This is a genomic window from Streptomyces omiyaensis, assembly GCF_014650895.1.
Classification (GTDB): domain Bacteria; phylum Actinomycetota; class Actinomycetes; order Streptomycetales; family Streptomycetaceae; genus Streptomyces; species Streptomyces omiyaensis.
This window is the reverse complement of the sequence record NZ_BMVV01000005.1, coordinates 173015-387730: the sequence shown is the minus strand read 5'-3', so window position 1 is coordinate 387730 and position 214716 is coordinate 173015. Positions and strand designations below refer to the sequence as shown.

Below are 214716 nucleotides of genomic sequence, written 5' to 3'. Positions count from 1 at the left end.
TGCGTTCTGCACAGCGATCGCGGGTCGCAATTCCGGTCCCGAAAGTTCGTCCGGACGCTCGGACGGCATCAGATGTCCGGCTCGATAGGGAGAGTCGGAGCGGCTGGCGACAACGCCGCCATGGAGTCGTTCTTCAGCCTGCTGCAGAAGAACGTTCTCAACCGTCGCACCTGGGCCACCCGTGAGGAACTGCGGATCGCGATCGTGACCTGGATCGAACGGACCTATCACCGGCGCCGCAGACAGACCGCACTCGGCCGACTGACCCCCGTCGAATACGAAACCGTCATGACCACACCGGCCACCCTGGCCGCGTGACCGAACCTGTCACCCAACTTTGCAGCAGACCCCCCGACAGCTCGCCCGCGGCATGGGGTCCTTCTTCAAGGACTGCGGCTGCGCGAAGCCGACCCGATGCCTTCATCCGTACTCGATCCGTTTCCGGGACGCGCTGGGCAAGCAGCGTGAGGAGTCCGGTTACGGCACGCAGGACGACGCGATCGAGCGCCTCACGCAGCTGTATGCGGAGAAGAAGACCACGGCGCCGTCGGTGGCGGCGGCCCGGCGTGAGCTGGGTCAGCTGACGGTCGAGGAGTGCGCGAAGCAGTGGCGGCCCCGGCAGTGCCGGATGACGGACTACTCCACGGGGAGCACGTCGACAGCTCGATCAACGTGCATATCGTCCCCCGTCTGGGGGAGCGGAAGCTGAACTCGGTCACGCCGATGGTGGTCGAGCGCTTCCTGGACAAGATGGAGAGCGACGGGGTGGGCCGGGGGAACCAGGTGAACATATTCCGGGTTCTGAAGACGATCCTTCGGACGCGTACGCCAAGGGAGCCATGGTCGACGATCCGGTGAAGGGGGTGCAGGAGCCGGAGTACGTGCGTGAGCAGGTGGTCATCCCGTCGCTCGCCTACGTGAAGAAGGCGCTGACGGTCGCCGACGAGGACCTGGCGCTGGAGATCGTCATGATGGCGGGATGTGGTCTGCGCAACGGTGAGGCGCGGGCGGTGAACGTCAACAACGTCGTGGCCCAGGACGTCTACCGGGTGCGCGAGCAGATCCACTCCAACACGCTGAAGCCGGCGAAGCTGAAGCACCGCAAGACGGGGGAGTTCCGTGAGGTGCCGCTTCCGCGGTCGGTGCGGGAGGCGATCGAGCGGTACGAGGCCAGGCACGGCACCACGAAGGGCGGCTACCTGCTGCGCGGACCGGGCGGCTACTACACCGAGGGCATGGAGCGACGCCGCGTGAGGAAGCTCTTCGCGGACCTTCCGCCGGAGGCCGGTGTGGGGATGTATGGCTTCCGCCACTACTTCGCCTCCAACGCCCTCGGCAACGGCATCCCCATCACCGACGTGGCGGAGTGGATGGGCCACAAGTCCATCGAGGAGACGTACCGGACCTACCGGCACCTGATGCCGGGCAGCATCACCAAGGCCGCCCGGATCCTCGACGCCGGCCTCTGGGAAGCAGCCTGATGTCTGCCCCCAGAGGGAACAGTAGGTATCGCCGCAGGGCGGGCAGGGCCGGGAGATCGCCCCGTCCCGCCCGCCCGTCGGTGGCTATGGCGCGGCGTATCGGTTCAGCACGTGCCGGCCGGGCGTGCGCGGGTGACGAGGTGCGTCGCGCCGGTCGTGCCGTCGAGCCAGAGCACTCGCTTGCCGGTGTCGGCGGCCGGGAAGATCTGGTCGCCGCGGCCGCAGGAGACCCGCTTCGGGCCGCCCTTGCCGTCGGGGGCCACCTGGAAGAGCTTCGGGAGCGTGGCGTTGCTCCAGGAGGTGGCCGGTGGCATCGACACGACGGTGACCGCGTCGTCCGAGGCCGTGAGGGAGTAGCCGTAGAGGGAGCCTTCGCCCGCCTCGGGCAGGACGGTGACGGGGTTCGAGCCGTCGGTGTTCACACGCTCCAGGGAGGCCTTTCCGCCGTCCTGGATGTCGACGTCCCGCAGCCAGAGGACGCCGTCGTCCGTGACGGCGGTCTGACCCACACCCATCGTCTCGGCGGGGTCGCCCGGAAGCAGGGTCTTGGTACCGGTCGCCGTGTCGAAGACCTCCGCGCCCAGGCGGTAGCCGTCGCGCTCCGGCCACATCTTGGCGTACGCGATCTTTCCGTTCCGGACGGAGGGCAGGGCGGTGGACAGGGCGTGGTCGGCGTTGTCGACGAAGCCGGTGGAGCCCGACCGCAGGTCGATATAGGCCACGTGCTCACCGCCGGTGTACGGGTCGATCAGGGAGTAGACGACGTGGTCGCCGTCGACGGCCAGCGAGGTGAGGGCCGTGCCGGAGGCCCCTACGGTCCGCTCCAGACCGCCGGCGAGGGGGCGGACCTTGATGGCGATCGACTGGGGGCCGTACTCCGCCCAGGCGACGGTGGTGCCGTCGGTGTCCGCGTACACGGCGTAGTTGCCCGTGTTGCCGCTGACGAGCTGCGGCGCCCCCTTGCCGTCGGTGCGGCCGGCCCACACCGAGTAGGGCTCGCTGCCGTCCGCGCCGGAGCGGGAGACGGCGTACCAGCCCTTGCCCGCGCCGACCCCGGTGCCGGTGATGTTGACGTCCGGGATCAGGGTGTCGGCGTCGATGCCGAGTCCCTTCTCCCAACCGTCGATGATGCCGTGCTCCGTGAAAGCGTCCTCGACGACGGCCATTTGGGCTTTGGTGGCGCCCAGCTCGCGGGCGGCGGCCGTGACGGCGGCGCGTCCGTCGGTGAAGCCGTCGAGCGGGGTCATGTAGGCGGTCAGGGCCCGGTAGACGATCCGGTCGGCGAGGTCCGCCCCCAGGTTCTGCCGGATGTCCCACAACGCCCCGGAGAAGATCGTGGAGTTGAGGTGGACGCCGCCGTTGTCGCCGCGCAGCGTGACGCCGACGAAGTCGTCCTGGGTGGTCGCGCCGTCGTCGAGGTCGCGCAGGGCGCACTCGCGCGGGGCCATCGCGGTGCACAGGTCCTCGCCGAGCAGGGCGGCGTCGGGGTCGTCCATGGAGACGCCGTTGGCCTCCAGGTCGATGGCGTTGCCGAAGTAGTCGGCCACCGCTTCGTTGATCGCCCCGGACTGGCCGACGTACACGAGGTTCGCGCTGTGCTCGACGACACCGTGCGTCATCTCGTGGCCGACGACGTCGGTGTCGGCGGAGAAGGTGTGGTAGCCGTCGCCGCCCTGGCCGTACACCATCTTCTGGCCGTCCCAGAAGGCGTTGTTGAACGGCCGGCCGTTGTTGACCACGCCGACCAGGGAGTTGACGAAGCCGCCCTTGCCGTCCAGGCTGTCCCGGCCGAACTTCGAGAAGTAGTAGTCGTATACCTTCCCGGCCGCCCAATGGGCGTCGATCGCACCGGAGTCGGTGAACTCGGCGCCGAGGTCCGTGGTGGTGGAGCGGAAGGTCTTGATGCCGCTGGGCCACGTGCCGGACGCTGAGGACGCCTCGCGGCCACGGGCGTCGTAGGTGGCCAGCAGGGTGCCGCTGAACGGGGAGGTGGCGGGCCGCTTGCTGTAGTCGATCATCTGGTAGGCGCCGTCGGTCCCCTGGTACAGGTTCACCTCCGTCTTCTCGCCGTTGTAGCGGGTGCCGGCCCCCTTGACGACGAGCTGCTGGGCGGTCGTACCGGAGGCGTCGGCCGCGTCCGTCGTGGCGCCGGCCGCCGTGCCCGTCGCGCCGAAGCTCTTGATCCCGCTGTACTGGAGGACGGGGAAGCCGGAGCGCGCGTCGACGTAGACCTCCTGCTTCACCGGCCGCCCGTCGGCCGGGCCGACCCCGGTCACGGTGATGTGCCGGGTGAGCACGCCCTTCCCCTGAGGCAGAACGACGAGCCCCTGTGCCTCGCCGGTGAGCGTGGCGGAGCCCTTCGGGGCGTCCTGGGCCGGGCGGGTCAGCGGCCCCGCGCCGAGCTGGGAGACGACGGCGCCCACGGCGCGGTCGATCGCCACCGCCTCGGACACCTCGGGCTGCACGGTGTCCAGGTCGAGTCGTGTGAAGTACCGGCCGGAGGTGCCGGTCACGGTGCGCTTGCCGGCCTTCCTCTCCATGCGGACGACGTATTCGCCGCCGAGCACGGGAACGCCCCGGTAGTTCTGACGGAGCCGTACCGTCTCGCGTCCACCCTCGCTGTCGGTCCTGCCGGCCGTCAAGTCCTTCCCGGGATCGGGAATGTGGTAGCGGTCCCGCTTGGCGGCGAGGTGGCCGCGGGCGGCGTCGGCCGCGCTGCCGTCGGCGGCCACGGGTTCGTCGAGCCCGGTGACGAGCGCCGGGGTGGCGGTGGCGGGTATCTCGTTCGTGGGCGCCGGAGCCGTGTCGGCGTGGGCCGGGGCGCCGGGCAGCAGCAGGGCGGCCGCAGCGAGCACGGCGGTGATGCCGGAGCCGGCGGCGGTGCCCGCGCGGCGGCGGCCGTACCCAGGCCGGGTGCGTGAAATGGGCAAGACGTCCCTCTTCCAATGGGCGGAGTCCGATGGGGGTGGCCACATGGAAGTACGCCGACGGCGCCCGGACAACGGAGCGGGCATGCCGAATAGTGGACATGCTCACTTGTGTGTCCACGGCGTCCGGGTCCATGATCCATCCCCATGAACTGGCCTGACAGGAGCCCCGACTGGGCGGAACTGGGTCTGGGGCCCGACGAACTGAAGCTCTACGAAGCCCTTCTCGCCGCGCCTCGGCCCTCCTCACCCGCCGCCCTCGCCCGAGCCGCCGGAGTGCCGGCCGACCGGCTTCCGGCCGCTCTCGACGTCCTCGCGCGGCACGGACTCGTCCTGCCTCCGGCGGCGGGGCGCCCGCTGCCGGAGGCGGTCCCGCCGGGCACCGCGCTGCGCCGGCTTGTCCACGTCCGCCGGTCGGAGCTCCTCGACAGGTCCTCCCGGCTGGAGCTGCTCAGCGCTTCCGTGGACAGGCTGGCCGCGCGGTTCCCGGGCGGAGCGCCCGACGAAGCACGCACCGGCATCGAGGTGTTGAGCGGCCGCGAGGCGATCGTCGCCCGCACCGAGGCGCTTCTCGCCTCGGCGGGAGGGGAGCTGGCCCTCCTCGACCGGCCGCCCTATGCCTCAAGCCCCGACGGCGGTATGCCCGTTCCGCTCGCGGTCACCGATCTGGTGGGACGGGGCGTCCGGGTCCGGGTGGTGGTGGACCGCGAGGGTCTCGATCTCCCGGGGAGGGCACGCGGGCTCAACCTGCTCACCCAGGAGGGCGTCGAGATCCGGGTGGCACCGGCCCTTCCGACCAAGTTGATCCTGATCGACGGGCGTGTCAGCCTGCTGCCGCCCACTGACGCGGCCGACCCCACGGCCGCCGCGCTCGTCGTCAAGGACTCCGTGCTCCACCATGTGCTCGTGCCGTTGTTCGAGTCCGTGTGGGAGCGGGCGGTGCCCATCGGTCCCGGCGCGCAGGACGACGTGACGGCCGAGGATCGTGAACTCCTGACCCTGCTCGCCTCGGGCATGAAGGACGAGGCGATGGCACGCCGGCTGCAGGTGCACGTGCACACGGTCCGGCGGCGCATCAAGCGCCTTCTGCTGCTCCTGGGCGCGGAGACCCGATTCCAGGCCGGTGTACAGGCGCTGCGCAAGGGCTGGTTGACGCTCTGATCGCCTCGGTCCGCCTGGCGCCGACGCGGTGGGCGGGGCCGTATGCAACGGTCGCGGGAGGTCGCGGACATCCCGTACCGGCTCGGCGGAACCAGTAACGGCCGCGTAACGCCGCGGTCGTAGGATCCGGGGGCCGTCGGTGCGGAGCGACGGCGGTCTCCCCGGCACCTTCCCCTTCCGTAGGAGCAGGCCCATGTACCTCCAGTCGGGGCGACGTTGTGGTGAGAAGGGCGGCCGCGGACGCGAGTTCGTTCGCCGCGTCGGCACCTGCGATGTCGTGGTCGGCGGCGCATCCCACGCTGACCGACCCTTGAGCGGAGGAGACGGTCGGTGCGGCGCGGCAGGGACGGCCCTCCCGCTGCCCAGGTCAGCTGCTCGACGCACGGATCTCCTTGATCCTGCGCAGGGCCGCCGGATACGGGAGCAGCTCGGCCAATCGCGACGCCTTCGCGAAAGCTTCGGCGGCCTCCTCGGCGCTGCCCCGTGCGGCGAGCGCCGCGGCGTGGACGGCGCGAGCCGCGGTCTCCGCGATCCGCTCGCCCGTCCGGGCCGCACGCTCGGCCTCGGACCGGGCGAGCGCAACCGCCCGGTCCGGCCGCCCGGCCGCCAGATGCGCCCACGCGGTGACGTGGGTGTGGCCCGTCACCTGGCCGAGCAGCACCAGCGCCTCGTCGGCCCGGCCCGAGTGGATGAACCATTCGGCCTGCGCGGTGCGGGCCTCGTTCTGTGCCTGCCGGTCGGCGCTGTCCCGTGCGGCGGAGACGGCGGACCGGAACAGCTCCCCGGGGTCGTCCTCCCCGCTGCGCATGAGGACCCGGGCCAGGGCGAGCCGGGCGTACGGGGTCGACCAGCCGAACGGAGCTCGCTCGGCCGCCCGGGCCAGCTCGGCGGCCTCGGACGTCTCCTCCAGCATGAGGTGCAGTTCGGCGAGGTTGGCCTGCTCGAAGGCGACGCCCGACCGGTCGCCGGTCCGCTCGGAGAGGGCCAGCGCGCGCCGGCCGGTGGCGATGGCCTCGCGCAGCCGGCCGGACCGGCGGGCCTGCTCGCGCAGCACGGACAGCACCGAACCCAGCAGCCAGGGTTCGCCGAACGCCTCGGCGTGCGGGAGCGCCTCCTCGGCGACCGGGCCCGTCTCGGCGAACCGTCCGGCCAGCGCGAGCGAGGTCGCCCGCAGGGACAGGCCGCGGGCCAGCAGGGCGCGTCGTTCGGCGCCCACTACCTCCTCTGCGCGCTCGATCGCATCGCCGGCCGCGTCGATCGCCTCCTCGTAGCGGCCGAGGACCATACAGGCCAGGGCCCGGCTCCCGTGGTGGGCGGCGGCGGACTGGGGCCTGACGTCGGCGGTGGGCGTCCGCGCGTCGAGCAGGGCCAGGCCCTCCCGGGCGTTCCGCATGCCGACGAGCACTTCCGCGAGGCGACCGGTGGCGAGGACCAGACCGTCCTCGTCGCCACGGCGCCGCAGTTCCTCCACGGCCTCGCGCAGTACGGTCGCCGCGTCCTCGTAGCGGCCCATTCGCCGCAGCACGGCACCCCGGTCGATGCGCGCCCAGGCGGCCTCGGCGGCCAGGGAGTCGAGGCGCTCGGTCAGTTCCGTGTAGTAGCGGTCCGCGGTGTCGTTGGCGCAGAGGGCCGCGGCGCGTTCTGCGGCCTGCCGCAGGTACGCGGTGGCACGCGGGTCGTCGGCCCGGGTGAGGTGTGCTGCGAGGGTGTCGACGGCGTCGGGACGGCGGCTGCGCACGGCGTCCGCGTAGGAGGCGTGCAGTACGCGGCGGCGGGCGGCGGAGAGCCGCTCGTAGCAGGTCAGCCGGATGAGGGGGTGGCGGAAGGCGAGACCGTCGACCGTGCGTCCGTCGACAACGATGTCACGCTCGGTGAGTATCGCCGCGGACACGGCGGCCTCCGCTCCGGCGGCGGCCTCGGCGGCGACGGGCCCGTCCCCGGGGGGGACGGCGAGGGAGGAAGTGACGTCCAGGACCTCGGACAGCGCCGCGTGCCCCCCGGCGACGGCGACGACCTCGACGACGCCTCGCGCGACGGGCGCGAGCCGGGACAGTCGTGCCGCGACGAGCTCCCGTACGCCTTCGGGTGCTGTGCTCCCGCCGCCCTCCATCAGTTCGCGAGCCAGCTCCAGTGTGAAGAGCGGGTTGCCCAGCGACAGGTCCCACACCCGTTCCGGCACGGGCGACCCCGGCGGCAGACCGAGCACGCCGGCCGCGAGGGCCAGGCAGTCGTCCCGCCCGAGCCGCTCAAGACCGACGTGCCGTGCCAGTCCCGACCGGCGCAGGCCATCGAGCACGGTCCGGCGTGGATCGTCGTCGGGAAGCTCCTCCGGGCGGTAGGTCACGGCGAAGCGCCAGGCGCCGGCCGAGCGGCGGGCCAGATGGCCGAGCAGGTGGAAGGAGCCCGTGTCGGCGGCGTGCAGGTCGTCGAGGACGACGAGTACCGGCGCCGAGGCGGCGAGGTCACCCAGCAGGGCGGCGGTGGCGGTGAAGAGCCGGTCGCGCTCATCCTCGGGGCTGCGGGCGGTGTCCGAACCGGTGCGGCCGAGGGACGGCAGGAGTACGGCGAGTTCCGGGTAGTCGGCACCGACACGGGCGCGTTCGGTGGCCGGTCGCTCGGCGAGCCAGCCGTCGAGCGCCTCCACGAACGCCCCGTACGGGGTGTGCCCCTCGGCGTCGTGACCGGCGCCCCACAGCACCACGGCGCCGTCTTCGGCGGCGCACCGCGCGGCTTCCGTGACCAGGCGGGTCTTGCCGAGACCCGCCTCCCCGCCGAGGAGCTGCACGGGGCAGGCGTCGGGAGAGAGGAGTTCCGCGAGCGCGCGGCCGCGGCCGTGCAGCGGACCGGGCGGAGGCGTGCGGAGAGCGGGGGGCAGGGTGACGCCGGACGGCCGGGTGGACAGCGCCCCGCCTCCCGGACCGTCGAGAGCGAGGAGGTGGAGTCGCTCGGTCTCCGGACCTGGACGGATGCCCAGCTCGACGTCCAGGGCCTGGCGACACGCGTGGAACTGGGATATGGCCTGGCGCCGCAGCCCTTGCCTCAGGTAGGCGCTGATCAGCAGCTGATGGGCGCGCTCCTCGGAGGGACTGGTGTCGAGGACCTTCCGGGCCGCGTCGGCCGCTTCCTCGGCGGCACCCTGTTCCAGCAGCGCGGTCCCGTGCGCCAGCCGCAGCCGGTCACGGAGTTCTCCGATCCGTTTCCGGGGCTCCTCGGCCCAGTCGGCGTACCGGTCCTCGGGCAGCAGCTCGCCGGTGAACGCGGTGAGAGCCTCGGCGAGTGCGGGGCCACGCCCCTGCTCCAGGGCTTCGGCGGCGAGCCGCTCGGCGTGGTCGGCGTCGACCCAGACGGTGTGCGGATCCAGCCTGAGCATGACGCCGTCGCTGGTGAGGTACGAGGAGGCGGCGCGCGGAGCCAGCTCCGGTTCCAGCGCGCGGCGGGCGGTGTGCAGGGCCACGCGCAGGCTGCTGACCGCCGCCTTCCGGTCCGCTCCGGGCCAGCACGCCTCCATGGCCTGATCGCGGTGGAGCTGGTGGTCGGGTGTGACGGCGAGCAGTTTGACCAGGGCCTGTGCGCTGGGACGGGGCCAGCGGTCGGCGAGGGGCGGGCCGCCATCACGTGTCACCCGGAAGCCGCCGAGGAGGTGCAGGCGGAGCAGAGGGGGCGCGGTGGCCGTGCTGGGGGAGTGTGCCGTGTGCATGAGGCGAAACAGACTAAACCCCGACTCCTGCGCGTGCGTACGCGGGCCTGGCCGGCCGCCGGCGGACCGACGTACCGGGCACGCCGTCCAGACGGCTGCGCCGGGTGGGATCGCACCCGGCTGGAAGACCGTGTGCGTAGCGGGGCACGGGCGAGGCCGGCGTCCTTCGGCGATGGTTCACCGGTCCGAGGCCTTTGCCGGTCTCCCGGGCTCTGCCATGATCACCGCTGAACGCGGCCCGGCAGGTCCGAGGACGAGGCCGAGGCGGGCAGGCGGGTGGAGCCATTGAGCGGGCCTACCGGCGGCGCGCCGGCGTTCGTCGGGCGGGACGCCGAGACGGCCGCTCTGATCGGCGCGGTACGTGAGGGCGCCGCGCTCGTCGTCGTGCAGGGGAGCCGGAGATCGGCAAGACACGCCTGGTGCGGCACAGCCTCGGCGCCCTTGACGCCCTCGACGGGCGGACGGTGCTGTGGGCGACCGCCCCGCCCCTGGCGGAGCCGTTCCCGCTCGGGCCGATCGTCGACGGCGTACGGTGCCGCGTCGACCGGGCGCCGGTCGGCCTCAGTCCCCTGGCCGGTGCCCTGCGGCCCCTGTTTCCCGAGTGGGCCCGGCTGCTGCCGCCCCCTCTCGAACCGCTGGAGACCGCAGGGGCGACCCGGCACCGGCTGTTCCGTGCCCTCGCCGAACTCCTCGACAGGATGGCCGTGGACGTCCTGGTCCTGGAGGACGCCCACTGGGCGGACACCGCCACCCTGGAGTTCCTCCTCGGCTTGACGGCGGACGGTCTCGGCCACCGGTCCCTGGTCGTCACGTACCGGCCCACCGAGGTCGACGTGGTCCGCGACGGCCGGGTGGTGGCGACGGTGCCGAACACCGGCCGTCACGCGGACCGCGACCGGATCGAAGGCCGACCGGTGTACCCGTACCGGCTGGACGACACCGGTACGGAGCGCTGCTCCGCCACCACGGCGGTCGACTTCACCGGCTCGCCGGACGATCTGAACACCGACTGACGTTCCTCCGCCCCGCCGGTCCCCTACGGCGGGGCGGAGGCGTAGGCGGGAGCCGTGGCGACTCTGCGTCGCGTCGCCATCCCGCCACCCCACGGCCACGGTCGAAGCCCGTCCGCGCTGCCAGCATCGGCGGGTCCCTCCCCTGCGATCACCTGGAGTCCCCTCCGTGCACCTGAGATCCGTCGTGGCCGTCGTCGCCACCGCAGCAGCCCTGATTCCCGCCACCGTCGCCCGGTCCGCGCCGCCACCGGAGCCCGGCCCCTCCGAGGCCGCGGCGCCCCTCACCACCGTCACCGTCCCCCTGCCGTCCGGCGACACCGTGACCGTCGAGCGCTCCGACGGGGCGATCCGCTCCGCCACCGTCTCCCCGGCACCCGGCCGGGAGGGGATCACCTTCACCACCAGCAGCGTGGGGGAGGACGACGTGACCGTCGTGCCCTCCGACGCCGAACCCCTGCTCGCCACCGGCCGGCTCGACCCCCGCCTGTTCGACGTCGGCGACCTCCTCGACGCCGGGTACGGGACACAGGGCGGCACCCCTGCCACCGACGCCGTCGGCCTGATCGTCCAGCACGCCAAGGGCGACACCGCCTCGCGGAAGGCCAGGGACGCGGCGGGAACCGCGGCGCGCCCCGGGCGCTCCCTGCCGCGCCTCGGCATGACCCCCCTCGCGCCGCGCGACCGCTCCGACGCGGCGGCCACCTGGAAGCGGCTGACCGGCGGGGGAGCCGGCCGGTCCCTCGCGGGCGGCGCCGGCAAGATCTGGCTCGACGCGCGGATGCGCGTCGCCCTGGACCGCAGCGTTCCGCAGATCGGCGCGCCCCGCGCCTGGCAGGACGGCTACACCGGCGAGGGCGTCACCGTCGCCGTCCTCGACAGCGGCTGGGACTCCGACCACCCCGACCTCGCCGGCCGCGTGACGAGCTCCGCCGACTTCACCGGCACCGGAAGCGCGGAGGACGACAACGGGCACGGCACCCACGTCGCCTCCACGATCGCCGGCGTCGACGCCACGTACCGCGGTGTCGCGCCCGACGCCGGCCTCGCCGTCGGCAAGGTCTGCGACCGCACCGGCTCCTGCCCCACGTCCGCCGTGCTCGCCGGCATCGACTGGGCGGTGAACACCGCCCACGCCAAGGTCGTCAACATGAGCCTCGGCGGCCCCGCCGACGCGGACGACCCGGCGGTCCTGGCGATCGAGGACCTGTCGGCGCGGACCGGCACGCTCTTCGTCGTCGCGGCCGGCAACGAGGGCGAGTACGGCACCGGCACGGTCGGCTCGCCGGCCACCGCCGACGCCGCCCTCGCCGTCGGCGCCGTCGACGCGCAGGACCGCCTCGCCCCCTTCTCCAGCCGAGGCCCGCGCCCCCACGACAACGCCGTGAAGCCCGACGTCACCGCACCCGGCGTGAACATCGTCGCCGCGAAGCTCGGCGGCGGACACACCGCGAAGAGCGGTACGTCGATGGCGACCCCGCACGTCACCGGCGCCGCCGCGCTCCTCGCGCAGGCCCACCCCGACTGGACGGGCGAACGGCTCAAGGCCGCGCTGATGGGGACCGCCGTACCCACCCCGGGCCGGTCTCCCTACCAGCAGGGCGCCGGCCGCGTCGACGTCGGCCGCGCCGTCGAGGGGACGATCCTCGCCACGCCCGCGAATCTGACGACGACCACCGGCTGGTCGCTGGGCTCGGGCAAGGACACCGGCCACACCGTCACGTTCACCAACTCCGGCGACACCGACACGACCCTCGACCTCGCCGTCGAGTCGCCCCTCTCCCCGACGGCCCAGCCGGGCAACGCCGCTCAGTTCTCGGTGGACCGCGACCGCGTCACCGTCCCCGCTCACGGGACGGCCGGCGTCACGGTCACCACGCGCGCCTCGCTGCTGCCGCACGGGCCGTGGTCCGCCGTGCTCACCGCCTCCCACGACGGCCGGAGCGTGACCCGCACCCTCCTCGGCGTCGACAGCCCCGTCCCCGCGCGCACGGTGACCGTGCGCGCCGTGAACCGCGACGGCACGCCCGCCACCGGCACCGCACTGCTGGTCAGCCGCTGGACGGGTGACCGCTACCCGGTCCGGCTCAGCGGCGGCACCGGCTCCGTGACCGTGCCCGAGGCCGAGTACTGGGTCGGTATGACGATCATCGGCGGCACCGGCGCGGAGCGCACCACCACGCTCGCCGCGACCTCCGTCACGCCCGCGGCCGACACCGCGGTGGAGCTCGACGCGCGCACCGCCGCCCCCGTCCGCGTCGACGTGAACGACGCCGGGGCGCGGGCCACGGCCACGCAGGCCGCCCTCGCGATGCCGGCCGGCACCGGCACGTACACGATGAGCGTGGTGACCACGGGAGCGGCCGCCGGCTCGTCCCTGTACGCGACCGCGTTCCCGCACGCGGACGTCACGTACCGTACGTTCGCCGTGCTCGCGGCCGACGGCGCCTCGTCGGTGGCACCGAGCCCGTTCTTCTACCACGTGACGCGCACCTGGGACGGCGGCGTGCCCGCCACGCCGTCCTTCTCCACCCGAAGAAGCGAACTGACCGACGTACGAATGGAGTTCGACGCCCAGGGTGCGCCGTCCGCAGGCACGACCGCGGCGGCGCCCGACCACGGCGCGATGCTCCCCGTCCACATCGACCAGCCGGTGGCCTTCCCCTCGACGGTGCACGACTACCGCACGGAGGGCGACTGGCTCGACCGCGCCACGGTCGCCGGCCGTCAGTCCTTCGTCACCCCGTCGACGGCCTTCGGTCCGCGCGAAGGGCGCGAACTGCGCTTCGGGACCGCCGTGGTCGGCCCGGCGCTGCCCGCGGCACCCCTCCGACGGGTCCGGGACACCATGCTGTGGAGCCCCACTCCGTGGTTCGTCGACGGCGATGGCAGCCGGGGCGGCACCGACTGGGGCTCCACCGGCACGATGACCCTGTCCCGGGACGGAGTGCGGGTGGGCTCGTGGAACGCCCTGGGCGCCGGCACGAGCACGGGCGTCCCGGCGTCCGAGGGCCGCTACACGCTCACCGCGGACGTCGCCCGAGCACAGTCCTACGCGGAACTCTCCACCCGCGTGCGGACGGAGTGGGGCTTCGACTCGGCGACCGACGACGGGACCGGCACCGTACTGCCGCTCATGGCCGTCCGGTTCGCCCCGCGCGGCCTGGACGACCACGGCCGCGTCGCCCCGGGTGCCACCACCCGCGTGGACCTCGCCGTCCAGCGTGCGCCGGGCGCGACCGGGGCCGCGGTCCGGCGTACGACCCTCGACGTCAGCTGGGACGACGGCGCCACGTGGCACCCCGTCGGCGTCCGGCCCGCCCAGGGCGCCTCTCCCGAGCACGCCGACGTCACCGCCCCGGACGGAGCCGCGTCCGCTTCGCTCCGCGTGACGGTCGAGGCGAGCGACGGCAGCACCCTGACCCAGACGGTCATCCGCGCCTTCGGAGTCCGCGCGGGGAAGTGAGGGTGAAGCGACACCGTCGCCGACCCGGTCCCGGCACCTTGAACCGCAGGTGCCGGGGGCGGGTCGGCCCCGCATCCGGCCCTCACGCTGACGACATCTCGACATGGCGGAGATTCGCCACCGCTCGAACTGGTGCCCGACGTTCCGAATGGCGATGATCGTGCGTCATCCGACCGTCCAACCCCCGTGCTGACGGAGACCCCGCCCCACGGACCAGAGCGGAGCCAGGAACATGACGAACCCACCCGGCCGCAGACGCCTCGCCACGGCGGTCGCGGCCGTCCTGCTCGCCTCCCTGGCAACCACCGGGCCCGCGACGGCCGCTGATGCCGCCGACTCCGGCGGCGAGCCTCCTGCGGCAGCCCCGGCGACGAGCGCCCGCTCCCTCCTCGCCTCGCTCGGCCGTCAGGAGACCGAGGCGCTGCACCGCATGGCCGCCCTGGACCTGAACGGCCCGCACATCACCGACGAGGCCGTGCTGCGCTCGGACGAGCCCGTCGACGTCATCGTGCGGCTGAGCACGCCCCCGGCCCGTACCGCGCGACTGCTCGCCGCGGGCCAGGGCCGGGAACTGAGCGAAGCCGACGCCCACGGGGCCGTGACGAAGGCGCACGCCGACTTCCGCACCACGCTCGACAGGCTGTTCCCGGCGACCGGCGCCAAGGCCGGCGCCAGGACCGAAGCCCGCGTGCGCCGCACCTACACCCGGAGCTTCACCGGCGTCAGCCTGAGCGTGCCGGGCGACCGGATAGCCGACCTCCTGGAGCAGGACGGCGTGACGGCCGTCTGGCAGGACACCGCCGTCCGGGCACTGTCCGACCCCGAGACCGGCCCGGCCGGAGCCGCCGACATCGGCGGGCAGGACCACGACGACGGCCTGGCCCGCCTGCACGCCGAGGGCGTCACCGGCAAGGGCGTCAAGGTCGGCGTCATCGACACCGGCATCGACCACCGTCACCCCGACCTGAAGGACGCCTACGCCGGCGGATACGACTTCGTCGACGACGACACCGACCCCATGGAGACGACGTACGCCGACTGGAAGGCGTCCGGTCAGGCCGAGACCGACCGCGGCTCCACCTACTACACCGCGCACGGAACCCACGTCGCGGGCATCGTCGCGGGCCGCGGCGACACCTCCACCGAGCGCGCCGCGCACGGCGTCGCACCCGGCGCCTCCGTCCACGCCTACCGCGTCCTCGGCCCGTACGGCACGGGCCGCACCAGCGACATCATCGCCGCGATGGACCGCGCGGCCGAGGACGGCATGGACGTCGTCAACATGTCGCTCGGCGCCGCGATCAACGATCCCCTCAGCCCGCAGGCCGTCGCGGCCGACAACCTCGTCCTCGCCGGTGTCACGACCGTGATCGCCGCCGGCAACAGCGGTCCGTCCGAGGGCACCCTGGGCACCCCGGGTGCCGCCGCCCTGCCGATCACCGTCGGCGCCCACGCCGCGCCGCTCACCCTGCCCGCGTACACCCTCGCCGCCGGTCCCGTCCGGGTCGGGGGCCGTCTTCTCGCGCAGTCCTTCGGAGACGCCCTCGACGCGCTCACCCGGGGCGACGGCCTCGGCGTCACCGACGTCGGCACCGGCACCGCCGCCGGTTACACCGGCAAGGACGTCACCGGCCGCGCCGTCCTCGTCACGCGCGGCGGCACCAGCCTCGACGACAAGGTGCGCCGCGCGCGGAGCATGGGCGCCGCCGCCGTCCTCCTCGTCAACGACAAGGCGGACGAGGGGCACATCCCGGCCTACCTCGGCGAGAAGCCCTCCTACGTCCCTGCCTTCTCCCTGACCGCCGCCGACGGAGCCGCCCTCGCCGCTGCCGCCGTCCAGGGCGAGGTCTCGTTCACCGCCGCGGGAACCTTCCGGCTCGGTGACGGCTCCCTCGCCGAATTCAGCTCGCGCGGCCCGGTCTACGGCACCTCGGCCATCAAGCCCGAGGTCACCGCGCCCGGCGTCAGCGTCCTGTCCTCCGTCCCGGCCGACGCCGTCGACCCTGCCGGAGGCGACCACACCACCGCGTACGCCCGCATGAGCGGCACCTCCATGGCCGCCCCGTACGTCGCGGGCGCCGCGGCCCTGCTGCTCCAGCACGACCCCGGCATGGGCCCCGACGACGTGAAGACCGCCCTGATGAACACGGCCGTGCCGCTCCCCGGGAACCCGAGCGTCTTCGAGGCGGGCGCCGGAGCCGTCGACCCGTACGCCGCTGTCCACGCACGCACCACCCTTCAGGTCCCGGCCCGCACGGCCTCCACCGGCCTCGACGGCACACCGACCGAGATCGAGCACCGCACCGGCGCCCTGGACCTCGGCGTGCTGCCGCCGGGCCGCGCCACCACCCGCGCCGCTCGCATGGAGCTCGTCAACACCGCCGGGGCGCCCGGCACCTACCGCGTGTCCGCCGCCTTCACCCGAGGCTCCGGCGCCTCCCAGGACGCGCGGGCCGCCGGCGTCACCCTCACCACCGACGACCGCGTGACCGTCGGAGCCCGCGGCAAGGTACCGGTCCGCACCACCCTGCACGTCCCGGCCGGAGCTCCCGTCGGCCATTACGAGGGCTTCCTCGTCCTCACGCCGCTCACCGCCGGCGCCTCGGGCACACTGCGCGTCCCCTTCGGGCTGCGCGTCGCGCCGTCGGGCTTCGAGGAGGTCGTCATGACCAAGCCGGTGATGTCCACGGGACGCGCCACCGCGGAGGGCGCGGTCGGCGGCGGCGCCGCCACCTTCGACCTGCGGATGGCCGGAGAGCTGCGCAGCATCGACGTGTTCCTCACCGACGAGCGTGGCGTGGACATCGGCTACGTCGGCGGCGTCAACACCACGGGCCTCACCGAGGGAGTCCTGTACGGCCCCGCCACCGTCGGCGCCTGGTACTACCCGCTGACCGGCGACGAGGGTACCCCGGTCGACCCGCGCGGCCGGTGGATGGAGGACGGCGCCCACCAGCTCCGCATCGTCGGCACCGATGCCTTCGGCGGCACCGACAGCGAACTGCGCCGCGTCTACGTCGACAACGCGGCTCCCCGCTACGAGGACTCCTACGGAGCCTGGGACCCGGCACACCCCCAGGTCGTCGAACGCGCCCCGACGGCATCGTCGTTCGAGCTGAACGGCACCCTGCGGGACGGCGAGGCCGACGCGATCCGGTCGTCGGGCCTCGACATCGGCCAGGACGACAACGTCCTCTACTACTCCCTCTACAGCCCCAACGCCCCCACCGGCCACGTCGCCGCGACCGAAGACGGCACGGTGCGCGGCTCGGTGGCCATCCAGCCCGTCGTCCCCGTCGCGCTCGTCAAGCTGTGGCCGGCCGACGCGGCCGGCAACATCGGCGCCACCCGCGTGCTCAACGTCGTCAAGGAGGGCACCCCGTACGTCGTCGGTGACGCGAGCGCCGCCACCGCCCGTGCGGGCGACCGGGTGACCTACACCCTCACCGCGCACGAGCTGAGGAGACTGCGGACCTTCACCTCCCAGATCCGCTACGACGACCGCAACATCCGGCTCGTGGGCGTCGAGCCGACGCCGGAACTGGCGGCCCACGCGCCGTCGGCCGTCCGTCGTTCCGACGTGTCCGCCGGCGCGTCCTCGTACAGCACCGTCACCGTCGACGTCGGTGATGCCGAGGGCATCACGGACGACGCCATGCCGCTCCTGAAGGTCACCTACGAGGTGACCGGCGGCTGGCAGACGGCGTCGGCGGGCCTCGCCACGGGCACCACCACGGTCGTCGACACGGAGGGCGTCCGGACCATGCTGAACATCCAGTTCTACGGGGCGGTCCGGATGCTCGCCCCGACCTCTTCCTTCGGGGCCCGGCCCGCCGTCCAGGGCCTGCTCACCGAGGCCGGCGCCTACGACGCCGCCCGCGACCACAGCGCCGACGACATCGCAGCCGCCCTCACCGCGCCCGACGGCACCGTTACGGCACTGACCGCGGACCGCACCGGCCGGATGTCGGTCTCGGGGCTCGCCCCCTCCGACGGGACCCACCGCTTCGACGTGCGGGTGCCCGGCCACTTCGGATGGTCGGAGGAGATCGACCTCGCGCTGCGCGGACCCTGGGGCCTGGCCGGTACCGGCGCCTCCTCCCGGGCGGCGCTCCTCGCCGGCGACGTCAACGGCGACGACGTCATCGACGTCCGCGACGCCGCCGCCGTCCACGCGGCACGCGGCACCGGCCTGCGGGCCGCCGACATCGACCACGACGGCGTCGTCGACGCCGCCGACATGGCCTGGGTGGTCACCAACTACCTGCGGCAGAACAGCATGTCCGAGCGGTACACCGACCCGGTGAAGCGGCTGCGGGGCCGGACCCTGGAGGACTACGTGGCGCTCATGTGACCGGTCGGCCACGCGCGGCCCGACGGGGTGAACCCCGAGCGGTCCGCGCGGGGCCGGCGCACGACGTGAGGGGTGGCGGGGCCGTGGGGGGCCCGCCACCCCTCACACCCAGTTGTTCCGCATCGCGTACCAGCCCAGCTGGACACGGGAGGAGACGCCCGCCACGTCCATCAGGGCCCGCAACCGCCGCTGGACCGTCCGCGGCGAGCTGCCGAGCTGATGGGCCGTGGCCGCGTCCGTCAGACCGGAGAGCATCAGCTGGAGCAGCTTGCGGTCCGTCGGGTCCAGGTCGCCGTCCTCCCGCAGATACGGGCGGGACCGCCGCCACACCGACTCGAACAGCTCGGTCACGAGCGCGACGAGAGGCGGCCGCAGCACCACCGAACGCCCCGGCTCCACCTGGACCATCGCGGTCTCCTCGTCCGCGACCACGAGCTTGGTCAGCGGATGGTCGACCACCCGCACCCGGTGACCGAGCAGCAGCCGCTCGTCGAGCGCCCGCAGTGCCGCCGGCTCGGTGAGGAACGCCCGGTCCACCACGACCCGGTAGGCGGCGACGGTGTTCCCGTCCCGGCGCAGCGGCAGCTCCTCGTCGTCCGCCGGCTCCTCTCCGCGCAGATCGGCCCCGGAGTCGCCTTCGGGCATGGAGCGTTCCTCCTCGCCCGCGTCCTCCGAGAGGGTGGTCGGCACCGGAGCGACGGCGTTCGCACCGGACTGGAAGACGCAGAGGGAACGACGGGCCGCGTACTCCAGGGCGTTGAGGCGGAGGGCCTGCGCCGTCCTGCCCTCCACGAACTCGACCAGGAGCTCCTCGGCCCGGACGGACTCCGGGCGCCACTGGGTGAGGACCCGGGTGAGCGAGTCGTCGGCCCGGCGCAACTCCGCCTGGAGGTCGGCGAACCGGTTGCGCAGAGCGAGATCGGTCACGGCGTCGGAGGGGTGGGACGGCGTGGCGGCAGCGGCGCCGGCGGTCTGCCGGGGCTGGGTTCCATGTGCGGACGACATGGTTCCAGTGTCGTCATGTGCACGGCCGTAGTCACCCCTGACCTCGTCACATCCGTCTCCGCGCGATCGGCCCCGGGGAGGCGGGTGCGGTGGCGAGTCGGCGTCATGACGGCCTCTCGCCAGCCCGAAGTTCCCCGGCGGCACGACGGATTGGCCACGCTGCTGCTGCCCCTCGATCCCCCAACCTGGAAGGACATTTGTGAGAACCCGCAGATCCTGGCAGCGGATCGCGGCCGCCCCGGCGCTCGCCGCGCTGCTCGCCGCCGTCCCGCCCGCCGCCCACGCGGCCGACCCGTCCACCCCCCTGGGCCCGGAGACCGTCGGTCGTACCGTCACCGTCACCCTCGTCACCGGCGACGTGGTCGACGCCCGGGTCGCCGCCGACGGCACCGTGCTGTCCGCCGCCCCGCGCCCCGCCGACGCCACCGACCACCCCGCCGCCACCTGGCAGGACGGCACCCGCACCTACGTCTTCCCGCAGGGCGTCGAGCCGCTCGTCGACGCCGGACTCGTCGACCCGGCGCTCTTCGACATCGGCGGGCTCGTCGCCGACGGTTACGACGATGCGCACAGCGACACCCTTCCCGTCGTCGTCTCCTACGGCTCCGGCGGCGCCGCCCGCCGTGCCACGACACCCGGCACCACCGTCACCCACACACTGGATTCCATCGGCGGCGCCGCCCTCGCCGTCGACAAGGAGTCCGCCGCCGACGCCTGGGCCGCCCTGGCGCCGCGCGGCGACCGCGCCCGCGCCGCCGGTGCCGTCCGCCGGATCTGGCTCGACGCCAAGGTCCACGGCACCGCCGCCGACAGCCTCGGCACCCCGACCGTGCCGCTCACCGGCGCCGAGGCGGCGCACCGCGCCGGGCTCGACGGCAGCGGCGTCCGGGTCGCGGTCCTGGACACCGGCGTCGACGCCGCCCACCCCGACCTCGCGGGCCGGATCGCCGCCACCGAGGTCTTCGTGTTGCGCGCCGACGCCGAGGACCGCACGGGCCACGGAACCCACACCGCCTCCACGATCGCCGGCACCGGCGCCGCCTCCCGGGGCCGCTACGCGGGCATGGCGCCCCGGGCGGACCTCCTCGTCGGCAAGGTCCTCGGCGACGACGGCTCGGGCACCCTCAGCGGCATCGTCGCCGGCATGGAGTGGGCCGTCGACCAGGGCGCCCGGATCGTCTCCATGTCGCTCGGCGCCGACGGCGCCACCCGCTGCGCGGGCCCCGACGTCGAAGCGGTCCAGCGCCTCTCCGACAGGGCCCTGTTCGTCATAGCGGCGGGCAACGCCTCGCTGCGGGGCACGGTCTCCACCCCCGGCTGCGCGCCCGCCGCGCTGACCGTCGGCGCCGTCGACCGCAAGGGCGTGACGGCCTCCTTCTCCAGCCGGGGCCCGTCCGCCGACGGGGTCTCCGCCAAGCCCGACATCGCCTCCCAGGGTGTCGGCGTCGTCGCCGCCCGAGCCGGTGGCCGCGGTGACCTCGCGTACCAGGAGATGTCCGGTACGTCGATGGCCGCCCCGCACGTGGCGGGCGGCGCGGCTCTCCTCCTCCAGCGGCGGCCCGACCTGACGCCCGCCGGTCTCAAGGCCCTCCTGACCTCGTCGTCGGCGACCACCGACGCCCCCGTCCCGGAGCAGGGCGCCGGCCCGATGGACGTGGCGCGCGCCGTCGTACAGCCGGTGACCGCCGCACCGGCGCCGCTGCTCGGCGACTTCTCCTACCCCCAGTCCGGCCTCGACCCGGTCGACGCACCCGTGACGCTGACCAATGGCACCGACGAGGACGTCACCCTCCAGCTCGCCGTCCGCGACGTGCGCGGCGACGACGGCTCCCGGGTGCGGGGCTTCGCCCGGCCCGCCCGGCACGCGGTCACCGTCCCCGCCCACGGCACGGCCGAGGTTCCGATCCGCATCGACCCCTCGGTCCCCCTGGACGCCGCCGCCCTCGGCACGCTCACCGGACGCCTCGTCGGCACCGGACCCGACGGCGTGCGGCTCGTCGTCCCGTTCGGCGTGCACCTGGAGGTGCCGTCCGCGGACCTCACCGTCGAGGGGATCGACCGGCACGGCGAGCCGGCGGTCTCCCCCTCGGCCTTCCAGCTCTTCGACGACCATCGCGACACGGCGCGCCGGTACACCCTCGGCCACCCCGAAGCGGGCAGCACCACCCTCCGGGTACCGCTCGGCACGTACTCGCTCAGCGGTCTGATCATGACGCGGGACGAGCCCGGCGGCGCGGGCAGCGTCGCCTCCGTCGCCCAGCTGTACGAGCCCCGGCTCACCGTCACCGGTGACACCACGGTCACCTTCGACGCCCGCGAAACGGAGCGGCTCTCCTGGGACACCGAGCGGGCCGGCCAGGCCGCCGGTTTCGCCCTCGGTCTGACCGTGGCCCTCGACGACGCGCGGCGGCTCAAGGCCGGCTACCTCGCCGCCGTGCCCTCCTACGTCAAGGACGTCTACGCCCGGCCCGTGCGCGCCGACGACCGGCTGACGTTCCTCGCCTCGGCGCGGCTGACCGCGCCCCGGGCCCGGCTCATCAGCTCCGGCGGCCGGACCCTCGACGCCCTCCCCGTCCAGAGGTCCACGGAGTTCGACGGGCGCGGCACGGCCGAGGTCGTCGCCATCGGCAAGGGCACCGCCGACCGGTTCGCCGCCCATGACCTCCGGGGGAAGATCGCCCTGGTGGACGCCGGCCCCGGCGGCGGCAACGCCCACACCTGGGACCAGGCCGCGGCGGCGGCCGGCGCCGTCGGTGTCCTCGCCGCCGTCCCCGACAGTCCGGGCCGCCACCAGCTGACCGGCCCCGAGGGCGTCCCGCAGTCCACGGTCACCTGGGCCGACTCCCTCGCGCTCAAGGCGGAGGCCGAGCGTGGCCCGGTCACCGTGGCCTGGTCGGGCACCGCCACCGCGCGCAGCCCGTACGTCTACAACCTGGCGCACGTCGACCGGGGCGCGATCAGCGCCGGGACGGAGCGGGTCCGCGACCGCGACCTCGCCGTGTCCGACGCCCGCTACCACGTGCAGACCGCGACGGACACGACGTACTGGTCGGACGTCCAGGTCGGCGTCCCCGGCTTCGCCGCGGTGTGGGCGGGCGGTACGACGCTGCCGTTGCGCGCCCCGCAGGAGCGCACGGAGTTCTTCACCCCGAGCGGCGAGGACGGCCTGACGTGGACGACGCTCATGCGCCGTGACCTCGGCCCGTACGGCGGCACCGCCTATGACGGCCCGCGCCGGGCCGAGCGCGGCCGCGTCACCGGCGACTGGTACAAGACGCCGTACGGCCCGGTGCGCAACACCTACGACCGGCCGCTGATGTCCCGCGACGGCGACCGTCTCGGCTTCGTCGTCGCGCCGGTGGGCGATGCGGGCGGCCACGACTCGACGCTCGCCCGCACCGACTACGGCACCCGGCAGCTCCTCGTCGACGGCGAGCCGCAGGCGGCCACCGGCGGCGTCTTCACCCTGCCGCAGGAGTCCGCCGAGGTGACGTTCCGCCAGAGCTGGCGCCGGACCGTCTCGCCCGTCGACCGGACGGGCCTCGCGTACGCCACCTCCTGGACCTTCCGTACGGAGGCCGCCGACCAGGGGGCCCAACGCCTCCTCGTGCCGGTCGTCGACCTGCCGTCGGACCTGCGCAACTCCCGCCCCGCGGGGGAGCCCACGACGATCGGGCTGAGCGCCGTCGTCGACGGGCGCGCGGAGCCCGTCACGCCGGACTCGGCCGGCGTGGAGTACGCGTACGGCACCCAGAGCACCGTCGACACGGTCACCGACTGGCGTCCGGCGGAGGTGCGCCGGACCGGTGCCACCTGGACGGCGAGCCTGCCGGGCGACGCCCCCGCAGGAGCCTTCGTCCACCTGCGCGTCACCCTCGCCGACGGCGCGGGCGCCCGGGTCGACCAGACCATGGTCCGCGCCTACGAGCTGCGCTGACCGGACGGTGAGAAGGGGCCACCACCCGCTCTCGCGGGTGGTGGCCCCTTCCGATCCCGTCCCGGCGGTCGCTACCGCAGGTCGGGACGGTGGGTGACGCGGACCGTGTTCACCAGCGGCGTGCCGGTGACGGCCGACAGCGTCAGATCGAGCCGTCCGTCCGTGACCGTGACCGTGAAGGACTTGGTCAACGCCCGGTAGCCGCCCCCGGACTCCAGGGCGACGTCGACGTTGGACAGCTTCTCGACGCCCTCCGCGAGCACGTCGAACACCCGCCGCCCGGGTGCCTTGCCACTGAGTTCGGCGAAGCCCAGCTCGACCTGGTACACCCCGTTCGGCAGTCCGTCGAAGCGGTAGCCCGTGGCCGCCTGGCGGCCGGTCCGGAGCAGTTCCTGCTCCTGCGTGTTCCCGATGGACTTGTTGGTGCGGACGGCGACCGCGTCTTCGCCCAGGTAGCCGTACGAGCCCTCGGCCCAGGCACGGTCGGCCGTCCATGCGTCGCCCTGGCCGTCGACGAGCCCGCTCGTCGCGCCCGCGTCGACCGCAGACCGGTAGGCCGGGACGACGACGGTCAACGGCAGTTCGGTGACCGGCGCGCGGCCGCTCGCCGAGGCGACCACCAGCGTGCCCTTCAGGACCGTGCCCGGGGTCGCCCGGCTGGTGTCGAAGGTCAGCGTCACCCGCTGCGTCCCCGACGCGTCGATCCGTCCGGCCGACGGCGTTGCCGTCAGCCAGGGGGCGCCCGCCTTCTCCCGTACCGTGTAGTCGGCCGCGGAACCGGAGTTGGCGAGGACGAGACTCCGCTCGCGGGTCTCCCCGGCCGGGATCGTCAGCGCCCAGCCCTCCGTACGGTCGGCCACGACCACGCCCGTACGCAGCCTCGTCCCGGTCCGCAGGACGGAGAGGCCCTGGAGCGTCGCGGTCTCGGTGACCGGCTCGTAGTTCGGCGCGGTGACACGCACCTCGTACGGCGCCGGGTCGGTGGCCGGCACCTGTGCCAGGTACGAGCCGTCGGCCCGCAGCGCGGGCGTGGCCACCGCGGTCCCGTCACGGGTGACCGTGACCTTCGCGCCCGGCACCGGCTTGCCGTCGTTGGCGTCGAGGACCGTGCCGGAGACGACGGCACTCCGCTCGGGGCGGAACCGCACCGCCATGCCCTCGCGCAGGGACACCTCCTTGAAGGAGTACAGGAAGGCGTCGGTGCCCTCGTGGTTCTCCGCCCCGACGGTGGCACCGGCACCCAGCTCGTCGTTCACCCCGCCGGGATCGACGCCCCGGTAGTGGAAGGAGTAGGTGCCGTCCTCACCGATCGCCGCGGCGAAGCCGACGCGCCGGTCCGGGGTCTTGCTCAGCTGCATGTCGCGCCATTCGACGACGAACTCCCGGTGGGGCGCGGTGCCGCGTACGGCCGTGTAGATGCCGGAGGCCTCGTCCATCCGCAGGTCGTCCCAGAAGGGGTACAGGGCGCCGTTGGCGCCGGTCTTGTCCGGCAGCCGGGTGTTGGCCCCGCCGAAGTCCGGGTAGCCGAGGATCAGCACGCCGTCCAGTGAGACCCATGCCTTGTCGTAGGTGCGCCCGTAGAGCGCGACCGGGAACGGCAGGTCGACGACGTCGTAGCCGCTGTACGGGCCGGTGATGTCCACGCGGCTGTCGCCGCTCGGGAACGGCGCCGCGCTCTGCCGGCAGGTGGTGCCGAAGCCGTCGACGCGGCCGGACAGGCTGACGTTCCGGCCGAGTCCGCCCGTGCCCACCGTGACGCCGATCGCCTCGGTCTCCGCGCACTTGTTCCGGGGCGTGATCGTCACCTCGTACGTGCCCGTGGGCAGGGTGAGCGCGTAGCGCCCGTCGGCACCCGTCGTGGTCCGCACCGGCGTGCCCTGGACGACCAGCTCCACGTCGGCCTCGGGACCGGAGACGCTGCCGACCGTGCCGGTCACCGTGCCCGTGGGCGCCGGAGCAAGGACCGTGTCGGTGGTCGTCGTGCGGTCCGCGACGACCGTGACGTCGCTCTTCCCGGTCAGGTAGCCGAACTTCACGACGGTGACCGGGTAGGTGCCCGCCACGACCCGGGGCAGCGTGAACGTGCCGTCGGACCTGGTGCGGGCGGTGGCCCGCACAGGGCCGGTGAGGCTCACCGTCGCGTCGCCCACCGGTGTGCCGGCCGCCGTGGTCACCGTGCCGGTGAGGGCGCCGAGCGCGCCGCGGGGCGCGGCCGTCACCGCGGCGTACGCGTCGAGCCGGCCCTCGCCGAAGACGTTGTTCTTCTGCGCGGTCCCGCCGCAGGCCGTCGCGTCCACGTCGATCGCGCTGCCGCCGAGCACGGCCTCCGTCGCCGCCACGTCGCCGCGCAGCGCCGGGGCCGCCGACCACAACAGGGCCACGGTGGCCGCGGTGTGTGGCGACGCCATCGACGTACCGGAGTTCGGCACGTATCCGCCACCGGGCGCGGCGGAGCGGACGTTGACGCCCGGAGCGGCGATGTCCGGCTTGACCGTGCCGTTCTCACCCGGTCCCCGGGACGAGAACGGCGCGATGCGGCCCGCGACGTCGAAGGCGCCCGTGGCGTACGAGGGCGCGTACGCGCCCGGCGCGCCGGCGACGTCGCAGGCCGGTCCGAGGTTGCCGCCCGAGAAGGCGGGGAAGATCCCCGCGTCCCGCCACGCCTGGACCATGTCGCGGTACCAGGTGTCCAGGGTGTTGCCGCCCCACGAGTTGTTCACCACGTCCGGCGCCAGGTCCGGGCGCGGATTGCGGCCCTTGGCATCGGTCGGGGCCAGCATCCACTGGCCCGCCGCCAGCAGCGCGGAGCGGGTGCACTCCTGCGGGTTGCACGCCTTGGCGGCGATCCACGTGGCACCGGGGGCGACACCGATGCGGTTGCCGGCGCCGTCGTCGCCGACCATCGTGCCCATGGTGTGCGTGCCGTGGCCGCCCTCGTCGCACGGCTCGGGACCGCGCTCGGCGCAGACGCCGGTCGGGTCGAACCAGTTGTACGCGTGGTCCACGGTGCCGTCGGCGGCCAGGCCCCGGTAGGAGCCCAGCAAGGCCGGATGGTCGTGGTCGACGCCCGTGTCGATGCCGGCGACCACCGTTCCCTCGCCGCGCACGCCCAGTTCGTCCCAGACCCTGGGCGCGCCGACGCGCTCGACGTTCCACTCGACGCCGTCGACGGCGGCCTCCTGCACGGCCGGCAGCGGGTCGGGCACGGCGATCGGGTCGTCGGCGAGGATCGCCGTCACCTCGTCACGGGCGGCGATCCTCGCGGCGAGCGCCTCGCCGCCGGTGACCAGCATCGTGTTGCTGATCCAGAAGGACCGGTAGGCCGCGCCCTCCTGGTCGAGGAGGGCGCGGAGCCCGGCCTGGGCACGGTCGGCGTGGCCCTGCCTGGCCGCGATGACGGCGCGGCCGCGGGCGGTCTTGGCCGCGCGCCGTTCGGTGGCGGACGTACCGCTTCCGGAGACTTGGCCGCGGGGCGCGGACGTGTCCGCCTCGGAGGCCAGCTGGACCCAGAACCTCGTGCCGGCGCCGTCCGCGAACTCGGCGAGCGCCCCGCCCCGCGCCTTGCGCTCCAGCGCGCTCGCCGCCGGGACGGAGTCGTGGCCGGACGGAGGCGCGGCACCCATCAGGGGCACGCCCAGGAGGGCGGCCAGCACGGCGGGGACCAGGCCCCGTCGCAGTGATCTTCCTCTGCTCAACTTCTTCTCCTAGGTGTGGCGTTCCGCCGCGCGGACGCGTCGGATCCGTAGCGGGGAGGCATCAGGCGCCCAGGTCCGGCCGCTCGGTGACGCGGACGGCGTTCACCAGCGTCTTGCCCGCGTGGGCGACGAACCGCAGGTTCAGCTGGCCGTCCGCGACCTCGACGGTGAACGTCTTGGACAGCGCGGTACGCACGGAGCCCGTCTCGGCGACGATGTCGAGCGCCGCGACGCGTTCGACGCCCTCGGCCATGACGTCGAAGACCCGTTCTCCGGCCGCTCTGTTGGCGAGTTCGGCAAAGCCGAGGTCGATCTGGTAGACCCCGTCCGGCAGACCGTCGAACCGGTACTCCACGGCTCCCTGGCGAGCGGTCCGCAGCGCCTCCTGGTCCTCCGTGCCGTACACCGCCTTGCCGGTCGACACGGTGCCCGTCCTGCCCACGTGTCCGTAGGCACCGGACTCCCAGGCCCGGTCGGGGCTCCAGCCGTCGGCGGCTTCGGCGTCGGCACCGGTGTCCAGTGCCAGGTGGTAGGCGGGGACGAGGACCCGCACCGGGACCCGGATGACGGGTGCGCGTCCGCTGTCGGACGCCACCAGGACCGCGCCGTCGAGCACCGTGCCCGGGGTGACGCCGGCGGTGTCGAACACGAGCGTGACAGCGGCCTCGCCACCCTTGTCCAGGTGTCCCGAGGCCGGGGTGGCGCGCACCCAGGACACACCGGCCTCGGCCGTGACCGAATAGCCGGTGCCGGAGCCGGAGTTGCGGACGGCGATGCTCCGCTCCCCGGTCCCGCCGGGCAGCACGGTGAGGACCGGCACGGCGGCGGGAGTCACCGTGACCAGGCCGGTTTCCAGGGAGGTGGCCCCCCGGGACACGGTCCCGGACGCCAGCGCGACGGTCCGGACGCCGGTCGTGTAGTGGGATGCGGACACGGTGACCTCGTAGGGCTCCGCCCCGGCCGTCACGGGCACCTGTACCAGGTACGCGCCGTCACTCGCGGTCGTGCCCGTGGCGACGGGCTCGCCCGCGCGAGTCACGGTCACAGCGGCTCCGCCGACCGGCTTGCCGTCGTTGGCGTCCGTCACGGTGCCGGAGACGGACGCGCTGCGCTCGGGCCGGAAGGCGATGCTCATGCCCTCGGAGAGGGATGCCTCGTTGTACGAGAACTGGAGGGCGTCGGTGCCGTCGCCGTTCTCGGCGGCGATGGTGGCGCCGAGGCCGAGCGCGTGGGCCCCGCCGGTCAGTTCCTTGTAGTGGTAGGAGTACGTGCCGTCCTCGCCGATCACCACGGCGAAGTCGAGCTTCTGCGTGCGGGCCGCGCTCGGCACCAGGTCCCGCCACTCCACGACGACCTCGCGGTGCGGGGCCGTACCGCGCGTCGACCAGTGGATGCCGCCGGTGGTGGTGGCGAGCTGGAGGTCGTCCCAGAAGGGGTAGAGCGAGCTGTTCGGGACGCCGGTGTGGGGGAGCGACCGGTTGGCCGCGAGGTTGGTCGTCGGCCCGAAGGCGAGGAAGCCCTCGATGTTCGGCCGCATCTCACGGTAGGTCCGGCCGTACAGCGCCACCGGAAAGGGAAGCTTGATGGTGGCGGAACCGGAGTACGGACTGGTCAGGTTCAGCCGGGTCTCGCCGGTGGGGAAGGCGGCCCCACGCACGACCCGGCAGGTCGTGCCGAACTTGTCGCTCCGGCCGGGCAGCGCGAGATCACGGCTGTGCGTGCCCTCCGCGACCTCGACGGTGAGCGCTCCGACCGTGGTGCACCGCGATGTCGGAGTGATCGTCAGCTGATGCTCTCCGGCGGGGAGTTCGAGCGAGTACGAGCCGTCTGCCCCGCTCGTGGTGACGACGGGGGAGCCGGCCACGGCGATCTTCGCGCCGGGCTCGGGGCCGCCCGCCGTGCGGACGGTGCCGGTGAGGGTGCCGAGCGGGGCAAGGGTGAGCGCGACGTCGCGGACGGCCGCCCCGCCCTCGGTGACCGTGGCGGTCGTCCGCTCCGTGACGTAGCCGAACCGCGAGACGGTGACCGTGTAGTCGCCGACCATCACCTTCGGCAGCGCGTAGGCGCCGTCCGCCTGCGTGGTCGCCGTCGCGTACATCGGACCGGTCAGCTCCACGGTGGCGCCCGCCAGCGGCGCTCCGCCGGTGGTGACGGTGCCCCGCAGTGCGCCGAGAGGGCCGCGCGGGGCCCCGTCGACCGCGCCGTACGCGTCGAGCCTGCCCTGGCCCCAGACGTTGTTGTCCGCCGCCGTGCCTCCGCACGAGGTGTCGTCCGTGTCGGCCGCCGTGCGGTCGAGGAGCAGCTCCGTCGCCGCCACGTCGCCGCGGAGCGCCGGGGACGCCGACCACAGGAGCGCGACCGTGGCCGCGGTGTGGGGAGACGCCATCGACGTACCGGAGTTGAGCGCGTAGCCCCCGCCGGGGACGGAGGAGCGCACGTCCACGCCGGGAGCGGCGATGTCCGGCTTCACCGCGCCGCCCTCACCGGCCCCCCGCGACGAGAAGACGGCGATCCGCCCCTCGCTGTCGAAGGCGCCGGAGGCGTAGGCGTTGGTGTACGCGCCGGGCGATCCGGCGGTCGCGCAGTCGGGACCGTCGTTGCCGCCCGAGAAGGCGGGGAAGATGCCCGCGTCCCGCCACGCCTGGACCATCGACTTGTACCAGGTGTCGATGATGCCGTTGCCCCAGGAGTTGTTGATCACATCGGGGGCGAGTTCCGGCCGCGGGTTCTGGCCCCGCGAGTCGGTGGGGGCGAGCATCCACTGCCCCGCCGCCAGGAGGGCGTCCTGCGGGCAGCCGAGGGTCGTGCAGGCCTTCGCGGCGATCCACCGCGCGCCCGGCGCCACGCCGATGCGGTTGCCGGCACCGTCGTCGCCGACCATCGTGCCCATGGTGTGCGTGCCGTGCCCGTGGTCGTCGCAGGGTGCGTCGCCCTGGCAACTCGCCGTGGGATCTGTCCAGTTGTAGGAATGACTGACGGTGCCGTCCGGCGCGCTGCCCCGGTAGGCGCGCAGCAGTGCCGGGTGCTGGTACTCGACGCCCGTGTCGATGTTGCCGACGACGACGCCCTCACCCCGTACGCCCAGCTCGTCCCAGACGCGAGGGGCGCCGATCGCGTCGACACCCCACTCGACGCCGTTCACGGCGGCCTGCCCGGTGCCGGGCAGCGGGTCGGGCAGGTCCACCGGTACGTCGGCCTCGATGGCGGCCACCTCGTCGCGCGCGGCGATCAGCTCGGCGAGCGCCCTGTCGCCGGTGACCTTCACCGTGTTGCTGATCCAGTACGGGGTGAAGCGCGCGCCCTCCTTCCGCAGCAGGGCCTTCAGGCCGGCCTGAGTGCGTTCGGCGTGCCGGGTCTTGGCCTCGATCACCGCGCGGCCCTTGTCGGCCTTGGCGCGTCGTCCCCCGGCTGCGGAGGCTTCGGCCTCCGAGTCCAGACGGACCCAGAACGAGACGCGGTCCTGCCTGGCGAGGCCGTCGAGCACCGCCCCGTCCGCCTTGGCGGCGAGCGTGTTCGCCTGTCGCGGGGCGGGAGGGGGAGCTGCCAGGACGGGGCCCGCCCCCAGCAGGGGCGCTCCCGTCGCGATCACGAGAGAGGCGGCGAGCAGTCCGCGCCACCTCGGGGTTCTTCGACTCACTGCATGACTCGCTTTCCTCGGAGGGCGGGGATCTCCCGCCCGGACAAGCGGCCGGTGGCGTGCCGGGTGCCGCCGGCCGCGGGTGCGACGGCCTGCCGACCGGTCGGGTCGGGGCGGTGCGTCACGGCCGTCCTGCGCTGAACTCCCCTGCCCGTAGCGGGAGATCACCGCAGGAGTATGCGATCGCGGTCATGCGGTGCGGTGGGTGCGGGGGTGGCGAGATGGCGACACGGCGGAGGCTCGCCATCGGCACCCGTCTAAGGCGGCGGTCAGGCTCGGCATCCCCTCACGACGTCCTTGGCGGCATTGCGACGTGACGGTGACTCGCCACCCGTGAGCGCTGCGCCCGCATGGCCGCGTCCCGTAGACCCCTCTGCAAAGGACCTGCTCCGGGGGCACCGGACCGCACCGGCCGCGACCGTCACCGCTTTCCCGCACCCCGAGCGGCTCACCGCGTTCCTGGAAGGAAGACACGTGCGACACCATCCACCCCGCGCCGTACGGGGGCTGACAGCCGCCGCGCTCGTCGCCGGGCTGACGGGCTCTCTCCTGGGCCTGACCGCGCCCGCGCGGGCGGCCGACGACTGGCGCCCGCTCCGCGCGCTCACCCCCGACGTTCCGAAGGACACCGGGCGCGACAAGCTCGGCACCCACGACCGCACCCTTCTCCAGGAGGCGGAGAGCAGGAAGACCGGGACGGTCACCGTCCTGCTCGCCACCGCCGAGGGCCGCACCGAGGAGCTGCGCGCCGCGGTCGAGAAGGCCGGCGGCCACCTCGGCAAGGCCGACGACCGCCTCGGTTACGTCCGCTCCACCGTGCCGACCGCCAAGGTCGAGGAGCTGGCCGGACTCGACACGGTCAGGGCCGTCGACCTCAACGAGACCTTCGCGCTGCCCGATCCGTCACCCGTCACCGCCGCCGACAGGAAGGCGGGGGAGACGGGCACGGCCCCGGCCCCCGGCAAGAACACCCCGGCGGGCAACCCGTACCTGCCGACCGCGGAGACGGGCGCGGTGGACTTCACCGACCGGCACCCGACCTGGGACGGCCGCGGCATCACCGTCGGCATCCTCGACACCGGGGTCGACCTCGCGCACCCCGCGCTGCGGACCACCACCACCGGCGAACGCAAGCTGGCCGACTGGGTCACCGCCACCGACCCCGTTCTCGACGGCGACCCGACCTGGCTGGAGATGCGGTTCAAGGTCACCGGCCCGTCCTTCACCAACGGCGGCGTCAAGTGGACCGCCCCCGAAGGCGCTTACCAGTTCCAGCTGTTCAGGGAGAGCACCACCTACGGCAGCGAACTCGCCGGAGACGTCAACCGCGACGGCGACTACGACGACGACTTCGGGGTCCTGTACCGCAAGAGCGACCACACCATCTGGGTGGACACCGACCTCGACCACTCCTTCGAGGAGGACGAGACCGTCGCCCCGTACGCCGAGAACGGCGCGACGGCGACCTTCGGCACCGACGACCCGACCACCGCGGTCGCCGAGTCGATGCCCTTCACCGTCGAGCACCGCGACGACGTCGACCTCTCCCCGCGTGGCGGCACGAGCACCGGGAAGACCGCCGACTTCGTGAGCGTCGGCATCGTGTCCGGCGCCCACGGCACCCACGTCGCGGGCATCACCGCCGGACACGGACTGTTCGGCGGGCGGATGGACGGCGCCGCCCCCGGCGCCCGTATCGTCTCCGAACGCGTCTGCCTCTTCCGCGGCGGCTGCACCTCCTACGCTCTCGCCGAAGGCATGATCGACGTCGTCGTGAACAAGGGCGCCGATGTCGTCAACCTGTCCGTCGGCGGTCTCCCCGCGCTCAACGACGGCCAGAACGTCCGCTCCGTCCTCTACAACCGCCTCATCGACCGGTACGGCGTCCAGATCTTCGTCTCCGCCGGCAACGACGGCCCCGGCATGAACACCGTCGGCGACCCGTCTGTGGCCGGACAGGTCGTCAGCGTCGGCGCCTCCGTCAGCCGGGCCACCTGGTGGGCGGACTACGGCTCGCGCGTCGAGACCCCCGAGGCCCTCTTCCCCTTCTCCGCGCGCGGCCCGCGCGAGGACGGCGGCATGAAGCCGACCCTGGTCGCCCCCGGCGCCGCCGTCTCCGCCATCCCCACCTGGTTGCCCGGCTCACCCGTCCCGCAGGCCGGGTACGAACTGCCGCCGGGCTATGCCATGTTCAACGGCACCTCGATGGCCTCCCCGCAGGCCGTGGGCGCCGCGGCACTGCTGCTCTCCGCCGCCGCCGCGACCGGCCGGGACATCACCCCGGCAGCCCTGCGCACCGCGCTGACCAGCAGCGCGGACTACCTCGACGGCGAGCCCGCCTACGCCCAGGGCGCCGGCCGGATCTCCGTCCCGCAGGCGTGGCGGCTCCTCGAACGCGGCCCCGAACCCGCCGCGTACGGAGTGAAGGCACCGGTCTGCGCCGCGCTCTCGGGCCTGCTCACCACGCCCGGCACCGGCGAGGGCGTCTACGACCGCTGCGCCGAGCAGGACGGCGGCCAGGAGGCCGGCCGGCCGAAGACGTACGACATCGAACTCACCCGCACCGAGGGCGGCAGCGGCGTCACCCGGCTGTCCTGGCTGGGCGACGACGGCGTCTTCACCGCCCCGGCCCTGGTACGGCTCAAGCAGGGCGAGCCCACCACCGTCACCGTCCGTGCCGCACCGCGCCACACCGGTGCCCACTCCGCCGTGCTGCGCGTGGACGACCTCGGCACACCCGGAGTCGACCGGATGGTGCTCGTCACCGTCGTCGCAGCGGACCGGCCCAAGGCGCCAGGACACACCGCGGTCATGGCGGGCGACGTCATCCGCAACCGCACCCGGTCCCTGTTCGTCGCCGTGCCCCAGGGCGCCGCGGCGATACGCGTCGACCTCACCCGGATCGCCGAAGGCAGCCAGACCCGCTTCCTCGCCGTCGACCCGCAAGGCAAGCCGGCCGAGGACACCGCGGCCAGCCGCTGCTACACCCACCATTCGGATGTCGAGGAGTGCGACCCGGCCTCCCGCGTGTTCGAGACGCCGATGGCCGGCGTGTGGGAGTTCCAGGTCGAGAGCCGACGCACCTCGCCGCTGCTCGACAACCCGTTCCGGCTCACGGCGACCGTGCAGGGCGCCACGCTCGACCCCAGGTCCGCGACGATCGACGAGGCGGCGCTGCACACTCCGGTGGAGCGCACCTTCACCGCCGTGAACGCCTTCGCCCCGGTGAAGGCCCGCCCGGTCGGCGGCCCGCTCGGCGCGGTGTCCCACGCCCGGCCGACCGTCGCGGACCAGCAGCTCACCGGCAAGCAGATCACCGTCCCCCGGGACGCCACCCGGTTCGAGGTCGCCCTGGGCAACCCCTCCGACCCGAAGGCCGACCTGGACCTGTTCCTCGTCCACCAGTCGGGCACGCTCGCCGGCTCCTCCACCAACGGCGGGTCCGAGGAACGCATCACCGTGAAGGACCCGGCCCCCGGCTACTACCTGCTGTACATCGCCGGCACGGCCGTGCCGTCCGGCAGCACCGCCTTCGACGTCCAGGACACCATGTTCTCGGAATCCCTCGGAGCGGTCACGGTGGACGACACGGAGCCCGTAGACCTGGCGTCCGGAGCCGCGCTGACGGTGCGGGGCCGACTCACCGCGGACGTCCGTCCGCCCGCCGGCCGGCAGCTCGTCGGCCGCTTCTCCCTGGCGACCGACCGAGGCACCACGCTCGGCAGCACCGACGTCCTCATCGGCTCCGTCACCCAGCCGACGGCCGAGGTGACCGCCGCCTTCGGACCGGCCGTCGGCTTCGGCGTCGACGACAACGGCCGGGTCGTCGGCTCGCAGCAGTCAGGGGGGCGCACCCGCCCGATCTCCTGGACCGCGAAGGACGGCGTCACCGCGCTCGACCCGGCCGCCTCGACCAGTGGCTACGCGCTGGGCACCAGCCCGGCCTCCGGCCTGACCGTGGGGCAGCTGACCCTGCCCGGCGGCACCCGTGGAGCACTCTGGGACGCGAACGGCACGCTCAGCGTGCTGCCGCTGCCGGACTGGGAGCAGTACACCTACGACCGGGCCTTCGCGGTCAACGACTCCGGGACCGTGATCGGCAACGCCTCCGGACTGGTCACCGACCCCGCCACGGGCACCAGGCTCTCGGTCAACGACCCGTTCCGCTGGACCCGGGACGGCGGCTTCACCCGCCTGGCACACCTGACGGCCGACCGCCGGCTCACCGAGCCGCTGGCCATCGACGAGGCGGGCACGGTCGTCGGCCACTCGTCCAAGGAGGGCAGGCGCCACGCCGTGCGCTGGGACGCGGACGGCACCGTCCACGACCTCGGCACGCTGCCGGGGATGGCCGACAGCACCGCCCGCGACATCAGCGCCACCGGCACCGTCGTCGGCAGCAGCGGACACGACGCGTTCGTCCAGAGGCCCGGCGGCGCCATGACCCGGCTGCCCGACTTCGGCTTCGACGCGGACGCGTTCTCCGTGAACGCGGCGGGCTGGATCGCCGGCACGGCGGAACTCGAACCGGACGCGACGACCGCGGTCGTCTGGGACCCGCAGGGCCGCCTGTACGACCTGCGCGCCATGGTCGACCGCACCCACTGGGTGCCGACCGAGGGCATAGGCGTCAACGACCGCGGCGAGGTCGCCTTCTACGCGTACGACCTGACGGCGGATGGCTCGGTGAGGATCGTCACGGCGAAGCTTCCCGACTGACTGCGAACGCACGGAGGCCGTCCCCGGCGCGTTCGCGCGCCGGGGACGGCCTCCGTCAAGGGGTTCCGCGGGGTCAGGCCTTGTCGATGGTCAGGGTGATCATCGAGCGGATCGCGGTGTAGGTGCCGACGGACACCGAGTTGCCGACGAGCTCGGCGCTGCGGTCCGCGCCGTAGACGTCGAAGTTCAGCAGGACGGCTTCCTCGCGGCCGTCGCCTTCGAGGTCGGCGGTGAGGAACTCCCGCGCGCCCAGGGCGTCGTAGTAGGTCATGGCCGGCGGGTACGCCGCGCCCGAGGCGAGGAGCGACGCGTCGTAGACCGAGGCGAAGGTCTCGCCGGCGGCGACGACGAGGCGCCGGCCGTCGGGGCCCGTGACGAGGGCGCTGCTGCGGATCTCGCCGAGGGTGAGGACCTGCTGGTAGGCGGCCGGGTCGCCCGAGTAGGTCCGCAGGGCGACGAGGCTGGTGCCGATCAGGCCCTCGGGGGCCGTGTACCAGTTGGCGAGGGTGGCGTAGCCGCCCGCCTTGGACTCGTGCAGCACCGCGCCGGTGCGGCTGTCGCGGATCTGGACCATGTTGGCCAGCTGGTTCGGCGGGAGCTGGGTGGAGTCCCCGCGGATCACGTAGGTGAAGACCACCGCGTGGCCGTCGGCGTAGGGGATGCCGGGGGCGGCGAAGGTGCCGGCGCGCAGTGGGATGCCGAGGACGGCGCCGGTGGTGCCGGTGGCGGGTGCCTTCTGGGTGAACGACCAGGTGACCGAGCCGTCCGTGCCGTCGAGCGCGACCCCGCCGACGGGGACGCCGGCCGTGTTGCCGGGGTTGAGCCCCCGGGTCTGGTACTGGGCGTAGACCTTGCCCTCGGAGGCCGACAGGTCGGCGAAGGCCGGGGTGCCGATCTCCGCGGGGGCGGCCCACTCCCACTTCAGGGCGCCGGTGCCCTCGTAGGCGCGGACCTTGTCGGTGGCCACGGCCACCTCGGCGGCGCCGTCGCCGTCGAGGTCGGAGGCGACGACGTTGCGCACGTACGCGCCTCCGCCGTCGATGACGGTGAGCACCTTGCCCGTGGCGGCGTCCACGACCGCCGCGGCCGTGTCGGCGGCGACGATCAGCTCGTCGCGGCCGTCGCCGGTGGTGTCGGCCTTGACGATCTGGTTGACCTGCCCGGGCAGGACGGCCGTCCAGAGCCGCTTCGGCGTGCCCGCGACCATGGACGGGCCGTCGTAGGCGAACAGACCGCGGGAGACGCCGCCGACGACGACGTCCTGCTTCCTGTCGCCGGTGAGGTCGAGGGCGACGCCCGAGGAGACCGGCCCCTGCATCGGGGTGACGCTCTCCTCCTTGCCGTTGGCCAGGTTGTAGACGTGCACGTTCTGGTGGGTGTCGACGGTCCGCAGCCGCCAGCCGTCGCCCTTCGCGTACGCCTGCGCGCCGATCTGGGAGCCGACGATCCCGCGCTTCTCCCACTTCACCGCGCCGTTCTTGCCCGCGAGGACCGCGAGGCGGGCGTAGTGGGCCCCGCCGCGGTTGGCGGCGAGGGTCGAGTCCTGGTCGTCCAGGTACGAGGCGACGATCCTGCCGTCGACGGCCTTGAGCTGCCACGGGGTGCTCACGTCGGCGCCGCTGTTCTCGGACGGCTTGACCGTGCGTGCCCAGAGCGGGGACGCGTCGTCGCCGTTCAGGGCCCGGATGCTGCTGGAGTCGATGAACGGGCCCGCCGTGCCGACGGTCGCCTCGGCGACCGTGTACTCCGGCCTGGCGTCGCCCTGGATGTCGCCGATCTCCAGCGCCGTGGCCAGGGCGTTGACGCGGGTGGTCAGGGTGGTGCGGGTGCCGTCGGCGGGGCCGTACGAGGCGATCTCGTACGACATGCCCTCGTTGTAGTCCGACTGCTCCAGGGCGACGATCCGGTCCCGGACGGGGTCGTGGCGCAGCTGGCGGACGTAGTTCCGGCCCGACGTCTCCCAGCGGAGGCTGCCGTCGGCGGTGTCGATGACGAGGGTGTGGCCGCTGGGCGTGCGGTCGGGGGCGTACCGCAGGGCCTGGTTCCAGGACGCGGCGACGAGGCCGTCGCCGATCGGTTCCAGGGACCCCCAGGAGACGCCGGTGTACGTGCCCGCGTCGTACGTCCAGGTGTCGGCGGGCGTGAGCCGGCCGTCGGCGTAGGAGAAGCGGATGCCGTTGAGCGTCGTCTTCGATCCGGCCGGGGAGTTGAGGTTGTAGTACGCCGAGTCGGCGACCACGAGGGTCTTGCCGACCAGCTTGATGTTGTACGCGCCGGCGTACAGCTTCGACCAGAGGGTCTTGCCGGTGGAGCCGTCGAGCACGGTGACGAAGGTGCCGTTGGGCAGGGTCGAGCCGGGCGAGGTGAACGGCCGGTAGGGCTGCACGCCGACCTTGGCGGTGAAGACGAGGTCGTCGACGCCGTCGCCGGTCAGGTCGCCGGTCGCGTAGCCGTCGTCGGAGGACGCGGAGAAGGGGCTGACCGCGTTGAACCCCATGACGATCGCCGCCGGGTACGGCTCCTTCGCGCCCCGGGGGGTCGGGGTGACCTGCCAGTCGGTGTGCAGCGAGCCCGAGTCCCGCTTCCACAGCTGCCTGCCGTCGGCGCTCATGCGCTGGACGACGCCCAGCGCGTGGACGGTGAAGTAGTCGCCGGCCGAGCCGCCGACCGCGAGCGTCCGGGCGGCGCCCTGGACGCCCTCGACGGCCGAGCGGTTCGTCATCCTGAGGGCGCCGGAGGCGGCGGTGCCGCTCTCCGTGCCGGTGGCCGCGGCGCCGGCCGTGTCGGCGCTCTCGGCGGTCTCCCGCGCGGTCCTGGCGGTGTCGAGCGCGTCGAGGCCGGCGGCCGCGGTGGTGCCGTCGCCGTCGAGGTCCGGCTGGAAGCGGCCCGCCAGTGTCGCGGCCTGGGTGTCGGTGAGGGTCAGGAGCCCGGAGTCGTCGGCCTGGGCGACGGCCGGGACGGCGCCGAGGGCCAGTCCGGCGGCGACCAGGGCGGAGGCGAGGCGCAGGCCCCGTCGGTCGATGCTGCTCATCACGCGCCCTTCGGGGTGAAGCGGATTGCGGTGGCGTCGCTCAGGACGGGGGAGTCGAAGGAGTGGCCGAGGCCGTCGGTGCCGGCCTGGTTCTCGATGCCGGTGGTGGCGGAGGCACCCTGCTGGAGCGGGTTCGAGCCGATGCCCTTGTACTGGAGGGTGACGGCGCCGGTCGCCTCGTCGAAGACGGCCTCGAAGGAGATCCGGACCGAGGGGGCGGCGACGAAGGCCGCGTTGTTCCAGACGACGGCGAAGCGGCGGGCGCCGGGGGTGCCGGTGGTGGCGGTCTGGACGCTGGACTTCTTGTCCAGGACCAGGTCGTCCCAGAAGGCGGCGACGACGCCGTGCGGCTGGGTGGTGCTGGGCAGGGCGGTGTTGGCGTAGTCGCCCAGGCGCGGTGCGAGGAAGTTGACCAGGCCGTTGGTGGTGACGGACGCGCGGGTGTAGGCGGTGCCGTAGTGGCGCACCGGGAAGGGCAGGGACACGGTGGTGGCGTCCTCGTCGCCGGTGAGGGCGACCTTGGTGCTGCCCGGGATCCAGGCGGAGGCGACCGGGGCGCAGCTGTACGTGCCGCCCGCGTCGGTGCGGTTCGGCAGGCGCACGGTGGCGGTCTCGTCCCCGTCGACGGTGAGCGGCTGGGCGGCGGGGCCGTTGCAGCGGACCGGGGCGGCGGGGTCGGCGGTGAGGGTGAAGGCGCCTTCGGCGACGTCCGGGACGGTGAAGCGTCCGGAGGCGTCGGTGGTGACGGCGGCGACCGGGGTGCCCGCGACCTTCACGGTGGTGCCGGGGAGCGGCTTGCCGGTGACGTCCAGGACGGTGCCGGTGAGGGCGTGGTGCGGGACGGCGTCGAGCGTGAAGTCCTTCGTCGTGTCGCCGCCCGCGACGACCGCGTAGTCCGATTCGCCGGCGGCGGCGTAGCCGTAGCCGCTCAGCGTCAGGGCGTAGGCGCCGGCGGGCAGCGTCAGCCGGTACGAACCGTCGGCGACGGTCGTGACGGTGCGGGTGACGGCGTCGCCGGCGGCCTTCACGGTGATGCCGCCGATTCCCGCCCCGGTCGCCTTGTCGACGACGCGGCCGCTGACGACGGCTGCGGTGTGCGGGGCGGCGTCGACGGCGCCGAGGATGTCGAGCTTGCCCTCGCCCCAGACGTTGTTCATGTCGGCGGTGCCGCCGCAGTGGGTGTCGTCCACGTCGTGGGCGGCGTCGTTCAGCAGCGTGCGGGTGGCGTCGATGTTCCCGATCAGCGACGGGGCCTCGGACCACAGCAGGGCGACGGCGCCCGCGACGTGCGGCGTGGCCATCGACGTGCCGTTGATGGTGTTGTACGACGAGCCGGGCCAGGTGGAGCGGATGTTCACGCCCGGTGCGGAGATGTTCGGCTTCGCCGAGCCGTCGACCAGTGAGGGGCCGAAGCCGGAGAAGGAGGCGATCTTCCCGTTGGAGTCGTAGGCGCCGACGCCGTAGGAGGGGGCCTGGGCGCCGGGGGCGTTGGCGGTGGAGCAGGTCGTGCCGTCGCCGTCGTTGCCGGCGGCGAAGGCCTCGAAGATGCCGGCGGAGTTCCACGCCTCGACGATGTCCTGGTAGAAGGTGGTGTCACCGCCGCCCCAGGAGTTGTTGACGATGTCGGGCGCGAGGTCCGGGCGAGGGTTCTGCCCGTTGCGGTCGGTCGGCGCGAGGATCCACTGGCCGGCGGCGAGCAGCGAGGCGTCCGAGCAGCTCTTGCTCTCGCAGCCCTTGGCCGCTATCCAGGTGGCCCCGGGCGCCACACCGACGCCGCCGGACGCGACCATGGTGCCCATCGTGTGGGTGCCGTGGCCGTTGTTGTCGCACGGGGTGCCGGAGGAGCCGCACTGGCCGGTCGGGTCGTACCAGTTGTAGTCGTGGCCGAAGGCACCGCCGCCCAGGTTGCCGCGGTAGTTGCCGACCAGCGCCGGGTGGTCGTACTGGACGCCCGAGTCGATGTTGGCGATGACGACGCCCTCGCCGCGGTCGCCGTACTGGTCCCAGACCTGGTCGGCCTTGATGTCCGCGACGCCCCACTCCGGGGTGACGGTCCCGGCCGCGTCGGCGGCGGTCGCGGAGCCGGCGGCGGCGGCCTGGGAGGCGGCCTCGACGCCGTCGAGGCGGTACGTCCGCTCCTTGACGATGCTCGCCACGTCCGCGCGGCCCGCGAGCTCCTCGACGACGCTCTTGTCCGCGGTGGTCACCAGCAGCGTGTTGGCGATCCAGTACGACTCGTACCCGACCTTCTTGCGGTCCAGGAACGCGCGCAGCGGCTTCTGGCTGTCCGCCGCCTCCGCCTTCAGCGCGTCGAAGGCGGTCTTCGCCCGGGCGCCGTGGCCCTTCGCGCGCTTCGCGGTGGAGAGGTCGGCCCGGTCCTTGAGGACGACGAAGAACCGGGACTCCTGGCCGGCGGAGACGGCGTCGAGCACGGCGGCGTCGACGCGGGCCTGGCCGGGGGAGGCGGAGGAGGCGGGGGAAGCGGCGGCGGACTGGGGGAGCACGGCGGCCGAACCGCCGAGCACGGCGGCAAGGGTGACCGCCGCCCATGCGGTGCCCCGGAGCCGGGGCGTGCGGGGGACATTCATCAGGGGGACTCGCTCCTTCGGGGGAGGGGACGCCCGGCAGTCCAGGGGGTTCTCACGGACGCGGACCGGACGGTGCCACACGCTAGAAGGAGGGGCGTTACTCAGGCATTACTGCGATCCTGACCACGCCTGCGCGGCTGGTGATCCCGCACTCCCGCCGACGCCACCAGTGTCCCGAGCGGCTTGCCACCGCCCTCCAGGGCCGCCGCCGATGAACGCTCAGGCGCCGACGCCGACCCGCGGGAGTCACAGGGCCCGGCTCCGACCGCTGCCGCGGTCCTCCGCTCGCCCGTTCCTTTGCCCCCGGCCGCCGACCCGCGCTGCGAGACCTTCAGCCCAGGCCCGCGGTCTCCCGCATGTGTGACGGAACATCAGGAAAGTCAGCATGCGGTCAGCATGAGTCGTCGGCGTCCCCGGAGAATTCCCTTAACAGCCGTCGGTGACGACGCGAAAACCCAGGTGAGGGTACGTATCACCCGGCCAGGGCGATGTTCCTCACCAACATCGTTCGCCGCGTGCCGGTGTACAGTCGAGACCGCCCTTGACCTGCAGAAAGCAGGCAGGGAGCCGTCTTAGAGGAGTTCACAGTGCTGCGTACTCTGTTCAAGTCCAAGATCCACCGCGCCACCGTCACCCAGGCGGACCTGCACTACGTCGGGTCCGTGACCGTCGACGCCGATCTGCTGGACGCCGCCGATCTGCTGCCCGGCGAGCTCGTCCACATCGTCGACGTCACCAACGGCGCCCGGCTGGAGACCTACGTCATCGAGGGCGAGCGGGGGTCCGGGGTCATCGGCATCAACGGGGCCGCCGCCCATCTGGTGCACCCCGGTGACCTGGTGATCCTCATCAGCTACGCGCAGATGGAGGACGCCGAGGCGCGGGCGTACGTGCCGCGCGTCGTGCACGTCGACGCGGGGAACCGCATCGTGGAGCTGGGTGCCGACGCCTCGGCGCCCGTGCCCGGCAGCGACACCGTGCGTCCGCCGCACGCGGTGCCGGCACCCGTCTGACCGAGGGAGCGCGGCGCATGGCAGAGCAGCGGGCGGCCGAGCCGATCATCCGTGACGTGCGGGAGGAGGGGCGGCTGGAGGCGTACGTCGACGACGTCTTCGCCGGCGTGATCGTCCACTTCGCCCTCGACGAGGAGCCGCACGCGCTCGTCGCCGTGCACACGGTCGTCGACCCCGACCACCAGGGCAGGGGGATCGCGGGCGCGCTCGTCCGCGAGTTCCACGCGATCGCCGCCCGCGCGGGCGTGCCCGTGGTGCCGCTCTGCCCCTACGCGGCCAAGTGGGCCGAGCGGCATCCCGAGGAGGCCCCGCCGCCCTCCGCCGAGGTGGTCCGCGCGGCCGAGCGACAGCTGGCCGCGACCCCGGGCCTGTGGTGACGGCCGCGTGCCCCGCCGGGGCGCACCCCGGCCCCGCCCGCGCGTGACCCGGCGGGGCCGGGGTTCCCGAGGGCTCGCCCTCCGGTCCGGCCCCACCGGCTCCGCGCCCGGTCCGGCGGGGCCGACGCCCCCGCCCCGGCCCCGCGTGATCCCGCGCGACCCCGGGTCCGACCCGGACGGCGTCGCGCGGAGGCGGGACGGAGGTGTCGACGGCGTCCTTGGGGGAAGCTGGAGGGAGACCGAGGGGGGCCGTCGACCAGGAGGTTCCGTCATGACCCATCCGTATCCCGACCCGCTGCCGCCTTCGCCCATCCCGCCGCCGCAGCCCTCGCCCCCGCCGGTTCCGCCGCCCAATCCGGTGCCCGCCCCGCCGGACCCGGTCCCGCCCGCGCCGCCGCAGCCCGGCGGGCCGGTGCCCGCGCCGGAGCCGCAGCCCCAGCCCGGCCCCGCCGGGGGAGGGTGCGCCGCGGAACGGGCGTGACGTCAACGGGCCGGTGACGCAAGGGAGTCCACCGACTTGGCGGACTTCCGCGTCCGGCTTGTCACGCAGCGTGCGACCCCCGTAACTTGGACCGCTGTCGCCGTGTTCTAGGGGGGCCCATGGCCGCAAGCGGACGTCACCGCCGCCACCAGCCGAGCCGGATCAACCGTGCCTCGCTCACCGTCACCGCAGGAGGGGCCGGCCTCGCGCTGCCGCTCATCGGCGCGGGCACCGCCGAGGCGGCCTCGCTCGACGTCTGGGAGAAGGTCGCGTCCTGCGAGTCCTCCTCCAACTGGCGCATCAACACCGGGAACGGCTACTTCGGCGGCCTCCAGTTCAGCCAGTCCACCTGGGAGGCGTACGGAGGGCGCGAGTTCGCGCCCCGCGCCGACCTGGCCTCCAAGGACCAGCAGATCGCCGTGGCCGAGCGGGTCCTCAAGGGGCAGGGGCCCGGCGCCTGGCCCGCCTGCGGCAACCGCGCCGGCCTCGCCCGCGGCGGCCCCGCCCCGGAGGCCTCCGGCGGCGGGAAGGACGTGCGGACCGCCTCGCTGCCCGCCCAGCGCGCCCTGACGGGCGGCGAGCCGGCCAAGCCCGGCCCGACGACCGTCCCCACCGTCCGCGAGATGTACACCGTCACGCCCGGCGACTCGCTCTCCGGGATCGCCCGCGACGAGCGGGTCCGCGGCGGCTGGCAGCGCCTGTACGAGATCAACCGCAAGGTCGTCGGGGACGACCCCGACCTGATCCACCCCGGCCAGCGCCTCACCCTGAAGATCGCCGCCCCGTCCCGCCCGGCCACCCCGTCGGGCACCGGTCCGACGACCGTGCGGCCGCCGTCGACGAAGCCGCAGGCGGCCCCGAAGCCCCCGGCCACCGCCACGCCCGCCCCGAAGCCCCCGGCCGTCGAGGCCGTCACCGGCCGGCCCGCCGCGAAGCCCCCGGTCGAGACGGCCGCGAAGCCGCCGGTCAAGGCCGTGCAGGCGCCGCCGGCCAGGCCCGTCGAGAAGCCCCGGGGCACCCCGCGGCCGGCGCCGGTGGAGAAGCCGCGGGCGACGCCCCAGGCGAAGCCGCGGCCCGCTCCGCAGGCCACCTCGAAGCCGAAGCCGCAGGACAAGCCCCGGGCCCGGCCCGTCGAAGCGCGCGAGGACCGCTACTCCGCCCCGGTCGCCGCCGGGATCGGGACCCGCTACGGCAAGCCCGGCTCCTCCTGGTCCAGCGGCTACCACACGGGCGTGGACTTCCCCGTGCCCACCGGGACGACCGTCAAGGCCGTGGCCGACGGCCGGATCGTCTCCGCCGGCTGGGGCGGCGCCTACGGCTACCAGATCGTCGTCCGCCACGACGACGGCCGCTACAGCCAGTACGCCCACCTCTCCGCCCTCTCGGTCCGCGAGGGGCAGCGGGTCACCGGCGGTCAGCGCATCGGGCGGTCAGGGTCGACCGGCAACAGCTCGGGACCGCACCTCCACTTCGAGGTGCGGACGGGTCCCGGATACGGCTCCGACATCGACCCCCTGGCCTACCTCAGGGCCCGCGGCGTCTCCATCTGACGCCGAGGGCCCGTCCCCGCCCGGGTCCCCGCCCGGGCGGGCCAGCCGGTCGAGCGTCAGCTCCACGAGGCCGCCCGCCGCGACCGCCCCGCAGACCAGCGCCGCCACGGTGCCCGCCGCCCCGTACCGGAAGCCCTCGCCGAAGAGGGTCAGCCCGACGGTGGCGGCCACCACCGGGTTCACCACCGTCACCGTGGCCAGCGGGGCGGCGAGCCCGGCACCCCGGTAGGACGCCTGGGACAGCAGCAGGCCGGTGACGGCGAGCGCCGACAGGACCAGTGCCGGGCCCCACTCGGCGAGCGGCGCGTCCGCCGACCACTCCTCGGCGACCGCCTTGGTGAAGACCGACGCCACCCCGAAGGCCACACCGGCCGCCGCCGCGAGCGCGACCCCGCGCAGCACGGACCGGCCGGCCAGCCGCGCCAGCGCGAACAGCGCCGCCACCACCGCGAAGGTCGCCCCCGCGAGCAGCCAGCGCTCCCCGCCGCCGGGGGTGCGCCCCTCCCCGCCGTCCGTCACGCTGAGCAGGCCCGCGAGCCCGGCCGTGGCCATCAGCGCCCCGTGCCAGGCCCGCCGCCCCGCCCGCCGCCGCACGAACAGCGCGGTCATCGGCAGCGCGAACACGATCGTGAGGGCGCCCAGCGGCTGCACCACGCTCAGCGGCCCGTAGGCCAGGGCGACGACGTGCAGTGCCGCGCCCACCCCGTTCAGGAGCACGGCGCCCCACCAGACCGGATTGCGCAGCGGCGCGTACGCAGGCCCGGAGGCGGCCGCCGCCACCCGCTCCTGCACGATCGCCGCACCCGCGTAGGCGACCGCGGAGACCAGCGACAGGACGACGGACAGCAGCAGCGGACTCATACCCTCCACGATCGCTCGCCGGGCCGCTCCCGTCGTCAGACCAGGGAACCCCTCACCGGTACCGCCGACGCAGTACGCCGAGATCACGTACACCCGGAGTCGTACGCCACCGCAGGTCATAGCGGGTCGAAACGGGACGATTCGGCTATGGGAAGCGGTACCGGGCGTGCGGGCGGTGCGGCAGGGGAGCCAGATCCCGAGCCAGTCGCCGCCCGGAGCGGTCCACTTTGGCCCGCGAAGCCGCTCCGCGCCCCCGGATACGGTGGGCCCGCCCCGCCGGAGCCGTACCGGCGGGGGAGCCGAGGGGGAGACCGTGGATCCCGACGAGAACGCACCCGCCGGAGCCGTGGCCTCCGCTTCCATCTCCGTCGAAACCGGAACAGGTGCCGCGGCGGAGGCCGCCTCCGGCGGACCCGCCGAGGTCCCCTCCGTCGACTTCGTCGGGGGGTTCTTCGCCCTGCGGACCGCGCCGCCGCCCACCGGCGGCGACCACCGTCCCCTCGCCCGGCTCTACGCGGGGAAGGACCCGGCCGGCGACGCGCCCCTCCACGCGCGCGTGGACCGGGTCGCCGCCCGGCTCGGCGCGCCCGAGCGGCGCGTCGGCGCCTCCGTCGCCCATCTCGGGCTCGCCGCCCGCCTCTGGTCGACGGCGCTCGGGCCGGCCGCGCTCCACGGCCGCTTCCCCGCCCTCGACCCGGCCGGCCTGCACTGGGACCCGGCCCTCACCTCCCCGGACGACCTGTGGTGGGCCGGCGGCGGCACCCGCCCGGCCACCGTCGCCGCGCTCCGCGAGGCCGTCCACGAGGCGCACCTCGTCCCGCTCCACGCGGCCTTCGCCCGCGACGGGCGGATCTCGCCCCGGCTGCTGTGGGGGAACGCCGGCTCCGCCCTCGCCGGGGCCCTGCGCGAACTCACCCGCTGGGCCCGCGCCCACGGCAGGCCCGCGGCGGCCGAGCGGGCCGCCGCCCTCGTCCAGGGCCTCTTCGACCACCCCGACCTGGCCGGTACCGTCCGGGGCCCCGGGCTGCGCCGCGCCAGCTGCTGTCTCTACTACCGCTGCCCCTCCGGCGGCCTCTGCGGCGACTGTGTGTTCGACCACGCTCCCGGAACGGGTTTGGAACGGCGGGCCCCGGCTCCGTAAAGTTGACACTTCAAAACCCCCGGCGGCACCCCGCCCGCGAGCGATCGAGGAACGACGAAGGCCATGACGGTGACCGAAGAACTCCAGGAGTACGGGCCGGGAATCGACCCCGAGCGCCTGGCCGTCTGTCTGAGCGTGCTCGACGAGCTGGAGAAGATCGACGTCGACCACCCCGACGCGATCGCCGTCCGCCGCGCCACCGCCGGCATCTACCGCTCGGTGAAGCAGCGCCGCCGCCAGGAGCGCCGCGCCGCGAAGACCGCCCACGACCGGGCCGTCACCGAGGCCACCGCGACCGGCTCCGCGCAGCGCATCGACGACGAGACCGAGGGCATCCTGCCCTCCTCGGTCACCGAGGCGGGGCGGATCGCGGGCATACTCCAGCGCCCCCGGTCCTGCTACACCTGCAAGACCCGGTACGTCGAGGTCGACTACTTCTACCACCAGCTCTGCCAGGACTGCGCGGCCCTCAACCGCGGCAAGCGGGACGCCCGCGCGGACCTCACCGGCAAGCGCGCCCTGCTGACCGGCGGCCGCGCGAAGATCGGCATGTACATCGCGCTGCGCCTGCTCCGCGACGGCGCGCACACCACGATCACCACCCGCTTCCCCAAGGACGCCATCCGCCGCTTCAAGGCGATGGAGGACTCGGCGGAGTGGATCCACCGCCTGGAGGTCGTCGGCATCGACCTGCGCGACCCGGGCCAGGCCGTGGCCCTCGCCGAGCGGGTCTCCGCCGCGGGCCCGCTGGACATCCTGATCAACAACGCCACGCAGACCGTGCGCCGGCTCCCCTCCGCGTACGCCGCCCTGGTCGACGGCGAGTCCGCGCCGCTGCCGGCCGGCGAGCTGCCCGCCCACCACGTCATCGGCGCCTTCAACTCCGGCGCCGTCGACGGCCTCGCCGCGCTGCCCGTCGGCACCAGCGGCCTGGACGCCCAGAAGGTCGCGGACCTCGCCCTCGTCGCGGGCAACGCGAGCCTGGAGCGCCACCACGCCGGCACCGCGATCGACGCCGGCGGCCTCCTCCCGGACGTCGTGGACTCCAACACCTGGGTGCAGACGATCGACCAGATCTCCCCGGTGGAGCTCCTGGAGACCCAGCTCTGCAACTACACCTCGCCGTTCATCCTGATCAGCGCGCTGCGCCCGTCGATGGCCGAGGCCGCCGCCAAGGCCGCGAGCGGCCGGGCGTACGTCGTGAACGTCTCCGCCATGGAGGGCGTCTTCTCCCGCGGCTACAAGGGCGCCGGACACCCGAACACCAACGCCGCGAAGGCCGCCATGAACATGGTGACCCGGACCAGCGCCCAGGAGATGTTCGAGGCCGACAGGATCCTCATGACCTCGGTCGACACCGGATGGATCACCGACGAGCGCCCGCACTTCGAGAAGCTGCGGCTCGCCGAGGCCGGCTTCCACGCCCCGCTGGACCTGGTCGACGGCGCCGCCCGCGTCTACGACCCCGTCGTGCGCGGCGAGGCGGGCGAGGACCTGTACGGCGTCTTCATGAAGGACTACGCCCCCGGCAAGTGGTAGGCCGCGGCGGGTCCCCCGCCGCCCCGTCCGCGTGATCACCGAGAAGCGCCCTTCCCTTCGGGAAAGGGCGCTTTTCCGGTCTCCGTCACCCGAACGCGTCACACTTTTGAGCCCGGTAGAGCGCGGGCGCGCTCATTTGGTTACTCTGATGCCCACGGTCGGCCACCGGAGCGACACCCGCTCCACGGCCGGCCAGGGGACTGGCCACCCACCTCGGCCGCGGTCCCGCCCGAAGAACGGCGCCACCGCGACCGACCGGCCCCACGTCCCCCTCTGAACGCGACACAAAGGAGTGCGCGGTGACACCCGAACTGACGAAGCAGGAACCGAAGCCCTCGGAACCCTCCGGGCGGAAGCGGCGCGACGGCGAGCTGGGAAGCCTCGAAGTCTGGGCCCGGTCGGCCCCGATCCGGCTCGCGGGCTACGAGGACGACCTCGCCGAGCCCCACATCCTGCCGGGCATCGACTGATCCGACGGGACGCCGCCCCGACGTGCGGGGTCGTCCCCGGCCGCCCCGGCGCGGCCCGTACCCCCCCCGGTGCCCCCGGTCCCCGCGCGGACCGGGGGCACCGTCGCGTCCGCGCCGCGGCTTCGCCGCCCCGGCCGGAGCGCCCGAGGGCGCTCCGCACCGGGTCCCCGCCTTCGCTCAGAAGCTGAACCGTCCCGTGATCGGGTAGTGGTCCGACCGGCCCGCGTCGGTCCCCACCGCGCACGACACGACCGTGCCCGACGGCGGGCCGAACAGGTAGTCGATCTTGATGCTGCGGGTCGCCAGCGGCTTCGTCGACCGGCCGTCCCGCGGGCGGGCGCTCGACAGGCCCTCGTCGCACTCCCGGTCCGCCGCGTAGGCGGACGTCATGACGGTCCTGGGAGTGTCCGGCGAGGCGGAGTCCGGCGGGATCGCGTTGAAGTCGCCGCCGTAGACGGTCCGGTAGCCGGCCACGGTGTACGAGCGGACCATCCTCTGCATCTCCTCGGCCTGCTCGGCGCGCTTCGTGCCGTCCGCGTCGTCCTCCGGCAGGCCGGCGCTGAAGTGGGCGGTGCAGAACTGGAGGGCCTGCGCCGGGAGGACGGCGCACAGGCCGGCCCGCTGCTCCATGCGCACCCAGGCGTCGCCGATGGTCCTGTTCTGCGGGGACGGAAGGTCGTAGGAGTGGTACCACTCGTTGGCGTCCGGCAGGGCGAGTCCGATGCCGTAGGACCCGCGGTCCTTCCAGGCGCCCGGCGAACCGGCGTCGTCACAGGTCCTCGCGGCCTCCAGCGAGGAGCCGTCGACGGTGAACCCGATGGGGGCGAAGCGCACGTCCCACCCGGTGCCCGTCTTCGCCTCCAGCGCCGTCTCGATGGACTTGGCGTGCGCCTCGCACATCTCCTGGAGGAAGACGGCGCGGTACGTCCGCGCCTCCGCGTCGGTGCCCATCCGGCCGGTGATCTGCGCGCCCAGGGACGGGCCCTCCACGCGGTGGTTGCCGCAGGCGGAGTGGTGGTTCGCGCAGACGTTCCACGACATGACGCGGAAGTCGGCGGCCGGAGCGGGGGAGGCGGGAGCGGGGCGGCCGCCCAGATCGCTCGCGTTCTCCTCGCCGAGGTGGACGAGGTGGAACTTCTGCCAGGAGCCGACGGAGGTGCCGCGGGCGCGCAGCAGCCCCGCGTCCGCGCCGGGGTCCTGGACCTCGGCGGTCACGTACCGGTAGCCGTCGTCCGTGGCGGCCTTCAGCGCGTACGTGCCGTCGGTCTGCTTCTCCAGCCGGAGCTTCTCCCCCTCGCCGGAGAGGGTGCCCCGGGCGCGCAGCAGGTTCCGGTGGCTGCCCGTGTAGCCGCGCTCGGTCGTGACGTAGTTCCCGTTCGCCTCCGAACGCAGGGTGGTGGTCACTCCCTTGTCGTCGGTGTGCAGCGTGAACTTCTCCCACGCTCCGAGGCCGGCCGGGGAGGCGGCGGAGGTGCGCGCACGCAGCATCGCCTCCCCGCTGCCGGTCCGGGAGATCTCCACCGACACGTACAGGTCGCCCGCGCCCACGGACCTGAGCGCGTACTTGTCGCTCGCCGTGACGGGCACGGGCCGGCTCTCCACCGCCTGGGCCTGCGCGGGCGTCACGGCCGTCATGGCGAACAGAGCGGAACACAGCACCGCCAGGCGGCGCACTGCCTGTCTCATCCTCGTACCCCGTCCGCGTCGGAAGGCCCGGAAGGCCAAACGGCACAAGCTAGGGATCCGCCGCTCCGCGGACAAGGGCCGCCGGGGGAGTCCGTCAGTTCCGCCGGTCCCGCGGGCTCAGTGGGCTCCGGGGCCGCCGGGGTTCAGGGGGCGGACGGTCCGGGCGGGGTCCGGAGCCGCGTCGGCGGGACCATGTCCCGGAGGTACGTCCGGTGCCAGCAGTCGCGGGTCTCCCGGAGCTCCCGCCACGTCGTGAAGCGGTACCGGTACAGGCGGCAGCGGACGTGGACCGGAGGGGCGTCCGGGAACGGGTTGTGCCGGATCAGCTTCAGCAGGTCCCCGTCGTTCAGCAGCAGCCGCCGCACGAAGCCGTCGAACCACGCCGCCCCGTAGGACGGCGAGAGGGCCACGAACCAGAGCAGCCAGTCGAGCCGCAGGTGCCACGGCGCGTACTGCCGCGGCCACCGGTGCGGATCGCCCGGTTTCCCCTTGAAGCCGTACTCCTTCCACTCCGTCCCCGGTCCCGGCGCCGGGTCGCTCGTGCCCTCCACGACGATCTCGTCCCGGACGCGGCCGACGGTGCCGAAGGCGCCGTAGGCGTTGACGAGGTGGAAGGGGTCGAAGGAACGGTTCATGGCCTGGCGGCGGGAGAGCAGGTTCCGGACGGGGTGGCGGCTGAGGACGAGGACCAGGACGGTGAGGGCGACCACCAGGACGGCGTACCAGACCGGCGTGGCGGGGGCGGCGCGGTCGCCGGAGAGGGCCGAGAGGTCCAGGGCGGAGGCGGCGAGGAGGATCGTCAGCCAGTTGAGCCAGGCGAAGTTGCCGGAGAGCACCAGCCACAGCTGGGTGACGATCATCAGGCCGGCCGCGACCGAGGCCACCGGCTGCGGGGCGAAGAGGAGGAACGGCACGCCGAGCTGGACGACGTGGTTGGCGGCCGCCTCCACGCGGTGCAGCGGGCGGGGGAGCCGGTGGAAGAACCAGCTCAGCGGCCCGGGCATCGGCTGGGTCTCGTGGTGGTGGTCCAGGCACGTGAGCTTCCGCCAGCAGGCGTCGCCGCGGATCTTGATGAGGCCCGCGCCGAACTCGACGCGGAAGAGCAGCCAGCGGAGCAGCAGCAGGACCGGGAGGGGCGGGGCGACGTCGTCGTTGCCGAGGAAGACCGCGAGGAAGCCGGTCTCCAGGAGCAGCGACTCCCAGCCGAAGGCGTACCAGGTCTGGCCGACGTTCACGATCGACAGGTAGAGGACCCAGAGCGCCAGCCACAGCGCCATCGCGGCCCCGAGCGGCACCGCGTCCCCCGCCCCGGCGGCGAGCGCCGCCGCGAGGGCGGCGCCCGACCAGGCGACCCCCGCGAAGAGGCGGTCCGAGTAGCGCCAGTGGAAGAGGGAGGGGGAGCGGAGCGGGGTGGTGCGGCGGAGGTACTCCGGCACGGGGAGCATGCCGCGCTCGCCGATGAGCGCCCGGAACTGGAGCGCGGCCGACAGGAACGCCACGCAGTACAGGACCGCCAGGCCGCGCTGGAAGACGGTCCGGCCCAGCCACAGCTCGGGCGCGGTGAACCACTCCATCGCCTCCAGTATCAGCCCGCGGCGGCGATCCGGGTGAGGACGCGGCCCAGCCGGCGGGCGTAGGCGAGCTGGAGGCGGGGGACCAGCGGGCCGGCGAGCCGGGTGTACCAGGCGGCCGGCCGGCTGAAGGCGGTGACGGTGAACCGGACCGTGCCGCCGGGTTCCAGCTCCACGAGGAAGGCCTCCTCGCCGCACTCCGGATGGCCGGTGAGGGTGCCGTACGCGAAGCCGGCCCGGTGCTCCTCCTCGGGGACCCAGATCACCCGGCACGGGACGCCGAGGGCGAGCGGGCCGATCCCGAGCGCGACCTCCAGGGTGACGCCCGGGGCGGCGCGGCCGGCGGAGGCGCGGACCCGGGCGCCGCCGGCGCGGTGCATCCGCCAGGTGGTGACGGCCTCGGCGGCGGCCCGGAAGGCGGCGGGGCCGTGGCCGACGGCCGCGCTGTGGCGCAGGTGGTGGAAGCCGGCGGGGAGGGCGTCGGGGGTGCGGGTGGCGCCGACCTCGCGGTAGGTGAGGGTGCGGCGCCGGGTCAGGTCGCCGAGGATGCGGCTCATGCCGGGAGCTCCGTTCGCGGGAGAGGGGCGGGGCGGTCGCCGGCGCCGGCGCCGGGAGGGGCGGCGGGCACGGGGCCGGAGGGGGTGGCGGGGGTGATGCGGGCAGGACCGGTCCCGGTGTCGGTGGGCGGGGCGGGCCGGAGCCGGCGGTGGGCGAGCAGGGCGCAGACGGCGAAGCCGAGGGCGTTGCCGAGTCCGTGGGTCGCGGCCATCCAGGTCAGGGTGGGGTGCGGGAGTCCGGTCGCCTCGCCGAGCGCCCACCAGAGCGCGAGCGCCATGGTGACGACGAGGACGAGAGCGGAGACGCCGAGCAGCGTCCGGGTCGCGCGACCGGCGGCGAGGGCGCGCCGCTCGCGCAGGGTGAGCACCGCGACCGCGGCCATGCCGGCGGTGAGGACGACCGCCCCGGCCAGCTCCGCCCAGTCGTCGACGAAGTAGCCGGCGAGCACCAGCAGGGTGCCGGCGGGCACGCTGAGCGCGGCGGCCCTGGCCAGGGGCCCCTCGCCGGAGGCGGCGCAGAGCAGCCCGGCGACGAGCGCTGCGGCGAAGCCCGCGAAGTGGAAGTGCGGCACGGTCAGGGCCAGCAGGTCGAGCTCGAAGCCGAAGAGCGGGTACGCGGCCCGTTCGGCGACGAGCGCGAGCCCGGCGACGGAGGGCGAGACGAGCGCGGTGAGGACCGCGACCTCGCCCGGCCGGAGCGACCGGGTGAGGAGGAGCCGGGCCGGGGCCTGGAGCGCGAGCGCCAGGGTGGCGAGCGCGTAGCAGGCGGCGAGGGCGGTCGCGGTGCCGGAGCGGGGGAGCCAGAGGGAGACCGCGCCCGGGAGGGCGAGCAGGGGCCAGGCCCGCCGCAGCCGGTCCCAGCCGGGTGGCCGGGGCCCCTCGACGAGTCCGAGCCCGGCCGGCACCACCCAGAGCATCCCGAGCGTCACGACCGGTACCACGAAGGCCGACAGTGCGGTCATGGCGCCACCCCCAGACTTGAACGCGTTCAACGAGTACGGTACCGAGCGTAGAGGCTCTCTTGAACGCGTTCAAGTCCGCCCCGGGGATCCTCCGCCGCCCGTACGGACCCTCCCCGCCGCCCGTACGGACGCTCTCCGCTTGCCTCCCGTCACCGACTGCGACAGAACGGGAGGAACCCATCCGTGCCGACCGGGAGGAGCCACGTGCGCCCCACGCAGCGCCGGACGCGCAGCCGACCCGCCGCCGTCCGCCCCGCCCCCGGAGCCGCCCCCCGCCAGGGCCGCACCGCCGCCGTCACCGCGACGCTGGGCGCCGCCGCCCTGTTCCTCGCCGGCTGTTCCGCCGCCGAGCCCGGCGGCGCCGCCGGGCGGGCCGCCCTCGGCACCGCCCACGAGGTGCACCTCCAGCCGGTCGCCGCCCAGGGCCCCGACCCCTTCACCGCCTCCACCGCGCGCGGCGCCGGACTGCGCGCCCTCCAGGAACCCGGGGCCGACGCCCAGCCCGTCAGCGCCCCCGGCATCCGCGAGGTCACCGGCTCCACCCCCGGCCTCTACGGCGGCACCCGCGCCGAGGGCAGCTGCGACGTCGAGCAGCAGGTCGCCTACCTCGCCGCCGAACCCGCCAAGCTCACCGCCTTCGCCGAGGCCGCGGGCATCCCCGAGGGCGGCGTCGCCGACTGGCTGCGCGACCTCACCCCGGTCCTGCTGCGCGCCGACACCCGCGTCACCAACCACGGCTTCCGCGACGGCCGGGCCTCCGCCTTCCAGTCCGTCCTCCAGGCCGGCACCGCCGTCCTCGTCGACCCCTACGGCGCCCCCCGGGTCCGCTGCGCCTGCGGCAACCCGCTCCGCACGCCCGTCAGCGTCTCCGGAGCCGTCCACCACGGCGACCCCTGGGCCGGTTTCGACCCCGACCGCGTGATCATCGTCAAACCGACCTCCACCGTCGTGAACAGCCTCGTCATCGTGAACGTCTCCGACGACAGCTGGATCGAGCGGAAGGCCGGCAGCGACGGCGACCAGGACCGCAAGCCCGACACCGTCCCCGACTGCGATCCCGACACCTGCGCCCTCAGCGACCCCGTCACCCCGGACACCGGCACCGAGGACCCCGACGCGTCCGCCGACGCCACCCCCGGGACCCCGACGGAGCGCCCCGCCGCGCCGACCGCGCCCGACGCCCCGGCGGCGCCCGACACCCCCGCCGTACCGCAGACCCCGGCCGCGCCCGACACCCCGGCGCCCCCGACCGCCCCGGACGCGCCCCCGCCGTCGCCCACCGAGCCGGACGCCCCGGCCGACCCGTACGCCGAGCCGCCCTCCGACCCGTACACCGACCCGTACGCCGATCCCCACGCCGAGCCGCCCTCCGACCCGTACGCCGATCCCGACGGCGGCTTCCCGCTGCCCGAGGACCTCCTCCCCGTCGATCCCGGGCCCACCCAGCCCGACACGTTCGCCGGCTGAAAGATCTTCCTGGTGCGCGAGGAACCCGCTGGGCCTAGCGTGGCCCCCATGAGCGTGGGCAGCGGGGGAGCGGACGCGGCGGGCCGGCCGGACACGGCGGCGGCCGGGGACGGTACGGCGGTGCCGATCCTCAGCGCGTTCGGGTCCGCCTTCCGCATGGGCGGCTTCGACTGGGACCTCGCCACCGGCACGATGAAGATGGACGCGGCCTCCCTCGACGTCTTCGACTTCGAGCCCGACGAGTACGACGGCCGCCCCGAGACGCTCGGCAGCCGCGTCCTGCCCGACGAGGGGCGCCGGCTCGACACCCTCGTCGCCCAGGCCCTCAAGGAGGGCAGCGACCAGTACGGGGCGTACTTCCGCATCCGCCGGCGCGACGGCTCCCAGCAGTGGACCCACACCCAGGGCCTCGTCCACCGGGACCCCTCCGGCCGCCCCGTGCGGATCGTCGGCGTCGTGCGCGACGCCACCCACGAGCTCACCGAGTCCGCCGCCCGCCTCGGCCTCGACGAGGGCCGCCGGCAGCGCGCGGGGGTCGTCGAGGGCACCACCGCGGCCCTCGCCTACGCCCGGACCGTGCAGGACGTCATCGACCTCCTCAACGACTCCCACGCCCTGGAGCACTTCGGCGCCGCCAGCCTCGTCATGGGCCTCCTGGAGGCGGGCCGCATCCACCTGGTCGCCGAGGGACCGGAGGGCGCCTTCGTCCCGGGCACCCGGTTCACCCGGGTGGACGAGCCCTACCCGATGAGCGAGGTCATCCGCACCCTGCGGCCCCGCTTCATCGACAGCTCCGAGGACTTCGCCGCCTCCTTCCCCGTCCTGTGGCCGCACATCAAGGGCCTCGGCATCACCGCCGCCGCCTACCTCCCGCTCATCGCCCAGGCCCGTCCCATCGGCGCCCTCGGCCTGCTCTACAGCGACCGCACCGGCTTCAGCGAGGACGAGAGGACCCTGCTCGTCGCGCTGAGCAGCAGCATCGCCCAGAGCCTCCAGCGGGCCATGCTGTACGAGCAGGAGCACGACCTCGCCGAAGGGCTCCAGCAGGCGATGCTGCCGCGCCGGATCCCCGACGTGCCCGGCGCCCACATAGCCGTCCGCTACCGCTCCGCCCGCCTCGGCCGCGACGTCGGCGGCGACTGGTACGACGTCATCCCGCTCCCCGGCGGCCGGGTCGGCGCCGTCATCGGCGACGTCCAGGGCCACGACACCCACGCCGCCGCCGTCATGGGCCAGCTCCGGATCGTGCTCCGCGCCTACGCCGCCGAGGGCCACACCCCCGCCACCGTGATGGCCCGGGCCTCCGTCTTCCTCCACGAACTCGACACCGACCGCTTCGCCACCTGCACCTACGCCGAGGCCGACCCCGCCACCGGCGTCGTCCAGATGGTCCGTGCCGGCCACGTCGACCCCCTCGTCCGCGAAGCCGACGGCACCTGCCGCCGCGTCCCCGTCGAGGGCGGCCTGCCGCTCGGCCTCTCCGCCGAGTTCGGCCGGCTCGACTACCCCGTCACCACCCTCGAACTCGATCCCGGCCAGACCCTCATGCTCTACACCGACGGCCTCGTCGAGAAGCCCGGCGCCGACCTCGACGAGGGCCTCGAATGGCTCTCCTCCCTGGTCCGGCGCGGCCCCGCCGACCTCCAGCAGCTCGCCGACCTGCTCTGCGACGTCGTCGCCGACCGGGGCGGCGAGGACGACGTCGCCATCCTCCTGCTCCGCCGCCACGCCGCCTACGCGGCCGGCGGCGGCCGCTTCCGCCAGCACGTCGCCCAGAGCGACCCCGAGGCCCTCAGCTCCGCCCGCCACATGATCCGGGCCGCCGTCCGCGCGTGGGGGGCGGGCTCCCGCGCCGACGAGATCGAACTCGTCGCCGACGAGCTCATGACCAACGCCCTCATGCACACCGACGGCGGCGCCATCATCACCCTCAGGATCCTGCCGGGCCCCGAACGCCGCCTCCGGGTCGAGGTCGAGGACCGCTCCAGCGCCCTGCCCCGGCGCCGCGAGGCCGGCGAGGCGGGCGTCTCCGGCCGGGGCCTCCTCCTCGTCGACCAGCTCTCCGACAGCTGGGGCGTGGAGTCCAGGGGCGGCGGCAAGTGCGTCTGGTGCGAGTTCGCGGTCGCCGACTGACCCGGCCCCGTGCGCCCGCCGCGCCCGCCGGCCGCTGAAGTAGGCTCCCGCGCATGCTGCGCGTACTGGCCGTCGACGACGAGGAACCCGCCCTGGGGGAACTGCTCTACCTGCTGCGCGCCGACCCCCGGGTGCGGACCGCCGAGGGGGCGGGGGACGCCACCGCCGCGCTGCGGCGGATCGGGCGGGCCCTGGAGTCCGGGCCGGACGGCGAGGAGCGCGTCGACGTCGTGTTCCTCGACATCCACATGCCGGGGCTGACCGGGCTCGACGTGGCGCGGCTGCTGGCCGGGTTCGCCCGGCCGCCGCTCGTCGTCTTCGTCACCGCCCACGAGGGCTTCGCGCTCACCGCCTTCGACCTCAAGGCCGTCGACTACGTGCTCAAGCCGGTCCGCCGGGAGCGGCTCGCCGAGGCCGTGCGGCGCGTCCACGAACTCGTCCACGCCGCCACCGCGCCCCCGGTGGCCGCCGCGCCCGAGCAGGTCCCCGTCGAACTCGGCGGCGTCACCCGCTTCGTCCCGGTCGACGACATCGCCTACGTCGAGGCCCACGGCGACTACGCCCGCCTCCACACCGACCACGGCAGCCACCTCGTCCGCATCCCGCTCTCCACCCTGGAGGAGCGCTGGGCGGACCGGGGCTTCGTCCGCATCCACCGCAGCCACCTCGTCGCCCTCGACCGGGTGGAGGAGCTCCGGCTCGACGGCGGCACCACCTCCGTCCGGGTCGGCGCCACCGACCTCGCCGTCAGCCGCCGGCACGCCCGCCACCTCCGTGACCTGCTGATGCGCCGGGCCGGCGGCTGACCGCCACCCCTACCGGCGCCCCACCGCTTCCGCTTACACTCCACGGGCCCCTCCGCCCCCAGAGAGCAGCGACGCCGATGCCGGAGCATCCCGAGCCGCGCCGGCCCCGGCGCGAGACCGTCACCCACGCCAGCGCCCTCGGCGACCGGCCCGCGCCCCGGCCGCTCCATCCGCCGGCCCGCTCCGAGATCGACGAGCAGACCACCCTCGGCCACACCTACGTCCGCTCCCTCATGCGCAGCCAGCTGCGCGCCGCGCTCACCGCGCTCGGCGCCCTCGCGCTGCTCGTCGGCACGCTGCCGCTGCTCCTCGCGCTGCCCGCCCCCGAGGCCCTGGTGTGGGCGGCGCTCGGCGCCGGCGTCTACCCCGTCGTCTGGGCCGTCGCCCACTGGTACGTCCGCAGGGCCGAGCGCAACGAGCGCGACTTCACCGGCCTCGTCGAGCGCTGAGGACCGGTGGACCGTCCCGCATGAACCAGACCTACGCGGTCGCCGCCGTCACCGCCGTCGTCCTCGCCACCGTCCTGATCGGCGCCCTCGGCCTGCGCGTCTCCCGCACCACCTCCGACTTCTACGTCGCCTCCCGGACCGCCGGGCCCCGGCTCAACGCGGCCGCCATCAGCGGCGAGTACCTCTCCGCCGCCTCCTTCCTCGGCATCGCGGGCCTCGTCCTCGTCCAGGGCCCCGCCATGCTCTGGTACCCGGTCGGCTACACCGCCGGCTACCTGGTCCTGCTGGTCCTCGTCGCCGCCCCGCTGCGCCGCTCCGGCGCGTACACGCTCTCCGACTTCGCCGAGGCCCGCCTGGAGTCGCCGCAGGTCCGCCGGCTGGCCAGCCTCTTCGTCGTCGGCATCGGCTGGCTCTACCTGCTGCCGCAGCTCCAGGGCGCCGGCCTCACCCTGGAGATCCTCACCGGCGCCCCCGACTGGGTCGGCGGCCTGCTCGTCGCCGTCGTCGTCACCGGCACGGTCGCCGCCGGCGGGATGCGCAGCATCACCTTCGTGCAGGCCTTCCAGTACTGGCTGAAGCTCACCGCCCTGCTGGTCCCGGCCTTCTTCCTGGTGGCCGCCTGGCACGGCGACGGGGCGCCCCGGGCCCGCTTCGACGCGCCCGCCACCCTGCGCGAGCACACCGTCGTCCGGGTCGCCGACACCGTGCGCCTCGGGCTCGACGCGCCGCTGACCCTGACCGTCACCGGGACCGTCGACTCCGTCCGGTACGAGGAGCGGCCGGTGACCCTCGGGCCGGGCACCCACCACGTCTCCGGCGGCACCGTCCTCGCCCTCCCGCCCGGCGCCCCGGTCCCCGAGCGGCGGGCCGACGGATCCGACCCCCTCGGCTGGTCCCAGCCGCTGGCCGGGGGTCGCGACGGGCACCAGCTCTACGCCACCTACGGGCTGATCCTCGCGACCTTCCTGGGCACCATGGGGCTGCCCCACGTCGCCGTCCGCTTCTACACCAGCCCGAACGGCCGGGCCGCCCGCCGCACCACCCTCGTCGTCCTCGGACTGGTCGGCGCCTTCTACCTGCTGCCGGGGGTCTACGGGGCGCTCGGGCGGATCTACGCCCCCGAGCTCGCCCTCACCGGCTCCGCCGACGCGGCCGTGCTCGTGCTGCCCGACCGGATCGTCGGCGGGGCGCTCGGCGACCTCCTCGGCGCCTTCCTCGCCGGCGGCGCCTTCGCCGCCTTCCTCTCGACCGCCTCGGGGCTGACCATGTCCGTCGCCGGCGTCCTCGCGCAGGACGTGCTGCCCTCCCGCGCCGTCCGGCACTTCCGGCTCGCGACCCCGCTCGCCACCGCCGTGCCGCTCGCCGTCGGCGTCGCGGCCTCCAAGGTGCCGGTCGCCGACGCCGTCGGGCTCGCCTTCGCGGTCTCCGCCTCCTCCTTCTGCCCGCTGCTGGTCCTCGGCATCTGGTGGCGGCGGCTCACCCCGCCCGGCGCGGCCGCCGGGCTCCTCCTCGGCGGCGGCTCCGCGCTGGCCGCGGTGATGGCCACCCGGGCCGGGCTGGCCCCGGGGGGCTGGCCGCACACCCTGATGGCCTGGCCCGCCGTCTGGTCCGTCCCGCTCGGCTTCCTCACCATGGTCCTCGTCTCGCTCGCCACCCCGCGCAGCGTGCCGCCCGGCACCGCGGCCACCCTCGCCCGGCTGCACCTGCCGGAGGAGTTCACCGCGCCCGTCCCCGCCCAGGAGGCCCGCCGGTGAGCGGCATCGTCCTGGCCGCGGCCGCCTCGGCCGGGGCCGTCCTGCTCGCCGCCGGGGTCGTCCTCGGCCGGCTGACCGCCCGGCGCGGCGACCGCGCCGCCGACCTCGACCTCGGCACCCCCGTCGAGCGGGCCACCTTCCACACGCTGCACACCGCCTCGCTCGCCGCCCCGCCGCTGCGGGCCGGACTGACCGGGGAGACCGCCCGCAAGGCGGTCCGTCCGCTCCGCTCGCTGCTCGGCACCGAGGCCCTCTGCCTGACCGACGGATCGGCCGTCCTCGCCTGGGACGGGCCCGGTGCGGCGCACCACCACGCGGGCGTGTCCGAGCTGGCCGCCGCGACGCTGGAGACCGGCCGCAGCAGCTCCGCGCCCACCGGCTGCGCCGACCCGGGGTGCGAGCTGCGGTGGGCGGTGACCGCGCCGCTCACCGGCGAGGAGGGCGTCCTCGGCGCGCTGGTCGCCTACGGCCCCCGGGAGTCGGCCGTGCTGGTCCGGGCCGCGACCGAGGTGGCCCGCTGGGTCTCCGTCCAGCTGGAGCTGGCGGAGCTGGACCGCTCCAGGACCCGGATGGTGGAGGCGGAGATCCGCGCCCTGCGCGCCCAGATCTCCCCGCACTTCATCTTCAACTCCCTCGCCGCGATCGCCTCGTTCGTCCGCACCGACCCGGAGCGGGCCCGCGACCTCCTCCTCGAGTTCGCGGACTTCACCCGCTACTCCTTCCGCCGGCAGGGCGAATTCGCCCAGCTCGCCGACGAACTGCGGGCGATCGAGCAGTACTTGGCGCTGGCCGGGGCCCGCTTCGGCGACCGGCTCAAGGTGACGCTCCAGATCGCCCCGGAGGTGCTGCCGGTCGCCCTGCCCTTCCTCTGCCTCCAGCCGCTGGTGGAGAACGCGGTCAAGCACGGCCTCCAGGACCGCGAGCGGGGCTGCCGGGTCGTCATCGCCGCCCGTGACGCCGGCGCGGAGGCGGTCGTGACGGTCGAGGACGACGGCGTCGGCATGGACCCCGAACGGCTGCGGGCGGTGCTGCGCGGCGAACACCCCTCCGGCTCCGGCATCGGCCTGTCCAACGTGGACGAGCGGCTGCGCCAGGTGTACGGGGCGGGGTACGGCCTGGTCATCGAGACGGGCGTCGGCGCCGGCATGAAGGTGACGGCGCGCTTCCCCAAGTACCGCCCCGGGGTGCACCCTTCGCCGCCGCTCTGACGGATCAGGAGAGCCACACCGCGAGATGGGCGAGCGGAAGCCCCAACTGCCAGGCGGGCAGCCAGACCCGGGCCGTCTCGTCGACCAGGAGGCCCGGTCCGTGACCCGGCGCGCCGCCCAGGTCGGCGGCGTGCACCCAGGTCTCCCGCAGGGCCCGCCAGGTGTCCCGGGCGAGGGCCAGATCGGCCCCGCCGGGATCCTCGGCCTCCTCGGCGGCGAGCCGTTCCTCCACCCACTCGGGCCAGCCCGCCTCGTGGGCGGTGCGGTACAGCCACTCGTCGGCCGCGGGCTCGCCGGACAGGTGGACCGTGAGCGCCAGCGCGCGCAGCGCGGCGCGGTGCTCCAGCGAGCCGGGCTCGGCCAGGCCGGCCGCGGTCAGGTACTGGTCGGCCAGGTACTCGGCGCACAGCCAGGCCATCGGTACGGCCAGACCTCCGCCGCTCCTGCGGCCGGCGCCGTTCGTGCTCTCGGGCGGCAACGCTCCCACCTTCTCCCGGACGTCGGGGACCCGCGGTTCTCGGGACCCGGAGCAGAGCCTCCTCCGCTCGGGGCGTCCGCGTGGACCGCTTTGCTCAACTCGCCGGTGTGGTTTCGGATACGTTCCCCGGCCGGATCGGTGCCGACGGGGCTGCCGGTGCGGAGGGGATGCGAGGGGCGGGAGAGGGCGCGCCGGCCGGGGCCGGGGCGGGGCGGCGGCGGAGGAGGGAGGCGAGCGCGGTGACGCCGACGACCAGCGCGAGCGACCGCAGGGGCAGGACCGCGCCGAAGGAGTCGTCCAGGGCGTCGATCCCGTTCCAGACGGTGACGATCCAGACCGTGGTCCCCACCAGGACCATCGCCCCCGTCCTCCGCTCCCCGCCCAGTCGCATCCCGGCCCAGAGCACGAGCGGCATGACCAGCGCGGTGTTGAGCAGCGCGGTGGTGAACACCTGGGCGGTGCCGTAGCCGGTCGGCGAGCCGAGGGCCGCGGAGGCCTGCCCGACGAGGGCGAACCGGAGGGTGTCGGAGAGCACGAGGTGCGCCGCGCCGACCGCCAGCGCGGTGACGGCGGCGGCCTTGAGCAGGCGGGGGAGGGGCGGGGTGTGGGGTCGTGAGGCCATGGACGCGACTATACGCGGAGTGTATACACGGAGTGCATACACCCCCGCCCGTCCGCCCCGACCGTGCGCCCGACGGTCCCTCCCGGCGGTCCGGCCGGTGGCCCGCCCCCGGGCCCCGCCCGGCGCTCCGCCGCGGCACGGGGCCGCGCGGAGCTCCTTCCGAGGGGGCCGGGCGGGATCGGGAAGAGGCGGCCTAGCCGAGCAGGGCGTAGACCGCGGTCGCGTGGGCCGCCGGCTCGGCCGTGCCCTCGGCGGTCATCGTGATGTCGGCGAAGGCCATCCGCCTGCCGAGCTTGGTCAGGCGGGCGCGGACCAGGACGTCGGCGCCGAGGACCGCCCGCTGGAAGCTGGTGGACTGCTGGACGGTCGTCATGGGCACGAAGCCGCCGCGGGCCGCCGAGACGGCGATGACGGTGGCGGTGTCGGCGGCGGCCATCAGGGCCTGGCCGGAGAGCCCGCCGCCCTCGCGCGCCAGCCGGTCGGACCAGGGGAGGCGGAGGACGGCCTCGCGGCCGTCGACGGAGTCGACCGTGAGCCCCAGGTCCAGGACCCAGGGGGCGAAGTTGTCGGCGAGGATCTTCTCGGCGGCGGCGGGAGTCAGCGCCACGGTGTCAGGGAGCGTCACGGCGTCATTGTGCGGCCGCCGCCCGGGGGCGGGCAATGACGCCGCGGCGCGGCCGGTAGTCGGGGAGCGAGCGGCCGAGCTGCCGAAGGGCGTAGTGGGAGCGGGACTTGACGGTTCCGGCCGGGATCCCGAGGTCGTCGGCGGCCTCGCTGACGGTGAGCCCGTGGAAGTAGAGCCGGACCAGCACCGCCCGGTGCTCCGGGCTCAGCCCCCGTACCGCCGCCCGGACGTCGAGGGCCGCCTCGGCGGACTCGGTGGCGTCCCAGGGGTCGGGGGTCACCGCGAGCACCCCGTCGCCGATCTCGGCGGGCCGGGCGAGCCGGGAGCGGCGGGCGTCGATGGCCAGCCGGCGGGCCACGGTGAACAGCCAGGGCCGCATCGAGGCGTAGGCGCCGCTGAACGCCTCGGGGTGGAGCCAGGCCCGCACCAGGGTCTCCTGGACGAGGTCCTCGGCGCGCTGGCGGTCCCCGTAGGTCAGGCCGAGCAGGAAGGAGAGCAGGGCGGGGCCGTGCTCCCGCTGGAGTTCCTCCAGCGTCCGCTCGTCGGTCGTCGTCGTCGCCTTCGTCGCCGTCGCCGTCGTCATGAGTGCCACCCTTCCCCGCCCGCTCCGCGGTTCGTCGTCCGCGGCGTATCCGAACGCATCCGGGCGGACGGGGACAGGGAACGGACAACGGTCTGCGACGAACGGTCGTAACGAGCGGCGAATGGCGCGCCGAACGGTCGGGCGGCGGTCGAGTGGCGGAGGTACGTCCGATTCGGTGGGGTTCGCCGCCCGGACCGGCAGGCCGCCTTGACGGACGGTCCCCCGGAGGATGAATTCGGCAGAACAGATGTTCTTCCTATGATCGGGGTGGCAGTCGTCATGACCGCAGGCAGCAGACCGGCACGCGCCCGACTCGTCCGCGCCGGCACCACCGTCCTCGCCGGCTCCCTGCTCGCCGTCGTCGCCGCGTGCGGCCAGGGCGGAACCGGCGGCGACGCTCCCTCGGCCGGCGGCCCGCCCGGCGGCTCCACCGCCCCGCGCCCCGCCGCCCCCGCCCCGAAGCCGGGCGGCTTCACCCTGGTGACCTCGGGCGACGTCCTCCCGCACGACTCGATCATCCGCCGCGCGGCGGCCGACGCCGACGGCGGCGGCTACGACTTCCGCCCCATGTTCGCCGGGGCGAAGCCCGTCGTCTCCCGCGCCGACCTCGCCCTCTGCCACATGGAGACGGTGTACGGGGAGGAGGGCGGGCCCTACACCGGATATCCCGCCTTCAAGTCGCCGCCCGAGGTCGCGGCGGCGCTGAAGGCCACCGGCTACGACTCCTGCTCCACCGCCTCCAACCACACCCTGGACGACGGGGCGGAAGGGCTCGGCCGCACCCTCGACGCCCTCGACGCGGCGGGCGTCCGGCACGCGGGCTCGGCCCGCACCGCCGCCGAGGCCGCCCGGCCCACGCTGCTCAAGGCCGGCGGCGCCACCGTCGCCCAGCTCGCCTACACCTACGACACCAACGGCTACCCCCTCCCCGAGGGCAAGCCCTGGGCGGTCAACCTCCTCGACCGGGACAAGGTGATCGCCGACGCCCGCGCGGCCCGCGCGGCCGGCGCGGACGTCGTCGTGGTCAGCGTCCACTGGGGCTCCGAGTGGCAGACCGAGCCCGACGAGCGGCAGCTCTCGCTGGCCCGCGAGCTGACCGCCTCCCGCACCGGCGGCCGCCCCGACATCGATCTGATCGCCGGCACGCACGCCCACGTGCCCCAGGCGTACGAGAAGGTCAACGGCACCTGGGTGATCTACGGCATGGGCGACCAGATCGCCGGCGACATGATCAACCACGAGGGCGTCTCCGACCCGCGCGGCAACCAGAGCAGCATCGGCCGCTTCACCTTCGCCCCGCCGAAGCGGCCCGGCGGCCGCTGGGAGGTGACCAGGGCCGAGTTCCTGCCCCAGTGGTTCGACACCGAGCGCGGGCGCGTGGTCGACCTCACCGCCTCCGACGGCTCCGACCCCCGCCACGCCGGCATCCGCGAGACGATCCGCCAGGTCGTCCTCGGCCGGGGTGCCGACGAGGACGGGCTGACGCTCGGCCGGTGAGGCGGGGCCGGTCCGCGGTCGCCGTCCGGGGATCGGCCCATCGGGTGCAATCGGGCGGCGGTCCGGTGTCGGTGAGGGCCCCGGGACCCTCCCCGGACGAACCATTGGTCATGAAAAACGATCAGATGCCCACGGGGCGCCGGTCGGTGCTGCGGCTGGCCGCCGCCCTCGGCGTCACCGTCACGGCCGGCGCCCTCGCCGTCGACCGGCTCGGGAGCGGCGGGGACGCGGCCGGCGCCGCGGCCGGCCCGCCGCAGGGCCCGCCCGGCGCCGGGGGACCGGCCGCGGGACCGCCCGCCGCCGCGCCCCGGCTGCGCCCCTCCGCGTACCGGCTCCAGCCCATGACCGCGTACGCCCCCGCCGTCCGGCCGCGGGGCCTCCCGCCGGTCCGGCGTCGGCCCTTCCTCTCGCTCACCGGCGTCGGGCGCTCCATGGTCCTCACCTTCGACGACGGTCCCGACCCCCGCTACACCCCCGCCATCCTGGCCACCCTGCGCCGCCACGACTGCCGGGCGATGTTCTTCGTCTGCGGCGAGATGGCGGCGGCCCACCCGGACCTGCTGCGGGAGATGGCCGCCGACGGACACGTGGTCGGCAACCACTCCTGGTCCCACCCGCTCGTGCCGAGGCTGCGGCCCTCCCGCATCCGGGACGAACTGGGCTCCACCAGCGAGGTGGTGGAGCGGACCCTGGGCGCCGCGCCGCTCTGGTACCGCGCCCCGTACGGCGCCTGGAACCGCCACTCCTTCGAGATCGGCGCCGAGCTGGGCATGGAGCCGCTCGCCTGGACCGTGGACACCCTTGACTGGAAGGAGCCCGGCACCGGCACCATCGTGCGCCGGGTCCTCGACGGCGCGGGGCCCGGCGTCATCGTCCTCTCGCACGACGCCGGAGGGGACCGCTCGCAGAGCGTCGCCGCCCTCCGCGGCTACCTGCCGGCCCTCCTCGACGCCGGCTACACCGTGACCGTGCCGCACCGCTGACGGAGGCGCCTTCCCGGGTGTCCGCGCCCACCGGGACCCGGGACGGGGCGTGCGGCGCGGGCCCGGGAGCCCGCGTGCGGTGTTCCGGTCCGCGAACGACCGGACCGTCCGGACCCGCCCCCGCCCCTCCCGGTCCGGACCGGGAGGGGCGCGGTCCGGACCATTGCCTGGTCGAAGGCACCAGGTCCGGGCGGTGGGGTTGGAGCAAGGGCCACAACCTGCCCGCGCGGGGCGCCATACGCCCCGCGCCAGGGCAGAATTCCGGACGCACTGTCCAAAAGCAAAGAGGAACATCCGTGCGACCAAGACTCTTCGGCGCGACCGCCTGCGCGGCCGCGGCCGGCCTGCTGGGCTCTCTCCTCACCGCCTGCGGCTCCTCCGCGGGAAGCGACGGGACGACCCTGCGCCTGGTGGCCGCCGAGTACGGCACCGGTCCGGCGACCGGCTCACAGGCCTACTGGGACAAGCTGACCGCCGCCTTCGCCGCGGCCCACCCCGGCAAGAAGGTCGAGGTCACGCTCTACCCGTGGGACGACGTCGACCGCGAGGTCACCCGCCTGGTCGAGGAGGGCAACGCCCCGGACGTGGCCCTGATGGGCGCCTACTCCGACTTCGCGGCGCAGGGCCGCCTCTACTCCGCCGACGAGCTGCTGTCGGTGAGGGCGGAGGCCAACTTCCTGCCGCCGCTCGCCGAGGCGGGCTCGTTCGACAACGCCCTCTACGGCCTGCCGTTCGTGGCCAGCAGCCGGCTGCTGTTCTACAACGAGGAGCTGTTCGAGAAGGCGGGCGCGGAGCCGCCCCGGACGTGGGCCGACCTCAAGGAAGCGGCCGGCAAGCTGAAGAAGGAGGGCGTCCCCTACCCGTACGCCCTGCCGCTGGGCCCCGAGGAGGCGCACGCGGAGGCCCTGATCTGGCTGCTGAGCAACGGGGGCGGGTACGCGGGGAGCTACGGCGGCTACAGCATCGCCTCCGAGCAGAACACCCGGACCTTCCGCTGGATCAGGGACAACCTGACCACTCCCGGCCTCACCGGTCCGGTCCCGCCGGGCGAACTCAACCGGCGGGACGCCTTCGCCGCCTTCCTGCGCGGCCAGGTGGGCATGCTCAACGGCTATCCGTCGCTCCTGCACGAGGCCCGGGCCAAGGGGATCAAGGTCGGCACGCTCAGCATGCCGGTCTCCGGAACGCTGGAGGACGGGCAGGTGCCGCCCGCGGCGGGCGTCGCCGACTGGATGATGGCCTTCAAGCGGGACGGCAACCGCGAACTGGTCGGTTCCTTCCTGGAGTTCGTCTACGAGGACGAGAACCTCAACGAGTTCGCCGACCGCTACCACCTGCTGCCCTCGACGGTCTCGGCGAACCGGGCGTCCAAGGGCGCGGCGGCGGACCCCGCCGACACCCAGTTCCTCGACGCCCTGCGCGGCGCCGAGCTCTACCCGGTCAACGAACCGTCGTGGCTGAAGGTCAGCGACACCATCAAGCGGAACATCGGCAAGGCCGTGGCCCCCTCCGCCGACCCCCAGGCCGTCCTGGGGGAGATCGCCCACGACGTCCAGGAGATGGCGAAGCAGTCGTAGGGGACCGCCCGTCCGGCGCGCCCCGCCCGCGCGGCCGGGCGGGGCGGGCCGGTGCGGGTCCTCCCGGCGGGGCGGGCCGCCTCAGCGGGAGCCGACCATCCGCGCGTACACCACGACGTTCCCGTCGTACCCCTTCGCCCGGGTGTAGCCGCCGCCGCAGGTGATCACCCGGAGCTCCGGGTGGCCGGTGTCCCCGTAGACCTGCGGGCCGGGGAAGTCCTGCTTGGAGTAGACCTCGATGCCGTAGATCTCGAAGACGGCCACCCGTCCGTCGTACCGCTCGACCTCGACGTGCTGGCCCTTCTCCAGCGAGCCCAGGCCGTAGAAGACCGCCGGACCGCTGGCGTTGTCGACGTGTCCGACGATCACCGAGGTGCCGCGCTGGCCGGGCGCGATGCCGTTCTGGTACCAGCCGGCCATGTTGGCGTCCTGCGGGGGCGGGGCCGCTACCCACCCGTCCGCGTCGAGTCCCACGTCCATCACCGGGGCCGCGACCTCGATCGCGGGGATGCGGATCCGCGACGCGGGCGCGAAGGGCAGCGGCCGGACGCCGGCCGACGCCTCCGCGGGCGGGGCGACGACCGGACGCGCCACCGGGCGGGCCGCGGCGGCCGGCTGGGGCGGTCCCCCGGCGAGGTCCACCCCGTTGCGCATCATCGCGAGTCCGGACAGCATGGCGAGGGCCAGGACGCCCCAGGGGTGTCGTCTCCTGCGCTCGGGGACGCGGAAGTCCTTCGGGGGCATGATTCTCCCTTCGTGGCGACGTGTGAACGGTAAGGGCGACCGGCCGTCCCCGCGCTCCGGACGGCCCGAACGGGTAACCCCCCGCCGCCGTCCGGGTGGCGCCGCGCCGGCGCCATCCCGCCCGCGGCCCGACGGACCGTCAGAAGCCGTGCGGGGGCGGTCTCCGGACGGCGTGCGGAGGCCGTCGTCCGGGGCGCCGCTGCTCGTCCCGGGTGACGGCGGGCTGACCCATCCGAGTACTCGTCAGACAATCGTTTCGCGCGGCTCTGACCTGCGGTTGTTCCGTCCGGAGCAACTCGATCGGCGGCACGGGAGCTCACCGGACCGGCCCAGTGCCGAGGTGCAGGGAGGGGTCCGAGTTGTGATGGTTCGTCATGGAAGGCGTACTCGTCGAATCTCCCGGAGCACCGCTTCGGGGCGTCTTCCACTGGAGGTTCAACCATGCGTGCTGCACGCACTCTGGCGGTGACCGCCACCGCGTTCGCGGCGGTCGCCCTGGCCGCGCCCCTCTCCGCCGCCACCAGCGGTCCCAGCAACGTCTCCGTCAACCCCTACGACGTCCACGCGGGGTCGACGATCACGATCACCGCCAAGGGCTGCGGCCACGGTGGCACGGTCACGTCCAACGCCTTCCCGGAGACCAACCTCTCGGTCAACTCCAACGGCCTGTCCAGCGCGATCGCCCGCGTCTACAACAACGCCACGCCCGGCAACTACAACCTGGCCGTCAAGTGCAGCGACAACTCCCGGGTCGTCACGCACCCGTTCCGCGTGCTCGCGGGCCGCGGCGCCCAGGGCGGTCTCGGCGGTTCGCTGGCGCCCAGCTCCACCGAGATGGCCGTCGGCGGCAGCCTCGTCGCGGCCGCCGCGCTCGGCGGCGGCGTCTTCGTGCTCCGTCGCCGCCGCATGACCGGCGCAGGCGTCTGACCGGCCGAACCTCCCGGTCGGCCGACTGTGCCCGCCGCCCCCGTGTTCCGGAAGGGACCCGGGGGCGGCGGGCTGTCCGGCGACCGCTCCGGCGGGGACGGACCGCGGTCCCCCGCCGGAGCGCCGGGGGTCAGTGCCGGCGGGCGCTCGCGCGGCGCCGGAGCGCGTACGCCGAACCGGCCGCCGCGACGAGCACCAGGGCGGTGCCGGCCGCCACCTCGCCCGACTCCAGGCCGCCCTGCGAGCCGCCGAGGCCGCCCTGCACCCCGCGCGGGGTGAGCAGCACCGTCGAACCGGTCGTCGGCGTCGCCGTGGACACCCCGCTGATCGTCAGGTCCACGGTGTCCTGCACGCCGCCCGAGCAGTTGAACGCCACCGTGTACACGGCGCCGCGCTTGGCGTCCGTGTCCACGGTGGCGGTGACCGCCGAACCCGGCGCGATCTGGACGGTGTCGAAGATGCCCGCCGTCGCCGTCGCCGTGCTGGAGCAGCCGGGGGCGCTGAGCGTCACCCGGCCGCCGGGGGCGACGAGCGACGGCGAGACGACGAAATCGCCCGGGGCCTGGGCGCCCCGCACCCGCGGGTTCGGCGCGGGCGCACCGTCGGCCGCGTGGGCGACGGTGACGGGGGCGGCCAGGGCGAGGGCGGCCGCCCCCAGCAGGGCGGTGGACGCGGCACGTATCGCGCGCATGGTGATTCCTCCGGGTCCCGAGGGCCGGCCGCGGCGGAGTGGCCGCGAGGAGCCTGCAAGCACCTCGTTGCCCGACACGCTAGGAGCGCACTACCACGGCCGCGATCCCAGACGGGCGAATGGGGCACGCGTGTCCCCCGGGCGGCCCAGCGCCGCCCCGTGGGTCACTCCGTGACCTGCGGGAACAGATCGGTGAACGGCGCGGCGGTGGCGGACAGCCCGCGCCCGAACGGCGCGTCGAAGTCCCAGATGAGGAAGAGCAGGAAGGCGATCAGCGCGCTGTAGAGGCCCGCGAGGAGCAGCTCGCGGCCGGTGCGCCGGATCTGGAGGGTGAAGATCAGCCCCACCGACACCAGGGCGCCGATGATCAGACCGAACCACACCACCCCCGGCATGGTCTCCCCGGCGCTCTGGCCGCGGGCGCCGCGGGCGTCGTCGGCCACCATCACCTGGTCGACCAGCGGCTGGTAGGCCTGGCCCTCGAAGTCGTTCGCGGGCTCGTAGTCGGTGACGCTCCGGCGGACCTTCCCGAGCAGGGCGTCGCCCTCCTCGGTGACCTCGCCCTCCTCGGCCATGTGCGCGAACTCCTCGTTCACCACGTAGGAGACGTACGCGTCGACGTCGGCGCGGATCTGCGCGCGCACCGGCACGGGGTAGACCTCGACCCGTTCGGAGATCTCGTGCATCGCCTGCGCCTCCTGGCGCACCACCTCCTGGGCGGCGCCCCGGGCCTCCCAGACGCCGGCGATGGCGAGGCCGAGGACGATCGCGTAGATCACGCCGATCATCATCGTCATGTACTCGATGACGTCGGGGGTCTCGTTGGGGTCGTCGTCCTCGGGGATCCGGCGGTGGTTGATGACGACGATGGCCAGGACGACGGCGCAGGCGGCGGCCATCGCCAGGGTCAGGACGAGCCATTCGGACATGGTTGCTCGGTCTTCCTCACGGGAGTTTCGGGGGAGCTCGGGAGAGCTCGGGGGCATCGGGTGGCGCGGGGCCGGGTCACCGGGAGCGCGGCCGCAGGATCGCGGTGGCGATCACGGCGGGCGCGGTGATGAGGAGCATCGTGGTGACGGGCGACTGCGTGCTCTTCGGCTGGGGCCGGGACGCCCTCCGGTAGTGCGGGAGCGCGACGGGCGGAGCCGGGCGCGGCACCGCCCTGGTGGGGGCCGGGGCCGGGGGAGCGGGAGCCGGTGCCTCCTCGGGCGCCGGGGTCGCGGGCGCGGGGGAGGGGGGTGCCGGAGCGGGCCGCGGTGCCGGGGTGGCGGCGGGCGGCGGCGCGGGGGCCGGCGCCGGAGGCGGCGCGGGCACGGGGAGGACGGAGGGCGGCGGCAGCGGTGCGGGCCGCACGGGGGGCCTCGGCGGCACGACCGGCTTCGGGGGCTTCGGCGGCACCGGCACGGGCGTCGGCGTCGGTTTCGGCGGCTTGGTGGGTTTCGGCGGCTTGGTGGGTTTCGGGGGCTTCGGCGGCGGGGAGCACGCACCCGGGCCGGAGACCGCCACCGACGTGTGCGAGCCGTTCGGCCCGACGGTGGCGTAGGCGCAGGAGTCGGCGGCCGCCGGCGCGGGTGCGGCGAGCAGCCACACCAGCGCGGCGGCCGCCAGCGACCGCGTGAGGGGTGATCCGTACAGAGACACGCCGACGAGCTTGAACACATGGACGCCGAACCGGGGGCCGAATGCGGTCGGATTCCCCGGATGGTGGGGACCTCGCGATGCACGTGTTTGACGCCGGGCGGCCGGAAGGCCGCAATCCGGACGGTGTGAAGGCCTTCCGGGGGACGGGAAATGGCCGACGGATGTCATCTCGGCGCCCGTTCGGCAGAACTGTCCGGTTGTCGTCCTGTCGGAGATCCGCTTTCGCGGTGTACTCCTGGTGCACCGCGGGGTCCGGCCGGGCCGACCGCCGAGGTGCGGGCCGGTGCGCGGGGCGCGCGGGCCTCGCGCGATCTCCGTCCGGAGAGCCGGCGCACGATCATATGCACGTGAATGTGCACGGCCTGAAGGCGTGAACTCTTCGTTCCGCGTGGACGCGCCAAAGGCGTGTGACCAAGAACGGACCGCGAATTTCCGTTTCTACTCGCTCTCTCGACGGGCGATCAGTAGCCTCACCTCGAACACGGCCGCGAACACCGGGCCGCATCCCCCGTGGCGACTTGTTGGAGACATTGATGGAGCGTCCCGCCTGGGCTCCGCCGGGTATCGACATCTCGGTACCCAGCGTGTCCCGTATGTACGACTTCTATCTGGGCGGCTCGCACAACTTCGAAGTCGACCGGGAAGCGGCCCGCAAGGCCATGGAGTTCCTGCCGGGCCTCCCCAAGATCATGCAGGCGAACCGGGCGTTCATGCGCCGCGCCGTCCGCTTCGCCGTCGACAACGACGTCACCCAGTTCCTCGACATCGGCTCCGGCATACCCACCTTCGGCAACGTGCACGAGGTCGCCCTCGCCGCCGACCCCGCCGCCCGGATCGTCTACGTCGACCACGACCCGGTCGCCGTCGCCCACAGCCGGGCCGTCCTGGAGGGCGTCGAGGGCGCCGCCGTCGTCCCCGCCGACCTCCGCAAGCCGGCCGACATCCTGCGCAGCCCCGAGGTCACCGGCCTGCTCGACCTCGACCGGCCGGTCGCCCTGCTCCTCGTCGCCGTCCTGCACTTCCTGGAGGACGCCGACCGCCCGCGCGAGGCCGTCGCCGAACTCCTCGACGCGCTGGCCCCCGGCAGCCTCCTGGTCGTCACCCACGCCTCGTACGAGGGCATCCCGGTGGACCAGGAACGCGCCGGCGGCACCGTCGAGGTCTACCGCAGCACCCGCAACCCCCTGGTGATGCGCTCCCGGGACGAGATCGCCCGCTTCTTCGACGGCACCGGCCTCGTCGAGCCCGGCCTGGTCTCGATGCCCCACTGGCGGCCGGACGGCCCGGCCGAGGAGGAGGACCCGTACGCCTTCTCCGGGTTCGCAGGTGTGGGGCGCAAGGCGTGAAGGTGCCGTCCCAGCCGTCCGGCAACACCGCGGAAGCCGGCGGCCCGGAGGACAGACTCAGGCGGTTCGTCACCATCTGGGGCCGGGCCATCTTCCCGGTGACCGCCACCTCCCTCACCCGCGCCGAGTTCGAGGGGCACCTCCTCCCGCTCGCCCGCGTGCTGTGCGACGCGCTCCTCGCCCGGCCCTTCGACACCGGACCCGCCCAGCGCGTCGGCGCCGGCCTGGTCGACGCCCACTGCACCGACCCGGACGCGCTCGGCCGCAGCCTCGGCGTCGTGGACTCCTACCTCGTCCTCTACTGCGGTACGGACGCCGAGCTCCCCGCCGAGGAGCTGCGGGCCCGCTGCGCCCGCCTCCAGCACGCCATGGCCACCGGCTACGCCCAGGCCCTGCGCGAGCGCACCCGGGCCGAGCAGGAGGCCATCGCCCGCTCCGCGCTCTCCGCCCGCAGCGCCGCGGAGATCGCCCTGCACGCGACCGAGAGCCGCTTCCGGGCCGTCTTCGACGGAGCCGCCATCGGCATCGGCATCGCCGACCTCGAAGGCCGGCTCGTCGAGATCAACGACACCATGACCCGCATGTTCGGCGGCGTCGAGGCCCACGTCCGCAGCCGCAACGTCAGCGAGTGGGTGCACCCCGAGGACGGGCCGCACGTCTGGCGGCTCTACGAGGAGCTGGTGCGCGGCGAACGCGAGCAGTACCGGGTGGAGAAGCCGTACTACCGGGGCGACGGCACCGTCCTGTGGACCAACCTCACCGTCTCCCTGCTCCGCGACGCCGAGGGCCGGCCCCAGTACCAGCTGGCGCTCATGGAGGACATCACCGAACGGCGCCTGCTCCACCTGCGCCTGCGGTACGAGGCCACCCACGACGCCCTCACCGGACTGCCCAACCGGACGCTCTTCTTCGAGCGCCTGGAGAAGGCCCTCGCCCCAGGCTCGGCCGGCGCGGACACCCGCTTCGGCCTCTGCTACCTGGACCTCGACGGCTTCAAGGCCATCAACGACAGCCTCGGCCACTCCGTCGGCGACCGGCTGCTCGTCGAGGTCGCCGACCGGCTCCAGGCCTGCGCCACCGGCCCCGGCGAGATGGTCGCCCGGCTCGGCGGCGACGAGTTCGTGGCCCTCACCACCGGCACCGGCGGCGAGCCGGACGCCACCGCGCTCGCCGACCGCATCCTCGCCGCCCTCGCCACCCCCGTCGGCGTCGACGGACGCGACCTGGCGGTCCGCGGCAGCCTCGGCGTCGTCGAGGGCCCGGCCGGCGAACGCACCGCCGCCGAGGTGCTGCGCAGCGCCGACATCACCATGTACCGGGCCAAGTCCGCGGGCGGCAACCGCTTCGCGCTCGCCGACCCCGAGGCCGACGCCCGCGCCATCACCCGGCACGGCCTCACCACGGCCCTGCCCACCGCCCTGGAGCGCGGCGAGTTCTTCATCGAGTACCAGCCGCTCGTCCACCTCGACGACGGCAGCGTGCACGGCGCCGAGGCCCTCGTCCGCTGGAGCCACCCCCAGCACGGCGTGCTCGGTCCCGACCGCTTCATCCCGCTCGCCGAGGACACCGGGCTCATCGTGCCGCTGGGCCGGTGGGTCCTCCAGGAGGCCGTCCGGCAGGCCCGCTCCTGGCAGCTGGAGAACCCCGCCACCGGCACCCCGCTCCGCGTCAACGTCAACCTGTCGCCGACCCAGCTCCACCACCCCCGGCTGGTCGCCGACACCGTCGACGTCCTGGAGCGCGCCGGCCTCGAACCGGGCGCGCTCTGCCTGGAGGTCACCGAGTCCGCCCTGATCGGCGCCGACGAGGACCTCCTCAAGCCGCTGCGCCAACTCGCCGACATGGGCGTCGACATCGCCCTCGACGACTTCGGGACCGGCTACTCCAACCTGGCCAACCTGCGCCGCCTGCCGGTCAGCGTCCTCAAGCTCGACCGCTCCTTCACCCGGGGCATGCAGCAGCACCCGGTGGACCCCGTCGACCTGAAGATCGTCGAGGGCATCGTCTCGCTCGCCCACAGCCTCGAACTCGCCGTCACCGTCGAGGGCGTCGAGACGGCCGCCCAGGCCGAACGCCTCCGCGACCTCGGCTGCGACACCGCCCAGGGCTGGTACTACGCCCGCCCCGGAGCCCCGGACCGGATCCACTCGCTGGTGCTGGCCGACGCGGTGTGAGGACGGGGGCGGACACGCGTGCGGGCCCGGTCCTCCCGAGGACCGGGCCCACACCGGTGAAGCGCGAGGGGGCGAGGAGAGCGAAGGGACTATGTCATCAGGAGTATGAGAAGGAAGCCCCTTCATGGCCTCGCCCCGGAACGACCGTAGCACTCAGGCGGGGACCAGGTCGCGCAGATTTTCCGGCGTCACCACCCGGGAGCCCGGAGCCAGCCCCCCGGGCCGGCCGAGACCGAGGTACGTCACCGGCTCCTCCGGCACCGGGCCGCCGGACCACTCCGTGACCTCCGCCCCCGACTCCCTCATCAGACCGACCATATGACGGACCGTCACCGGTGCGTGCTCGACCGCCCCGCGCAGCAGGACCGCCATCGAGACCCGGTGGTCCTCGACCCGGTTGGCCGACGGCGTGCCCCGCAGGCACAGGTGGAGCCAGTGCGCGTGCCACCGCCCCTCCCCGTCCCGCCGGAAGGCCACCGGCAGCGCCACCCGCCCCGGCCCGCGCAGGTCCGACTTCATCCGGACCGTGCGCGGCTCGAAGGGACGGCCGCCCTGCTCGCCCTCGCGGAGCATGTACCCGAAGAAGGACTCGGCGACCTCCTCGAAGTTCTCGCCCGCGTACACGTGCACGTGCGGCACCACGAACGTGCCGCGCACCGCGCCGAGCCGCAGCTCGATGAACTCCGAAGCACCGTCCGGGGCTTCGGTCACGTCCCCGGAGTGCCGGCCCTCCACCGTGGTCAGCTCCGTGTACGACAGCCAGGAGATCGTCGCGTACCGCTCGTCCAGGAGCAGCGCCGACAGGTCCAGGTCGGTGGTGCGCCGCGCCTCCTTCCAGTACATGAAGAACCGCAGCAGCTCGCCGTCGACCGCGGAGACCGAGCCGCGCGGCAGCACCCCGAACCCTCCCGACGAGGCCCGGCCGCTCAGCGGCAGCGCCACGTCCAGGATCCCCGGGTCGACCAGCACGCGACCGGGCGGGGGAAGCCGCCGCCGGGTCTCCCCGTCGACCAGCGCGAGGAGCCGCCGCTGCACGTCCCTCGGCAGGTCGCGGCGGGTGTCCGCCGTCACCCAGGCACTGCCGCCGCGGTTCACGAACAGGCGCCGGGGGGCGCCCGACCGGTCGTGCCGGTTCTGCAGGTGCTCCCGCACCGACAGCACCACCCGGCCCGCCACCCGCGGCGCGACCCGCTCCGCCGCCGCCAGCACGGCCTCCCGCCCGGCCTCGTCCGCCGCGGAGCGCAGCAGCCGGTCGAGCGCCCGGAAGAGCCGCCCGGGGGTCACCGCCAGCAGCTCCGCCGCACCCGGCACGTCGCCCCGCGCGAGCAGCGCCTCCACCCGCGCGTCCGGCGACGGGACCAGGACCTCGCCCCGGGCGACCGCGAACACCCCGGCCGCGTGCGGCCACGCCGGGTACTCGTGCGGGTGCAGCCGCTCCCCGAGCCGCTTCCACGCCTCCCGGTGCGGCCCCACGTCGGCGAGCTTCTCCGGAGCCCCCGCCACGACGCCGTCCAGCCCCGCGAGCAGCGCCCGCCGCAGCGGCCGGGACAGCGCGCGGAAGCGGGTCCGCTCGCGCAGGGTCACATCGCCGCCCGACAGCGCGCACGCGAGCCGCAGCACGTCCGTGACCGTGTCGAGCAGCGGCGCGGCGCCCGCCCGCAGCCGGGCCGCGTTGACCACCGCCCGGTTCTCCCGCACGGGGATCTCCGCGGGCTGCGGACCGTCCGCGCAGTGCGCGGCGAGCACCGCCAGATCGGCCAGGTGCTCGTCGTTCAGCGGTGTGACGGCCCCCGCCAGCGACAGGTACAGGGCCCCGGTCTCCTCCTCGGGGGCGCCGCCGAGGTGCAGGACGGTCAGCCGGTCGCCGGCCGCGGGGGTCAGCTCCGCGTGCGCCGCGAGCAGTTCCTCGTACGTGTGCGGGCAGCGCCCGTAGGAGGGCAGCGTCAGCAGGTTCAGCACCCCCGTGCTCAGCTGCGCCTCCACCGCCTCCCGGGCCTCCGGGTCCTCCAGCGCCTTCCGGACGCACTCCAGCCAGAACTCCCGCGTGTCGGGGACGTTGTGGGGGAAGTCGAGGAAGTACGTGTGGTGCCGGACGTGGTCGCCGACGCGCTCGCGGACCGCTTCCAGCGCCCACCGGGCCACCTCGACGACGGTCTCGGAGGACCGCCCCGACAGCTCCCCCAGCAGGGGGGAGGAGAGGGCGAACCCCGCCGTCCGCAGCGCCGCGTCGAACCGCAGGGCGGCGCCGGCTCCGTCCCCGGCGGGGCCGGCGGGGACGGACAGGCGGAGGGCGTGCCGGACGAGCAGGCGTTCGAGGGTGTGGTCCATCCCGTGATGCTCGCAGTCCTCCCGGCCGCTCCGCACGCGGATTTCGGGCGGGCGGGGAGCGGGCGGGAGGCGCGGGGAGCCGGCTCGCGCGGACGGGGGCTCAGGCGCTCGGGCCCACGTCGGGCGGGGACGGTGACGCGTCCGGGGCCGGGTCCGAAGGCGGCGGCGGTGCCGGGGCCGGGCCGCCCGCCCCGCCGAGGAGCTCGGGGAGGCCGGCGCGGGTCGCCGCCACCACCACGCGGTCGCCGGGGCGGAGCACGTACCCGGGGTGGAGCTCCCACAGGAGCGCCGGCGGCTCCGCCGCGCCGGCGCCGCCTTCCGCGGACCGCCCGTCCCCCTGGCCCCCGCCGGTGTCGAGGGCCAGGACGCGCCAGGCGCCCGGCCGGAAGGCCTCCGCCACCGTCCGGCCCTCCAGACCGGGCAGCCCCGCCACCTCCACGGCGGCGAAGAGCAGGACGCGCCGCTCCACCGGTATGGCCCCCAGGATCTGGCGGCCCATCATGGCGGCGGCGAAGGCCGGGGCCGAGAGGGTGGTGACGCTGCGGCTGCGGGTGAGGGCGCCCGGGTGGGCGGCGCGCAGGGTGCGGTAGACGGTGGTGGCGAAGTCGTCGTCGTACAGGCGCAGCGCGACCAGGAGGTCCGGCGCCAGCGTGCGGGCCGCGAGCACGGCCTCCAGATTGGTGGTGTCGGAGCTGGTCAGCGCCAGCAGCGCGTGTGCCCGGTGGACCTTCGCCGCCTCCAGGACGCCCTCCTGGGTGACGTCGCCGAGGACGACGGGGACGCGGAGCCGGCGGGCGTGCGGGATGCCCCGCGCCTCGGGGTCCTCCTCCACGCAGACCACCGGCACGCCCAGCTCGCGGAGCCGGACCAGCACGCGGGTGCCGATCCGGCCCAGGCCGAGCAGCACCACGTGGTCGTCGAGGCCGCGCGGCGGGCGCCGCAGGGCGGCCGCGCTGCGGTACGCGCCCAGCGCCTCCAGGGTCCCCGCGATCAGCAGCGGCAGCAGGGCGAGGCCCAGGAGGCCGGCCAGCAGCTGGAGCACCTGACGGGCCGTCTCCTCGCCGACCGCCGGGTCGCCGATCGCGAAGAGGTCCAGGAGCGTGAGGTAGGCGGCGTGCAGGGGGTGGGCGCCGGTGGCGAGGACGGCCGCCACGGTGAGGGCGGTGACGCCCGCGACGACGCCGGCGAGCGCCCGGCGCAGCCGGGGCGACAGCAGCTCGCGCGGCGAGGCGCCGCGGCTCCCGCGCCGCCGGGGGAGCCGCGGCTCCCGGCCGATCGCCTCCAGGACGACGGCGCCCCGCCCCGCCGCCGCCCGCACCTCGGCGTCGTCCGGCAGCAGCAGTGGCGCGAGCCCGCCGCTGCGGTCCGAACCGTCCGCGCCGGCCGGGTCGCTGCTGGTCGACGAGAGCAGGGCGAGCGTCGCCAGACCGGGCTCGGCCAGCGCGTCCGGGTCCTCGGGCAGCCGCTCGGCGGCCCGCAGCAGCACCCCGTCCGCCTGCACCGCCTTCCGCGTCCCGGCGACGGCCGTGGCCGCCAGGGCGGGCGCGGCGGTGTCCGCGTCGGACAGCACGATCGTGGCGGCGTCGCGCGGCACCGCCCCGGCGAAGGCCCCGGCGGCCGCCGGCTGCTCGCCCGCCCGGTCCAGCAGATCGGCCATCCGGTGCCCCAGGTTGCGGTTGTACATGCGCAGCACCAGCCGGACGTCCGGCGCGAGCCTGCGGGCCAGGAACGCCGCCCGCATGTTGGCCTCGTCGTCCTCGTACAGCAGCGCGAGCGCCTCCGCGTCCCGTAACCCGGCCCGGAGCAGGGTCTCCTCGTCGGGCGCGGTGCCCGTCACGTGCCGGACGCGGTCCGGGCCCGCCGGGGCGGATCCGGCCCCGGGCGCGACGAGCACGACGTCCCGCCGGTACACCTCGGCCAGCTCCCGCGCGAGGCGGTGCGCCAGCGCGTCGTCCCCCAGGACGAGCATGGTCCGCTCCGGCGCGGTTCCCCCCGTCGCCTCCCCCACGGCGGTCTCCGCTCAGCTCTCGTGACGGACGGGCTCGGCGAGCGGCAGCCGCTCCTGCGCGGGGCCCCGGCCGGCGTCCGGACCGGCCCCCGGGCGGCCGCGGCGGGCGGTGACCCAGGTGGCGACGGGCTCCGTGTAGCGGGCGGTGAGCGGGCCGACGACGACCAGGATCAGGACGTACGCGGTGGCCAGCGGGCCCAGCGAGGGCTCGATCCCGGCGGAGACGGCCAGGCCCGCGATGACGATGGAGAACTCGCCGCGCGCGACCAGCGTCCCGCCGGTCCGCCACGCGCCCTTGGCGGAGACGCCGTTGCGCCGCGCCGCCCAGTACCCGGTGGCGATCTTCGTGCCGGCGGTGACGACGGCCAGCGCCAGCGCGGGCAGCAGCACCGGCGGGATGCTCGCCGGATCGGTGTGCAGGCCGAAGAAGACGAAGAAGACGGCGGCGAACAGGTCCCGCAGCGGGCTCAGCAGGTTGTGGGCCCCCTCGGCGACCTCCCCGGACAGCGCGATGCCGACGAGGAACGCGCCGACCGCCGCGGAGACCTGGAGCTGCTGCGCGAGGCCCGCGACGAGCAGCGTCAGGCCGAGGACGACCAGGAGCAGCTTCTCCGGGTCGTCGCTGGAGACGAAGCGCGAGATCAGCCGGCCGTACCGGACGGCCACGAACAGCACCAGACCGGCGACGCCGAGCGCGATGGCGAGCGTGGCGCTGCCGGCCGCCAGCCCCGCTCCGGCGAGCAGCGCGGTGACGATCGGCAGGTAGACGGCCATCGCCAGGTCCTCCAGGACCAGGATGCTCAGCACCACCGGCGTCTCCCGGTTGCCCAGCCGCCCCAGGTCGCCGAGGACCTTGGCGATGACGCCGGACGAGGAGATCCAGGTGACCCCCGCCAGCACCACCGCCGCCACCGGCCCCCACCCGAGGAGCAGCGCCATCGCCGCCCCGGGCAGCGCGTTGAGCGCCCCGTCGACCAGTCCGGCCGGGTACTGCGTCTTCAGGTTGGAGACCAGATCGGTCGCCGTGTACTCCAGACCGAGCATCAGGAGCAGCAGGATGACCCCGATCTCGGCCCCGATGGCGACGAACTCCTCGCTGGCGCCGAGCGGGAGCAGTCCGCCTTCCCCGAACGCGAGTCCGGCGAGCAGGTACAGGGGTATGGGCGAGAACTTCAGCCGTCCGGCCATCCGGCCGAGCAGCCCGAGACCGAGGATGATCGCTCCGAACTCGATGAGGAATACGGCGGAAGAATGCACCGATCACTCCCTTCCAAGGATCGCGGCGGCGGCGTCGACGCCTTCGTGGGTGCCGATGACGATGAGGGTGTCTCCGCCGGAGAGGCGGAAGGAGGGGCCGGGGGAGGGGACGGCGTCGGCCCGCCGGAGGACGGCGACGATCGACACGCCCGTCTCCGTCCGCATCCGGGTCTCGCCGAGGGTCCGGCCGTTCCAGTGCGAGGAGGACGAGAGCTCGATCCGCTCGGCGACCAGCCCCAGCTCGGTGGTGTGGAGCAGGTTCGGGCTGTGGTGGGCCGGCATCAGGGCGTCGACGAGCGCGGCGGACTCCCCGGCCGTCAGGTGCAGTGACTGCAGGCAGGCCTCGGGGTCGTCGGAGCGGTAGACGTTGATGCTGCGGGTGCCGTCGCGGTGGGCGATCACCGACAGGTGGCGGTGTTCCCGGGTGGTGAGGTCGTACTGGACGCCGACGCCGGGCAGCGGCGTCGAGCTCATCCGTGAAGTGGGCACGGCCCGGACTCCTCGTGTTCGTCTCTGCGGGGGCGCGCGGCGAGGAGGCCGGTGGCCCTCCGCGCGGGCGGGCGGTCCGGGGCCGCGGCCGCACCATGCTGCCATCCCCGGGGGCCTTCGCACATGGGTGCCGGCACGGATGGACAGGGACCCGGCGCACCCGGAGGATGGAACGGCGCATAGGCTTCTGCGCAGGTCAGGAGGGTTCCAGCGGAAGCGGGGGTGCGGGTCGGTGTCACTGTACGGACGGATCTTCCTGCTCAACGCGGCCGTGCTGGTCCTCGCCGCCGGGCTCCTCCTCGGCCCCGTCACGGTCTCCACCCCGGTGCTCCTCGGCGAGGCGGTCGTGGTCGTCTGCGGCCTCGTCCTGATGCTGGTCCTCAACGCCGCGCTGCTGAGGGTGGGGCTCGCCCCGCTGGGCCGGCTCGGCCGCGCCATGGCCACCGCCGACCTGCTCAAGCCGGGCACCCGCCCCGAGGTCACCGGCCGCGGCGAGATCGCCGACCTGACCGCCGCCTTCAACGCCATGCTCGACCGCCTGGAGGCCGAGCGGGCCACCAGCAGCGGCCGGGTCCTGACCGCCCAGGAGGCGGAGCGCCAGCGGATCGCGCGGGAGCTCCACGACGAGGTGGGGCAGACCCTCACCGCCGTCCTCCTCCAGCTCAAGCACGCCGCCGACCACGCACCGGACGGGCTCCGGGAGGACCTGAGGCAGGCGCAGGAGACCACCCGGGCGAGCCTGGAGGAGATCCGCCGGATCGCCCGCCGGCTGCGCCCCGGGGTGCTGGAGGAGCTGGGCCTGCACAGCGCGCTGCGCTCCCTCGCCGGCGAACTCTCCACCCCCGGGCTCCGGGTGACCACGCACCTCGCCCCGGGCACCGTCCCGCTCGACCCCGCGACCGAGCTCGTCGTCTACCGGGTCGCGCAGGAGGGTCTGACCAACGCGGCCCGGCACTCCGGAGCCGGGCACGTCGCCCTCCGCCTCGGCCCGGCCCCGGGCGGCGGCACCCGCCTCCTCGTCCGCGACGACGGCCGCGGCACGGGCGGCGCCGCCGAGGGCGCCGGCATCGGCGGCATGCGGGAGCGCGCCCTGCTGGTCGGTGCCGGGCTGTGGGTCGGGGCGGGCGAGCAGGGCGGCACGGAGGTCCGCCTCGACCTGCCGGAACGCCGGCCGCCGGAGCCCCCGGCCCGGGGCGGGCCCGCGGCACCCGGCCCCGCCGCGGCCTCGGATCCCGCCGTGGCCCCGGGGCCCGGCCCCGTACCGTCCCCCGCCCCTTCGGACCCGACTCCTGGACGCGCGTGATGACCTCCCCCGTACGCCCTCCCGCCCGGATCCTCCTCGTCGACGACCACGCGCTGGTGCGGCGGGGGGTGCGGCTCATCCTCGACGCCGAGCCCGATCTGGAGGTCGTCGCCGAGGCGGGGGACGGGGCCGAGGCGGTCGCGGCCGCACGGCGGGACGACGGGCTGGACCTGGCCGTCCTGGACATCGCGATGCCCCGGATGACCGGGCTCCAGGCCGCCCGTGAGCTGGCCCGGCTGCGGCCCGGGCTGCGCGTCCTGATGCTGACGATGTACGACAACGAGGAGTACTTCTTCGAGGCGCTGCGGGCCGGGGCGAACGGGTACGTGCCGAAGTCGGTGGCCGACCGGGACCTGGTGGAGGCCTGCCGGGCGGCCCTGCGTGACGAACCGTTCATCTATCCGGGCGCGGAGACCGCGCTCATCCGCAGCTACCTGGACCGGGTGCGGTCCGGCGCCGGGCTGCCGGAACGGCCGGTCACCGAGCGGGAGGAGGAGATCCTCAAGCTGGTCGCGGAGGGGCACACCTCCCGGGAGATAGGCGACCTGCTCTTCATCAGCCCGAAGACGGTGGAGCGGCACCGCGCCAACATCCTCCAGAAACTGGGGCTGCGCGACCGCCTCGAACTGACCCGGTACGCGATCCGCGCGGGGCTCATCGAGCCCTGAGGGCCGTCCCCGCGCGCCCCCTTTCCCCGCACCGTCCGACGAATCCTTGCCGGGGGTCTTCCAGAACAATGCGACATGTGAAATTTTACACGTCACATGACAGCAGCCCCGTGTGCTCTCCCGCACGGGGCCACGACGGCCGCGGAGGCCCCCGCAGATGCATCCCTTCCGGACAACGACCCACCGCGCGCGAAGACTTCCCGTCCTCGGCGCGGCCGTCTTCATGGCGCTCGGCCTGCTCGCACCGCAGGCCCAGGCCGCCCCCGACGGGGCCGCGACCCCCGTCGCCGCGCACGCGGACCCGGCCGCCGCCCCGGCGGCACGGCGGTCCCTCCCCGTCCCCAAGTCGCCCCACGCCCTCAGCGACCGGCCCCGCTTCCGGCTCTCCTCGCAGGACGGCACCGAGGAGACGGGACCCGCGCCCGCCCCCGCGGCCCCGGCCGCCAGGACCGGCAAGGGGTCCGCCTCCGCCTCCGCCGCCGAGCCGTGCCCGGACCTCTCCGGCGTCATCGACGCCACCGGCGCCACCCTCGTCCAGCGGCTCAAGGCGCTCCCGCAGATCACCTGTACGTACCCGCTCTTCGGCCTCACCGGGGAGAACGCGCGCAAGGCCTTCCGCGAGGCCCAGATGGTGACCGTCGCCGACGCGCTGCGCGCCGGCTCCGCCGCGTACCGGGGCGACAACTCCGGCTCCCTCGGACAGCTCGTGCTGTTCCTGCGCGCCGGCTACTACGTGCAGGACAACAACGCCGCCACCGTCGGCGCGTACGGCCCGGCACTGGCCGGCGCGGCACGCGGCGCCCTCGACGCCTTCTTCGCCAACCCCCGCAGCAAGGACGTCACCGACGCCAACGGGGCGATCCTCAACGAGGTCGTCACCCTCATCGACAGCACCCGGGAGGCCGGCCGGTACGCCGGCGTCGTGAAGTGGCTCCTCGGCGGCTACGACGGCACCTGGCCCGGCCAGATGAACCTCGCGATGCAGCACGTCGAATGGGTCGTCGACAACGGCTTCAAGGCGAAGGACGACAGCCGCGGCTGGCGGGCCGCCCTCAAGGCCGACCCCTCCGTCCTCGACACCTGGGCCGGCTTCGTCCGGCGCAACGAGGCGCAGCTCAACCGCCTGGACGTCGTCAGCAACGTCGGCCGCCACCTCGGCCACGCCCTCGACATACCCGAGCTCAAGGACCGTGTCCGGCCGCTGGTCAAGGACCTCGTCCACCGCTACCCGAACGTCGGCCCCACCGCGCCGCTCACCATGAACCTGGGCTGGGCCACCCGCCAGTTCGACCGGGGCAACTGCGCCGCCTACGCCCTCTGCGACCTCGGCGAGCGCGTCCTCCCGCTGGTCCTGCCGATCCGGCACACCTGCAACGCCGGCATCGAGATCCGCGCCCAGGACATGTCCCCGGGCCAGCTGGCGAGCACCTGCACCAGCCTGATCGACCAGGACGCCTACTTCCACCGGATCATCGGCGACGAGGGCGCGGTCCCCGGCGACGTGAACACCGACCTGGAGGTCGTCGCCTTCGACGACTACACCCAGTACGCGCTCTACGCCTGGGCCATCTACGACATCGACGTCGACAACGGCGGCATGTACGAGGAGGGCGACCCCTCCGCCGCCGGCAACCAGGCCCGCTTCATCGCCCACGAGGCCAGCTGGCTGCGCCCCGCCTTCGAGATCTGGAACCTCCACCACGAGTACACCCACTACCTCGACGGCCGCTACAACATGCACGGCGACTTCGAGGCGGGCATGACCACGCCGACCATCTGGTGGGTCGAGGGCATCGCCGAGAACATCTCCTTCGGCTACCGCGGCGAGCGCAACGCGGACGCCATCGCCGAGGCCGGCCGGCTGACCTACCGGCTCAGCGACCTCTTCGACACCGTCTACGGCCAGGAGGAGGACCCCGAGGTCAACTCCCACCGGGTCTACCGCTGGGGCTTCCTCGCCGTCCGCTACATGCTCCAGAAGCACCCCGCCGACGTCGAGACGGTGCTCGGCAAGTACCGCACCGGGGACTGGACCGGCGCCCGCGCCTTCCTGAAGCAGACCATCGGCACCCGCTACGACGCGGACTTCGCGACCTGGCTGACCACCGACTGCGCGACGGCCGACTGCGGTCCGCTGCCGGACGCCCGGCCCGCCGCCCCGCTCTGCACCCTCGCCGACACCCGCCAGTTCGACGGGAACTGCCGCCGCGAGAACCTGGCCGCCACCGCCGGCGACCTCAGCTACCACTTCGTCCACCTGCCGGCCGGCGTCGACAGGCTGACGATCACCAGCAGCGGAGGCACCGGCAACGCCGACCTCTACTACGGCGGCGGCAGCTGGGCCACCCCCGGCAGCCACCTGGCGAAGTCCACCGCCGCCGGGAACGGCGAGACCCTGACGATCGAGGACCCGCCGTCCGGCTGGGTCTACTTCAGCCTCGCCGCCGCACAGGACTTCAGCGGCGTGACCCTCTCCACGCGCACCGGCTGAGCCCCGCGCCCGAGGGCGCCCGGACCCGGCACACACCGGACCCGGGCGCCCTCACCCACCCGTCCGCCCCGGACCCGGCGGTGGTCAGCGGCAGGCGGTGGTCAGGGCCGTGGTGAACTCCTCGGCCAGTTCGGCGACCGCGGACGGGGCGAAGGCCAGCGCGTTGTACTGGAGCCAGCACCGCAGGCCGCCGTCCGGCCGTTCGACCACGGTCAGCTCCGGCACGCCCCGGTCGCCGCCCGGCAGCGGCCAGGGGACGGTGCTGCCCCGCGGCAGCTCCCACGGCCCGCAGGACAGGCCCGGCAGCTGCGCGGGCGCGGCCCACGCCTCGTACCGGATCCAGGCCGCGAACGGCACGGACGGACTGAACTCGGCGAACGGGTACAGCTGGTGGTCCAGCGCCTCGCCGTAGACCACCCGCAGCCGGTCCACCAGCTCGGCGAAGCCCGGGCCCCCGCTCGCGTCCACCCGCAGCAGCAGCGACTGCACGAAACAGCCCACCGTCCGCTCGGAGTCCGGACGGGGACGGCCGGGCACCGGGGTCATCACCACCAGGTCCGGCTGCCCGCCGCGGCGCGCGAGCAGACCCGCCCAGGCCGCGGCGACGGCCAGGAAGGGCGTGGCGTCCAGCTCGGCCGCCCTGGTCCGTACGGCCCCGGCGAGCGGCGACGGTATCTCGAACTCGTGCGCCTCGGTCAGGACCTCCTCCACCTCCCGGCGGCCGGCGAACCGCTCGACGGCCTCCGGGGCGGCGGCCAGCGCCGAGGCGAAGTGGGCCCGGGAGACCGGCCAGTGGGCGTTCGACCGGTCCACCAGCTCCCCGTAGCCAGGCCCCGGCCGGACCGGCGGCACCGGCCGGCCCCGGCGCAACGCGGAGTACAGGACGCCGAGTTCGGAGAGGAGCACGCCGACCGACCAGCCGTCGGACACCATGTGGTGCGTCGCCACCAGCACCACGTGGTCGGTCTCCGACCGGCTCACCACCAGGAGGCGTGCCATCGGATCACGGGCCAGGTCGGTGAGGCGGTCGCGCTCGGACAGCAGCAGGGCGTCCACCTCCGCGTCCGAGGCCCCCGGCGCCCGGGTCAGCGTGATCCGCACCCGCGGCTCCTCGTCCAGCACCGCCCGCACGACCCCGTCCGCGACCGGCACGAAGCGGGTGCGCAGCGCCGGGTGGCGCCGGACCGCCTCGGTGAGCGCCCGGCCCAGGGTCTCCGGTTCGAGCCGGTCGGTGACCCGGAAGAGGGCCGCCACCGCGCCCGCGTCCCGCCCGGGGGCTTCGGCCATCCAGCGGAAGAAGTTCTCCTGCTGCGAGGTGAGCGCGACGGCGTGCGGCTGCGCCCGGAGCGCGGCCAGGTAGGGCGTGACGGTGCCGGCGCCCGCGGAGGCTCCGGCCGGCGCTCCCGCGGCGGAGGGGGGCGGGGCGGCGGCGGGCGAGCGGCGGTCCGGATGGTCCACCCACGCCGCCTGGGCGCGCAGTGAGGGCCGCTCGAAGACCACGGCGGTGCCCGCCCGGATCCCGAACTCCTCGCCGATGCCGGTCGCGAGCTGCACCGCCCGGAACGAGTCGCCGCCGAGCGCGAAGAACTCGGCGGCCACGTCGGTGACCGGCCGGCCGAGCAGGCGCCGCCAGAGCTCCGCCAGCCGCAGCTCCGTCGGGGTCGCCGGGGCGACCGCCGGACCGGCGGGCTCCGCGGGCGCCTCGAACAGCGGCCGGAGCCGGTGCTTGACCACCTTGCCGCTCGGGTTCCGGGGCAGGTCGTCCGCGAGCAGGATCCGGACCGGCAGTTCCGCCCGGCTCAGCCGGGCGCTCAGGAACAGCCGCAGCGCGTCCACGTCCAGACCACCGGGCCCCGCCACCACGACCGCCGCCGGGACGGCGCCCATCACGGGGTGCGGCAGGCCGAGCGCGGCGGCGTCGGCCACCGCGGGGTGCGCGTGCAGCGCCTCCTCGATGCGCAGCGTGGAGACCTTCAGCGCGCCGCTCTTGATGACGTCGCTCTCCCGGTCGACGACGTACAGGTACCCGTCCTCGTCGAGGCGCCCGAGATCGCCCATCCGCACCCAGCCGTCCCGGAACACCCCGGCGCTCCGCCCGGCGGCGCCCAGATAGGCGCGGGGCGGCCCCGGCTGGCGCAGCCAGACCTCGCCGACCTGCCCGGCGGGCACCGGAGCCCCGTCCGCGTCGAGGATCCGGAGGGCACCGGGATCCGCGGGGCGCCCCAGCGAACCGGGCCTGCGCGCGTCCACCACGGTGGAGACCTGCGCGGGCGAGGCCTCCGCGGAGGTGTAGGTGTTGACCAGCGTCACGTCCGGCAGCACCGCGGCCAGCGCCGCCGCCACCGGCACCGGCAGCGCGGCCGCCGAGGAGTTGACCAGGCGCAGACCGCTCAGGTCGTACCGTCCGGCCGTGCCCGCGTTGAGCAGCTCGATCACCATCGACGGCACCAGGAAGGCGGTGCCCACCCCGCACTCCTCGACCGCGGCGCCGAACCGGTCCGCGTCGAAGCGCGGCAGGCTGAGGGTGGTGGGCGCGGCGGTCAGCGCGGTGAGCAGCATCACCTGGCCCGCGTTGGTCCCGATCGGGAAGGCGTGCAGGGAGTGCCGCGAGTGCGCGTAGGCGCGGCGGCGGGGGTGCGCCGTCAGGCCGGCGGTCAGGCTCCCGTGCGCGGCGACCACGCCCTTGGGCGCGCCGGTGGTGCCGGAGGTCCCGATCACCTGGGCCGGGTCGTCCGGCCCGACCCGGTACGGCGGTTCCGCCGGGGGCCGGGGGCGCTCCGCCAGCAGCGCGTCCAGCCGCAGAGCCACCCGTCCCGGTACGGCGGGGAACGGGCCGTCCGTCAGGACGGTGTCCGCCTCGGCCAGGGCGGCCAGGGCGGCGACGTCGGGTTCGGACAGGTCCTCACGGGCCGGCACGGGGACCCCGCCCGCGTACTGGACGGCGAGGAAGGCGACGGCGTACCGCTCCCAGCGCGCGTCGGAGAAGCGCAGCAGCACCCTGTCGCGCGGCCCGACCCCGGCGGCGGCCAGCCCGGCGGCGGCCCGCAGCGCCTCCTCGCGCCAGCCCCGGTAGGTGAGTTCCCCGCCGCCGACGACGCGCAGCGCCGTCCGGTCCGGGTGTTCGAGGGCCCGCGCGTCGAGGAGTTCCGGGACGGTGGTCGGGGCGGGCGGCACGGTGCTGGCGATGGCGTTCTCCGGTGCGATGCGGTGGGAGGGGGGTGGAGGAGGAGAAGGGAGAAGGGGGAAGGGGGAAGGGGGCGGTCGGGGGAGGGAGCGGAGGGCGGGCCGGCCCGCCCTCCGCTCCCGGACCGTCGGCGCGGGGTCACCCCAGGCGGTCGGCGGCCTCCTCCTCGCTGAGGGCGTCGATCTCGGCGATCAGCAGCGCCTCGATCCGGGCCGCCAGGGCCGCCGGGGTGGGGCTCTCGAAGACGTCGCGGATCGACACGTCGAGACCGACGTCGGCCCGGATGCGCGCGGCCACCCTGGTCACCAGGAGCGAGTCCCCGCCGAGGGCGAGGAAGTCGTCCAGCACGCCGACCTCCGGCACGCCCAGCACCTCCTGCCAGAGCCCGACCACCAGGGCCTCGGCCTCGGTGCGGGGCGCCACGCGCCGGGCCGCGCCCGCCGGGGCGGGGTCGGGCAGGGCCGCCGCGTCGAGCTTGCCGTTGGAGGTGAGCGGGAGGGTGTCCAGGAGCACCACGGCCTCCGGCACCATGAAGGCCGGCAGCCGCAGCGCCAGGTGCTCGCGCAGCTCGTCCGCCCCCGGCGCGGCCCCCGCGTCCCGCCCGGCGGCCTGCTCCGGGACGGCGTACGCGATCAGCCTGCGTCCGTCGCGGACGGTCACGACCGCGCGTCCGACGGCCGGGTGGGCGGCGAGGGCGGCCTCGATCTCGGCGGGTTCGATCCGGTAGCCGCGGATCTTCACCTGGTCGTCGGCCCGGCCGAGGAACTCCAGCTGCCCGTCGACGCACCACCGGACCCGGTCGCCGGTGCGGTACATCCGGCCGTCCGGGGCGTCGGCGAAGGGGTCGGGCAGGAAGGCCTCCGCCGTCAGCCCGGGCCGGGCCGGATAGCCGCGGGCCAGGCCGAGGCCGCCGATGTACAGCTCGCCCTCGGACCCGGCGGGCAGCAGGCCGCCGCGCTCGTCCAGGACGTAGAGCCGCACCCCCGGCAGCGGCCGGCCCAGCGGCGGACGCCGGCCGGCGCCGGACCCGCCGGCCGGCGCCCCGCCGAGTTCGCCCGCGGTGACGATGACGGTGGCCTCGGTCGGACCGTAGGTGTTGACCAGCCGCACGGCGTCGCCGTGCCGCTCCCGCCACCGGGCGACGGTGTCCGCGCGGGCCTCCGAACCGCCCAGGACCACCAGGCGCAGCGCCGGCGGCCACGGGACCGCGTCGCCGAGCGAGACCAGCTCCTGCCAGTACGCCGTGGGCAGGTCGAGCACGGTGACGGCCCGTCCCGCGCCGGTGCGCAGCAGGTCGGGCAGGGTCCGGCCGCCGCCCGGCAGCAGGACGACGCAGGCGCCCGCGGTGAGGGCGGGCCAGAGCTCCTCGGCGTGGGTGTCGAAGCCGAGGGAGGCGAACTGGACGATCCGGTCCCCGGGCCGCAGGCCGTACCCCTCCGGCCCGGCCATCCACCGGACGCGCTCGGCCAGGGCGGCGTGCTCGACGGCGACGCCCTTGGGCGTGCCGGTGGAGCCCGAGGTGTAGAGGAGGTAGGCGAGACCGCCGGGGTCCGTCCCCGGCAGCCGGGCCTCCGTGCCGGCGGCGGTGGGGGACGGCGGCGGGGTGGGCGGCTCCGGGAGGGCCGCCGCGGCCGGCGCGGGGACGCGCAGGACGGGGACGCCCCGGGCCGAGGCCTCCGGGTCCACCGCCCGGGACTCCCCGGGCCGCGATTCCCGGCCGTCCGCCTCGTCGGGCGCGTCCCCCGTGAGGAGCAGGGCCGCGTCCGCCTCGTCGAGCATCAGCCGCCGACGTTCGGCCGGGTGCGCGGGGTCGAGCGGCAGATAGCCCGCACCGGCCTTCCAGACCGCGAGCAGCGCGACGACCAGCTCGAAGGAGGGATCGATCCGGACGCCCACCGCACGGCCGGCCACCGGCCCCAGACGGAGCGCCAGTTCGGTCGAGGCGCGGTCGAGTTCCGCGTACGACAGGACGCGTCCGGCGCACGCGAGGGCGGGGGCGCCGGGGCGGGCGGCGACCTGTTCGGCGAAACCGCGCAGGATCGGACGGGCGTCCTCGGCGACGGCGGGCCCTGCACCGAGGGCGAGCAGCGCGGAGCGCTCCTCGCCGGACAGCAGCCAGTCGCCGTGCAGCGGTACGTCGACGTCCTCGACGGCCCGGGCGAGCAGGCGGCGGACCCGGCGCGCCAGGGCCTCGACCGTGGCGCGCTCGAAGAGCTCCCGGTCGAAGCAGAACGAGAGCGTCATCCCGCCGTCCGGGGTGCGCCAGCTGTCCAGCAGCAGATCGGTCTTGGCCCGGGCGAAGCCGGAGTCCATGTCCGCCGTCCGGACGCCCGCGGGCAGTGCGGCCCGCCCGTCGGCACCGGCGGGCTCGTACTGGCTCTGGTGGACGAAAACCGCCCGGTGGAGCGGGCCGGCGCCGGGCAGCACGGGCAGGCCCAGTCCGGCGGCCAGCCGCTCGACCGGGACGTCCTGGTGGGTCAGCGCGGCCATCGTGGCGGCGCGCACCCGGCGCAGCACGGTGCGGAAACCGGGCTCGCCGGTGAGGTCGGCGCGGATCACCCCGGTGCGCGAGAAGTAGCCGAGCAGGTCCTCGTGCGCGGTCTCGTTGCGGCCGGCCAGCGGGGTGCCGACGGCGAAGTCGTGGCAGCCGCTCCAGCGGGCCAGCACGCACTGGTAGGCGGCGAGCAGCACCATGAACGGGGTGCAGCGCTGCTCGCGGGCGAGGGCGTCGATCCCGGCGACCTGCCCGGCTCCGAGGGCGAGGTCGACGAAGCCCGCCGGGTGGGCGGGTTCGGCGGGCCGGGGGTGGTCCAGCGGCATCCGCAGGGTGCCGACGCCGGCCAGGCGTCCGCTCCAGTACGCGAACGCCTCCTCGGCCGCACCGCCGTCCAGCCGGTTCCGCTCGGCCGCCGCGAAGTCGCCGAACTGGAGCTTCAGGTCCGCGAGTTCGGCGGGCGCCTCGCCGGTCTCCTCGCGGTACAGGGCGATCAGCTCACGCCACAGCACGGTGAACGACCAGCCGTCGGAGACGATGTGATGGACCACCAGCACCAGGGCGTGCTCGTGCTCGCCCGCGCTGACCAGGACGGCCCGCAGCGGTGGCCGCTCGGCCAGGTCGAAGGGGGCGTTGACGAAGGGGGCGCAGGCCGCGGTGAAGGACTCCTCGGCCGCGTCCGGGACCGGCACCCGGTCGAGCGCGACGTCCCTGACGGGTTCCACGAGCTGGACGGGGTGTTCGCCCTCCATGGCGAACCGGGTGCGCAGCACGTGGTGCCGGGCGGTCAGCCGGGTGAGCGCCGCGCCCAGTGCCCGGGCGTCGAGCGGACCGCTCCACCGGCGGGTCAGGTACATGTTGAACCCGGCGTCCCCCGGGTCCAGTTGCTGGAGGAACCAGAGGCGGCGCTGCTCGTCGGTGAGCGGGTGGCGGGCGATCGGGGCCGGGGCCGGGGCCGGCGTCGGGGGTGTGGCCGTGGCCGTGGCCGGGGTTGTGCTCGTGGTCGTGGTCGGGGAGGTCATGCGTCTCTCTCGCTTCTCGCGCGGGCCTTCAGGGTCTCCAGGCCGATCAGGTCGTCGGACTCGGCGTCCGGGACTTCCCTGTCGAAACGGGCCAGGACGGGAACGCAGAAACTGATCAGGGCCAGTGCGGCCATGGCGAGGCCGAACACCAGGTAGAGCAGGCCGATGCCGCGCCCGTCGCCGGTGCCGATCACCGCGCCGACGGTCGACGCCAGCGCGCCGCCCTCGTCCATGAGGGGCTGGAGCAGTCCGGGACCCGCCGGGGCGACCAGGGCGAAGCCGATCGGCAGGGTCGACCAGGCGACCATGGTGTTCACCGCGATCACCCGGCCGTGGAAGCGCATCGGCACCTTGGTCTGGACGACGGTCGCGTAGATGCCGTTGAGCAGCGCCAGCCCGTACGTCATGCCGAACGCCCCCGCGGCGACCACGGCCACCGAGGGCCGCAGTCCGGTGACGAAGCAGGCGGCGGCGAGACCGAGGGCGGCGAGGAGGACACCGCGCATCCGCATCCGCCGGGGGCCTCCCCAGACCAGCAGGGTCAGTCCGCCGAGGACGGCACCGAGGCCGGCCGCGGTGGAGACCCAGCCCGCCGCCGCCGTCGAGGAGAAGGAGAGCACCAGCGGGGTGACGAGCAGGAAGAGCGGGGAGAGGAAGACGTTCAGCGCCGCGAACCAGAACAGCATGGCCCGGAAGTGCCGGCTCCCCAGCGCCCTGCGGAAGCCCGCCCGGATCTCGGCGCCGACGCTCTCGCGGCGGGTGGCCGCCATCGCGTCGGGGAAGCGGACCGCCAGGGTGACGCCGGTGGCGAGCAGGTAGGTGACGACGTCGAAGACCAGGATGCCGCCGAGACCGACCACGTGCAGCACGCCGACCGCGATCAGCGGGACGAGGAACTGGGCGAGGCCCAGGGCCATCTGGACGACGCCGTTCGCCCGGCCCAGGAAGCGCTTGGGCACCAGCTGCGGCACCGCCGAACCCCAGGCCACGCGCTGGAAGGCGAGCGCGGCGGAGAGCAGCGAGATCATCAGGTAGCAGTGCCAGACCTCCAGCGAGTCGCCGAGGTGGAGCGCCAGCAGGGCGGCCTGGGTGAGGCCGGCCGCGACGTCGCCCCACAGCATCACCCGGCGGCGGTCGCCGCGGTCGACGACCGCACCGGCCAGCGGGGCGACCACGACGCCGGGCACGAGGCCGAAGGCGGCGAGCAGCCCGAGCTGGGCCAGCGAACCGGTCTGGAGGTAGAGCCAGATCGGCAGGGCGAACTCGGTGAGCGCCGAGCCGATCATCGAGAGCTGCTGCCCGGTGGCGATCGCCAGGAACCGGCCCATCGTCGGCCGCACGGGCCGCCGTTCGCGCGTCTTGCCCGCCGCCCTCCCCGGCCGGTCGGCCGTCGGCCCGGCGGCCGTCGGCCCACCGGGGGAGCCCGTTCCGGACGCGGGGGAGCCCGTTCCGGACGCGGACCGCGGCCCTGCGAGGGCGTCCGCTCCTGCGACGGCGTCCGCTCCGTTGGCATCGTCCGCGCCGGTCCCGCCGGACGCCGCGGCGGTCGCGGCCTCCGCACCGGCCGTGAGCCCGGCCCCGGCACGGAGAGCGGTTCCGGTACGCAGAGCGGTCGCGGCCTCCGTACCCGCGTCCTCGTGGGACAGGCCGGCCAGCCACCACGTGGCGTCGGCGGTGCGGCCGTGGCGCGCCTCCGTCCCGGCGGCGAGGGAGCGGTGCACCTCCGTCAGGATGTCCGCCAGCTCCGCCGCCCGGTACTTGAGATAGAAGTGCCCGGCCTCGTCCAGGACCACCACGGCGGCGGTCCGGGAGATCCGGTGCCACTCGCGGAACCGCTCCTCGTAGAACTCGGTCGCCGGGTCGCGGTCGCCGCAGACGGCGATGACCGGCGCCCTGAGGGTGCCGCCCTCGCTCTCGTACAGCTCGCCGAAGTACCGCTCGGCGTCCTGCGTGCCGATCCGGCGGTTGCGCACGATCAGCCTCAGCTGCTCCTCGTCGACCTCGTCCACGTCGAGCCCCGCCGCGGCCAGCGCGTTGATCATGCCCTGGTCGCTGCGCAGGCGGGCGGCCAGTTCGGCGAAGCGCTCGGCCAGCGCGGCGCCGCGGCCCCGCGGGCGGGCGAACGGGAAGATGCCCCCGAGGTGGACGGCGTCGATCTCCCGTCCCGCGGCCTCCACCCGGCGGGCGATCTCGACCGTCAGCCGGACCCCGACCCCGCAGTGCCCGTACAGCACCAGGCGTCCGGGGACGTTCGCGAGGATCTCCTCGGCGCAGAGCCGGGCGACCTCGTCGGTGTCCATCGCCTCCTCGCCCAGTTCGTGGCCGGGGACGGCGAGGGAGTGCAGGGCCCAGTCCGCGGGCAGGGCGTCGGCGAGCGGCTTGTAGATGAGCGCGCTGCCGCCTCCGTAGGGGGCGCAGACCACGCTGGCGCTCACCCGGCGGCGCTCGGGGGTGAGCCGGTGCAGCAGCCGGCGCGGCCCGGTCCCCTCCTCGGGGGCGGTCACCCGGGCGGCGAGCCGGCGGACCGTCGGGTGGGTGAAGAGGTCCATCACGCCGACCGGCGTCGCCAGGCCGGGGAAGGCCCGGCGCATCCGGGCGACCACCTGGGTGGCGAGCAGGGAATGGCCGCCGAGCTCGAAGAAGTCGTCCAGCGCGCCGACCCGGGGGACCCCCAGCAGCTCCGCCCACAGGGCGGCGATCACCTCCTCCGTCCCGTCCTCGGGCGGGACGTGGACGCCGTCCGCCGGGCCGTCCGCGGGCTCGGGCAGCGCCTTGCGGTCGACCTTGCCGTGCGGGAGCAGGGGAAGCCGCTCCAGCGTCACGTAGCGGGCCGGGACCATGTAGTCCGGCAGGACCTCGCCCAGGGCGGCGCGCAGCTCGGCGGTGGCGGGCGGCGGGTCGCCGGCGGGGTGCTCCAGATAGGCGACGAGGTTCTGCCGGACGCCCTCGCCCCGGGCCAGGACCACCGCCTGGGTGATGCCGGGCAGGGCGGTCAGCGCGGCCTCGATCTCGCCCGGCTCGACCCGGTGGCCCCGGACCTTGATCTGGTCGTCGGCGCGGCCCAGGTACTCCAGGGTCCCGTCGGCCCGCCAGCGGGCCAGGTCGCCGGTGCGGTACATCCGCGGTCCGCCGGTACCCGTCCCGGTATCGGCACCGGTGTCCGTCCCGGTACCGGTGTCGACCGGATCGGCACCGGCACCGGCCCGACCGTCGTCGAGGCCGTGGAGGCCGTGGTCCGCACCGGCGTACGGGTCCGGCAGGAAGCGTTCGCGGGTCAGGTCCGGCCGCCCGAGGTAGCCGCGGGCCAGCCGGTCCCCGCCGACGTACAGCTCACCGGTGACCCCGGGCGGCACGGGTGCGCCGGCCGCGTCCAGCACGTAGCAGCGTCCGCCGGCCAGCGGGCTGCCGATCGGGGTGCTGCCCGGCATGGACAGGCCCTCGGCGGTGACCTCGTGGACGGTGATGCCGACCGTCGCCTCGGTCGGCCCGTAGTGGTTGAACACCGCGCACGTGCCGAGCGCGGCGATGCCCGCCGCCCAGGACCAGGAGCTGGCCTCGCCGCCCAGGACCAGGGACCGGCGCGGCAGGAGCCGTTCGAGGGGCGCGTCGGCGGTGAGCGCGGCCAGGTGGGAGGGCGTCATCTTCAGGTGGTCGATGCCCGCCCGCTCGATCTCCGCGGCCAGTTCCACCCCCGCGATGCGGCGCGGCAGCAGGTGGACCCGGCCGCCGGTGGTGAGCGCCAGGTAGAGCATGGTCATGCTGAAGTCGAAGGCGAGCGACTGCACCAGTCCGTAGGAGGCCCCGGGCTCGATCCGCAGGCGTTCGGCCGCGCCCGCGAGGTAGTTGAGGAACTGCCGGTGCTGCACCGCCACGCCCTTGGGCGCGCCGGTGGAGCCCGAGGTGTAGATCACGTACGCGAGGTGGTCGGCGCCCGAGAGCTCCTCCAGGGGCGCCCCGTCCCCCTCCTCCGCGGGCCGGCCGCCGTCGTCCCCCGCGCCGTCGCCGCCGTCCGTCAGCAGGTCCGCCGCGGGGTGGTCGCCGAACCGGGGGCGCAGCGCGCTGTCGGTGACCAGGACCTTGGCCCCCGCGTCGGCGACCAGGCGGGCGAGGCGGGCGGGGGGCTGCTCGGGGTCGAGCGGCAGGTAGCCGCCGCCCGCCTTCAGGACCGCGACCAGCGCGACCGCCAGTTCGGCGGACTGCTCCAGGCAGACGGCCACCCGGTCGTCCGGCCCCACGCCGAGCGCCCGCAGCCGCCGGGCCAGGGCGGTGGCGCGGCGGTCGAGGTCGCCGTGGGTCACGGTGCGGTCCTCGAAGACCAGCGCGGGCGCGTCGGGGGTGCGGGCCGCGGCATCGGCCAGTGCCCGGGTGAGGGTGGCGGGGCCGCCCTCCGGGAGCGCGGGACCGGCGGCCCACTCCTCCAGGACCGCGGCCCGCTCGGCGGCGCCGAGCAGCGGGAGCCGGTCGACCGGCAGCGAGGGGTCGGCGGCACCGGCCGCGGTCAGCAGCTCGAACCGCTCCACGAGGCGCTCGACCGTGCCGGCGTCGAAGAGGTCGGTGCGGTAGGTGAGCAGGCCGTAGAGGCCGCCGTCCGCCTCCTCGCGCATGTAGAGGGCGAGGTCCGCGTGGGTGGTGGTGGCCTCGTAGCCGAAGCCCTCGGCGGCCGGGCCGGCGGCCCCGGCGGAGGTGGCCGAGCGGTCCCCGTAGTTCTGGAAGGCGAAGGTGGTCTGGAAGACGGCGGCGCGGCTGACGTCGCGCTCCACCGCGAGGTCGCCGACCATCTGCTCGAACGGCACCTCCTGGTGCGCGTACGCGTCGAGCGTGGTCTCCCGGACCCGGCTGATCAGCCGGCCGAAGTCGAGGTCGGGGGAGAGCCGGGCCCGGATCGGCAGCATGTTGACGAACGCGCCGACCACGTTCTCCAGTTCACGGTGGAGGCGGCCGGCGACGGCGGAGCCGACCGCGAAGTCGCGGCTGCCGGAGTGCCGTCCCAGCAGGGCCTGGAAGGCGGCCATCAGCACCATGTACGGGGAGGCGCCGTGGGCCCGTGCCACCTCGCCGATCCGCCGGGAGAGCGCGGGACTCCAGCGGAACTCGACCGCCGCCCCGTCGAAGGTGAGGAGCGGCGGGCGGGGCCAGTCGGAGGGCAGCTCCAGGGCCGGGACGCCGTCGAGTTCGCCGCGCCAGTACGCCCGCGAGGCGTCGAGCGTCCCGCTGTCGATCCGGTCCCGCTGCCAGACCGCGTAGTCGCCGAACTGGACTTCCAAAGCCGGAAGTTCGCCGGGTTCGCCGTGGGCGTGGTGGGCGTAGCGGAGGTCGAACTCGCGGTGGAGGAGGTCGATCGACCAGCCGTCGCAGACGATGTGGTGCATCACCAGGGCCAGGACGTGGTCGTCCTCGGCGACGCGGACGACCAGGGCGCGCAGCAGCGGTCCGGTCCCGAGGCCGAAGGGCTCGGCGATGAGCGCGCCGAGTTCGGCGGCGGCGCGCGCCTCCGGGTCCGGGTCCGCGCCGGCGTCCCGGTACGCGGCGGCGAAGGGCGCCGGTTCGGCGACCCGGACCTCGGCGGTGCCGGACTCGGTGGTGCGGAAGGTCATCCGCAGGCTCTCGTGCCGGGTCACCAGGTCGGTCAGCGCGGCGTCGACCGCGGCGCGGTCGAGGGGCCCGCGGAGGCGGCGGGCGGGCGCCAGCGTGTACGCCGTGGAGCCGGGGGCGAACTGGTCCATGAACCAGAGCCGTTCCTGGCCGCTGGAGAGGGGCGGCGCGGTGTCCGCCGGACGGGGGTCCACCACCCGGGCGGGGGCCGCGGCGCCGCGCAGCCTCCGGCTGAGCAGGGCGCGCTTGGTCTCGGACCAGCCGGCGGGCAGGTCCTGGGTATCCGTCATGGGGTTCCTGTTCGGGCGTGCGGTGAGGTGAGCGGAGGGGTGCGGGCACGGCGGGGCCCGGGCGCGGCGCTGCGGCCGCGCCCGGTGCGAGGGACGTGCGGGCCGGGCCGTCCGCCCCCGGATCCCGCCGGTCGGGCCCGCGTCGCCCGGTGCCGTGCACCGCGAGGCGGAGCGGTGCCCGTGTACGGGGGACGTACCCGGGTGTCCCGGCGACGCTTCGAGGTGCGGTGGCGGGCGGTGCGGGCCGGGCGGGATCCGGAGGGGACGGTCTAGCGGAGGGCGCGGACGGCGGCGGCGATGCCGGCCGGCGTCGGGACGTCGAAGAAGACGTCGAGGTCCACTTCCACGCCGAGCGCGTCGCGGATCCGGGCGGCGATCCGCACCACCGTCAGCGAGTGCCCGCCGAGGTCGAAGAGGTCGTCCTCGGGGCCGACGTCGGGCAGGCCGAGCACCTCGGCCCAGATCCGGCGGACCGTGCCGGTCGTCCCGTCGCCGTCGTCGCCGTCCCCGGCGCCGCCGGTGACGGGGGGCGCCGGGGACTCGCGGGGAGGCACGGGCAGGGCCCGCCGGTCCAGCTTCCCGTTCGGGGTGAGCGGCAGGCGCTCCAGGGCGAGCCAGCGCTGCGGCGCCATCGCGGCGGGCAGCGTGCGCAGGAGGTGGTCGCGCAGCTCGGCGGGGGCGGGCGGCCGGGCGCCCGCGGCCGGGACCAGGTAGCCCGCGAGGAAGGGCTCGCCGTCCTCCTCGGTGCGGACGGCGACGGCGGCCTGGGCGAGGCCCGGGTGCTCCAGCAGGGCGGACTCGATCTCGCCGAGTTCGATCCGGTGGCCGCGGATCTTGACCTGGTCGTCGATCCGGCCGAGGAAGACGAGTTCGCCGTCGGGGGTCAGGACGGCCTGGTCCCCGGTGCGGTAGAGCCGGGTGCCGGGCGGCCCGAACGGGTTGCGCACGAAGCGCTCGGCGGTGAGTCCCGGCCGGCCGAGGTAGCCGTGGGCGACGCCGTCCCCGCCGATCAGCAGCTCGCCGGGGATGCCGAGCGGGGCGGGCCGCAGCCGCTCGTCGACGACGTAGACCTGGGTGTTGGCGATCGGGCGGCCGATCGTGACCCGCTCGGGTGCGGCCGGGAGCTCGGCGCAGGTGGACCAGACGGTGGTCTCGGTGGGGCCGTACACGTTGAACAACCGGGCCGTGCGCGCGCGCAGTTCGCGGGCGAGCGGCAGGGGCAGCGCCTCGCCGCCGGCCAGGCCCGTGACGGCGGAGAGCGCGTCGGGCCCGGTCCCCGCCGCGAGCATCACCCGCCATCCGGACGGGGTGGCCTGGACGTGGGTGACGCCCTCGGTGCCGATCAGCGCGAGCAGTCCGGGGCCGTCGACGGCGAGGCCGTCCGGGGCCAGGACCAGCCGGCCGCCGGTGATCAGCGGCAGGTAGAGCTCCAGCGCGGAGATGTCGAAGGAGAGCGAGGTCAGCCCGAGCCAGGCGTGCCCGGGGCCGGAGCCGAGCAGGCCGGCGAAGGAGGTGAGCAGGTTGACCAGCGCCCGGTGGCCGACCGAGACGCCCTTGGGGCGGCCCGTGGAGCCGGAGGTGTAGAGGACGTACGCGACGTCGTCGGGTCCGGGCGGGGTTCCGGCGGGGGCCCCGGGGCCGGTCCCGGCGGGGTCCTGCCGGGGTGCCGGGAGGCGCAGGACGGCGGGGGCGGCGTCGGCGACCTCGGGCGCGGGCTCGCGGTCGGCGAGCAGCAGTACGGCTCCGGAGTCGCGCAGGACGAGGGCGAGGCGCTCGGCCGGGTAGCCGGGGTCCAGCGGCAGGTAGGCGGCGCCGGCGGCGAGGGTGGCGAGCAGGGCGGCCGGCAGGTCGGCGGTGCGGTCCAGGTGGAGGGCGACCAGATCGCCGGGCCGGACCCCCGCCGTGCGCAGGTCTAACGTCAACCGGTCGACTCGCAGCAGGAGTTCGCGGTAGCTGAGGTGGGTGCCGGCCGCGCTGACCGCGAGGGCCCCGGGGGTCGCGGCGGCCTGGGCGCGGACCAGGTCGAGCACGGTCCGGTCGGCCGGGTAGGGCCGGGCGGTGGCGTTCGGCCCGGTGGTCACGGCCCGCAGTTCGGCGGCGTTCAGGAGCGGCAGGTCGGCGAGGGGGGCGCCGGGGGAGGCGACCGCGCCGCCGAGGAGGGTGCGGTAGTGGCCGGCGATCCGGCGGGCGGTCTCCCGGTCGAGCGCGGAGGGGTCGTACTGGAGGCTGAAGTCGAGCCCGCCACCGGGGGTTTCGGCGGTGCCGGGCGCCTCGACGATCTGGAGGTGGAGGGTGTTGCGGGCCGCGCGGTTGTACACGGCCCAGGCGATCCGGGCGCCGGTGCCGGCGAACTCCGGATCGGCCCCGCGCCGTCGGTAGCCGAGCGAGACGGCGGTCAGGCCGACACGGGGGCCGAGGCCGGTCACGGCGGAGCCGAAGGGCACCCGGCGGTACGGGTACCCGGCGCGCAGCTCGGCCCGGACGGCGGCGGCGAAGGCGGCGAAGGCGGCGGTGTCCGGGGCCGCGGGGGCGGGGACGCCGGTGTCGGCGGTGGGGCTCGGCGCGTCGGACGGGGGCGCGTGGACGGGCAGTTCGTTGACGAACATGCCGATCTCGTCCGCGAGTTCGGGCGTCCGCGTGGAGAGCGGGACGGACACCGGCACCGCCTCGCCGCCGTAGCGGCGCAGCAGCGCGTGCAGTGCCGTGAGCAGGAATTCGAAGACCGTGACGCCGGCGAGGGCGGCCGCGGCGGCCAGCTCGCCCGCGCCGGCCCCGTCGAGGTGCCACTCGACCGTCCCGCCGGCCCCCGTGCCGGACGGGGTGCGCGGTGCGGCGGGCAGCACCGGTTCGGTGGCGGCCGCCCAGCGCGGCCCGTACCACGCCGCGGCCCGCCGCACGGTCTCCGGATCGGCGTCCGGCGGGGAAGGCCGGTGCGGCTCGAACGGCCCAGCCGGTGCGTCCGGTGCGAAAGCCCCGGCTCGTCCAGGGCCTCCCGCCCGCGCGGAGGATCCGGCCGCCGTCGGCACCGCCGCCCCGGGCGGGGGCGCCGAGCCGTACGCGGCCGCGAGGTCCCTGGCCAGGACGTCCTTGGAGTTGCCGTCGAAGACCGCGTGGTGGGCGGTGAAGAGGAGTTCTGCGCTCCCGTCGGCGCGCCGGTGCAGGGTGAAGCGGCTGAGCGGGCCGGTCTCCAGGGAGAAGGGGCGGGCGGCCTCCTCCTCCAGCCGCCGCTCCAGCTCGGCCTCGTCGGCGGGCGCGTCGAGCACGACGAGCCCGGGGCACCGGGCCGCGGCTTCCTGCCAGACCTCGCCGTCGTGTTCCACGAGGCGGGCGGAGAGGGCCGGGTGGCGCCTGGTCACGGCGGTCACGGCGCGGTCCAGCGCGCCCGTGTCGACCCGGTCGAAGGAGATCCGCAGGGGCATGTGGAACGCCTCGCGGGCCAGTCCCAGCCGATCGGTCAGCCAGACCCCTCGCTGGGCGGGGGAGGCCGGTATGCGGTCGGACCGGGAGAGGACTTCGGACATCGGCGGCTCGCTTAGGACGTCGGAGCGGAGTGGCGGAGGTGCTGTGGGCGAACGTGCGGCAGCGGGACGGGTCGCGGGCCGCCGCGCACCGGCGCGTCGGACGCGGTCGGCGGTCCGGGGCGGCCGGGTGCGGCGGAAGGGCACCGGCCGTCGTACGAGGCCGGTCCTCCCCCCGGGGACCGGCCGACGGCCGTGGGCGGTCGGGATCGCCGGGCATGCCGGGATGCCCGGAGGTGCCGGGTATCTCCGGCCCCGCCCGATGCAGCCCAATGGTCCAGACCTGTCGAGAGATTCGCACACCGCCCCAGCACCGTCAAGAGTCGTCCACCGCCCGGAATCAGCCCCCATGTCCGCGTAGGGCCCCACCGACTTGCACCTGAACATCCTTGTGTATGAAGAGATCTGAGGATGAATCAGTACACGGGGGTTCCGGTCGGCGGGCGAGGATGTGCCGCGCGGCCCCGTCCGGGTGGGGCACACTGGCGGCGTGCGCATCGTGATGATGACGGCGGGTTCACGGGGTGACGTCGCGCCGTACACGGGTCTGGGCGCCGGTCTCGTACGGGCCGGGCACGAGGTGACGCTGGCGGCGCACGGGGTGTTCGAACCCCTGGTGGCGGGGTCGGGGGTGCGGTTTCGGCCACTGCCCGTGGATCCCCGCGCCGAGCTGCACTCCGCGCGGGGGCGGCGCCTGCACGACGCGCGCACCGGCGCGGGCAAGCTCGTGCGGCTGGCGTCGATGGCCCGGGGGGCCGTCGACGCGATGACGGCGGACCTGGTGGAGGCGGCGCGCGAGGGCGAGGTCCTGCTGGTCGGCGGGGCACTGGGGCCGCTCGGCCACGCCCTCGCCGAGGGCCTGTCCGTGCCCTCCCTCGGGCTGCACCTCCAGCCGCTCCATCCGACCGGGGAGTTTCCCGCCCCGGTCCTGGGCACGCGCTCCCTGGGAGCGGTGGGGAACCGGCTCGGCGGACGGGTCGTGACGGCCACGGTGGAGCTGCTCTTCTCCGACGCCGTACGGTCGCTGCGGCGGTACGGGATCCGGCCGGCGGGCCGGTCCCGGCGGCCGGCGCGGCCGGTGCTGCACGGCTACAGCGAGCTCGTCGTCCCCCGCCCCCGGGACTGGCCGGCGGAGCTGGAGGTGGCCGGATACTGGTGGCCGCACGAGACCGGACGGCTGCCCCGCGAGGTGGAGGACTTCCTCGCCGCCGGACCCCCACCGGTCTTCGTCGGCCTGGGCAGCGCCACCGTCCCCGATCCCGAGCGGGTCAGCCGCGAGGTCGTCACCGCGCTGCGCGCGGCGAAGGTGCGCGGGATCGTCCAGCGCGGCTGGGCGGGCCTCGCGGCCGGGGACGACGACATCCTGACCGTCGGCGAGGTGCCGCACTCCCTGCTGTTCCCCCGCACGGCCGCGGTCGTCCACCACGCGGGGGCGGGCACGACCGGCGCCGTCCTGCGGGCCGGGGTGCCCACCGTGCCGGTGCCGGTCCAGTTCGACGCGGCGTTCTGGGCGTCCCGCCTGACCGTGCTGGGCACCGCTCCCGGAGCGGTACCGCTGCGGCGCCTCACCTCCGCGAACCTGGCCGCGGCGCTGCGCCGCGCGACGCGGGACGACGTCCACCGCGAGCGCGCCCGCGCACTGGCCGACCGCCTGGCCGCGGAGGACGGCGTGGCGCCGGTGCTCGCCGCGCTGGACCGGCTCTCGCGCTGAGGCCCCGAAGCGCCCGCCCGCGGCCCGTCTCTCTCCCCTCGGTGTGCTTCCGCGTCGGACCGGCCCTCGCGCCGAGGGTCCGAAGCGCCCGCCCGCGGCACTCGCGCCGGCGGCCCGCGAACCTCCCCCCGTGAGCCTCGCCTTTGGCGGGCTCCCGCGTCGGCGACCTGCGGTTCTCCGTCCGTCGCGTCCCCGTCCCGCCCTCCCTTCCCGTCTCAGCGGTTGACAGGTTCATCTCATCGTCACCATTCTTGAGAGCGCTCTCACGAGCTTTCGTCCCTTGTCCGGAGTCCCCACCTCCGAGGAGCCCCCATGTCCCCACGGCACCGGCGCACCCCCGTCAGGCTCGTCTCCCTGGCCGCCGCCGCCCTCATCGGCACCACCGTCGCCGTCGTCGGAACGGCCGACCCCGACCCGGCCTCCGCCGCCGTCCCCGCCACGATCCCGCTCACCTTCACGAACAACTCCGGTCGCGGCGAGCAGGTCTACGTCTACAACCTCGGCACCGAGCTCTCGACGGGCCGACAGGGCTGGGCGGACGCGAACGGCACCTTCCACCCCTGGCCGGCCGGGGGCTCGACCCCGGTGCCCGCGCCCGACGCCGCCATCACCGGCCCGGCCGCCGGCCGGTCGATGACGATCCGGCTGCCGAAGTTCTCCGGCCGGATCTACTTCAGCTACGGACAGAAGCTGGTCTTCAAGCTGGCGACGGGCGGCCTCGTGCAGCCCGCGGTGCAGAACCCCACCGACCCCAACCGGAACATCCTCTTCAACTGGTCCGAGTACACCCTCAACGACGCGGGCCTGTGGCTCAACAGCACCCAGGTCGACATGGTCTCGGCGCCGTACGCCGTCGGCGTGAAGCGCCCCGACGGCTCCGTCGCCACCACCGGCCGCCTCAAGCCCGGCGGCTACCGGGGGATCTACGACGCCCTGCGCGCCCGCCCCGGCGGCTGGGCCGGCCTGGTCCAGACCCGGGCCGACGGCACGGTGCTGCGCGCGCTGGCGCCCGGCCACGGCATCGAGGCCGGCGCCCTGCCCGCGGGGGTGATGAACGACTACATCAACCGCGTCTGGACCAAGTACGCCACCTCGACCCTGACCGTGACGCCCTTCGCCAACCAGCCCTCCGTGAAGTACTACGGCAGGGTCTCGGGCAACGTCATGAACTTCACCAACGGCTCCGGGGCCGTCGTCACCTCCTTCCAGAAGCCCGACTCCGATAGCGTCTTCGGCTGCTACAAGCTCCTGGACGCCCCGAACGACCAGGTGCGGGGCCCCATCTCCCGTACCCTCTGCGCGGGTTACAACCGCTCCACCCTGCTCACCAACCCCAACCAGCCCGACACCTCGCCGGCCTCCTTCTACAAGGACGCGGTGACCAACCACTACTCCCGCGTGATCCACGAGCGGATGGCCGACGGCAAGGCCTACGGCTTCGCCTTCGACGACGTCGGCGCGCACGAGTCCCTGGTGCACGACGGCGACCCGCAACAGGCGTACGTCACGCTCGACCCGTTCGACTAGGACGGGCCGTTCGACCGGGGCGGGCTGTTCTACCAGGGCGGGCCGTTCGACCAGGGCGGGCCGTGGAGGCACGGCGGCCGCGCGGCGTTTCCGGACGCGTGCGCGGCGCCGGGTCCGCGCGGCCTCACGTCCGGGACCTCAGCACGTCGACCTCGCAGCCCGGTGCGAAGGGGTCCGAAGCCGTGCTCGACCAGCCAGCGGACCGTCAGCAGGCTTCGCAGCGACCACCACGCACGGACCACGTCGAGGTCGACGCCGGTGCCGTAGCCGGCGAGGACGTCGTCGAGGTGCTCCTCGTGCCCGAGCGTGAGGGTGGCGAGGTCGTACAGGGCATCGCCCCGGCCCGCCTCGGACCAGTCGATGACGCCCGTCACCTCGTCGCCGTCGACGAAGACGTGCGCGACCTGCAGGTCGCCGTGGGTGAACGCCGCGGTCCACGGCCGGAGCGCGGCCTCGGCGGCCCGGCGGTTGCGGGTGACCAGGCCGGCGGGCAGGAGACCGCTCGCCACGAGCAGCTCGCACTCGTCGTCGAGTTCCGCCGCCAGCGCGGCGCCGCTCCGCCCGGCCCGTCCCTCCCGGGCGGGCGGCGGCGCGTCGTGCAGCTCGTGGAGGGCGGCGCCCGCCGCGGCCCATGCCGCCGGCGATCCGGTCGACGGCCCGCCGAGGCGCCCGAGCGCCGTCCCCGGGAGGGCGGCGAGCGCGAGGACGGGCGGCCTGCGCCACAGGATCTCCGGGGTCGGGACCGGCGCGAGGGACATCGCCTCGACCTCGGCGTCGATGCGCGCCTGATCGGCGTCCACCTTCAGGAACACCTCGCCGACGCGCAGGGTGGCGCGCTCGGAGTGGGCGACGAGGACCTCGACCTCATCCATGGGCGCCCAGTATCCCGGAAGCGATCACCGGCGTCGCCGGACCCGTCGCCTGCGGCGAGGCGTCCGGCCGCGTCCCCCTTCGCCACCCGCGAGCCGCCCGCGAGCCCCGTGCGCGCCACCGAGCCCCGTGCGCGCCACCGGACCCCATGCGCGCCACCCGACCCCGACCGCGCCACCGGACCCCGGCCGCGCCACCGGACCCCGGCCGCGCCACCGGCTGCGGTGACGACCGGGGTGCCGGCCCGGCCCGTTCGGCGGAGTGGGGCGCCGGGCGCCCGCGGGCTCACAGGCCCATGGCGAGAGGCCGTGCGGGAACCCCCTCCTCGATCAGCCTGCCCATGTGGACGGCGAGATCGCGCGGGCCGAAGAGATCCGGGCCCGGGTGGTCGGCGATCTCCGGCAGGCGCCACCAGCGGAACCCCGTGATGTTCTCCGCGAGCAGCTCGGCGCGCGAGAGCGTCCCCTCCGGGTCGAAGGCCGCGGTGCGGACCAGGAAGTAGTCCTGGAGGGCCCCGTCGTACCCCTGCACGTAGTCGGACGCCACCACCCTCCGGTGCCACACGTGGGGCGGCGACCCTTCGACCGCGAGTCCGGTCTCCTCCCGCAGTTCGCGGCGGAGGGCCTCGTACGGCGTCTCGCCCGGCTCCACGCCTCCGCCCGGCGTCGCCCAGACCGACCTCCCGGGGAGGGAGAACCTGCACAGCAGGATCCGGTCCTCCTCGTCGAGGACGATCGCGCGCACCGAGTGACGCAGGTTCAGTGAGGTCATCGGCCCAGCCTAGGCGCGTGCCGCAGCCCCCGTCCCCCGTTCCGTGACGCGGCGTGCGGCACCCGGGCGCCGCACACCGGCGGGGACCGGCGGCGCCGCCCGGCGCCGTGTCAGGGCGTCAGCGGTCCGGCCAGCACCCGCGCCCCCGCCTCGCGGTCCCCGGCCCAGGCCACCGACCCGGTGTCCCGGGGCAGGCGCCCCCACAGCGTCAGCAGCAGCTCCTCGGCCGTGCCCGAGAGCTCCGCGACCGGCTCGCCGGTCCCGAAGGTCCAGCCGTCGCCGGTGTCGGTGGCGGTGATCCGCACGGCCTGGCCGGGGAGGCGGGCGGCGCCCCTGTCGATCATGCGGAGCGCCATGGTGTCGAAGACCTCGGCGACGCCGTCGGCGGCGAGCGCCGGATCCATCGGCGTCGTCGCACCGCGCGTGTGCTCGGCGTCCCACCGGTGCATCAGCGTCTCCTGGCTGCGGCGCCGGCGCCAGAAGCCGACCGTGTGGGGCGGGAAGAAGCTCCACGCCGAGGCCGAGGGGTCGGCCGACAGCGTCCGCACGAGCGCGTCCGCCGTCCCGGCGTACCAGGCCCTCAGGCCCTCCGGGTCCCGGGGCGGGGAGTCCTCGTCGTAGCGGTCGCCGCGCCCCTCCTCGACCGCGGCGACGACCCAGAGGTTTCCCGCCCCCATGTGCACGGCCAGATCCACGAGCCGCCAGTCGCCGCAGTGCTCGACGGGAGCCGACAGGTCCCCCTCCAATGCGGCGCCGAACGCGTCCAGTTCACGTCGAAGTGCCTTCAAGTGGTCCACGGCGCCAAAATACAGTCCGGGCCGGGGGCGTCCGCGGGAATCTCCGCAGGCACCGCCCGGAAGGCGACCCTCTAGGATCCTGTATCCGCGGGGCGTCCGACGGGACGCGCCCGGGAGTCGTGCCGGCGAAGCGGTGCCGGCGGGGTCGTGCCGGCGGCATCGTGCCGGCGGGGTCGTGTCTACGGGGGAGAGCTTCGGTGTTCGGAATCATCAGGCCGTGCCGTCATCGGCTGGGCGAGGGACTGCGTACCGAGTGGATGGCGCACCTGTGCGGGCTGTGCCTCGCCCTGCGCGGCGAGTACGGGCAGTTCGCGAGGGTGGCCACCAACTACGACGGGCTGATCGTCTCGGTGCTGACCGAGGCGCAGTCGGAGCGCACCGGCGACTGGCGGCGGGCCGCCGGTCCGTGCCCGCTGCGCGGGATGCGGTCGGCGGACGTGGCGCAGGGCGAGGGAGCGCGGCTGGCGGCGACGGTGTCGCTGGTGCTGGCCGCGGCGAAGATACGCGACCACGTGGCCGACGGCGACGGGCTGGTGGGGCGCCGTCCGGTGGCCCTCGCGGCACGCCGGGTCGCCCGCGGCTGGGACCGCGCGGGCGCGGCGGGCGGCGACCGGCTCGGCTTCGACACCGCCGTGCTGCTCGGGGCGGTCGAGCGCCAGCCGGAGATCGAGCGGGCCACCGGCCGCGGCGGCTCGCTGCTGACGGTCACGGAGCCGACGGAGACGGCGACGGCGGCCGCCTTCGCCCACACCGCGGTGCTCACCGGCCGCCCGGGCAACGCCGAACCCCTCGCGGAGGCCGGCCGTCTCTTCGGCCGCCTGGCGCACCTGCTGGACGCGGTGGAGGACCTGGAGGCGGACGCGGCGTCGGGCGCGTGGAACCCGATCGCCGTCACGGGCACCGGCCGCGCCGAGGTGCGACGACTGTGCGACGACGCCGTCCACGGCATCGGACTCGCCCTGTCCGAGGCCGACTTCGTCGACGGACGCCTGGTGCGGACCCTGCTCGGCGGCGAGCTGGAGCGTGCCGTCGACCGCGCCTTCGACCCCCGGCACCGCCACCACGTCCACCGTACCCGCACCCGGACGCGGAGCGGCCTGCGCGCGCTGCCCTGGCCGGGGCGCCCCGCGGAGCCGTCGCCGGGGACCGGCGCGGAGCAGGCCTGCGGGGTCGGGGCGCTCACGGCGGCGGCCCCGGAGGGCGGTGCGACGGCGGCGAACCGGCCGCCGGACGGGGAGTGCAGGCGCTGCCGCGAGTGGCGCCGTCTGTGTCCCGACTGCCGGCTGTGCTACGACTGCTGCCGCTGCGACGACGACCCCGGCGACGCCGAGGTCGAGCCCGTGCAGTTCGACGGCGGCTCGGGACGGGACGGCGGCTCGGGACGGGACGGCTCCGGGGGCGACGGCTGGTTCGGCGGACGTGGGGGCGGCGGCAACTCGGGCGGTCCGTCCGGAGGTTCGGGAGGCGGGTACGGATCGGGAGGCTCCGGCGGGTCCGGCGGCTCCGGCGGTGGATCGGGCGGCGGCTGCGGTGACGGCGGCGGTGGTTGCTGCAACCCGTGCAAGTGCTGCTGCGACTGCTGAGACCGATCGAAGGGGAAGCGGTCCGGCCCGGTACCCCGCCGGGGGGCACCGGGCCGGACCGCGCCCCGCGGGGCCGGGCGCTCAGTGCTCGCAGAGGGAGAACTCCCGCTCGTAGAGCTGCTCGTTGTGCTCGTCGACGAAGAACTTCCGCTCCTTCATGAGCTCTTCGCGGTAGCCCTTCGCCTGCTCCGGCGTCATCGTCGAGGTGGCGGCCCAGGGCTGCTGCGGCGGCACGTCGGACGTCGAGACGATCGGATGCTCCGGGTCGACCAGGAAGAAGGCGAGGATCTTGCGGTGCCCCGGGCGGGTCGGATCGGCGAGCCGGAACGACCCGACGCGGTGCTGCAGGATGTTCGGGAAGGCCAGGCAGCGGCCCTCCGGGGTCGCCGCCGATCCCAGCAGCTGGTTGAGCGCGTCCTCGTTCTCCAGGCCGTAGACCTCGCGCATGCCGTCGTCGTCGCTCTGCTCGTACTCGGGGTCGTCGAGCGCCGTCCGGAAGCTCAGCCGGCTCTCGGTGGTGTTCTCGCCGTCCCAGTAGTAGATGCCGGTCGAGACGATGCGCTCGTTCAGCATCCCCTCGACGTGCCAGGAGCCGCCGGCGTACTCGGGCTTCTCCGGCGTGAGGTGGATGGTGGCGAGCTTGACGATCACCTGGAGGCGGCGGCCGCGCAGGTCGACCCGGGCGGACGCGTCGGGCGGGACGGGCGCGGTGAACTCCGGGGCGTCCGGCACGATCGGGACGCGGTTGTCCCACCACTCGTCCTGGGCCCGGCTCCACGCGCGCAGGGCCTCCGCGTGGGCCGCCTCGTCGTCGAAGGCGGACCGGGCCGGACGCTCCGGCTCGGAGCCGTACCACCCGTAGGGATCGGCCTCGATCCGCAGGGGCCTCGGATGGCGCAGGTCGGTGAGCACGTTCTCCAGCAGCGGGCGCATGCGCCCGAACAACTCCGGCAGGACGGCGAGCAGTTCGCGATGGTTCTCGGGGTGGACGTTGTTGACGTACGAGAGGAGGGAGACCCCGCCCTCGTCATCGACCTCGACGTCCGTGGGGAGCCACTGGAAACGCTCCGAGAACTCGTGCTTCGAGTAGCGGTCCGTCGGGTTCCGCCACGCCCGCTCGGGCCCGCCGCTCACCTCCCTCACCAGGCAGAACAGCGAGGGGTGCACCAGGTCGAGCACCTGCCCGCCGGACCCCGGGTGCCAGTCCCTCTCCGTCTCCGGGACCTCTTCGAGGACCCGGACCGCCTCGCGCAGCCGGTTCCGGAGCCCCTCGTCGACCAGGGCGTCCGACTGCCACACCCCGTCGACGGCGGACACCTCGACGCCGGTCCGTCCGTCCCGCAGCGCGGCGTAGTGCGCGAGCTCGGCGAGCACGTACCGCACCTGCGCCTCGGTGAGGCCCTGCTCGACCGCCTCCCGCGTCCACCGGGCGACGACGTCGGCGTCGTTCCTCTTCTCGGCCCACCCGGGCTTCGCCCGGAGGTGGGCGCTGCACTGCATCATCTCCAGTTCCCGCAGCGTCCGGGGCGTCGCGAAGGAGAGGGAGCGGGACGCGTGAAAGGGCAGGGGGAAAGCGGTCGGGCCGGTCAATTCTCTGGTCCTCCGAGTCGGCGTACGGAAGTCGGAAGGATATGCCGTCGGTCCGACACCCGCTCCCGCGGTCCCGCACCGGCCGCCCCACGCTCAGGCCTTCGCCTCCGTCCGCGCGGTCGCCCGGGAGAAGCGCAGTTCCGGGTCGGCGACGCCGCCGGAGCGCAGCAGCCTGACGTCGTCGTGGTAGTCCAGGGAGGTCAGCCACGGCATCCGGTCCCCCTGGCGGGGCAGCGAGTCGACGGCGCGCCGGACGTAGCCGGCCCCGAAGTCCAGGAGCGGACGGGTCGCCATGCCGGGGTCCGCCGGCTCGGGCCGGCAGACGTCGTGGCCGTGGGCGTCCATGTGGGCCAGCAGCCGGCAGAAGTGCTCGCACAGCAGGCCGATCTTCAGCGTCCAGGAGGAGTTGGTGTAGCCGATGGCGAAGGCGAAGTTGGGGACGCCCGAGAGCATCATTCCCTTGTAGGCGAGGGCGTCCGGCAGCCGTACCTCCCGGCCGTCGACGGTGAGGCGGACGCCGCCGAACGCCTGCACGTTCAGACCGGTGGCGGTGACGACGACGTCGGCCTCCAGCTCCCGGCCGGACTCCAGCAGGACGCCCCGCTCGGTGAAGGTCGCGATCCGGTCGGTGACCACCGAGGCCCGGCCCTCGCGGATCGACCGGAACAGATCGCCGTCCGGGACGGCGCACAGCCGCTGGTCCCAGGGGTCGTACGGCGGATTGAAGTGTTCATCGACGGGATAACCGGCCGGCAGCAGGCGGGTGTTGACCCAGCGGATCAGGCGTCGCGCGGCCTTCGGGTGCCTCTGGCAGAAGCGCCAGACCAGACGCTGCCGGGCGATGTTCTTGCGCCGGGTCAGCGCGTACCCGCGCCGCGCGCCGAGCACCTTCCGCAGCGTGTTGGCGAGCGGGTCCGCGCGCGGCACGGGCACGACGTAGGTCGGCGTGCGCTGGAGCATGGTCACGTGCGCGGCGGTGTCCGCCATCGCCGGCACCAGGGTGACCGCCGTCGCCCCGCTGCCGATCACCACCACGCGCTTGCCCGCGTGGTCCAGCTCCTCCGGCCAGTGCTGGGGGTGCACGACGGGCCCCCCGAACCGCTCCAGGCCCTCGAAGCGGGGCGTGAAGCCCTCGTCGTAGCGGTAGTAGCCTCCCGCGCAGAAGAGCCAGCCGCAGGTCAGCGTGGTGCGCTCGCCCGTGTCGGCGCGCTCGACCTCGACGGTCCACCGCGCCCGGTCGGTCGACCAGGACGCGCCGAGCACCTTGTGGTGGTACCTGGTGTGCGGTTCGAGGCCGTTCTCGGCGGCCGTCTGCCGCAGATAGGCGAGGATCCGGGACGCGTCGGCGATGGACTGCTCGTCGCGCCAGGGCTTGAACTCGTACCCGAAGGTGTGCAGGTCCGAGTCCGAGCGGATGCCCGGGTAGCGGAACAGGTCCCAGGTCCCGCCGGACGCCCCGCGCGCCTCCAGGATCGCGAAGCTCTTCGCCGGCATTCCGGTCTTCAGGTACCGCGCGGCGCCGATGCCCGAGATCCCGGCCCCGACGATCAGGACGTCGAGGTGCTCGGCGGCGGACCCGGCAGGGGAGGGGGACACGGGCGGCTCCCGGTGTGGTCGGTGGGCGGGTGCGTCCATCGTGGTGCCGTCCCGGTGCGGCGGCAACGTGCACATCGCACCGTCCGGACCGGTCCGGTGTGGCGATCCGCACCCGTACGATGCCCGCATGCCGTGGCCGCCGCCCCCACCCAGGATCCGGGAGCTCATCCGCCGGGGAGCCGAGATCGCGCTCACCCCCTCCCCGGACTGGCTCGCCGAGCTCGACGCGGCGACCCTCTCCGGCGAGGCCAGGCGGCAGATCGCCGCCGACCCGGTGCTCGCCGCCGGGACGCGCCGGACCAACCGCTCCAACCTGCTCTTCTGGGCGGCCTCCAACGTCCGCGCCCCGGGCGAGCCGGTCCCGGCCAACGACACGGAGGCGCCGCTGGCCGTCGCCCGGGACATCGTCCGGCGCGGCCTGGACGAGTCCGCCCTCGACGCCTACCGGGTCGGCGAGAGCGTCGCCGCGCGGTGGTGGACCCAGATCGCCTGCACGCTCACCGACGACCCGGAGGAGCTGCGCGCACTCCTCGACGTGTCCCTGCGCTCCATCGCCGCCTTCGTGGACGACACCGTCGGCGCGATCTCGGCCCGGATGCGCGTCGAGCGGGACGAGCTCACCCGCGGCACCCACGCCGAGCGCCGCGAGACCGTCGCCCTGCTGCTGGAGGGGGCGCCGATCACCCCGCAGCGCGCCGAGGCCCGGCTGGGATACCCGCTGCGGCCCGAGCACACCGCCGCGATCGTCTGGACCGAGGCGCCCGACGCCGATCCGGGACAGCTGGACCGGGCCGCCGACGCGCTCGCCGAGGCCGCCGGCGGGCTGCGCCCCCTGAGCGTCATCGCCGGGGCCGCCACCCGCTGGCTGTGGGTCCACGGCCGGCCCGACGCCGACCGGGCGCGCGCCGCCCTGGACCCGCTGCCCGACGTCCGGGTCGCGCTGGGCTCCACGGCGCCGGGCGTCGACGGCTTCCGCCGCAGCCACCTCGACGCCCTGACCACCCAGCAGGTGCTCACCCGCCTCACCTCGCCCTCCCGGCTGGCCTTCCACCACGAGGTCGAGCTCGTCGCCCTGCTCACCACCGACCCCGAACGCGCCGACCGGTTCGTCGCCCGCACCCTCGGGGCGCTGCAGACCGCGCCTCCCGAACTCGCCGAGACGCTCCGCGTCTTCCTGGAGGAGCAGTGCAACGCCACCCGGGCCGCCGCGCGCCTCTTCACCCACCGCAACACCCTGCTCCGCCGCCTCGCCCGCGCCGACCGCCTCCTCCCGCGCCCCCTGGCGCAGCACCCGGTCGAGGTCGGAGCGGCCCTCAGGGTCCTCCAGTGGCGCGGACACCCCTGACGGGGGGAGGGCGTCCGGTGCGGCCGGCGGGGCGGGACGTTCAGCCGGCCGGGGCCCGCCAGGGCTCGAACCACGGATCGGCCCACCGTTCGGCGGCGGCCAGCAGCGGGAACAGGGTGGCGCCGTCGATGGATTCGCGGATGATGTCGGCGTGACCACCGTGCCGTGAGGTCTCCTCGATCAGGTGCAGCAGCACCCAGCGGACGGACCAGTTCGGCACGTCGGCGGGGAACCACGGCAGCCCCTGGGGGACGGGGACGGGCCGGCCGAGATCGGCGATCCCGGCGATCACCGCGTCCGTCTCCCGGGCCGCGGCCCCGTACTGCTCCAGGACGTCCGCCAGGGTCTCCTCCGCGGTGAGCGCGAACTCGGCGGAGTCGCTCTCGTCCGCCGTCCGCCGCGGGCCGCGCCGCCGCTGGAGGATCAGATCGGTCCAGCCGGCCTCGCAGCGCGCGGCGTGCTTGACGAGACCGCCGATGCTCAGCCCGCTGGCGGTCGGCGTCATCCGCGCCTGATGATCCGACAGTCCGTGGGCGGTGACGCGCAGGTTCCTGCGCTGCTGGGCGAGATAGGCGAGCAGGCCGTCGCGCTCGTCGGCGACGGGGGGCACGTGTGCGGGCATGGGGCCGACCCTCTCCCCTGCGACGGCGCCGGTCAACCCTTCCGTGCAAGAAATTTCATCATCTTGCGCAAGACGGTGGCGCGTTGTCGGCCCGTCCCCGCCAGCCCCCTCGCGGGGGCGGACCCCGCTCAGCCGCGCATGATCCCGGCCAGCCGGCCCCGCAGCCGGGCGAACTCGGGCGAGGCCCGCAGCGCGGACACGTCTGTGTCCGGCTCCCGGGCCAGTCCCACCGGCAGCTCCGCCACCACCCGCCCCGGTCCCGCGGCCATGACCAGCACCCGGGAGCCCAGCAGGACCGCCTCCTCCGCCGAGTGCGTCACGAACAGCACCGTCGTGCCGAGCCGCCCGGCCAGCGCCCGCACCTCCTCCTGGAGGCGCTCCCGGGTCAGGGCGTCCAGCGCGGCGAACGGCTCGTCCATGAGCAGGAGTTCGGGCTCCGCGGCCAGCGCGCGGGCGAGCGCCACCCGCTGCTGCTGGCCGCCCGACAGCTCCCACGTCCGCCTGCCCGCCGTCTCCGCCAGCCCGACCCGCTCCAGCAGTCCGGCGATCCGGGCGGGCCGGTCGGCCCGCGGCACCCCCGCGCGGGCCAGCGCGAAGGCGAGGTTCCCGCCGACGGTGCGCCACGGGAACAGCCGGGGCTGCTGGAACACCACCCCGGCGCCCGCCCCCGGCCGGGGGAGCGCACCCCGGACCCGGGCCCGGCCCGAGGCGGGGCGCTCGAAGCCCGCGACCACGCGCAGCAGACTCGTCTTGCCGCAGCCCGACGGGCCGACCAGGACGGCGAACTCGCCGGCGCGGATCCGCAGGTCCACCCCTTCGAGGGCCGTCACCGGCTGCTTCGGCGACCCGTAGCGGACCGAGACCCCCGCCAGGTCGACGACCGCGAGCTCCGCGCCGGACGCGCCGGACGCGCCGAATACCTCGGATGCGTCGGGCACATCGGACCCGTCGGTCCGGGACCCGTCGGCCTTCGTGAGGCCGGTGCGGGGCGCGTCGGCCTCCGGCCCGTCACTTCGCGGCACGGGCGAGCTCCTCCACGGCGAGCGCCCGTCCGAAGACGGCCTCGTCCGGCACCGAGTCGACCGCCTTCTGCCCCCTCAGGAACAGGGCGGCGTCGCGCAGGTTCGCCGCCAGCCCGCCCGGGGCGCCCGGCGTGCCCAGGTACGCGGGCCCCGCCTGCTCCTCCGCGCTGAGCAGCACCAGCTGGGACAGCTGCCGCTTCGCCTCGTCCGCCGGCAGTCCCAGCTCCGCCCCGATGGACTTCGCGGCCGTGTCGGGGGCGGTGCGCGCCTGTGCGACGGCCGCGTCCTGGGCCTTGATCCAGGCGGTGACCACCTCCGGGTGCTCGGCCGCGAAGGCGTCGGTGACCACGCCCAGATCCGCCGTGGGCTTGCCCTGCTCCGCCAGCTCCCGGCTGCTGATGAGCACCTCGCCGTCCTCGGCCAGCTCGCTCAGCGTCGGCGTCCACACGTAGGCGGCGTCGATGTCGCCGCGCTTCCACGCGGCGAGCGCGTCCTGGGGCTGGAGGTCGACGGTCCGCACGGACGACGGGTCGACGCCGGCGGCGGCCAGCGCGGCGAGCAGCGAGTAGTGGGCGGTGGACCCGAACGGGGTGGCCACCTTCCGGCCCGCCAGGTCCTTCACCGAGCCGATCCCGGGCTTGGCGACGAGCGCCTCGTTGTCCCCGATCAGGTCGTGGATCCAGACCACCTTGTACGGGATGTTCAGCGGCGCGGAGAGCCCCTTGGTGACCGGGCTGGACCCGGCCAGGCCCAGGTCGACGGCCCCGGCGATGACGGCGGTGTTGACGTCGCCGCCGGACTCGAACTTCACCCACTTCACGTCCGCGTCGGGGAGGGCCTTCTCCAGCAGCCTCTGGTTCTTCACCACCAGGTCGGCGTTGGGTATCGCCTGGTAGGCGATCCGTACGGTGACGCGGCCGGAGGAGCCGTCGGCCGTGTCGCCGCCACCTCCGCAGGCGGTGGCGGCGGTGGCCGTCAGGGCGACGGCCGCGGCGAGCAGGAGGGTGCGGCGGGACGGGCGTGCGGGCATGGCGGATCTCCGGTGGTGGGACGGGACGCCGAGGACGGCGAGAGGGAACGGGAGGAGTACGAAGGGCGGAGGGCGGGGACGGGAGCGGGGTCAGGTGCGGCCGCGCCACGGAACGGCGGTCCGCTCGACGAGCCGCAGGAGCGCGTCCAGCACGATCCCGGACAGCCCGACGGCGAGGATGCCCGCGATCACCAGTGCGGTCTGGTTGTAGCGCTGTGCGTCGCGGATCATGCCGCCGATGCCGGGCACGCCGTTGACGGTCTCCGCCGCGACGACCGAGGTGTAGGCGACGCCGACGGCGATGCGGACGCCCGTGAGGATCTCGGGCAGCGCGGAGGGCAACCGCACGGACAGCAGCAGGGCGGTCGGGCCCGACCCCAACGCCCGTGCCGCCTCGACGAGATGACCGGGAACCGCGCGCACGGCCGCCGCGGTGGCCGCGGCGATCGGCGGGAGGGCGGCGATCACCAGGAGCCAGATCTTCGGGGCCTCGTCGATGCCGAACCAGATGACGAGCAGGGAGAGGTACGCGAGCGGCGGCAGCGTCCGCAGGAACGTCACCACCGGCTCCAGGACGACGGCCAGCGGCCGGACCGTGCCGATCAGCAGACCCAGCGGCACCCCGGCCAGGACGGCGTACGCCGAACCGGTGGCGATCCGGCCCAGGCTCACTCCCAGGTGTTCGACCAGCAGGTGGCCGCCGTAGCCGCGCACCCCGTCGTGCACGGTGGAGGCGAGGACGAACTGCCGCCACACGTCACCGGGGGAGGGGACCAGGACCCGCGGCCACACCTCGGCGGAGACCACCGCCTGCCAGACGGCGAGGAGCACCGCGAGGGCCACGGTCCGCAGCGCCCCCCAGCGCAGTGCCTCGCGCAGGCGGCCGCTCCGCGGCGAGGGGGCACCGGCCGTGTCCGGGCGGTGCCGGGCCCGGGCGCGCGGCCGGTGCCGGCGGGCGCCGTCGTCAGGGCGCTCACGCGGCGTCCGCCGCGGTCAGGGCGCGCAGCCGGGGCGCCACCTCCTCGCCGACCCGGTACGCCTCCTCCAGGTGCGGGTAGCCGGAGAGGACGAACTCGTCGATGCCCAGGGCGCGGTACTCGGCGAGCCGGGCGGCCACCTCGTCGTGCGAACCGACCAGCGCGGTGCCGGCGCCCTCGCGGACCAGGCCGATGCCCGCCCACAGGTTCGGCGCCACCGTGAGGCGGGCGGCGTCCGCGACACCGCCGTGCAGTGCCGTCATCCGGGCCTGCCCGGTGGAGTCCATGCCGGCGAACCGCTCCTGGCTCGCCCGTACGGCCTCCGGGTCGATCCCGGCGAGGATCCGGTCCGCCTCCGACCAGGCCTCGGCTGCCGTGTCCCGGCTGATGACGTGCAGCCGCAGCCCGAACCGCACGGCCCGGCCGGCCGCCCGGGCCCCCTGCCGCAGCCGCTCGACGCGCGCGGCGACGGCGGCGGGCGGCTCGGCCCACAGCAGGTGCACGTCGGCCTGCCGCGCGGCGACCTCCTCCGCGGCGGGGGACGCCCCGCCGAAGTACAGGGGCACGGGGTGGCGCAGTTCGGGATCGGTGAGCCGGGCGCCCTCGATGTGCAGATGGGTGCCGTGGTGGTCGGCCGTCCCGCCCTCCAGCAGGGTGCGGAGGACCGTCATCACCTCGTCGGTCCGGGCGTACCGGTCGTCGTGCCCCAACCGGTCCCCGTAGGCGCGCTGTTCGGCGGGATCGCCGCCGGTCACCACGTTCAGTGCGAGCCGACCGCCCGCGAACCTGCGGAAGGCGTCGGCCTGTTGGGCGAGCAGCGTGGGACTGGCGAAACCCGTGCGGAACGCGACGAGGAACCCGATGCGGGTGGTGTGCTGCGCGAGCGCGGAGGTGAGGATCCAGGGGTCCGCGCAGCCGAGCCCCACGGGGGTGAGGAGCGAGTGGAAACCCGCCTGTTCGGCGGCCCGGGCCACCTGGGTCAGGTACGGGATGTCCGCGGGCCGGCGGGTGGCGGATCCGGTGCGGCCCTGGACGGCGGTGACGCCGCCGGGGTCGCGGCCGTCCCCGCCGGTGGGCAGGAACCAGTGGAGGAGCAGGGGGTCTTCCGGCATGAGGGGACCTCGTCGAAGCGGCGGCAGAGCGGCACGACACGCGCCGCCGCGGAGGGCCGGTGACGCGTGGACGCGAGCAGGGGGACGGACGGGACGAGCGGCGGGGGAAACGCGCGGTCGTCGCGTGCGGGGTGAGGAGCGCCGGACCGGCGGACCGGTCGATCAGCGGACCGGCGGACCGGTTTACCGAGGGACCGGCGGATCAGCCGATCAGTGGATCGGCTTACCGGCGGATCGACGGATCAGCGGCCGTACGCACGCGGGAAGCCGGCCCGACACAGCATGGTCGAGACACGCAGCAGATCCACGTGACGACGCGATACGAGTACGGGGGCCATGGCCGCATCCTGGCGACGCGGCTCCGGCGCACGCAAGCGCGGTCCGGATACTGGACCTCGGTGTTCCGCGTGCCGAGAATCCGGCCGGCCGCCACCCGGCGCGTCCCGCGCGTGCGCCGGGGCCGCGGGCGGGGGGTTGTTGCCGCCGCATGAAGGGCTCGTGGCAGTCGCGCGGTGCCCCCTGACGCGGGTCGCCGCCGTGCCTGGTATCCCGGACGGGGCCTCCTCGCCCCCGGGCGAGGCGCGATCCGGCCGCCTCCGCATCGCGGCCGTCGCGCCCCGGTCCCTCCTCGCCCCTGCTCCCCGCCCCCGCTCTCCGCAAGGACCTGTGGTGCCATGACCGTTCCCCGTGCCATCGGAGTCAGTGAGGCGCGGCAGCGCCTCGACGAGCTGACCGTCGTCGACGTCCGCACCCCCGGCGAGTTCGCCGGCGGTCATCTGCCGGACGCCCTCAACGTGCCCCTCGACCGGCTCGCGCCGCGCCTGCCGGAGCTGCGGGAGGCCGCCGGGCGGGCGCCCCTGCTGGTGGTGTGCGCCTCCGGCGGCCGCTCGGGCGAGGCGGTCGGGGAGCTCGCCGCGCACGGCGTCCCCGCCTCCGGCCTGACCGGCGGCACCCGCGCCTGGACGGCCGCCGGCCACCCTCTGCACCGGCCCGCCGGGGCCGGGCGGGCGGTCTGGGCGATGGAGCGCCAGGTCCGCCTGGCCGCCGGCGGCACCGTGGTGTCCGGCGTGCTCCTCGGACTGCTCGCGCACCCCGCCTTCGTCCTGCTCTCCGGGGCGATCGGAGCCGGTCTGGCCTTCTCCGCGGTCACCGGCACCTGCGGCATGGCCGCCCTCCTCGCCCGGCTGCCCCACAACCGCCGTGACGCCCGGCTCCGGACCTGACCGCCGTACCCGGGTCCGCGCTCCCGGAGGCGCGGTTCGGGCCCGGGCGAGGGGTCAGGGCGCTTCGGGTGCGACGCGGGTCAGCGGTCCGGGGTCCCCGTACAGGGCCGCGTGGAGGGCGGCGGCGATCTCGCGGGCCCGGTCCTCGCTGTCCACGCCGTGCAGGACGTAGTAGACGGGGCCCGCGTGGGCGTCCGAGCGGACCTCGCCGGCGGCGACCAGGCGCAGCACGGCGTCCCGGGCGGCGTCCGCCACCACGTCGTCGACGGTGTGTCCCGGGCCGGCGGTGAGGGTGTCCGCCTTCACCGTCCACCGCTCCCCCTGGCTCTCGATCGCGACGAACACGGCGTGCCGGGACCTGGCCTGACGGTAGGCGGCGTCGAAGCTGCCGGCGCCCGTGGCGTCGGGGACGAGGCGGGCGGGGCAAGGGGTCGGCAGCGGCTCCATGCGGACATCGTGTCAGGCGGACCGGCGTTCCCGGCGGAGGCGACCGCCGCGAGGAGCTTCCGCGACCGCGGCGGCGCCGGACCGGCCCGCCGACGGGACCCCCCGTCGGCGGCGGGCGGGGGCGGAGGACCGCCGTGGCGCACCCGTCGGGCTCGCCGTCCGATGATCAGGTGAACTGCCTGAAAAATCCGTATTATGGCGAAGACTGGACAACGCCGTATCCGTTCTCGGGACGATTCGTTGGCCGGGCATGAACGTCCCCGGCGTGACCTGCCCATCCCCGTGGCCCCCTCGCGTCGCCCCCGCGGCGCCCTCCTGCGAAGCGGCCGGCCGTCACCAGGACCCGGCCGGCCCTCCCGCCCCTCCGGCACCGGGGGAGGCGCTGTGAGCGAGGAGATCCTGAGGCTGCGTCACGAGGGCTTCGCCTACTCCTGTCGCGTCAACCACCGGTCCGATCGGGCCGCCCCGCCGGTCTTCCTCTTCGGGGGCGCGCTGCACCGCAACCACGGATGGGCGCGGAGGCTGGAGAGGACGCTGCCCCCGGGCACCACGGTCGTCACCGTCGACCTCCCGGGGTTCGGCGCGGCCGACCCCCTGCCCCCCACCCACGACGCCTCCTTCCTGGCGGGAGCCGCCTGGCGGGCGGTGGAGAGCCTGGGCTTCGCGCGGTACGACCTCGTGGGCCAGTGCCTGGGCGGCTTCGTGGTGCAGCAGATGCTGCGGCAGGCCCGGCCCGGGGTGCGCCGGGTCGTCCTCTCCGGAGTGTGCGCGGGTCCCTGGCCCGGTCCGCAGCTGAAGGCCCGGCTCCAGAGCGCCGAGGTCGCCAGCGACCGCGGCGACCGCGCCACCCTGCTGGAGGTGGCGACGCGTCTTTTCTTCGGCGTGGCGGCGGACGCGGGCGCAGAGGCCGGCCAAGGCCCCGTGCCGCAGTTCAGGGAGCGGATCGGATCGCTCGACCCGGGCGTCCTCGAGGACCTCAGGAGCCACCTCTACCGCGAGTGGTTTCCCCCGGGGACCCCGGCGCAGGCCCCGCCCGACGTGCCGGTCCTGGTCTTCACGGGGGTCGACGACATCCTGACCCCGCCCGGCGAGGCCCACCGACTGGCCATGAGCTACCCGCGCGGACGGTTCGTCGTCGTCGAGGACGCCGGTCACATGATCCACGTCGAACGCCCCGACGAGTACGGGCAGATCGTGGCCTCCCACCTGGGCCGCGACAGCGGGGTCATCCCCCACTGCCGTCCGCTCGGCGCGTCGGAGCTGCAGGGGCGGCCCGCATGACGCGACTGCCCCCGGCCCGTGGGCGTGCTGCCCGTGGATAGGCGACCCGTGCACCGCCGCGGACGGTTCGTCGTCCTCCGGGAGCTGGCGACGGCCGACCTGGACCGCGCGGCGGAGATGTGGGGCGACCCCGGGGCCACGCGCTACCTCACCGCGGATCCGATGAGCAGGCAGGGGGCCGCGGAAGCCCTCCGCGAGGCCCTCCGGTCGGCGGCCTCGCCCCGGCGGCGCACCTACCACCTGGCGATCGCCCAGCCCGACGACGACACCCTCGTCGGCAGCGTCGCGGTGAACCGGGAGGGCAGGAGCAGCGCGTACGTCCACTCGTTCGTCCTGCACCCGCAGGCGCGGAACCTGTCCCTCGCCGGCGCCGAGGCGGCCCGGCTCACGGCGGCCTTCTGCTTCGAGGAACTGGGGCTGCACCGGTTCTGGTGCATGTGCCGGGAGGACAACACCAACGCCCGGCGCCTCTACCTCGGCCTCGGCATGCAGGAGCAGGGGCTCTTCCGCGAGGTCGATTTCAAGGAGGGCCGCTGGCACAACCACCTGGTCTTCGACTGGCTCGCACCTCAGTGGGCCGAGCGGCGCAGACCCCCCGCCCAGCGGCGGCTCCCGCCCACCGACGCCACGAGCCCCCGGGGAACGGCGGCGCGGGCGATGCCGTGAGACGGACCCCGGGGACCGGCGCGCCGCGCCGGTCCCCGGGGCCGCAGCGGCACCACCGCTCCGCCGCGGCGCGCCGACGACGCGCTTCCCGCGGAGCGGGGCCGAGGGGGCGGGGCCGTGCGCCTCAGGCCGTCGGCGGTCGCTCCGCGGGCAGCCGGCCCGCGGCCACGGAGTCGACGAGGGCCCGGTGGTCGCGCTCGTTCTGGTCGGCATAGGCTTCCGCGAACGTGGCGAGGGCCCGGTCGAAGGAGTCGCCGCCGCCCAGGTACGCGGCGATCGCGATCCGGTCGCCGGACCGCGCGTGCGCACGCGCCAGCGTGACCCCGCACAGCTCGCCGAACGCGCGCATGCGCCTCGGACTCATCGTCTCGGGAAGGGCGATGCCCTTCCAGTCGCGCAGCTGGCGGACGTAGAAGTCGCGCTTCCTGCCGTCGATGCCGTCCACGCGCTCCCAGCCGAGGAAGATGTCGCTGGCCGCCTGCATCAGCCGCTGGCCGGAGACCACCCGCTCGCCCTGGTTGCGGTACGCGCTCGCGCCGACGTGCGCCGCGAGCACGGAGGTGTCGGCCTCCTTGGCCTGGAGGAAGAGGGGGTCCCGGTCGTCCCGGCCGAGGAGCAGGAAGATCCAGCAGCGGGTTCCGACGCTGCCGACGCCGACCACCTTGCGGGCGACGTCCGCCAGGCGGTAGTCCGACAGGAGCGTGCGCCGGTCGGACGCCAGGGTGGAGCCGTACCGCTTCACCAGGCTGCGGAACCGGCGCTCCAGGGCGTGGCGCTCGACGTCCGGCAGCAGGTCGCCGACGGGGACGAGCAGCGGGGGATCCGCCGCGATCACGGGCCGGCCGCCGACCGTCTCGGTGAGCTTGTCGAAGGCCTGCAGGCTGTCGCGGCCGCGGGCTTTCCCGAGGGCACGGGCCAGGCTCTTCCGGCCGCCCTCGTGGAGCCGGTCCGCGGCCAGGGACTCGAGGCGGTCCTCGTCGATCTTCGCGTACCAGACGTCGATGGTGCGCATGGCCGCGAAGCCGATCATCGCCTCGCGGTACGAACGGACCGTGTGCCGGACGATGCGGTCGCGCTCGGCGTCGTCGAAGCCGTTCGCCCGGGCGGCGATGACGAAACTCGCCGACAGCCGCTTGACGTCCCACTCCCAGGGACCCGGCAGCGTCTCGTCGAAGTCGTTGATGTCGAACATCAGGCGGCGTTCCGGCGAGGCGAGGAGGCGGAAGTTGAGCAGGTGGGCGTCCCCGCACAGCTGGGCCGTGAATCCCGAGCGCGGGGTGGCGGCCAGGTCGGAGGCCATGATCGCGGCGGCGCCCCGGTAGAAGCGGAACGGGGACTCCGTCATGCGGCCGTAGCGGAGGGGTACGAGCTCGGGCACCCGGGTCGCGGACTGCGCCTCCAGGATCTTCAGCGGGTCGGGCCGGTCGGGGGACGGCTCGTACACCGCGTGGCCGGACCGCGGCGCGCGACGCCTCGCCTCCTTGCCCAGCGCCGCGCGCTCCTCGGGGGTGGCGTGGGGCGCGGCACGCAGTGCCGTGCTGGACTTCCGGGACATCGAAGACCCTCCTGCCCGGCCGTGCGGCCGTCGGGACGTCCGGCACCGGCCGGGGGCGGCCGGAAGGGCTCCGCGGGCTCCTCCGGTGGCGGACGAGCCGGCCGGCGATGCCGGGTGGGCGCGCGCTCAGCGCGCGCTCTCCGCTCTCAGTTCTCGATCTCGGCATCGGCGACGGCGATGGCGATGCCGAGCGCCGCGGCGATGTTGCCCGCCGCCGTCATGACGCGGGCGGTCCCCACGATGGGCGCGATGGCGACCAGGACGTCCTGCACCTGCTCGGCGGTCAGGCCGGCCCGGAGGCCGGGCTCGATGTGGGCCGCGTACGAGATCGGCGGGGCGTCCGAGGCGGCGAGGGCCGCGATCCGCGTGATGAGGAGCACGTCCGGGGCCAGTCCGCAGCGTTCCACCGAGTCGACGGTCATGGCGGCGAGGGTGTCCAGGACGGGGGTGTCGGATGCAGTGGACATGGCGCATGTCCTCCGGGGGGTGGGGGCGGGCCTTCGTACGGGGAGGCCGGAGCGGACGGGCCGCCCGGATCGCGATCGGGGCAAGGGCCCGCAACGGCGCGTACGGGCTCCGGAGGAGGTCCGCCGGTCGGCGGACCGGCGGGTCCCGCACCGGCACCCCGGCCGCCGCCCGCGCCGGACCGCGCGGAGCTCCGCTCCGCGCCACCTGAGCGCGGCCCGCCCACGCGGCTCGTCGTCACCGGATCCTCCTCGTCGGCGTGCGGTCGTGCGCGGACCTGCTCCCTGTCCGGCCGATCGGGTCCCTTCCACTGTCGGCCTCCCTCGCGTGCCGCGCACCTCAGGACACGCCCGACCACGGGGCAGCTCGTTCCGGCCGCACCCGGAGGCGCCCGACCGGGAACCGACCGGGTCGGACGCCGATCGCCGGCCTGAGGCGGACCGGCGCCGTGGCAGCGCGTTTCGGCGGTACGGACGCTCCGCCCGTCCCGGCGTGTCCCTCGCCGGAGGGGGAACTCGTACTGTTTGAATCTTTATATGGCAAATCGTGATGAAGCGGTTCTTTTCGGAAACCGGTTCCTGACCGCACCCGCTCCCTCGGACACGTTTCCCGAGGGGGGCATGACCGCGACGGACGCGATGAGGCTCGTGGACATGGATCTCGCCATGGAGGGCGACCCGCAGCGCAATCTGGCCACGTTCGTCACCACGTGGATGGAGCCGGAGGCACAACGGCTGATCGCCGAAAACCTCCATCGCAATTTCATCGACCACGCGGAGTATCCGATTTCGGCCGAGATCGAGCAGCGTTGCGTGCGCATGCTCGCCGATCTCTTCCACGCCCCGGGCGGGACGGCCGCCGGATGCCGGACCCAGGGCTCGTCCGAGGCGATCATGCTCGGAGCGCTGTCGCTGAAGTGGAAGTGGCGCGAGCGTCGCCGGGCCGCCGGTCTGTCGGCCGACCGGCCCAACCTGATCTTCGGCGGGGACGTCCACGTGGTGTGGGAGAAGTTCTGTCGCTACTTCGACGTCGAGCCGCGGATCGTGCCGCTCGCGGAGGGCAAGTACACGATCGGCCCGGAGGACGTGGAACCCCACCTCGACGAGAACACGATCGGTGTCGTCGCCGTCCTCGGCACCACGTTCACCGGCCACAAGGACGACGTCGTCGGCATCGACGCGCTCCTGCGGGACGTTCGCGACAAGCGGGACCTCGACATCCCGATCCACGTCGACGGCGCCAGCGGCGCATTCGTGTGGCCCTTCCTCTACCCGGATTCCGCATGGGACTTCCGGCTCGAACAGGTCCGTTCGATCAACGTCTCGGGCCACAAGTACGGCTTGGTCTATCCAGGCATCGGGTGGCTGGTCTTCCGCGAGGAGACCGACCTGGCCAAGGACCTCGTCTTCTACGAGAACTACCTGGGAAAGACCGACGCCACGTTCACGCTGAACTTCTCCACCGGCGCGTCGATGGTGCTCGCGCAGTACTACAACTTCGTGCGGCTCGGGCGCCAGGGCTACACCTACGTCATGAAGATGATGCAGGAGAACGCCCGTGTCCTGGCGGACAACCTGCGGAACAGCGGCCGCTTCGAAGTGATCGGCAGCGACCTCGAACAGCTGCCCCTCGTCGCGTTCCGCCTCGCCGGGAAGCACTCCTACGACGAGTCCGACATCGCCTGGCAGCTTTCCGCGGAGCGCGGATGGATGGTGCCGGCGTACACGCTCCCGCCCAACGCCGAGCGGGTGAAGATCATGCGTGCCCTCGTCAAGGAGACCTTGAGCCGGGAACACATCGACCGCCTGAGCCAGGACATCACCGACGCGTGCCGCACCTTGGACGACAAGGGGGCGACGCACGACGCCGAGCGGGCCCAGGTCAAGCGCGGCACCGGTTACTGAGCCTTTTCCGTCACCGTCGGCGTGGCTCGTCCGACCGGCCGGCCCACCGCCTGCAGAGCCGGGACGCGGTGTCCCGGCAGCGCCCCGTCCCCCTGCCGTCCGCCCCCTCCTGCACCTGGGGCGGGGACGGCACCGACCCGCAGGAGTGACTGGTCCGGTGATCCTCGACCTGGTGGTGATCGGTACGGCCGTCACTCTGGGGCCGCTGCACAACAGCGCCTTCATCCTGCTGCTCTTCTCGCGGCGAGGAGTTCGTCAGGGTCTGGCGTTCCTGCTGTCGTGGCTGGCCAACCTGGTGGCGGTGATCGCCCTCGTGGTCCTTCTGACCGGCGGTCAGCCCCCGGCCCGTCACAGCGTGCCCTCGACCGCTGCGATCACCGCGAAACTCGTCATCGGTCTGGCACTGGTGGCGTACGGGGCGTATCGGCACCATCGGCCGCCCCGCCCGCACGGCCCGCCCCGCTGGACCGCCCGGGTCGACAACGCCTCCCCGGGCGCGGCGGCCGGGCTGGCATGGCTGCTGCAGCCCTGGGGACTGGTCGCCGCCGGCGCCGCGACCGTCGTCGACGCGGACCTCTCCACCCCCGCCGACTGGCTCGCACTGGCCGGTTACTGCTTGCTGGCCACGCTCAGCCTCATCGTCATGGAGACCTACGTGGTCTGGGCCCCCGCGGTCGCGAACGCCCGGCTGAACGCCCTGCGAAACTGGCTCGGCCGACACCAGGAACAGCTGATCGTCGCCCTCTCCCTGGCCGCCGGCCTGTGGCTGACGGCCCGGAGCGTCTACCAGTTGGCCGCTTGACGCAGCGGTGCGGGGGATTCAGCCGGTACGTCGCAAGGCGGGCGGGTTCCCTTCACCGGTGAGGGCGGGCTCGCGGGGCCAGCTTTTCCGTCGACTCCTCCGCCATCGGCTGCTCCAGGTGTGAGGACGATCCCCGTTCCGGCCCGACGCTATGAGTCAGGACCCTCCGCCGCTCGGCGAGTCCGCCGAACGGGCGCCGGGGACGGCGACCGGTGCGAGGGCCCGGGCCGTCGGCCGTGCGCTCTCGTCGGCCCCGCCGGGTGGCGAGGCGGCGTCCGCCGCGGTGAACGCCATGCCGGGGGCGCGTGCCGCCGCGCTTCCCCGGGCAGGGACGCAGGCCCGGGGAAGCGCAGCGTGCGCGGAGCGCGAGGTGTCCGGTGGGGCGATCTCCCCGCTGGGCACCGGGCTTGTGCCCCTAGAAGAAGCCGAGCTTCTTCGGGGAGTACGAGACGAGGAGGTTCTTCGTCTGCTGGTAGTGGTCGAGCATCATCCGGTGGTTCTCGCGGCCGATGCCGGACTGCTTGTAGCCGCCGAAGGCGGCGTGGGCCGGGTAGGCGTGGTAGCAGTTCGTCCAGACGCGGCCCGCCTGGATGGCGCGTCCGGCGCGGTAGGCGGTGTTGGCGTCGCGGGTCCAGACGCCGGCGCCGAGGCCGTACAGCGTGTCGTTCGCCGTGCGGATCGCGTCGTCGAAGTCGGTGAAGGAGGTCACCGCCACGACCGGGCCGAAGATCTCCTCCTGGAAGATCCGCATGCGGTTGTCGCCCTCGAAGACGGTCGGCTGGATGTAGTAGCCGCCCTCCAGGTCGCCTCCGTGGCCCACCTGCTGACCTCCGGTCAGGATCTTGGCGCCCTCCCGCTGGCCGATCTCCAGGTAGGAGAGGATCTTCTTCATCTGCTCCGCCGACGCCTGCGCGCCGATCATCGTGGCCGGGTCCAGCGGGTGGCCCGGGACGATCGCCTCGGTGCGGGCGACCGCCGCCTCCAGGAACTCGCCGTAGTGGCCGCGCTGCACCAGCGCCCGTGAGGGACAGGTGCAGACCTCGCCCTGGTTGAGGGCGAACATGGTGAAGCCCTCCAGCGCCTTGTCGCGGAAGTCGTCGTCCGCCGCCCACACGTCGTCGAAGAAGATGTTCGGCGACTTGCCGCCCAGCTCCAGCGTCACCGGCTTCAGGTTCGCGGTGGCGTACTCCATGATCAGGCGGCCGGTCGACGTCTCGCCGGTGAAGGCGATCTTCGCCACCCGCGGCGAGGAGGCGAGCGGCTTCCCGGCCTCCTCGCCGAAGCCGTTGACGATGTTCAGCACGCCCGGCGGCAGCAGGTCCGCGACCAGGCTCAGCCAGAAGTGGACCGACGCCGGCGTCTGCTCGGCGGGCTTGAGCACCACCGCGTTGCCCGCCGCCAGCGCGGGGGCCAGCTTCCACACGGCCATCAGGATGGGGAAGTTCCACGGGATGATCTGCGCGACCACGCCCAGCGGCTCGTGGAAGTGGTACGCGACGGTGTCGTCGTCGAGCTCGCTGAGCGTCCCCTCCTGGGCCCGCAGCGCCCCCGCGAAGTAGCGGAAGTGGTCGATGGCGAGGGGGATGTCGGCCGCCAGCGTCTCCCGGACCGGCTTGCCGTTGTCCCAGGTCTCCGCGACCGCCAGCGCCTCCAGGTTCGCCTCCATCCGGTCGGCGATCCGCAGCAGCACCGTCGACCGCTCGGCCGCCGGCGTGCGTCCCCACGCGGGGGCGGCCGCGTGCGCCGCGTCCAGGGCGCGCTCGACGTCCTCGGCGGTGCCGCGGGCGATCTCGGTGAACGGCCGGCCGTCGACCGGGCTCGGGTTCTCGAAGTACCGGCCCTCGGCCGGGGCGACGTACGCGCCGCCGATCCAGTGGTCGTAGCGCGTCTGGTACGCCATCAGCGCGCCCTCGGTACCGGGTGCGGCGTAACGGGTCATGGGCGGACCTCCCTGCGGGTCGGACGGTTCCGGGCCGCCGGCGCCGCCGGGGGCGGGGTGCGCGGCGGTGGCCGGACGGCGCGCGCCCGTCGTCCCGACCGGCGCGCTCTCACCGCCGAGTGTGCGGAAGCGGACGTTGCAGTCCCGTTGCACCGCGGGCCAGTTCGGCCTCCAGGGCGTCGAGCCGGGCGCGTACGGGGGCGAGTTGCGCCGCCGGCACCGTCGCGCACAGCGCCCGCCACACCTCCGGGTCCTCCTCGCCCCAGGGGCTGTGGGCCCAGTCCGCGAGCAGCCGCGGGTCCGCCCGGGCCACCAGCGCCGCCCGCAGCCGGTCCGCCAGCCGTTCCCGGAGCCGTACGACCCCGGGCGCGGCCGAATCCGGCAGCAGCGGGCCCGGGTACTCCCCGGCGGCCGAGGCCACCGCCCCGGCGGCGAGCCGGCGGTCCACCACCGTGAAGTCGGCGTCGACCGGGACGGCGAGCCGGTAAGGACGCGAGCGCAGCAGCTCCGGGCCGAGCAGGGCCCGCAGGCGGGACAGCTCCGCGCGGAGCGTCACCGGGGGGACCGACTCGTCCTCGTAGAGGAGCGTCAGCAGCCGGTCGCCCGGCACCCCCTCCGGGTGGTGGGCCAGCAGCACCAGGATCTCACTGTGCCGGCGGCTCAGCCGGAGCCGCCGGCCGTCCACCGCGAGCAGCGCCTCGTCCCGGCCGAGCGCGGTGAGCCGGGCCCGGCCGGGGGCCGGGGCGGGGGCGAGGAGCGCCAGCTGGGTCTCGGCCGCCCGCGCCACCGCCCGCACCAGGCCGAGGCTGTGCGGGTGGGCGAGGCCCGCACCGCCGGTGAGGTCGACCGCGCCGAGCAGCCGCCCGCTGTGCGGGTCGTGCAGGGGGGCCGCGGCGCACGTCCAGTCCCGTACGGGTGGCCGGAAGTGTTCTGCCGACACCACCTGCACCGGCCCGTCGACGGCGAGCGCCGTCCCCGGCGCGTTCGTCCCGGCGGCGGACTCCGCCCAACCGGCGCCGGCCACGAAGTTCATCCGCCGCGCCTGCCGCAGCGTCGCCGGGTCGCCCTCCACCCACAGCAGCCGTCCGGCCGCGTCGCAGACGGCGAGCAGGTGGCCGCCGTCCCGGGCGTCCGCGCCGAGCAGTTCCCTGATCACCGGCATCGCCGCCGCCAGCGGATGCCCCTCCCGGTACGCGGCGAGGTCCTCCTCGTCCAGCTCCACCGACGCCGCCCCGTCCCGGCTGACCCGGGCCCGCTCGGACCGCCGCCACGACTCCGCGACCAGCTTCCGCACCGCCGGACGGGCCCCCGGCCGCGCTTCCGCCCCCGGCTCGCGCGGTCCGCTCCTCCGCGTCGTCGCCTCGCTCACACAGACCTCCCCATCGAGGACGTACGGCTTCCCGGCGCACATCGTCGTGGCCCCGGCCGCCGCCGACAAGGTCCCGGAAAGGGGCGCATATGCGTTCTGTCCGGGACTCGTCCGCCGGGGCGCGGGGCGTGGGGGGCGTGGGGGTACGAGGAGGGGGCGGGGTCAGGTGCGGTCGGGGGTCGTCAGGTGCCGTCGGGGGCCGGCTTTCCGCGCCGTGACGCCATCAGGAGCTTCTGCAGCTCGCGCGCGGCGCGCGGCGGGGCCACGTCGCTGCGGTGCGCCAGGGCGATCGTGCGGCGCAGGCCGGGCCGGGCGAGGGCGGTGACCCGCAGGTCGCGGCCGGCCCGGGCGGCGACCATGGCCGGGACGACGGCGAGCCCGAGCCCGGCGCGCACGAAACCGAGGACCGCGTCCAGCTCGCCGCCCTCGACCGTGAACGCCGGCTCGAAACCGGCCGCCCGGCAGGCACCCACGGTCAGCTCCCGCAGGTCGTAGCCGTGCCGGAACATCACCAGGGGCTGGTCGCGCAGGTCGGGGATCCGCACCGGGCGGCGCGGCGGCGGCGCGGAGGCGGCCGAGACCACCACCAGGTCCTCGCGCAGCAGCTCCACCGTGGTCAGCGCGGGGGAGGGGGTGGGCAGCGGCAGCACGACCAGCGCCAGGTCCAGGGCGCCCCGGGCCAGCTCCCGCACCAGGTCGTGCGAGCCGCCCTCCTCGATGAGCAGCTCGATCCCCGGGTGCAGGTCGTGGAAGGTGCGCAGGACGTCGGGGAGGAGGCCGGTGCAGAGGCTGGGGGTCGCGCCGAGCCGCACCCGGCCGCGCTTGAGCTGGGCGAGCTCCTGCACCTCGCGGCGGGCGGTCTCGGTGTCGGCGAGGATCCGGCGGGCCAGCGGCAGGAGGGCCTCGCCGGCGTCGGTGAGCGCGATGTTTCCCCGGGCCCGGCTGAACAGCTCCGCGCCCAGCTCCTGCTCCAGCGCCTTGATCTGCTGGGAGAGCGAGGGCTGCGAGACGTGGACCCGCTCGGCTGCCCGGGTGAAGTGCCGGGTCTCGGCCACGGCCACGAAGTAGAGGAGCTGCTGGAACTGCATGAGCCCAGCCTAGGGCACACGCATAGCTTCAGCCTATCGAGATCAGCCGGACCATGTCTTGGACCTCTGGGGTCCTTCGGCCCTACCGTCGACGGCATGGCTCTGGCACCCAGCAAGGACACGGCGACCGCGAAGGGCTCGGCGTCCACCCGGGACGCGTCCCCCGCACGTCCGCCGTCCCGCACCCCGTCCCGCGGCTTCTGGTCGTCGACCATCGGCAAGAAGACCGTGATGGCCGTGAGCGGCCTGATCATGCTCGCCTACCTGGTCGCGCACGTGGCCGGGAACCTCAAGGTCTTCTTCGGCCCCGAGGAGTTCAACGGCTACGCGCACTGGCTGCGGGTGATGGGCGCCCCCGTCCTCCACCACGAGTGGGGGCTGTGGATCGCCCGGATCGCGCTCCTCGCCGCCGTCGGCGCGCACGCCGTCTCCGCGTACCAGCTCAGCAGGCGCGACATCAGGGCCCGCCCCACCCGGTACGCGCGCAAGCGCAAGGGCTCGTCCTACGCCACCCGCACCATGCGCTGGGGCGGGATCATCCTCGGCCTCTTCATCGTCTGGCACATCCTCGACCTCACCACCGGGACCGTCCACCCCGGCGGCTTCGAGGAGGGCAAGCCCTACCAGAACGTCATCGACACCTTCTCCACCTGGTACGGCAACACGATCTACATCGTCGCCATGCTCGCCGTCGGCCTGCACGTCCGGCACGGCTTCTGGAGCGCCGCCCAGACCCTCGGCGTCGGCAACGCCCGGCGCGAACGCGTCCTGCGGCTGCTGGCGAACGGCCTCGCGCTCGTCCTGACCGCGGGCTTCATCGCCGTCCCCGTCGGCGTCATGACCGGAGTGGTGAACTGACCATGGAATACCTCGACTTCCGCACCGGCGACCCGATCGCCGACACCAAGGCCCCGGCCGGCCCCATCGCCGAACGGTGGGACACCCGCCGCTTCGAGGCGAAGCTGGTCAACCCCGCCAACCGGCGCAAGCACCGCGTCATCGTCGTCGGCACCGGCCTCGCCGGCGGATCCGCAGGCGCCACCCTCGCCGAACAGGGCTACCACGTCGTCCAGTTCTGCTTCCAGGACTCGCCGCGCCGCGCCCACTCCATCGCCGCCCAGGGCGGCATCAACGCCGCCAAGAACTACCGCAACGACGGCGACTCCATCCACCGCCTCTTCTACGACACGGTCAAGGGCGGCGACTTCCGCGCCCGTGAGTCCAACGTCCACCGGCTGGCCCAGATCTCCGTCGAGATCATCGACCAGTGCGTCGCCCAGGGCGTCCCCTTCGCCCGCGAGTACGGCGGCCTCCTCGACACCCGCTCCTTCGGCGGCGTCCAGGTCTCCCGCACCTTCTACGCCCGCGGCCAGACCGGCCAGCAGCTCCTCCTCGGCGCCTACCAGGCGCTCTCCCGGCAGATCGCCGCCGGGAACGTCGAGATGCACGCCCGCACCGAGATGCTCGACCTCGTCGTGGTCGACGGGCGGGCCCGGGGCATCGTCGCCCGCGACCTGATCACCGGCGCGATCTCCACCCACTACGCGGACGCGGTCGTCCTCGCCAGCGGCGGCTACGGCAACGTCTTCTACCTCTCCACCAACGCGATGAACTCCAACGCCACCGCCGTCTGGCGGGCCCACCGGCGCGGCGCCTACTTCGCCAACCCCTGCTTCACCCAGATCCACCCCACCTGCATCCCGCGCACCGGCGACCACCAGTCGAAGCTGACCCTGATGAGCGAGTCGCTCCGCAACGACGGGCGCATCTGGGTCCCCAGGGCCAAGGGCGACACCCGCCCCGCCGCCGAGATCCCCGAGGACGAGCGCGACTACTACCTGGAGCGGATCTACCCCTCCTTCGGCAACCTGGTCCCCCGCGACATCGCCTCCCGCGCCGCCAAGAACGTCTGCGACGAGGGCCGGGGAGTGGGCCCCGGCGGCCAGGGCGTCTACCTGGACTTCGCCGACGCCATCGCCCGGATGGGCCGGGCCGCCGTCGAGGCCAGGTACGGCAACCTCTTCGACATGTACGCGCGGATCACCGCGGAGAACCCGTACGAGACCCCCATGCGGATCTACCCGGCCGTCCACTACACGATGGGCGGACTCTGGGTCGACTACGACCTCCAGACCACCGTGCCCGGCCTCTTCGCCATCGGCGAGGCCAACTTCTCCGACCACGGCGCCAACCGGCTCGGCGCCTCCGCCCTCATGCAGGGCCTCGCCGACGGCTACTTCGTGCTGCCCGCCACCATCAACGACTACCTGGCCCGCCACCCGAAGTCCGAGCCCGTCACCGACGAACACCCCGCCGTCCGCGAGGTGCTGGCCGAGACCGAGGACCGGCTCGCCCTCCTCCTCTCCGTCGACGGCGACCGCACCCCCGACTCCTTCCACCGCGAACTCGGCGAGGTCATGTGGGAGTTCTGCGGCATGGCCCGCACCGCCGAGGGGCTGCGCACGGCGCTCCGCCGCATCCCGGAGATCCGCGAGGAGTTCTGGCGCCGCATCAAGGTGCCGGGCAGCGGCGAGGAGTTCAACCAGTCCCTGGAGAAGGCCAACCGGATCGTCGACTACCTCGAACTCGCCGAGCTGATGTGCCTCGACGCCCTGAACCGGGAGGAGTCCTGCGGCGGCCACTTCCGCGAGGAGTCCCAGACCCCCGACGGCGAGGCCGCCCGCCGCGACGAGGAGTTCTCGTACGCGGCCGCCTGGGAGTTCACCGGCACCGCCCCCGTCCTCCACAAGGAGGAACTCGCCTTCGAGTACGTCCACCCCACCCAGCGGAGCTACGCATGAAGCTCAACCTGCGCGTCTGGCGCCAGCGGAACAGCGGCGCCGAGGGCGCCATGGCCACCTACGAGGTGGACGGCATCTCGCCCGACATGTCCTTCCTGGAGATGCTCGACACCCTCAACGAGGAACTCATCCTGCGCGGCGAGGACCCCGTCGCCTTCGACCACGACTGCCGCGAGGGCATCTGCGGCGCCTGCAGCCTCGTCATCAACGGCGACGCCCACGGCCCCGAGCGCACCACCACCTGCCAGCTCCACATGCGCTCCTTCCGCGACGGCGACACCGTCGACGTCGAGCCCTGGCGGGCCTCCGCCTTCCCGGTGGTCAAGGACCTCGTCGTCGACCGCACGGCCTTCGACCGGATCATCCAGGCCGGCGGCTACGTCACCGCCCCCACCGGCGCCGCGCCGGAGGCCCACGCCACCCCGGTGCCGAAGGCCGCGGCGGACTCGGCCTTCGAACACGCCGAGTGCATCGGCTGCGGGGCCTGCGTGGCCGCCTGCCCCAACGGCTCGGCGATGCTCTTCACCTCCGCCAAGGTCAACCACCTCAACGTGCTGCCCCAGGGCGCCCCGGAGCGCGAGACCCGGGTCCTCGACATGGTCGCCCAGATGGACGCCGAGGGCTTCGGCGGCTGCACGCTCACCGGCGAGTGCGCCACGGCCTGCCCGAAGGGCATCCCGCTGCCGTCGATCGCGGCCATGAACAAGGAGTGGCTGCGCGCCCGTCGCAAGGTGAAGTGAGCGGAGGCCCCTCCGGCAGCGGCCCCTCCCGGGGAGACCCCTCCCGGGGAGACCCCTCCCGGGGAGACCCCTCCGGCGGAGGGCCTTCCCGCGGAGGTCCTTCCGGCGGCGGAACGTCCCCGCGGCAGGAGGAATCCGCGTTCCGCGCGGAAAGAGGGAACAAAGCGTCGGCCCGGGCCGTTCTCACCGGGCCGACGCCGTTCCGACCGAGGAGAACCTTGCCCGACGCACAGACCGCCGCTCCGTCCGCCGACGCCTACACCAGCCGGTTCCCGCTGCCCCCGCTCGCCGACCAGGCCGAGCGGCTGATCGCGCTCGGGCTGCCCGCCCTCACCGGCATCGACGCCGGCGAGCTGCGGGCCTTCGCGGAGAAGGCCGCCGCCGACGCGCCGGAGGGCTCCCTCCTCGCCGTCCACCCGGACGCCGCGCCCGCCTCGGTCCTCACCCCGCTGCTCCGGCTCGCGGACAGGCCCGGCTTCCTCGTGGTCGACATGGAGGACGTCGACGCCTTCGCGCCGCAGGGCGTGGAGCTCCCCGAGGGGCCGTTCTACCTGGTGCACGACCTGGACCGGGGCGACCACATGGGCAACTGGAGTCCGGAGGAGGCCCTGCCGGCCCTCACCGGAGCCGGCCGGACGCCGCTCGTCCTCACCGAGGGCATCCACTGGCTGCTCCAGCGGCCCGAGGTCCTGGAGCGCAACAAGTGCTTCATGACGATCGGTTCGCGCCTGCGCAAGGCCAACGGCGCCTTCGACGCCCGCACTCCGGCCGTCTGGATCAGCAACGGCACCGGCCGGGACGGCAAGGAGCGCAAGGGCGCGCCCAAGGTCGGCTGGTGCTGGTGGAACAACCGGCACACCTGGCTCGGCTTCGGCTCGACCACCGGCCGGAACGGCTAGGCCGTTCCCCGGGACCGGGCCGGACGGGGGAGCGGCACCCGCCGTACGGGTGCCCTCCTCCGGGCGCTCAGGGCCTGGGGGTCCACTTCCGCGCCCACTCCGGGGTGCGGAAGGCGCCGCCGTACATGGGAAGGCGGATCTCCTCGCCGTAGCGGGCGAGTTGCGCCCAGGGGCGGTTGAGGCCGGCCGAGCCCTGTTCGCGAACCCGGGTGACGGTGTCCAGGTCCAGGACGTCGACGAGGACCTCCTCGCCGGAGCCGGCCTGCTGGCGGACGATGCCTTCGGGGTCGACGATCGCACTGGTCCCGACCCCCGCCGGGTCGGCGGCGTTGACGTTGACGACGTACACCTGGTTGGTCCACGCGTTGGCGCGGGCGCAGACCAGCTCCATCTCCCGGTCGCGCGTGGTGGTGAGGGTGGGCTGGACGATGATCTCGGCTCCGAGCCAGGCGAGTTGGCGGACGGTCTCGGGGAAGGAGCCGTCATAGCAGATCGCGAGTCCGATCCGGCCCACGCCGGGGAGGTCGAAGACGGTGAATCCGTCGCCGGGGGCGGTCCTCTCGTACGGCTGCCAGGGGAAGACCTTGCGGTAGCGGGCGACGATCTCGCCCTCCGGCGAGACGACGACGGCGGTGTTGTGGAACCGGCCGTCCTCGCCGCGCTCGAAGAGGCTGCCCGGGACCAGCCAGAGGCCGGTCTCCCGGGCGAGCGCGCACAGCCGGTCGGTGGTCGGTCCCGGTATCGGTTCCGCGGTCCGCTCCATCCAGCCTTCGGGAGCGGGGCCGAGCAGCGGCCCCTCGGCGGCGAGCAGCAGCTCGGGCACGACGACGAGCTGCACGTGCGGGAAGAGGGACAGGGTGGCGCGGACCTGGCCGGCGTACCGCTGCCAGGTCGCTTCGAGGTCGTAGGGGACGGGGGCGGTCTGGAGGGCCGCGATGGCGAGGGTGCGCATGGGATCGGTCCTTGTCGGTGGGGTGGGTCGGGGGGTCGCCTTCGGCGTGACGGCGAGGCGGCGCACGAGGGTCAGTCGTCCGTGGTGACGAGCCGGGAGGCGACGGTCGCGCGCCCGTCGCGGAAGAAGGCCGGGTAGGCGGCCCGGGCCGTGAGCACGGCGAGCGCTCCCGCGGCGAGCGAGCCGGCGCCGAGCAGGAAGACGCCGCCGACACCGTGGAAGGAGGTGGTGCCGTAGGCGGGGTCGACCATGTCGTACGCGCTGCGGACGAACGCGCCGAGCATGAGCAGGCCGCCTGCCAGCGGCAGGACGCCGCGCAGGAGCAGGGCTCGCGGGGACGTGCGCAGGCGCTTGCGGAAGTACCAGACGCAGGCGAGTGCGGTGGTGCCGTAGTAGCAGGCGATGAGCAGCCCGACGCAGAGGATGGCGTCGCCGAGGAAGGCGTCGGAGAGCAGGGAGAGGGCGAGGAGCACGGCCGCCGTCGCGCCGCCGTAGAAGACCGTGCCGAAGGAGGGCGTGCGGTACCGGGGGTGCACGCGGGCGAAGGCGGCGGGCAGGGCGCCGTGCGAGGCCATGGAAAGACTGCCGCGCGGGCTGCTGACGAGACAGGTCAGCAGGGCGGAGGCGGCGGAGACGCACACCGCGAGTTCCATCACCTTGGCGAAGGCGTCCCCGAGGACGGGCGGGGCGAGGGACGCGAGGACGTCGGTGGCGTTGTCGGGATTGCCGAGGCCGAAGCCGGTGGTACCGGTACCGGCGAAGGACACGACGGCGAAGGCGGTGAAGAGGTAGGTGCCGAGCAGCACCACGGTGGAGATCACGGCCGCCTGGCCGGGGACGCGATCGCTGTCGCGCGTCTCCTCGTTGGTGGTGATCAGGGCGTCCCAGCCCCAGTAGATGAACAGGCAGAGCAGCACGGCCTGCGCGAAGGAGTCGAAGCCGTCGATCGCGAGGGGGTCGAGCCAGCTCGGCGAGGGGCTGGAGACGCCGGGGCGGGCGAGGGCGGCGGCCCCGAAGCCGATGAGGGCGAGCAGCTGGAGGCCGAGCAGGACGTACTGGAGGCCGGCCGCGACGCGCAGGCCCCGGCGGGCGACGAGGGTGAGGCCGGCGACGATCGGTACGGCGACCGCGGCGACGACGAGGGGGTCCTCCGCCCCCTCCAGACCGAGGAGGCCGAGCAGGTAGCCGGAGCTGACCTGGGCGAGCGCGGCCATCGCGATGAGGGTGGCGATCTGTGGCACCCAGCCGCCGGCGAACCAGCCCGTTCGGGGACCGAAGGCGCGGGTGTTCCAGACGAAGGTGGTGCCGCAGTCGGGCATCTCCCGGTTGAGCTCGCGGAAGGCGAAGGCGGTGAGCAGGATCGGCACGAAGCCGAGGAGGAGCGCGGCCGGGGCGAGGTCACCGACGACCAGGGCGACGTAGCCGAGCGTGACGGTGATGCTGTAGGCCGGAGCCGTGGAGGACAGGCCGAGTGCGACGGTGGCGAGGAGACCGACGGAGCCGCTGCGCAGGCCCTTGTCCGTCTCGTCCGGGTGCGTCGTCGTCATGACGTGCTCCTGGGGAGGGAGGAGTTTGTTAAACGCAGATTTAAGATCTGGTCAACGTGCACGTCAAGGCCTGGATGAATATGATCTGAATCGCTGTATAGATCATTCGGGAGAGGAGGGGGCCTCATGGCGGCGAAGTCCGGGGGGACGAGGAAGGGCGCCGGAGGCGGCCGGGAAGCGCGCAGGGCGGCGCTGGCGGAGGCGGTGCAGCGGGCCCTGCTCACCCGCGGACTGGAAGGGCTGCGACTGCGCGACGTCGCCGACGAGGCCGGCGTCACTCCGGCCGCGGTGCTCTACTACGGAGACCTCGACGCCCTCGTCCACGAGACCTACCAGCAGGCCATCACCCGCTACAGCCAGGATCGCGAGGCGGCCGCCGACGGCTTCGACGACGCCCGCCTCAAGCTCCGGGCCTGCATCGACAAGGGCGTGGCCGCCGGACCGGACGACGCGCTGACCCGGCTGCTCTTCGAGTACTGGCCGCGCTGCCTGCGCGACGCCAGGGCGGCCGCCCTCGACAGCGCCCTGACCGAGCGTCAGATCGCCGTCTACGCGGAGATCCTCACCCTCGGCCGGGCCCAGGGCCACTTCGTCCTCCAGGACCCTCCCCGGCTCATCGCCGCCAACTTCGTGGCCATGGAGGACGGCTATCAGATGGAGGTCCTGGCCGGCCGTCGTGTTCGTGCCGAGGTGATCGCCGCCCTGCACGCGTACGCACGCGCCGCCACGGGCCACGATCCGGGTGCCGACACGGGACGCGGGTCCGGCCGGCGGGATCCGGAAGGAACGGCCTAGGCCGTTCCGGCGGGGCCGGGCCGTTCTTTCCGGGCTCCCCGGAAAGAACGGAAGGAACGCTCCGGCGGCCGGGCGGCCGCTCGCGTGCGCCCCGCGCCGGCCCGGACGGCTCAGGCGGCCTCCTCCACCGGGTGCTCCTCCACCGAGCGGGAGTCGGTGAGGCTCAGGGCGCCGCCGGCGGCGATCAGGCCGACGACGACGGCGAGGAGGGCGTAGGTGACGCGCTCGCCGTGGAAGAAGGACGCGACGAGGCCGCCGCTCCAGACGCCGTCGGGGAGCCGGGTGGTGACCAGGACGGCGATGAGGGTGCCGACGACGGCCGTGCCCACGCTGGAACCGACCTCCTGGGCGGTGTCGTTGAGGGCGGCGCCGATGGAGGTGCGGTTGTCCGGCATGGCCTCGACGAGGGCGACCGCGCAGATCGTCATGACGGTGCGCAGGCCGATGGTCATCAGGACCATGCAGACGGCTATGACGGCGTAGCCGTGCTCGACGCCCCAGGCGAGCCCGGCCAGCGAGCCCGCGAGGAACCCGGCGCCGACCAGGCAGGCGACGCGGTGCCCGAAGCGGCGCGCGAGCCATTCCGACAGCGGGGTCGCCAGGAGCATCGTCGCGATGACCGGCAGGTTGGCGAGGCCGGCCCGGACGGGGCTCCACCCGTAGGCGTACTGGAAGTGCAGGATCAGGCCGAACATCACGCTCGCCATGGCGATGGACGTGCCGGTCTGCGCGAGGGCGGCGCCCCGGACGGTCCCGCGGGAGAAGAGGCGCAGGTCGAGCATGGGGGAGGCCGTGCGGTGCTCGTGCCGGACGAACCAGACCGCCGCGGCGAGGGCGCCGACGACCGACGCGAGGGTGACCGTGGAGAGCCAGCCGTGCTCGACGCCACTGGTGAGCGCGTAGCAGGCGAGGCCGATGGCGGCGACGCTCAGGACGGCGCCCGGCACGTCGAGGGAGTCCTTCGTCAGGTCCTCCGGGCGGTCGGCCGGGACGCCGAGCCGCACACCGGCGCAGGCGATCACCGCGAGGGGCGCGTTGACCAGGAGCAGCCACTCCCATGACACGTGCGCCAGCGCCGTACCGCCGAGCAGCGGGCCGAGGACGAAGCCGGACATGCCGACGACGATCATCACGGTCATGGCGCGCATGCGCAGCGCCTTGTCGTCGAAGAGCCGGAAGACCAGGGAGTTGGTGATCGGCGCCATCGCCGCGGCGGCTATGCCGAGCGCCGCGCGCAGGGCGATCAGTCCGCTCGCGGAGGAGACGAGGAGCACGCCGAGGCTGAGCGTGCCGAAGACCGCGAGTCCGATCAGGAGCACCCGGCGGCGCCCGAACCGGTCCGCGACGGATCCGGCGGTGAGCAGCAGCCCGCCGAACGTGAGCGAGTAGGCCCCCGTCACCCACTGGAGCGCGGTGGTGCCCGCGCCCAGGTCGCGGCCGATGGTCGGCAGCGCGATCGACAGCAGCGTGTTGTCGACCATCTCGACGAAGAAGGCCAGGCAGAGCGCGGCCAGGGGGATCCACGCCGCGCGCAGCGACGGGTAGGTGCGGGGCGGGTCGGTGAACGTGGCGGTGGTCATGGCGCACTCCTTTCGATCGAACGCAGTTCGGTTATCGAACGATGTTCCATCCGGTACGATAGAACAACGTTCGATCCGATGCAAAAGTGAGGGGCCACGCCATGGCACGCCAGCCGACCCGCTCCGGCGGCGGACGCCGACGCGCTTCCCACTCGATGGAGTCCGTCCTCGGCGAGGCGGTCGCCCTGCTCGACGAGGCGGGAGCGCCGGCGCTGACCTTCCGGGCCCTGGCCCAGCGCCTCGGGGGAGGCGTCGCCAGCATCTACTGGTACGTCGCGAACAAGGACGAGCTGCTGGACCTGGCCACGGACCACGTCATGGCCGGCGTCCTCGCGGACATCGAGAAGCTCCCGCCCGGCGAGGACGCGATCGACGACCTGCGCGCGATGGCCGTCACCCTCTTCGACGCGGTCGTGAGCCGCCCCTGGCTCGGCGCGTACTTCATGCGCAACACCGACGTCCAGGGCAATTCCCTGCGCATCTACGAGAAGCTCGGCCGGCAGACCCTCCGCCTGGACCTCACCGCCCGCCAGCGCTTCCACGCCGTCTCCGCGGTCGTCGGCGTCGTCGTCGGCTCGGCCGTCGACATGGGCCAGGAGCCTCCCCAGGAGATCCTCGACGGCGCGGTGGACCGCGACGAGTTCCTCGGCCGCTTCGCCCGGACCTGGCGCGAGCTCGCCCCCGAGGAGTTCCCCTTCATCCACGAGATCGTCGACGAGTTCGACGGCCACGACGACGTCGACCAGTTCCGTTCGGCCCTGGACCTCACCCTGGCGGGCCTCCGGCTCCAGGCCGGCCTCTGACCCCTCCCCGCCCCCGGGCGCCGGGACCCGCCGCCGGGGCGGGTCCGTCCGTGGCGTGCCGGCGCGGGGCCCGTCTCACCCGCGGGTGATTCCCAGGGCCCGGGCCAGATAGGGGGCGGTGCGGCTCTCCGGCGTCCGGGCCACCTCGGCCGGGGGGCCCTCGGCGACGATCCGGCCGCCGGCCCCGCCGCCGCCCGGACCGAGGTCGATCACCCAGTCGGCCCCGGCGGCCACGTCCATGTCGTGCTCGACGACGACGACCGTGTGGCCGCCGTCCACCAGGCCGCGCAGCTGCCGCACCAGCACCTCGACGTCGGCCGGGTGCAGACCGGTGGTCGGCTCGTCGAGGACGTACAGGGTGTGCGCGCGGCGCGGCCGCTGGAGCTCGGAGGCGAGCTTGATCCGCTGGGCCTCGCCGCCGGAGAGCTCGGTGGCGGGCCGGCCCAGGCGCAGGTGGCCGAGGCCGACGTCGAGGAGGGTGGTCAGGCTGCGGACCGCCGCCGGGACCTCGGCGAAGAACTCCGCCGCCGACTCCACCGTCAGGTCCAGGACCTCGGAGATCGTCAGTCCGCGCAGCCGCACCCCGAGGGTCTCCGGGTTGTAGCGGGCGCCGCGGCAGTCCGGGCAGGGCGCGTACGTGCTCGGCAGGAAGAGCAGCTCCACCGAGACGAAGCCCTCGCCCTGGCAGGTCTCGCAGCGCCCGCCGGGCACGTTGAAGGAGAAGCGGCCGGCCTTGTAGCCGCGGGCCCGGGCCTCCTCGGTCTCCGCGAAGAGCTTCCGCACCACGTCGAAGAGCCCGGTGTACGTGGCCAGGTTGGAGCGCGGGGTGCGGCCGATCGGCTTCTGGTCCACGGTCACCGACCGTCCGGCACCCTCCCGTCCCTCGGTGAGGGCGCCGACGAGGGTGGACTTGCCGGAGCCGGAGACGCCGGTCACGGCGGTGAGGGCGCCGCGGGGGAAGGCGGCGTCGACGCCGCGCAGGTTGTGCCGGGTGACGGGCCCGGTGCGCAGCCAGGAGCCGGGGGCGAGGGCGGGCCGTCCGGGGACGGGGGGCCTCTCGAAGAGGAAGCGGCGGGTGGCCGACTCCTCGACGTGCGCGAGGAGTTCCGGCGGGCCGCTGTGCAGGACCCGGCCGCCGTGCTCGCCGGCGTGCGGGCCGACGTCCACGAGCCAGTCGGCGTGCCGGACCACGTCGAGGTGGTGCTCGACGACGAAGACCGAGTTGCCCGCCGCCTTCAGCCGGTCGAGGACCACGAGGAGGGCCTCGGTGTCGGCGGGGTGCAGACCGGCGGACGGCTCGTCGAGCACGTACACGACGCCGAAGAGACCGGCCCGGAGCTGGGTGGCGAGGCGGAGCCGCTGGAGCTCGCCGCTGGAGAGGGTGGGGGCGGTGCGGTCGAGGCCGAGGTAGCCGAGGCCGAGTTCGGTGACCGTGGCGATCCGGGCGAGCAGGTCCCCGGCGAGGACGCGGGCGGTCTCGGGGGCGCCGGGCGCGGTCGCCGGGGCCAGCACCTCGGCCAGCTCGGTCAGCGGCAGCGCGGCCAGCTCGGCGATGGTCCGGCCGGCGAAGGTGACGGCCAGCGCCTCCGGGCGCAGCCGGCTCCCGCCGCACACCGGGCACGGCGCGCTGGTGAGGAAGCGTTCCGCCTTGGCCCGCAGCGCGGGGCTCTTCGAATCGGAGTAGGTGCGCAGGACGAGCCGGCGGGCGCCGGTGTACGTGCCCTGGTACGGGCGCTGGATCCGGCCCGCCTCCCGGACCGGGTGCACGGTGACCACCGGCTGTTCGTCGGTGAAGAGGATCCACTCCCGGTCCTCGGGGGCCAGCTCCCGCCACGGCCGGTCGACGTCGTACCCGAGGGCTTCGAGGACGTCCCGGAGGTTCTTGCCCTGCCAGGCGCCGGGCCAGGACGCGACGGCTCCCTCCCGGATCGACAGGCCGGGGTCGGGGACGAGGAGCTCCTCGCTGGTGCCGTGGATCCGGCCGAGTCCGTGGCAGGACGGGCAGGCGCCGGCCGCGGTGTTGGGGGAGAAGGCGTCGGAGTCGAGCCGGTCCGCCCCGGCCGGGTAGTCCCCGGCGCGGGAGTACAGCATGCGCAGCGAGTTCGACAGGGTGGTGACCGTGCCGACGGAGGAGCGGGCGCCGGGGGTGGCCCGGCGCTGTTCGAGGGAGACCGCCGGGGGCAGGCCGGTGATCTCCCCGACCTGCGGCGCCCCCACCTGGTGGATGAGCCGGCGGGCGTAGGGCGCGACCGACTCGAAGTAGCGGCGCTGGGCCTCCGCGTACACCGTCCCGAAGGCGAGCGAGGACTTCCCGGAGCCGGAGACGCCCGTGAAGACGGTGAGGGTGTCGCGGGGGATGTCGACGTCCACGTCCCGGAGGTTGTGCTCGCGGGCGCCCCGGACGCGGACGAACCGGTCGTGACCGGAAACTGGATCCTGCATGCGTGGATTTTATCCAATATCGGTTTCGTCGCAGGTCGGGGGCGCCGTCCCCGGGTTCCGGCGTGTCCCGCGGCGTGCGCGGACGGCGGCCGGGAGGTGGCGGGGCGCGGCGCGCCGGGGTGTGCGGGGAGGTTCCCGGGGATCTCCGGATGACTTCCGGGTTCGCGAATTGACGAAGCGTCAGTTATTGACGGTTCGTCAGGTCGGTCACAGAATGCCGTCACCCGATGGAGGGATCGCCCGTGCCTCGACCGTCGCGCGCCGTCGCCGCCGTGTTCGCCCTGCTCCTCGCCACCGCCTGCAACTCCGCTTCCGGCGGCGGCGGTACCCCTTCCTCCGTGCGCGGGGTCACCGCCGACACCGTCAAGGTCGGCGGCATCGTCTCCATGACGACCGCCAGCGGCTACTCCAAGAAGGACACCGACCTCGGCGCCCGGGCCCGCTACGACCGGGCCAACGCCGAAGGCGGGATCAACGGCCGGAGGATCGAGTACCTGGGCGCCGAGGACGACGGCCAGGACCCCTCCAGGAACCTGGCCGCGGCCCGCAAGCTCGTCCAGCAGGAGAAGGTCTTCGCCGTCTCGCCCATGAGCTCGGTCACCTTCGCCGGGGCCGACTTCCTCGACTCCCAGAAGGTGCCCACGGTGGGCTGGGGCACGCTCCCCTCCTTCTGCGGGCCCCGCCACATCTACGGCTTCAACGGCTGCCTCGTCCCGACGCCCGGCGGCACCCTCAACCAGACCTGGCCCGAGAGCCTCGCCTCCGTCCTCGGCGGCGCCCGCGGCAGGTCGGTCGCGCTGATCGCCGGCGACAACGACGCCGGCAAGTTCGGCATCCGCACCTTCACCCAGGGCTTCAAGGCGGCCGGCTTCCAGGTCCCGTACGCCAAGGCCGTCGTCCCGGCGACCTCGATGCCCAGCGACTGGTCGGCGTACACGAAGGAGATCCTCCGCTCGGGCCCCGGCGGCGGCGCGCCCGACGCCGTGATCTCCGTGATGCAGACGCCGTACAACATCGGCCTCTTCACCGCCCTCAAGCGCTCCGGCTACCGCGGGATCCTCTCCGACCCGACGGACTACGACCCCGGACTGCTCGCGAAGGACGCGACGAAGCAGGCCCTCGACGGGGTGTACGTCCTGCTCCAGTTCCAGCCCTTCGAGTCGGACGGTCCCGCCATGCGCCAGTTCAAGGAGGACGTCAAGAAGGCCGCCGGAGGCCGGGACGTACCCCTCAACATGCACATGATGACCGGCTACATGAGCGCCGACCTCTTCCTCTCCATCGCCGAGAGGGCCGGCGAGGACCTCACCGTGGAGTCCTTCCAGAAGGCCGCCGACGGGTTCTCCGACACCGGGACCCTGGTGGGCGACCGCGCCGAGCCCAAGGGGCAGAAGGAGAGCTTCGGCTGCGGGGCGCTCGTCCGCCTGAAGGACGGCCGGTACGAGGTGGCGGTGCCCTTCCGGTGCCATCCGCCGATCCCCTTCGGCTGAGGGGCGCGCCCCGTGGGTGACCTGCTGGGCTTCGTCCTGAGCGGACTGGTGTCGGGCGCGCTCTACGCGCTGCTCGCGACCGGCCTCGTCCTCTCCTCCTCGGCCTCCGGGCTCTTCAACTTCGCCCACGGGGCCACCGCCTACCTGTGCGCGCTGGCCTTCCACGAACTCCACTCCGGCTTCGGCTGGCCGGCCGTGCCCACCGCGCTGCTGCTGGTGTGCGGAGGCGCGCCCGCACTCGGCTGGGGCCTGGACCGGCTGATGTTCCGCAAGCTCGCCGGGGTCGGCGAGACGGCGCAGATCGTGGCCACGATCGGCCTGCTCGTCGCCCTGCCGGCGGCCGGACTCTGGCTGGTCGAACTCCTGGAGCGGATGGGCGCCCCCGTCCAGCCCGCCGAGAACCAGTTCGGACTGCCGGGCGTTGGCCCGAGCCCGGCGGTCTCCTGGCAGCCGCTCGACGGCGTCGGGATCGACTCCGACCAGCTGATCACCTGGATCGCGACCGCCCTCGTGGCCGCCGGACTCTGGATCCTGCTGCGGCGCACCCGACTCGGCCTGGAACTGCGGGCGTCGGTCGACGACCGGGAACTGACCGGGCTGCGCGGCATCGACGCGGACCGGCTCTCCTCGATCGCCTGGATGCTGTCGTCCGGTCTCGCCGGACTCGCCGGAGTCCTCGCCACCCCGCTCCTCGGGCTCTCCGCGCACGACTACACGCTGTTCCTCTTCGTCTCGGCCACCGCGGCGGTCCTCGGGCGCTTCGTGTCGGTGCCGCTCGCCTTCGCGGGCGGGCTCGGACTCGGCGTGCTGCAGAACCTGGTGGCGGGATACGCGTCCTTCACCGACGACATCACCGGACTGCGCACCGCCGTGCCGTTCCTCGTCCTCTTCGCCGGCCTCGTCGTCCTGGTGCGCCGCCGCCGCGGCGCGGGCACGGCGGCGGCGGACCCGCCTCCGGCCGACCACCTCGCCGGCCGGGGACGGGCCCGCCGCTGGGGCGCGTGGTCGGCCGCCGCCGTCCTGCTCGGCGCGGCCTTCTACACCGTCACCACGCCCTTCTGGAGCGGGATCCTGGCCCAAGGACTCGCGATCGGAATCGTGTTCATGTCCTTCACGGTGGTCACCGGCCTCGGTGCGATGGTGTCGCTGGCCCAGGCGACCTTCGTGACCGGCGCGGCCCTCGTCGCGGGCCTGCTGATCAGCCACGGCTGGCCCTTCGCCGCCGCCGCGGCCGCGGGCACGGCCGCCGCCGCCCTGCTCGGCGCGCTGGTCGCGCTGCCCGCCCTGCGGCTCGGCGGCCGATCGCTGGCCCTGGCCACCCTCGCGCTCGCCTTCCTCGCGGACCAGGTGCTCTTCCAGATCGGATGGCTGCGCAACGGCGACACCGGCTGGGAGCTGCCGCGGCCGGTCGCCGGTCCGGTGGACCTGGGCGACGACCGGGCGCTGGGCCTCGCCCTGGTGCTGCTCAGCGCGGCCCTCGTCGCGCTGCTGACCCGGCTGCGCGGCTCCCGCTGGGGCCGGGCCGCGCTCGCCGTCCGCTCCGCCCCCGAGGCCGCCGCCGCGTCGGGCGTGTCGGTGGTCCGGACGAAGCTCCTGCTGTTCACGGTGTCGGCGGGCCTCGCCGGCTTCGGCGGGGTGCTCCACGCCTCGTACAACACCCGCATCACGGCGACGGACTTCACCGCGATGACGGGCCTGGTGTGGCTGGCGGTCGTGGTCGCGGCGGGGGTCCGCAGGCCGCAGTTCGCGGTGGTGGCGGGGCTGGTCTTCGCGGTGGTCCCGCACCTGATGGCCCAGTACGTCACGGAGTCCGCGCACCTGCCGGTGATCCTCTTCGGCCTGGCGGGCCTCGCGCTCGCGAACGACCCGGACGGATACTGCGCCGCGTTGCCGTCGAGGCGCGCGGCCCGCCGCGCCGCGGCCCGGGCGGCCGGCACGGGGCGGACCCCGCCGGAGCCGGGACGCCAGGAGCCGCCGCTGCCGGACCGGCAGGCCCCGCCGGCACCGGCAGGGCAGGCCCCACGGGCCCCGGCCCGGCGGGACCCGCCGGAGGGGGCGCGGCAGGATCCGCCGGCAACCGCGCCGGACGCCCCGCGGAAGGCCCCGCCGGGGCCCCGGCGGCCGGAGGAGCTCCGCGCCCCGGGCGCGGGAGCGGCCCCCGCCGCCCCGTACCCGGCGGCGTGCGCCGCCCGCGCCGCCGCGCCGGGGCCCGGCGGCGGGGTCAGGGGCGACGGCGTCTCGGACGGGCAGCCGCACGCGCTCGAACTCGCCGGTGTGCACGCCGGGTACGCCGGTGCGCCCGTGCTGCGCGGCGTGGACCTGGCGGTGCGCGGCGGCGAGGTGGTCCTGCTGCTCGGGCCCAACGGGGCCGGGAAGTCCACCCTCTGCCGGGTGGCGGCCGGACTGCTGCGCCCGACCGGCGGCCTCGTGCGGGTGCGCGGCGAGGACGCCGGCCGCGACGGGGCGGTCGCCCGGGCGCGCCGCGGGGTCCGGCTGGCCCCCGAGGGGCGGGGGATCTTCGCCGGGCTCTCCGTCGAGGAGAACCTCGCCCTCCAGCTGGCCGCCGCCGACGACCGCGACGCCGTGTACGCGCGGTTCCCCGCGCTCGCCGCCCGCCGTCCGGTCCCCGCCGGGGCCCTGTCGGGCGGCGAGCAGCAGCTCCTCGCCCTCGCCCCGCTCCTCCAGCGGCCGCCGGCCGTCCTCGTCGCCGACGAGCCGTCCCTCGGACTCGCTCCGCGCGTCGTCGAGGAGGTCTTCCGGCTGCTGACCGAACTCCGCGACCAGGGCACCGCGCTGGTGCTCGCCGAGGAGCGGGCGGCCGAGGCGCTCGGCGTCGCCGACACCGTCGCCTGCCTCGCGCAGGGCGAGGTCGTCTGGTCCGGGCCCCGGTCCGAGGCCGACCGGGACCGGCTCGCCGAGGCCTACCTGGGGACGGGAGTCCGCCGATGAACCAGCCGCTGCTGCGCGCCGCCGGCGTCGACGTCCGCTTCGGCGGCGTCCACGCCCTGCGCGGCGTCACCGTCTCCGTGGGCCCCGGCGAGATCTGCGGCCTCATCGGACCGAACGGGGCGGGCAAGACGACGCTCTTCGACGTCCTGTCGGGGATGCGGCGGCCGGACGCGGGGACCGTCGCGTACGACGGGGCGGACATCTCCCGCCGCTCCCCGGCCTGGCGGGCCCGGCACGGGATCCGCCGCACCTTCCAGCGCCGGCAGCTCTTCGGCCAGCTGACCGTCGAGGACAACCTCGTCGTGGCGCGGGAGTGGCGCGGCGGGCTCCGCCCGGCGGCGCGCGGGCACCGGGAGCGGGCCGCCGCCGTTCTGGCGTCGTGCGGGATCGACGCGCTCGGCGGCGCGTACGCGGGCGCCCTGCCCGTCGGACAGGCCCGGATGGCCGAGCTGGCCCGCGCGCTGGCCGACCCGCCCCGGGTCCTGCTCCTGGACGAGCCCGCCTCCGGGACGACCGCCGAGGAGCGCGGCCGGCTCGCCTCCGTCGTCCGCCGGGCGGCGGGGGAGGGGTGCGCGGTGCTGCTCGTCGAGCACGACGTGGCCTTCGTGGGGGAGCTGTGCTCGCGGGTCGTCGTGCTCGACCTCGGCGAGGTCCTCGCCGAGGGGACGCCGGCCGAGATCCGCGCCCACCCGGCGGTCCGGGAGGCGTACCTCGGCCTCTGACCCGTGGCCCGCGCGCCGCGCCCGCCGGGCCGCGTCTCCCCGGGGCGCGGACGACGCGGCGCGGACGGCGGGGCCGTCCCGGGCTGTCGGCGGCGGCTCCTAGGCTGGCCGTGTGACAGGTGACCTCCGGCCGCTGGCCGTCTTCGACCTCGACAACACGCTCGCCGCGACCTCCCACCGCCAGCGCTTCCTGGAGCGCCGCCCGAAGGACTGGGACGCCTTCTTCGCGGCGGCCCCCGACGACCCGCCGCTCGACGAGGGCGTCGCCCTGTGCCGGGAGGCCGCCGAGGAGTGCGAGGTGGTCTACCTGACGGGCCGCCCGGAGCACTGCCGCCGCGACACCCTGGCCTGGCTGGCCGCCCAGGGGCTGCCGGAGGGGCCGGTCCACATGCGGCGGCACCGCGACTTCCGGCCCGCGCGGGTCACCAAGCTGGAGGTCCTGCGGCGGCTCGGGGCCGGCCGGGAGGTCCGGATGCTGGTCGACGACGACCTGCTCGTCTGCGACGCCGCGCGGGCCGCCGGCTTCCGGGTCGTCCGCGCGCACTGGGCCACCCCCTCCGAGGTGCTGGGGGAGGCCCAGGAGCGCGAGGGCAGGACCTGATCCGGCCGCGGGCGCGGCGTACGGACGGTCAGGCGCCTTCGTCCAGCCGGAAGCCGACCTTGAGGCCGACCTGGTAGTGCTCGATCCGCCCGTCGACCAGGTGCCCGCGCACCTGGGTGACCTCGAACCAGTCGAGGCCCCGCAGGGTCTGCGAGGCGCGCTCGATGCCGTTGCGGATGGCCTGGTCGACTCCCTCGGTGGAGGTGCCGACGATCTCGGTGACGCGGTAGGTGTGGTTCGACATGGGGGCCGGACTCCTCTCGGTGCCCTCGATGGGCTCCCTCCACCGTGCCCCAGGCCGGGGGAGCGCGCGACACGGCGGGCCCGGTCCGGCCCCCTTCGCCCGTACCCGGGGGTAACCGCGCCGATTGCCCCGCCCGATCCGGGAACGAGATGGTCAAGGACTTGACCACTTCGTTGGTCCAGACCAGAATCCAGGCCACATACCCGCGCGAACAACCCGTTCGGTCCCCCCACGTCGGGTCAGCCCCCCATGCCGCACCGCCGTGTGCTGAACCGAAGGTGACCTCCGTGAAGAACCGCTTGCTCGCATGCCCGCTGGCTGCCGCCACCGCACTCGCCCTGGCGGGCTGCGGACTGTTGCCCGGTACGGGGGGCGACACCCGGACGGTCGACATATGGCTCATGCGGGACAGCGTCAGCGAGGACTTCCTCAAGCGCTTCACCACGGCCTACGAGGACGAGCACGACGACGTCGAGCTCAACGTCACCATCCAGGACTGGACCGGCATCGGCAAGAAGGTCACCGAGGCCATCAAGGGCGGCGGCGGTCCGGACGTCATCGAGGTCGGCAACACCCAGGTCGCCCAGTACGCCGACACCGACCGCCTCTTCGACCTCACCCTGGAGTCCGTCCGCGACCTCGGCAGCGAGGACTGGCTGCCCGGTCTCGCCGAGCCCGGCAGCGTCGGCGGCTCCCAGTACGGCATCCCCTGGTACGCCGCCAACCGCATCGTGATCTACAACAAGGACCTCTTCACCCAGGCCGGCGTCACCGAGCCGCCCGCCACGCGCGCGGAGTGGCTCGCCGCCACCGAGAAGCTCAACCGCCAGGGCTCCCAGGGCATCTACCTGGCCGGCCAGGACTGGTACACCCTCGCCGGATTCATCTGGGACGAGGGCGGCGAGCTCGCCGTCGACAAGGGCGGCCAGTGGACCGGCACGCTCGACTCCCCCGAGGCGCTGCGCGGCATGGAGTTCTACAAGGAGCTCCAGTCGCTCGGTTCCGGCCCGAAGAACGCCGACGAGCAGAACCCGCCGCAGGCCGAGGTCTTCGCCCGCGGCGACGTCGCCCAGATCGTCGCGGTGCCCAGCGCCGTCTCCGCGATCCTCAAGGCCAACCCCGCCCTGAAGGACAAGCTCGGCTACTTCCCCATCCCCGGCAAGAAGGCCGGCACCCCCTGCGCGGTCTTCACCGGCGGCTCCGACCTGATCATCCCGGAGAACGCGCCCGACCGCGGCGCCGCCCTCGACGTCGTCAAGGCGCTGGCGGGCGAGAAGTGGCAGACGGACCTCGCCCGGTCCATGGGCTACGTGCCCAACAAGAAGGGCCTCGCCTCCGTCGTCTCCGGCGAGGAGGCCACCGCGGCCATGGCCGCGGGCGCCGCCAACGGCCGCGCCACCCCCAACTCCCCGCAGTGGGCCGACGTCGAGGCCGACAACCCGATCAAGCCCTTCATGACCGCCGTCCTGGAGGGCGAGAACGCCAAGAAGGCGGCCACCAAGGCCTCGGAGGCCATCACGGACTCCCTGGCCGAGTAGGCCCGCCCGCGCGGCGTGCCGCAGGTCCTCCGCGCGGCGCCCCGAGGGGCGCCGCGCAGCATTCAGCCTTCCCACACCCGCGATCCCCCGGACGGTCATGTCGAATCCAGCCGGCGGCGGAAGAAACGAGGGGCCGGCCCGCACCGCTCGCGGACCGGTGCCGACCCTTCACCTTCCGTACGCCGGAGGACACCGCCATGCCCGCACCCTCGCCCGCGCTCGCCGACTCCCTCGCCCCGGCCGTCCCCGTGCCGGCCGGGATCCTGCCCGCCGTGGGTCTGCCCGCGCAGCCCGGTCCGGACCGCGGTCCGGGACCCGAGCCCCGCTACGTCGTGGGGCTCGCCCGCGACCGGGACGAGGTCCGCGCCGCCCAGCGCCTGCGCCACCTGGTCTTCGCCGGAGAGATGGGCGCCCGGCTCGACGGACCGGAGCCGGGCCTCGACACCGACGCCTTCGACGCCCACTGCGACCACCTCCTGGTCCGCGAGGAGACCACCGGCGAGGTCGTCGGCACCTACCGGATCCTGCCGCCCGAGCGGGCCGCCGCCGCCGGGCGCCTCTACTCCGAGACCGAGTTCGACCTCACCCGGCTCGCCCCCCTCCGCCACGACCTCGTCGAGGTCGGCCGCTCCTGCGTCCACCCCGCCCACCGCAACGGCGCCGTCATCGCCCTCATCTGGGCCGGCCTCGCCCGCTACATGACCCGCACCGGCCACGAGTGGCTGGCCGGCTGCTGCTCCGTCCCGCTCGCCGACGGCGGCGCGCTCGCCGCCGCCACCTGGGACACCGTCAAGGCCAGGCACCTCGCCCCCGAGGAGTACTGGGTCACCCCGCACAAGCTGTGGAACGCCGACGCCGTCCGCCGCCCCGAGGGCCGCACCGAGCTCCCCGCCCTGCTCCGGGGGTACATCCGGCTCGGCGCCTGGGTCTGCGGCGCGCCCGCCCACGACCCCGAGTTCGGCGTCGCCGACCTCTACGTGCTGCTCTCGCTCCGCCGGACCCACCCGCGCTACCTGCGCCACTTCCTCTCGCTCGTCCCGGCCGCGTGAACCGCGCGGTCCCGGCCCCGCCGCCGTGGCTCCCCACGGCACCGTGCACCCCGGGCCGCCGCTGCGCCGCCCACCCGGACCCCGCGCCGGCCACCGGGACCGGCGCCCGGACCGTGTCCCCGCCCCTGGCCTGCGCCCGGCTGGCCGCCGGGCTCGCGACCGTCCTCCTCGGGGTGGCCCTGCTCCCGGCGGCGGCCCTGCTGCCGGCCGCCGGGAGGCTCGCGCTGGTACGCCTCTGGGCGCGGGCGGTCGTCCGGGCCTTCGGCGTACGGCTGGCCGTCACCGGGGTCAGGCCGCCCGCCGGAGGGCCCGCGCTCGTCGTCGCCAACCACGTCTCCTGGCTCGACATCCCGGTCGTCGCCGCGGTCCTGCCCGGCCGGATGGTCGCGAAGCGGGAGGTGCGCGGCTGGCCGGTGCTCGGCCCGCTCGCCGCCCTCGGCGGCACCCTCTTCATCGACCGCGACGGCCTGCGCCGGCTGCCCGGGACCGTGCGCGAGGCCGCCGGGGCGCTGGCCGCGGGCGGCCGGGTGGTCGCCTTCCCGGAGGGCTCCACCTGGTGCGGGAGGGCCGGCGGGCGGTTCCGCCGGGCCCTCTTCCAGGCCGCCGTGGACACCGGAGCCGACGTCCAGCCGGTACGGATCGGCTACCGGCCGCAGGGAGCGGCGGCGTACGTGGGGGAGGACGCGCTGGGCGCGTCGCTGTGGCGGGTCGTGCGGACCCCGGACCTCGCCGCCGAGATCCGGATACTGGACCCGATACCCGTGGTCCGCCATCCGGACCGGCGGCGGCTCGCCGCGGCCGCCTACCGGGCCGTCGCCAGCGACAGCGCGAACCGGCCCCCGCCGTCCGTCCACCACCGGGCGAGCTCGAACCCCGCCGCGGCCAGCTCCGCCCGCACCCCCTCCTGACGGAACTTCGCCGACACCTCCGTCCGCAGCTCCTCGCCCGCCTCGAAGGGCACCACCAGATCGAGATCGCGGATCTTCACGGTCAGCGCGTGCCGGGCCCGCAGCCGCATCTCGATCCACTCCCGCTCCCGGTCCCACCGGGCCACGTGGTCGAAGTCCGCCGGATCCGCGTCCGCCCCCAGCTCCCGGTCGATCACGGCCAGCACGTTCTTGTTGAACTCCGCCGTCACCCCGGCCGCGTCGTCGTACGCGGCCACCAGGGTCGACTCGTCCTTCACCAGGTCGGTGCCGAGCAGGAAGGCGTCACCGGGCGCCGTCATCGCCCGCACCGAGCCCAGGAACGCCCGCCGCTCCTCCGGCAGGAGGTTCCCGATCGTCCCGCCCAGGAAGGCGACGAGCCGCGGCCCCGGGGTGTCCGGCAGCGCGATCCCCCGGGTGAAGTCGGCGACCAGCGCGTGCACCCGCAGTTCCGGACGGTCGGCGAGCAGCGCCTCCGCCGCCCCCGTCAGCGCCGACTCGCTGACGTCCACCGGCACGTACGCCGCCAGCCCCGGCAGCAGGGCGTCGATCAGGAACCGGGTCTTCTCCGACGACCCCGACCCCAGCTCCACCAGCGTCCGCGCCCCCGTCGCCGCCGCGACCTCCGGCGCCCGCGCGATCAGGATCTCCCGCTCCGCCCGCGTCGGGTAGTACTCGGGCAGCCGGGTGATCTCGTCGAACAGCTCGCTGCCGCGCGCGTCGTAGAACCACTTCGGCGGCAGCTCCTTGGGGGAGCGGGTCAGCCCCTGCAGGACGTCGGCGCGCAGGTCGGCGGCGGCCGCGTCCGGGGCGAGGGTGCGGGTCAGCTGGAACGTGCTCACGCGGACGACTCCTCGAGCGGGGTGAGGACGACCTCCGCCCGGGAGGCGGTGACGAGCGTCCGCTCGGGCACCTCCCGCCAGTGCGGATCGTCGTCGTAGGGTTCGGAGGCCACGGCCACCCGGCCGGGGCCCGACAGGCACCACAGACTGTTCCCCCACGCCGTCGCCGCGACGAGGCCGCCGTCGGTCAGCAGCAGATTGAGCCGCGCCTCCGGAGCGGCCTCGGCCGCGGCGAGCACCGTCCCCGCGAGCGCGTCCCCCGGCCCCTGCCCGGCCCGCAGCCGGTGCAGCACCAGGGCCCACAGCAGCGCCGAGTCCGTGCGCGCCTCCAGGTCGAGCAGCTCGGCCGCCGGCAGCGTCGCCGCCAGCGGCGTCAGCGCCCCCGGCCACCCCGGCACGGCGCCGTTGTGGCTGAAGAGCCACGGCCCGGAGCCGAACGGCGCCGCGGCGGCCTCCCCGTCCGCCCCCGGCAGCGTCGCCCCCCGCACCGCGCCGAGCAGCGCCCCGCTCCGCACCACCCGGGCCAGGTCCGCGAAGGACAGGTCGCCCCAGATCGGACCGGTGCGCCGGTACCGGGCCGGGACCGGGTCCCCGTCCGCGTACCAGCCGACGCCGAACCCGTCCGCGTTGACCACGCCGCTGCTCTGCGTCCGCGGCGCCCACGCCTGGCGCAGCAGCGCGTGCGGCGGCCGCACGAGCAGCTCGCCGAGGGCCACCGGATCGCCCAGATAGGCGAGGTGGCGGCACATCAGTCGAGCTCCGCGGAGCGGGCGGTGCGGAAGCCCGCGAAGATCTGCCGCCGCACCGGGTAGTCCCAGTTGCGGAAGGTGCCCCGGCAGGCCACCGCGTCCACCGCGAAGGAACCGCCCCGCAGCACCTTGTGGTCGGAGCCGAAGAACACCTCCGAGTACTCCTTGTACGGGAAGGCGCGGAACCCCGGGTACGCCGTGAAGTCGCTCGCCGTCCACTCCCACACGTCGCCGATCAGCTGGCGCACCCCGAGCGGCGAGGCGCCCGCCGGATAGCTCCCGGCGCGCGCGGGCCGCAGGTGCCGCTGGCCGAGGTTGGCCCGGTCCGCGCCCGGGTCGGCGTCCCCCCACGGGTAGCGGCGGGACCGGCCGGTCACCGGATCGTGCCGGGCCGCCTTCTCCCACTCCGCCTCCGTCGGCAGCCGCCGGCCCGCCCAGCGCGCGTAGGCGTCCGCCTCGTACCAGCTCACGTGGACGACCGGCTCGTCCTCCGGCACCGGCTCGGTCTCCCCGAACCGGCGCCGCAGCCACCGTCCGGCCTCCTGTCGCCAGAACAGCGGTGCCACGATGCCGTGTTCGCGGATCTGCGCCCATCCCTCGGGGCGCCACCAGCGCCGCTCGGTGTAGCCGCCGTCCGCCATGAAGGCGAGGAAGGCGCCGTTGGTGACCGGCACGGTGTCGATGTGGAAGGCGGGCACGGCACGGGTGTGCGCGGGGCGTTCGTTGTCGAGCGCCCACGGCTCGTCCGAGGTGCCCATGGTGAACGGCCCGCCGGGCACGAGGACCTCCGCCGGGAGCGGACCGGAGGGATGGACCGGCGGCGGGGGAGCGGTCAGCGCCGCCGGCCCCTTCCGCAGCTGATGGGTGATCAGCATCGTCTCGTCGTGCTGCTGTTCGTGCTGGGCGATCATCCCGAAGGCGAAGCCCGCGTCGAGCAGCGGCCGTCCCCCCATGCGCGTCCCGGCGAGCACGTCCAGCACCCGGGTCCGCACGTCGGCGGCGTACGCCCGGGCCTCGGCGGGCGACAGCAGGGGCAGGGAGGGGCGGTCGGCGCGCGGGTGGGCGAAGGCGTCGTACAGCGGGTCGATCTCGGGCCGCAGCGCCTCCCGGCCCGCCACCTCCCGCCACAGCCACTGCTCCTCCTGGTTCCCGATGTGCGCCAGGTCCCAGACCAGCGGTGACATCAACGGCGAGTGCTGGGCGACGAGTTCGCCGTCCTCGACGCAGCCGGTGAGGAGGCCGGTGCGGGTCCGGGCCGCCGTCAGGGCCTCCAGGGCCCGGGCCCGCAGCGCCTCCGGATCCGCCGTGGCGCGGTCGCCGGGCGCGGCGGTCACGATGTCACCGCCTGGAGCTCGTCGGCCGGACAGCCCCCGGGGTCCACGTACCGCTCCCGGAAGACGTCCACCGCCCGCCGCACCCGCTCGCCCGCCCCGATCCGGCGCAGCGCCGGACCGGCCGCCGCGAAGGCCTCCACGGCGATCGCGTGCAGCGCCGGATCGGTGAGGCCGTCCCGGGCCGCCCGCAGCCACAGCGGGTTGCGGGGCGCCGGATCGGGACCGGACAGCTCGGCCAGCGGCCGCACCGCCCGGTGGACCGTCTCGGCCGCCTCCGCGTCCTCGAAGACCGCCGTCGTCAGCGCCACCGGCACCATCCAGCCGTCCGCGCCCGGCTGCGCGTCGATCATCCGCAGCTCCAGATGGCCGCGCGGCCGCACCGGAGGGAAGAGCGTCGTGATGTGGTACCTCAGGTCGTCGGCGTCGGCCGGCCGCGGCAGTCCGGTCCGCAGCCACTCCCGGAAGGTCAGCCCCTCCGGCACCAGCCACGGCCCCTCCTCCGCGCGCACGCACAGCACCGGCGTGTCCAGGACGTGCGCGGTCCACTCCGCGCGCGGCTCCCCGTCCGCCGGCGGCGCCAGCGTCCGCAGCGGATCCAGCTCCGCCCACAGCGCCTGCCGGGTGGAGCGCCAGCCGGTGCGCCGCCCGCCGTGCTGCGGGGAGTTGGCGAAGACCGCCACCAGCACCGCGCCGAACAGGTGCGCCAGCTCCCACCGGCGCGCGTAGCCGAGCGGACCCGGCTCCTCGTGGCCGGCGTCCAGGCAGACCTGGACCGAGGCCGACTCGCACATCATGGCCCGGCCCGCCGGGCCCGTCCGGCCGAGCGCCGTCTCCATCGCGTCGTACCGGGGCTCGCGCAGCACCCGGTCGCGCGGCGCGTGCCAGGGGTCGACCCCGTACCCGCTCAGCGTCAGGCCGAGCGGGCCGAGCGCCCCGCGCACCGCCGTCAGGTCCGAGGCGAGCGAGTCCAGGCACTCCATGAGGGAACCGGCCGGACGCGAGCTGAGCTCCAGCTGCCCGCCCGGTTCGAAGGTGAGCGCCGACACCAGCGGCAGGGACCGCACGGCGTCGAGCGCGGCCGCCAGCCGGGCCGGACGCACCGGCTCGCGCGGGTCGCGCAGATCGTGGACGAGCCACTCCAGCTCCGCTCCGACGGTGCGGGGCGGGCCGGTCTTGAAACAGATGCAGCGCAACAGGTCCTCCGCCGCCTCCTCGGTGAGGGGCGGGCCGCCGCGCGGGGTGCCGCCGGTCGTCATCCGTGCACCTCCTGGTGCTGGTCGCGGAACCGTTCGGGAAGCCGCTGTCTCCACCTAAAGCCACCGCCGGGCAGCGTGCAAGAGCGCCTCGCCGCTCCGGCGCGCGCCCCCGGTGCCCCCGAACGTCCGTAAAGCGACGTTCGGGCCCGGAGGGACCAGGAGCGACCGGGAGCGACGGAAATCCACTTGTCCCGGAACGGCTGAAACGATCATTCTGCGGACATGAGTGCACGACTGCGCGAGATCGCGCGTCAGACCGAGGCGATCGTCGCCGCGGGTTCCTACACCGCCCCCGACGGGCGGACCGTCTCCCTCCGCGAGGACCTCGCGGCCGCCCTGGCCGGAACCCGGATGTACGGCCCCGAGCCCGTCCCCGTCACCCCCGGCACCGGCCGCGCCGGCCGGATCGAGGTGACCGGCGAGAGCAGCCTGCGGGCCGCCCGCCGGATGACCGGCGCCGACGCCGGCGCCCCGGTCGCCGTCCTGAACTTCGCCTCCGCGCGCAACCCCGGCGGCGGCTACCTCAACGGGGCCCAGGCCCAGGAGGAGGCGCTGTGCCGCTCCTCCGCCCTGCACGCCACGCTGCTGCGCGTCCCCGCCTTCTACGCGCACCACCGCGGCGAGCGGGACGCCTTCTACACCGACCGGGTGATCCACTCGCCCCGGGTGCCGGTCTTCCGCGACGACCGGGGCGCCCTGCTCGCCGACCCCTTCACCGTCGGCTTCCTGACCTCGCCCGCGCCCAACGCGGGCGTCGTCCACCGCCGGGAGCCCGAGCGGGCCCACCGGCTGCCCGCCGTCCTCGCCTCCCGTGCCGAGCGGGTCCTGGAGACGGCCGCGGCCGCCGGGTACCGCCGGATCGTCCTCGGCGCCTGGGGCTGCGGGGTCTTCCGGAACGCCCCGGCGGACGTGGCCGGTGCCTTCAGGGCGCTGCTGACCGGTGACGGACGCTTCGCCGGCCACTTCGACGAGACCGTCTTCGCCGTGCTGGACCGGGCCTCCGGCACCCCGACCCTCGCCGCCTTCCGCCGCGTCCTGGAGCCCGCCGCCCGATCCGTCCCGTGATGCGGCCCTCATGCCCCCGTGCGAGCCTGGGAGGACACGCAAGCGCGTCCGAGAGCCGTCGCACGGGAGGCAGGATCGTGGGCAAGAAACAGACCCGGGTGAACAAGGGCGCCCGCACGGGCGGCCACGAGCAGCGCGAGACCGCGTCCGCCAAGGAGAAGAGCGGGAGCGCGGCCGCCGCCGAGTCGCCGAGGTCCGTCATCGAGACGGCGTCCCACCGCAGAGAGCGGAAGTTCGGCCACAACTGACCGGCGTACCACAGACCCGCCACGACCGACCGGCCGCGACAGACCGGCCGCGACAGACCCGCCATGACAGACCTGCCGCGACAGACCGGCAACGACCGACCCCGGTCCGCCGCGAGCGGCAACGGCCGAGCCCGGCCCTCCGCGACCGGGACGGGCGGGCCGGGCGGGTACCGGGGAGACGGGGAACCGGGGAGTCGGAGAAGGGCCGGGCCCGGCACCGTGAAGGTGCCGGGCCCGGCCCGTGTGCCCCGCGGTCGGGTCACGCGTCGTCGCCGACGGTGATCTCCACCGTCGTCACCTCCTCGCCGCCCCGCGCGGCCGGCACGGCGGCGGCCGGCCGCTCGGCGCCGTTCGGGCCCATCGTGGCCAGCAGCTGACGGGCGAGGCCGAGCCCCGTCCCGCCCATGGTCAGGGCCTTGGCGAACATCTCCGCCATGCCGTCGGCGCCGTTGAGCAGGACCATCTGGTCGACGTTCCCGAAGGCGGAGGCGCCGGCCTCGACGATCTCCGGCCACCTCTCGGCCAGCTGCTGCGCGACCACGGCCTCCTGGTTCTCCGCGAGGGCCGCCGCCCTCGCCTTGATGGCCTCCGCCTCGGCCAGGCCCTTGGCGCGGGTCGCCTCGGCCACCGCGAGCCCCTTGGCGTGCGCCGCCGCGGCCTCGGCCTCACCGGTGACCCGGGTCGCCGTCGCCGTCGCCGCGCTGGCCAGCTCGGTCTCCCGCGCCTTGGCCTGGGCGGCCGAGATCCGGGCGTCGCGCTCGGCCTCGGCGAGCGTCCGGGTCTCGTACGCCATGGCGTCGGCGGGCTTGCGGACCTCCGCCTGGAGCTGCTGCTCCTTGCGGAGGCCCTCCAGCTCCGCGACCCGGGTCTCCTGGACGACGACCTCCTGGCGGGAGGCGGCGTCGGCGAGCGGGCCGGCCTGCCGGGCGCGGGCGCTGGCCTGGTCGCGTTCGGCCTGGTATCCGGCCTGGAGGATCTCGCTGTCGCGGGTCGCCTCCGACATCCGGGCCGCCGCCTGCTGCTCGGCCTCGGTCGCCCGCCGGTTGGCCTCCGCCTGGGCGATGCGGGCATCGCGCTGGACGGCGGCGGCGTGCGGGGCGGCGAGGTTCTTGATGTAGCCGGTCGGGTCCTCGATCTCGTGGATCTGGAGCGAGTCGACGATCAGGCCGAGCTTCTCCATCTCGGTGCCGCAGGCCGAGCGGGCCTGCCCGGTCAGCTTCTCCCGGTCGCGGATCATGTCCTCGACGGTCAGTCCGCCGACGATGGCGCGGAGATGGCCGGCGAAGACGATGTGGACCCGCTCGCTCATCAGCTTCTGCTGGTCGAGGAAGCGGCGGGCCGCGTTGGCGATCGACACGAAGTCGTCGCCCACCTTGAAGATCACCACACCCCGGACCTTGAGCGGAATGCCCTGGTGGGTGACGCACTCGACGGACAGCTGGGTCTCGTTGAGGTCCAGCGAGAGCTTGCGCACCGCCTGGACGCCGGGCACCACGAGGGTGCCGCGCCCGGTGACGATGCGGAACCCCATGCCGTCGCCGAGGCCCTCGTTCTTGTGGTTGGAACCGGAGATGATGAGCGCCTCGTTGGGCTCCGCGACGCGCCACATCATCTTGAACAGGACGATCAGGACGACGAGCGAGGCGCCGACGGCGCCCGCCACAATGCCGATGCCCATGGGATGGGTCCCCCTTCACCGGAGCCGTGCGGATCCGGTGAGGGGAGTGTGCGCCCGCGGCGGACGCGGCTCAACGGGTGTGCCGGAGGTCGTGTCAGACGTCGTACACGGCTGTGACGTAGACGGTGCGCGGAGGGAGGTGTTCCATGACGGTGACGAGCGCGCCGATCTCGATCCGCTGCTTGGGGGAGGCGGCGTAGGCGAGGAAGTGCTCGGCCCCGCCGCGGATCCGCAGGATCACCTCGCCGACGAGCCCGGGTCCGATGGTCCCGGTCACCCGGCCGAGCAGTCCCACCATCGAGCTGTCCATCGACTCGTCCATGGGTGAACGGTACGTCAGAACCCGCTGCTCCGGAGGGGTTCGGACGGTCCCGCGGTCAGCGGACGGAGCGGATCGGGCGCACCGCGAGGGCGCCCAGGACCGACAGGACGGCCGCGACGAGGAACAGGGGCGTGTATCCGCCGCCGATCGACACCACGGCGGAGGCGACGAACGGCGCCACGATCTGCGGGCCGGCGTTGGCGATGTTCAGCACGCCCATGTCGCGGGCCGCGTCCTCCGCCGCGGGCAGGACCATCGTCACCAGGGCGGTGTCGACCGCCATGTAGCAGCCGAAACCGAGGCCGTTGACGACGGAGAAGGCGAGCATCGCCGTCCAGCTGCTGGAGACCGCCGGGATCAGGAGGGCGACGGCGGCCAGCGCCGCCGACGCGCCGACGAACAGCTTGCGCCGGTCGAAGCGGTCGGACAGCCAGCCGCCGAGGACCGTGGAGACCACCATCGCCACGGAGTTGAGCGGCATCAGGAGGGCGACGGCCTCCTCGGCGGACAGGCCGGCCGGCAGGTCGGTGTGGTCCTTGAGGATGTAGAGCTGGAAGCCGGAGACCGCGAAGTAGCCGAGGACGAGCAGGGCCCGCCCGATGAAGGCCCAGCGGAAGTCGTGGTCCCCGAGCGCGCTGCCGAAGGCCGCGATCCGGGCCTTGACCGGCAGCGGGGGCCGGGCCGGCATCCGCTCCTCGCGGGCGAGCGAGGTGAAGACGACGGAGGTCACCGCGATGATCGCGCCGAAGACGAGGTAACCGGTCCGGTAGTCCTCGGAGAAGGCCGCGCCGACCAGGGCGCCGACGGTGGAGCCGATCGGCAGGCCGAGGCCGACCGCCGCGGACGCCTTGCCGCGCGAGGCGGTCGGGACCCGGTCGGGCACCACCGAGGTGATCGCCGCCTGGTAGACGTTCATCACCGCCTGCCCGAGGCACCACGCGAGGGTGACCAGCAGGATCGTGTGCACGCTGCCGAGCAGCAGCATCACCGGCACCGCGAGGAGGCCGCCGCCCAGGATCCACGGGTTCCGGCGTCCGGAGCGGTCGGAGAGCGCCCCCGCGACCGGGTTGAAGACCGTCGCGAAGATCGCGGATATGCCGGCGACGAGCCCGAAGTTCGCCACCTTCGAGGCCGGGTCGATCGCCTCGATCTGAAGGGCGAGCAGCATGCCCGCCACGCCGACGTAGAGCGCGTACATCGCGCTGTTGCCGAGGAGCAGCAGCGGCAGCAGCCCACGGGTGGGGCGGGGGGCGGCGGGGGAGTCGGGGCCGGCGGCGGGGGCGGAGCCCGTGCCGGCTCCGGCTCCGGGGGAGGAAAGGGCCACGTTGCCCTCCAGAGGAGAACGCCCGATGAGGGGGCGGAAAGCGGATGATTTTGGGGTAGTGACACGTGTCAGTGACGCGTGTCAGCATTGTGTAGCACCCGCTTCCGGCCATCCGCTAGATCCGGTGCCGGATTGTTCTGGAAAGATGCCGAGGCGATGAGTCAGTCGATCGAACAGCCCGCCGACGGCACCCCGGGCCGCACCCCCGCCCGTGCCGTGCCGACCAGCGCCGACGTGGCGCGCCTCGCGGGCGTCTCCCGGGCCACCGTCAGCTACGTCCTGAACAACACCTCCGCGGTCCGCATCAGCGAACCGACCCGCGAGCGGGTCCGCGAGGCCGCCCGCGAGCTCGGGTACGTCCCCCACGCGGCCGCCCGCACCCTGCGCGCGGGCCACAGCCGGATGGTCCTCCTGCCCGCGGCCCACGTGCCCATCGGCCCGCTGTACAGCCGCTTCTTCAACGACCTCCAGTGGGCCCTGCGCCGCCTCGACTACACCGTCGTCCAGTACGGCAGCGTCGGCCTCGCCCCCGAGGCCGCCGCCCGCGCCTGGGCCGAGCTGCGCCCCGCCGCCGTCGTCTCGACCGGCGAGGTGGAGGTGACGCCCGAGGCCGTCGAGATCCTCCGGCGCTCCGGCGTCAAGGCGGTCATCACCATCGGCACCCGGGACGCGGACGGCACCCACTCCCTCGTCCTCGACCAGCCGGGGGTCGGCGCGGCCGCCGTCGAGCACCTGATCGCGACCGGCAGGCGCCGGATCGGCGTGGTGGTGCCGGAGGAGCCGGGTCTCGGCATGTTCTCCGGACCGCGTCTGGAAGGCGCCCGCCGTGCCGCCGGGGCCGCAGGGGCGACCGTGGTGCCCCTGCCCCTCGCGTACACCGAGGAGTCCGCGGAGGAGCTGGCCGCGCGGTGGCCCGGGCTCGCCCTCGACGGCGTCTTCGCCTACAACGACGAGTACGCCATGCTCCTCATGCGCGCCCTCCAGGACGCCGGCACCGACGTGCCGGGGGAGACCGCCGTCGTCGGCGCCGACGACCTCCTCCTCGGCCGTCTCCTGCGTCCGCGCCTGAGCACCGTGCGCATCGACATGATCGGGGGCCACGAGCTCGCCGAACTGGTCGACCGCGCGATCGACGGAACCGCCGGCGGGGCGACCCGCCGCCTGCTCTCCGGCTCCCGGGTGATCCGCCGGGAGTCCAGCTGACGCACGCGACCCGCGCGGCCCTCCGGCGGGCGGCGCGGGGAGCGGGAAGCGCTTAGCGTCGTGGCATGAGCACTCATCCGAAGCGTTACGAGATCCTGCTGGTGCCCGCGCACGTCGAGGACCGGGGCGGGGCCGCCGTCGAGGACAGCGCGGTGCGGACGGCCGTCGTGGAGCTGACCGGACGGTACGGCGAGTCCGGCTACCCCCTCTACGAGGGGCACGGGATCGTCGCCGACGTCGACCCGGCCACGCGCACGGTGGAGGCCCTGCTCGTCGACGGGCGGGAGCTCGACTACGGCCTGGTCGCCCTGGTCAGGGAGGCCCCCGCCGCGTGACCGCCCGGCGGGCGCGCGGGTGCCCGGACACGGCGGAGCCCCCGCCGGAACGGGGGCTCCCACCGGATGCCGGGCCCTGCGGTCACTCGCCCTGCTGCTGCGCGGCGACCGCCTTGCGGACCTCGTCCATGTCGAGCTTCCGGGCCTGCCCGATGACGTCCTCCAGCGCGGCCTCCGGCAGCGCGCCCGGCTGCGCGAAGACGGCCACGTTCTCCCGGACGATCATCAGGGTCGGGATGGAGCGGATCTCGAAGGCGGCGGCCAGCTCCTGCTGCGCCTCGGTGTCGACCTTGGCGAAGACCAGGTCCTGGTGGCGCTCGGAGGCGGCCTCGTAGACCGGACCGAACTGGCGGCACGGGCCGCACCACGAAGCCCAGAAGTCGATCAGGACGAAGTCGTTCCCGCTCACGACCTCGTCGAAGTTGTCCTTGGTGAGCTCGATGGTGCTCATGCCTTCCGCCTTTCCCGTCTCCGGTGGTGTCCTCACGGTCCCCTGGGGACTCGCCCCGCACAACGGCCTATCGGGCCGCGCTATTCCGGCCCCCACCCGCCAGACTGTTCCCCATGACGCGAACGGTGGAGAACGAGCACGAGCACGAGTACGACGTGGTGGTCCTGGGGGCCGGACCGGTCGGCGAGAACGTCGTCGACCGGGTCCGGGCGGCCGGCCTGACCGCGGCGATCGTGGAGGCCGAACTGCTCGGCGGGGAGTGTTCCTACTGGGCCTGCATGCCGAGCAAGGCCCTGCTCCGCCCGGTCCTCGCCCGCTCCGACGCGCGCAAGGTCCCGGGACTGCGCGGGGCGGTCCACGGCCCGCTCGACGCGCTGGACGTCTTCGCGCACCGGGACGAGACCGTCGGGCACTGGAAGGACGACGGACAGGTCGACTGGCTGGATTCCATCGGCGTACGGGTCTACCGGGGGCACGGGCGGCTGTCCGGGCCCCGCCGGGTCACCGTCGAAGGCCCCGAGGGCGACCGGCACGCGCTGACCGCCCGCCACGCGGTGGCCGTCTGTACCGGCAGCCGGGCGGTCCTGCCCCCGCTGCCCGGCCTCGCCGGCGCCCGGCCCTGGACCAGCCGCGAGGCGACCAGCTCCGACCGGGTGCCCGGCCGCCTGATCGTCGTCGGCGGGGGCGTCGTCGGCGTCGAGATGGCCACCGCGTGGCACGCCCTCGGCTCCCACGTCACCCTCCTCGTCCGGGGCGACGGACTGCTCCCCCGCATGGAGCCCTTCGTCGGCGAGCGCGTGGCCGAGGCCCTGCGGGCGCGCGGAGCCGACGTGCTCACCGGCGCCTCCGTGGAGGCCGTCGTCCGGGACGGCGGCAGCGGACCCGTCACCGTGGTCCTGGAGGGCGGCGACACGGTCGAGGGCGACGAGGTCCTCTTCGCGACCGGCCGCGCCCCGCGCACCGAGGACGTCGGCCTGGAGACCGTCGGCCTCGAACCCGGTTCCTGGCTCGACGTCGACGACAGCCTCCGCGTCACCGGAAGCGACTGGCTCTACGCCGTCGGCGACGTCAACCACCGGGCCCTCCTGACCCACCAGGGCAAGTACCAGGCGCGGATCGCGGGCGCCGCGATCGCCGCCCGGGCGGCGGGCGACGCCCTTGAGGACGCCGCGCCCTGGGGCTCGCACGCGGCCACCGCCGACCACGCGGCCGTCCCCCAGGTGGTCTTCTGCGACCCGGAGGCCGCCGCCGTCGGGCTGAGCCTCGCCGAGGCCGAGCGCGCCGGGCACCGGGTCCGCGCGGTCGACGTCGAGATGAGCTCGGTCGCCGGAGCGGGCCTCTACGCCCACGGCTACCGCGGCCGGGCCCGGATGGTCGTGGACCTCGAACGCGAGGTCCTCCTCGGCGCCACCTTCGTCGGCCCGGCCGTCGGCGAGCTCCTGCACGCCGCCACCGTCGCCGTCACCGCCGAGGTCCCCGTCTCCCGCCTGTGGCACGCGGTGCCCTCGTACCCGACGCTCGGCGAGGTGTGGCTGCGGCTCCTGGAGGCGTACCGGGACGGCGCCGGCACCGTGTGAGTCCCGGGGGCACCCCCGAGCCGGCCCCGAGGCGCTCGCGGGCCGCCTCCCGGCCGGTTCCCGGATGCCTCCCGGCCGGTTCCCGGACGGTTCCGTGGCGTGAGGCCCGCCCGTCCGGGACCGTCGTCCCCGTCCGGGACCGTAGTCCCCGTCCGGGACCGTCGTCCCGTCGGGGCACGGCGCGGAGGGCGACCTCGCCTCCGGGAGCGGTACGGGAGGCGATCTCGCCCCCGGGAGCGGTACGGAGGGGGGCCCTCGCGTCCGGGAGCGGTAGGGGAGGAGGCTCCCTCATGCCCGGGGGACGAGCAGGGCCGCCGCGGCCCGGGCGGCGGCCAGGGCGGGGCGGGCGCCGGGCGCGGAGTCCTGGCCGAGGACGACGCGGGTGCTCAGTCCGTCCAGGAGGGCGAGGAGTTCGGAGGCCCGGGCCGGCGCGTCGAGCGGCGCGAAGCGGCCGCGGGCCGCGCCGGCGGCGAGCAGCGACTCCAGGTCGCGCTGCCAGTCGCCGTCCAACTCCTGCTGAGCCGAACGGAGTTCGGGGTTGCCGGGGGTCCTGGCCCAGAGCTCGATCCAGAGCGTCCAGCGCGGATCGCGGGGGCCGCGCGGCAGGTAGAGCCGCAGGAAGTCGTCGAGCTTCCGCTCGGCGGCGGTCCGCCGGGCGAGCAGCTCCCGGCGCTCCTCGGCGAGCGCGGCCTCGCTCCAGCGCAGCGCGGCGAGCAGCAGCCGGTCCTTGGAGCCGAAGTAGTACAGGATGTGCCCGCCGCTGGTGCCGAGCCGCTCGGCCAGCGCCGACATGGTGAGGGAGGCGAGGCCGTCCTCGGCGATCGCCGCCATGGCCTCCTCCAGCATCCGCTCCTGGGTGACGTGTCCGTCGCGCCGCCGTGCCGCCCCTGCCACCGTCGCCGCACCCCGTTCCTCGCTGCTGCCCGTCCTCGTACGCCCTCGACCCTAACCGGATCTGCGCCGGGGTCTTGACGTGGCCGGAACCTTTCACTCATCTTGAATGCCATTCAAGAACTTAGAACGACATTCAAGATCCAGGCGCGGGACCGGGCCTGCGAGCAGAGGAGCGTGATGTGCTCGACCACGAGACGGCGGCGCCGATGACCACCACCCGGGACGAGGTCTTCCGGGTCGAGGAGCACGGCATCGACCCCATCCCCGACGCGGAGCGCCACGGCAGCGCCAAGGACGTCTTCTGGGTCTGGTTCGGCTCGAACCTCACCTTCACCTACGTCATCAACGGCGCCCTCGCCGTCGCCTTCGGCCTCTCCTTCTGGCAGGCCACCGCCGTCGTGGTGATCGGCGGCCTCTCCTTCCTCGTCATCGGCGCCGCGGGCCTCGGCGGCGTCCGCACCGGCACCGCCACCCTCGTCCTCTCCCGCGCCGCCTTCGGCCCGCGCGGCAACCGCCCCGCCGGCGCGCTCAACTGGATCGTCAGCATCGGCTACACCGTCGTGAACACCGTCGTCGGCACCCTCGCCCTGGAGGCCTTCCTCGCCTCCCTCGGCTGGTCCGGCGGCCCGCTGCCCCGCGCCCTGGCCCTCGCCGTCACCCTGGCGCTGACCTTCGCGATCTCCTTCTGGGGCCACGCCACCGTCCAGTTCGCCGAGCGCTGGATGGCGTACGTCCTCGCCGTCGGCTTCGGCGTCCTCGTCGTCCTCCTGGTGCCCGGCGCCGACACCGCCGCGCCCGCCACGGGCCCCGGCGCCGCCGGCTGGAGCCTGGCCTTCGTGGTGATGCTGGCCGGCCCGTTCTCGTACCTCCCGATGCCCGCCGACTACACCCGCTACCTGCCCCGCACCACCAGCCTGCGAGCGGTCACCGTCAGCGGCGCCCTCGGCGGCTTCCTCTCCTCGGTCGCCCTCGGCGTCGCGGGCGTCGCCGCCGCCACGCGGACGGACATGACCGACGCGGTGGCGGGCGCCGAGGGCCTGCTGCCCGGCTGGTTCCGGCCGGTCTTCCTCGCCCTCGTCCTCGGCGGCTCCGTCACCAACTCCGTCATCACCCTCTACTCCTCCGGCCTCAACCTCCAGGTCCTCGGCATCCCCTGGAACCGCGCCCGCGCCCTCGCCGTCAGCGCCTCCGTCACCGCCGCGGGCTCCGTCGGCGCCCTCTTCCTCACCGACTTCACCACCTCGCTCCTCTCCTTCCTCTCCCTCCTGATCATCGTCTTCGCCCCCTGGGGCGGCGTCTTCCTCGCCGACATGGTCCTGCGCCGCTGCCGGTACGACTCCGAAGCGCTCCACCGCACCGGCCCCGGCGGCGCCTACTGGTACCGCGCGGGCTGGCACCCCGCCGGCGCCGCCGCCCTCCTCACCGGCGGCCTCTTCTCCGCCCTGACCTGCGACTCCACCCTCTGGACCGGCCCCCTCGTCGCCCCCCTCGGCGGCGCCGACCTCACGCTCCTCGGCGCCCCCGTCGCCGCGCTCGTGTACGTCCTCCTGGCCCGCCGCACCGCCGCCCCCCACCCGGCCGCCTGACCGCGACCGCCGTCACCCCCGCCGGCCCCCGGCCCCTCCGCCGTCCCCCGGCCCCCGGCTCCTCCGCCGTCCCCCGGCCCCTCCCGTACGACAAGGAACGCACCCCGCATGAACGGCACCACCTCCGCGTCCGCCCCCGCCGACCTCCTCCTCACCGGCGCCCGCATCCACACCGTCGACCCCGCGCTCCCGGAGGCGGAGGCGATGGCCGTGCGCGACGGACGGATCGTCTGGCTCGGCGCCGACGCGGACGCCGCCGCCTGGACCGGGCCCGGCACCCGGGTCCTCGACGCCGGCGGCCGGCTCGTCCTGCCCGGCTTCGTCGACGCCCACAACCACGTCCGGCTCGGCTCCGACGACGCCTGCGTGCAGCTCGCGGGCGCCCGCACCCTCGACGAGATCCACGCGCGCGTGCGGGCCTGGCACACCGCCCACCCCGACGCCGCCTGGATCGAGGCCGAGGCCTTCGACTACTCCGCGATCCCCGGCGGCCGGATGCCCACCGCCGCCGACCTCGACCCCGCCACCGGCACCACCCCGGCCCTCGTCCTCAGCTACGACGTCCACACCGCCTGGCTCAACACCGCCGCCCTGCGCGCCCTCGGCGTCGACCGCGACCACACCGACCTCCCCTTCGGCACCGCCGTCACCGACCCCGCCACCGGCGAACCCACCGGATTCGTCAAGGACTTCGCCGTCAAGGGCCTCTCCCGCGACGGCCACCGCGCGCTGCGCGAGCTCGGCGTCCCCTGGGCCTCGCCCGACCGCCAGTACGGACGCCTCGCCAAGAGCCTCGACGACGCGATCGGCTTCGGCATCACCACCGTCGTCGAACCCCAGAACTCCCTCGACGACCTCGCCCTCTTCACGCGCGCCCGGGAGGAGGGGCGGCTCCGCTCCCGGATCGTCGCCGCCCTCTTCCACCCGCGCGGCACCACCGACGCCGACCTCGACGCCTTCGAGGCGGCGGCCCGGGAACACGCCGACGAGCGGTTCCGGGTCGGCCCCCTGAAGCTGTACATCGACGACGTCGTCGAACCGCGCACCGCCGCCCTCCTGGAACCGTACGCGGGCTGCGCCCACCACCGGGGCGACACCTTCTACCCGCCCGAGGAGTTCGCCGGCCTGCTCGCCCGCCTCGACGCGCGCGGCTTCCAGTGCTTCGTGCACGCCACCGGAGACCGGGGCATCCGGACCGTCCTCGACGCCGTCGCCCACGCCCGCGCCGTCAACGGCCCGCGCGACGCCCGCCACCAGGTCGTCCACGTCGAGTGCCTGGACCCCGCCGACACGCCGCGCTTCGCCGCGCTCGGCGTCGTCGCCTGCATGCAGCCGAGGCACGCCGCCCCCGACATCGCGGGCCCCGGCCGGGACTGGGCCGAGAACGTCGGCCCCGAGCGCTGGCACAAGGCCTGGCCGCTGCGCGACCTGCGCGGGGCCGGCGCCGTCCTCGCCCTCTCCAGCGACTGGAACGTCGCCGAGATGGACCCCATGGTCGGCATCCACGCCGCCGTCACCCGCCGGCCGCTCGCCGGCGGCGAGCCCTGGACGGAGGGGCAGACCCTCACCGTCACCGAGGCCGTCGAGGGCTACACGATGGGCTCCGCCTACGCCAACTTCCTGGAGCGCGAGCGGGGTTCGCTCACCGTCGGCAAGCTCGCCGACTTCGTGGTCCTCTCCCGGGACATCCTGCGGATCGCGCCGGAGGAGATCCCGGGCACGGTGGCCGAGACGGTCGTCGTCGGCGGCGAGGTGGTGGCGGAGACCGCCGCGGTGTGAGCCGTGCGGAGCGGGCCTCCCGGTGTGAGCGGTGCGGGGCGGACGCCTCTCCGTGCCCGTCCTCCCCGGACGTCACCGCCATCCGCCGCTCGAAGGTGCGGCCCGCGTCCCGCGATTCGTACACCCCGTCCCCGGTCGCCACGAGCAGCCGGCGCGCGTCGACGGCGGTCAGCGCCTGCGGGCCGCCGCCGGGCACCGGGCCGATCCGGGTCCAGGAGGCGGCTCCGTCGCCGGAACGGAAGAGCACCCCGTCCGGCGCCACGCCGTACAGCGCGTCGGCCGCGCCCCAGGAGACGTACGAGAGGACCGGTCCGGCCCCGGGCGCGAAGGTCCTGCCGCCGTCGGTGCTGCGGGCGACGCCGCTCCCGGTGGTGGCGAGCACGGTGTCCGGTGCCGCGGGCGAGACGGCGATGTCGAGGGCGCGGAGCGCGGCCCGGTCCTCCCAGACGGCCCGGTCGCGGGTGACCCGCAGCCGGCCGTTCGCGCTGTCGTAGCCGTAGACGGGGCCGCCGGGCGCCGTGTCGAGCGCGTGGAAGTCGACCTCGCCGCCGAGGGACTCCTCCGTCCAGCTGCGGCCCGCGTCGGCGGAGGAGATCAGACCGAGGTCGGCGGGTCCGCCGCCGCCGGGGGCGGGATGGCCGCCGGCCAGGAAGGTGCCGTCGGCGGCGACGGCGAAGCCCATGAAGTCGTCGCGCCGGTCGCCGACGAGGACGGGCGCGCCGTCGGCGCCGGGGGAGTGGATCCCCTGATGGGTGGCGACGTACAGGATCTCCTCGTGGAGGCCGAGTCCGTGGACGTGGGAGAGGGCGGAGGCCGCTGTCGCGCCGGCCTCGCCGGTCTTCCGCGAGCAGGCGGTCAGGGCGAGGGCGAGGGCGAGGACGGCCGCGGTGGAGACTGCGGCGGCCCGGGGGAGGCGGGTCTTGGGCATGGTTCTCTCGTTCACCGGGAGGGAGCCGGAAGGGGGGAAGAGGGGGAGACGGGAAGGGGGGAGACGGGAAGGGGGGAGACGGGAAGGGGGAGCCGCAGGACGGCGCACGGACCGGGTCCCGTCCGCCCGGAGGGACCGCGCAGGGCGGGACCGTGTCGGGCGGGACCGTGTCGGGCGGGACCCGTGGCGGTTCGGCCGGGTCGGGCGCCCCGAGGGGGGCGGCCCGTTCCGGCGCGCGGACCGGGCCGTCCCCGGTCGGTTCGCCCGAACGCGGTCGCCCCGGCGAGCCCCAGGGCGATTTCGCTCGGGGTCCGGACGGTCCGTCAGGGCTCGCGAGGGCCCGGCCCGGCGCGACGGCCCCGGCTCTGCGCGCCGGGATCCGCGCGCCGACCGGGCGGGCGCGATCCGGCGCGGTACAGGCCGGCGGGCGACACCGCGTCCCGACGCGGCGCGGGCGGGCGGACGGGCCGGTCCGGGCCCGGTGCGAGCCCGGTCCGAGCCGGTGCGAGGCGGACGGGCTCGGCCCGAGTCCGTCCGAGCCGGCCCGAGCCCGTGCGGGCCCGTGCATGCCCGTCCGCGTCCGGTCCGAGCCCGTCCGGGCCGATGGGGTCAGAGGCGGGCGAGGATCTTCCGCAGCTCCGTGATCTCGGCGGTCTGGGCCCGGACGACCTCGGCGGCCAGCGCCTTCGCCTCCTGGTGGGCGCCGTTCTTCCGCTCCTCCTCCGCCATCGTCACCGCGCCCTCGTGGTGGGCGATCATCAGCTCGGCGAAGGTGCGGTCGAAGTCCTCGCCCCGGGCGGCGGCGAGGTCCTCCATGTCCTGCCCGGACATCATCCCGGCCATCGAGTGGCCCGTCCCGGCGGACTCGGGCGCGCCCCAGCCCTTCAGCCACGCCCGCATCGTGCGGATCTCGGGGTCCTGGGCCTGCTCGACGGCGGTGGCGATCTTCTTGACGCCGGCGTCCCGGGCGCGTCCGTCGGCGAGCTTCGCCATCTCCAGGGCCTGCTGGTGGTGGGGGATCATCATCTGCGCGAACATCACGTCCGCGTCGTTGAAGGCCCCGGAGGCCGGGGCGGCGGGCGCGGCGGAGCCGTCGGCGCCGGGGGTGGCCGTGGCGGTGGCCGGGGCGGTCGTGCCGCCGTGGTCCATCCCGCTCATGGCGCCGTCGTCGCCACAGGCGGCGAGGAGCAGGGCGGCCGCGGCGACGGCGCCGGTCAGGCCGAGGGTGCGGGTGGTGCGCTTCCGGAAAGTACGCATGGTGATACCTCGTGTGCTGTACGTACGGTCATGGGCTCGTGCCGAAGGGCGCGCGGGCGGCGTGGAGCGGCCCGCGGCGGGTGGTACGGCCTAGATCCGCAGGACGGACAGCCGGGCGAGGTCGGGAGGGCGGCGCGGCGGCGCGTGCGGCGCGAGCGCGGGCGCGAGCCGGGCGAGGAGGAGGACGAGCCAGTCGGGGCGGCGGCCGAGCGCGGCCCGGACCAGTCCGGCGAGCAGCCAGCCGGCGAGGACGGCCACGCAGAGCGTGGTCATGTCCATCCCCGAGCCGGGCGCGTGTCCCTCCTCGGAACGCTGCTCCGCGCCGTGGCCGGCGGCGGGGCCCGCGGCGTGCGCCGCCGCGGTCGCGACCGGGCCGGCGGAGGGCGCCTCGGGGTGGCCCGTGGAGTGCATCATCACCACTCCGAGCGCGAGCACGACGACGAGCAGGAGGTGCGCGAGGGCACCTCCCGCTCGTTCGCCGTGGCGCGGCCGGGGTGTGGGCATGATCGGGACCTCCTGGTCCCGACCATACCGTGCCGGGGTATCGGTTCCGCGTCAGGAGGGCAGTTCGCCGCTCATCGCCGCGGCCAGCCGCAGGTGCGGCGCGGCCTCGGCGGCGCGGCCCTGCCGCTCCAGCGTGCGGCCGAGCATCAGCCGGGCGTAGTGCTCCACCGGGTCGCGCTCCAGGACGGCGAGCAGCTCGGTCTCGGCCGGCTTCAGCTGGGCGGAGTGGTAGTAGGCGCGGGCGAGCAGGAGCCGCTGGGCCGTCTGGTCCGGGTGCTCGGCGACGAGGCCGCGCAGGATGCGGATGGCGGTCCGGTACTCCTTCGCGTCGAAGAACAGCTGCGCGCGGCTCCAGCGGTCGGCGGCCGTTCCGAACTCGTAGTACGTGTCGCTCACTTGCTCTCCCTGTTCCGAGGGGCCCGATCTGCCACCCTGTGAGGTGGTCCGCCCTCGTCAACGCCGACGAGTAGTTGAACATTCCACCACTCGTTCGGTCTCCCGATCCACCCCCTGAATTCCCGATCCACCCCTTGTCTCCCGATCTCCCCCCACTGGAGAGGTGTCGATCCCGATGAGCAATCTCGACCGCCAGGCCGAACTCGCGGTGTGCGGCGGCCGCGGCTTCGTCGTCGCCGAGCCCGTACGCGAACTCCTCAGCCCCCGTCACGTCCGGCTCGGCGAGTCCACGGAGGTGCGGCGCCTGCTGCCGAACCTCGGCCGGCGGATGGTCGGCGCGTGGGCCTTCGTCGACCACTACGGCCCCGACGACATCGCCGACGAACCCGGCATGCAGGTCCCGCCCCACCCCCACATGGGCCTCCAGACGGTCAGCTGGCTGCACGAGGGCGAGGTCCTGCACCGCGACTCGACCGGCAGCCTCCAGACGATCCGCCCGCGCGAGCTGGGCCTGATGACCTCCGGCCGGGCGATCTCGCACTCCGAGGAGAGCCCGCGCCCGCACGCCCGCCTCCTGCACGGCGCCCAGCTGTGGGTCGCCCTGCCCGACGCGCACCGGCACGTGGAGCCGCACTTCCAGCACCACACCGACCTGCCCACCGTCACCGCGCCCGGCCTCACCGCCACGGTCGTCCTCGGCTCCCTCGACGGCGCGACCTCGCCGGGCACCGCGTACACGCCGATCGTCGGCGCCGACCTCGCGCTCGCCGCCGGGACGGAGGCCGAGCTCCCGCTCGACCCGGACTTCGAGTACGCCGTCCTCGCCATGTCCGGCGAGGCCCACGTCGACGGCGTCCCCGTCCTGCCCGGCTCCATGCTCTACCTCGGCTGCGGCCGCACGGCCCTCCCGCTCCGCGCCGCCTCCGACGCGGGCCTGATGCTCCTCGGCGGCGAACCCTTCGAGGAGGAGATCGTCATGTGGTGGAACTTCGTGGGCCGCACGGACGAGGAGATCCGCGAGGCGCGGGAGGACTGGATGACGTCCGAGCGCTTCGGCGAGGTCAAGGGCTACGACGGGGGCCGGCTGGATGCCCCCGAGGTCCCACCGACCCCGCTCAAGGCGCGGGGTCGCGTGCGCTGATCCGGGGATTTTCCTCCAAGCTGATGCGCGGACGGGTGACGTTCGGCCCTGCCTGTGGTTGTCGGCGCGACCGTGGGAGGCGGCGTACCGCAGTCCCACGGTCGCGCGGTCGGCGGGTGTGTTTCCAGGGCGTGCTCGTGTGCGAGCGGGTCTGGTCGGCTGCACGCCGACCTTTCGCCGACTTTGTCGACAGGGCATCAGGTCCCTCGGCGGTGCGGAGCAGGGTGGGGCGGCGGGCCGGCCCGCCGGAGTGCCTGCCGGCTCCGCTTGCGGAGCTCTCACCTCCTGACCGAGGAGCGACGGCTGCCGCGCTTTTCCTGTGGCGGCCGTTCGGGGATCACTCCGGAAGCGCCCGTTCACCGAGCGTGGCCACCGCTCGGAGAGCGACCTCACAAGCCATCCTCCGTTCGTCGAGCGGCTGCGGCAGCACTCCCTCGACCTGCCGCATTCGAGGGAGCACCGTGCTCGTGTGCAAGCTCAGCGATTCGGCGGCCTTGGCCATGCTGCCTTGCTCGAGGCGGACCAGGGCGGTTTCACGCAGTCGCGCGGCGTCCGCGCCCCGCTTTGCGCGGCCGCCCGGCTCGCGGCGCACCAACCGTGACAGCGCGGCGATGGACGTGGAGCGCCGAGGGCGGTCGCGATGTCGACGGCCAGTGTCTCCGGCACGGGCCCCGCTCGCGCCCGCGTTCGACGCTGCCGAGCAGCACACCCAGCCGTGAAGCCGACCCGACGTCTCTCGTCCTTGACCGGTTGTGCGCTGTCGTGCCAACCCCTGGGCGCGGGAGGTCAACTCGGTCGGTCGGGTCGCTCGTAGCTTGAGGAAGTGCCGAGCCGCGGAGGTGGTGGGCACGTTACCGATTGCTTCGAAAGGACCCCTCATGCTCGACATCGACAAGGTGCAGGCCGCTCCGAGCAAGGACCTGCTCACGCCCGACAACTCGGTCATGCTCTTCGTGGACCACCAGCCGCAGATGTTCTTCGGCACGGGCAGCGGCGACCGTGCCGCGATCATCAACAGCACCGTGGGTCTTGCCAAGGCGGCCAAGGCGTTCGACGTTCCGGCCGTCCTGACCACGGTCGCCGCCGAGTCCTTCTCGGGCCCCCTGCTGCCGCAGCTCGCCGAGGTGTTCCCCAAGAACGAGATCATCGACCGCACCACCATGAACGCCTGGGAGGACGAGGCGCTCGTCGCGGCGGTCAAGGCGACCGGTCGCGAGAAGATCATCCTGTCGGGTCTGTGGACCGAGGTCTGCCTGGTGCTGCCCGCGCTCTCGGCGCTCGAGCAGGGCTACGAGGTGTACGTCGTGACCGACGCCTCCGGCGGCGTCAGCCCGGCCGCCCACGAGCACGCCCTGCAGCGGATGATCGCCGCCGGCGCCGTCCCGGTGACCTGGGTGCAGGTGCTCCTGGAGCTGCAGCGCGACTGGGCGCGTCAGGAGACGTACGGCGACGTCATGGAGATCGTCAAGGCCCACGCGGGCGCGTACGGCCTGGGTGTCGTGTACGCGCAGAGCGTCATCGGCGCGCACGCGGCCGGCTGACCCCTGTGGACACCGGCATTCTGATCCTGCGTCTGCTGGTGGGGCTGCTCGTCGCCGGGCACGGGGTGCAGAAGGTCAGTTCGCATCTCGGCGGCAGGGGGCTGGAAGGCGGCACCGAGGAGTTCCGCGCCGACGGGTTCCGCGGCGGAGCCCTCACCGCCCTCGCGGCGGGCGGAGGCCAGATCGGCTCGGGCCTGCTGCTCGCCGCCGGCCTTCTGACCCCGCTTGCCGTGACCGGCACCATCGGGGTCATGACGGTCGCGCTCACCGTGAAATGGCGCCACGGGCTCTGGGTGCAGAACGACGGATACGAGTACCCGCTCGTCCTCATCGGCACCGCCGCCGCCCTCGCCGCCACCGGCCCCGGCGCCTGGTCCCTCGACGCGGCCCTCGGCCTCACGCCGTACCCCCTGTGGTGGGCCGCCCTCGCGCTCGCGGCCGGTCTCGGCAGCGGACTCCTCACCCGGCTCGCGCTGCACCGGCTCCCCGCCCCGGCGAACGCCGAGCGCTGAGCGCGCGCCGCGCGGACCGGGTCCGGCCGTCCGCGTACCCCCGACCGGGCGGCCGGGCCCTTCCCACCCTCTCTCCCGAACAGGAGCACCCGATGGACACCCTCACGACCCCGCACGGCGGCGGCCAGCCGCTGCTGCACCAGAAGGGCGCCGAGACCCAGGCGTTCGGCACGCTCAAGCAGCTGCCGATCGGCCTCGGCCACGACACCCGCATGTACGCCTGCCAGCGGCTGAACCGCGTCCTCGCCGACACGCAGATCCTCTACTCCCTCTACAAGAAGCACCACTGGCTCATGCGCGGGGCGACCTTCTACTCGCTCCACCTGATGCTGGACAAGCACGCGGAGGCCCAACTGGCCATCGTGGACGGGCTGGCCGAGCGGGTCCAGAGCCTCGGCGGCGTCGCCGTCGGAGACCCGCGCCACGTCGCGGAGCTGACGTCGGTCCCCCGGCCGCCGGACGGCGTCGAGCCGGTGCCCGTCATGCTGTCGCGGCTCCTCGACGCGCACGAGCGGATCCTGATCGACGCCCGGGACGCCGCCGCCCGGCTCTCCGGGGAGGGCGACGAGGGCAGCGCCGACCTGCTCGTCTCCGATGTCATCCGTACCGGCGAGGCGCAGGTGTGGTTCCTGGCCGAGCACCTCGTGGACACCCCTCTGGTGCACGGCTGATGGACACGTACGACGTCGTCGTGGTCGGCGGAGGACCGGCCGGCGAGGTCGTCGCCGACCGGACCGTCCGGTCGGGGCTGACCGCCGTCGTCGTCGAGGCGGAGGCGGTCGGCGGCGAGTGTTCCTACCGTGCCTGCGTACCGAGCAAGGCCCTGCTGCGACCCGGCGCCGCCCGAGCGGAGGCCCGATCGGTCGACGGGGCCCGGCAGGCGGTCACGGCGGCACTCGACCCGGCACGCGCCCTGGCCCGTCGCGACCGCTTCACCGGGCGCGGCGACGACACCGGCCAGGCCGACTGGCTCGACGGTGCGGGCATCGCGCTCGTACGGGGGCACGGACGGCTCGCCGGTGAGCGCCGGGTGGAGGTGACGGGGGCCGACGGCATGGTCCGTACCCTGAGGGCCCGGCGCGCGGTCGTGGTCTGCACCGGCACGGAACCCGCCCTTCCGCCGGTCGAGGGGCTCGACCGGATCGGTGTGTGGACCAACCGGCAGGCCACCACGGCCGATGCGGTGCCCGAGCGGCTCGTCGTCATCGGCGGGGGAGTGGTGGCCTGCGAGATGGCCACCGCGTGGCGCTCGCTCGGCTCCTCCGTCACCCTGCTGGTTCGCGATCAGGCCCTGCTGACCGGATGGGAGCCGTGCGTCGGCGAAGAAGTCACCCGGGGTCTGAGCGATCTGGGCGTCACCGTCCGCTTCGGGGTGTCGGCCGTCCGGGTCGCCCGTGACGACGACACCCGCACGGTGACCGTGCACACCGACGACGGCGCCGCCCACGTCTGTGACGAGGTCCTCGCCGCCGTCGGCAGGCGCCCGCGCACCGTGGACCTCGGCCTCGACTCCGTCGGACTGCCCGCGGGCGACCGGCTTCCGGTCGACGACACCTGTCGGGTCACCGCGGTCGAGGGCGACTGGCTCTACGCCGTCGGCGACGTCAACCGCCGTGCGCCGCTGACCCACATGGCCAAGTACCAGGCCCGTGCCTGCGCGGCGGCGATCGCCGAGCGAGCCGCCGGGCGCCCGGCCGTCACCGGCGGCCGGCAGCCGTGGAGCGCGGAAGCCGACCGTTTCGCCGTCCCGCAGGCCGTATTCACCCGTCCCGAGGTCGCGAGCGTCGGTCTCACGGAACGCGCGGCACGCGAAGCGGGTCTCGCGGTGCGCACGGTGGAGTACCGCATCGACGACGTCGCCGGTGCCGCGCTCCACGCGGACGACTACCGCGGCCTCGCCAAGCTCGTCGTCGACGAGACCCGAGGGGTCGTCGTCGGCTGCACCCTTACCGGCCCGATGGTGACCGAGCTCATCCACACCGCCACCGTGGCCATCGTGGGCGAGGTTCCCCTGGAGCGCCTGTGGCACGCCGTGCCCGCCTTCCCGACGGTGAGCGAGGTCTGGCTCCGGCTCCTGGAGGCGTACGGCCTCTGAGGCCCGGTCCGCCTCTCCCGAGCCGGGTCCCGCCGGGCGGCGCGCCCCCCGCCCGAGCGGCGCACCGCCTCCCGCTCGACCGAGCACACCCGAACGTTTCACCACCCGACAAGGAATCACCCGCCCATGCATCTCACGAGGCGCACCCTCGCCCTCGCCGTGCCCGCGGCGCTGGCCACCCTGATCGGCGCCGCACCCGCGAGCCGTCCGGCCGCCGCCCGCACCGACCGGCACGATCCCAAGCCCACGATCGTCCTGGTCCACGGAGCGTTCGCGGACGCCTCCGGCTGGAGCGGCACGATCCGGCGGCTGCAGCGCGCCGGCTACCCCGTCCTGGCCCCCGCCAACCCGCTGCGCGGTCTCGCCGCGGACACCGCCTACCTGCGCAGCGTGCTGGCCGCCGTCGACGGACCCGTCGTCCTGGTCGGCCATTCCTACGGCGGCGCCGTCATCAGCGGCGCCGCGGTGGGCGACAGCCGGGTGAAGGCCCTCGTCTACATCGCCGCGTTCACCCCGGACAGGGGCGAGTGCGCCGCCGAGCTCGCCGCCAGGTTCCCCGGCTCCACCCTCGGCGACACCGTGAACCCGCAGTCGTACCCGGTGCCAGGCGGGGGCACCGGCACCGAACTCGTCATCGAACGGACCAAGTTCCACGGGCAGTTCGCCGCCGACGTCCCCACCGCCGACGCGGCCGTCATGGCCGCGGCCCAGCGCCCGGTCGCCACCACCGCGCTGGAGGAGAAGTCCGGCGAGGCGGCCTGGAGGACGATCCCGTCCTGGGCGCTGATCGCCACCGCCGACAAGAACATCCCTCCGGCTGCCCAGCAGTGGATGGCCCGGCGCGCCGGCTCGCACGTCACCGAAGTGGACGCGTCGCACGCCGTGGCCGTCTCCCGCCCGGCCGTGGTCACCCACGTGATCCTCGCCGCCGCGCGGGCGACCCGCTGAGCCCCCCGAACTCCCCTCCCGCACCTCCCGAAGGAGAACCCCTCATGAGCAACCGTCCGGTCCTCGAACCCGCCGCCCAGGCGTTCGCCGACGCCACCGCCCAGCCGCCGTACCTCTACCAGATCCCCGTCGCCGAAGGCCGCAAGGCCGTGGACGACGTCCAGAGCGGCGAGGGTGTCCCCCTGCCCGAGGTCGACGAGGAGTGGATCACCGTCCACGGCGGCCCGACCGGCGACGTCCGCGCCCGGATCGTCCGCCCCCGCGGTGCCACCGGCCGGCTTCCCGTCATCCTCTACCTCCACGGCGCGGGCTGGGTCTTCGGCAACGCCCACACCCACGACCGGCTCGTCCGCGAACTCGCCGTCGGCACCCGGGCGGCCGTGGTCTTCCCCGAGTACGACCTCTCGCCCGAGGCGCGCTACCCCGTCGCGATCGAGCAGAACTACAGCGTCGCCCAGTGGGTCGCCCGCGAGGGACACCGCAAGGACCTCGACGGCACGCGGATCGCCGTCGCGGGCGACTCGGTCGGCGGCAACATGAGCGCCGCCCTCACCCTCATGGCCAAGCAGCGCGGCGACGTCACGCTCGTCCAGCAGGTCCTCTTCTACCCGGTCACGGACGCGGGCTTCGACACCGGCTCGTACCACCAGTTCGCCGAGGGCTACTTCCTGCGCCGCGACGCCATGAAGTGGTTCTGGGACCAGTACACGACGGACGAGGCCGAGCGCGCCCGGATCACCGCCTCGCCGCTCCGCGCCTCCACCGAGCAGCTCACCGGCCTGCCGCCGGCCCTGGTCATCACCGCCGAGGCGGACGTCCTGCGCGACGAGGGCGAGGCGTACGCGGCGAAGCTCCGCGCCGCCGGCGTCCCCGTCACCGCCCTGCGCGTCCAGGGCGTCATCCACGACTTCGTGATGCTGAACGCGCTGCGCGAGACGCAGGCCGCGGAACTCGCGATCGGTGTCGCCACCGACATCCTCCGCAAGGCCCTCGCATGACCGGGCCGTCGACCAGCATGCCGGTGGCGGGCCTCGTGCCCGCCCCGCGGCGGGAACTCGACCACGCCGATCTCCTCGTCCGCAACGCCAAGGTGTTCACGGGTGACCCCGACCGTCCCGAAGCCCGCGCCGTCGCGATCCGCGACGGCCGGGTCGCGGCCCTCGGCGACGACCACGACCTCGCCCACCTCGTCGGGCCCGGCACCAAGGTCGTCGACGCTCTCGGCCGCCGGGTGATCCCCGGCCTGAACGACTCGCACCTGCACGTCATCCGGGGCGGGCTGAACTATGTCCTGGAGCTGCGGTGGGACGGCGTACGCAGCCTCCGACAGGCCCTGGCGATGCTGCGCGAGCAGGCCGGCCGCACGCCCAAGGGGCAATGGATCCGGGTCGTCGGCGGCTGGACCGCCGAACAGTTCGCCGAGCGCAGGATGCCGACCGTCGCCGAGCTGAACGCCGCCGCCCCCGACACTCCGGTGTTCGTCCTCCACCTGTACCAGTCGGCGTTGATGAACCGGGCCGCGGTGAAGGCCGCCGGATTCACCCGCGACACCCCCGATCCCCGCGGCGGGCAGATCGTCCGGGGCCGGGACGGCGAACCCAACGGAGTGCTGCTCGCGGCGCCGAGCGCGCTCATCCTCTACTCGACCCTGGCGAAGGCGCCGGCCCTCGACGAGGCCGACAAGCGGACGTCGACGCGCCACTTCCTGCGCGAGCTGAACCGCTTCGGGCTGACGTCCGCCGTCGACGCCGCCGGCGGGTTCCAGAACTTCCCCGACAACTACGCCACGGTCGTCGACCTCGCCGGGTCGGGGGAGCTGACCCTCCGGATCGCCTACCACCTCTTCCCGCAGACGGCCGGGCAGGAGCTCGCCGACCTCAAGCGCTGGACCGAGATGGTCGAGCCCGGGGACGGGGACGAGTGGCTCCGGCTCAACGGCGCCGGCGAGAACCTGACCTGGGCCGCCGCCGACTTCGAGAACTTCTCCGAGCCCCGCCCCGAGCTCGCCGCGGGCTACGAGGCCGAGTTCGAGAACGCCGTACGGCTCCTCCTCGAGAACGGCTGGGGATTCAGGCTCCACGCGACCTACGACGAGACGATCCGCCGCGACCTGGCCGTCTTCGAGAAGCTCGCCGCGGAGGGACTCTTCCCCGGCGGCAACCGCTGGCTCTTCGACCACGCGGAGACGGTCTCGGCCGGCAGCCTCGACCGGATCGCCGCCCTCGGCGGCGCCGTCTCAATCCAGAACCGGATGTCCTTCCAGGGCGCCGCGTTCCTCGACCGCTACGGCGCCGAGGCAGCCGCCCACACCCCGCCGGTCCGGGCCATGCTCGACCGCGGCCTGACCGTTGCCGCCGGAACCGACGCCACCCGAGTCTCCTCGTACAACCCGTGGGTCGCCCTCCACTGGCTGGTCACCGGGCGCACCGTCGGCGGCACCGTGCTCTCCCCGGCCGGGAACCTGATCGACCGGGAGACCGCCCTCCGCCTCTACACCCGGGGCGGAGCGCAGCTCACCGGCGAGCAGGACGTCAAGGGAACCCTGCGGGAGGGCTGCTACGGCGACCTCGCGATCCTGTCCGACGACTTCCTCACCGTGCCCGAGGACGTCATTCCCGACATCGAGTCCGTCCTCACCGTCGTCGGCGGCCGGATCGTCTACGCGACCGCGGAGTACGAGGGCCTCGACGAGGCCGTCCCGCCGGTGAGCCCCGCATGGTGCCCCGTGGCCCACTTCGGCGGCTACCAGTCGGGCCAGGGGGGCGCCCACCAGGCATCGCTGGTGGCCGAGGCCGTCGCCGAGTCCGAGCAGCACCGCCGGTGGCGCGTCGCGCGCGGCTCCGTACCCGAGACGACGCCGTCCTTCGTCGACCCCTGCTTCGATCACTGAAAGAGAGACAACCGATGACTGCCGCCTCCCCGGCCGCCGACGGCGACGAACAGGATCCGGCCGCGCCCCCGGGACGCCGTTTCGAGCCGGACCTCCGGTCGATGACACGGATCAACCTGCGCCCCATCGCCTCACCCATGCCGCTCGGCTTCTTCACGATCGCCATCGCGTCCGTGATGACCGGCTGCCTCCAGCTCGGGGTCCTCGGGGAGGAGGCCCGTGCCGCCGTCGCCTTCACGGTGCTGCCGGCCTCCGTCCTCCAACTCCTGGTGAGCTTCCTGGCCTTCGGAGCCCGTGACGTCATCGCGGCGACCCTGATGGCGGTGTTCGCCGGCAGCTGGCTGCCCTACTCGCTCATCATGCTCAGCGGCGCGGCCGACGGCCCGAAGGTCCTCGGCGTGTTCAACCTGGCGCTCCTCTGCTTCGGCGCGCTGATGACCGCCGTGACCGGGCCCAAGCGGGCGCTGTGGCTCGTCCTCGCGGTCTCCCTGCCCCGCTGGGCGGCCACCGGCCTCGCGGGCGTCACCGGCGCCGAATGGCTGACGCGCACGTCCGGGGCGCTCGGCCTCGTGGTGGCGCTCGCCGCGATGTACACGGCGTTCGCCCTGATGCTCGAGGACATGCGCGGCGAGCAGGTCCTGCCCATCGGCCGCAGCGGTCCCGCCCACCTCGCCGTGGAAGGCGACCTGGCCGTCCAGCTGCGCAACCTGGAACGCCAGGCGGGCGTGCGCCGCACCCTCTGACCCGGCCACTGACCTCCGTAACTCCGCGACCGGACGGGAATGTCCATGGAACCCCGGGTCATCGACCGGCCGGAGAAGTCCCGGTACGAGATCCTCGCCGACGCCTCCGGCTTCGCCCGCGTCCTCCCCGAACCGACCGCGGCCGACGTCGAGCCGCAGCTCGCCGCGGTGCTCGCCGTCTCCCGGCGCCCCCTGGCCGCGCGGGCCTTCGGAGAGGCGGCGCCGGTCGCGGCGTGGAAGACCAAGCCCTCATGGGTCCTGGTGGCCTCCGCCGACCGCCCGATCAACCCCGGCGTGGAGCGGTACGGGTACGAGCGGGCCGGCAAGACCACCGTCGAGGTCGACTCCTCCCACCTGGCCATGCTCGCCCAGCCCAAGGCCGTGACGGGGCCGATCCTGGCCGCGGCCCGGCCCACGGGGCACTGATCCGGGGCTTGGGCATCGAACGATTGGTCTATGCCGTTCGAACGGGGTAGCTTTCCGAAACGTCCGCCGAGAACATGCGGCGGGCGATCGGAGGAAGCACACCCATGAGGTTCGGCGCGAGGCTCGCGCTCGCCGTCATCACCCTCGCCGTCACCGCCACCGCCTGCGGCACCCCGCAGGACAGCGGTTCGCGGTCGCAGACCACCGCGGACTGCGCACCGTACGCCCGCTACGCCAAGCATCCCGGCACCGAGGTCACCGTCTACGCGGAGAACCGGGACCGGGAAGCCGACCTGTTCGAAGAGACCTGGGCCGACTTCGCCGACTGCACGGGAATCGACGTCCGGTACGAGGGGGACGGGGAGTTCGAGGCCCAGATCCAGCTCCGGGTCGACGGTGGAAGCGCCCCTGACCTGGCCTTCTTCCCCCAGCCCGGCCTCCTGGAACGCTTCGCGCGGGCGGGGAGGCTCAAGCCCGTGAGCGCCGGCGTCGCTGCTCTCGCGAAGCAGGGCTGGTCGGCGGACTGGAACGGCTACGCCACCGTGGACGGCACCCTCTACGGCACTCCGCTGGTCGCGAACGTGAAGTCGTTCGTCTGGTACTCCCCGAAGTTCTTCCGGGACAAGGGACTGAGCGTTCCCCGCACCTGGACCGAGCTGATGGCCGTCACCGAGAAGGCCGCGGCGTCGGGCGTCAAACCGTGGTGCGCGGGCATCGAGTCCGCCGAGGCGACCGGCTGGCCCGTCACGGACTGGATCGAGGACGTCCTGCTGCGCCAGCAGGGCACGGACGTCTACGACCAGTGGGTCACCCACAAGATCCCGTTCAACGACCCGCGGGTGATCGAGGCCATGGACACCGTGGGGTCCATCCTCAAGAACGACCGGTACGCCAACGGCGGTTTCGGTCCGGCCCGGTCGATGGCCTCGATCTCCTTCCAGGAGGCCGGCACCCCGGTCCTCTCCGGCGACTGCGCGATGCACCGTCAGGCCTCGTTCTACGCCGACATGTGGCCGGAGGGCACCGAGATCGGACCGGACGACGACGTCTACACCTTCCTCCTGCCGGGAGCCGATGCGGCCAGCCGTCCCGTACTGGGCGGCGGAGTGTTCACCGCGGCGTTCGCCGACCGCCCCGAGGTGCGGGCGTTCCAGGAGTACCTGGCCTCCGCGGACTTCGCGAACGCGCGCATGAAGAAGGGCCCGTTCGTCTCGGCGAACAAGGGCGTGGACCCGGCGAACGCCGCGACCCCGGTCGACAGGCTCTCGATCCAGTTGCTCCAGGACCCCCGGACGCAGTTCAGGTTCGACGGTTCGGACCTGATGCCGGCGTCGGTCGGCGTCGGCACGTTCTGGAGGGGAGCCGTCGACTGGATCGGCGGCGCGGGCACCCGGCAGGTCGCGGACTCCATCGAACGGTCCTGGCCGAGCCACTGATGTCGTTCGACGCCGTCGCCCAGCAGCCCAAGCTGCTGTACCTGCTCCAGGGCGTCGCCGCCTTCGCGGCGGTGGTCTCCCTGATCCTGCTTGCACTGCACCGGGGGCCGGTCCGGAGGAGGGCCGCGGCCCTCCTCCTGCTCGCCCCCGCTCTGCTGCTGCTCACGGTCGGTATCCTCCTGCCCGGTCTGCGCACCCTGGCGCTGTCGTTCACCGACAGCGGGGGAGACACGTGGGCCGGCTTCGACAACTACGTGTGGATGTTCACCGACCACGGGGCGCTGGTGGCGCTGCGCAACACCCTGGCGTGGGTGGTGCTCGTGCCGCCGGCGTCCACCGTGGTCGGCCTGCTCTACGCGGCGGCCGTCGCCCGGTCGCGGTTCAGAACGTTCGCGCTGTCCCTCCTCCTGACGCCCATGGCGATCTCGTTCGTCGGCGCGGGCGTCGTCTGGAAGTTCGTCTACGCCTACCGTCCGACCGGGGCCGGGCAGATCGGGCTGCTGAACCAGCTCGTCGTCGCGTTCGGCGGCGAACCGAGGCAATGGCTCGTGGACTCCCCCTCGAACGTCCTGTTCCTCATCGTGGCGATGGTGTGGACACAGGCGGGCTTCGCGGCCGTCCTGCTGGCCGGCGCGATCAGGGGCGTTCCCGCGGAGCTGACCGAGGCGGCCCGGCTGGACGGCGCGTCCTCCGGGCAGATCTTCCTGCGGATCACCCTGCCGTCGATCAGGCCCACACTGCTCGTCGTGCTCCTTGCCCAGGCGATCGGCACCTTCAAGGCCTTCGACATCGTCAAGACCGTGACCGGCGGACAGTTCGACACGGGCGTCATCGCCCACGAGATGTACGACCAGGCCTTCCGCTACGGCGAGACGGGCCGCGGCGCGGCGCTCGCCGTGCTCCTCTTCCTCCTCGTCACCCCCTTCGTCGCCCACCAGGTCCGGGCGCGGCGGAGGGCGGGGTGAACGGCGTCCGGGAGCGTCTGGCCTCCCGCGCCCTCACGTCGGTCGCCGTGGTGATCGCGATCCTCTGGACGACACCGACCCTCGGTCTGCTGCTCTCCTCGCTCCGCCCCGAGGAGGAGATCAAGACGACGGGCTGGTGGACCGTGTTCGGTGCGCCGCACCTCACGCTCGACAACTACGGCGAGGTGCTCTCCGGCGGTGCGAACGGGTCGGGACGGCTCGCGGAGCACTTCGTCAACTCCGTCGTCATCACCCTCCCCTCGGTGCTGTTCCCGCTCGTCCTGGCCTTCTTCGCGGCGTACGCCCTGGCCTGGATCGACTTCAGGGGCCGCGACGCGCTCGTCGTCGGCATCTTCGCGCTCCAGGTCGTGCCGCTCCAGATGGCGCTCGTCCCGCTCCTGAAGCTCTTCTCCCAGGGCTGGCTGTTCCTGCCCGCGTGGCACCTCACCGGTCCCGCGCGGTTCGGCCAGGTCTGGTTCGCCCACACGGTCTTCGCGCTGCCGTTCGCGGTGTTCCTCCTGCACAACTTCCTGGCATCGCTGCCCCGGGACCTGATCGAGGCCGCCCGCGTCGACGGTGCGTCGCACGGGACGCTGCTGCTCCGGATCGTGCTGCCGCTGGCCCGCCCGGCCCTCGTCGGCTTCGCCGTCATCCAGTTCGTCTGGGTGTGGAACGACCTCCTCGTGGCACTGACACTGTCCGGCGGAACGGCCGAGACCGCGCCGATGACGGTCCGACTGGCGAGCCTGGCCGGGACCTACGGCAACGAGTGGCAGCGGCTCACCGCGGGAGCCTTCGTGGCGGCGCTCCTCCCGCTGCTCGTCTTCTTCGCCCTCCGGCGTCACTTCGCACGGGGACTGCTCGCCGGATCGGTCAAGGGATGAGCCCCGACCGGCCCGACGAGCGAGGCGTGTCGACGGGGCTGAGCCGGCCCGGCCTTCGGGGCCGCGAAGCCGAACTGGAGCAGCTGCGCGCCCTGGTCGAAGCGGTGCGCGACGGCGAGGGAGGCGCGGTCGCGCTGCTCCTCGGCGAGCCCGGGATCGGGAAGACCGCGCTGCTCCAGGAGGCCGTCTCGCTCGCGCGGGCCCGGGGGTTCCTCGTCAGCCACGGATGCGCCGAGGAGCTGCACGAGCTGGCACCGCTCGCCTCGCTGGCCTCGGGCCTCCTCCATGGTGACCGCCCGCTGCTCTCCGGAGCGGACTTCGCGGACCTCGCCGGCCACCACGACCAGCGCATCTGGCTCGTCGAACGACTGGCCCAGCTGATCGAGGAACGCTCGGCGGGCACGCCCGTGCTGATCGCGGTCGACGACGTCCAATGGGCCGACCCGCTGAGCCGTTTCGCCCTGAGCGTCCTGCCGGCACGGCTGCTCAGCTCCCCGGTCCTCTGGCTGCTCACGAGCAGGGAGGACCCGGAGCTGTACGGGCAGGGGCCGCTGACGATGACCCTCCCTCTGCGGCCGCTGTCCGAGTCGGCCCTGGCCGAGCTGGCACGCGACGCCCTCGGCGGGGACCTGCCGGCGCAGGTCGAGGAGCTCCTCGACGGGGCGGGCGGCAACCCCTTCCTCGCGGCCGAGATGCTCTCGGGCATCGCGGCGACGGGCGCGGACGGGCCGGAACCGCCCGAGCGGCTGGTCCTCGGCCTACGCGGCCGACTGGCCGACCTCCGGCCGGACACCCTGCACTTCCTGCGGATCGGCTCGGTCCTCGGCCGCGCGTTCTCGCTCGCCGACGCAGCCGCCCTGTGCGGCCGGCCCGCCTCCGGACTCAGCGCCGAAGTGGACGAGGCGATCGCCGCCGCTCTCCTCCACGACGACGGCGAACGCCTCCTGTTCCGCCACGACCTGCTCCGCCAGGCGGTGTACGCCGACCTTGCCCCCTCCGTGCGCCGGGCACTGCACCGGGAGGCCGCGAGCCGGCTCGTCGCGGCGGGCCGGAGCTCCGGCGACGCGGTCCCGCATCTGCTGAAGAGCGCCGAACCCGGCGACATGGAGGCGATCGCGCTGCTCGGCACAGCCGCCGAGGACGTGATCGCGGTGATGCCCGACCTCGCCGCCGACCTGGCCGTACGGGCCCTGGAACTCGTACCGACCCGTGCGCCCACGGCGTACGACGTGGGGGAGCGGGCCATCGTCGCGCTGACCCGCGCGGGCCGCTACACGCAGGCACGGGACACCGGCGACGTGCTGCTCGCCCGGCAGCCGCCCCTGGACGTCTTCGCCCGTCTGCAGTCCGCACTCGGCGACGCGCTCTGGCACCTCGACGACGTCCACGAGCTGACCCGTCGCACGACGACGGCGCTGGCAGCCGTCACCGATCCGGCGATCCGCGCCCGGCTGACCGCCCGGCACGCCCTGGCCCGCTCTCGCGGGAGCGACCTCGGGGCCGCTCGCGAGACCGGCGAACGGGCGCTCGCCGAGGCGGAGCGAGCAGGCGACCGGGAGGCCCGCGTCCTCGCCCTGTGGGGTCTCGGCGAGACAGCCCTCAACGCGGGCGACTGCGCCGCCGCCGTCGAACACCACACGGCGCTGAGCGTGTTCGACTCGGCCTTCCTTCCCGAGGAGGCCGTCGCCCTGATCCACATGGACGACTTCGACGCCGTACGACGACTGCTCCGGACGGCGGGCGATGTTCCCCTGCGCCCCGCCATGCTCATCTGGACCCAGGGAACCCTGAACATGGGGCTCGGGCTGCTCGACGACGCGGACGCCGACTTCGTCACCGCCGAGCGTCTCGAAGCGGACCTCCACGTGCCCGGCAACCTGGTCAACATCCGCGTCAACCGCGGCCTCCTCGCGATGCTGCGCGGCGACCGCGAGGCCGCGCGGGAACACCTGGACGTCGTGCGGACGACCGTCGCCGACCGGCCGAACACGGGCAACCACGCCACGCACCGGTACTTCGAGGCCGTCGTCGCCGACGCCGACGGCGACCACGCGGCAGCGGCCGAACTCGTCCGGTCGGTGCAGCGCGACCACCCCTTCCTCCGGTGGCGGCTCCTGCGCCCTCATGTCGTCCAGGCCGTGGGGATCGCCCTCCGCGGCGGGGACCGGAAGCTGGCCGAGGACCTCGCGGCACAGGCCGCCGCACACGCCACCCGCAACCCCACCGTGCCGACCGCCCAGGGGACGGCCGCCCATGCGTCCGCCCTGGTGAACGCCGACCACGGACTCCTGGAGCGGGCGCTGGGCATCCTCCTGAACGGCCCCCGGCCGATGCCCCTCGCCGCCGCGTCCGCCGATCTGGGGCGCGCGCTCCTGACCTCGGGCGACGCCGCAGCGACAGCCGCCCTGACCCGGGCGCACGACATCTACGCCCGGACGGGGGCCGACGCCGAGGCCGACCGGGTCCGGGCCGAACTGGAACGGGCCACACGCCGCCCCGGCCGGCGCACCGGACGTCTCCGGCCCCGCACCGACCAGGGCTGGGACGCGCTCACGGCCTCGGAACGCAAGGTGGCCCGGCTGATCGCCGCGGGTCACACCAACCGGTCGGCCGCGGAGACCCTCGTCGTCTCCCCGCACACGGTCAACACCCATCTGGCGTCGATCTTCCGCAAGCTCGCGGTGCGGTCGAGGGTCCACCTGGCCCGGATCGTCCTCGCGGAGGACGACGCCGGAGCGGCGATCGACGGCTGAGCGCGACCTCTGCGCCCCCGTGCAAGGTGTGGTGCGCGGTACGGCAACGGGAGGTGCCCGACCGGTCCTAGCGTGACGGGCACACCGCGCCGCTCCGACGCGCGGACCCGCCACCCGAATCGAGGAAGCACACCCATGCCGTACATCACCGTGGGCCAGGAGAACACCAACCCCGTCGAGCTGTACTTCGAGGACCAGGGAGCCGGGCAGCCCGTCGTCCTCATCCACGGCTTCCCGCTCGACGGCCACTCCTGGGAGCGCCAGAGCGCCGCTCTGCTCGACGCCGGCTACCGGGTGATCACGTACGACCGCCGCGGCTTCGGGCAGTCCTCCCAGCCGACCACCGGCTACGACTACGACACCTTCGCAGCCGACCTGAACACCGTGATGGAGAGCCTCGACCTGAGGAACGCCGTCCTCGTCGGCTTCTCCATGGGCACCGGCGAAGTCGCTCGCTACGTCTCCACGTACGGTTCCGAGCGCGTCGCCAAGGTCGCCTTCCTGGCCTCCCTGGAGCCGTGCCTGCTCAAGAGCGACGACAACCCGGACGGCGTCGCCCCGAAGGAGTTCTTCGACGGCGTCGTCGCCGCCGTCAAGGCCGACCGGTACGCCTACTACACGGCCTTCTTCGAGGACTTCTACAACCTCGACGAGAACCTCGGCACCCGCATCGGCGAGGAGGCCGTCCGCAACAGCTGGAACACCGCCGCCCGCGGCGGCTCCTTCGCCGCCTCCGCCGCTCCGGCCACCTGGTACACCGACTTCCGCGCCGACATCCCCGCCGTCGACGTGCCGGCGCTGATCCTGCACGGCACCGCCGACCGCATCCTGCCCGCCGAGGGCACCGCGCGTCCCTTCCACAAGGCGCTCCCGTCGGCGGACTACGTCGAGATCGAGGGCGCCCCGCACGGTCTGCTGTGGACCCACGCCGAGGAGGTCAACACCGCGCTCCTCGCCTTCCTGGCGAAGTGACGCCCCACCGTTGACCCGCCGGGGTGACGCCGGACCCCCCGGCGTCACCCCGGCCCCCGGTTCTCCGGCGCGGGAACCGGACCAGCCAGGAGAGCAGACACCCCATGCAGTTCGGCATCTTCACCGTCGGGGACGTGACCCCCGACCCCACCACCGGTCGCACCCCGACCGAACACGAGCGCATCAAGGCGATGGTCGCGATCGCGCTCAAGGCCGAGGAGGTCGGCCTTGACGTCTTCGCGACCGGCGAGCACCACAACCCGCCGTTCGTACCGTCGTCACCGACCACCATGCTCGGCTACATCGCCGCCCGCACCGAGAAACTGATCCTGTCCACGTCCACGACGCTGATCACCACCAACGACCCGGTGAAGATCGCCGAGGACTACGCGATGCTCCAGCACCTGGCCGACGGCCGGGTCGACCTCATGCTGGGCCGCGGCAACACCGGTCCCGTCTACCCGTGGTTCGGACAGGACATCCGCCAGGGCATCGACCTCGCCAAGGAGAACTACGCGCTGTTGCGGCGGATGTGGCGCGAGGACGTGGTGGACTGGGAGGGCACGTTCCGTACGCCGCTCCAGGCCTTCACCTCGACACCGCGGCCCCTGGACGGCGTTCCGCCCTTCGTCTGGCACGGCTCCATCAGGTCCCCCGAGATCGCGGAGCAGGCCGCCTTCTACGGCGACGGCTTCTTCCACAACAACATCTTCTGGCCGTCCGACCACACCCGGCGGATGGTGCGGCTGTACCGCCGCCGGTTCGCGCACCACGGTCACGGCCGGCCGGAGGACGCCGTCGTCGGCCTGGGCGGACAGGTCTTCATGCGGAAGAACTCCCAGGACGCCGTACGGGAGTTCCGTCCCTACTTCGACAACGCGCCGGTGTACGGCCACGGACCGTCGCTGGAGGACTTCACCGAGCAGACCCCGCTGACGGTGGGCTCGCCCCAGCAGGTCATCGAGCGGACCCTGTCGTTCCGGGAGACCGTCGGCGACTACCAGCGCCAGCTGTTCCTGATGGACCATGCGGGCCTGCCCCTGAAGACCGTGCTCGAACAGCTCGACATCCTCGGCGAGGAGGTCGTGCCCGTCCTGCGGAGGGAGTTCGCGAAGGGACGTCCGGTCGATGTGCCGGAGGCCCCCGCGCACGCGTCGCTCCGAGCCCTCGGGGAGGTGCCCGCCGCATGAAGCTGACCGTCGTCTCCGCGGGGCTGAGCACCCCCTCCTCCACCCGCCTGCTCGCGGACCGGCTGGCCGGATCGGCCCGCGACGAACTCGCCGCCCGGGGGCACGAGGCGTCGACGGGGGTCGTGGAGCTGCGCGAACTGGCCGGCGACATCGCCAACCACCTCGTGACCGGATTTCCACCCCCGCGACTGAGCGCCGCGATCGACGCCGTGACGGCGGCCGACGGTCTGATCGTCGTGACTCCCGTGTTCGCGGCCTCCTACAGCGGTCTCTTCAAGTCCTTCTTCGACGTGATCGACCCGGACGCCCTCTCCGGGAAGCCGGTCCTGACCGCGGCGACCGGCGGAACCGCCCGCCACTCCCTGGTCCTGGAGCACGCCGTGCGCCCGCTCTTCGCCCATCTCCGCGCCGTCGTCGTCCCCACCGCCGTGTTCGCGGCCTCCGAGGACTGGGGCTCGGGGGGAGACGAGTACACCGACGGCCTGCCCGGCCGCGTCCGCCGCGCCGGCGCCGGGCTTGCCGCGCTCATGGCGGCGCGCCCGGTCGGAGAAGAGCCCGAGGACGACGTCACCGTCCTCGAACGGCAACTCGCCGACCTGCGCTTCGACTGAGACGGGGCCCCGGGCCGGGCGACGCCGGGGTGGTTCACATGGTTCATACTGTTCCGCCGTATGAGCGTGAACCGAGTGACGACAAGGACCGTGCCCGAGGAGTTCGACGGCGTACGGACACCCCTCCGGGGCAGGGACGCCGAACTGGCGTTCGTCGAGGAGCGGCTCGACGCGCTCGGCCGCGGCGAAGGCGGGATCGTCCGCGTAGAGGGCCCCGCCGGAATCGGCAGGTCCAGGATCCTCGCCGAGGCCGCGGCGGCCGCGAGGCGGCGCGGCACGCGGGTGTTCGAGGGGGCGGCGGACCCCGGCGAACAGTTCGCCCCGCTCGGGCCGCTCCTCGAAGGCGTACTCTCCGGCGAGGAACCGCTGTCGGGCGCCCAACGTCTCCGGGACCTCGCCACGACACCCGGCCAGCGGTTCTGGCTGCTTCAGGAGCTGGGGGACCGCCTGCGGGAGGCGGCCCGGAACGGACCCCTGCTCGTCGTCCTCGACGACCTCCAGTGGTGCGACGACCTGACCCTGCTCACCTTCCACACCCTCGCGGCGGGACTCTCGTCGCACCCGATCCTGTGGCTGGTCGCCGTGCACGCCGGCAGCGTGCCGTCCGGGGTGCGCACCACCCTGGACAGGATCCGTCAGGCGGGCGCACACGAGCTGGTCCTCGAAGCGCTGGAGGACCGTGCGATCGCCCGGATCACCGAGGACGTCCTCGGCGCCCCTCCCGACCCGGACGTCCTCCGCCTCGCCCACCGCGCCGAGGGGGTACCCCAGCTGCTGGTCGAGCTGCTCGGCCCGGTGCGCGAGGAGGCGGTGACGATCGAGAACGGCATGGCCGGGCTACCGGCCGGACCCCCCGCCCCACGGCAACTCCCCTCTGTCGCGCGCCGCCTCGACCAGCTGTCCGACGAGGCGCGGGAGCTGGTGCGGACGGCGGCCGCCGTGGGCGGCACGGTCACCGTCGCGCTCCTTGCCGAACTGCTCGGCAGGTCCTCGGCGGCGCTCATCACAGCCGTACGGGAATCCCTCGACGCCGATCTGCTCGCCGAGAGCGGCGATCGCCTCGCCTTCCGCCACGACCTGATCCGCGAGGCGGTGGAAGCCGGCCTCCCCCTGCCCCTGCGCCAGGCCCTGCACCGACAGGCCGCCGGGCTGCCGCCGGGGAGAGCACCGGCTGATGCCGCGGAGGCCGAGAGGCCGGCGCCGGGGGACGCCGCGGAGGCCGACCGGCTGCGCGCCGAAGCGGCGGAACTCGCGGCCACCGCTCCCGGACCCGCCGCAGAGCGCAGCCTCAAGGCCCTGGAACTCACCACGGCGGACGCTCCGGAGCGGCCGCGGATCATCGCCGAGACGATCCCGCTGCTGTGGCAGACGGACCGGGCCGCCCAGGCGCGTGAGCTGGGCGCCTCCGCCCTGGCGGCCGGCGGTCTCGGGCCCGAGGACGAGGCGCGCATACGCCTCGCCCTGGCACGCCTCGCCGTACCGTTCGACTTCTCCGAGGCCGTCCGGCAGGCCCGCGCCGGAGCGGCCCTGCCCGGGATCCCCGCGACCGCGAAGGGGCGACTGCTCGCCGTGCTCGCCGTCGGCCTGTCGATGTCGGGCGAGCACGCGGCGGCCGAACAGGTCGCCGCGGAGGCGTGGGAGACCGCGGCGACAGCGGGGGACCGCACTGCCGAGGCCACCTTGACGACGGTCCGCTCGGCCGTGAGTTTCCACCGCATGGACCTGACGGAGGCGTTCCGGCAGGCCGAGCGGTCCGCCGCGCTGGCCGACGCCCTGGGCGTCACCACCTCGCTGTGGGTTCCGGAGGCCTTGTGGCACGCCCTCCTGTCGAACACGACCGGACGCACCGCGGAGGCGCTCGCCGTCACGGAGGAGGGCATCCGGATCACCGGGGAGCAGGGCCGGACCGCCGCCACCCGCATGTGGCTCATGACCCGCTCCCGCGTCCTTCTGGAAGCCGGACGGCTGGCGGACGCCCGGGCCGACTGCGAAGCCGCGTCCGCGCCCGACGATCCCGGCCCGGGCAACCTCGCCGACGTCACGCTCCGGTACGTGATGCTGCGCGTCGCGCTCCACACCGGCGACCGGCGGACCGCACAGGCGTACGCGGCGGAGGCGAGGCGCATGCGGAGCGACGGCGCACCCGTCGTCCGGCACTTCGGCTCCTGGATGCTGGCGCTGATGGCCGACTTCGAAGGCCGGCCCGACCGTGCCATGGCCGAACTCGACGGGGTGATGACGTCACCCGCCGAGGACCGGCCCGCCTACGCCGGCCTGATCGACCCCGCCGACGCCCCGGTGCTCGTCCGTCTGGCGCTGAGGGCGGGCGCGCTCGAACGGGCCGCGCAGGCGGTCGCCCAGGCCGAGCGGCGAGCCGCACTCAATCCCGACCTCACGTTCCTCGCCGCCACCGCCGCGCACGCCCGGGGGCTCCTCGACAACGACCTCGCCCCTCTCGTACGCGCCGTCCGGCTGTACGAGGACTGCCCCCGGGAGCTGGCCCGGGCGTCGGCACTGGAGGACGCCGGACGCAAGCTGGCGGCCACCCGCAAGCCCGAAGCGGTGCCGTACTTCGAGACGGCCCTCGCGCTCTACGCGCGCGCGGGCGCCGAACGGGACGTCGCACGGGCGCGCCGGCGCCTGCGGGCCGCCGGTGTCCGCAAGCGGCCCTCGTCGGCCCGACTCGACGGTGCATGGCCCGAGTTGACGCCGGCGGAGGCACGGGTGGTACGGCTCGTGGCCCGGGGGCTGACCAACCAACAGGTGGCCGAGCAGCTCTCCCTCTCACCGCACACGGTGAGTTCGCACCTGCGCCGGGCCTTCACCAAACTGGACGTCACCTCGCGCGCGGAGCTGACCCGGCTGGTGAAGCATCGCGACAGCGGAGAGTAGTCGCTTCGTATCCCACGTGGGCGTCATGGCAATGGACGATTCGTGCGATGTGCCGACGTCGTCGTTTCCTCAGACTGATCAAGAACCGCGGAATGGAGAAGTCCGCGGGGACAGTTGATCGAGAGAGGAACAGCGCATGACCGTAAGGCTCCAGCGAGCCCGCCCCGGCAGCCCCGAGCTCCAGGCCCTCGTCGACGAGCTCGCGGAGCGGCTCGGCCGGTCCGTAGCCGTCGACGACCCGCTGGTCCGCATGGTCTGCACGAGCCGCCACTTCGGGGACGAGGACCCGGTGCGCATCGGCACCCTGCTGCAGGGCCGCGCCGACAACGCGGCCATCCGCTACGTCCTCGCCCAGGGCGTGACCCAGTGGTCGAGGCCCGGTTTCATCGACGGCCGTGACGATCTCGGACTGCTGCCCCGGTACGTCGTGCCGCTGCGCGAGCGCGGGCACCTCCTCGGGCTGCTCGTGGTGGTCGTGCCCGAGAAGGCACTGGGGGAGCAGGAGACGACGGCCATCGCCCGGGCCGCGGACGCCATGTCGGCCCAGATGCACGGAGAGCAGATCGCCGCCGACACCCGGAGGGCCGACGAGCGGGACCTGGCCCTCGAACTCGTCGGCGCCGACGTCGCCGCACGCACCACCGCGCGTCGGCGCGGCAAGGAAATGGGGCTGCTCGGCGCGGCGGAGCACGTACTGGTCACCGTCGTCCAGCTGAGCTGCGGGACGGAGCTCGTGCGGCATTCCGAGGCAGCCCTGTGGGCGGCGTTGGAGGGCTACCGGCAGACGCGCTCCGCCCAGGGCCTCATCGCGATCGGCAAGGAGCGGGCGATACTGCTCCAGCTCCGCGACCGGCCGCCGCACCCGGACGAGGTCTCCGCCCAGTCCGCCCGCATCCTCGGTGAACTCCGTACCTTCCTGGCCCCGTCGGCGGAACCCGTGATCGGCGTCGGTGGCCGGCACGCCCGCCTGGACGACGCGTGGACGTCGTACGAGCAGGCGCTCGTGGCGGCCCGCGCGGCCCGCCGACTGCCCTCCCTGAAGAGCACCGGTGACTGGGAACTCCTCGGGGAGCTCGCCGTGCTGCTCCAGCTCCCCGAGCACGCCCTGAACGCGTCGCTGGTCCCGAAGCCGCTCCGCACCCTGACCGAGGCTCACGGCGGCGACCGCCTGCGGGACACCCTGCGCTGCTTCCTCGAACACGCCGGGTCGATCCCCAAGACCGCGGAGACGCTGGGCATCCACCGCACCTCGCTGTACTACCGCCTGCGCCAGATCCAGGAGATCACCGGACTCGACCTCGACGACGGCGCCCACCGGCTCACTCTGCACCTCGGCCTCCGGGTCGGGGAACTCCTCGAACCCGGCGCCGTCGGAGCCGTCTGACCCCGGACTCGCTTTCGACAAAGCGAGGAGGATCCACGGCCCGATTCCTACAGCTCGCGGTGGTGCGGGCGGCGGGCCCCATTTGATGATGTTCGAGACGGGCGGGGACGACGTACCGCCTCTGACCAGGGAAGAGGACATGAAGGAACTGATCACGACGGACGGCGCACGGCTCGCGTACCAGGACACCGGCGGCGGGGGTGTCCCGCTGGTGATGCTGCACGGCTGGGGGCAGACGCAGGCGATGTTCCGTCACCAGATCGAGGGTCTTGCGCCCGGTCGGCGCGTCGTCACCGTCGACCTGCGTGGCCACGGAAAGTCCGGAAAGCCGCGTCACGGCTACCGCATCGCCCGGCTCTCCCGCGACGTGCTCGAACTCGTCGACCATCTCGGTCTCGACCGCTTCGACGCACTGGGCTGGTCCATGGGCGTCTCGGTGTGGTGGAGCTTCGTCGACCAGCACGGAACCGGACGGATCCGGCGCTTCGTCGCCGTCGACCAGCCCGCGGCGGTGGCCGCCGTGCCCTGGATGACCGAGCGGGATCAGCGGGACGCCGGCGCCATCTTCGACGTGTCGGGGCTGCTGTACCTGGGCGCGGCCCTCGCGGGTCCCGAGGGCGACACGGTCCTCGCCGACTTCGTGCGCGGCATGTTCTCCGGTGAGCCCGACCCCGAGGTGCTGGCGTTCGTCGCCGAGGAGATCAGGTCGACACCCGCCCACGCGAGCGTGCCGCTGCTGTTCGACCACTGCGCGCAGGACTGGCGGGACGTGCTCCCCCGGATCGATGTGCCGACCCTGGTGATCGGCTGCGAGGGAAGCCACGTGCACCCCGATTCGCAGCGCTTCGTCGCCGAGCGGATTCCCGGCGCACGCCTGCACGTCTTCGCCCCCGACGTGGCGAGCTCGCACTTCCCCTTCCTGGAGAACCCGCCGGCCTTCAACGCCGTGGTGGAGAAGTTCCTGGCCGAGGAGCCGGCGAGAGGGGCGTGACCCCGCCCTCCGCCTGCACGAACCCACGGCTAGGAATCACCATGACCCTCACACTCATGTCACGTGCGCCCGAACGGGTGCCCCGGCAGGCGACGGCGCCGACCTCGCCCTCCTCCCGCTCGGGGCGGCTGGTCCAGATGCTCTCCGAGATGCCCGACACGAACGACCGGAACCACATCTACCTCGGCGTCCACGTCCGTGGGCCCGTCACCGTCGTCCACGAGCGTGCCGAGACCCCGCTGGAGCCGAACGACCTGGTCTTCTGCGACCCGGCCCGACGGCACCTGCTGCGGTTCGGCGAGGACTGTCAGATGATCTTCTTCCGGGTTCCCCGCTGCCATCTGGGCGCCTCGGAGCCGGAACTGGACCAGGTGCTCGGCGTCCCCGTACGCGGCGGGGAGGGCATCGGGGCGCTGGCGTCCGACTTCCTGACCGCGCTCGCCGCCAAGGCGGAGTTCCGCAGGTCGACGATCGGGGACCGGCGTGCCCGCACGGCCGTGCGCCTCCTCTCCGTCCTGGTCATGGAGCTCCTCGAAGCGGACACGACGGACGCGGCCGACGACGCGTCCGGGGCCGTCAACGAGATGCTGTCCCGTATCCACGCCCACATCGAAGAGCACCTGAGGGACCCGGACCTCTCACCGGAGTCGATCGCACGCGCCCACCACATCTCCGTCCGCTACCTGCAGAAGCTGTTCCAGAACGACGGCACCACGGTGAGCCAGTGGGTGCGGCAGCGCAGGCTCGAGTCCTGCCGGTTCGAACTGGGCCGCTCCACCCGGAGAATCACGATGGCAGCGATGGCACACCGCTGGGGCTTCAGCAGCCCCTCGCACTTCAGCCGCACGTTCCGCGGGGCCTACGGCATGAGCCCCAGCGAATGGCAGGCCCTCGCGACCTCGGCCTTCGCTCCGATGACCGCCGACGCCCAGGACGAGCGACGGCGCTGAGACGCGTGCGCTCCGTCATGCCCGACACCGAGAAGAGAACTCGCATGCCCCACCCCACCGTCGTCCTCGTGCACGGTGCCTTCGCCGACGCGACCGGCTGGATAGGCGTCATCGCTGAACTGCGGAGCAGCGGTATCCCGGTGATCGCCCCGCCGAACCCGCTCCGGGGCCTGGCATCGGACGCCGCCTACCTCGCCTCCGTCCTGACGCAGGTCGAGGGTCCGGCCGTACTCGTCGGCCACGCGTACGGTGGTGCGCTGATCACCGTGGCCGGCGCCGCGGAGAACGTCGTGGGGCTCGTCTACGTGGCCGCCTATGTGCCCGACGAGGGCGAGAGCCTCGGCCGGCTCCAGGAGAGCTTCCCCGGTCCTCCGCTGACGGACAGCCTGAAGGAGTGGACCTACCCGCTCCACGACGGCGCCCAGGCGGTCGAGGTCACCATCGAGGAGACGGCATTTCCCTCCGTCTTCGCGGCGGACGTGCCCGGGGACGTCGCCGGCGTACTGGCGGTGGCCCAACGCCCACTCGCCACAGCCGCGTTCACCGAGACCGCGTCCGTGGCGGCATGGCGGACGAAACCGTCCTGGGTCCTGGTGGCCGGGGCCGACCGCACGATCAGCCCCGAGGTCCAGCGCTTCGGCGCCGCACGGGCCGGCGCCGTCGTCGTCGAACTCCCGGACGCCTCGCACGCCGTCGCCCTCTCCGAGCCGAGGAGGGTCGCCGACCTGATCAAGGCCGCGGTACGGGCGACGAGCTGACCGACCAAGCCGGGAAGGGGAGTTGTGTACGGGAAGAAGTCCTTCGGTGCCGTTCTGCGTGGCCTGCGGCAGCGAGGCCGTCTCACGATGGAGGAGCTGGCCGAGGCGTCGGGTGCGAGTGTCCGGGCCATCGGCGAGATGGAGCGGGGCGCAGTCTGGTTCCGCAGCGGCGCACGGTGGTGGCGCCGGCGGAGGGCCTCGGTCTCACGGACGACGAGTGGGAGGCGCTGCTGACCACGGCGCGGGCCGCGCGTCCGACGCGCGCGGTCGCGGTGGCGGGCACGGTCGTGCCGCCGCCGTCGGTGGGGACTTCACGGGGCGCGAACCGGAGCCGGCGCTCCTGCGGGAAGCCGCGGAACGGACCCCGGCAGGGGGAGAGGTGTCGGTATGGGTCGTCCCGGGTCCTCCAGGGTGCGGGAAGACGACGCCGGCGCTGAAGACGGCGGCGGATTCCCCGACGACTACCTCGTCTGCAACCCCTACGCCTGACCGTTCGCACCTCAGCCTGGCGGCCCGCTGGGAGCAGGCCGCGGACGCCCCACGCTGAGGTTCCGTCGTCTCGTCAGCGGGTGACGATCACAACATCGAGCCGCCTTGGCCCGTGCACGCCTTCGACGCGGTCGAGTTCGATGTCGCTCGTTGCGGAGGGGCCGGAGATCCAGGTCTGAGGGCGGGTCGGGTCCAGGCGCGGCAGGGCTTGGGGGACGGAGCCGACGACCTGGTCCTTGGCGCGCACGACGCAGATGTGCAGGTCGGGGACGAGGGTGAGGGCACGGCGGCCTTGGCCGGGGCCGCCGTCCAGGACGATCGTGCCGGTTTCGGCGATGGCGAGGGCGCAGCTGGTGACCACGGCGTGCGTGGTGTCCAGCTCGTGCGGCGTGAGGAGGGAATCCGCGTCGTGGTGCTGCCGGGCCGTCGTCTCGGACAGCCATGCGATGGGCAGACCGGGGGGCACGGCGATGGTCTGGGCACCGTGCCGGTCGAGGAGTTTTGCCACCAGAGCGGGAAGGTCGGTCTCCGTGGTCCGGTGGACGTTCGCGCGGTAGTCGGCGAGGTTCTCGTGCAGGAGGTCCAGGATCACGGCCTCGTCGTCGGCGGTGTGGGCGGTGAGGTAGTCGCGTGCCGGTTCCGGAGAGGGCGGGGCGTCGAGGAGCGCCTGGCGGATGCGCCCCAGGACGCGTGCGCGGGAGTTCTGCTTCACGTGCGGTTCTTCTTCCACCAGTCGCGGAACGGTTCGGCGGGCAGTTCGGGCAGGTCACGGCTCTCGGTCCACTGGCGGGCGCCGGGGCCGGGCAGCTTCCTCGGGTGCAGGGCCCGGGTCTTCGAAGCAGCGCGCTCGCCGGCCGCGAGGACCCCAGGGTGGTCGAGGACCCACCCGGCGGCTTTCATCGCAACCTTTTCGAGGCGGTGCCCCTTCCCGCCCTGGCCGGCGACCTTCTCGCGGAGGTGGACGAGGACTTCGGGGATGTCGATGGCGACGGGGCAGACGTCGTAGCAGGCGCCGCAGAGGGAGGAGGCGTAGGGGAGGGAGGCGTCGACCTCGCTGGTGGTGCCGCGCAGTTGGGGGGTGAGGATCGCGCCGATGGGGCCGGGGTAGACGGAGCCGTAGGCGTGCCCGCCGGCCCGCTCGTAGACCGGGCAGACGTTGAGGCAGGCGGAGCAGCGGATGCAGCGCAGGGCCTGCCGGCCGACCTCGTCGGCGAGGGCGTCGGTGCGGCCGTTGTCGAGGAGCACCAGGTGGAAGGCGCTCGGGCCGTCCCCGTCCGTCGTTCCGGTCCAGGTGCTGGTGTACGGGTTCATGCGTTCGGCGGTGGAGGAGCGGGGGAGGGTCTGGAGGAAGACCTCCAGGTCCCGCCAGGTGGGCACCACCTTCTCGATGCCGACGACCGAGATCAGCGTCTCGGGAAGGGTGAGGCACATCCGCCCGTTGCCCTCCGACTCCACCACCACCAGGGTGCCGGTCTCGGCGACCATGAAGTTCGCGCCGGAGATCCCGACCTTGGCGCGCAGGAACTTCTCCCGCAGGTGCAGCCGGGCTGCCTCCGCCAGTTCCACCGGGCTGTCGGTCAGGTCGTCGGGTGCCTCTCGGCCCCACTTCCCCATCTCGGACGTGAAGATGTCACGGATCTCGCCCCGGTTGCGGTGGATCGCGGGGACCAGGATGTGCGAGGGCCGGTCCTCGCCGAGCTGCACGATCAGCTCGGCCAGGTCGGTCTCGTAGGCCCGGATCCCCTCGGCCTCCAGGTGCTCGTTGAGGCCGATCTCCTGGGTGGCCATCGACTTGACCTTGACGACCTCGCTCTCGCCGGTGGCCTTCACGAGGTCCGTGACGATCTGGTTGGCCTCGGCCGCGTCCGCCGCCCAGTGCACCGTGCCGCCCGCCGCCGTCACCGCCTCCTCCAGCTGCACGAGGTAGGTGTCCAGGCTGTGCAGGGTCTCGGTCTTGATCTGCTTGCCCGCCTCGCGGAGCTCCGCCCAGTCGGCCAGCTCGGCCACGGCGACCGCCCGCTTGTCGCGGATGGTGTGGGTGGCGTGGCGCAGGTTCGCGCGCAGGGTGGTGTCGCGTACGGCCTCGTGTGCGGCCTTCGGGAAGGCCGGCATGCCGATGAAGGTCCCGCTCATGCGAAGGGCTCCTCTTCCGTGCTCGCGAGGATCTCCGCGAGGTGCAGGGCTCGCTGCGGGGCGTCCTGGCGGCGCAGCATCCCGCCGAGGTGCATCAGGCAGGAGTTGTCGGCGCCGCACAGGACCTCGGCACCGGTGGACAGGGAGTGGTGAATCTTGTCGGCGCCCATGGCGGTCGACACATCGGGGTTCTTCACGGCGAAGGTGCCGCCGAAGCCGCAGCACTCTTCCGCCCCCGGCAGCTCGACGAGTTCCAGGCCCTTCACCGCCTCCAGGAGTCGGCGCGGGCGCTCGCCCAGGCCGAGCATCCGCAGCCCGTGACAGGACGGGTGGTACGTGACCTTGTGCGGGAAGTACGCGCCGACATCTGTCACGCCCAGCACGTCGACGAGGAACTCCGTCAGTTCGTATGTCCGGGGAACCAGGGAGTCCGACGCCTGCGCGAGGGTGTCACCGCGTCCTTCGGCCCGGGCCTTGCTGCCGATCCGCGGGTAGTTGTCGCGGATCATGGCGACGCAGGAGCCGGACGGGGTGACGACGTGGTCGTAGCCCTCGAAGGCCCGGGCCATGCGGTGGACCAGCGGTTCGGTCTCCCGTCGGTAGCCGGTGTTGAACTGGGGCTGACCGCAGCAGGTCTGCGCCGCCGGGAAGTCCACGGCGACACCGAGGCGTTCGAGAAGCCGGACGGTCGCGACGGCCGTCGAGGGGTGGAGCGCGTCGTTGACGCAGGTGGCGAAGAGGGCGACACGCATCAGGGGTTCCTCGGGGCGGGGGCGAGTCGGGCGGCGGCCGCGTCCCAGGCGGCGGCGTCGCCCTGGGGGGTGTAGTGCCGCAGGTGCTGGGTGGAGGCGATCAGGCGGCGCATGTCGGCGAGGTCGCCGACCAGGCCGGCGGCGCGGGCCTGGACGAGGATGTTGCCCAGCGCGGTGGCCTCGGTGGGGCCGGCGACGACGGGCAGGCCGGTGGCGTCGGCGGTGAGTTGGCAGAGCAGGTCGTTGCGCGATCCGCCGCCGACGAGGTGGACGCGGGTGATGTCCCGGCCGGAGAGCTCGGCGGCCTGCCGCAAGGTGCGGCGGTGGGCGAGCGCCAGGCTTTCCAGGATGCAGCGCACCACCGCGCCCTGGCTGCCGGGAGAACGCTGCCCGGTGCGGGCGCAGTAGTTCCGGATGCGGGCCGGCATGTCGCCGGGAGCGAGGAACTCCGGGGCGTCCGGGTCGACGATCGAGGCGAAGGGCTCGGCGCGGGCCGCATCGGCGAGGAGTGTGGGGATGTGCGTGGGGAGTTTCTCCTTCTCCCAGGTGCGCCGGCACTCCTCCAGGAGCCACATGCCCATGATGTTGCGCAGGTAGCGGATCGTGCCGTCGATGCCGCGCTCATTGGTGAAGTTCGCCGCCCGGGATTCCTCACTCAGCACCGGCGCGTCCAGTTCGAGCCCGGCCAGCGACCAGGTTCCGCAGGAGATGTACGCGAAGTCGGGCTCCGTCGCGGGCACGGCGACGACGGCGGAGGCGGTGTCGTGTGAGGCGACCGTCGTCACCGGGGTGCGCGGGTCGAGACCGGTGTACGCGGCGACGTGCGGGAGCAGGGTGCCGGCGGGGTCACCGGGGGCGCGGAGCGGCGGGAAAAGACCAGGATCGAGAGAGAGCCGGTTCAGAAGGTCCTTGGACCAGGTGCCGGTACGGGCGTCGAAAAGACCTGTGGTGGAGGCGTTGGTCTCCTCGGCTCCGACAGAGCCGGTGAGCCAGTGGATCAGCAGGTCCGGGACGAGGAGCAGGGTGCGGGCGGCATCGTGCTGGGCGGTGTCCGCGCTCGCGGCGAGCTGGAAGACCGTGTTGAACGGCAGGTGCTGCAGTCCTGTGATGCCGTAGAGCTCCTCGGCGCCGACTTCGGCCCAGACGTGAGCGGCGGCGCCGTCGGTCCGGCCGTCGCGGTAGTGGAACGGATGGCCGAGCAGGGCCCCGTCCGCGTCGAGGAGCCCGTAGTCCACGGCCCAGGTGTCGACGCCGACGGAGGCGACGCCCCCGGAGCGGGCGGCTTCACGCAGTCCGTCGAGGGTGCCCTGGAAGAGGGCCAGGACATCCCAGCGCAGGCCGTCCGGCAGCCGCACGGGTGTGTGGGGGAAGCGGTGGACCTCGGTGAGGTCGAGGTTGTCCGGGCCCACGCGGCCGACGATCACCCGTCCGCTGGTGGCGCCGAGATCGACCGCGGCGAACGCGGACGCGAAGGCGGAGGACGGTGGAGTGGTGGTCACGTGGATACCTCTGTGCTACGGGCGGGGCGTCAGGGAAGGACAGGGAAAGGGCGGACCGGCGGCGCCTGGGGCGCGGTGTCAGGGCCGGTTCCCGTACGGCTTCGTGCCGCCGGTCCGCGGGTGCGCCTGGGGCGGGTGCGTCAGTCACCTGCCCCAGGCGCGGTCGAGGGGCCTTCAGCGCAGGAAGGCGGCGGCGACACCGGCGTCGACGGGGACGTGGAGGCCGGTGGTGTGGGTGAGGTCGCCGCCGGTGAGGGCGAAGACCGCGTTGGCGACGTGTTCGGGGAGCACCTCGCGCTTGAGGAGGGTGCGCTGGGCGTAGAACTCGCCGAGCTTTTCCTCCTCGATGCCGTAGGTGGCGGCGCGCTGGGCGCCCCAGCCGGCGGCGAAGATCCCGGATCCGCGCACCACGCCGTCGGGGTTGACGCCGTTGACGCGGATGCCGTGCTCGCCGAGCTCGGCGGCGAGCAGCCGCACCTGGTGGGCCTGGTCGGCCTTGGTGGCGGAGTAGGCGATGTTGTTCGGACCGGCGAAGACCGCGTTCTTCGACGCGATGTAGACGATGTCGCCACCGAGGCCCTGTTCGATCATGATGCTCGCGGCCTCGCGGGAGACCAGGAAGGAGCCGCGGGCCATGATGTCGTGCTGGAGGTCCCAGTCCTTGGCGGTCGTCTCCAGCAGGGGCTTGGAGATGGAGATGCCGGCGTTGTTGACGACGAGGTCGACGCCACCGAAGGCGAGGACGGCCTCGCGGAACGCGGCGCTGATCTGCTCCTCGGAGGTCACGTCCACCGTGACCGCCACCGCCTTGTCGGGCCCGCCCAGCTCCTCGGCGACCGAGGCGGCGTTGTCGCCGTTCAGGTCCGCGACGACGACGCAGGCGCCCTCCGCGACCAGCCGCTGTGCGATGGCCTTGCCGATGCCCGAGCCCGCGCCCGTCACCAGCGCCACGCGGGTGGCGAGGGGCTTCGGCTCCGGCATCCGCCGCAGCTTGGCCTCCTCCAGCTCCCAGTACTCGATGCGGAACTTCTCCGCCTCCTTGATGGGGGCGTACGACGACACCGCCTCGGCGCCGCGCATCACGTTGATGGCGTTGACGTAGAACTCGCCCGCTACCCGCGCGGTCTGCTTGTCCTTGCCGAAGGAGAACATCCCGACGCCGGGGACCAGGACGATCGCCGGGTCCGCGCCGCGCATGGCCGGCGAGTCGGCGGTGGCGTGGCGGGCGTAGTAGGCGGCGTACTCCTGCCGGTACTCGACGTGCAGTGCCTTGAGCCGGGCCACGGCCTCCTCCAGCGGGGCCGTCGGCGGCAGGTCCAGGACGAGGGGGCGGACCTTGGTGCGCAGGAAGTGGTCGGGGCAGGAGGTGCCCAGGGCCGCCAGACGCGGATGCCGGTCGTGGGCGAGGAAGTCCAGGACGGTCTCGGAGTCGGTGAAGTGCCCGACCTGGGGACGGTCCTGGGAGGCCAGGGCGCGGATCACCGGGGCGAGCGCGGCGGCCCGCTCGCGGCGTTCGGCCTCGTCCAGCGCCGCGTAGCCGTCCAGCGGGGCGCCGAACGGCTGCTCCTTACCCCGCTCGGCGAGGAACGTCTCCGCCGTGCGGATCATCCACAGCGCGTTGGTCTCGCACTCCTCGGAGGTGGCGCCCCAGGCGGTGATGCCGTGCCCGCCGAGCACCACGCCGACGGCCTCGGGGTGGGCTTCCTTGATCGCCGCTATGTCCAGGCCGAGCTGGAAGCCGGGCCGCCGCCACGGCACCCAGGCCACCTTGCCGCCGTAGCACTCCGCCGTCAGCTTCTCCCCGTCGGCGGCGCAGGCCAGCGCGATGCCCGAGTCCGGGTGCAGGTGGTCCACGTGCGCGGCGTCCACCAGGCCGTGCATGGCGGTGTCGATGGACGGAGCGGCCCCGCCCTTGCCGTGGAGGCAGTAGTCGAACGCGGCGACCATCTCGTCCTCGTGCTCGACGCCCGGGTACACGTCCTTCAGGGCCCGCAGCCGGTCGAGCCGCAGGACGGCGAGGCCGTCCTCGGCGAGGGTGCCGAGGTCGCCCCCGGAGCCCTTCACCCACATCAGCTCCGTGTCGGAGCCGGTGACAGGGTCGGTGACGGAGCCCTTGGCGGAGGCGTTGCCGCCGGCGTAGTTGGTGTTGCGGGGGTCGGAGCCCAGCCGGTGTGCGCGGCCGAGGAGGGCGGCGACTTCGGGATGCGTGGCCATGGGAGATCGGTCCTTCGGTGTGCAGCGTGCGGAGGAGGAAGTGAGGGGCGCCTGCGCGGCGCGAGAGCCGTTCGGATCGGCGGGCCTGCGGGAGGAGCAGAGCTGTCAGGCGCCCCAGCCGGCCTGCTCGCCGCCGACGCGCTCGGAGGCGATCCGCTCCTGCCACCCGGACGCCGCGTACGCGGCGACCGGGTCGGGGTGCAGGCCCTGCTCCTCGCGGACTTCGCGCAGCAGGGGGCGGACGTCCGTGTTGTACGCGTCCATGAGCACCGCGTTGGCGGCGAGGACGTCACCGGCGGCCTGTGCGGCGGTGAGCGCGTCGCGGTCGACGAGGAGAGCCTTGGCGGTGGCTTCCTGGACGTTCATCACCGAACGGATGACGGCCGGGATCTTCGCCTCGATGTTGTGGCACTGGTCGAGCATGAAGGCCACGTTCGTCTCGGTCCGCAGCCCACCGTTCTTGGCGACCTCGTGCATGATCCGGAACAGCTGGAAGGGATCGGCGGAGCCGACCATCAGGTCGTCGTCCGCGTAGAAGCGCGAGTTGAAGTCGAAGCCGCCGAGCCGTCCCTCCCGCAGCAGCAGGGCGACGATGAACTCGATGTTGGTGCCCGGCGCGTGGTGCCCGGTGTCGACCACGACCTGTGCCTTCGGGCCGAGCTTGAGGCAGTGGGCGTAGGCGGTGCCCCAGTCCGGGACGTCGGTGGTGTAGAAGGCGGGCTCGAAGAACTTGTACTCCAGCAGGATCCGCTGGTCCTCGCCGAGCCGCGCGTACACCTCGGCGAGGGACTCGGCGAGCCGCTCCTGGCGGCCGGCGATGTCGTCCTGGCCCGGGTAGTTGGTGCCGTCGGCGAACCACAGTTTCAGGTCCGTGGAGCCGGTGGCGTCCATGATGTCGACGCATTCCAGGAGGTGGCCGACGGCCTTGCGGCGGACCTTCGGGTCCGGGTGGCAGACGCTGCCCAGGCGGTAGTCGTCGTCCTGGAAGGTGTTGGAGTTGATCGCGCCCAGCTCCAGGCCGCGCTCCTTCGCGTACGCCGCGAGGGCGGCGTAGTCCTCGACCCGGTCCCACGGGATGTGCAGGGACACCTTCGGCGCGACACCGGTGAACTCGTGAACCTTCGACGCGTCGTCGAGCTTCTCCCACGGGGTCCTCGGGACGCCGGACTGCGCGAACACCTTGAAGCGGGTGCCGGAGTTCCCGTAGCCCCAGGAGGGAGTCTCGATGCGCTGGGCCTTGAGCGCGGCCTTCACGGCGTCCCGTACGACAGTCATTGGGCAACCTCGGAACCAGGGCCGCGCGATACGCGACGGCGGTATGAATCGTTTCACTCACACCGAAACACGGAATCGATCGCTGGTCAAGGAGCTGCGATCGAAATGCTATGAAACGATTCACTCAGGTGACGTGAGGTCGCCCTAGGATGTCGGGCATACGGATTTCGATGCGAACGGATGGTCGGCAGTGGTGGGCATCAAGGACGTGGCGCGCCAGGCGGGCGTGTCCGTGGGGACGGTCTCCAACGTCCTGAACAGGCCCGAACGCGTCTCCCACGAGATCCGGGCCCGTGTCCACGCGGCGATCGACCTGCTGGGGTACGTCCGGAGCGAGTCGGCGCGGCAGCTCCGCGCGGGCCACAGCCGCATGCTGGGGCTGTTGGTCATGGACACCGGCAACCCCTTCTTCGCCGTCCTCGCCCAAGGAACCGAACAGGTGGCCGCCGAGGCGGGCCTGGGCGTGATGGTGTGCAACAGTGCCGAGAGCGCCGCGGCCGAGCAGGGCTATCTGTCGCTCTTCGTCGAGCAGCGTCTTCGCGGTGTCCTGTTCGCGCCGGTCGCCTCTGACGGTGAACCGTGGCAAGCGCTGCGGCGCGCGAACATCCCCTTCGTCGTCGTCGACCGAGCGGTCGACACGCGGACCGCCTGTTCAGTGGCTGCTGACGACGTCCTGGGAGGCGGTCTGGCGGGCAGGCATCTGCTCGCCGCCGGCCATCGACGCATCGCTTATGTGCACGGCCCCGGCCATCTGCAGCAGGTCCGGGACCGGCGTGAGGGGCTTGCCCGCGCGGTGGAGGAGGCGGGGCTGGGCACCGACGCGATCGTCGACATCCCTGCCGAAAGGCTGGACGTCAGCGCCGGCCGGGACGCCGGAGCGCGACTCCTCGGCCTCTCACCCCGGCCCACGGCTGTTTTCTGCGCGAACGACCTCTTGGCCCTCGGCGTCATGCAGACGACCTTCGACGCGGGCGTGCGTGTCCCGGACGACCTCGCCGTCGTCGGCTACGACGACATCGAGTTCGCGGAGGCGAGCCTCATCCCGCTGACCTCGGTGCGCCATCCGGCCGCGGAGATCGGCCGCCTGGCAGCCGGGCTCCTGCTGCGGGAGATCGAGCCGCCGGACCCGGAGCGCGGCCATCAGCACACCGGCATCGTGCTCCGGCCGGAGCTCGTCGTCCGCAGGTCGAGCACTCCGCAGCCCTGATGTCAGACCCCGCTCGCCCTCTCCCCGGCGGGTCGGGCGGGGTCGCCGGTCCGCAGGGGACCGTGCTGGGCGAGGCGGGAAAGGATGCGCATCACCTCGTCCCGCTCCTCGTACGGGAAGGTGGCGAGCAGTTCACCGTTGATCCTTTCCGCGGCCGGAGCGAGGGCGGAGTGCAGTCGCCTTCCCTCGTCCGTCAGGGCCAGCAGGGTCCGCCGTCGGTCCGCCGGGTCCTGCGTGCGGCTGAGGTGGTTCCGGTCGCTCAGCCTGCGCACGATGTGGTGGGCCGTGGACCTGTCCAGCGATGTCAGCTGCGCGACGGTGCTCTGGTCGATTCCCTCCCTGTCCCGCACGGCGTTGAGCACGGCGAACTGTTGCGAGGTCACGGTCTCGGAGACGAACCTGCTCCAGAGCGACGTGTGGACCTGCTCGGCGCGCCGGATCAGGTGACCGGCGTAGCGGTCCAGGTCGAGGGCTTCGGTCACGGTGGCCTTCCGCTCGTGAAGTCGTGCGGGCCGGCACCGGTCGCGCCGGCTCCGGCCCGCGAGGAGGGGATCAGCCGCGGCGGTGCCCGGGGCGGGACGCGTACGGGGTGGCCCGGGACCCGTCCACCCCGACTTCGAGCCGGCCGATCTTCTCGATCTCGACGACGACGCGGTCCCCGTCGCTGAGCGGCCCGACTCCGGCCGGGGTGCCCGTCGCGATCACGTCGCCGGGGTACAGGGTCATCACCGAGGAGGCGTAGGCGACCAGTTCGCGCACGCCGAAGATGAGGTACGCGGTGTTGGTGCTCTGCCGGGTCTCGCCGGCCACGTCGCAGCGCAGGTCCAGCCGGTCGGGGTCGGCGATCTCGTCGGCGGTGACGATCCAGGGGCCGAGGGGGGTGAAGGTGTCGAAGGACTTGCGGGTGGAGCGGTCCTCGCCGGAGCGGACGGTGATGTCCAGCAGGCAGGTGTAGCCGAAGACGTGGTCGAGGGCTTCGTCGGCGCTGACGTGCGACGCGGTCCGGCCGATGACGACGGCCAGTTCGCCTTCCTGGTCGGTGCGGACGTCGGAGTAGGGCAGGACGACGTCCTGGTCCGGGCCGATCACGGAGGAGTTGGCCTTCAGGAAGACGCCCAGGTCGGCGATGGACGTGGGGTAGTCCATCTCGGCCTTGTGGTCGAGGTAGTTGACCGGAGCACCGATGATCTTGCCGGGGCGGGGCAGCGGGGCCTCCAGCGACACGTCGGCGAGCGCCACGCGGCGCCCGACGGCCGGGTCGAGTACGGGAGCGGAGGCGTCGGACAGCGCCTCGATGTACTGCTGGAGCACGCCGGCCGGACCGGCGGAGGAGCGGGTGACCTGCTCGGTCACGTCGGTGATGGTGTCGCCGTCGACGATGCCGAGACGTCCCTTGTCGAACAGGGCCAGGCGCATCGTGGCCTCCTTGGTGGTGTGGGAGAAGTGGGGGAGTGATCAGGCGCCGGGGTCGGCGGTCTCGCTGCGGTAGAGGCCCAGGGACCGCATCACGGGCTCGTCGCCGTACGAGAACAGGACCGCGTCGGCGGACTTCGAGGTGTTCAGGTGCCGGTAGGAGGCCCAGCCGGGGACGGCGAAGGTGTCGTTCTCCGCCCAGTCCAGGCGCTTGCCGTCGACGACGGTGGCGCCTTCGCCGCGGACCACGCTGAAGATGGTGGAAGCGGTGTGGCGGCGGCCCGCGCCCTGGAAGCCCGGTCGCAGCCGCTGGATCCGGCAGCCGATGGTGGGCATGACGGGGCCGCCGGTCCAGGGGTTGGTGTACTCCAGGACGATGCCGTCGACGTCGCTGCCTTCGGCGGTGTCCGCGATGGCCTCCAGGGCCCGGCTGGTCTCGGCCCAGGTGTAGCGGGTGACCGGTGAGTTCGGCCCGGCGGGCGTGATCCAAGTGGGAGTCAGGCGACCGTGGAGGAACTGCCGGCTGCCGGCGTCGTCGGGACGGGTCACCGGCTGGAGCCGCTGCGGGTACTTCTCGTAGAAGCCCGCCTCCAGCGCGTTGACCAGGGGGTAGTCCAGGGCGTCGAGCCAGATCATCGGCGCGTCGCCCTCGTGGGTGTGGTCGTGCCAGTGCCAGCCCGGGGTGAGCAGCAGGTCGCCGGGGGACATGAAGACGCGCTCGCCGTTGACGGTGGTCCAGGCCCCGTCGCCCTCCAGGATGAAGCGGAAGGCGTTGGAGGTGTGCCGGTGGGCCTGGGCGGTCTCGCCGGGCAGGATGATCTGCAGGCCCGCGTACAGGGTGTTGACCGTGGCGGGCGGGTCGGTGAGCCCGGGGTTGACCAGCATGAGGACCCGGCGTTCGGCCTCCTCCAGCGACAGGGTCCGCGAGAAGTGCAGCAGGTGCGGCCGCAGCTCCTTCCAGCTCCACCGGTAGGGGACGGCCCTGCTGCGGGGCTGGGCGGGGAACAGGTTGCCGTAGAACCGCCACAGCGGTGCGGCGCCGAGCTCGTCGAGGGCCTTGTAGGCGGGGTCGTCGGTCATGGTGTCTCCTCGCGGTGGTGGCTCACGGGGTGGGCGCGGGCTGCAGGTCGCCGGCGGAGGTCCACACCCAGGCGATGTCGTCGAAGTCCTCGGGGGTGCGGTCGGACAAGAGCTGGTTGCGCAGGAAGGCGCCCATGCCGTCCAGGTGGCAGATCTCGCCGAACCGTCGCGCGTTCGTCTGGATCGACGCGGCCCGCCCGGTTCGCAGGGCGGCGTACGACGCGAACGCCTCCTCCGGACGGCCGTGATCGCGCAGAGCGCGGCCGAGGGCCACCGCGTCCTCCAGCGCCTGACAGGCGCCCTGGGCCAGGTACTGCAGCATCGGGTGCGCGGCGTCCCCCAGCAGCACGATGCGGTCGTGCACCCAGTCCGTGATCGGGAGCCGGTCGAACAGCGGCCAGCGCCGGTCCCTGGCGACCAGGGGCAGGGCGTCGCGCACGGCGTCGCAGGAACCGGCGAACCGCTCCTCCAGCTCGGCCTCGGTGCCCCAGTCGTCGGAGTCGGGGTCGTAGTGGTCGCTCTCGAAGACGGCGACCTGGTTGTAGAGCTCGCCGCGGCGCACCGGGTACTGCACGAGGTGCATGCGCGGTCCGGCCCAGACGATGACCGACTCCGTCGTGGCGTGCTGCGCCATCGCCCCGGTCATGCTGGTGACGGGCAGGGCGCCGCGGTACGCGACGTACTTCGAGCAGACGGGGGCGCCGTCGTTCACGAGGATCTGCCGGAGCCGTGAGTGCAGGCCGTCGGCGGCCACCACGGCGTCCGCCGCGAGCCGTTCGGGCGTCTCGGCGAAGTGCAGGCGCACCTCGGCCGGCGTCTGGGCCACGTCGGTGACGGTGCGTCCGGTGAGCAGGGTGATCGACGGGTGCTCCTCGCAGGCGGCGAGGAGGGCGCCGTGGAGGTCGGTGCGGTGGGTGACGAGGTAGGGGTGCTTGAAGCGGCTGCGGTAGGCGTCGCCACGCAGGTCGAGGGCGGTGACCTGCTTGCCGGTGAGCGCGTCCATCATGACGAGCCGGGGCGGGGCGACGGCGGAGCGCCGCACGGCGTCGAGGACGCCGAGCTCCTCCAGCGCCAGCGAGGCGTTCGGAGCCAGCTGGAGGCCGGCCCCGATCTCGCTGAACCGGGCGGCGCGCTCCACCACGGTCACGCGGTGACCGGAGCGGGCGACGGCGAGGGCGGCGGCCAGACCGCCGATGCCGCCGCCGACGACGGCGATGTGCAGGGGCGAGGGCGTCACGGGTAGGTGCCTCCTTGAAGGACGGGGGTCGATCTGCCTCCCGACCCGGTGGATCTTCTGCGTCGGGATCATTGGTGTACGGACCATCGGGGCAGCAGCGGGGAACTCCTGCGGGTCCGTGCGCGGGCCCGCAGGGGTGGAAGGACGGTCAGCAGGCGGCGGCGGTGCTGTCGACGTGCACGAAGGCGCCGGTGCGGGCGCGGATGTCCTCGACGGTGACGTCGGGTGCGGTCTCCACCAGAGCGAGGCCGCGGGTTGTGACATCGAGGACGCCGAGGTCGGTGATGATCCGGTCGACGCAACCGCGGCCGGTGAGGGGGAGGGCGCACTCGTCGACGATCTTCGGGCTGCCGTCCTTGGCGGTGTGCTCCGTCAGCACGATGACCCGGCGCGCGCCATGGACGAGGTCCATGGCGCCGCCCATGCCCTTGACCATCTTGCCGGGGATCATCCAGTTCGCCAGGTCGCCGGCCGCCGAGACCTGCATGGCGCCCAGGACGGCGGTGTCGATGTGCCCGCCGCGGATCATCCCGAACGACAGCGCCGAGTCGAAGAACGATGCCCCGGGCAGGACGGTGACGGTTTCCTTGCCGGCGTTGATGAGGTCGGGGTCGACCTCGTCCTCGGACGGGTAGGGGCCGGTGCCGAGGATGCCGTTCTCGGAGTGCAGCACCACGTGCACGCCGGCCGGCACGTACGCGGGGATGAGGGTCGGCAGGCCGATGCCGAGGTTCACGTACGAGCCGTCGGTCAGCTCGGCGGCGGCCCGGGCGGCCATCTGGTTGCGGTTCCAGGACATCAGGCGCGCACCGTCCTCTTCTCGATCTGCTTGTCGGCCGCCTGGGCGGGGGTGAGGGGTACGACGCGCTGGACGAAGACGCCGGGGAGGTGGACCTGGTCGGGGTCGAGGGCGCCGGGCTCGACGAGTTCCTCGACCTCGGCGATCGTGGTCCGACCGGCCATCGCGGCGAGCGGGTTGAAGTTGGCGGCGGCGCGGCGGAAGACGAGGTTGCCGTGCCGGTCGCCGCGCCAGGCGCGGACGAGGGCGAAGTCGGTGGTGATGCCGCGCTCCAGGACGTGGGGCCGGCCGTCGTACTCCCGGGTCTCCTTGGCGGGGGAGGGGAGGGCGACCGTGCCGTCGGCGGCGTAGCGCCAGGGCAGGCCGCCGTCGGCGACCTGGGTGCCGACTCCAGCCGGGGTGTAGAAGGCGGGGATTCCGCAGCCGCCGGCGCGCAGGCGCTCGGCGAGGGTGCCCTGCGGGACGAGTTCGACCTCCAGCTCTCCGCTGAGGTATTGGCGGGCGAACTCCTTGTTCTCGCCGACGTAGGAGCCGGTGACCCGGCTGATGCGCCCGGCGGCGAGCAGGATGCCGAGACCGCGGTCGTCGACGCCACAGTTGTTGGAGACGACCTGGAGGCCTGTCACGCCCAGGGCGTGCAGGGCACGGATCAGGGTCTCGGGGATGCCGTTGAGACCGAACCCGCCGACGGCGAGCGAGGCGCCGTCGGGGACGTCGGCGACGGCGTCGGCGGGTTTCCGGACGACCTTGTCCACGGTTCCGGGTGTCCTTTCAGGTGAGGGGGCCCGGCAGCACGGCGGACCAGCCGCCGTCGGCGACGAGATGGGCGCCGGAGACGTAGGAGGCTTCCTCGGAGGCGAGGAAGGCCGCGACCCGGGCGATGTCCTGAGGGGTTCCGAGGCGGCCGAGGGGGATGTGCCGGGCGGCGTGGCGCAGGGGATGGGTCTCCGCGAGAAGGTTGTCGCGTGCGCCCTCGGTGTCGATCAGGCCCGGGCTGATGCAGTTGGCGCGGATGCCGTGCGCCGAACCCTCGGCGGCCAGCTGGCGCGTCAGGGCGATCACCCCTCCCTTCGCGGCGGAGTGCGCGGTGCGGTGGTTGGACAGCGAGGCCCTGATTCCGGCCGTCGAACCGATGGTGACGACGCATCCGCGGCTGCGGGTCAGATGGGGCCACGCGGCGCGGGCGGTGAGCCACACCGAGTCCAGTTCGGAGCGCACGGTGGTCGTGTAGTCGGCATAGGGCTGCTCGGTCAGGGATCCGAACCGCACCGAGCCGGCGTGGGTGAGGACGATGTCGACGCCGCCGAACGCCTCGGCCGCTTCCGCCACCCAGGTCTCGACGGAATCGGGCCGGGTGACGTCCAAGGGCCCCGGTGTGAGGGCGGTGCCGCCCTCACGGCCGATCTGCCGCTGCGTCTCCAGCGCCTCGTCGTGCAGGAGGTCTCCGCCGACGACCAGGGCGCCCTCGGCGGCGAAGTGGAGCGCCGCGGCCTTCCCCAGCCCGCGGGCGGTGCCCGAGATCAGGGCGACCTTGCCCTCCAGCCGCTTCATCGGCCTGCTCCGTCGAGCAGGGCGTCGGACACCGACTTCACCCCGCCGTGCGAGGTGAGGCCGCCGTCGACCGGTATCTCCGCGCCGGTGATGAACGACGAGTCGTCGCACAGGAGGAAGACCACCAGGGGGGTCACCTCGTCGACCGTGCCCACACGGCCGAGCGGCGTCTCGCGGATGTTCGACTCGCGGAAGGCCGGTGCGGCGGAGGCCGTCATCTCGGTCTCGATGAATCCGGGGTGGATCGTGTTCACCCGGATTCCCCGCGGGCCCAGTTCCAGGGCTGCCGTCTTCGAAAGCCCGCGCAGGGCCCACTTGCTCGTCGTGTACGCCACCGGGTAGTGGGCGGTCAGCGCGGCGGACGAGCCGACGTTCACGACGGACGAGCCCGGCGGCATCAGCGGGGCGAGGTGCTGGATGCCCAGGAGCGGGCCGTTCACGTTGACGGCGTGCACACAGCTCATGTCCTCGGCGGTGACCTCGTCCAGCCGGGCCCGCCAGGTGATGCCGGCGTTGTTGACCAGGCCGTGGACGGCCCCGTAGGCGTCCCGCAGATGGTCGGCCAGGTCGGCCCAGTCGTCGGCCAGGGTGACGTCGAGCCGGCGGACGCCCTCCCCGCTGT

The 214716-nt window shown here is 74.3% G+C and carries 156 protein-coding genes and 3 pseudogenes (1 of these 159 running past the window's edge); 82 read left to right on the top strand and 77 right to left on the bottom strand.

The window, feature by feature from the left end; translation table 11 throughout:
• From IE287_RS11720 to IE287_RS38460, 3 genes are all read left to right on the top strand, one after another.
• A partial coding sequence (locus IE287_RS11720; RefSeq protein ID WP_189847730.1) for an integrase core domain-containing protein occupies nt 1-318 on the top strand: 318 nt, incomplete at its 5' end.
• A gap of 19 nt (nt 319-337) precedes the next feature.
• Complete coding sequence (locus tag IE287_RS38465; protein WP_229883417.1) at nt 338-709, top strand: hypothetical protein; 372 nt, start codon at nt 338-340, stop codon at nt 707-709.
• Nucleotides 710-839: 130 nt separating this feature from the next.
• Entirely contained in the window at nt 840-1481 is a 642-nt protein-coding gene (locus tag IE287_RS38460; RefSeq protein ID WP_229883416.1) for a tyrosine-type recombinase/integrase, read from the top strand.
• A gap of 104 nt (nt 1482-1585) precedes the next feature.
• Here the strand turns inward: IE287_RS38460 and IE287_RS11710 are convergent, their stop codons facing one another.
• Nucleotides 1586-4405, bottom strand: a complete 2820-nt coding sequence (locus tag IE287_RS11710; protein WP_229883423.1) for a M4 family metallopeptidase — start codon at nt 4403-4405, stop codon at nt 1586-1588.
• A gap of 150 nt (nt 4406-4555) precedes the next feature.
• Between IE287_RS11710 and IE287_RS11705 the strand changes: the two genes are divergently transcribed.
• A complete protein-coding gene (locus IE287_RS11705; protein ID WP_189848887.1) occupies nt 4556-5569 on the top strand; it encodes a TrmB family transcriptional regulator in 1014 nt (337 codons plus the stop codon).
• A gap of 367 nt (nt 5570-5936) precedes the next feature.
• On the opposite strand, the gene IE287_RS11700 is transcribed toward IE287_RS11705, so the two are convergent.
• Nucleotides 5937-9266, bottom strand: a complete 3330-nt coding sequence (locus tag IE287_RS11700; RefSeq protein WP_189848886.1) for an ATP-binding protein — start codon at nt 9264-9266, stop codon at nt 5937-5939.
• Between the two features lie 401 nt (nt 9267-9667).
• Here IE287_RS11700 and IE287_RS11695 point away from each other — a divergent pair, with 401 nt between their 5' ends.
• The 3 genes from IE287_RS11695 (at nt 9668) to IE287_RS11685 (ending at nt 18096) form a co-directional block, all read left to right on the top strand.
• Nucleotides 9668-10279 carry an AAA family ATPase gene (locus IE287_RS11695; protein ID WP_268254976.1) on the top strand — a complete coding sequence of 204 codons (612 nt, stop codon included), beginning with the start codon at nt 9668-9670 and terminating at the stop codon, nt 10277-10279.
• 166 nt (nt 10280-10445) lie between these two features.
• A complete protein-coding gene (locus tag IE287_RS11690; RefSeq protein ID WP_189848885.1) occupies nt 10446-13742 on the top strand; it encodes a S8 family serine peptidase in 3297 nt (1098 codons plus the stop codon).
• Nucleotides 13743-13974: 232 nt separating this feature from the next.
• Nucleotides 13975-18096, top strand: coding sequence for a S8 family serine peptidase (locus tag IE287_RS11685; RefSeq protein WP_189848884.1), 4122 nt, complete (start codon nt 13975-13977; stop codon nt 18094-18096).
• 102 nt (nt 18097-18198) lie between these two features.
• Here IE287_RS11685 and IE287_RS11680 read toward each other — a convergent pair whose 3' ends face one another.
• Nucleotides 18199-19101 (bottom strand): helix-turn-helix transcriptional regulator, encoded by a 903-nt coding sequence (locus IE287_RS11680; protein ID WP_189848883.1) that lies wholly within the window; start codon nt 19099-19101, stop codon nt 18199-18201.
• Between the two features lie 199 nt (nt 19102-19300).
• Here IE287_RS11680 and IE287_RS11675 point away from each other — a divergent pair, with 199 nt between their 5' ends.
• Entirely contained in the window at nt 19301-23038 is a 3738-nt protein-coding gene (locus IE287_RS11675; RefSeq protein ID WP_189848882.1) for a S8 family serine peptidase, read from the top strand.
• A gap of 71 nt (nt 23039-23109) precedes the next feature.
• Here IE287_RS11675 and IE287_RS11670 read toward each other — a convergent pair whose 3' ends face one another.
• Complete coding sequence (locus tag IE287_RS11670; RefSeq protein ID WP_229883414.1) at nt 23110-26733, bottom strand: S8 family serine peptidase; 3624 nt, start codon at nt 26731-26733, stop codon at nt 23110-23112.
• Between the two features lie 61 nt (nt 26734-26794).
• On the bottom strand, nt 26795-30370 hold the full coding sequence (locus IE287_RS11665) for a S8 family serine peptidase (RefSeq protein WP_229883413.1): 3576 nt from the start codon (nt 30368-30370) through the stop codon (nt 26795-26797).
• A 474-nt stretch (nt 30371-30844) separates the two neighbouring features.
• Between IE287_RS11665 and IE287_RS39085 the strand changes: the two genes are divergently transcribed.
• Nucleotides 30845-35089 carry a S8 family serine peptidase gene (locus IE287_RS39085; protein WP_268254975.1) on the top strand — a complete coding sequence of 1415 codons (4245 nt, stop codon included), beginning with the start codon at nt 30845-30847 and terminating at the stop codon, nt 35087-35089.
• 73 nt (nt 35090-35162) lie between these two features.
• Here IE287_RS39085 and IE287_RS11655 read toward each other — a convergent pair whose 3' ends face one another.
• Together IE287_RS11655 and IE287_RS11650 are read right to left on the bottom strand one after the other, a co-directional pair.
• Nucleotides 35163-38120, bottom strand: a complete 2958-nt coding sequence (locus IE287_RS11655) for a hypothetical protein (RefSeq protein WP_189848881.1) — start codon at nt 38118-38120, stop codon at nt 35163-35165.
• Complete coding sequence (locus IE287_RS11650) at nt 38120-40708, bottom strand: S8 family serine peptidase (RefSeq protein ID WP_189848880.1); 2589 nt, start codon at nt 40706-40708, stop codon at nt 38120-38122. Before IE287_RS11650 ends, IE287_RS11655 begins: the two co-directional genes overlap by 1 nt.
• Before the next feature lie 587 nt (nt 40709-41295).
• Here IE287_RS11650 and panD point away from each other — a divergent pair.
• From panD to IE287_RS11635, 3 genes are all read left to right on the top strand, one after another.
• Complete coding sequence (panD, locus tag IE287_RS11645) at nt 41296-41721, top strand: aspartate 1-decarboxylase (protein ID WP_189848879.1); 426 nt, start codon at nt 41296-41298, stop codon at nt 41719-41721.
• A gap of 17 nt (nt 41722-41738) precedes the next feature.
• On the top strand, nt 41739-42098 hold the full coding sequence (locus tag IE287_RS11640; RefSeq protein ID WP_189848878.1) for a GNAT family N-acetyltransferase: 360 nt from the start codon (nt 41739-41741) through the stop codon (nt 42096-42098).
• 600 nt (nt 42099-42698) lie between these two features.
• The gene (locus IE287_RS11635; protein ID WP_189848877.1) at nt 42699-44129 is read left to right on the top strand and encodes a transglycosylase family protein; all 1431 of its coding nucleotides are present in this window, start codon (nt 42699-42701) and stop codon (nt 44127-44129) included.
• Here the strand turns inward: IE287_RS11635 and IE287_RS11630 are convergent.
• Nucleotides 44010-44990, bottom strand: a complete 981-nt coding sequence (locus IE287_RS11630) for a DMT family transporter (RefSeq protein WP_189848876.1) — start codon at nt 44988-44990, stop codon at nt 44010-44012. The two genes, IE287_RS11635 and IE287_RS11630, sit on opposite strands and share 120 nt — an antisense overlap.
• 457 nt (nt 44991-45447) lie before the next feature.
• Between IE287_RS11630 and IE287_RS11625 the strand changes: the two genes are divergently transcribed.
• The 3 genes from IE287_RS11625 to IE287_RS11615 all read left to right on the top strand — a co-directional run bounded on the left by IE287_RS11625 (nt 45448) and on the right by IE287_RS11615 (nt 48140).
• The gene (locus IE287_RS11625; protein WP_229883422.1) at nt 45448-46131 is read left to right on the top strand and encodes a (2Fe-2S)-binding protein; all 684 of its coding nucleotides are present in this window, start codon (nt 45448-45450) and stop codon (nt 46129-46131) included.
• 63 nt (nt 46132-46194) lie between these two features.
• The gene (locus IE287_RS11620) at nt 46195-47670 is read left to right on the top strand and encodes an SDR family NAD(P)-dependent oxidoreductase (protein WP_189848875.1); all 1476 of its coding nucleotides are present in this window, start codon (nt 46195-46197) and stop codon (nt 47668-47670) included.
• A gap of 299 nt (nt 47671-47969) precedes the next feature.
• Nucleotides 47970-48140: a hypothetical protein gene (locus IE287_RS11615; protein ID WP_189848874.1), complete on the top strand. Its 171-nt coding sequence runs from the start codon at nt 47970-47972 to the stop codon at nt 48138-48140.
• Between the two features lie 177 nt (nt 48141-48317).
• Here IE287_RS11615 and IE287_RS11610 read toward each other — a convergent pair whose 3' ends face one another.
• The 4 genes from IE287_RS11610 to IE287_RS11595 form a co-directional block, all read right to left on the bottom strand.
• Nucleotides 48318-49826, bottom strand: a complete 1509-nt coding sequence (locus IE287_RS11610; RefSeq protein WP_189848873.1) for an exonuclease/endonuclease/phosphatase family protein — start codon at nt 49824-49826, stop codon at nt 48318-48320.
• A gap of 143 nt (nt 49827-49969) precedes the next feature.
• A complete protein-coding gene (locus IE287_RS11605; protein ID WP_189848872.1) occupies nt 49970-51400 on the bottom strand; it encodes a lipase maturation factor family protein in 1431 nt (476 codons plus the stop codon).
• 11 nt (nt 51401-51411) lie between these two features.
• The gene (locus IE287_RS11600; protein ID WP_189848871.1) at nt 51412-51954 is read right to left on the bottom strand and encodes a DUF1990 domain-containing protein; all 543 of its coding nucleotides are present in this window, start codon (nt 51952-51954) and stop codon (nt 51412-51414) included.
• Nucleotides 51951-52907 (bottom strand): YndJ family protein, encoded by a 957-nt coding sequence (locus tag IE287_RS11595; RefSeq protein ID WP_373307836.1) that lies wholly within the window; start codon nt 52905-52907, stop codon nt 51951-51953. Before IE287_RS11595 ends, IE287_RS11600 begins: the two co-directional genes overlap by 4 nt.
• A 213-nt stretch (nt 52908-53120) precedes the next feature.
• Between IE287_RS11595 and IE287_RS11590 the strand changes: the two genes are divergently transcribed.
• From IE287_RS11590 to IE287_RS11565, 6 genes are all read left to right on the top strand, one after another.
• On the top strand, nt 53121-54383 hold the full coding sequence (locus IE287_RS11590) for a DUF6777 domain-containing protein (protein WP_268254974.1): 1263 nt from the start codon (nt 53121-53123) through the stop codon (nt 54381-54383).
• A 48-nt stretch (nt 54384-54431) separates the two neighbouring features.
• Nucleotides 54432-56516, top strand: coding sequence for a SpoIIE family protein phosphatase (locus IE287_RS11585; RefSeq protein WP_373307834.1), 2085 nt, complete (start codon nt 54432-54434; stop codon nt 56514-56516).
• Between the two features lie 53 nt (nt 56517-56569).
• A complete protein-coding gene (locus IE287_RS11580; protein ID WP_189848869.1) occupies nt 56570-57322 on the top strand; it encodes a LytR/AlgR family response regulator transcription factor in 753 nt (250 codons plus the stop codon).
• Between the two features lie 77 nt (nt 57323-57399).
• Entirely contained in the window at nt 57400-57771 is a 372-nt protein-coding gene (locus IE287_RS11575; RefSeq protein ID WP_189848868.1) for a DUF485 domain-containing protein, read from the top strand.
• Nucleotides 57772-57791: 20 nt separating this feature from the next.
• On the top strand, nt 57792-59525 hold the full coding sequence (locus IE287_RS11570) for a sodium/solute symporter (protein WP_189848867.1): 1734 nt from the start codon (nt 57792-57794) through the stop codon (nt 59523-59525).
• Nucleotides 59522-60733: a histidine kinase gene (locus IE287_RS11565; protein ID WP_189848866.1), complete on the top strand. Its 1212-nt coding sequence runs from the start codon at nt 59522-59524 to the stop codon at nt 60731-60733. Before IE287_RS11570 ends, IE287_RS11565 begins: the two co-directional genes overlap by 4 nt.
• A gap of 4 nt (nt 60734-60737) precedes the next feature.
• Here the strand turns inward: IE287_RS11565 and IE287_RS11560 are convergent, their stop codons facing one another.
• The 4 genes from IE287_RS11560 to IE287_RS11545 form a co-directional block, all read right to left on the bottom strand.
• A complete protein-coding gene (locus IE287_RS11560; RefSeq protein WP_444545978.1) occupies nt 60738-61220 on the bottom strand; it encodes a hypothetical protein in 483 nt (160 codons plus the stop codon).
• A gap of 85 nt (nt 61221-61305) precedes the next feature.
• On the bottom strand, nt 61306-61833 hold the full coding sequence (locus IE287_RS11555; protein ID WP_189848864.1) for a hypothetical protein: 528 nt from the start codon (nt 61831-61833) through the stop codon (nt 61306-61308).
• Between the two features lie 193 nt (nt 61834-62026).
• Nucleotides 62027-62440 carry a PaaI family thioesterase gene (locus IE287_RS11550; protein WP_189848919.1) on the bottom strand — a complete coding sequence of 138 codons (414 nt, stop codon included), beginning with the start codon at nt 62438-62440 and terminating at the stop codon, nt 62027-62029.
• Between the two features lie 22 nt (nt 62441-62462).
• Nucleotides 62463-63041 carry a sigma-70 family RNA polymerase sigma factor gene (locus tag IE287_RS11545; protein ID WP_189848863.1) on the bottom strand — a complete coding sequence of 193 codons (579 nt, stop codon included), beginning with the start codon at nt 63039-63041 and terminating at the stop codon, nt 62463-62465.
• Between the two features lie 279 nt (nt 63042-63320).
• Here IE287_RS11545 and IE287_RS11540 point away from each other — a divergent pair, with 279 nt between their 5' ends.
• The 3 genes from IE287_RS11540 to IE287_RS11530 all read left to right on the top strand — a co-directional run bounded on the left by IE287_RS11540 (nt 63321) and on the right by IE287_RS11530 (nt 67098).
• A complete protein-coding gene (locus IE287_RS11540) occupies nt 63321-64538 on the top strand; it encodes a CapA family protein (protein ID WP_189848862.1) in 1218 nt (405 codons plus the stop codon).
• Between the two features lie 110 nt (nt 64539-64648).
• Nucleotides 64649-65521, top strand: coding sequence for a polysaccharide deacetylase family protein (locus tag IE287_RS11535; RefSeq protein WP_189848861.1), 873 nt, complete (start codon nt 64649-64651; stop codon nt 65519-65521).
• 296 nt (nt 65522-65817) lie between these two features.
• On the top strand, nt 65818-67098 hold the full coding sequence (locus IE287_RS11530) for an extracellular solute-binding protein (protein ID WP_189848860.1): 1281 nt from the start codon (nt 65818-65820) through the stop codon (nt 67096-67098).
• An 81-nt stretch (nt 67099-67179) separates the two neighbouring features.
• On the opposite strand, the gene IE287_RS11525 is transcribed toward IE287_RS11530, so the two are convergent.
• Entirely contained in the window at nt 67180-67842 is a 663-nt protein-coding gene (locus IE287_RS11525; protein WP_189848859.1) for a class F sortase, read from the bottom strand.
• A gap of 441 nt (nt 67843-68283) precedes the next feature.
• On the opposite strand from IE287_RS11525, the gene IE287_RS11520 reads away from it, so the two are divergent.
• The gene (locus IE287_RS11520) at nt 68284-68769 is read left to right on the top strand and encodes a hypothetical protein (protein WP_189848858.1); all 486 of its coding nucleotides are present in this window, start codon (nt 68284-68286) and stop codon (nt 68767-68769) included.
• A gap of 130 nt (nt 68770-68899) precedes the next feature.
• On the opposite strand, the gene IE287_RS11515 is transcribed toward IE287_RS11520, so the two are convergent.
• The 3 genes from IE287_RS11515 to IE287_RS11505 all read right to left on the bottom strand — a co-directional run bounded on the left by IE287_RS11515 (nt 68900) and on the right by IE287_RS11505 (nt 71101).
• The gene (locus IE287_RS11515) at nt 68900-69460 is read right to left on the bottom strand and encodes a hypothetical protein (RefSeq protein ID WP_189848857.1); all 561 of its coding nucleotides are present in this window, start codon (nt 69458-69460) and stop codon (nt 68900-68902) included.
• Between the two features lie 164 nt (nt 69461-69624).
• Nucleotides 69625-70389, bottom strand: coding sequence for a bestrophin-like domain (locus IE287_RS11510; protein WP_189848856.1), 765 nt, complete (start codon nt 70387-70389; stop codon nt 69625-69627).
• Nucleotides 70390-70465: 76 nt separating this feature from the next.
• Nucleotides 70466-71101, bottom strand: coding sequence for a hypothetical protein (locus IE287_RS11505; RefSeq protein WP_189848926.1), 636 nt, complete (start codon nt 71099-71101; stop codon nt 70466-70468).
• A 533-nt stretch (nt 71102-71634) separates the two neighbouring features.
• Between IE287_RS11505 and IE287_RS11500 the strand changes: the two genes are divergently transcribed.
• Nucleotides 71635-72447, top strand: a complete 813-nt coding sequence (locus IE287_RS11500) for an SAM-dependent methyltransferase (RefSeq protein ID WP_189848855.1) — start codon at nt 71635-71637, stop codon at nt 72445-72447.
• The gene (locus IE287_RS11495; protein WP_189848854.1) at nt 72444-74621 is read left to right on the top strand and encodes a putative bifunctional diguanylate cyclase/phosphodiesterase; all 2178 of its coding nucleotides are present in this window, start codon (nt 72444-72446) and stop codon (nt 74619-74621) included. The genes IE287_RS11500 and IE287_RS11495 overlap by 4 nt, the downstream gene beginning before the upstream one ends.
• A 153-nt stretch (nt 74622-74774) precedes the next feature.
• Here IE287_RS11495 and IE287_RS11490 read toward each other — a convergent pair whose 3' ends face one another.
• The 4 genes from IE287_RS11490 to IE287_RS11475 all read right to left on the bottom strand — a co-directional run bounded on the left by IE287_RS11490 (nt 74775) and on the right by IE287_RS11475 (nt 80688).
• Nucleotides 74775-76949 carry a TerD family protein gene (locus IE287_RS11490; RefSeq protein WP_189848853.1) on the bottom strand — a complete coding sequence of 725 codons (2175 nt, stop codon included), beginning with the start codon at nt 76947-76949 and terminating at the stop codon, nt 74775-74777.
• Between the two features lie 100 nt (nt 76950-77049).
• Nucleotides 77050-78918, bottom strand: a complete 1869-nt coding sequence (locus IE287_RS11485; RefSeq protein WP_189848918.1) for an NAD(P)-binding protein — start codon at nt 78916-78918, stop codon at nt 77050-77052.
• A 51-nt stretch (nt 78919-78969) separates the two neighbouring features.
• Nucleotides 78970-80214, bottom strand: coding sequence for a cation:proton antiporter (locus IE287_RS11480; RefSeq protein WP_229883411.1), 1245 nt, complete (start codon nt 80212-80214; stop codon nt 78970-78972).
• A 3-nt stretch (nt 80215-80217) separates the two neighbouring features.
• Nucleotides 80218-80688 (bottom strand): cation:proton antiporter regulatory subunit, encoded by a 471-nt coding sequence (locus tag IE287_RS11475; protein WP_189848917.1) that lies wholly within the window; start codon nt 80686-80688, stop codon nt 80218-80220.
• Nucleotides 80689-80935: 247 nt separating this feature from the next.
• On the opposite strand from IE287_RS11475, the gene IE287_RS11470 reads away from it, so the two are divergent.
• The 3 genes from IE287_RS11470 (at nt 80936) to IE287_RS11460 (ending at nt 85165) form a co-directional block, all read left to right on the top strand.
• Nucleotides 80936-82006, top strand: a complete 1071-nt coding sequence (locus tag IE287_RS11470; protein ID WP_189848852.1) for a HAMP domain-containing sensor histidine kinase — start codon at nt 80936-80938, stop codon at nt 82004-82006.
• Nucleotides 82006-82674 (top strand): response regulator, encoded by a 669-nt coding sequence (locus IE287_RS11465; RefSeq protein ID WP_189848851.1) that lies wholly within the window; start codon nt 82006-82008, stop codon nt 82672-82674. Before IE287_RS11470 ends, IE287_RS11465 begins: the two co-directional genes overlap by 1 nt.
• Before the next feature lie 157 nt (nt 82675-82831).
• Entirely contained in the window at nt 82832-85165 is a 2334-nt protein-coding gene (locus tag IE287_RS11460) for a M9 family metallopeptidase (RefSeq protein ID WP_229883410.1), read from the top strand.
• 84 nt (nt 85166-85249) lie between these two features.
• Here IE287_RS11460 and IE287_RS11455 read toward each other — a convergent pair whose 3' ends face one another.
• From IE287_RS11455 to IE287_RS11440, 4 genes are all read right to left on the bottom strand, one after another.
• Nucleotides 85250-88339: a class I adenylate-forming enzyme family protein gene (locus IE287_RS11455; RefSeq protein ID WP_229883409.1), complete on the bottom strand. Its 3090-nt coding sequence runs from the start codon at nt 88337-88339 to the stop codon at nt 85250-85252.
• Between the two features lie 148 nt (nt 88340-88487).
• Complete coding sequence (locus IE287_RS11450) at nt 88488-91865, bottom strand: non-ribosomal peptide synthetase (RefSeq protein WP_189848850.1); 3378 nt, start codon at nt 91863-91865, stop codon at nt 88488-88490.
• Complete coding sequence (locus IE287_RS11445; protein ID WP_189848849.1) at nt 91862-97747, bottom strand: non-ribosomal peptide synthetase/MFS transporter; 5886 nt, start codon at nt 97745-97747, stop codon at nt 91862-91864. Before IE287_RS11445 ends, IE287_RS11450 begins: the two co-directional genes overlap by 4 nt.
• Nucleotides 97748-98016: 269 nt before the next feature.
• Entirely contained in the window at nt 98017-101268 is a 3252-nt protein-coding gene (locus tag IE287_RS11440) for a non-ribosomal peptide synthetase (protein ID WP_189848848.1), read from the bottom strand.
• 502 nt (nt 101269-101770) lie between these two features.
• Here IE287_RS11440 and IE287_RS11435 point away from each other — a divergent pair.
• Both IE287_RS11435 and IE287_RS11430 read left to right on the top strand, forming a co-directional pair.
• Nucleotides 101771-102976, top strand: a complete 1206-nt coding sequence (locus tag IE287_RS11435) for a glycosyltransferase (RefSeq protein WP_189848914.1) — start codon at nt 101771-101773, stop codon at nt 102974-102976.
• A 312-nt stretch (nt 102977-103288) separates the two neighbouring features.
• Nucleotides 103289-104503, top strand: a complete 1215-nt coding sequence (locus tag IE287_RS11430; RefSeq protein ID WP_189848847.1) for a glycoside hydrolase family 64 protein — start codon at nt 103289-103291, stop codon at nt 104501-104503.
• A gap of 124 nt (nt 104504-104627) precedes the next feature.
• Here IE287_RS11430 and IE287_RS11425 read toward each other — a convergent pair.
• The 3 genes and pseudogenes from IE287_RS11425 to IE287_RS11415 form a co-directional block, all read right to left on the bottom strand.
• Nucleotides 104628-105375, bottom strand: a pseudogene (locus IE287_RS11425) (phosphotransferase family protein).
• A gap of 283 nt (nt 105376-105658) precedes the next feature.
• Nucleotides 105659-106144, bottom strand: coding sequence for an NUDIX hydrolase (locus IE287_RS11420; protein WP_189848846.1), 486 nt, complete (start codon nt 106142-106144; stop codon nt 105659-105661).
• A gap of 110 nt (nt 106145-106254) precedes the next feature.
• Complete coding sequence (locus IE287_RS11415) at nt 106255-106941, bottom strand: maleylpyruvate isomerase family mycothiol-dependent enzyme (protein WP_189848845.1); 687 nt, start codon at nt 106939-106941, stop codon at nt 106255-106257.
• A gap of 197 nt (nt 106942-107138) precedes the next feature.
• Here IE287_RS11415 and IE287_RS11410 point away from each other — a divergent pair, with 197 nt between their 5' ends.
• A complete protein-coding gene (locus IE287_RS11410; protein WP_189848844.1) occupies nt 107139-108524 on the top strand; it encodes a DUF5685 family protein in 1386 nt (461 codons plus the stop codon).
• Between the two features lie 81 nt (nt 108525-108605).
• On the opposite strand, the pseudogene IE287_RS11405 reads toward IE287_RS11410, so the two are convergent.
• Nucleotides 108606-110120, bottom strand: a pseudogene (locus IE287_RS11405) (DUF4246 domain-containing protein); the annotation flags it as partial.
• A gap of 87 nt (nt 110121-110207) precedes the next feature.
• Nucleotides 110208-111749, bottom strand: coding sequence for a flavin-containing monooxygenase (locus tag IE287_RS11400; protein WP_189848913.1), 1542 nt, complete (start codon nt 111747-111749; stop codon nt 110208-110210).
• An 88-nt stretch (nt 111750-111837) separates the two neighbouring features.
• On the opposite strand from IE287_RS11400, the gene IE287_RS11395 reads away from it, so the two are divergent.
• Nucleotides 111838-113055: a PucR family transcriptional regulator gene (locus tag IE287_RS11395; protein WP_189848842.1), complete on the top strand. Its 1218-nt coding sequence runs from the start codon at nt 111838-111840 to the stop codon at nt 113053-113055.
• 40 nt (nt 113056-113095) lie between these two features.
• On the opposite strand, the gene IE287_RS11390 is transcribed toward IE287_RS11395, so the two are convergent.
• The 5 genes from IE287_RS11390 to IE287_RS11370 all read right to left on the bottom strand — a co-directional run bounded on the left by IE287_RS11390 (nt 113096) and on the right by IE287_RS11370 (nt 117818).
• Complete coding sequence (locus tag IE287_RS11390; protein ID WP_189848841.1) at nt 113096-113677, bottom strand: DinB family protein; 582 nt, start codon at nt 113675-113677, stop codon at nt 113096-113098.
• Between the two features lie 128 nt (nt 113678-113805).
• A complete protein-coding gene (locus IE287_RS11385) occupies nt 113806-114615 on the bottom strand; it encodes an ABC transporter ATP-binding protein (protein ID WP_189848912.1) in 810 nt (269 codons plus the stop codon).
• A 70-nt stretch (nt 114616-114685) separates the two neighbouring features.
• Nucleotides 114686-115729 (bottom strand): taurine ABC transporter substrate-binding protein, encoded by a 1044-nt coding sequence (locus IE287_RS11380; protein ID WP_189848840.1) that lies wholly within the window; start codon nt 115727-115729, stop codon nt 114686-114688.
• Nucleotides 115730-115819: 90 nt separating this feature from the next.
• Nucleotides 115820-116572, bottom strand: coding sequence for an ABC transporter permease (locus IE287_RS11375; RefSeq protein ID WP_373307833.1), 753 nt, complete (start codon nt 116570-116572; stop codon nt 115820-115822).
• A 130-nt stretch (nt 116573-116702) separates the two neighbouring features.
• Complete coding sequence (locus tag IE287_RS11370) at nt 116703-117818, bottom strand: LLM class flavin-dependent oxidoreductase (protein WP_189848839.1); 1116 nt, start codon at nt 117816-117818, stop codon at nt 116703-116705.
• Between the two features lie 674 nt (nt 117819-118492).
• On the opposite strand from IE287_RS11370, the gene IE287_RS11365 reads away from it, so the two are divergent.
• Nucleotides 118493-119041 (top strand): rhodanese-like domain-containing protein, encoded by a 549-nt coding sequence (locus tag IE287_RS11365; protein ID WP_189848838.1) that lies wholly within the window; start codon nt 118493-118495, stop codon nt 119039-119041.
• A 54-nt stretch (nt 119042-119095) separates the two neighbouring features.
• Here the strand turns inward: IE287_RS11365 and IE287_RS11360 are convergent, their stop codons facing one another.
• Nucleotides 119096-119488, bottom strand: a complete 393-nt coding sequence (locus IE287_RS11360) for a hypothetical protein (RefSeq protein ID WP_189848837.1) — start codon at nt 119486-119488, stop codon at nt 119096-119098.
• Between the two features lie 384 nt (nt 119489-119872).
• Between IE287_RS11360 and IE287_RS11355 the strand changes: the two genes are divergently transcribed.
• Together IE287_RS11355 and IE287_RS11350 are read left to right on the top strand one after the other, a co-directional pair.
• Nucleotides 119873-120769: an alpha/beta fold hydrolase gene (locus IE287_RS11355; RefSeq protein ID WP_189848836.1), complete on the top strand. Its 897-nt coding sequence runs from the start codon at nt 119873-119875 to the stop codon at nt 120767-120769.
• 48 nt (nt 120770-120817) lie between these two features.
• Nucleotides 120818-121435, top strand: coding sequence for a GNAT family N-acetyltransferase (locus IE287_RS11350; RefSeq protein WP_189848835.1), 618 nt, complete (start codon nt 120818-120820; stop codon nt 121433-121435).
• Nucleotides 121436-121559: 124 nt separating this feature from the next.
• Here the strand turns inward: IE287_RS11350 and IE287_RS11345 are convergent, their stop codons facing one another.
• Together IE287_RS11345 and IE287_RS11340 are read right to left on the bottom strand one after the other, a co-directional pair.
• Nucleotides 121560-122990 carry a DUF2252 domain-containing protein gene (locus IE287_RS11345; protein ID WP_189848834.1) on the bottom strand — a complete coding sequence of 477 codons (1431 nt, stop codon included), beginning with the start codon at nt 122988-122990 and terminating at the stop codon, nt 121560-121562.
• 146 nt (nt 122991-123136) lie between these two features.
• Complete coding sequence (locus tag IE287_RS11340) at nt 123137-123457, bottom strand: carboxymuconolactone decarboxylase family protein (RefSeq protein ID WP_189848833.1); 321 nt, start codon at nt 123455-123457, stop codon at nt 123137-123139.
• 534 nt (nt 123458-123991) lie between these two features.
• On the opposite strand from IE287_RS11340, the gene gad reads away from it, so the two are divergent.
• Nucleotides 123992-125359: a glutamate decarboxylase gene (gene gad, locus IE287_RS11335; RefSeq protein ID WP_189848832.1), complete on the top strand. Its 1368-nt coding sequence runs from the start codon at nt 123992-123994 to the stop codon at nt 125357-125359.
• A gap of 157 nt (nt 125360-125516) precedes the next feature.
• Nucleotides 125517-126161 carry a GAP family protein gene (locus tag IE287_RS11330; RefSeq protein ID WP_189848910.1) on the top strand — a complete coding sequence of 215 codons (645 nt, stop codon included), beginning with the start codon at nt 125517-125519 and terminating at the stop codon, nt 126159-126161.
• Nucleotides 126162-126576: 415 nt separating this feature from the next.
• Here the strand turns inward: IE287_RS11330 and exaC are convergent, their stop codons facing one another.
• The 3 genes from exaC to IE287_RS11315 form a co-directional block, all read right to left on the bottom strand.
• Complete coding sequence (exaC, locus tag IE287_RS11325; protein ID WP_189848831.1) at nt 126577-128100, bottom strand: acetaldehyde dehydrogenase ExaC; 1524 nt, start codon at nt 128098-128100, stop codon at nt 126577-126579.
• 109 nt (nt 128101-128209) lie between these two features.
• Entirely contained in the window at nt 128210-129469 is a 1260-nt protein-coding gene (locus IE287_RS11320) for a helix-turn-helix domain-containing protein (RefSeq protein WP_229883407.1), read from the bottom strand.
• A gap of 182 nt (nt 129470-129651) precedes the next feature.
• Nucleotides 129652-130557 carry a LysR family transcriptional regulator gene (locus IE287_RS11315; protein WP_189848830.1) on the bottom strand — a complete coding sequence of 302 codons (906 nt, stop codon included), beginning with the start codon at nt 130555-130557 and terminating at the stop codon, nt 129652-129654.
• Between the two features lie 231 nt (nt 130558-130788).
• Between IE287_RS11315 and IE287_RS11310 the strand changes: the two genes are divergently transcribed.
• The 4 genes from IE287_RS11310 (at nt 130789) to IE287_RS11295 (ending at nt 134997) form a co-directional block, all read left to right on the top strand.
• The gene (locus IE287_RS11310; protein ID WP_229883420.1) at nt 130789-131415 is read left to right on the top strand and encodes a succinate dehydrogenase; all 627 of its coding nucleotides are present in this window, start codon (nt 130789-130791) and stop codon (nt 131413-131415) included.
• A gap of 2 nt (nt 131416-131417) precedes the next feature.
• On the top strand, nt 131418-133358 hold the full coding sequence (locus IE287_RS11305; RefSeq protein WP_189848828.1) for a fumarate reductase/succinate dehydrogenase flavoprotein subunit: 1941 nt from the start codon (nt 131418-131420) through the stop codon (nt 133356-133358).
• Nucleotides 133355-134098 carry a succinate dehydrogenase/fumarate reductase iron-sulfur subunit gene (locus tag IE287_RS11300; protein WP_189848827.1) on the top strand — a complete coding sequence of 248 codons (744 nt, stop codon included), beginning with the start codon at nt 133355-133357 and terminating at the stop codon, nt 134096-134098. The genes IE287_RS11305 and IE287_RS11300 overlap by 4 nt, the downstream gene beginning before the upstream one ends.
• A gap of 218 nt (nt 134099-134316) precedes the next feature.
• Complete coding sequence (locus tag IE287_RS11295) at nt 134317-134997, top strand: DUF5701 family protein (RefSeq protein WP_189848826.1); 681 nt, start codon at nt 134317-134319, stop codon at nt 134995-134997.
• A 67-nt stretch (nt 134998-135064) separates the two neighbouring features.
• On the opposite strand, the gene IE287_RS11290 is transcribed toward IE287_RS11295, so the two are convergent.
• Together IE287_RS11290 and IE287_RS11285 are read right to left on the bottom strand one after the other, a co-directional pair.
• On the bottom strand, nt 135065-135949 hold the full coding sequence (locus IE287_RS11290) for a carbon-nitrogen hydrolase family protein (RefSeq protein WP_189848825.1): 885 nt from the start codon (nt 135947-135949) through the stop codon (nt 135065-135067).
• Nucleotides 135950-136020: 71 nt separating this feature from the next.
• On the bottom strand, nt 136021-137496 hold the full coding sequence (locus tag IE287_RS11285) for an APC family permease (protein ID WP_189848824.1): 1476 nt from the start codon (nt 137494-137496) through the stop codon (nt 136021-136023).
• A gap of 126 nt (nt 137497-137622) precedes the next feature.
• Here IE287_RS11285 and IE287_RS11280 point away from each other — a divergent pair, with 126 nt between their 5' ends.
• Nucleotides 137623-138291 (top strand): TetR/AcrR family transcriptional regulator, encoded by a 669-nt coding sequence (locus IE287_RS11280; RefSeq protein WP_189848823.1) that lies wholly within the window; start codon nt 137623-137625, stop codon nt 138289-138291.
• A 110-nt stretch (nt 138292-138401) separates the two neighbouring features.
• Here the strand turns inward: IE287_RS11280 and IE287_RS11275 are convergent, their stop codons facing one another.
• Nucleotides 138402-139871 (bottom strand): MFS transporter, encoded by a 1470-nt coding sequence (locus IE287_RS11275; RefSeq protein ID WP_189848822.1) that lies wholly within the window; start codon nt 139869-139871, stop codon nt 138402-138404.
• A 155-nt stretch (nt 139872-140026) separates the two neighbouring features.
• Here IE287_RS11275 and IE287_RS11270 point away from each other — a divergent pair, with 155 nt between their 5' ends.
• Nucleotides 140027-140674: a TetR/AcrR family transcriptional regulator gene (locus IE287_RS11270; RefSeq protein ID WP_189848909.1), complete on the top strand. Its 648-nt coding sequence runs from the start codon at nt 140027-140029 to the stop codon at nt 140672-140674.
• 75 nt (nt 140675-140749) lie between these two features.
• Here the strand turns inward: IE287_RS11270 and IE287_RS11265 are convergent, their stop codons facing one another.
• Nucleotides 140750-143116: an ATP-binding cassette domain-containing protein gene (locus tag IE287_RS11265; protein WP_189848821.1), complete on the bottom strand. Its 2367-nt coding sequence runs from the start codon at nt 143114-143116 to the stop codon at nt 140750-140752.
• Nucleotides 143117-143358: 242 nt separating this feature from the next.
• On the opposite strand from IE287_RS11265, the gene IE287_RS11260 reads away from it, so the two are divergent.
• The 4 genes from IE287_RS11260 (at nt 143359) to IE287_RS11240 (ending at nt 148878) form a co-directional block, all read left to right on the top strand.
• Nucleotides 143359-144606 (top strand): ABC transporter substrate-binding protein, encoded by a 1248-nt coding sequence (locus tag IE287_RS11260; RefSeq protein ID WP_189848820.1) that lies wholly within the window; start codon nt 143359-143361, stop codon nt 144604-144606.
• Nucleotides 144607-144618: 12 nt separating this feature from the next.
• Nucleotides 144619-147555: an ABC transporter permease subunit gene (locus tag IE287_RS38450; RefSeq protein WP_229883406.1), complete on the top strand. Its 2937-nt coding sequence runs from the start codon at nt 144619-144621 to the stop codon at nt 147553-147555.
• On the top strand, nt 147552-148277 hold the full coding sequence (locus IE287_RS11245) for an ABC transporter ATP-binding protein (RefSeq protein WP_189848819.1): 726 nt from the start codon (nt 147552-147554) through the stop codon (nt 148275-148277). The genes IE287_RS38450 and IE287_RS11245 overlap by 4 nt, the downstream gene beginning before the upstream one ends.
• A 112-nt stretch (nt 148278-148389) precedes the next feature.
• A complete protein-coding gene (locus tag IE287_RS11240; protein ID WP_189848818.1) occupies nt 148390-148878 on the top strand; it encodes a phosphatase domain-containing protein in 489 nt (162 codons plus the stop codon).
• 28 nt (nt 148879-148906) lie between these two features.
• Here the strand turns inward: IE287_RS11240 and IE287_RS11235 are convergent, their stop codons facing one another.
• Nucleotides 148907-149122: a dodecin gene (locus IE287_RS11235; RefSeq protein WP_189848817.1), complete on the bottom strand. Its 216-nt coding sequence runs from the start codon at nt 149120-149122 to the stop codon at nt 148907-148909.
• Nucleotides 149123-149409: 287 nt separating this feature from the next.
• Here IE287_RS11235 and IE287_RS11230 point away from each other — a divergent pair, with 287 nt between their 5' ends.
• From IE287_RS11230 to IE287_RS11220, 3 genes are all read left to right on the top strand, one after another.
• Complete coding sequence (locus tag IE287_RS11230) at nt 149410-150660, top strand: extracellular solute-binding protein (RefSeq protein WP_189848816.1); 1251 nt, start codon at nt 149410-149412, stop codon at nt 150658-150660.
• A gap of 197 nt (nt 150661-150857) precedes the next feature.
• Complete coding sequence (locus IE287_RS11225; RefSeq protein ID WP_189848815.1) at nt 150858-151709, top strand: GNAT family N-acetyltransferase; 852 nt, start codon at nt 150858-150860, stop codon at nt 151707-151709.
• Complete coding sequence (locus tag IE287_RS11220) at nt 151706-152617, top strand: lysophospholipid acyltransferase family protein (protein WP_189848814.1); 912 nt, start codon at nt 151706-151708, stop codon at nt 152615-152617. Before IE287_RS11225 ends, IE287_RS11220 begins: the two co-directional genes overlap by 4 nt.
• Here the strand turns inward: IE287_RS11220 and egtD are convergent.
• Genes egtD through egtA form a run of 4 tightly spaced genes read right to left on the bottom strand, consistent with a single transcriptional unit; the run spans nt 152512 to nt 156816 of the window.
• Nucleotides 152512-153477 (bottom strand): L-histidine N(alpha)-methyltransferase, encoded by a 966-nt coding sequence (gene egtD / locus IE287_RS11215; RefSeq protein ID WP_189848813.1) that lies wholly within the window; start codon nt 153475-153477, stop codon nt 152512-152514. The two genes, IE287_RS11220 and egtD, sit on opposite strands and share 106 nt — an antisense overlap.
• The gene (gene egtC / locus IE287_RS11210) at nt 153474-154226 is read right to left on the bottom strand and encodes an ergothioneine biosynthesis protein EgtC (RefSeq protein WP_189848812.1); all 753 of its coding nucleotides are present in this window, start codon (nt 154224-154226) and stop codon (nt 153474-153476) included. Before egtC ends, egtD begins: the two co-directional genes overlap by 4 nt.
• Complete coding sequence (gene egtB, locus IE287_RS11205; protein WP_189848811.1) at nt 154226-155560, bottom strand: ergothioneine biosynthesis protein EgtB; 1335 nt, start codon at nt 155558-155560, stop codon at nt 154226-154228. The genes egtC and egtB overlap by 1 nt, the downstream gene beginning before the upstream one ends.
• Nucleotides 155557-156816 carry an ergothioneine biosynthesis glutamate--cysteine ligase EgtA gene (gene egtA / locus IE287_RS11200; protein WP_189848810.1) on the bottom strand — a complete coding sequence of 420 codons (1260 nt, stop codon included), beginning with the start codon at nt 156814-156816 and terminating at the stop codon, nt 155557-155559. Before egtA ends, egtB begins: the two co-directional genes overlap by 4 nt.
• A 222-nt stretch (nt 156817-157038) precedes the next feature.
• Between egtA and IE287_RS11195 the strand changes: the two genes are divergently transcribed.
• Nucleotides 157039-157881: a TIGR02452 family protein gene (locus IE287_RS11195; protein WP_189848809.1), complete on the top strand. Its 843-nt coding sequence runs from the start codon at nt 157039-157041 to the stop codon at nt 157879-157881.
• A 77-nt stretch (nt 157882-157958) separates the two neighbouring features.
• Nucleotides 157959-158129, top strand: a complete 171-nt coding sequence (locus tag IE287_RS11190; protein ID WP_189848808.1) for a hypothetical protein — start codon at nt 157959-157961, stop codon at nt 158127-158129.
• A gap of 259 nt (nt 158130-158388) precedes the next feature.
• On the opposite strand, the gene IE287_RS11185 is transcribed toward IE287_RS11190, so the two are convergent.
• From IE287_RS11185 to IE287_RS11175, 3 genes are all read right to left on the bottom strand, one after another.
• Entirely contained in the window at nt 158389-159807 is a 1419-nt protein-coding gene (locus IE287_RS11185; protein WP_189848807.1) for a flotillin family protein, read from the bottom strand.
• A gap of 94 nt (nt 159808-159901) precedes the next feature.
• Nucleotides 159902-160105: an NfeD C-terminal domain-containing protein gene (locus IE287_RS11180; RefSeq protein ID WP_189848908.1), complete on the bottom strand. Its 204-nt coding sequence runs from the start codon at nt 160103-160105 to the stop codon at nt 159902-159904.
• Nucleotides 160106-160184: 79 nt separating this feature from the next.
• Nucleotides 160185-161453: an MFS transporter gene (locus tag IE287_RS11175; RefSeq protein ID WP_189848806.1), complete on the bottom strand. Its 1269-nt coding sequence runs from the start codon at nt 161451-161453 to the stop codon at nt 160185-160187.
• 156 nt (nt 161454-161609) lie between these two features.
• Between IE287_RS11175 and IE287_RS11170 the strand changes: the two genes are divergently transcribed.
• Complete coding sequence (locus tag IE287_RS11170; RefSeq protein ID WP_189848805.1) at nt 161610-162656, top strand: LacI family DNA-binding transcriptional regulator; 1047 nt, start codon at nt 161610-161612, stop codon at nt 162654-162656.
• Between the two features lie 65 nt (nt 162657-162721).
• Entirely contained in the window at nt 162722-162991 is a 270-nt protein-coding gene (locus IE287_RS11165; RefSeq protein WP_189848804.1) for a hypothetical protein, read from the top strand.
• 82 nt (nt 162992-163073) lie between these two features.
• Here the strand turns inward: IE287_RS11165 and trxA are convergent, their stop codons facing one another.
• Nucleotides 163074-163442 (bottom strand): thioredoxin, encoded by a 369-nt coding sequence (trxA, locus tag IE287_RS11160; RefSeq protein WP_189848803.1) that lies wholly within the window; start codon nt 163440-163442, stop codon nt 163074-163076.
• Nucleotides 163443-163555: 113 nt separating this feature from the next.
• On the opposite strand from trxA, the gene IE287_RS11155 reads away from it, so the two are divergent.
• The gene (locus IE287_RS11155) at nt 163556-165019 is read left to right on the top strand and encodes a dihydrolipoyl dehydrogenase family protein (RefSeq protein ID WP_189848802.1); all 1464 of its coding nucleotides are present in this window, start codon (nt 163556-163558) and stop codon (nt 165017-165019) included.
• 288 nt (nt 165020-165307) lie between these two features.
• Here the strand turns inward: IE287_RS11155 and IE287_RS11150 are convergent, their stop codons facing one another.
• On the bottom strand, nt 165308-165913 hold the full coding sequence (locus tag IE287_RS11150) for a TetR/AcrR family transcriptional regulator (RefSeq protein WP_189848801.1): 606 nt from the start codon (nt 165911-165913) through the stop codon (nt 165308-165310).
• A 206-nt stretch (nt 165914-166119) separates the two neighbouring features.
• On the opposite strand from IE287_RS11150, the gene IE287_RS11145 reads away from it, so the two are divergent.
• Nucleotides 166120-167499, top strand: a complete 1380-nt coding sequence (locus IE287_RS11145) for a purine-cytosine permease family protein (protein WP_189848907.1) — start codon at nt 166120-166122, stop codon at nt 167497-167499.
• A gap of 108 nt (nt 167500-167607) precedes the next feature.
• Nucleotides 167608-169278, top strand: coding sequence for an amidohydrolase (locus IE287_RS11140; protein ID WP_189848800.1), 1671 nt, complete (start codon nt 167608-167610; stop codon nt 169276-169278).
• 172 nt (nt 169279-169450) lie between these two features.
• On the opposite strand, the pseudogene IE287_RS39420 reads toward IE287_RS11140, so the two are convergent.
• From IE287_RS39420 to IE287_RS11120, 4 genes and pseudogenes are all read right to left on the bottom strand, one after another.
• Nucleotides 169451-170206, bottom strand: a pseudogene (locus IE287_RS39420) (F510_1955 family glycosylhydrolase); the annotation flags it as partial.
• A gap of 609 nt (nt 170207-170815) precedes the next feature.
• A complete protein-coding gene (locus IE287_RS11130) occupies nt 170816-171463 on the bottom strand; it encodes a DUF305 domain-containing protein (RefSeq protein ID WP_189848799.1) in 648 nt (215 codons plus the stop codon).
• Between the two features lie 90 nt (nt 171464-171553).
• Complete coding sequence (locus IE287_RS11125) at nt 171554-171967, bottom strand: DUF6153 family protein (protein ID WP_189848798.1); 414 nt, start codon at nt 171965-171967, stop codon at nt 171554-171556.
• 51 nt (nt 171968-172018) lie between these two features.
• A complete protein-coding gene (locus tag IE287_RS11120; RefSeq protein ID WP_189848797.1) occupies nt 172019-172363 on the bottom strand; it encodes a tetratricopeptide repeat protein in 345 nt (114 codons plus the stop codon).
• 175 nt (nt 172364-172538) lie between these two features.
• Here IE287_RS11120 and IE287_RS11115 point away from each other — a divergent pair, with 175 nt between their 5' ends.
• Entirely contained in the window at nt 172539-173504 is a 966-nt protein-coding gene (locus tag IE287_RS11115; RefSeq protein WP_189848796.1) for a pirin family protein, read from the top strand.
• A gap of 337 nt (nt 173505-173841) precedes the next feature.
• Here IE287_RS11115 and IE287_RS39415 read toward each other — a convergent pair whose 3' ends face one another.
• The gene (locus IE287_RS39415) at nt 173842-174384 is read right to left on the bottom strand and encodes a helix-turn-helix domain-containing protein (RefSeq protein ID WP_373307832.1); all 543 of its coding nucleotides are present in this window, start codon (nt 174382-174384) and stop codon (nt 173842-173844) included.
• Between IE287_RS39415 and IE287_RS11105 the strand changes: the two genes are divergently transcribed.
• The 21 genes from IE287_RS11105 (at nt 174383) to IE287_RS11005 (ending at nt 198445) form a co-directional block, all read left to right on the top strand.
• Nucleotides 174383-175045, top strand: coding sequence for a hydrolase (locus tag IE287_RS11105; protein WP_189848794.1), 663 nt, complete (start codon nt 174383-174385; stop codon nt 175043-175045). The genes IE287_RS39415 and IE287_RS11105 overlap by 2 nt on opposite strands.
• Nucleotides 175046-175050: 5 nt before the next feature.
• The gene (locus IE287_RS11100; protein WP_189848793.1) at nt 175051-175557 is read left to right on the top strand and encodes a DoxX family membrane protein; all 507 of its coding nucleotides are present in this window, start codon (nt 175051-175053) and stop codon (nt 175555-175557) included.
• Between the two features lie 92 nt (nt 175558-175649).
• The gene (locus tag IE287_RS11095) at nt 175650-176228 is read left to right on the top strand and encodes a Dps family protein (RefSeq protein ID WP_189848792.1); all 579 of its coding nucleotides are present in this window, start codon (nt 175650-175652) and stop codon (nt 176226-176228) included.
• Nucleotides 176228-177652 (top strand): dihydrolipoyl dehydrogenase family protein, encoded by a 1425-nt coding sequence (locus IE287_RS11090; RefSeq protein ID WP_189848791.1) that lies wholly within the window; start codon nt 176228-176230, stop codon nt 177650-177652. Before IE287_RS11095 ends, IE287_RS11090 begins: the two co-directional genes overlap by 1 nt.
• Nucleotides 177653-177778: 126 nt before the next feature.
• A complete protein-coding gene (locus IE287_RS11085; protein WP_189848790.1) occupies nt 177779-178600 on the top strand; it encodes an alpha/beta fold hydrolase in 822 nt (273 codons plus the stop codon).
• Nucleotides 178601-178644: 44 nt separating this feature from the next.
• Nucleotides 178645-179598 carry an alpha/beta hydrolase gene (locus tag IE287_RS11080; RefSeq protein ID WP_189848789.1) on the top strand — a complete coding sequence of 318 codons (954 nt, stop codon included), beginning with the start codon at nt 178645-178647 and terminating at the stop codon, nt 179596-179598.
• A complete protein-coding gene (locus tag IE287_RS11075; protein WP_189848788.1) occupies nt 179595-181490 on the top strand; it encodes an amidohydrolase in 1896 nt (631 codons plus the stop codon). Before IE287_RS11080 ends, IE287_RS11075 begins: the two co-directional genes overlap by 4 nt.
• A gap of 14 nt (nt 181491-181504) precedes the next feature.
• Nucleotides 181505-182233 carry a GPR1/FUN34/YaaH family transporter gene (locus IE287_RS11070; protein ID WP_189848787.1) on the top strand — a complete coding sequence of 243 codons (729 nt, stop codon included), beginning with the start codon at nt 181505-181507 and terminating at the stop codon, nt 182231-182233.
• Between the two features lie 45 nt (nt 182234-182278).
• Complete coding sequence (locus tag IE287_RS11065) at nt 182279-182659, top strand: alpha/beta fold hydrolase (RefSeq protein WP_373307831.1); 381 nt, start codon at nt 182279-182281, stop codon at nt 182657-182659.
• Between the two features lie 104 nt (nt 182660-182763).
• Nucleotides 182764-184095 carry an ABC transporter substrate-binding protein gene (locus IE287_RS11060; RefSeq protein WP_189848786.1) on the top strand — a complete coding sequence of 444 codons (1332 nt, stop codon included), beginning with the start codon at nt 182764-182766 and terminating at the stop codon, nt 184093-184095.
• On the top strand, nt 184095-185060 hold the full coding sequence (locus tag IE287_RS11055) for a carbohydrate ABC transporter permease (protein ID WP_189848785.1): 966 nt from the start codon (nt 184095-184097) through the stop codon (nt 185058-185060). Before IE287_RS11060 ends, IE287_RS11055 begins: the two co-directional genes overlap by 1 nt.
• Nucleotides 185057-185944 (top strand): carbohydrate ABC transporter permease, encoded by an 888-nt coding sequence (locus tag IE287_RS11050; RefSeq protein WP_189848784.1) that lies wholly within the window; start codon nt 185057-185059, stop codon nt 185942-185944. Before IE287_RS11055 ends, IE287_RS11050 begins: the two co-directional genes overlap by 4 nt.
• Complete coding sequence (locus IE287_RS11045; protein WP_189848783.1) at nt 185941-188697, top strand: ATP-binding protein; 2757 nt, start codon at nt 185941-185943, stop codon at nt 188695-188697. The genes IE287_RS11050 and IE287_RS11045 overlap by 4 nt, the downstream gene beginning before the upstream one ends.
• A gap of 135 nt (nt 188698-188832) precedes the next feature.
• Nucleotides 188833-189669 (top strand): alpha/beta fold hydrolase, encoded by an 837-nt coding sequence (locus IE287_RS11040; protein WP_189848782.1) that lies wholly within the window; start codon nt 188833-188835, stop codon nt 189667-189669.
• Nucleotides 189670-189773: 104 nt separating this feature from the next.
• Nucleotides 189774-190859 (top strand): LLM class flavin-dependent oxidoreductase, encoded by a 1086-nt coding sequence (locus IE287_RS11035; RefSeq protein ID WP_189848781.1) that lies wholly within the window; start codon nt 189774-189776, stop codon nt 190857-190859.
• Nucleotides 190856-191470 carry an FMN reductase gene (locus tag IE287_RS11030; RefSeq protein ID WP_189848780.1) on the top strand — a complete coding sequence of 205 codons (615 nt, stop codon included), beginning with the start codon at nt 190856-190858 and terminating at the stop codon, nt 191468-191470. The genes IE287_RS11035 and IE287_RS11030 overlap by 4 nt, the downstream gene beginning before the upstream one ends.
• A 60-nt stretch (nt 191471-191530) precedes the next feature.
• Nucleotides 191531-194362, top strand: coding sequence for a helix-turn-helix transcriptional regulator (locus IE287_RS11025; protein ID WP_189848779.1), 2832 nt, complete (start codon nt 191531-191533; stop codon nt 194360-194362).
• Nucleotides 194363-194498: 136 nt separating this feature from the next.
• Entirely contained in the window at nt 194499-195746 is a 1248-nt protein-coding gene (locus IE287_RS11020; protein ID WP_189848778.1) for a PucR family transcriptional regulator, read from the top strand.
• A gap of 139 nt (nt 195747-195885) precedes the next feature.
• A complete protein-coding gene (locus IE287_RS11015; RefSeq protein ID WP_229883403.1) occupies nt 195886-196737 on the top strand; it encodes an alpha/beta fold hydrolase in 852 nt (283 codons plus the stop codon).
• Nucleotides 196738-196778: 41 nt separating this feature from the next.
• Nucleotides 196779-197687 carry a helix-turn-helix domain-containing protein gene (locus IE287_RS11010; protein ID WP_229883402.1) on the top strand — a complete coding sequence of 303 codons (909 nt, stop codon included), beginning with the start codon at nt 196779-196781 and terminating at the stop codon, nt 197685-197687.
• A 44-nt stretch (nt 197688-197731) separates the two neighbouring features.
• Complete coding sequence (locus IE287_RS11005; RefSeq protein ID WP_189848775.1) at nt 197732-198445, top strand: alpha/beta fold hydrolase; 714 nt, start codon at nt 197732-197734, stop codon at nt 198443-198445.
• 562 nt (nt 198446-199007) lie between these two features.
• Here the strand turns inward: IE287_RS11005 and IE287_RS10995 are convergent.
• From IE287_RS10995 to rhaI, 6 genes are all read right to left on the bottom strand, one after another.
• Nucleotides 199008-199646 (bottom strand): LutC/YkgG family protein, encoded by a 639-nt coding sequence (locus IE287_RS10995; RefSeq protein ID WP_189848774.1) that lies wholly within the window; start codon nt 199644-199646, stop codon nt 199008-199010.
• Complete coding sequence (locus IE287_RS10990) at nt 199643-201067, bottom strand: LutB/LldF family L-lactate oxidation iron-sulfur protein (RefSeq protein WP_189848773.1); 1425 nt, start codon at nt 201065-201067, stop codon at nt 199643-199645. The genes IE287_RS10995 and IE287_RS10990 overlap by 4 nt, the downstream gene beginning before the upstream one ends.
• A complete protein-coding gene (locus IE287_RS10985) occupies nt 201064-201819 on the bottom strand; it encodes a (Fe-S)-binding protein (protein ID WP_189848772.1) in 756 nt (251 codons plus the stop codon). The genes IE287_RS10990 and IE287_RS10985 overlap by 4 nt, the downstream gene beginning before the upstream one ends.
• Nucleotides 201819-203318 carry a rhamnulokinase gene (locus IE287_RS10980; RefSeq protein ID WP_229883401.1) on the bottom strand — a complete coding sequence of 500 codons (1500 nt, stop codon included), beginning with the start codon at nt 203316-203318 and terminating at the stop codon, nt 201819-201821. Before IE287_RS10980 ends, IE287_RS10985 begins: the two co-directional genes overlap by 1 nt.
• Nucleotides 203319-203492: 174 nt before the next feature.
• Nucleotides 203493-205532, bottom strand: coding sequence for a bifunctional aldolase/short-chain dehydrogenase (locus IE287_RS10975; RefSeq protein WP_189848771.1), 2040 nt, complete (start codon nt 205530-205532; stop codon nt 203493-203495).
• Nucleotides 205533-205637: 105 nt separating this feature from the next.
• Nucleotides 205638-206807 carry an L-rhamnose isomerase gene (gene rhaI / locus IE287_RS10970; protein ID WP_189848770.1) on the bottom strand — a complete coding sequence of 390 codons (1170 nt, stop codon included), beginning with the start codon at nt 206805-206807 and terminating at the stop codon, nt 205638-205640.
• A gap of 190 nt (nt 206808-206997) precedes the next feature.
• Between rhaI and IE287_RS10965 the strand changes: the two genes are divergently transcribed.
• On the top strand, nt 206998-208014 hold the full coding sequence (locus IE287_RS10965; RefSeq protein ID WP_189848769.1) for a LacI family DNA-binding transcriptional regulator: 1017 nt from the start codon (nt 206998-207000) through the stop codon (nt 208012-208014).
• A 2-nt stretch (nt 208015-208016) separates the two neighbouring features.
• On the opposite strand, the gene IE287_RS10960 is transcribed toward IE287_RS10965, so the two are convergent.
• From IE287_RS10960 to IE287_RS10925, 8 genes are all read right to left on the bottom strand, one after another.
• Nucleotides 208017-208496, bottom strand: a complete 480-nt coding sequence (locus tag IE287_RS10960; protein ID WP_189848768.1) for a MarR family winged helix-turn-helix transcriptional regulator — start codon at nt 208494-208496, stop codon at nt 208017-208019.
• 70 nt (nt 208497-208566) lie between these two features.
• Entirely contained in the window at nt 208567-209430 is an 864-nt protein-coding gene (locus tag IE287_RS10955) for a fumarylacetoacetate hydrolase family protein (protein WP_189848767.1), read from the bottom strand.
• Nucleotides 209431-209469: 39 nt separating this feature from the next.
• Nucleotides 209470-210507: a cupin domain-containing protein gene (locus IE287_RS10950; protein ID WP_189848766.1), complete on the bottom strand. Its 1038-nt coding sequence runs from the start codon at nt 210505-210507 to the stop codon at nt 209470-209472.
• A gap of 22 nt (nt 210508-210529) precedes the next feature.
• Entirely contained in the window at nt 210530-211744 is a 1215-nt protein-coding gene (locus IE287_RS10945; RefSeq protein WP_229883400.1) for an FAD-dependent monooxygenase, read from the bottom strand.
• A 148-nt stretch (nt 211745-211892) separates the two neighbouring features.
• Entirely contained in the window at nt 211893-212543 is a 651-nt protein-coding gene (locus IE287_RS10940; protein ID WP_189848764.1) for a CoA transferase subunit B, read from the bottom strand.
• Complete coding sequence (locus IE287_RS10935; protein ID WP_189848763.1) at nt 212543-213298, bottom strand: CoA transferase subunit A; 756 nt, start codon at nt 213296-213298, stop codon at nt 212543-212545. The genes IE287_RS10940 and IE287_RS10935 overlap by 1 nt, the downstream gene beginning before the upstream one ends.
• Nucleotides 213299-213314: 16 nt before the next feature.
• Nucleotides 213315-214094: an SDR family NAD(P)-dependent oxidoreductase gene (locus IE287_RS10930; protein WP_189848762.1), complete on the bottom strand. Its 780-nt coding sequence runs from the start codon at nt 214092-214094 to the stop codon at nt 213315-213317.
• Nucleotides 214091-214716 carry the 3' portion of an SDR family NAD(P)-dependent oxidoreductase gene (locus tag IE287_RS10925; protein ID WP_189848761.1) on the bottom strand. It continues 121 nt past the right edge of the window, so the window shows 626 of its 747 coding nt (coding positions 122-747); the start codon falls outside the window, past its right edge — the gene reads right to left on this strand; the stop codon is at nt 214091-214093. The genes IE287_RS10930 and IE287_RS10925 overlap by 4 nt, the downstream gene beginning before the upstream one ends.

What these genes read in the sequence shown, in the direction of transcription:
- IE287_RS38460 (WP_229883416.1), top strand. Translation starts at nt 840, where the DNA reads ATGGTCGACGATCCGGTGAAGGGGGTGCAGGAGCCGGAGTACGTGCGT.
- IE287_RS11705 (WP_189848887.1), top strand. Translation starts at nt 4,556, where the DNA reads ATGAACTGGCCTGACAGGAGCCCCGACTGGGCGGAACTGGGTCTGGGG.
- IE287_RS11700 (WP_189848886.1), bottom strand. Translation starts at nt 9,266, where the DNA reads ATGCACACGGCACACTCCCCCAGCACGGCCACCGCGCCCCCTCTGCTC.
- IE287_RS11685 (WP_189848884.1), top strand. Translation starts at nt 13,975, where the DNA reads ATGACGAACCCACCCGGCCGCAGACGCCTCGCCACGGCGGTCGCGGCC.
- IE287_RS11680 (WP_189848883.1), bottom strand. Translation starts at nt 19,101, where the DNA reads ATGTCGTCCGCACATGGAACCCAGCCCCGGCAGACCGCCGGCGCCGCT.
- IE287_RS11655 (WP_189848881.1), bottom strand. Translation starts at nt 38,120, where the DNA reads ATGAGCAGCATCGACCGACGGGGCCTGCGCCTCGCCTCCGCCCTGGTC.
- IE287_RS11650 (WP_189848880.1), bottom strand. Translation starts at nt 40,708, where the DNA reads ATGAATGTCCCCCGCACGCCCCGGCTCCGGGGCACCGCATGGGCGGCG.
- IE287_RS11640 (WP_189848878.1), top strand. Translation starts at nt 41,739, where the DNA reads ATGGCAGAGCAGCGGGCGGCCGAGCCGATCATCCGTGACGTGCGGGAG.
- IE287_RS11635 (WP_189848877.1), top strand. Translation starts at nt 42,699, where the DNA reads ATGGCCGCAAGCGGACGTCACCGCCGCCACCAGCCGAGCCGGATCAAC.
- IE287_RS11630 (WP_189848876.1), bottom strand. Translation starts at nt 44,990, where the DNA reads ATGAGTCCGCTGCTGCTGTCCGTCGTCCTGTCGCTGGTCTCCGCGGTC.
- IE287_RS11620 (WP_189848875.1), top strand. Translation starts at nt 46,195, where the DNA reads ATGACGGTGACCGAAGAACTCCAGGAGTACGGGCCGGGAATCGACCCC.
- IE287_RS11610 (WP_189848873.1), bottom strand. Translation starts at nt 49,826, where the DNA reads ATGAGACAGGCAGTGCGCCGCCTGGCGGTGCTGTGTTCCGCTCTGTTC.
- IE287_RS11605 (WP_189848872.1), bottom strand. Translation starts at nt 51,400, where the DNA reads ATGGAGTGGTTCACCGCGCCCGAGCTGTGGCTGGGCCGGACCGTCTTC.
- IE287_RS11600 (WP_189848871.1), bottom strand. Translation starts at nt 51,954, where the DNA reads ATGAGCCGCATCCTCGGCGACCTGACCCGGCGCCGCACCCTCACCTAC.
- IE287_RS11585 (WP_373307834.1), top strand. Translation starts at nt 54,432, where the DNA reads ATGAGCGTGGGCAGCGGGGGAGCGGACGCGGCGGGCCGGCCGGACACG.
- IE287_RS11580 (WP_189848869.1), top strand. Translation starts at nt 56,570, where the DNA reads ATGCTGCGCGTACTGGCCGTCGACGACGAGGAACCCGCCCTGGGGGAA.
- IE287_RS11575 (WP_189848868.1), top strand. Translation starts at nt 57,400, where the DNA reads ATGCCGGAGCATCCCGAGCCGCGCCGGCCCCGGCGCGAGACCGTCACC.
- IE287_RS11570 (WP_189848867.1), top strand. Translation starts at nt 57,792, where the DNA reads ATGAACCAGACCTACGCGGTCGCCGCCGTCACCGCCGTCGTCCTCGCC.
- IE287_RS11555 (WP_189848864.1), bottom strand. Translation starts at nt 61,833, where the DNA reads ATGGCCTCACGACCCCACACCCCGCCCCTCCCCCGCCTGCTCAAGGCC.
- IE287_RS11545 (WP_189848863.1), bottom strand. Translation starts at nt 63,041, where the DNA reads ATGACGACGGCGACGGCGACGAAGGCGACGACGACGACCGACGAGCGG.
- IE287_RS11540 (WP_189848862.1), top strand. Translation starts at nt 63,321, where the DNA reads ATGACCGCAGGCAGCAGACCGGCACGCGCCCGACTCGTCCGCGCCGGC.
- IE287_RS11535 (WP_189848861.1), top strand. Translation starts at nt 64,649, where the DNA reads ATGAAAAACGATCAGATGCCCACGGGGCGCCGGTCGGTGCTGCGGCTG.
- IE287_RS11525 (WP_189848859.1), bottom strand. Translation starts at nt 67,842, where the DNA reads ATGCCCCCGAAGGACTTCCGCGTCCCCGAGCGCAGGAGACGACACCCC.
- IE287_RS11520 (WP_189848858.1), top strand. Translation starts at nt 68,284, where the DNA reads ATGCGTGCTGCACGCACTCTGGCGGTGACCGCCACCGCGTTCGCGGCG.
- IE287_RS11515 (WP_189848857.1), bottom strand. Translation starts at nt 69,460, where the DNA reads ATGCGCGCGATACGTGCCGCGTCCACCGCCCTGCTGGGGGCGGCCGCC.
- IE287_RS11510 (WP_189848856.1), bottom strand. Translation starts at nt 70,389, where the DNA reads ATGTCCGAATGGCTCGTCCTGACCCTGGCGATGGCCGCCGCCTGCGCC.
- IE287_RS11500 (WP_189848855.1), top strand. Translation starts at nt 71,635, where the DNA reads ATGGAGCGTCCCGCCTGGGCTCCGCCGGGTATCGACATCTCGGTACCC.
- IE287_RS11490 (WP_189848853.1), bottom strand. Translation starts at nt 76,949, where the DNA reads ATGGACCACACCCTCGAACGCCTGCTCGTCCGGCACGCCCTCCGCCTG.
- IE287_RS11485 (WP_189848918.1), bottom strand. Translation starts at nt 78,918, where the DNA reads ATGCTCGTCCTGGGGGACGACGCGCTGGCGCACCGCCTCGCGCGGGAG.
- IE287_RS11475 (WP_189848917.1), bottom strand. Translation starts at nt 80,688, where the DNA reads ATGAGCTCGACGCCGCTGCCCGGCGTCGGCGTCCAGTACGACCTCACC.
- IE287_RS11465 (WP_189848851.1), top strand. Translation starts at nt 82,006, where the DNA reads ATGACCTCCCCCGTACGCCCTCCCGCCCGGATCCTCCTCGTCGACGAC.
- IE287_RS11460 (WP_229883410.1), top strand. Translation starts at nt 82,832, where the DNA reads ATGCATCCCTTCCGGACAACGACCCACCGCGCGCGAAGACTTCCCGTC.
- IE287_RS11450 (WP_189848850.1), bottom strand. Translation starts at nt 91,865, where the DNA reads ATGACCTCCCCGACCACGACCACGAGCACAACCCCGGCCACGGCCACG.
- IE287_RS11445 (WP_189848849.1), bottom strand. Translation starts at nt 97,747, where the DNA reads ATGACGGATACCCAGGACCTGCCCGCCGGCTGGTCCGAGACCAAGCGC.
- IE287_RS11440 (WP_189848848.1), bottom strand. Translation starts at nt 101,268, where the DNA reads ATGTCCGAAGTCCTCTCCCGGTCCGACCGCATACCGGCCTCCCCCGCC.
- IE287_RS11435 (WP_189848914.1), top strand. Translation starts at nt 101,771, where the DNA reads ATGACGGCGGGTTCACGGGGTGACGTCGCGCCGTACACGGGTCTGGGC.
- IE287_RS11430 (WP_189848847.1), top strand. Translation starts at nt 103,289, where the DNA reads ATGTCCCCACGGCACCGGCGCACCCCCGTCAGGCTCGTCTCCCTGGCC.
- IE287_RS11420 (WP_189848846.1), bottom strand. Translation starts at nt 106,144, where the DNA reads ATGACCTCACTGAACCTGCGTCACTCGGTGCGCGCGATCGTCCTCGAC.
- IE287_RS11400 (WP_189848913.1), bottom strand. Translation starts at nt 111,749, where the DNA reads ATGGACGCACCCGCCCACCGACCACACCGGGAGCCGCCCGTGTCCCCC.
- IE287_RS11395 (WP_189848842.1), top strand. Translation starts at nt 111,838, where the DNA reads ATGCCGTGGCCGCCGCCCCCACCCAGGATCCGGGAGCTCATCCGCCGG.
- IE287_RS11390 (WP_189848841.1), bottom strand. Translation starts at nt 113,677, where the DNA reads ATGCCCGCACACGTGCCCCCCGTCGCCGACGAGCGCGACGGCCTGCTC.
- IE287_RS11380 (WP_189848840.1), bottom strand. Translation starts at nt 115,729, where the DNA reads ATGCCCGCACGCCCGTCCCGCCGCACCCTCCTGCTCGCCGCGGCCGTC.
- IE287_RS11370 (WP_189848839.1), bottom strand. Translation starts at nt 117,818, where the DNA reads ATGCCGGAAGACCCCCTGCTCCTCCACTGGTTCCTGCCCACCGGCGGG.
- IE287_RS11365 (WP_189848838.1), top strand. Translation starts at nt 118,493, where the DNA reads ATGACCGTTCCCCGTGCCATCGGAGTCAGTGAGGCGCGGCAGCGCCTC.
- IE287_RS11360 (WP_189848837.1), bottom strand. Translation starts at nt 119,488, where the DNA reads ATGGAGCCGCTGCCGACCCCTTGCCCCGCCCGCCTCGTCCCCGACGCC.
- IE287_RS11345 (WP_189848834.1), bottom strand. Translation starts at nt 122,990, where the DNA reads ATGTCCCGGAAGTCCAGCACGGCACTGCGTGCCGCGCCCCACGCCACC.
- IE287_RS11340 (WP_189848833.1), bottom strand. Translation starts at nt 123,457, where the DNA reads ATGTCCACTGCATCCGACACCCCCGTCCTGGACACCCTCGCCGCCATG.
- gad (WP_189848832.1), top strand. Translation starts at nt 123,992, where the DNA reads ATGGCAAATCGTGATGAAGCGGTTCTTTTCGGAAACCGGTTCCTGACC.
- exaC (WP_189848831.1), bottom strand. Translation starts at nt 128,100, where the DNA reads ATGACCCGTTACGCCGCACCCGGTACCGAGGGCGCGCTGATGGCGTAC.
- IE287_RS11315 (WP_189848830.1), bottom strand. Translation starts at nt 130,557, where the DNA reads ATGCAGTTCCAGCAGCTCCTCTACTTCGTGGCCGTGGCCGAGACCCGG.
- IE287_RS11310 (WP_229883420.1), top strand. Translation starts at nt 130,789, where the DNA reads ATGGCCGTGAGCGGCCTGATCATGCTCGCCTACCTGGTCGCGCACGTG.
- IE287_RS11305 (WP_189848828.1), top strand. Translation starts at nt 131,418, where the DNA reads ATGGAATACCTCGACTTCCGCACCGGCGACCCGATCGCCGACACCAAG.
- IE287_RS11300 (WP_189848827.1), top strand. Translation starts at nt 133,355, where the DNA reads ATGAAGCTCAACCTGCGCGTCTGGCGCCAGCGGAACAGCGGCGCCGAG.
- IE287_RS11290 (WP_189848825.1), bottom strand. Translation starts at nt 135,949, where the DNA reads ATGCGCACCCTCGCCATCGCGGCCCTCCAGACCGCCCCCGTCCCCTAC.
- IE287_RS11285 (WP_189848824.1), bottom strand. Translation starts at nt 137,496, where the DNA reads ATGACGACGACGCACCCGGACGAGACGGACAAGGGCCTGCGCAGCGGC.
- IE287_RS11280 (WP_189848823.1), top strand. Translation starts at nt 137,623, where the DNA reads ATGGCGGCGAAGTCCGGGGGGACGAGGAAGGGCGCCGGAGGCGGCCGG.
- IE287_RS11275 (WP_189848822.1), bottom strand. Translation starts at nt 139,871, where the DNA reads ATGACCACCGCCACGTTCACCGACCCGCCCCGCACCTACCCGTCGCTG.
- IE287_RS11270 (WP_189848909.1), top strand. Translation starts at nt 140,027, where the DNA reads ATGGAGTCCGTCCTCGGCGAGGCGGTCGCCCTGCTCGACGAGGCGGGA.
- IE287_RS11265 (WP_189848821.1), bottom strand. Translation starts at nt 143,116, where the DNA reads ATGCAGGATCCAGTTTCCGGTCACGACCGGTTCGTCCGCGTCCGGGGC.
- IE287_RS11245 (WP_189848819.1), top strand. Translation starts at nt 147,552, where the DNA reads ATGAACCAGCCGCTGCTGCGCGCCGCCGGCGTCGACGTCCGCTTCGGC.
- IE287_RS11235 (WP_189848817.1), bottom strand. Translation starts at nt 149,122, where the DNA reads ATGTCGAACCACACCTACCGCGTCACCGAGATCGTCGGCACCTCCACC.
- IE287_RS11225 (WP_189848815.1), top strand. Translation starts at nt 150,858, where the DNA reads ATGCCCGCACCCTCGCCCGCGCTCGCCGACTCCCTCGCCCCGGCCGTC.
- egtC (WP_189848812.1), bottom strand. Translation starts at nt 154,226, where the DNA reads ATGTGCCGCCACCTCGCCTATCTGGGCGATCCGGTGGCCCTCGGCGAG.
- egtA (WP_189848810.1), bottom strand. Translation starts at nt 156,816, where the DNA reads ATGACGACCGGCGGCACCCCGCGCGGCGGCCCGCCCCTCACCGAGGAG.
- IE287_RS11195 (WP_189848809.1), top strand. Translation starts at nt 157,039, where the DNA reads ATGAGTGCACGACTGCGCGAGATCGCGCGTCAGACCGAGGCGATCGTC.
- IE287_RS11185 (WP_189848807.1), bottom strand. Translation starts at nt 159,807, where the DNA reads ATGGGCATCGGCATTGTGGCGGGCGCCGTCGGCGCCTCGCTCGTCGTC.
- IE287_RS11180 (WP_189848908.1), bottom strand. Translation starts at nt 160,105, where the DNA reads ATGGTGGGACTGCTCGGCCGGGTGACCGGGACCATCGGACCCGGGCTC.
- IE287_RS11170 (WP_189848805.1), top strand. Translation starts at nt 161,610, where the DNA reads ATGAGTCAGTCGATCGAACAGCCCGCCGACGGCACCCCGGGCCGCACC.
- IE287_RS11165 (WP_189848804.1), top strand. Translation starts at nt 162,722, where the DNA reads ATGAGCACTCATCCGAAGCGTTACGAGATCCTGCTGGTGCCCGCGCAC.
- trxA (WP_189848803.1), bottom strand. Translation starts at nt 163,442, where the DNA reads ATGAGCACCATCGAGCTCACCAAGGACAACTTCGACGAGGTCGTGAGC.
- IE287_RS11155 (WP_189848802.1), top strand. Translation starts at nt 163,556, where the DNA reads ATGACGCGAACGGTGGAGAACGAGCACGAGCACGAGTACGACGTGGTG.
- IE287_RS11145 (WP_189848907.1), top strand. Translation starts at nt 166,120, where the DNA reads ATGACCACCACCCGGGACGAGGTCTTCCGGGTCGAGGAGCACGGCATC.
- IE287_RS11140 (WP_189848800.1), top strand. Translation starts at nt 167,608, where the DNA reads ATGAACGGCACCACCTCCGCGTCCGCCCCCGCCGACCTCCTCCTCACC.
- IE287_RS11130 (WP_189848799.1), bottom strand. Translation starts at nt 171,463, where the DNA reads ATGCGTACTTTCCGGAAGCGCACCACCCGCACCCTCGGCCTGACCGGC.
- IE287_RS11125 (WP_189848798.1), bottom strand. Translation starts at nt 171,967, where the DNA reads ATGCCCACACCCCGGCCGCGCCACGGCGAACGAGCGGGAGGTGCCCTC.
- IE287_RS11115 (WP_189848796.1), top strand. Translation starts at nt 172,539, where the DNA reads ATGAGCAATCTCGACCGCCAGGCCGAACTCGCGGTGTGCGGCGGCCGC.
- IE287_RS11105 (WP_189848794.1), top strand. Translation starts at nt 174,383, where the DNA reads ATGCTCGACATCGACAAGGTGCAGGCCGCTCCGAGCAAGGACCTGCTC.
- IE287_RS39415 (WP_373307832.1), bottom strand. Translation starts at nt 174,384, where the DNA reads ATGAGGGGTCCTTTCGAAGCAATCGGTAACGTGCCCACCACCTCCGCG.
- IE287_RS11095 (WP_189848792.1), top strand. Translation starts at nt 175,650, where the DNA reads ATGGACACCCTCACGACCCCGCACGGCGGCGGCCAGCCGCTGCTGCAC.
- IE287_RS11090 (WP_189848791.1), top strand. Translation starts at nt 176,228, where the DNA reads ATGGACACGTACGACGTCGTCGTGGTCGGCGGAGGACCGGCCGGCGAG.
- IE287_RS11085 (WP_189848790.1), top strand. Translation starts at nt 177,779, where the DNA reads ATGCATCTCACGAGGCGCACCCTCGCCCTCGCCGTGCCCGCGGCGCTG.
- IE287_RS11080 (WP_189848789.1), top strand. Translation starts at nt 178,645, where the DNA reads ATGAGCAACCGTCCGGTCCTCGAACCCGCCGCCCAGGCGTTCGCCGAC.
- IE287_RS11075 (WP_189848788.1), top strand. Translation starts at nt 179,595, where the DNA reads ATGACCGGGCCGTCGACCAGCATGCCGGTGGCGGGCCTCGTGCCCGCC.
- IE287_RS11070 (WP_189848787.1), top strand. Translation starts at nt 181,505, where the DNA reads ATGACTGCCGCCTCCCCGGCCGCCGACGGCGACGAACAGGATCCGGCC.
- IE287_RS11065 (WP_373307831.1), top strand. Translation starts at nt 182,279, where the DNA reads ATGGAACCCCGGGTCATCGACCGGCCGGAGAAGTCCCGGTACGAGATC.
- IE287_RS11060 (WP_189848786.1), top strand. Translation starts at nt 182,764, where the DNA reads ATGAGGTTCGGCGCGAGGCTCGCGCTCGCCGTCATCACCCTCGCCGTC.
- IE287_RS11055 (WP_189848785.1), top strand. Translation starts at nt 184,095, where the DNA reads ATGTCGTTCGACGCCGTCGCCCAGCAGCCCAAGCTGCTGTACCTGCTC.
- IE287_RS11045 (WP_189848783.1), top strand. Translation starts at nt 185,941, where the DNA reads ATGAGCCCCGACCGGCCCGACGAGCGAGGCGTGTCGACGGGGCTGAGC.
- IE287_RS11040 (WP_189848782.1), top strand. Translation starts at nt 188,833, where the DNA reads ATGCCGTACATCACCGTGGGCCAGGAGAACACCAACCCCGTCGAGCTG.
- IE287_RS11035 (WP_189848781.1), top strand. Translation starts at nt 189,774, where the DNA reads ATGCAGTTCGGCATCTTCACCGTCGGGGACGTGACCCCCGACCCCACC.
- IE287_RS11030 (WP_189848780.1), top strand. Translation starts at nt 190,856, where the DNA reads ATGAAGCTGACCGTCGTCTCCGCGGGGCTGAGCACCCCCTCCTCCACC.
- IE287_RS11025 (WP_189848779.1), top strand. Translation starts at nt 191,531, where the DNA reads ATGAGCGTGAACCGAGTGACGACAAGGACCGTGCCCGAGGAGTTCGAC.
- IE287_RS11020 (WP_189848778.1), top strand. Translation starts at nt 194,499, where the DNA reads ATGACCGTAAGGCTCCAGCGAGCCCGCCCCGGCAGCCCCGAGCTCCAG.
- IE287_RS11015 (WP_229883403.1), top strand. Translation starts at nt 195,886, where the DNA reads ATGAAGGAACTGATCACGACGGACGGCGCACGGCTCGCGTACCAGGAC.
- IE287_RS11010 (WP_229883402.1), top strand. Translation starts at nt 196,779, where the DNA reads ATGACCCTCACACTCATGTCACGTGCGCCCGAACGGGTGCCCCGGCAG.
- IE287_RS11005 (WP_189848775.1), top strand. Translation starts at nt 197,732, where the DNA reads ATGCCCCACCCCACCGTCGTCCTCGTGCACGGTGCCTTCGCCGACGCG.
- IE287_RS10990 (WP_189848773.1), bottom strand. Translation starts at nt 201,067, where the DNA reads ATGAGCGGGACCTTCATCGGCATGCCGGCCTTCCCGAAGGCCGCACAC.
- IE287_RS10985 (WP_189848772.1), bottom strand. Translation starts at nt 201,819, where the DNA reads ATGCGTGTCGCCCTCTTCGCCACCTGCGTCAACGACGCGCTCCACCCC.
- IE287_RS10975 (WP_189848771.1), bottom strand. Translation starts at nt 205,532, where the DNA reads ATGGCCACGCATCCCGAAGTCGCCGCCCTCCTCGGCCGCGCACACCGG.
- rhaI (WP_189848770.1), bottom strand. Translation starts at nt 206,807, where the DNA reads ATGACTGTCGTACGGGACGCCGTGAAGGCCGCGCTCAAGGCCCAGCGC.
- IE287_RS10955 (WP_189848767.1), bottom strand. Translation starts at nt 209,430, where the DNA reads ATGCGCCTGGCCCTGTTCGACAAGGGACGTCTCGGCATCGTCGACGGC.
- IE287_RS10950 (WP_189848766.1), bottom strand. Translation starts at nt 210,507, where the DNA reads ATGACCGACGACCCCGCCTACAAGGCCCTCGACGAGCTCGGCGCCGCA.
- IE287_RS10940 (WP_189848764.1), bottom strand. Translation starts at nt 212,543, where the DNA reads ATGTCCTGGAACCGCAACCAGATGGCCGCCCGGGCCGCCGCCGAGCTG.
- IE287_RS10930 (WP_189848762.1), bottom strand. Translation starts at nt 214,094, where the DNA reads ATGAAGCGGCTGGAGGGCAAGGTCGCCCTGATCTCGGGCACCGCCCGC.